Raw genomic sequence first — 218,705 nt, forward strand, 5'->3', positions numbered from 1 at the left:
GTCGCTGGCGAGCGTCAGGAGGTCGCCCGCCTCCGACGGGTCGAGCGCGAGCGGCTTCTCCGAGAAGACATGGCGGTCGGCCTCCAGACACGTCCGAGTCACCGCCGCGTGGGCGGCGTGGCTCGTGAGGTTGACGACGAGGGGGGCCGACTCCGCGACGAGCATCGCGTCGAGGTCGGCGTAGGCGGCGGGGGTGTCGGCGTCGCCCCCGCCCGCGTCTCCGTCGGCGTCGCCGTCAGCGTCGCCGTCGGCACCGTCGGCACCGTCGCCGACATCGGCGGCGAACGATTCCGCCCGCTCCCGGTCGAGGTCGCAGACGGCCGCGAGCGACAGCGGCGAGGCGTCGAGCCCGGCCGCGTACTGGCGGGCGACCGCGCCGGCGCCGACGAACAGACAATCCACACCCGATCCACGGACCGATCGACCAAATAACCGGAGGGCGGAACCCCGAGGGGGACGACGGGAAGAAAACCTGGTCGGCGGTCCGCCCGGCCGATGGTCGCCCGGTTGACGATTTTCCCGGCCCCGGTTTCCCAGGTCGCGTCCGACCGTCAGTGTGTGGCTCGTTCCCGCCGTTCGGTCCCGGGAGACGGAGAACGGCAGGCTTTTTCGCTCGCCGTCGGAAGCCGCTGGTAGCCTATGAGCTACGACATCGCCGAACGCCCCGAGGAGGGCGAGGTCATCACCCTCGCCGACGAGGAGACGGGCGAACTCGACGTTCCCGAGAACCCGATCATCCCGATCATCCACGGCGACGGCATCGGCACCGACGTGGGGCCCGCGGCCCAGAAGGTGCTCGATGCCGCGGCCGAGGCCACCGGCCGCTCCATCGCGTGGATGCGCGTATACGCCGGCGAGTCCGCCCGCGAGAAGTACGACGAGAACCTCCCCGACGAGACCGTCGAGGCGTTCCGCGAGTTCCGCGTCGGCATCAAGGGACCGCTGACGACGCCGGTCGGATCCGGGTTCCGATCGCTCAACGTGGCGCTGCGCAAGACGCTCGACCTGTACGCGAACGTCCGCCCCACCTATCACCTCGACGGCGTTCCGTCGCCGGTCAAGAACCCCGAGGAGATGGACATGATCACGTTCCGGGAGAACACCGAGGACGTGTACGCCGGCATCGAGTGGGAGGCCGGCACCGACGAGGTCGAGCGGGTCCGCGAGTTCGTCGAGGAGGACATGGGCTTCGACTCGACCATCCACGACGGCCCCGTCGGCATCGGCGTCAAACCCATCACCGAGTTCGGCTCCAAGCGCCTCATCCGCGAGGCCATCGACTACGCCGTCAAGAACGACCGCGACTCGGTCACGCTCGTCCACAAGGGGAACATCATGAAGTTCACCGAGGCCGCCTTCCGCGACTGGGGCTACGAGGTCGCCGAGGAGGAGTACGGCGAGAACGTGATCACCGAGGACGAGCTGTGGGACGAGTACGACGGCGAGCAGCCCGACGGCACCGTGGTCGTCAACGACCGCATCGCCGACAACATGCTCCAGCAGCTCCTCACGCGGACGGACGAGTACTCCGTCATCGCGACGATGAACCTCAACGGCGACTACATGTCCGACGCCGCCGGCGCGCAGATCGGCGGCCTCGGCATCGCGCCGGGCGTCAACTACGGCGAGGGCAAGGCCCTGGCCGAGCCGGTCCACGGCTCCGCTCCCAAGTACGCCGGCCAGGACAAGGTCAACCCGACCGCGATGATCCTCTCGGGCCGCGAGATGCTCGATTACCTCGGCTGGAGCGACGCCGCGGACCTCGTTCGCGACGCCGTCGAACAGCAGATCAGCGAGGGTCGCGTCACCTACGACCTCGAACGCCAGCGCGAGGGCGCCACGAAGCTCGCCACCTCCGAGTTCGCCGAGGAGGTCGTCGAGCGCATCCACGACCTCGCGTAAGCGTCGTCGCCGCGCCGCACGTTCGCGGCGCACACACGACCACACCGCAGTTTTTCAGCCTCCGACGCGTACCCGCGGGTGTGAGCGACGACGACGATCCCTTCGCGGGGATCCCGGACGACCCGACCGCCGACCTCGACCGGGCCGACCAGACGCTGTCGATCCGCGTCGAGCGGCGCACCTACGACAAGCCCGTCACCGTGATCGAGGGGTTCGATCCGGACGCGACCGACCTCGCCGACCTCGCCTCGGAGCTGAAGTCCGCCGTCGGCGCCGGCGGCACCGTCGACGCCGACGCCGGCGTCATCGAAGTGCAGGGCGACCACGCCGACCGCGTGCGCGACCTGCTCGCCGACCGCGGGTTCGAGGTCGCCTGAGCCGCTCGGTCGGTCCGATCGATCCGGTCGATCCGGTCGGTCTGAGCGTTCCGGGACGGCGCGGTCACCGGCGGCGACGCGGAGTGACGCGCTCGCCCGGAGCGCCGCCCCCGGTCAGTACGCCGACAGCCGGGCGTTCCGTCCGTCGGCGAGGAACGCCGTCACGTCCTCCCGGTCCCAGCCGAACGGCGAGACCACGCTGAGCGCGGCGCGGAGCAGTCGCTCGCGGTAGGCGTCGGCGTCGTAGCTCCCGGGGCTCTCGAAGTCGAGCCGGACCCGGTCGGCGCCGCGGGCGTCGTCGTCGACGACGACGTACGCGACCGTCTGTCCGGCCGAGCGGTCGACGCCGGCGCGCTCGTACCGCGCCAGCGCCGCCGCCGTCGTCGTGTCCCGGTCGTACGCCTCCGGGTCCTTGGAGGCGCGCGTCCGGATCACCAGGTCCGCCGGGTCGACGCCGCCGGTCCGGAGGTCGCGGAGGCGCTCGGCGAGCACGCGACAGGCCGCCGCCGGGGGGTCCTCGACGAGGCCGGAATCGGCGTCGGGGTCGGTGTTGGCCGCTCCCGCGTCCCCCTCCGCGTTCGTCGCCTGAGCGGTCCCGTCGAGCGCGCGGATCATCTCCCGCTGTGCGTCGGCGACGAACGCCGTCGTGCTCCGCTGGCGGCACTCGATCCCGCGGACGCGGACGCCGCCGTCGGCGCGCCGGCCGAAGTACTTCGTGAGCGCCCCCGCCCGCGAGTCGCGCTTGGGGACGAAACAGACCCAGTCGTAGCGCGCCTCGAACTCCAGGGCCACGCCGACGGCGTCGCTCACGTCTGCGGCGAGCTCCCGTGCCGGAACGGGGTCGCGGTCGTCGTCGCGGGCGACCCAGACGCTGTCGACGATGGCGTGGAGGACGCGCCAGCCGCCGGCCTCGAACGCCGCCTTCGCGTCGAGCAGCGCCTCGCGGGCGTGGGCGTTGATCGCCTCGTGACACTCGATGCGGCCGAACTTCGCGTTCCGGTACCCCTGGTAGCCGAAACACGACACGAGCACCCACTTGATCGCGTCGGCGATGCGGCCGGCCCCCGCCGGGTCGACCGCGTCGCCGCCGATCCGCCGCCGCGTGTCGTCGCCGCCGGCGACGAACGCCTTCGCGGTCGCGCGGTCGTCGAGCAGGCGCCCGAGCACGCCCGGGAGGAACCCCTCGCGGTCGCAGACGCGGTAGCCGAGGTTCGGCACCGACCCGGTTCCCGGGTCCCCGTCCCGACAGCAGTCACACCGGACCGTCTCGGGGCTGACGTTGTGCGCGCGGATGACCGCCGGGTACAGCGAGGCGAAGTCGACCTCGACCACGTCCTCGTGGACGCCGACCCGCGGCGAGACCGTGACGCCGCCCCGGTCGGCGTCGTGCAGCGTCGAGAGGGGCTTGAACCGCTCGGGCGTCCAGGGTCGCCACGGCGCGTGGACCCCGCGGCCGCGGGCGTGGTACACCTGCATCGAGGTGAGCACGCCGCCGATGCTCGCCCGAGCCGTCGCCTGTAACGGCCGCCGGGAACGCCGCGCGAAGTACACGAGTCCCTCCAGGCCGCCGTCCCCCCACAGGAAGCTGCCCGAGCGGTCGACGACGGCCCGGCCGGGGACGACGTACCGCGCGGGCGAGAAGCCGACCCGGCCGTAGCTCTCGTAGCTGTTCGCGCCGGCGACCCGGCGGACCTGTCGCTCGTCGTGGCGGCCCCACCGGAACGACACGCCGAGGTCGTCCGCGCGCTCGGCGACCACCGGGAGGAGGTCGCCGTCAGAGACCACGAGCGCGTCCGGGTCGCGGCGGGCGAGCGTTCCGTGCAGCGTCTCGATCGCGGCCCGCTCGTCGCCGTCGGGCGCCGCCGGGTCGCCGCCGATCCGGAGCGCGCCGGCGTCGCCGGCCGCCAGCGCGTCCTCGGGCAGGTCGACCCGGAGCGTCGTGAGGTCCGCGTCGCCGGCGTCGGGGACGGGCCGCGCCCCTGTGTCGAGGCAGTAGCGGAACGTCGGGTCCAGGTCCACGTCGAACAGGCGCAGCGTCCCCGGCGCGTAGTGCGCGCGCTCGAACCCCCGCCGGACGCGACGCGCGACCGACCGAACGGCGGCGGGGTCGCGAACGCCGACCCGAAGCATGCGTTCGCCCTCGCGGTCGGCGAGCGACCGGTAGCGACGGCGGGTCGCGGTCCCGGTCACGCGGTCGTCGCCGGCGAGCCAGTCGGCGAGCCGGGCCCGGGCCCGCGAGGGCCCGGCGACGAGGAACGCCGGCTCGTAGTCGGGATCGCGGCGAGGGACGGCGGTCGCGGGCTCCCCCGGCGGCGTCGCCTCTGCCGGACGCTCCCAGACGACCGGGTCGCCGTCGACGAACTCGATCGCGACGGTCACGTGTCGGACTCCGGGGGGCCGGCGGACTCCGCCGACTCGGCGGGTTCGGTGTCGTCCGTCCCCGCCGACTCGACGGCGTCGAGCCGGTCCCGGAGGCGACGGATCTCCGCCCGGTGGGCCAGTAGCATCGAGAGGTACATCGCCTCCAGCGCGTCCGGCGGGTTCTGGAGGCCGGCGGCGTGCGCGTGGGCGGCCGCGCCCTCGAACAGCCGGTCGAAGTCGCCCCGGTGCTCGCGGCGCAGCGCGCGCCGGTAGTCGGCCCAGTCGTCCTCGTAGGCGTCGAGGAACCGCCGGTAGGTGGGCGTCGTGCGCCCCATCAGCCACCCCCGTCGCCGGCGTCGGCGGTCGCAGCCAGCGGTCCGGTCGTCGCCGCCGCGACGGCCGCCGGCGAGGCCGTCGACAGCGGGTCCGCGGGGTCGACGCCGAACAGGTCGACCCAGTAGGGGACCGTCGTCTGCCAGCCGCCGGCGACGCGGTAGCCCCGGACGGTCTCTCCCGGCGCGTCGAAGCGGGTCCCGAACGGCGTCGCCTCGCACTCGATGACGCGGTCGGCCGCGTCGGCGACGGCGTCGGCGTGGTCGCCGTCGCCGGCGACCGACACGAGGACGGGACAGTCGAACGCGGCCGCGAGCTCTGTCAGGACGGCCGTGCCCGCCCGGCGGAGGCGACGGGCCTCGTCGTCGGGCGCGTCGCCCTCGCGGTACGGGCGCGCGGCGTCGGCGACGACCATCAGCCGCGTCCCGGGGCGGGCGCGCCGGGGGAGCCGGCGGATGAGTTCGGCGTGCTGGTAGGCGGTGAACGCCCGGGCGACGCGAAGCCCCGCGAGCGTCCGGCGGGTCGGGGCGGCGTCGTACAGCCGGCGGGTGTCGGCAGCGCCACCGGCGTCGACCCAGTAGGCCGGCCCGGGGTCGCGCGCGAGCCAGTCGGTCGCGAGGCGGGCGACCGCGCCGCCCCCGGCGCGCTCGGTTCGCAGCACGGTGACGCCCGGCTCCGGGGCCGGACGGTCGGTCGGCGCGGGACGGTCCGTCGTCGGGAGTCGCATGGTCGAGGGATCCGCCGCTCGACACTTAGTCGCGAGCCGTGAGCGCGGTGGAAGTGAACCGACTCACGAGGCGAATCCGGTACAGAGGCGGCTCGAATACGCAGAATTTCGGCTGTTCGATCTGTACTCTCCGGGCGGAAGTGAACGTCGACGCGACCGCGGCGCCGCGGGACCTCGATCCCATCGGCGGGTCCCGGACCGCCGCGGAGGACCGACCGTCCCCGGGGATCAGTTCCCGAGGATCCGGTTGGCGCACTCGTAGCCGGCGACGACGCCGCCGTTCAGGCTGCGCTCGGGGTACTGCGCCTCGCTGGCCATCCCCGCGTAGTAGAGCCCGTCGGCGACCTCGTCGCCCAGATCGTAGGGGACGACCAGGTCGAGGTAGCCGCGCTCGTAGACGGGCGCCGCCCGCGGCGCGCGCGCGAGCCGGAACTCGGTGACCGCGTCGCGCGAGAAGTCGGGGAACATCTCCGCGACGTGATCGAGCCAACGGTCTTCGATCTCCTCCTCGTCGGCGGTCGCGAGCCACTCGTCCTCGGTTTGCACGTAGCTGGCGACGTACAGGAGGTGGTCGCCGCCGTAGCGCTCGGGCGGCACGAAGTTCGTGTGCTCGATGAGCGCGCCGAAGGGGGCGTCGTGGGCGATGTTGAGCCAGTAGGTGTCCGTCAGCGGCTCCTCCATCGTGACCACCGCGCAGACGGCCCCCTGGAAGTCGATGTCGCAGGCGTAGCCAGTCAGGCCCTCCAGCACGTTCGGCATCGTCGCGACGACGACGCCGTCGACTGCCTCCGTTCGCGTCTCCCCGTCCTGCTCGACGGTGATCGCCGAGACCGCGTCGGCGCCGTCGGTTTCGTTGCTCTCTCTGTCTCCGTCGCCCTCTCCGTCGCCGGCGCCGTCGATGTCGAGGTCGACGACGCGGGCGTTCGTCTCGACGTTCTCCATCCCCACGTCGTCGACCAGCGCGTCGATGACGGGCGCGAAGCCGCCGTCGAAGTAGCCGAGGATCTCCCCCCGGAGGAGGTCGCGCTCGCCGCGGAACTTCACCCGACCTAGGAGCCAGGCGGCGCTCACGTCGTCCTTGCGGCTGCCGAACTTCGCGTCCAGCAGGGGCTCGAAGAAGTTCTCGTACACGCCGCGGGAGGTGTGTTCGACGAGGAACTCCCGGATCGGAACGTCCTCGAAGTCCGCGAGGTCGTCGTACGTGTCGAACGAGGGGATCCCGCCGCGCACGTCGATCTCCAGGGTGAGCATCCCCAGCCGGAACTTGTCGTACACGCTCATGTGCGGGTACGCGAGGATCTGCCACGGCGTGTCCAGCGGGTGCACGACGCCGTCGACGTAGTAGGCGTTCTTCCCGACGAGCCACTCCAGGCGGTCGCCGACGCCCAGCTCCTCGGCCAGCTCGACGATCGTCTCCTCGGACTTCGAGAGGTGGTGGTAGAACTGCTCGATGTCGTCGCCCGCGGTCCCGTAGGTGCGCGCGAGCCCGCCCAGCGCGTCCTCGCCGCCGGCCTCGTACACCGTCACCTCGCGCCCGTTCGAGCGCAGGCGACGGGCGGCGGCCAGGCCCGCGATGCCGCCGCCGACGATAGCGATCATGCCGTGGACTGCGGGACGGCGTGGCAAGTCGCTTGTGGATGGGCGACGGTCGGCCCTGAGCGAGCCCGGCGCGGCGGGAACGCTGAAACCGCTGGCGAACGAACGCGGACGTATGACGGACGACGACATCGAGGTGGAGGTCGAGGTTGAAGTGGAGGTCGACGGCGACGAACTGGAGGTCGAGGTCGGCGACGCGACCGAGTACGAGGCCGAGTTGGAGACCGACGGGCTGGAGATCGAAGTCGAGGTGGAGGTGGAGCGCCACGGCGGAAGCGACCACGGGGAACACGGTCACGAGGGCGCGGGAGACGAGGACGAGGACGGGGAGCACGAAGGGCACGAGGAGGCTGATCACGAGGACGAAGATCACGAGGAGGGGAAGGGCGTGCTCGACCCGGACGAGGAGGTCGGGGAGGTCGGCCAGCCGGAACACGAGGCCGACGTGGACGCGGATCCGGACCCCGACACGGAGGGGCCGGCCCACGAGAACTACGAGTGATGGTCGGCGAGGGGCCCGCGGTCGGGATCGGGGCCGTCCGCCGGACGCGACCCCGACCCGGCAGACGTGCGACCGCGGCGTCGCCGGCGACGAACGCGCTTTTTAACCCACGCGGGAGCCAACGGCGGGTATGAGCGAACCGCGCGTCCCCGGAGGCGGGGACGACGCCGTCGAGCTGCCGTGCGGCGAGACGCGGCCGATGTCGGTGTTCGACCTCGGCATGCGCGAGTACGACTGCGCGTGCGGGGCGACCCACGGCGTCGTCACCGACGTGAACCCGCCCGAGCGCTTCCTCCCGGAGTTCCTGGTCGGGACGCTGCGGGAGGCCGTCGAGACGACCAGCGACGAGATGCCGGAGTTCGGCACCCCGCACCTGATGGGCATCGTGCTGGAGGAGTTCCCCGAACGGGTGACGGCAGTCGACGCCAGCGAGAACCCCGACATGGGCTACTCGATGCTGTGGGTGACGGAGTTCGACTCCCGGCGCCTCCACGAGATCGTCGTCGAGTTGGTGATCGAGCTGATGGAGCACGCCGTCAGTCACGCCGACGACTCGACGGCGATGACGCAGTTCGAAGAGCAGATGCTGGAGTTCGACGTGAGCGATTTCGTCGAGCAGTACCGCGCCGAGCGGGACCTCGAAGCCGACGACGTGTACGTCTGATCTCCTGCGAGTCTTGCGTTTCTGTTGTCGGTACCGATTCGGTCGATCGGCTCGGACAGCGACCGCGACCGCCGCGGCGACGGCGACGACGACCGCGAAAGCCCCGCGGCTGTCGGCTCGGGCGGCTCGCTGCGCTCCGCTCACGGGTCACTTCGTTCCCCGTTCGCATCGAGGCCTCACTCCGTTCGGCCTCGCTCGCCTCCCTGCGGTGCTTGCGTTACCGGCCTTCGCCGACAGCCGCGGCCCCTTTCAGTCCCACCCGGCCCGGGTCGGTCGAGCGTCGAACCCATACGCACGGTGTGCACGAACTGGGGGCGGTCGGCGCGCGCCGCCGCGGCTCCGTCCGCGGCGGAAGCGCGCGAGGGCGAGCGAGCGAACGGAGTGAGCGAGTGAGTCGGTTGGGGAGGACGAGGTGCGGTGCGGTCGCGGTGGGTGGGACTGAAAGGGGCCGCGTAGCGACACGGGGGCTTTCGAGAACAGCGACTTCATCAACGCCAGCGACTCCTCACCCACGCCGGGGACACTGCCCGGCCGGAACCGTCCGATCCACATCCGACAGCCGCGACCACGGCGTGTGTCACGCCGTACCATTACGAATTTCGTAAAGTCGCTACGAAAATCGGTACGAGTCGTCGGCCTTATTACGATGAACGCACTCGATGGCGGTAATGAGTCAGGACACCGACGAGGAGACCCGGACCATTCTCCTCATCGGCAGCGGGCCCATCCAGATCGGACAGGCGGCAGAGTTCGACTACTCCGGCGCGCAGGCGTGTCGCGCGCTGCAGGAGGAGGGCGCGCGAGTCGTCCTCGTCAACTCCAACCCGGCGACGATCATGACGGACCCGGAGATGGCGGACAAGGTGTACATCGAGCCGATCACCACCGAGGCGATCTCGGAGGTCATCGCGACAGAGCAGCCCGACGGCGTCATCGCCGGCCTGGGCGGCCAGACCGGCCTCAACGTCACCGCCGAGCTGGCCGAGGAGGGCGTGCTCGAGGAGCACGACGTGGAGATCATGGGGACGCCCCTCGACACCATCTACGCGACCGAGGACCGCGACCTGTTCCGCCAGCGCATGGAGGAACTGGGCCAGCCGGTCCCCGCCTCGACGACCATCTCGATGGACGAGGACGAATCGGTCTCACAGCTCACCGAGGACGACCTCCGCGAGCGCGTCGAGGACGCCGTCGACGAGGTGGGCGGCCTCCCGGTCATCGCGCGCACGACCTACACGCTCGGCGGGAGCGGGTCGGGCGTCGTCGACGACATGGAGGAACTGATCGCCCGCGTGCGCAAGGGGCTGCGCCTCTCGCGCAACTCTGAGGTGCTCATCACCGAGTCCATCTCCGGGTGGGTCGAGCTGGAGTACGAGGTGATGCGCGACGCCGACAACTCCTGTGTCATCATCTGCAACATGGAGAACCTCGACCCGATGGGCATCCACACGGGCGAGTCCACCGTCGTCACGCCCTCGCAGGTCATCCCCGACGACGGCCACCAGAAGATGCGCGACGCCGCGCTCGAAGTCATCCGCGACCTGGGCATCCAGGGCGGCTGTAACATCCAGTTCGCGTGGCGCGACGACGGCACCCCCGGCGGCGAGTACCGCGTCGTCGAGGTGAACCCGCGCGTCTCGCGCTCCTCCGCGCTGGCGTCGAAGGCGACGGGCTACCCCATCGCCCGCGTCACCGCGAAGGTCGCGCTCGGCAAGCGCCTGCACGAGATCACCAACGAGATCACCGGCGAGACGACCGCCGCCTTCGAGCCGGCCATCGACTACGTCGTCACGAAGGTGCCGCGCTGGCCCATCGACAAGTTCGAGGAGACCGACTTCACGCTCTCGACGGCGATGAAGTCGACCGGCGAGGCGATGGCGATCGGGCGCACCTTCGAGGAGAGCCTCCTGAAGGCGCTCCGGAGCTCCGAGTACGACCCCGCCGTCGACTTCGGCGACCTGGAGGACGACGAACTGACCGAGCAGTACCTCGAACGCCCGAGCCCCGACCGGCCGTACGCGATGTTCGAGGCGTTCGAGCGCGGCTTCTCGGTCGAGGAGGTCGTCGAGGCGACCGGCATCTACGAGTGGTACGTCGAGCGCTTCCACCGCATCGTCGAGGCGAGCAAGGAGGTCGTCGACGGCGAGTTCACCGAGGCGGCGACCGCGGGCTTCACGAACGCGGAGATCAGCGCGCTCGCGGGCAACGTCTTCGAGGACTCCAGCCTCACGTGGCTGCCGGAGACGCGCGGCGCGTGGCGCGAGGCGAGCGACGCGACCGCGGCCGCGGCGACCGCCGGCGGCGACGCCGATGCCGACGCGGGCGGCGACCTCCCGGTGTCGGCGGCCCGCGCCGGCGTCGGCGAGGTCGAGGCGAACGTCCCCGGCCGGACGTACAAGCAGGTCGACACCTGCGCCGGCGAGTTCCAGGCGTCGACGCCGTACTACTACTCCTCGCGCAAGCCGGAGTGGTTCTCCGGCCCGTTCGAGGGCGACGCCGCCGGCGGCGAGCTCCGCGTCGACCGCGACGCCGAGAGCGTCGTCGTCGTGGGCGGCGGCCCCATCCGCATCGGGCAGGGCGTCGAGTTCGACTACTGCTCGGTCCACGCGGTGCGCGCGCTGCGCGAGCAGGGCATCGACGCCCACGTCGTCAACAACAACCCCGAGACCGTCTCCACCGACTACGACACCTCCGACGGGCTGTTCTTCGAGCCCATCACCGCCGAGGAGGTCGCCGACGTGATCGAGGCGACCGCCGCCGACGGCGTGATGATCCAGTTCGGCGGGCAGACCTCCGTCGACATCGGCGAGCCCCTCGCCGACGAACTCGACCGCCGCGGCGTCGAGTGCGACATCATGGGCACCTCCGTCGAGGCGATGGACCTGGCGGAGGACCGCGACCGCTTCAACCGCCTCATGGACGAGCGCGAAATCGCCCAGCCGGAGGGCGGCAGCGCCACCAGCGAGGAGGAGGCGCTGGAACTCGCGCGCGACATCGGCTACCCGGTGTTGGTCCGGCCGAGCTACGTGCTCGGCGGGCGCGCGATGCGCGTCGTCGACGACGACGACGAGCTGAAGGAGTACATCGAGGAGGCCGTGCGCGTCTCCCCCGACAAGCCGATCCTCGTCGACGAGTTCCTCGCGGACGCGGTCGAGCTCGACGTGGACGCCGTCGCAGACGGCGAGGACGTGCTCATCGGCGGCGTGATGGAGCACGTCGAGGCCGCGGGCGTCCACTCGGGCGACTCCGCCTGCGTCATCCCGCCGCGCTCTCTGGACGACGAGACGATGTCCCGCGTGCGCGAGGTGACCGAGGAGATCGCCGACGCCCTCGACACGGTCGGCCTCATGAACGTCCAACTGGCCGTCCGTGACGAGAGCGAGGCGCGGAGCGCCTCGGATGCGAGCGGTGAAACCGCGAGCGAGGTGTACGTGCTGGAGGCGAACCCGCGCTCCTCGCGCACCGTCCCGTTCGTCTCGAAGGCGACGGGCGTCCCCATCGCGAAGCTCGCCGCGCGCGTGATGGCCGGCGAGTCGCTCGCGGACATCGGCGCCGAGGAGTCGGTGCCCGAGCACTTCTCGGTGAAGGAGGTCGTCCTCCCGTTCGACCGCCTGCCGAACTCGGACCCGCGGCTGGGCCCCGAGATGAAGTCGACGGGCGAGGTGATGGGCACGGCCAGCGACTTCGGCGTCGCCTACGGCAAGGCGCTCGACGCCGCCGGCCAGCGGCTCCCCGACGGCGGCACCGTCGCCTTCGAGACCGTCGGCGACAGCCTCCCGTTGAAGGGCACCGAGGAGTACGAGCACCTCCGCGCGGGCTTGGAGGAGTACTACGAGATCGAGCCGGTCGGCGACGTGGAGGAGGCCCTGCGCCGCGGCGACATCGACCTCCTGATCTCCGACGAGGTCGACGCGCTGCGCGCGGCCGTCACCGAGGAGGTCGCGTACCTCTCGACGACCGAGTCCGTCGAGGCGTCGCTTTCGGCGCTCGCCTCCCGCGGGAAGGACCTGGACGTGCTCGCGGTCTCCGAGCGCCCGCGCCACAACGAGGCGTGGGGGCGCGCCGACGACTGAAGCGACGCTGACGGCCGAGGCCACGCCGCGGCCGAATCGCCTCCGACTGAAGCGACGCCGCCGGCCGAGGCCACGCTGACCGTCGATTCCGACCCCCGGCCCTCGGCTTCGGTCCCCGACCCGCTTTTCACGCCGCTCCGCGAACGGCGGCCCATGACCGACGACGCTCCGTCCTCGACAAACGACGACACGCCCCAGCCGGTAGCCGACTCGCTCCCGGACGACCTCGCCGAGGTCTTCCCCGCGTACGCCGAGATCGCCGACCCCGACCTCCGCGTCGGCGTCCGCGACGCGTACGCGGTCGCGCTCGCGGAGACCGACTGGACCGACCTCGACGCGGTGCCGTGGCTCCCGGACGAGCAGGCGCGGCTGGGCCTCCCAGACGAGACGAACGTCAGGCACGTCAACGACGTGGCGGCGCTGGCGACGGCGCTCGCGGACGCGTTGCTCGCGCGCCGCCCCGACTCGGGGCTCGACCGCGACCTCGTCGTCGCGGGCGCGCTCCTCCACGACATCAGCAAACTGTACGAGTTCGGTCCCGGGGACGCCGACGCGTTCGACGGGGACGAGGGTCCCGACGGCGACGAGGCGACCGTGGACGGCCGGTACGGCACCGAGTACTACGACCTCCTCGGCCACCCGTACGTCGGCGTTCACGTCTGCGAGGCCGCGGGGCTGTCGGTCGAACTCTCACACGTCGTGCTGTCACACACCGGCCGCACCGCCGTCGAACCGGCGACGCTGGAGGCCGAGATCGTGAAGCGGGCCGACGAGGTCGCCGCCGCGACGATCCGAGCGCGGGCGCTGGAGGACCTGCGCGACACCTGATCCGGGGCGGGAACCCGACCCCGCGGCGACTACTCCAGCTTCCCGAGGGCCTCGAAGAAGTCCGCGGAGGGCCCGGCGATCCGGACGGGCGGCTCCGTCGTCGCGACGGTCACCTCCGTCGGCACGTCGAACGAGCGCCCGCCGCGCCCGTCGGTGATGACGATCGCCTCCTCGGCGTCGGTGAGGGTGAGGCTCACCGACGCGTCCGGCCCGGTCACCAGCGGGGGCATCCCGTCCTCGGCGCACATCTCGGTGACGACGAGGCCGTCGACCGACGGGTGGACGAGCGGGCCGCCCTCCGAGAGGTTGTACGCGGTCGACCCGGTCGGCGTCGACACGAGGACGCCGTCCGCGTGGCCGCTGGAGTACAGCGAGCCGTCGACGCGGACCTCGTAGCCGACGCCGCCGCCGCGCCCGCGGCGGCCGCCCTGGACGACGATCTCGTTGGCTGCCGGCTCCGAGTGCCACCCGTCGCAGGCGGCCGCGAGCCGGGGTGCCTCACGGACGTGCATCCCCTCCCCGCGAAACGCCTCCACCTCGTCGAGGACGGCGTCGACGGCCTCGCCCGGGGAGACGGCGTTGAGGAACCCGACCTCGCCGAGGTTGACGCCGAGGATCGGCACGCCGCCGGCGCCGCGGGCGGCGAAGAGGAAGGTGCCGTCGCCGCCGATCGAGACGACGAGATCGACGCCGTCCATCGCCGAGACAGGGACGCCGTCGAGGTCGAGCGCGTCGGCGGTCGCCTCGTCGACGGCGACGCGCACGTCGGCCGCACGGAGCCTGTCGCGCAGGTCCTCCGCGAGGTACGCCGCGCGGTTGTTCCCTCGCTGAGCGACGATGCCGACTTCCATACGCGGACCTCGCCGTCCCCGGGCAAAAAGCCACCCGACAGCGGTTTCGCCCGCCCGACAACGGCCGCCCCCGCCCGACGGCGCCCGCCCGCGCTCGACAGTCGTCGCCTGTGCGTGCGGTCGGCTCCGGCGACGCGCTGGGGAACATTCATGCCGGCGGCCCGTCTCCGGGGTGACGATGAGCGAACGGCCGACGCCGGCGCGCGCCGTCAGCGTCCCGCCACGGCAGGCGCCGGTCGGTCGAGCTCACGGGAGGTGGCGACCGTGAGCGACGACGAGGACTGGTTCGAGCGCGCCCTCCGCGAGGACAACCGGGACGACGACGACGGGGACGAACCCGACGACGAGCGAGCGGACGACGCGGACGGTGCGGACGACGCTGGCGGCGGGAACGGGGCAGACGGCGCGAACGCCGCAGACGGCGCGGAGGATGAAGCGGCGGGCGTCGAGGACGACATCGACGGCGACCGCGACGCGCCGTCGCCTGACGACTCGCCGCTCGACGTCGATGTCGACCACGTCGACGAGGAGTTCGACGATATCGACGACGGCTCGCTCGACGCCGCGTTCGCGGACGACTTCGAGGGGGACGCCACCGACGCCGCCGAGCCGGAGTCGGTCGACGGCGACGGGTTCGACGGTGAGGAGATCGATGCCGGCGGATTCGGCGGCCTCGACGGGAACGGCGGCGTCGACGACGGTCCGGCGGCGGACCCGTTCGGCGGCCCACGCGACGAACCGGACGGCGACGCAACCGACGGCTCCGAGCCCGTCGACCGTGACGGTGGCGACGCGACCGACGATCCCGAGTCCGGCGACCGCGACGCCGACCCCGCCGAGGACCCGTTCGGCGAGGGCTTCGGCGCGGCGATGCGGAACACACCCGGGGCTGGCGGTCCGGACGGCGGTGCTGGCGGCGGGGGACCGGCGGAGCCGGGGAGCGACGACTTCGGCGGCGGGTTCGGCGACTTCGGCGGTGACTTCGGGGGCGGCGGTCCCGAGTTCGACGAGGAGGAGTTCGACTCCGACATCGCGCGCATCGACATCGGCATCGAGGGGCTCGACGAGATGATCCTCGGCGGGGTCCCCGAGCGGTCGCTGATGGCCGTCATCGGGAGCGCGGGGACGGGGAAGACGACGTTCGGGCTCCAGTTCCTCAACGAGGCGCTGGAGAACGACGGCGACGCGGTGTACATCACCCTCGAGGAGTCGAAGGAGGCGATCCTCTCGACGGCCGAGGAGAAGGGGTGGGAGTACCGCCGCTTCGCCGAGGAGGACCGCCTCGCGGTCGTCGCGATGGACCCCATCGAGATGGCGAACTCGTTGGACTCCATCCGCGACGACATCTCCCGGCTCGTGACCGAGTTCGACGCCGACAGGCTCGTGCTCGACTCCGTCTCGCTGTTGGAGATGATGTACGACCACCCGAGTAAACGCCGCTCGGAGGTGTTCGATTTCGCCCGCTCGCTGAAACGGGCCGGCGTGACGACGATGCTGACCAGCGAGGCGAGCGAGGACAATCCCTACGCGTCGCGCCACGGCATCGTCGAGTACCTCACCGACGCCGTGTTCGTCCTCCAGTACGTCCGCCCGTCGGACTTCCGGGAGACTCGCCTCGCCGTGGAGATCCAGAAGATCCGCGACGCGAACCACTCCCGGGAGACGAAGCCCTACGAGATCATGAGCGACGGGATCTCAGTGTACCGGCAGGCGAACATCTTCTGAACCGACCGGGAGGCACCGACCGGAGGTCACCGACCCTCCACCGTATCCGAGCGCGCGCCGCCACGTCGCCAGCGCCGACACCGACCTGTCGGTCCGCCGATCCGATATCCCGATCCATCACGAACGTCGCCAATGTAATGGACGTTCATACGCTATCAGTCTGTAATGGTCGATACCTTCGTTTTATTCTCCGCACACATGGACAAATATTTGGTGTTGGGGCCATATCGGTGTAGTAATGGCAACTACGAGTTCGAGCATCGACGCGGTGGACGAGGGGGCGGTCGGTTCGGGCGCGACGGCGGTCGGCGCGTTCGACCGCGTGCTCCTCGCGGTCGACGGCGACACGGACGAGCGGGTACGGGAGGTGGCGGTCTCGCTGGCGGCCGCACACGGCGCCGAGTTGGACGTGCTGTCGGTGGTACCGCTGGATTCGTCCGTCGACCACTGGGACATGGTCGTCGAGCGTCGCGAGGACGAGGCGGAGGCGGCGCTCGACGGCGTCGGCGAGGTAGCCGACGCCGCGGGTGTTCCGGTCTCGAAGCGGCTCCGCTACGGCACGCCTGCCGAGGAGATCGGGCTGTACGCCGACGGCAACGACGTCGACCTCGTCGTCGTCGCCGAACCCGACCGGAGCGGGTTCAAGCGGCTGTTCTCCCCGTCGAACCTGGCGAGCGACGTTCGGGACGCGACCGCCGTGCCGGTGGTCTCGGTTCCGACGAACGAGTAGTCGGTCGCCACTGGCGGATCGCCGCGGTCGGTCCGCGGTCGCGGGTCGCGCTGATCAGACCTCGGCCGTCCAGTAGGACACCGACGAGAGCTTCTCCCCGATCGCGTTGCCGCCGACCGTCCGATCGACCGACCAGAACGGGTCGGCGACGGCGTTGGGAACCTCGCGGTAGAAGCCGTACGGGAACACGAAGTCGTGGTCGGCGTGGCGGAGCCGCAGGCCGGCGCCGTCGATGAGCCGCTCGACCTCCTCGCGCCCGTACAGCCGCGAGCCCATCGGCAGCGCCCAGTTGTACAGCACGCGGAACGAGGAGCCGCGGAACGTGTCGAAGAAGACGACGTCCTTCGAGACGCGGGCCATCTCCGCGAGGAACTTCGCGGGGGTGTCCGCGAGGTGAAAGAAGCGCATCGCGAACACGGCGTCGAAGTGGTCGTCGGGGAACGGGAGCCGGGCGGCGTCGCCGCGCATGAACTCGACGGTCGACTCCAGCCCCGCCCGGCGCGCCTTCTCGCGCCCCTGCGCGAGCATCGCGTCGGAGATGTCGAGGCCGACGATGTCGGCGCCGCGCTCGGCGAGCATCACGGTGAACCGGCCGGTGCCGCAGGCGATCTCCAGCACGCGCTCGTCCTCGACCGGCGCGAGCGCCTCGAGCACGGCGCGCTTCTCGCGGCGGTCGATGAGCCGTCCGCCCTTCGAGAATCGCTTGTCGTCGTACTCCTCGGCGACCGAGTCGGCCTGGTACCACTCCTGGCCCTTCACACTACCTCGGGGTCCTCGGGCGAACGGTAAAACGATACTGATAGCCCCTCGGCCACCCCGCGATCCGCGACCACCTGTCGGTCGGTCGCGGACCCCTCGTTCAGCCGCTCGTGACGATCTTCTCGGTCGGGATCCGGACGATGACGCGCGGGCCGGACTCCTCGCCGTGGTGGGGGTACTCGTCGACGCCGAAGTACCGGTTCGCCAGTTCGTCGATGTGCTCGACGGCACCCTCCTCGGTGAGCTCCGCCTCCCCCATGACCGACACGTAGCGGTACGGGTCGTCGGGGTCGGTGACCGAGAGCCCGACCTTCGGGTTGTTGCGGACGTTCTTCTCCTTTCGACGGCCGCGTGCGGTGTTGACGAGCACGTACTCGCGGTCCTCGTGGTCGACCCACACCGGCGTGACCTGCGGCGTGCCGTCGGGCATGACCGTCGAGAGATGGGCGAACGACTCCGACTCGAAGATGTCGACGTGCGACTCGGGGATCACGTGCCTCCCTCGCACGCGGACAACTTGGTCGTTGGCGTCGACGAGGTGGTCGCTTGGGTCGACGAGGGATCGGGGCGCCAACGTGGAGCAATCACGGCACCGACACGATGGCGCCGACGCACCGCAGATCGCCCGACACCGTTTGGGTCACGTCGCGATCGGCGCAGCTCGCGGCCCGATAATATGCGTATAAGGGATATACACGAGTTGGACTTGTATTGAGGCAACCTTTACCACCACCCTCGGACTTCGCTGGAGTATGAGCACCAGTACCGCGGACCCGGACGCCGCAGACGCGCTCACCGACACAGAATATCGCGACCTCCTCAGCGACCTGCCGCCGAGCGCGAAGCTCGTCGCCAAGGTTCTCGAGGGCGACGCGCCGCTCTCGCAGGGCCAGCTGGCCGAGGAGTCGCTGCTGCCCGACCGCACCGTGCGCTACGCGCTCAATCGGCTGGAGGAGCAGGGGCTCGTCGGCTCGCGCTACTCCTTCAAGGACGCGCGCAAGCAGGTCTACTACCTGAACCGGTAGACGATCGACCGGCGCGGCGACGCCGACGGGTCGTCGTTCGACGCCGTCGCCGACGGCGGTGCGTTCGGCCCGGAACCCGATCTGAATCCCCCCTTTTAAGTCCACGACTTCCTACAATCGGCTATGGAGCTCTCGGTGGTCGTCCCGACGCTCAACGGTCGGGACAGGCTGGCGGCCAGCCTCGACGCGCTGGCGGCCGTCGCGCCTGACGCGGAGGTGATCGTCGTGAACGGTCCCTCCGCCGACGGGACGACCGGGATGGTGCGCGACCGCGACGACGTGGACGTCCTCGTCGAGATCGCGGCGCGCAACGTGAACGTCGCCCGCAACGCGGGGCTGGAGGTCGCCGACGGGGACGCGGTCGCCTTCCTCGGCTACGACCACGAGGTGGAGCCCGGCTGGCGCGAGGGCGTCGCCGACGCGTTCGCCGAGGGCGCGTCGGTCGTCACCGGGCCGCTGCGTCGGACAGTGCGCGGCGGCGCGACCAGCGACGGGCTGGAAAGACGCCGCATCGGCGACCGGGAGGTGTCGTACTTCAACGGCCGAAACGTCGTCTTCGCGCGCCCCGTGCTGGATGATCTGGACGGGTTCGACGAGTACCTCGAGACCGGCGGCGCCCGCGACGCCGCCCACCGTCTCGCCGGGATGGGCGTGGACGTGACCTGGAGCGGCGACGCCGCGGCCCGGCGGCGCACGGAGGCGACCGACGGCGGGATCGAGCGCCGCGACCTCGGGTGGAAGTACCGGGCGCTCGCGTACCGGCTCGCGAAGAACTACGGGATCCGCCCGACGGTCGTTCGCCGGACGATCAGCCACGCCGTCGGCGACGCCGTGGGCGCGATGCGCGACGTCTTCGGCGGCGAGGCGACCCCGACCTCGTGGGCGCGGAACGGACGCGACGTGGTCGTGGGGATCTCCCGGGGGGCGTCCGACGGGCTCGTCGCTCGCGCGCGGGACCGCTCGCCGAAGCGGAACCCGAACGGCGTCACCGTTCGGGCCGACCGGGCCGTCGCCCGGTACGACCGACGAACCGAGTAACGGACGGTTCCCGTAACCGACGATATCGGGGGCAAAACGGGGATCAGCGGACGGCTCAGGCGTCGGCGCCGGGCGCCAGTGCCTCGATGACGCGCGCGGCGTTCTTCGAGAGCGCGCGATCGAGGAGGTCCTCTGGCACGTCGAGCGTGAGCACCTCCATCACGCCCACGTCGGGGTGGGTGTCGGGCGCGCCCGAGCCGAACAGCACGCGGTCGGGGTGTTCGAGGAGGCCGCGTTCGAGCACGTCCCGGAATCGGACGAACGCGGTGTCGAGATAGAGGTCGTCGTGGGAGTCCAACAGCTCCAGCGCCTCGTCCATCAGCGTCCGGTCGAGGGGGTAGCCGCCGAACGACGAGAGGATCGTCGGGAAGTCGTACGACAGCACCGTGTCGGCGACTGCGCGGGGCGGATACCCGCGCCCGGCGTGGACGAGCACCGGTTCGCCGGCGGCCTCGATCTGTTCGAGCGTCGCCTCCGTGGGGAGGCCGTCGTTCACCGGGTCGAGCACGAAGCCGTGGAGGCGGCTGTCGTAGGCGTACTGCTCTACGTCCCCGGGGTCGGTGTGGTGGTCCTCGGGGGCCGCCGCGAGGTTGCGCAGCCGGGAGACGGGCGAGTCGCCGGGGTCGCGCGGGCCGTTCAGCCGGGCCATCGCGCGGAACGGCCGGTCGACCGAGAGCCGCGCGACCGCGTTGTTCGCGCGGAGGTACCCCTCACCCGCGGGACGCGGCCCCGGCGCGACGGCCGACTGCACGACGCCGGCCTGGTGCATCTCGCGTTGGAGCCGTTCGGGAGTGATGTCGCGCCCGCGTGAGGCGACGACCGCGCCGTCGTCCGGGTCGAGGCGGGCGTGCACGTCGACCACGCGGAACCCGTGCTCCAACTCCAGCATCTATCACCCCCCAACGACGCGCTCGACTTGAGTGTTGCAGTCTCCGGGCGCCGGTCGAGATCCCGGAGGCGTCGGCGCTCCGCCGACCGATCCGCCGGCGACGCTGACGAGCGCTATCACGCCGCAGTCGTGTAGTTTCCGACCGGAACAGCTACGATAACTTCATATAGAACCACAACCATTCTACTCGTTGATCACTCCATGAGCTACATGCAGCAACCCCTCTACGTCCTGGCGGAGTCGACCCAGCGAACCAGCGGCGCCGACGCGCGCCGGTCGAACGTCGCCGCGGGTCGAGCCGTCGCCAACGCGGTCCGAACGACGCTCGGACCTCGCGGCATGGACAAGATGCTCGTCGACTCCTCGGGCGGCGTGGTCGTCACGAACGACGGCGCGACGATCCTGAAGGAGATGGACATCGAGCACCCCGCCGCCCAGATGCTCGTCGAGGTCGCCGAGTCCCAGGAGGCGGAGGTCGGCGACGGCACGACGACGGCGGCGGTGCTGGCGGGCGAGCTGCTCGCACGCGCCGAGGACCTCCTCGACGACGACGTCCACGCGACGGCCGTGGTCGAGGGGTACCACGAGGCGCTGCGGCTCGCGCTCGACGCCGTCGACGGCATGCTGATCGACGGCGAGGTCGACCGCGAGGCGCTCGTGACGGTCGCCGAGTCCGCCATGACCGGCAAGGGAACCGGCGACATCGCGACCGGCGTCCTCGCGGCCATCGTCGTCGACGCCGTCCTCCAGGTGGCCGACGACGACCGCCGCGTCGACCGCGACGACATCCGCGTGTTCACCCACACGGGCGCCTCCGCGGCCGCGACGGAGCTCGTCCGCGGCGTCGTCTTCGAGGAGGAGCCCGCCAACGACAACATGCCCCGGAGCGTCGAGGACGCGACCGTCGCGGTGCTGGACACGAAACTCGACGTCCGCTCGGGCGAGGTCGACACCGAGTACACGATCACCTCCGTCGACCAGCTCGACGCCGCGCTCTCGGCGGAGGACGCCGAGCGTCGCGCCATCGCCGAGACCCTCTCGGCGGCCGGCGTCGACGTGGTGTTCTGCTCGAAGAAGATCTCCGACCCCGTCGCCGCGTACCTCGCTGACGCGGGCATCCTCGCGTTCTCGAACGTGAAGGCGTCGGAGGCGCGCGCGTTCGCCCGCTCGACCGGCGCGCGCCGCCTCGGGACCATCGACGACATCGAGGCGAGCGACCTCGGCACCGCCGCGTCCGTCCGCGTCGAGCGCCACGGCGGCGACGACGTCGCCTTCCTCGAGGGGAGCGACGACTCCCGCACCGTGACGCTGTACGTGCGCGGCTCGACCGACCACGTGGTCGACGAGACCGAGCGCGCGATCGACGACGCCCTCGGCGTGACGGTCGCCGCCTACGAGGACGGCGAGATCGTCCCCGGCGCCGGCGCCGTCGAGGTCGCGATCGCCGACCGGCTCCGCTCGGGCGCCAACGCGGTCACCGGCCGCAAGGCGCTGGCGGTCGAGGCGTTCGCCGACGCCGTCGACGCGATCCCGCGCACCCTCGCGGAGAACGCCGGGCTCGACCCCATCGACGCGCTGGTCGACCTCCGCGCGCGCCACGACAGCGAGGGCGTCGCCGGCATCGTGATCGACGGGCCGTCCGTCGCGATCACCGACCCCCGCGAGGACCACGTCGTCGACCCCGCGGCCGTCAAGCGCGAGGCGCTCGAGTCCGCCACCGAGGCGGCGACGATGATCCTCCGCATCGACGACGTGATCGCGGCGAACTGAGGGGGCGACCGCCCCGCGGTCGACTCCCGGAATCCCCCGGTACTCCGGAATCCCCCGGTACTCCGGAACCCCCCGGTACTCCGGAACCCCCCGGTACTCCGGAACCTCTCGTTCCTTCGCTCCGGGATCGGCCGTGCGAGTTTAGTTTTCGACGCGACCACCGTTCCCCGTGAGCGACGACGGATCGTTCGGCGTCGTCGAGGGGGTGTCGATGGCGCTTGGCGGCATGATCGGCGGGGGGATCTACGCCGTCCTCGGCGTGGTGACCACGATCGCGGGGGCGACGACGTGGGCCGCGTTCGTGCTCGCGGGGGTCGTCGCGCTGTGTGCGGGCTACTCCTACACCGTCCTCAACGCGATCGCCGACCAGAACGGCGGGTCGGTGACGTTCGTCCAGTGTTTCACCGGCAACACCACGCTCGCGGGGATGACGGGCTGGACGCTGCTGTTCGGCTACGTCGGCTCGATGGCGATGTACGCGTTCGCGTTCGGCGAGTTCGCCGTCGCGCTTCCGGCGGTCCCAGAGTCGGCGTTCGGGGTCCCGCTTCGCCCGGTCGTGTCCGTGGCCGCGGTGGCGGGGTTCACGGGACTGATCCTGCTCGGGTCGCGCGTAACCGGGCAGGCCGAGAACGTCCTCGTCGGGGCGAAGGTCGCCATCCTCGTCGCCTTCGGCGTCGGCGGGATCGCCTACGTCTACCTCGTCTCGCCCGACCCCGCCGAGTACGGGGTCGCCGGGGTGGCGTCGTTCGGCCCGATCATGGCCGCGGGCGTCTCGTTCGTCGCGTTCCAGGGGTGGCAGCTCCTCTTCTACGACCAGGAGAACATGAGCGACCCCGTCGGGACGACCCGGCGGGCCGTACTCATCTCGATCCCCGCCGCGGTGCTGGTGTACGTGCTCGTCGCCGTCGCCACGTACAACCTCGCGCCGGAGGCGCTCCGGAGCCATCCGCACACCGCGTTGACGGATGCCGCCGCGCGGATCGCGGGCGTCGTCGGCCCGGCGGAGGTCGGCGCGGTCGTCATGTCGCTGTCGGCGCTGTTCTCGACCGGGAGCGCGATCAACGCGACGCTGTTCTCGGCGGGCCACTTCGCGAAGGGGCTGCTCTCGAAGGACCTGCTCCCCGACCGCGTCGGCGACGCGAGCGCCGACGGCGTCCCCGAGCGGACGCTGCTGGCGCTGGGTGCGATCACGGCCGCCCTCACCTCGGTCGGGACCCTGGGCGCGATCACGAACTTCGCGTCGATCGCGTTCATCGTCGTGTTCGCCGCGATGAGCGCGCTCGCGTTCCGCCACCGCGACGGCGACGCGGTCAACCCCGTGCCGCCGGCGGTCGGCGCCGTCGGCGCCGGCGCGTTCCTCCCCCTGATGACGTGGCACCTCTACACGACCCGGCCGAGCACCTTCTACACGGTCGTCGCGCTGGCGGCGTTCGTCGTCGCCGTCGAGCTGCTGTACTTCGAGCGGGAGACGCTCGCCGAGGAGATCGAACCGGTCGAGGAGATCCTCGACGACGTGGGCGGATGAGCACGAACTGCACGGGCGGACGGGGACCGGTGTGGAGCCGGCGTGCCGCTCACAGCGACGGCAGCGACCATCCGCGCCGAACCGCGAGCACCCGGAGCGCGAACACGCCGACCGCGACCCCGAGCGTCGCGGTCGCCCCGCGGACGCCGACCGCGCCGGCGACGACGTAGGCGACGCCGCCGCACAGCGCGGGCGTCGCGTAGAAGTCCTCCCGGAGGACGACCGGCACCCGCGCGAGCAACAGGTCCGACAGCGACCCCCCGCCGACGCCGGTGAGCGTTGCCGTGACGACGACGCCGAACGCCGACAGTCCCGCGTCCGCGCCGACGGCCGCGCCGGAGGCAGCGAAGGCGGCGAGCCCGACGGCGTCGGCGACGAGGAACGCCGGATGGTCGCGGACGCGACCCGCCCCGCCGGACAGCGCCCACGCGACGAGGAGGCCGACGCCGACGCCCGCGAGCACGACGAGCACGTCGCCGGTCGAGCGCAGCGCGGCGGGGACGCGCCCGACGAGCACGTCGCGGACGGTGCCGCCGCCGAGCGCGGTGAGCACGCCGAGCGTGGCGACGCCGAAGGGGTCGAGTTCCGCGTCGGCGCCCTTGAGCGACCCCGCGACGGCGAACGCCAGCAGGCCGACGAGGTTCATCGCGGTTACCGCGGCGGCGGCGGAGACGACGCCCACGGTCAGGCCGTCGGCACCGTCGCCGCGAGCGCCTCCTCGAACGAGAGGGTCACGGCCCGGCCCGGCGCCAGGTCGAACGCCTCGTCGCCGCGCCCCTGGTTCGCGTCGCACTCCACGTAGCCGTGGCTGCCGACGGTGACCAGCGGGTCGTGTTTGTTCACGTCGGCGAACGTCTCGACGACCGGCACCTCGCGGACGCCCGCGGCAGTCTCGACGGCGATCGTCTCGCCGACGCGCCCGTCGAGGAACGAGCCGGGGACGTTGGTGATCGCGTTACCGAAGTCGTCGACGACGAGCACCTCGCCGGCGGCCGTCTCCGCCTCGACCCACGCCCTCGGGATCTCGAAATCGTCGTAGTCGTCGACCCGACGGAAGCCGTCGAGGGACCCGATCGCGTCGACGCCGGCCTCGTGGACGCGGGCGGCCGCGGGGGCGAACACGTCGCGGCCGTGGAAGGTGCTGGACCGGGGGTCGGCCTCGTCGACAGCGTAGACTTCCACGTCGTCCTCCTCGCCCGCCAGCTCCCTCGCGGGCGGAAGGAGACAGCCGTTGTCGGGGCCGACGAGGGCGTGATCGCCCGCGCGGACGCAGATCGCCGCGCGGTCGGTGCCGACGCCGGGGTCGACGACGACGAGGTGGACGCCCGGCGGGAACTCGGGGAGGACGAAGCGCAGCCAGAAGGCGGCCGCGCGGGGGTCGCCCTGGGGGAGGTCGTGGGCCACGTCCACGAGGTCGGTGACGCCGCGCGAGCGGAGGACGCCCTTCATCGCGGCGGGGTACGGCGAGCCGAAGTCGGAGGCGAGCGTCAACATCGGGGGATCACGCCGGGTCGGCGGTGGAGCTGTCGTGGTCGAGATCGAGGGAGTCGCCGGTGCCGTTGGCGTCCGAGGAGGCCACCTGCCGGATGCGGTCGACGCCGTCGATCTCGGCGATCGTCTCGACGACCTCGTCGGGGACGAGGTCCTCCCAGCCGTCGCCGCGGATCATGCGATCGCGGAGCTCGCTCCCCTCCAGCACCTCCCGGCGGAACATCGGCGAGGAGCGCACCTCGACGCCGGCCTCCTCGAACAGGCGAACCACGAGGGGGTTGTTCGAGTACGCCACGTCGAACTTCGGCGACATCGACTGGACGTGGCTCACCCACACGGAGTTGCGCTCCAGGTCCTCGATGGGGACCACGTAGGTGGTCAGGTCCAGATCCGCCAGCGCCTTCGTCACCATCATGACGCGCTCGCCGGCGGTGAACGGGTTGCGCCGGGTGTGGGAGTCGCCCGCGGAGCCGATACCGAGGACGAGCTCGTCCACCTCGCCGGCGATCTCCTCGACCATGTGGTGGTGGCCGTTGTGATACGGCTGGAACCGCCCGATGTAGAACCCCCGCATGGGTTGACGTATCTCGCGGCGAGTTTAAAAGCCCGGCGAGTGCCGCGGGCGCCGTGGTCCGTCGGATTCAGCGGCGCTACCGGCGGTTCTAGTTCGGGCAGGGGCGGCTCACAGGGGGAGAAAGTATATGAATCGACGGACCCTGTTTTACGGTAGCGACGATTCTATGAGCAACGATCGAAACGACAGCCGGGACGGCGGCGATGTCCTGGATCCGGAGGACGCCCCCGCCGATCGCGGCCCCGAGTCGAACGGGGCCGACGACGGGCGGTCCGGCGGCACGACCGGCGGCCGGTCGGTCGGCGCCTCCAACGATCCCTCCGACCAGGAGGCCGACATCGACGACCTCGGGAGCGACGTCGAGATCGACGCCGAGATCGACGAGGAGATCGCCGAGGAGCATCTGCTCGGCGGCCTCCAGATCGACTCGACCGACGACATCGAGGTTCCCGACCGACTCGTCGACCAGGTGATCGGGCAGGAACACGCCCGCGACGTGGTGATGAAGGCGGCCAAGCAGCGCCGCCACGTGATGATGATCGGCTCGCCCGGGACGGGCAAGTCGATGCTCGCGAAGGCCATGTCCGAGCTGCTCCCGAAGGAGGAGCTGCAGGACGTGCTCGTGTATCACAACCCCGACGACGGCAACAACCCGAAGGTGCGGACGGTGCCGTCGGGCAAGGGCGAACAGATCGTCGACGCCCACAAGGAGGAGGCCAGAAAGCGCAACCAGATGCGCAGCTTCCTCATGTGGATCATCATCGCGGTGGTGCTGGGCTACTCGCTGCTCGTCGTGAGCAACATCCTGCTGGGCATCCTCGCGGCCGGTATCATCTACCTCGCGTTCCGCTACGGCTCGCGCGGCAGCGACTCGATGATCCCGAACCTCCTCGTCAACAACGCCGACGAGAAGTCGGCACCCTTCGAGGACGCAACCGGCGCCCACGCCGGCGCGCTGCTGGGCGACGTGCGTCACGACCCGTTCCAGTCCGGCGGGATGGAGACGCCGAGCCACGACCGCGTCGAGGCCGGCGCCATCCACAAGGCGAACAAGGGCGTGCTGTTCGTCGACGAGATCAACACCCTCGACATCCGCTCTCAGCAGAAGCTGATGACCGCGATCCAGGAGGGCGAGTTCTCCATCACCGGCCAGTCCGAGCGCTCCTCGGGCGCGATGGTCCAGACGGAGCCCGTCCCGACGGACTTCATCATGATCGCGGCGGGGAACCTCGACGCGATGGAGAACATGCACCCCGCGCTGCGCTCGCGCATCAAGGGGTACGGCTACGAGGTCTACATGGACGACACCATCGAGGACACCCCCGAGATGCGCCGCAAGTACGCCCGCTTCGTGGCCCAGGAGGTCGCCAAGGACGGCCGGCTGCCGGCGTTCAGCGAGGAGGCCATCGAGGAGGTCATCCTCACCGCCCGCCGCCGCGCCGGTCGGAAGGGCCACCTCACGCTGGAGCTGCGGAACCTCGGCGGGCTGGTCCGCGTCTCGGGCGACATCGCCCGCGGCGAGGACGCCGAGCGCGTCACTCGCGACCACGTACTCCAGGCGAAGGGCCGCTCGCGCTCCATCGAGCAGCAGCTCGCCGACGACTACATCGAGCGCCGCAAGGACTACGAGCTGCAGGTCGCCGACGGCTACCAGGTCGGCCGCGTGAACGGTCTCGCCGTCATGGGCGAGGACTCGGGCATCATGCTCCCGGTCATGGCCGAGGTCACCCCCTCGCAGGGGCCCGGCCAGGTGATCGCCACCGGCCAGCTCCAGGAGATGGCCGAGGAGGCCGTCCAGAACGTCTCGGCGATCATCAAGAAGTTCTCCGACGAGGACATCACCGAGAAGGACATCCACATCCAGTTCGTCCAGACGGGCCAACAGGGCGTCGACGGCGACTCGGCGTCCATCACGGTCGCCACCGCCGTCATCTCCGCGCTGGAGAACGTGGGCGTCGACCAGAACCTCGCGATGACGGGCTCGCTGTCGGTCCGGGGCGACGTGCTCCCGGTCGGCGGCGTCACCCACAAGATCGAGGCCGCGGCCAAGTCCGGCTGCGACACGGTCATCATCCCGAAGGCGAACGAGCAGGACGTGATGATCGAGGACGAGTACAAGGAGATGGTCGAGATCATCCCGGTCGAGCACATCTCGGAGGTGCTCGACATCGCGCTGGAGGGCGAGCCCGAGAAGGACTCGCTCGTCGACCGCCTCAAGAGCATCACCGGCTCCGCGCTGGAGAAGACCGGCGAGGGCGCCGGCACCGGCCGCGGACCGACCAGCCCCAGCCCGCAGTAACGACCCGACGTGACGCGCTGGACGGCGTTCGCGGGGCTGGCGACCGTCGTCCTGCTTCTCCTCTTGGGCCTCGCGCGGCTATCCGAGGCACAGTTCGCACCCGTCGACGAGCCGGCGGCTCGCGGCGGCGACCGTTACGGCGACGGCAACGCTGACCGCGCCACAGGTGCCACGGGTGGGACCGACACCGCGCCGGAAACTCACGGGCCCACGGCGACTTCGTCACGTCCGGAGACGCCGTCACGTCCGGAGACGCCGTCACGTCCGGAGACGCCGTCACACCCGGCGACGACTCCCGACGCGGACCGGTCGCTGTCGGCGCCCGAGCGCAGCCCCGTCGCCGCCGCGGAGGCGGAGGCGTCGCTGTCGGCGGGCGTGTTGCTGGCGAACGTCGCGCTCTCGCAGGGCGTCTTCGGCGCGATGCTCGTCGCCGCCGCGGTGTGGGCCGACGTGCCGGCCGCGGCGCTGGGGCTCGTCCCGGCGGCGACGCCCCCGGACCTTGCGCTGGGCGTCGGTCTCGGTGTCGCGCTGTGGCTCGCCAGCGAGGCGGGCGGCCGGTTCGCCGAGCGGGTCGGGATCGAGGTGAACGAGGCGCTGCGTGGCGCGCTCGCGCCCGACACGCTCGCGGGCTGGGCGATCCTGTTGCTCGCCGTGTTGCCGACGGTCGCACTGTTCGAGGAGTTCCTCTTTCGGGCCGTGCTCGTCGGCGCCTTCGGCGTCGGCTTGGACGCGCCGGCGTGGCTGCCGGCGGGTGTCGCGGGCGTCGACCCGTGGCCGTGGCTGCTCGCGGTCGGCTCGTCGCTCGCGTTCGCGCTCGGCCACGGCGCGCAGGGGCGGGCGGGGATCGTCGCCACCGGGGCGCTGGGGTTCGTGCTCGCGGGGGCGTTCGTCCTCACCGGGAGCTTCGCGCTCGTCGCCGTCGCCCACTACCTCGTGAACGCGCTCACGCTGGTCGTCCACGAGTTCGACCCCGCCGCCATCGGCGTCCGCCGGTAGCTCTTTGTCCCGTGCTCGCCGCCTTCGATCCATGAGCGACGTTGACAACCACGCGTGGGACATGGCCGCGGAGGCGGAGGCCGACGTGGAGGTGCTGAGCATAGACGAGGCCCACGAGGAGTGGCAGATGATCGGAGGCGAGGACGGCGAAAACGACGACGGGAGCACCGACGACGCCGCGGACGATCCGGACACGTACTACCTCGACGTGCGCGACGTGCGCGAGCGGTGGATCGAGGGCGCGATCCCCGACGACACGCACGCCCCGCGCGGGATGTTGGAGTTCTGGGCGGACCCCGAGACGGAGTACTACCGCGACTACTTCGAGACGGACCGCCGGTTCGTGTTGTACTGCAACGAGGGCGGCCGGTCGGCGCTGGCGGCGAAGGCGCTGCGCGACATGGGGTTCGCGGACGTGGCCCACGTCGAGGGCGGCTTCACCGCGTGGCAGGAGGCGGGGTACGAGCAGGCCGACGTGGAGCAGCCGGACTACTCGGACCGGTAACTCCCGCGTCGGACGGACGGCGGACGATCGGCGGACGGCGACGCCACGCTTACCTACGTCCCGGCCGCGTCCTGTGGTATGCACGCGTCGAAGCGGAGCGTCGACCTGTCGACCGGGGCGGCGGTGTTCCTCGCCTGCGCGGCGGTCGTCGCCGGCGTCGGCGGCTGGTACCGCGGGACCGTCCCGGTCGACATGGCCGTCGGGGCGGGAATGCTCGCCGTCGGCGTCCTCGCGAGCCAGCGGACCATGTGGCTGCACGGCTCGCCCACCGAAGCCGGCGCGCTCTCGAACGCCGGGCTGTTCGCGCTCGCGACGGGCGCGAAGATCGGCGGCGTCGACCTCGGGATCGCCCCGATGGAGACCGCGGGCGAGGCGCTGTTTCTCATCGCCATCGCGTACTACCTCGTCCGCGCGTACGGTCGCTGACGGTCGAACGCCGGCCGAGAATCGACCGAACATTGACCACCGACCGAGCACCGTCCGACCTCCGGCCGATCATGCCCCCACCGGCCGACCGCCCTCTCGCTCAGAACGACTGAATTCCCTCGATCTCCCTGAGCCGAGCGGCCACCGCGCCGGGCGTCGCGCCCCCGACGTCGCGGACGCGGTGATCCGGGATGACGATCGGGATCGGGTTCGCACGGAGGGCCTCCCGGGCGGCCTCCAGGTCGGCCTCGTCCTCGTGATCGAGGTCGGCGGTCATCTTCACGACCCGCGCGAGGTCGACCGACTCGCCGTACGGGACGTTGCGAACCGACTCCAGCACCGACCGTCGGTCGGTGGGGACGGTGATGGCGACCTCGACGTCGGCGAAGTCGTCCTCGGCGCCGGCGAGGTACTCGCCGATCCGGTCCAACAGCGGGTGGTCGCCGTCGGCGTCCGACGGGAGGGTCTCCGGAAACGAGACGGAGATGAGCCGCCCGCTCGCGGTTCCCAGTTCCACCGCACGGTCGATCGCGTCGAAGCGGCGCCCGAACACGCCGGTGTCCCCCGGGCCGCCGCCGATGGTCGCAGCCATATCCGATCGAACGCGACGACGACGCTTCAATCCCGCCCGTCGCGGTCGCCGTCGGCGAGCGGATCGGGGGGCCGATGCCGAGCAGATCGCGGGGTCGACGGCGATCCGACGCGGGACCGACAGCGCCGGCGACCGAGCCGGCGACGACCCCCGACGCCCACCGAATCTTCGCCCCCACCGACGCAACACTTTTGAACGAAAGCGCCCACTGATGTACATAGATGAACACACGATCCGAGGAGCTCGCGCCGGCGGTGCGATCGATCCTCGAGGCCGCGAGCGAGCGGTCCGGCGGCGACGAGCGCGTGTCCGTCGACGCGCGGTCGCTGTCGGAGGCGTTCGCGGCCGCGGAGGCCGACGGGCGCGTCCCGGTGATCGCCGAGGTGAAGCCGACGAGCCCGACGACCGACGGCGCGCGCGACGACGACCCGGTCGCGCTGGCGGCGTCGATGGTCGAGGGCGGCGCCGCGGCACTGTCGGTGCTGACCGAACCGGAGCACTTCGACGGCTCCGTCGAGAACCTGACGCGCGTCCGTGAGGCGGTCGACGTGCCCGTGTTACGGAAGGACTTCATCGTCCGCGAGGACCAGCTCGACGCCGCGGAGGCGGACCTGGTGCTCCTCATCGCGCGGTTCGTCGGCGACGACCTCGCCGACCTGGTCGAGGCCGCGCGCGACCGGGGCTTCCAGCCGCTCGTCGAGGTTCACACGCGCGAGGAACTCGCCGCGGCGCTGGCGGCCGGCGCGGAGCTGATCGGCGTCAACAACCGCGACCTGGGGAGGCTGGAGGTCGACCTCTCGACGTTCGAGTCGGTCGCGCCCGAGGTGCCCGACCGGGTGACGGTGATCGCCGAATCGGGGATCACGACGCCCGCGGACGCCCGACGGATGCGCGAGGCCGGGGCGGACGGGCTGCTCATCGGCTCCGCGATCATGGATTCCGAGGGGGAGGACGCGTCCGGTACCGGCGGCGACGTTTCTGCCAACACCCGTCGGTTTACGGCCGCGGAGTCCGAGGAGGAGGTATGAGCAGCGAGGGCGAACGGAGCGGGACCGGCGGCGACGGCGGCGAGTGGATCGCCGCCGGCGACGGGAAGTTCGGCCGCTACGGCGGCCAGTACGTCCCCGAGGCGCTGATGCCCGCCATCGAGGAGCTGACCGACGCCTACGAGCGATACGTACTCAACAACGAGGACGGCTTCATGGACGAGTTCCGCCGGCGCATCCGCGAGTTCGGCGGGCGCCCCACGCCGCTCCAGCGCGCGGACCGGCTCTCCGAGCGCTACGACACCGAGGTGTACCTCAAGCGCGAGGACCTGCTTCACGGCGGCGCGCACAAGCTGAACAACGCGCTCGGGCAGGTGTTGCTCGCGAAGTACATGGGCAAGGAGCGCATCATCGCCGAGACCGGCGCCGGCCAGCACGGCACCGCAACGGCGATGGCGGCGGCCCACCTCGACATGCCCTGTGAGGTGTACATGGGCGAGCGCGACATCAACCGCCAGCGCCCCAACGTCTTCCGGATGAAGATCAACGGCTCGGAGGTGACGCCGGTGACGACGGGCCGCGGGACGCTGAAGGAGGCCATCTCCGAGACGATGCGCGACTGGGCGACGAACGTCGAGGACACCCACTACGTCATCGGCTCGGTCGTCGGCCCGCACCCGTTCCCGAAGATGGTGCGGGATTTCCAGGCGCTCATCTCGGAGGAGGCGCGCGAGCAGGCCATCGAGCGGACCGGCGACCTCCCCGACTCGGTCGTCGCCTGCGCGGGCGGCGGCTCGAACACGATGGGCGCGTTCCACGAGTTCGTGGGCGACGGATCGGTCGACCTGTTCGCCGTCGAGGCCGGCGGCTCCTCGCTGGCGGTCGACGAGGAGGAGGGCGTCGCGCCCAACTCCGCGTCGCTGTCGACGGGCAGCGAGGGCGTGCTCCACGGCGCGCGCACGAAGCTCCTGCAGGACCACGACGGCCAGATCGTCGAGAGCCACTCCGTCTCCTCGGGGCTGGACTACGCCGGCGTCGGCCCCGAGTTGGCGTACCTCGTCGACGAGGGGCGCGTCACGCCGGTGAACGTCGACGACGACGCGGCCATCGAGGGCTTCCACCGGCTCTCCCAGGAGGAGGGGATCATCCCCGCCCTGGAGTCGGCTCACGCGCTCGCGTACCTGCACGAGCAGCACGAGGAGCTGGGCGAGGTGACCGTTGTGAACGTCTCCGGGCGCGGCGACAAGGACCTCGAGTCGGTCATCGAGGAGACGACGCGGCGGGACGTGCCGAACGCGCCGGACATGTCGATGTTCGAGGGGGGGCTGTGACGATGGCGGAGGACCGCCGCGGCGACGCCGGCGACGACCGGTCGGCCGGCGACCCCGTCGCCGACGCGTTCGCCGACGGCCCGGCGTTCGTCCCGTACCTCGCCGTCGGCGACCCCGATTACGAGTCGTCGCTCGCGTACGTCGAGGCGCTCGCCGAGGGTGGCGCCGACGTGATCGAGCTCGGGCTCCCGTTCTCCGAGCCCATCGCCGAGGGACCGACGATCCAGAACGCCGTCGCGCGCGCCCTGGAGGCGGGGATGACGCCGACGCGCTTCTTCGAGTTCGTCGAGGATCTCGACGTGGACGTGCCGCTCGTCTGCATGACGTACTACAACCTGATCTACCAGTTCGGTTCCGGGCAGGGCCCGCGCCCGTTCGTCGAGAGGGCCGCCGAGGTGGGCATCTCGGGGTTCGTCGTCCCGGACCTCCCGGCCGAGGAGGCCGGGCCGCTCCGGGAGGCCTGCGACGAGTTCGGCCTTCACCTGATCTCCATCGTCGCGCCCACGACCGACAAGGAGCGCCTGGAGAAACTCGTCGAGGTGTCCTCGGGGTACGTCTACGTGCAGGCCCGCCTCGGCGTCACCGGCGCGTCGTCGTCGGTGTCCGACCGGACCGGCGAGTCGCTCGCGCGCCTCTCGGACGTGGACCTCCCGAAGGCGGTCGGGTTCGGCATCTCCTCGGGGGAGCAGGCCGCGACGATCGTCGAGGCGGGCGCCGACGGGATCATCGTCGGCTCGGCGCTGGTGGACATCGTCGCCGAGGGCCACGAGCGGGGCGAATCGACCGAGGCGGTCGCCGACCGACTCGAAACGAAGGCACGCGAACTGAAGCGGGGCGCGCTCGACGGGTACGGGCGACGGACGCCGGCACCCGAAGGTACTTCCGATTGAGTCGTTCGCAAGCCATTTACTCCCGATCACGCCATACCACACCAATGGAACACGCCGGACTCGCCGCACGCATGGATCGCATCTCCACCGACGACCGAATCCTCATGGTCCCGATGGACCACGGGATCACGCTCGGGCCGGTACGGGGGCTCAAGGACATCGAGGGGACCATCGACGCCGTCACCCGCGGGGGCGCCGACGCGGTACTCACCCAGAAGGGGATCGCCCCGCGCGTCCACGCCAACCTCAACGGCGCGGGCTACGTCGTCCACCTGAACGCCGGAACCTCGATCGGACCGGACAGCAACGACAAACGCCCCACCGGTACCGTCAAGGGTGCCATCCGCTCGGGCGCCGACGCCGTCTCGATGCATATCAACGTCGGCTCGGACTACGAGCCGGGACAGATGACGTTCCTCTCGGAGCTGTGTGAGGAGGCGGCCGACTACGGCGTGCCCGTGCTCGCGATGGCGTACGCTCGCGGCGCCAACCTCGCAGGCGACGATCCCGAGCACGACGCCGAGAACCTCGCGCACGCCGTCCGCCTGGCCGAGGAGTGCGGAGCCGACCTCGTGAAGACGGCGTACTCGGGCGACTCCGCGAGCTTCGAGCACGTCTGTGAGTCCACCCGACTGCCGGTCATCATCGCCGGCGGGTCGCCCTCGGGCGACCTCCGGACGCTGAAGGACGTGCGCGGCGCGATGGACGCCGGCGCCGCCGGCGTCTCGATGGGCCGCACCATCTTCCAGCACGACGACCCCGAGGCGATGACCGCGGCGGTCTCGGCGGTCGTCCACGAGGACGCCGACGCCGAGGACGCCCTGTCGGCGTCGGGGCTGTAGGACCGCCCACGGGACGCTCGGGTCGCCACCGCCGTCTCGTCGGGTGCTCGTCCGGTTCTCGGCCGCACTCGGTCGGTGCCCGGTTTTTTTGTCCCCGCAGCTATCCTTGTGAGCGGATGGCACCCAGACGAGCGCGCGTCCCGAGCCGTGATACGGAGGGATCCGTCCCGTGAACTACGTGTTCTGGGCGGTGGTGGCGATGGCGTGTTACTCGTTCGCGTTCCTGTTCATGAAGCTCGCGATGCACGACCTGCCCGCGTTCACCGTCATGCCGATCGCGGTCGTGACGCTGGCGGTGGGAGCGACGACCGTGACGGCCCTGTTCGGCGGCTGGTCGCTTCCCTCGGTGCGCAGCCTGCCGGTCGTGTTCGCCCTCGCGGCGGGGGTCTGTCTCGTCGGCGCCGTCGTCGGGTACTTCCGGGCGCTCTCGACCGGCCCCGTCAGCGTCGTCGTCCCGATCTTCGGGATGTTCCTCGTCGGGGGCACGCTCCTCGGCATCGTCGTGTTGGGGGAGGGCGTGACGGCGAGGAAGGTCCTCGGCATCGCGTTCGGGGCCGTCGCGATCGTTCTCATCGCCACCTGAGTCCGGGCCCGTCTCGTTTCGTGTCGCCCCCCGTCGCCGTATCCGCCAACTTGAAGCGCCGTCCACGATAGCGACCGACAATGACCCGAACGCGATCCGTCTGGATCCGGGCCGACGGCGACGTGGGCGACTGGGACGCGCGGCGCGAACGAATCACCGCCGGGCTCGAGGCCGGCGTCGACTGGGTGCTCGTCGACGAGCGCGACGTGGCGAAGGTGCGCGAACTGGGCGACGTGAACGTCGCCGCCTTCCGCTCGGACGCCGACGTGGACGTCATCGGCGACGCCGAGTCCGACGGCGACGAGGCGGTCGCGGACGCCTACATCGTCGGCAAGGACGGCGAGGGCGACGGCACGGTCGATCTCCCCTCGGACTTCTCCGGCTCGGCGGACCTGTCGACGCTCCGCCGCGGCGACAACCGCGCGCAGGGGGCGTTCGTCCGCATCTTCGACGAGGACTACGAGGCGTTCGCGGAGGCGGCCGCCCGCGACGCGGAGTTCCTCGTCGTCGCCAGCGAGAACTGGGAGATCATCCCGCTGGAGAACCTCATCGCCCGCATCGGCGACGACACGACGCTCGTCGCCGGCGCGACGACCGCCGAGGAGGCCAGGACGGCGTTCGAGACGCTCGAACTCGGCGCCGAGGGCGTCCTGCTCGACACGGACGACCCCGACGAGATCCGCAAGACGGTGGAGGTTCGCGACGAGGCCGACCGCGAGACGCTCGATCTCACGACCGCGACGGTCACCGCCATCGAGCGCACCGGCTCCGCCGACCGCGTCTGCGTCGACACCGGGACGATGATGGACCACGACGAGGGGATGCTCGTCGGGTCGATGAGCAGGGGGCTGTTCTTCGTCCACGCCGAGACGGCCGACTCGCCGTACGTCGCCTCCCGGCCGTTCCGCGTCAACGCCGGCGCGGTCCACGCGTACGTTCGAACGCCCGACGGCGGCACGAAGTACCTGAGCGAACTGCGCTCGGGCGACGAGGTGCAGGTGCTCGACACCGACGGGAAGACGCGCGAGGCCGTCGTCGGCCGCGTGAAGATCGAGAAGCGGCCCATGTTCCGAGTGCAGGCGGAGGTCGAGACCGACGACGGCGAGGTCGACCGCATCGAGACGCTCATCCAGAACGCCGAGACGGTGAAGGTCGCGACCGCGGACGGCCGCAAAGCCGTCACCGACCTCGGGGAGGGAGACGAGGTGCTCGTCTACTACGAGGACGTGGCCCGCCACTTCGGCGAGGCCGTCGAGGAGTCGATCATCGAGCAGTAGCGGGGCCGAGTTCGGCCCGACCGTCGGTCGCGGCCGGTCACCCCTCCGTCCGCTCGAACGACTCCACGAGTCCGTCCTCGAACAGCTCCGCCGTCCCGTCGGGGCCCGAGATCCTGAGCCAGGTCTCCTCGTACGGTGGCGAGATCTCGATGCTGTAGGCGGCGAACGAACAGCATCGGCGCTCCGCCGAGACGAACCCGGCCACGTCCGCGATCGTCCCGTCGATCCCGTCGAACACGAGGACGATCCCGTCCTCGGCGTCCCTCGTTCCTCGATACGCGTCCGCGAGCGTCGACCGGGCCCGTTCGGCGCGCTCGCGGCGCTCGTCCTCGGTCAGCGTACACGCGACCGCGAGGTCGGCGGCGGCCTCCTCACCGCCGGCGGTCGTCTCGCTCGCGTCGCTCGCCTCGCCTTCGTCGTGTGTGTCGGGGTCGTCCATCGTCGGTCCGTGTTCGGGTGGCGGAGGGGTTAAGTTGTCAAGTAGCGATCATCGAAGCGACTTCGACCGATCGAAGCACATGACCGACCCAGCCCCCGACGCCGACGACCGAGGCGAGCCGGACCGCGAGCGATGTTACTGCCGGCTGAACCCGCTGTTCGACCTGCTCTCCCGGCGCCACGCGATGGGAGTCGTCTGCATCGTCGGCGCGGCACAGCCGGTCAGATACTCGGAGATCGAGGCGACCTTCGGGGAGGTGAGCAGCTCGACGCTCTCGGCGCGTCTCGACGAGCTCACGGAGGCGGGCCTCCTCGACAGGGAGCAGCGGGAGACGATCCCGCCCCGCGTCGAGTACGCGCTCACCGACGACGGCGAACGGCTCCGCGAACGGCTCGAGCCGGTCCGCCGCTGGACCGCCGATCGGTCCGAGCGATCGGATGGCTGGTGATCGGGCTCGGGAAAGCGGCCCGATCGACCCCCGTCTCAGGCTACTCGTCGACGTACTCGAACTCGACCGAACAGTACCAGCAGAAGCCGATCGAGAGGTCGACTCCCCGGCCGCATCGGGGACAGGCGATCCCGGTCGGGCGGGCGTCCCGCTGGGCGAGCACGTAGGCGTCGACCGCCGACAGCGCGAGCACCACCGCGACCGGCACGGCGATCCGGAGCGCCGTCGTCACGGACGGGCCGAGCGACGACGGCGCGATGTCGTCGACGCCGAACATCCCGGCGAAGACGAGCGTCGCCCCGGCCAACAGCGTGAGCCAGGCGAGCCCGCGCGTCCATCGCCGCAGGTAGGCGTGCCCGAGCGCCGGCACGACCGCGAGCGCCGCCGCGAACGCCGGGCGTCGTCGCATACCACTCACTCATCCCAGCCACGGGCATGAAGGTTCTCACGCGGCGTCGGACGCGCGGCCGCCGGGGAGCGGACGCGCGTCCGAACGGGGTCGCGGGCGCCTCGAGTCCCACGCCGGCGGCGACGACCTCGCCGGGTCGCGTCGGACCGCCCGAGCTACCGGAGGTCGTCGACGAGCCGCCGGAGCGTCGCGAGGTCGTACTGGCCCGGCGCGGTCGCGTCGGCGGCGTCGACCGGCGCGTAGCCGAGCCGGGAGCCGTACACCGGCGCGACAGCGCGCGTGTGGCTCCCGTGTTCGCCCATCGCCATCGTCGCCACGCGGTCGCCACGGGCGGTCGCCCGATGGGTCGCCGCCAGCAGCGCCAGCGCCTCGCCCTTCGTGTGGGCGGTGACCGCCAGTTTACCCACGTCGCCTGCGGCGGCGGCCGCCCGAAGCAGGAGATCCAGCGTCGCCGCCGGCGGCGTCCCGTCGAAGTCGTGGACCGACGCGACGACCGCCGCGTCGTGCTCGCGGGCGTGGGCGACCAGCCCCTCGGCGTCGACCTCGTTCGTTCCAGTCGGTCGACCCCGGAGGGTGGCGAGCTCCACGTCGACGGCGGCGACCGCCTCGTGTTCGACCGCCGCGGCGAGGGCGTCGAGCCGGTTGTACGGGGCGGTCTCGCCGCCCTCCCAGCGTGGTCGGTTCGTCACCAGGAGCGGGAGGTCGCCGTCGTACGTCGACAGCGCGTCCAGCGGGTCGTCGGCGAGATCCATCCGGAACTCGACGCAGTCGGCGTGCTCGCGGGCGGCCGGCTCCGCCGCGAGGTCGGCGGTGCTGGCGCACAGGCGAAACGAGTCGAGGTCGAGGACGTACGCGTCGCTCATGGTCGGGGAAGGTGGGCGGCACGCAAAACCGTGGGTGGTCGCGGGTCGGCCGGCGACGTTACGCGACGAGGCCGTCCTCGGCCTCGAGCAGCTCGTGGTAGCGGTTGCGGATCGTGACCTCGGAGATGTCGGCGACCTCCGAGACGGCCGCCTGCGTCGTCTTCTCGTTGGTGAGCAGCGCGGCGGCGTAGACGGCGGCCGCCGCGAGGCCGACGGGGGACTTGCCGGAGTGGACGCCCTTCTCCTTGGCGTTCTTCAGGAGTTGTTTCGCGCGCATCTCCGACTCCTCGGAGAGGTCGAGCGAGGAGGCGAACCGCGGGACGTACTGCTCGGGGTCGGCGGGCTTGACCTCCAGCTTCAGCTCACGGACGACGTAGCGGTACGTGCGCGCGACCTCGTCCTTCGAGACGCGCGACACGTCGCTGATCTCGTCGAGCGAGCGCGGGACGCCCGCCATCCGGGCGGCCGCGTACACGCAGGCCGTCGAGACGCCCTCGATGGAGCGGCCGGGGAGCAGGTCCTCGTCGAGCGCGCGACGATAGATGACGGAGGCGGTCTCGCGAACGTTGTCCGGGAGTCCGAGGGCGCTCGCCATGCGGTCGATCTCGCCGAGCGCCTGCTTCAGGTTGCGCTCCTTGGAGTCGCGCGTGCGGAAGCGCTCGTTCCACTTGCGCAGGCGGCGCATCTTCTGGCGCTGGCGGGCGCCGAGCGAACGGCCGTATGCGTCCTGGTCGCGCCAGTCGATGTTGGTCGACAGCCCCTTGTCGTGCATCGTGTTCGTGGTCGGGGCGCCGACGCGGGACTTCTGGTCCTTCTCGGCGGCGTCGAACGCGCGCCACTCGGGGCCGCGGTCGACGGAGTCCTCCTCGATGACGAGGCCGCAATCCTCACAGACCGTCTCGCCGTGCTCCTCGTCGGAGATGACGTTGCCCGAACACTCGGGACAGGCGAGCTCGTCGCCCGACTGCTCCTCCTGTTCGGATTCGTCCTGGTGTTCGTGTGCTGTTCGTCGGTCGCGCCCGGCGGGTCGCCGGCGGGTGTGTGTGTTCTCGCTCATTGCGTCTGATGGGGCGGGAGCCCGAAAGGGGATACAAAAAACCCCGGGTGACTCTGTGCCCAAAGGAAGCGCGATCAGTATATAAAACAAACGGTGTGAGCACGACAGTGGGACGCCGTCACGTGATCCGGAAACCGCCCGACGGGAGGTATTTATGCGATCGACTCTCACGGGCTAACGATGGTGATCGTTGCGCGATGGTGACCGAACGGGTCGTCTCGCTGGCGCCGAGCGCGACGGCGATCCTCGGCGCGCTCGGCGCGCTCGACGCGGCCGCGGGGCCGCCACGGGGGGAGTCCGCGGACGGATCGACGGTCGCGGACGCACCGTTCGTCGCGGACGCGCTCGTCGGGGTGACGCACGCCTGCGGCCCGCCAGCGGGGGCGTCGCCGACCGTCGTCGGCGGGTGGCCGAACCCCGACCTCGACGCCGTCGAGCGACTGGATCCGACCGTCGTGCTGACGTGTGACCCGCTACAGCGCGAGACGGCCGACACGCTGCGCGACCGCGGCCTGGTCGTCGAGCACGCCGAGCCGACCCGACTGGCGGAAGTGTACGAGTACGTCGCGGACGTGGGAGCGGCGGTCGGTCGACCCGACGCCGGCGACCGGCTGGCGGGCGATCTGCGCGACCGCGTTGACCGGGTTCGGGCGGCGGTCCCCGACGACCCCGCCGAGCGACCCGTCGTCTACGCCGAGGAGTGGGGCGATCCCCCGATGGCCGCGGGCAACTGGGTGCCCGACGCCGTCGCCGCCGCCGGCGGGCGGTGTCCGTTCGTCTCGGCGGGCGAGCGCTCACACGAGGTTGACGCCGCGGCGGTCGAACGTGCGGACCCGGATCACGCGGTGTTCCACTGGTGTGGCGCGAACCGCAATCCGGGACCCGACCCGCTCTCGGACCGCGACTGGGATATCGATCCCGCGGTCCACGTGATCGACGATTCCCTGTTGAACCAGCCGAGCCCGCGACTGGTCGACGGGATCGAGACGTTGGCGGAACTGTTCCACGGCGTGAACGTGTCCGAGACGTAGACTGGATAGCCGGCCGGGCGGTCGACCGGATCGCGGACCGGGCGGGTCGCCTACGAAGCGCCTACAGGTCCAGCGAGTAGAGCCGCTTGCGCGCGTCGGTAAAGGAGAAACGCGACTCGACGGCGTCCGCCTCCTCCAGCCGGGTCAACGCGTAGCGGACGGTTCGCGGCGGGAGCAGCGTCTCCTCGGCGAGCTCGCTCTGGCTCAGGGTGTCCTCGTACTCCAGTACCTTCGCGACCAGCTTCGCGCTCGGCGGCAGGTCGCGAACGCGTTCCCATTCCTCGATCGAGGCGTCGTCGACGACGGCCTCCGCGTCGGATGCGCTCATACTATCTGGATCCACGCGATGCCGTTTGTTAATAGTTTCTATTCTCATTATTACCTTTGAGCATCCGATTCTCACGGTCCTCACCCCGACCCGAAGTCTCTTGGTACTCACCGCCCTAGCCTCGCCGATGACTGACACCGTTGACGACGTCGACCTCCCGTACGAGGAGGAGGCGGCGTCGCAGCAGGAGAAGATCGAGGCCCTTCAGGAGCGCCTCGAGGTTCTCGAGGGGCAAAACGAGGAGATGCGTGACAAGCTCCTGGACGCGAACGCCGAGAACAACAAGTACCAGCAGAAGCTCGAGCGGCTTACCCACGAGAACAAGAAGCTCAAGCAGTCACCGCTGTTCGTCGCGACGGTCCAGGAACTGACCGACGACGGCGTCGTGATCAAACAACACGGCAACAACCAGGAGGCGCTGACGGAGGTCACCGACGAGATGCGCGAGGACCTCGACCCCGACGACCGGGTCGCCGTCAACAACTCCCTGTCGGTCGTGAAGAAGCTGGAGAAGGAGACGGACGTGCGCGCTCGCGTCATGCAGGTCGAGCACTCGCCGGACGTGACCTACGAGGACATCGGCGGGCTCGACGAACAGATGAACGAGGTTCGCGAGACCGTCGAGATGCCGCTGAAGAGCCCGGAGATGTTCACCGACGTGGGCATTCAGCCCCCGAGCGGCGTGCTGCTGCACGGCCCGCCCGGGACCGGGAAGACGATGCTCGCGAAGGCCGTCGCGAACCAGACCGACGCGACGTTCATCAAGATGGCCGGCTCGGAGCTGGTCCACAAGTTCATCGGCGAGGGCGCGAAGCTCGTGCGCGACCTGTTCGAGGTCGCCCGCGAGAACGAGCCGGCGGTCATCTTCATCGACGAGATCGACGCCATCGCCTCCAAGCGCACCGACTCGAAGACCTCCGGCGACGCCGAGGTCCAGCGCACGATGATGCAGCTCCTGAGCGAGATGGACGGCTTCGACGAGCGCGGGGAGATCCGCATCATCGCGGCGACGAACCGCTTCGACATGCTCGACCCCGCGATCCTCCGCCCGGGCCGGTTCGACCGCCTCATCGAGGTGCCCAAGCCCGAGGCCGAGGGGCGCGAGCTCATCTTCAAGATCCACACCCGCGACATGAACGTCGCCGACGACGTGGACTTCGCGAAGCTCGCGGAGCTCGCCGAGGGCGCCTCCGGCGCGGACGTGAAGGCCGTCTGTACGGAGGCCGGCATGTTCGCCATCCGCGAGGACCGCACCGAGATCACGATGGCGGACTTCGAGAACGCCTGGGAGAAGACCTCCCAGGCCGAGGAGACCGACGCCGACGACTCGCTCGCGTTCGCGTAACGACCGGCGTTTCTACCGACCGCAGTTCGTCCGACCACTGTTCTCCCGATCGCCGTTCCCCCGATCCCCAGTTCTTCCGACCGCCCGTCCCTTGAGCGACCGCGCCCCGAGCGGCTTTTGTTCCGTGCGGCGAACCAACGGGTATGACCTTGGAGGCCGCGGTCGCCGCGCCGTTTCGCGGCGCCGGCACCGACCGGATGGGCGAGGGCGAGTTCGTCGTCGCGCTCTCGCTCGATCGCGACTGGTTCTCCCCCGATCAGGCGAAGCGACTCGTCGACATCGCGACGGCCCGGGGGCTGTTGGCCGAGGAGGGCGGCGACCTCCGCGCGCAGTTCGACCCCGCGGAGGTGCACGTCCCCGCGGACTTCGTCCCGGACGAGTCGATCCTCCGCGAGCAGTCGACGTTCGAGAAAGCGGTCGACGCGGTCGTCGCGGACGGGATGGAGAAGCGCGACGCCGTCGCCGCGGCGAACCGTCGCCAGCGCGAAGCCGGCGTGACCCTGGAAACCGCGGCCGTACTCGTCGCCCGCGAGCGGGGCGTCGACGTGAGCGACATCGCCGACGCGGCACGCGAGGAACTGACGGCGGACGCGACCGAAGGGGAAGAACCGGACGGGTCGCCCGACGCCGACGACGCCACTGACGCCGCCGGCGACGACGCGTCCACGGGGGGAGCGTGATGGTCGCCGACCGAACCACCGACGGCGTCCGCATCGCACAGCTGCTCGCCTCGGAGCTGGTCGGCGACGGCGACGCCCTCGCGGCCGTCCGCGTGAGCGACGCCGACCCCGACGTGGAGCCGACGACGCAGGGGACGCTCGCGTACCGGGTTCGGCTCGACGCCGAGGACGAGGTGAGCACTGGGGAAAGCGAGGGCGCCGGCCGTCCGCTCGCGGAGGTGTACGTCCACCCCGAGCGCGCGCACGTCGAGTTCGTCGTCGCCCCCGACGCCGCCGCGACCGCGGCGGAAGACTCCGGCCTGCGCGTGCGCCCGAAGGCGGTCACGCCCCCGCGGACGGTCGTCTTCGTCGAGGACGGCGCACAGGTGAAGCGGGTGCTGCCGGCGTTCGAGGCCGTCGTGAGCTCCGACGCAACGTAACGCGGCAGGCACAGATACGGTAAGGGCGGCAGCGTCGGAGTGATGACGCCGCCAGCGACGCCGGCGGCGGCGACGATGCCGGGTTACAGCTCCCGGAGGATGTCGGGGAGGTCCCGGGCGAGGTGGTCGCGTGGGACTGTCGCGTCCGCCTCCGGCGCAGGATCGTCCCCGTCGCCGAGGACGTGGACGGTCCGCAGCCCCGCCGCGGCGGCGCCCCGCACGTCCTCGACCGGGTGGTCGCCGACGAACGCCGTCTCGTCCGGGTCGCTCCCGAGCCCGTCCAACAGCGCTTCGAAGGCGCGCTCGTCGGGCTTGCCCGCGGGGAGGTCCCCCGATATGTGGACGGTGTCGAACGCGTCCCACCAGCCGAGGTAGTCGAGCTTCGCCGACTGCGCGCGCACGGGGCCGTTGGTGAGCAGGCCGACGGGGTACTCCTCCCGGAGGTCGGCGATCAACTCACGCGTGCCGCTCACCGGGACGAGCGCGGTCGTCACCGCCTCGCGGTAGGCGTCGGCCAGGGCGGCCGGGTCCGCCTCCGCGTCGTGCGGTTCCAGCAGCTCGGCGAAGACGGGCTCCCTGCTGTCGGCGGTGCGGTGGTTGGCGTGGGCGTCGAGGTACGCCGCCCGATCGACGGTGTCGGTCAACTCCGGGGCGCCGCCGGCGTCGAGCGCGTCCGCGAGGATCCGCGATCGCGGGCGTTCCGGGACGGCGAGCGTGGCGTCGAGGTCGAACCCGACCGCGCGTATCACGACCGGGGGAAGGGTGCGGGAGGGTATGAAGACAGCGACGCCGGCGGACCGGGCGGCGTGCGGGCGGGCGGGACGATCCCCCACGTCGCCGACCGCACCGTTTTTGCGCCGTCGGCGCCCGCGTTCGGCCGTGACGCTGGACCCCGTTCACGTCGACACCATCGCCTACCTCGCCTCGGCCATCGCCGACGGGGTCGACGACGCCGACCACGACGACCTCGCGGGCACGGCGTGGGCGGAGTGGCTCGACCCCCTCCACGACGACGGCCGGGTCGTGCTGGAGTCGCTCGGCGACCACGAGCTGCGGCGCACGCCCGTCGAGGACGCCGCGCTCGCGGACCGCCCGTTCGAGACGAGCCACGGCGTCGACTCCGGCACGCTCAACCCCACGTCGTTCAAGAACGGCCTCGTGCTCGACGTGGCGCAGGCGGCGATGGGCGCCGAACCGACGGATCTGGACCTCCACCGTGCGCGCTCCATCGTCGTCACGGTCCACGCCAACGACGCGACGGTGGTGTTCCCCGACGTGCCCGACGGCTGGATGCCGTACGACGACGGCAACTCCGAGCGCCGGGTGCTGAAGGTGCCCCGGAGCCGCCGGTTCGCCGACGAGATGGTCCACGAGCTGGCGCTGTCGCTGGCGGAGTCCCACCACGCGCGCAAACACCTCGAACGCGGCGAGGTATCGGACCTGCTCGTGCTCGACGGGCCGCTGTACCCCAAGCGCCTGCTCAACTGGGCGACCCGCGACCGGGAGCTGCGCGAGGTCGCCCACGGCGAGACGGTGCAGGAGGCGGTCCGCACCTACGTCCGGCTCGTGGAGTCGTGCATCGAGCGCGGCGTGCCCGTGCTCGGGTTCGTGAAGAACCCGACCTCGGGGTACGTCACCCGGACGCTCGACCGCAAGGGCGTCGAGGCGCCGTGGCCCGACGACGCCGCGCTGTTCACCCGGCTGCTGGAGCGACGGCCGGACGGCGAGCGGGCGGACGACGCGATCACGTTCACCTCGTGGCTGCGCTCGCGGGGCGGCTCGGACGCGCCGCTGGCGAGCGACGGCGACGCCCTCGGCGTCGAGCGCGACCTCGACCCGGCCGGGTACGAGGTGACGTTCATGCACGTGTACGAACCCCGCGAGGACGTGCTGTTCAAGGTCGAGGCGCCCGCCGCGTTCACGGACGACCCGGCGGCGCGCGAGCGCCTCACCCGGCAGGTGATCTCGGAGGTCGCCGCCGAGGCCGGCCCGCCGACGCCGGTGGCGAAGGCCGACGAGCTGGCGCGGATCGGCGTCGGCGAGACGAAGGCGCTGCGCGGGAAGTTCGAGGAACGCTTCGGTGCCGAGCACCTGCGGACGTACGACGACGTGCGGTGGACTGAGTCGGAGTGACGCCGGGGGCGGCGTCGACCGGGACGATACCGACGCCGGCACCGACCGAAGCGACGCTGGTGTCGACCCGACCGGTCACTCGGGGTCGCGCTTCTCGACTTCGATCTCCACGTCGGCCTCGCGAACGCCGACGCGGGCGAACTGCGTTCGGACGTGTTCCTTCGCGGCCGCGAGCGCCTGCTCTCGGGTGTCGAACCCGCGGGGCGCGGGCGACTCGAAGGCGACGCGGATCGCCTCGCCGTCGACGACCAGCTCCGAGCCGCCGGACTCCACCTCGTAGAACGCGTCACACACCCACACGTACGGCGCGTCCTCGTCGGGCGCGCCCTTGAACGTCGGCGCGCGCTCGCCGCGCTCGTACACCGTGCCGGTGAGCGCGGTGCCGCCGCCCCGCCCGCGGACGAGTAACATAGCGAAAAGTAGCCGTCCGAGTCGGAAAAGCGGTCGCATCCGGGCCGAGCGCGGCCCCGTCGCCCGACGGATACGGTTTTCACCCCGGGTCACGCAGGCCGTGACATGACCGACGCCGGAGAGCCGAACCTCGGCGACTTCGAGGACCCCGGCCAGTTCGACGAGACGGGCGACGGCGACGCGAGCGGGAACGACGCCGCCGACCCCGAGGACGGCGCGGCCGACTCGGCAGACCCGGCCGACGGGTCGGCGGATCGTCCGGCGGACGAGCGGGCGGGCGCCGACGAGGGCGCGACCCGCGAGGGCGACGCCACCCCTTCCTCCACCGCCGGCACCGGCGACAGCGACAGCGACACCGACGCCGACGCGGACTCCGGGTTCGCACAGTACGCGATGGAGGCGGCGGAGGCGGGGACCGCCGACGGCATCGGGACCGTCTCGGTCGCCCAGGGGCTGCGCGTCGCCGAGGACGACGACGAGACGAGCCTCAAGGCGTTCGTCACCGTCGGGAACCGCGAGGACGTCCGCATCGGGAAGTACCTGATCGTGCCGTACCCCGACGGCGAGCAGCTGTTCTGTCGGATCACGGCGCTGGAGTACGACCAGGAGTTCCGCACGGACGACGCGACCGAGCTGACCGCGCGCCGGCGGATGCAGACGGGCGGGGGCGAGTTCACCGAGGCCGACTACAAATACCTCGCCGAGCTGTCGCCCGTAGCCGTGTTGTTCGAGGACAGCGGGGCGCGAAGCGCCTCGGGCAGCCGGACGGAGTCCGGCGACGCCGATCTGAAGCGCCGGATGGTCGACCGCGTGCCCAAGCCGGGCGCGCTGGTCCGGCAGGCGGGCGACGCCGAGCAGATCAAGACCGGGCTCGCGATCCCCGAGGACGGCGTGTTCCTCGGCCACCTCTCGGTCGGGGGCGAGAAGGTGCGGACGGCGGCGGAGCCGCCGACCGTCGACTACCGGTTGAAGGACGACTACGCCGACGGTGACCCGCTTGTGTTCCGGCACACGCTCGTCGCCGGCGGGACGGGCTCGGGGAAGACCCACGGCGCCAAGAACGTCCTCCGACAGTACCTCGGGCGAACCTACGAGACCGACGACGGGCGCGACGCGCGCGCGGCCGTCGTGATGTTCGACCCGCAGGACGAGTACGCTCAGATGCACGACGACAACCCCGCGCTCGACGAGGAGCTGGCGCGGCGGCTCGAACGCGAGAACGTCGCCTACGGCGGCCACGACGACACGATCGCGCTCGTGCCGAAGGAGGCGGGAGTCAGCTATCCCGGGCACGGGCATCGCGCGGAGCAGGTCGAGTTCACGATCCCGTTCTCGGTCGTGGACGAGTACGACATGCCGTGGCTCGTCGCCGGGGCGTCGCTCAACGAGAACCAGTACCCCGCGCTGCTCACGCTCATCAACCGCTTCTTCCGCAACTACGACGACGGCACCTACCGGCAGTTCCTGAACTTCCTCGACGACCCGGCGCTGAAGGAGGAGCTCGACGAGACCGGCCGCGTCCACGAGGCCACCTTCGACGCGGTGAAACGGCGCGTGCGCAGCGTGCCGTCGGGCGTGTTCGACCAGGACGCGACGCCGATCACGGAGCTGGACACGACGCTCGTTCGCCCGGGCGGGCTGACGGTCGTGCCCACCTATCACCTCTCGTCGGCACGGGCGAAGGAGATGTTCGTGCTCGCGGTGTCGGCGATGCTCGTCGACGACAAGCTCTCGAACTCGCCGCGAAGCGGCCGGATCGACGAGACGCCGCTGGTGCTCGGCATGGACGAGGCGCATAACTTCCTCTCGGGCGCCGACAACGTCCAGGCGCGACAGGTGGTGTCGAAGTTCACCGAGGCGGCCAAGCAGGGGCGCAAGGAGCGCCTCGGGCTGTTCCTCATCACGCAGGACCCCCAGGACATCGCCGACCCGGTGTTCAAGCAGGTGAACACCCGGCTCGTGCTCAACCTCGGCGACGAGGAGGCGATCATGTCGGTGAACATCCCGCCGTCGCTCGCCAAGAAGGTGCCGTACATGGAGAAGGGACAGCAGGTCGTCTACTCCCCGGACAACTCCGAGCCGGTGGAGGTGACCGGGCTGCCGGTGTGTGTGACCCGCCACGGGGAGTGACCGTCGGCGGGGACGGATGACGGGCCGTTCGGCGCACGTCGCGACCGTTCGTCGGCTCCGTCGGTTGCGTCGATTCAGTCGGTTCTGTCGGTTCCGTCGGTTCCGCCGATTCAGTCGGTTCCGTCCCCGGCGGGAGGACTTTTTTCTCGTCGTACGGGGATCGTTCAGGCATGACCGACCGCATCCTGATCGGCGTAGACGACTCCGAGCAGGCGCGAGACGCGCTGACGTTCGCGGCCGACGAGTGGCGCGACGCGGACCTGGTGCTGGTGACCGTGATCGACCCCTCCGAGGCGGGGCACACGCCGGGCGCGGGCATCCCCAGCGGGGCCGAGCAGTGGTACGAGCGCCGGAAGTCAGACGCCGAGGAGTTGCTCGCGGGGTCGGCCGACTCGCTCGACATCGCCGGCACCGTCGAGACGGCGACGACGGTCGGCAAGCCCGCGGCCGCCATCGTCGAGTACGCCGCCGACCACGACATCGACCACATCGTCGTGGGGAGTCACGGTCGAAGCGGGATCTCGCGGATCGTGCTCGGCAGCGTCGCGGAGGCCGTCGTCCGCAACTCCCCGGTTCCAGTCACCGTCGTCAGGTAGGACCGACGCGGACGACCGGCACGACCCCACGGTTCGTCGCGGTTTCAACTTCGATAGCCGGGGGCGAGGGTTTAGGTCCGGGCCGGAACCCGCTGTGAGCATGGGAGCGCGGAGCGCGGTCGTTCGCGGCGCAGTCGTACTGTTCATCGCGGCCCTGCTGGTCGGGCCGGCCGTCGGGGGGACGGCCGGCGCGCAGGCGGCGTCGTGTCAGGCGAACGGGGGCCAGCAGGTGTGTCTCACCGAGGCGAACCTCGACGGTGAGACGCTGACGGCCGGGGAATCGACGGAGCTGTCGCTAACCGTCGAGAACACCGGGGAGGAACGCGCGACGGCGATCGTCGTCCTCAACGTCGTGAGCCCCGACAACGAGACGGACTCCTACGAGCTCCGGAAGCGCTCGCTGGAGCCCGGCGAGACGCTCACGGTCACGCAGTCGGTCGACGCGAGCACGCCCGGGGAGCACGGGCTGCAGGCGGTCGTCTACGGCGACGGCTACGAGCACCGCTTCGACGCCTCCGAGCCGATGAGCGTCACCGTCGAGCGTCAGGGGCTCGGCGGCGACATCGACACGCCCGAGTACGCGCTCGCGGCGCTCGTCGGCTCGATCGCGGTGATCGCGGGGATCGTCTACCGCCGGCGGTAACGGGGACGGTCGAACACGATCGCGTCGGCGACGCCGTCGCTCGTCGGTCGCTGCGGCGGTCGTTCAAAGATCGGCCGCGGGCGCCGTCAGGCGTCGTCGTCGATGACTTCGCCGACGGCGAAGTTGGATTTCACTTCGGTGATCTCGATCTTCACGCGCTCGCCGACCTCGGTGTCGGGGACGATGATCACGTACCCGCGCTCGACGCGGGCGATCCCGTCGCCCTGCTTCCCGAGGTCCTCGATCTCGACGTAGCGGATCTCGCCGCGCTCGACCGGCGGCTGCGGGCCGTCGGCGGTCGCGGTCGATCCCGCGGCGGTCGCGTCGCCGGCGTCGCCGCCGGCGCCCTCGCGCTCGATGAGCGCCACGCGGTACACGTCGCCGGGAGTCACCGACCCGGCGTCGACCTCGCGTTTCGGGATCTCGATCGTGTATCGGTCGCCGTCCTCGCGGACGTCCGCGCTGAACAGACAGATGAGTTCGTCGGAGATTTCCACGGAGATATCCCTCCACCCCGCACGTTCGGGCGATGTGACATATACCTACCGCCGCACGGGAACGGCTCGCCTCCCCCGTTCGTCGGCGTGCTGAATCGCTCCCGTCGTCGGTCGGACTACCTCTCCGTCGACGGCCGGGTACTTCTCCGTCGCCAGCCGGCTATTCGTCAAGTCGGCTTCCGTCCGGGTGTTTGGCGCCCTCGGAGTCGTGGACGACGACCTCCCCCGACTCGGGGGAGGCGGGGTCGTAGTTGTCGCGGACGGCGATCGCCTCCTCCAACTCGCGGACGGCGCGCTCCTTCAGCGCCGTCGCCATCGACTCGGCGTCCTCGCGGTCGATGTCGCGGCCGAGCCCCTCGCACTCGTGGGCGCGGACGGTCCCCCCGGCGTCGTCGGCCTCGTCGGCTCCCCCTTGGGCGCCCAGCGCGACGCTGTCGACCGCCTCGCCCATCGGCTGGCTGGTGCCCTCCAGATCGACCGAGAACGGGTACGTCTCGCAGATGAGCGGTCGGTCGGCGTGGACCCCGCAGGCGCCGACGCCGTCGTCGTCCTCCTCGTAGAAGACGCAGTCGCCGCAGGAATCGGTTCGGAGCGCCCACTCGAACGTCTCCCCCTCCGGCCCGTCGTCGCCGTCGACCAGGCCGTACGGCATCGGACGTGCCACGTCCCGCCAATCGCGGGGGTCGCCGCCCTCATCGCCGTCGCCGTCCGTCCTATCGCCCCCGTCGTCCTCGTCGGCGGTGCCGGCGGCGGCCGCCTCCTGCAGCCGCCGGACCTCGTCGGGGAACACCGTCGCCGTGTGCGGGTCCTCGGCCTCGCTCTTGCAACAGGCGCCACAGCGGGTGCACTCGAACCCGATCGTCTCGACGGCGTCGGCCAACTCGCTCACGTCGAGGGCGCGTGCGCGCTCCAGTTCGGCTTCAAGCGACTGCACGGTCGGTCGTGCGGCCCTCGCGAACAAAACGTCGTCGGGCCTCCCGACGAGGTCAATTCGCTCTACACTGCTCGGGAGTGCTCGGTACCCGCCCGGACCTGTCTTAGCGAGGTTTAAGTAGTTTCGTCGTTTTGACACGAGTATGTCGGCCGCATCCGACCGGTCACCCGAGGACGTGCGCACGCCCGACCCCCGCTTTTCGGCCCCGTCGGGGCTCCGAGCGGCGGTGGTTCGCCACGACGGCGAGCCGGACCGGTGTACGGTGTATCCGGAGGACGCCGACGACGTGGCCCTCGTGACGACGTGGCTCTCGGTCGACGCCGACTGCCTCGTCGCCCTCGACGACGCCCGCTGACGACGGTTACTCCCCCTCGTGTGCGACCGGCGCGATCGACTCCGCCTCCGGATCCCACCGGACGCGCCGCTCGCGCGCCGACTTCTCGACGTGTGCCCGGACCGTCGCGCGTGCCAGATCCCGAACGCCCGCGAGATCCTTCTCGTAGGCGTGATCCAGGACCGCATCGAGATCGCTCGCGCCCGCGTCGACCGCCGCAAGGACGGACCGTTCGCGGTCGAGCCGGTGGGCGATCAGCCGGGCACACGTCGCTCGCGGGTCGTCGATCCGGGGCCCGTGCCCCGGAAACAGCGCCGGCGGGTCGCGGGCGTGGAGCCGGCGGAGCGCCGTCAGGTACGCGCGCATGTCGCCTTCGGGGGCGGCGACGACGACGCTCCCCTCGGCGACGGCCACGTCGCCGCAGACGACGCCGTTGCCCGTCTCGAACCCGACGCCGTCCGGCGCGTGGCCCGGGAGATCGAGGACGGTCGCCGGGCCGACGCGGTCGCCGGGGCCGAACGTTCGGTCGGGCTCGACGCCGGTCGCGTCGGCGAAGCGGTCCTCGTATCCTCGCCGTGCCCAGACCGTCGCGCCCGTCTCGGCGGCGTAGTCGGCGACGGCGCCGACGTGGTCCGGGTGTGCGTGCGTGACGGCGACGTGGTCGGCGACCTTCTCGCGGACGACGGTGTCCAGCGTGTCGGTGCGCGCGGCCGGATCGACGAGCAGCGTCTCGCCGGTGCCGACCACGTAGGCGTTGGTCGACCCGCCGGGCGCGCGCGTCTCGACGGGGACGGAGAAACGGTCGACGTGGGTGTCGGCGGCGAGCGCGGGATCGGCGGCCCGTCGGGTCATCAGTCGGCGCTCCGCGGGGCGGGCGCGCCGGGGTACTCCGCGTCGGCGTCGACGCCGGGGACGCCGGCGTCGGCGAAGCGCGTCAGGTCGGCGTCGGCGCCCGCGACCTCGGCGGCCTCGGCGGCGCTCGCGTACGGCCGGTTCACCACTAGGTCGCCCGCGGCCGACTTCCCGATCCCCGGGATCGCGGTCAGCTCGTTCATCGAGGCGCCGTTGAGGTCCATCGGGTACGGCACCCCCGTCACCGAGCGGTATCCCCAGTCGACGACGCCCACGTCGATCGTCCGCCCGAGCTCGCGTTCGCCGGGGACGCCGACGAGGATCGGGTAGGTGCCGAGCTGGCGCCCGAAGGTGGTTCCGTCCTCGTGGTACTCCAAGTAGACATCGGGGAGGACGGTCCCGGTCGGCATCACGCGCTCCAGCATCGGTCGGTCGACTGTCTCGCGCACCTCGCGCTTGTACCGCTTGAACTCTGCCTTGTGCTCGCGGGCGAGTTCGGCGCCGGTCTCGGCCATCTCGGTGCCCTCGAACGCCATCACCTGCCGGACGTTCACCCGGCGCAGCATCAGCCCCTCGTCCATCACCGAATCGAGGAACTCCTTGTTGTGCTCGAAGGTGTCCGCCGTCTCGCCTTCCAGCCCGTGGACGAGGTTGATCCCGGGGAGGAGCTTGGGGAGTCGCCGCGGGGCCGAGTCGCCGAAGTTGGGCGCGTCGGCAGGGGCCTCGCCGGGGCGCCAGCCGGCGGCCTCGTTGACGACGCGAACCGCCTCCAGACACTCTTCGGCGCTGACGAGGAGGTTGTTCTTCTCTCTGACCTCGGGATCGGCCGATTCCAGGCCGAAGGCGGCCGTGTCGCCGGGCGTGTTGTGGCGGGCGATCACCTCGATGGCCTCCCGCGACGCCTCGGGGTAGTCGGTGATCGTCACGGGGTTCATGTTGTCGAGGTGGAGCGTGCGCAGGTCGGGCGCGACCTCGCGGATGCCCCCGTACAGTTGGCGGAGCGCGTCGGGGTTGGGCGCCTCGCCGTCGCCGCCGAACGCGAGGATGTCCGCCTGTCGGCCGAGTCGGAAGTGGCGCACGCCGTGGTCCGAGAGGGCGTCGACCTCCGAGACCACGTCCGGCGCCGTGCGGAAGTCGGGATCGCCGTACAGCGGCTCCGTGCAGAACGAACAGCGGTAGGCGCAGCCCCGCGATGTCTCCAACTCCGCGATGAGGTAGTCGGGGTGATTGGGGTGCTGCTCGACGACGAACGCGCCCATGCTCGACCAGCGGCTCACCTCGTCGTAGTCGCGGATGCGGTTGCCGAACCCCTCCAGCCCGCTCTCGACCATATCGAAGGCTGCCGCCTCCACGTCGCCCATGGCGACGAAGTCGTAGTCGAGGTCGTCGCGCTCCATCTCCTGGGCGCCGGCGTTCTCGTCGCCGACGCCGAAGCGGACCGGTCCCCCGAGGAGGGTGACGCCGTCGGCGGTCCACGCCAGCTCGCGCACCTCGTCGGGCTCCGCGGGGGTGCCGCCGACGTACTTCCCGGGGACGGTCATCCCGCCGACGTAGATCATGAGGTCGGCGTCGGCGACGTCGCCCCACTTGCGCCGGTCATCGCGCAGTTCGTCGATGGTGTGGTAGGTGACGTTCGACTGGGGGACGCCGGCGTCGACGAGCGCGCCCGCGGTGAAGCGCGGGTACGTCGAGACGTAGGGCGGAACGCCGAAGTGCGCCGGCTCGTCGACGTAGCCGTCGATTATCGTGACGGAGAGGTCGCTCGGGTCCGGCGCGGTCATACCCGTCTGTGGCGGGCCGAGCGGCTAAAGCCGTGCGGTCCGGGGTCGGTTCCCGGGAGGCCGGGATCGGTCCTCGGCGGTCGTGGCTCGGTCACGCTCGCGGCAGCGGCGGCCTCGGCTTACCAGCCGCCGCGCGTCCGCGCGTCGCCGTCGGCCTCGAACCCGCCGACCTCCTCCTCGATGCCGCCGACGAGCGCCGCCTCCTCGTAGGTCACCCCGTCGCCGTCGGCCAGCACGTCGATCAGGTCGTCGACCGTCCGCGGCGGGTCCGCGACCGTCTCCGCGACCGACCGTCGTTCCTCCCGGTCCGCGGCCTCCCGGGCGCGTCGCTCCCGCTCGTGCTCCCGCCGTCTCGTGCGCATTGGTTTCACCCCACACGGTGTCTAACGCCATGACTATTCAGTGTTGCGTCGGATCGGCGCTTCATGCCGGTCTCGACGCCCTCAGGCGTAAATTCGGGCTTCCCGTCGATCGCGGTCGACGCGCTCGGCGTCGGGATCGACCGCCGTCCGGTAGTTCCGGGCGGCGGCGTACGCCGCCGCGACGGCGTCGAGGGCGTCGTCGGTCGCGACCGCGCAGTCGCGGGTCGCGTCGTCGGGGACCGTTTCGTCCCGGAAGCGGACGCCGGCGTCGATGAGCGCGGCGGCGTTCCGTCGTCGCGCCTCGACGTGTCGGCGCTGGCTTCCCTTGTAGCCGGTCCGGTCGACCCCGTCGAGGCGGTCGAACACCGACGCCGGGTACGTTTCAAGCACGGCGAGTCGGGGCGGCGAGTCGGGCTCGCTCCCGACCTCCGCTGGGGGCAGCGTCGGCGGGACGCACACGCCCTCGCGTTCGATCAGCCGACGGAGCACCACGGAGATGCCGTAGTAGGTCTGCGTCTTGATCCGGAAGCCAGCGGGCTCCTGTCCGCCGTGGGCGTCGTCGGTCGCGCGCCGGAGGGGCCTCCCGGCCTCCGGGTCGGCGGCGTCGTGCACCGCGTCGTACAGGTCGCGCGGGTCCTCGACCCCGTCGAGGATCCCCCACTCCTCGGGCGTGGCGGCGACGAACTCGCGCCAGGTCCGGTCGCCGAGCACCCACGCCGGGAGGCTGAACGGCACGTCGATCCCCACGACGGCGGGACCGTCGACGCCGCCGAGGTGGGTCGCCAGCGCCGGCAGCACGTCCTCGCGGGCGGTCGAGTCGAGGTCGAGGAACTCGGCGGCGGACGCCAGCTCCGCGACGACGAGCGCGTCGCCGTCGACGACGCAACGGGCGACCCACGTGTCGGCGCCCGCACGCGTGGCGGCGGCGCTGAGGTCGACGCCGTACACCGCGTTCGGCTCGGGGATACGGGACACGAGCATTCGAAGGGACGGGGCACCCAAAGCCGCGACGGCTCCGGGCGGGCCGCGTGGGGGCCCCGGACGGCCGCGGGATCGTCGCGCGTGCGACCGAGAGATACCGGAAGCCCCCGCCCGCCCCACGTCGTTTATGCCCCACGCGGTCCAAGTCGGGGTATGCCCGCCACGAAGGAAGTCAAGTGCGTCAGCGACGACTGCGAGCTCGACATGTTTGAGAACCACTACACCTACGACATCGCCGACGACCACACGGTCGCGGACCTGTCGTGCCCGCTGTGTGGGGGCAGCGAGCTGGAGGAGATCGAGCTGTAACCATGACCGAACGCGACAAATTCGCCGAGGGCACCGACCGCCTGAAGGACGTGGGCGAGTCCGCGATGAACACGGTGCTCGACCGCGTCGGCCGCGGCGTCGCGACCGTCCAGGAGAAGTCGCCGCTCGCGTTCGACCTGCTGGAGTCGGAGGACGCCTTCCTCGTCGTCTTCGACGCCCCGGGCGCCGAGCGCAGCGACGTGCAGGTGCGGTTCAACGAGGGCGCCGTCGAGGTGCGGATCGACCGCTTCCGCGACTTCCGCGAGGGGTTCGAGATGCGCTTCCCCGGGCGCGGGCTCGCGCTCGACGGGCGCGCGGAGCTTCCCCCGGGCGCGGCCGTCGAGCCCGAGGACGCCACCTCGACGCTCACCGACCACGGAACGCTCCGCGTCCGCGTCCCCAAGGCCGAGGGCGGCTCAGTCGCCGTCGAGGAGGGCGATGCCGACGCCGAAGCTGCGGACGGCGAGGACGACGAGCCGGTTCAGTTGGATATGGACGAGGACGAGTCGGATTCCGACGAGGCGGCCGGCGACGACGCCACAGACGACTCGGACGCCGACGGCTCGGAGGGCGAGACCGACGACGCCGAGTCCGACGACGCCGACGAGAAGTAGCGCTCCGATTCGCGGTCAGCTCCGCTTCTCCGCCCCGTCGTCCGTCTCGACGGCCATCCCCTCGCTGATCTCGAACTCCTCGTCGCCGTCGAAGCGACCGGGGTCGAACTGCGCGATTCCCCCTCCCTCGCCGAGCACCTGCTCGGCGATCGCCTCGCCGGTCGCCGGCGCGCGCATGAAGCCGTGGCCCTGCCAGCCGGCGGCGACGAGGACGCCGTCGGCGACCTCGCCGAGCAGCGGGTCGCCGTCGGGCGTCGCCGTGCACAGGCCGGCCCACGCGCGCTTCACGTCGGGGTCGTGGCCCGCACGCTCGCGTAGCGTTTCGCCCACGTCCGCGAGGAACCAGTCGTCGGCGTCGCGGTCCCAGTCGTCCGGGTCGGCCTCGACCGGGACGGTGCCGTCGCCCGCGAGCAGGCCCGTCGGGTGCGGGCGCGCGTACACGCCCGCCGAGGCGTCGTACCACATCGGCCCGCCGAAGCGCCGCGCCGAGACGAGCGCCTGCACGCGGTAGGGTTTGAGCGGGACCGCGACCCCGGCGGTCGCGAGCAGCCGCTTCGTGTGCGCGCCCGCGGCGACGACGACCGCGTCGAAGCGCCGCGTGACGGGCGCCTCGCTCGCGACGGCCACGTCCGGGGGCGCCGTCGACACCGCGACCGCGCTGTCGGTCCGGATCTCGGCGCCCGCGGAGGCGGCGAGGTCGGCGACCGTCGTCACGTAGCTCTCCGGGTCCGTCCAGCCGGCGTTGCGCGCGACCGCCGCGACGGCGACGTCGTCGGTCCGGAGGCTCGGGAAGCGCACCCCGAGGTCGTCGCCGTCGACGGTCTCCACGTCGCGGTCGTGGACGCGCATCCGTTCGGCCGCGCCCTCGATCGCCTCCGCGAGGTCGTCGTCGCCCTCGCGCGCGAGCATCACGTACGGACACTCGACGAACGAGAAGTCGCCCGTTCCCGAGAGGGTCCGAAAGCGCTCCAGCGCGCGTGCGCCCAGCTCGGCGTCGATGTCCTCGGCGTAGGCGTCGTAGAGGACGCCGGCGGCCCGGCCCGAGGCGCCCGACGCGACCTCCCCCTTGTCGAACAGCGTCACGTCCGCGCCGGCGACCGCCAGATCGTAGGCCGTGGTGACGCCGACGGCGCCGGCGCCGACGACCGCGACGCGCATGCCGTCGCCGGCCGCCGAACCGACTCCGGCGCCCGGATCGCGTCCGGCCATCAGCGGTGCGGCTCCGGGGTGAGCGCGTCGAACGGCTGCTCGGCCAGCCAGCCGACGAGCGCGTCGAGTTCGCCCGTCGCCTGCTCGAACAGCTTCCGGCCCTTCTCGGCGGTCCCCCCGGTCGGCGTTCCGACGGCGCCCGACTCGGAGAAGTCGGCGGTGTCGAAGCCGACGGCGGCGCCGTGAACCGACTTCCCCCAGGAGTCGGCCGCGCCGGCTTCCGCCTCCTCCAGGAGGGCTTCGCGGACGAGGTCGCCGGCGAGGTGGGCGACCATGCTCGTCTCCATCGCGTCGGCGTGGCCGATGCCCGACGCCCCGAACAGTTCCTCGTCGAGCCCGCCGAGGCTCGACCACCAGTTCCACGGCGCGGCGTACGCGATCCGGTCGCCGCGAAGTCTGCGGGCGGCCCGACGGAGCGCGTCGCTGTTCCCCCCGTGGCCGTTACAGAACACGAGCTTGCGGACGCCGTGGCTCGCGACGGAGGCGGCGATCTCGCCGACGTAGTCCTCGAACGTCTCCGGCTCGGCCCACAGCGTCCCGTCGAACTGGCGGTGGTGTGCGGACACGCCGACCGGCACGGTCGGCAGAACCACGGCGTCGTCGCGGTCGATCCCGCGGGCGACGGCCTCGGCCGCGAGGAAGTCCGTTCCCAGCGGGAGGGCCGGGCCGTGCTGTTCGACCGAGCCGGTCGGCACGATCGCCACCTCGACGCCGTCGTCGAACGCCTCGCCCGCGCTCGTCGTCGTCTCCTCGTGGAGCAGTCGCATACCGGCCGGTCCGCGTGCGGGAAGGTAGGCGTTCGGGTGGCGGGTGCGTCGACCGCGACTCGGCCGCGTCGGGGGCGTCGTGACCTACCGCAGCGCGTCGACGCCGGTCGCCGGGTAGCCGACGACGTGGTCGACGCCGACGGCCTTCAGGTCGCGCACGCGATCGCCGACCGTCTCGGGGTCGCCAACGAGCGCGTAGTCGCGCACCGCCGCCGAGAGCACCTCGCGGGCGCGCCCCGTCGCCGCGGCGTCGGTCGCGGCGCCCTCGGGGAGCGCCTCGCGGACGGGCCTCCGCCGGGCGGCGTAGTCGCCGACGGCGTCGAGCACGGCGTCCTCGTCGTCGGTCGGAACGACAGGGGCGTACAGGGCAACCTCGCCGTCGAAGCCGGCCGCCCGCAGTCCGCGCACGTCGCGCTCGGTCGCCCGCGAGAGCAGGTCGTACTGGACGCCGCCCGCGGCGAGCGCGAGGCGCTCGACGCCCTCGGTGCCGACCCACGGCGTGCCGCCGGCCTCGCGAACCGCGGCCGCGGCGTCGCCGAGGCGGGGCGCGACCGCGCGCTTGCGCTCGGTCTCCGAGAGGTACGCGCCGTGGCCCGCGACGAGCACGCGCTTCGCGGCCTCGGGGAGTGTCTCGACCAGGGAGTCGTCGCCGCGGGGGTCGAAGCCGTCGGCGCGGACGGGCGTCGTCACACGGAACTCGACCGACTCCGCGAGGGCGGCGAGCGCGGCGGCGTCCGGCAGCGCCTCGCGTCCCTCGTAGTCGAGGCACACGAGGTCGACCGGGAGGTCGGCCGCGGCGGACACGTCGCACTCGGTCGGCTTGAGCGCGACCCCGTCGAGGTTCGTTCGGGCGACGACGCTGTCGGCGGCTTCGGATGCGGTGAGCTTCATGTGAGAGAGACGGTCGGGTGATCGGTGATCGGTCGAGGCGTCGAGCGGTCGGATCCGGATGTCGGCGTCGGTGTCGATGTCGGCGTCGGTGTCGATGCCGGCGTCGGTGTCGGCGTCGCCGACGCCGTCGGCGGAGAACTAGAACGGTCGCGGAACGCGATCCATCGCCTGTGCGGCCATACTACTGGTGAACACGCTCGCGGGAATAAGCGTGGTGTTCTCGTCAGAATCGGCGAGGCCGGGGATTCTTGTTCCAGGACATACACGAACGCGATATGTCCGACGCGGGCGACGCCGACAGGGGGCCGATCGTCACGAGCGGCGAGCGGTCGATCGCCGACCGGTTCGGGAGCGTCGACGGCTGGGCGAAGGCGTCGATCGCGCTCGCGGGCGTCCTCGTGCTGTTCTTTCTCGCGCTCGTGGTCGTGAGCTACGTCTGAGCGGCGCCGACTACTTGTAGACCCACCGCCTACCGGCGGTGTGGACCTCAGTAACCTCTCGGTGGGCACCGAGGACGGCGGCCGGAGCGTCGTCCAGTCGAGCCGCGTGGTCTCCATCCTCGTGCTGGCCGGCGCGCTGGGCCTGTTCTTTCTCGCGCTCGTCGTCCTCAGTTACGTGTGAGCGCCGCTCCGCGGGCCCCGAAGCCCGCGCTCACACCGGCAGGTCGGCGTCCGGGTCGACGACGCGGTCGACCTCCGCGGGCATCTCCCAGTCGGTGAGCAGTTCGAGCAGTTGAACGAGCATGCGGCCGGTCGCCCCCCAGACAGTGTAGCCGTCGACGTGGAAGAAGTGGAGGCGGACCTCCCCGTAGTGTGGGTGATCGCGGCGCTCGGACTCGTAGTTCTCGCGGGCGGTCAGCTCCGAGACGGGGAGGATCGCGATCTCGGCGACCTCGTCGTCGCTGGGGACGTACGTCCGGTCGGGCGCGGTGCCGACGAACGGCGTGACCGCGTACTCCGAGACGGTTTGGATGTCGTCCATGCGGCCGATCACCTCGACCTCCTCGGGCCGCAGGCCGATCTCCTCGTCGGCCTCGCGCAACGCCGTCGACGTGAGGTCAGGGTCGTGCGACTCGACGCCGCCGCCGGGGAAGCTCATCTGCCCGGGGTGGCTCCCGAGGTGGTCCGCACGCTTCGTGAAGAGGACGTGCGGCGCGCCGCCCCGGTCGACGATCGGCGCCAGCACCGCCGCGCGTCGCTCGGCGTCCGTCACCTCGACGGGGGCGTACCGACGAACGCGCTCGAAGTCCATACCCCCTATGCTGGCCCGTCCGGCTTCAACCGTGCGGTCGTGTCGGACGTTTCGATCGGCCGCCGTCGCCCGAACACGTTCAGTCGGCCGGGGCCGTCCCGTCACTCGTCGGTTACGTCGCCGTTCGCCGCGTCGCGCGTGTCCGCCGTCGCGGCGGCAGCAACGTCGTCCGGCGACAGGGAGACATCGTTCCAGGGCGGGAGCCGGGTGTCGGCACCCGGCGCCGCGATGGACTGGGCGTACGTCCGCACCTGATCGCGCTCGCCGCCCCGATCGTAGGAGAGCCCGTTGAACGCCGCGTCGGCGGCGTAGCGGTCGACGTACGACTCGGCGGCCCCGCGGTAGGCGTCCGGCAGCGCGTCGTAGTCGGGCTCGACGCCGTGCTCCTCGGCCGCGCGCAACAGCGCCGCGCCGACCGACCGGCTCATGTCCGAGAGCCCGGTCGGCCCCGAGACCGCGCGATGGTCGTGTTCGTAGCTTCCCAGGTCGACCTGCGCGGCGCCGTCGATACCGACCGCGTCGTATGCGGCCGCGAGTGTCCCGACCTCCAACCCCCAGGTGCGCTGGACGGGCATCGCGGCGACCACGTCGCCGGTCGCGGCGAACTCGCCGGCGAGCGCGTACCGGAACGCGGCCATGTACTCGAGGAACTCCGAGTCCGGGTGGGCCTCGCGCAGCGCGCGGACCAGGGGCGTGTAGAACAGCCGGAAGAGCCGCCCGTACAGCTGTCCGTTCTCGACGCGGGCGTAGTATCCCTTCGAGAAGTCGAACCCGTTCGCCAGCGGGAACAGCAGCCGCCGGACGTATTCCCGTGAGTAGGACTTCGTGTCGGCGTCGTGGACGACGACGTACTCCTCCTCCAGTGCGCGCCCCAGGGCCAGCCACACGTCCCGACCCTTCCCGCGCTCCCCGGCGAGCCCGGCGTCGGCGAGCAGGTCCCCGACGCGCGGGCCGTCACACCACAGCGTCTCCAGCGGGAGGTCGAAGCCGTCGAGCCACTCGCGGAAGGCGCCGACCCGCTCGGCGGGCGCGCGGAGGGGGACGACCACCCGCGCGGGGTCCAGCGCCTCCAGCTCCGAGAGCACGCGCTCGGCGGCGAGGCCGGCGTACTCCCGCTCGGTCATCGGCACGACGACGGCCGCCCGGTCGGCGGGCGCGTCGGGCGCCCCCTCGCCGAACGCGTGGAGCGTGGCGACGCGCTCCTGCACGTATTCCATCCCCTGAACGCAGGGGGGCGCGGCGAATAAATCCGGGGATGCCGGGCGCGTCGACGGGGAACCCGTTCGGTGTCGTCGCGGGCCCACCGGAGTGAACCGAGGGGTCCGAACCGAACCGAATCGAACCGGGTGGAACCGGGACGGGCCGATTCGAGTCGGTCGGACGCGTCCGAGTTCGGGGATTGAAACGGTTACGGAACCGGGATCGGTGTATCGAAGAAATATTCTCTTCGAACATGCTAACGGAGCGACGATCTGATAACATTCATGGTGTATGAATTACTACCACCAGGTGATGACGCGAACTCGAAGTGACGCGCTGTGGATCGCGGCGTTCGGGCTGCTGGTCGCGTTCGCCGTCCCGTGGTTCCTCTGGGGCGACGCGACGGTCGTCGCGGGGTTGCCGCTGTGGCTGTGGTGGCACGTCGGCTGGATGGCGCTGGCGAGCGTGGTCTTCGCCGCGTTCGCGCGCGGCGGCGCGTGGGACCGCGGCGTCGACGCGGAGGTGATCCGCCGTGGCTGACCTGGGCGTCTCGCTGGGCGTCGTCGTCGGCTACCTCCTGATCGCCCTCGCGATCGGTGTGGTGGCGTACCGGCTCACCGACCGCACGGCCGAGGACTACTACCTCGCGTCGCGGTCGGTCGGGACGGTCGTGTTGCTGTTCACGACGTTCGCGACGCTGCTGTCGGCGTTCACGTTCTTCGGGGGGCCGAACCTCGCGTTCTCGGCGGGGCCCGAGTGGATCCTCGTGATGGGCCTGATGGACGGGATCCTGTTCGCGCTGCTGTGGTACGCGATCGGCTACAAGCAGTGGCTCGTCGGGAAGGCCCACGGCTACGTGACCCTCGGGGAGATGCTCGGCGACCGGTTCGACTCGACGGCGCTGCGGGGGCTCGTCGCCGGCGTGAGCCTGCTGTGGCTGTTCCCGTACGTGATGCTCCAGCAGATCGGCGCCGGCCAGGCGCTCGTGGGGCTGACCGACGGCGTCGTCCCCTATTGGGCCGGCGCGGCGCTGATCACGGTGTTCATGGTCGCGTACGTCGGCCTCTCGGGGCTTCGCGGCGTCGCCTGGACGGACACGCTGCAGGGCGTGTTCATGCTCGGCGTGATCTGGCTGGCGGTCGCGTGGATCGCGACCGCCGAGGGCGGCGTCTCGGCGCTGACCGCCGGGATGACCGACTCCGCCCCGGAGTTCGCGGCGCTGGGGGGCGGGCTGTACTCGCCGCAGTGGATGATCGCGCAGGCGGTCGTCATCGCCTTCGGCGTCGCGGCGTTCCCGCAGGTGAACCAGCGGTTCTTCATGGCCGACCGCGTCGAGACGCTCAAGCGCTCGTTCGCGCTGTGGCCGGTGCTGGTCCTCCTGCTGTTCGTCCCGGCGTTCCTGCTCGGGTCGTGGGCGGTCGGGCTGGGGATCGAGGTGCCCGACGGGAGCAACGTCCTCCCGCTGCTGTTGAACGAGTACACGCCCGCGTGGTTCGCGGCGCTGGTGATCGCCGGCGCGCTGGCGGCGATGATGTCCTCGTCGGACTCGATGCTGCTGTCGGGGTCGTCGTACTTCACCCGCGACCTCTACCGCCCGTTCGTCGCGCCCGACGCGAGCGACGCCCGCGAGGGGTGGGTCGCCCGCGTCGGCGTCGCCGTCTTCGCGGGGTCGACGTTCCTCGCGTCGCTGCTCGTCGGCGCCGGCGGGGGGCTGGACGCGCTCGTCACCCTCGGGGACACGGCATTCGGCGGCTACGCTCAGCTCACGATCCCGCTGCTCCTCGCGCTCTACTGGGGCGGCACGACCCGTGACGGGATGATCGCCGGCGTCGTGAGCGCCGAGCTGGTGTACCTCGCGCACGTGTTCCTGCCGCTGCCGGCGACGTACCTCACGTGGGACTTCGCGCTGTGGTGCATGCTGCTGTCGCTGGTCGCGACGGTCGCGGTGTCGACGGTGACGGCACCCGCGCCCGCGGCCAACGCCGAGAAGTTCGGCGTCGGCGCCGACTGATCCGCGCCACGGCACGCTTTTCCCGTCACCCGATCACGGTCCGATCATGCAGACGCACGTCGTCCCGGTCGGCTTCGACTACGACCGGCTCATCGCGCCGCTGGTTCGCGACCAGTTCGACGTGGATCGGGTCGTCCTCCTGGAAGGTGCGGTGGGGAGCGAGGCCAACGTCGAGTACTCCCGGAACCTCTCACAGAAGCTGGAGACGGACTTCCGGAACCTGCTGGGGGCGGAGACCGAGCGCGTCGAGATAGCCGACGTGTACGACTACGACGCCGCCTTCGAGCAGGCGTACGACCTGATCAACACCGAACTCGACGCCGACCGGGAGGTGTGGGTCAACGTCTCCTCGATGCCCCGCCCCGTCTCGTTCGCGTTCGCGACCGCTGCCCACTCGGTCACGCTGGAGCGGCAGGCCGACCGCGACCGCATCCACACCTACTACACGGCCCCCGAGAAGTACCTGGAGACCGAGTTGGCCGAGGAGCTCCGGGCGAACCGCGACCTCCTGGGCGACCTGCTCGACGGCGTCGGCGACGACGCGACGGAGGTCGCCGGCGTCGACGCCGACCGGCTCCGCGAGCGCCTGTCGACGGCGACGGACCTGCTGGCGGAGTTCGACGAGCGGGGCACGACCATCGGCGCCAAGGAGGTTGACGGTAAACACATCATCGAGCTTCCGGTTGCCTCCTTCTCGAACGTGAAGCCCTTCGAGGAGGTGATCCTCTACAAGCTCGGCGAGGACGGCGAGTTCGAGTCGGTGAGCGAGCTCGCGAAGGCGCTGGCCGCGGAGTTGAACGAGGAGTACACCGACTCGTTCCGCTCGAAGGTGATCTACAACGTCGACCGCCTCGGCCCCGGCGGGAAGGGGTACATCGAGCAGGAGTCACACGGGAAGTCCTACCGGACGCGCCTCTCGCGGATCGGGGAGCTGTGGGTGCGCGCGCACGCCGCGGAGGACGCGACCGACTACGACTGGTGACCCCCGCCTCGCCGATTGCCGGCGACCCCTGACAGATCGACGGCTCCTGACCGACCGGCGACCCCCGGTGCCGACCGACCGTTCGGTCGCGCCGGCTACCTGTACCCGGTGGTCAGCCCGGCGACGATGTGGTCGTCGGCCAGCGCCAGCAGGAGGATAACCGGAAGGAGCGCGGTCACCGCGGCCGCGGCGGCGAACGACGCGTCCGCCGGGGCGAGCCCGCGAAGCGGGGGAACGATCGGCGCCCAGTCCCCCGGGTCGCCGTTCGTCATCAGCAGCGAGAAGAAGAACTCGGTGTACACCTGGAGGAACGTCAACACGGCCGCGGTCGCGATCCCCGGGCGCGACAGCGGAACGATCACCCGGACGAGCGCGCCGAGCCGCGTCGTCCCCTCGACGCGCGCGGCGTCCTCGAGGGTGTCCGGGATCCGGTCGAAGAACGTCGTCAACACGAAGATCGCCAGCGGCATCGTCAGCCCCGTCAGGGGGACGCCGGGCCCGGCAGGGGTGTTGAAGAGATCCGGGCTCGCCAGGGTGACCCCGAACGCCGACCAGGAGAGCGCCCCCGAGAGCAGCCGAAACAGCGGGATGACGAACGCCACCGGCGGGAAGTACGCGACACAGAGCGTGATCAGCAGCAACACCCGTTTTCCGGGGAACTCCAGCCGACCGAAGGCGTACCCCGCGAGGGCGGCGACGACGACCACGACGACGGTCGTGCTCCCGGCGATGACGAGGCTGTTGAACACGTACCTGAGGAACTCCGCCGCGGCGACCGCGAGGTAGTTCGCCGGCGTCGCCGCGGCGGGGACGAGCGCCGGGGACGTCCCCGTTGGCGTCACGGAGACGACCAGCAGCCAGTAGAGGGGAAACAGGGCGAACAGCAGGAAGAAGCCGGTCGCGACCACGAACAGGAGTCGGTAGACGGCGGTCGGATACCGGATCGCGTTGTCGGTCGCGCGTGCGATCCGACCGTCGTCCGTCGCCATGGGTCCACCGTGCGCGAGACGGCAAATAACGGTTTACCTTCCGAGGGCGACGCCCCGGGCTTCAGATCTCGCCCTCAGAACTCGAAGCCGCGCGCGGCGGCCGCGGGGGCCAGCGGCGTCGCCGGGAGCCGGTCGGGTACGTCGGGGTCGTTGAACACGCGGGGGGCCACGTCGTTCGGCGCGTCCGGGTAGAACACAGACGCGAGCGCGTGCAGTTGGTCGCGGCCGACGCCCAGTTCGAACTGCCCGCCGCCGTACAGCGTCACGTCGCGCTCGCGTGCCCACTCGATCGTGTCCGACAGCGACTCCAGCGTCCCGAACCGCGAGGGCTTGACGTTCAGCCACTCCGGTTCCCACGGCAGGGCCTCGACGCTCTCGACGCCGTCGATCGGGTAGTCCCACGAGACGCGGTGCTCCTCGCCCTCGAAGACGTGCCGGGTCTCGTCGGTGATCGCGGGATCCTCGATCACCGCGTTCGGGAACGACTCCAGCACCCATTCGTAGAACTCCGGGTCCGGCTCCTGGTCGACCTCCGTCCCCTCGTACAGCCCCTTCAGGTCGAGCACGCGAACCTGTTCGGTCGGGAGGTCGTCGACGACGGCGTCGGTCCAGTCGTCGGTGGGATCGAGCTTGAACCCGATTCCGGGGACACGCTCGGCGATGGCGGTCACGCGGTCCGCAGTGGGTGGCTCGCCCAGTCGGGTCGACGCCGCGAACGTGACGGGGGCCGCCTCGCGCCCGAGGATGCTCGGGAGGTCGGTGTCCGCCTGCCTGAGCGCGAGATCCATCGCCGCCGACTCGACGGCCCAGCGGCGATAGGGGTACCCCGTCTTCCGTTCGGGCTCGCCGACCGGGAACAGGTCCACGTCGTCGAGGTGTCGGGAGAACTCCCGGAACGTCCACTCGCCGGCGAACGCCGCCTCGAACCCGAGGCCGTCGACGGTCGTCCGCGGGTCGCGCTCGGGATCCGCGAACAGCGCGTCGTGATCCGGCGCGTCGTAGGTCACGTCCTCGCCCCGGCCGAGCTCCCCGCCGCCGCGCAGCCGAAACGTCGTGCTCACGCGCTCGAATCCCGAGGATGTGTCGCTGGCGCGACGCCGGAGCGCCACCGACTCGATCGTCAGCGGGAGGTCGGCGATCGCGCGAAAGAGTGTGGGTGTGCTCACGGTCGGAGCCTCTCCCCCGTGGAGGATAGTCCTTACCCGTCGGGGACGGTCGCCGTCACCGGGACGGGAGCGTGTCAGCCTCCAGCAGCTTCACCCGCGTCGCCAGCGCGAGGAACGTCGCCGTGAGCGTGAGGACGACCGCGCCGGCGGCGGCGATCTCGTGGGTCGGCGACGGGTGGGTGAAGCCGACGCCGGAGTCGAGCAGCACCTGCCCGGGCATGAGCGTGTGGTGGGGCGTCCCGGCGACGGGGACGAAGTAGTCGACCACGTCGTTGAGGCCGTACCACGCGACGGCGACGGCGACCGCGCGCACCGGGAACCCCGAGATCCGATAGAGGAGAAAGCCCTCGACGGTCATCGCGAGGTGCGAGAACAACAGGAACAGGTACATCGGAAGCGGGTTGGCGGCCGTGAAGCCGTCGGCGAACGCCAGGAGGACGAACGGCGTCCACAGCCCGAGCTTCCAGCAGCCGAAGAAGGCCAGCGCGTTCACGTACTCGTTCGACCGGCCCAGCGCCCACAGCCCCAGCGCGAGCGCGATGAACAGCGTCGCAACCGGCGAGTCGGGGACGAAGACCCACATGCTCGGGGGCGTCCCGGCGAGCTGCCAGGTGATCAGCGGGTCCGACAGCGGCAGCGGGTGAACGCCGTAGTACCAGAAGCCGAAGGCGGTGCCGACGAGGTTGATCGCGACGACGACCCACGCGATCCGGAGGCCGACGTTCTCGACCGCCCGCGGGAGCGGCGCGACGTACCACGGGAGATCCGGGCGCTCGGGGAGTCCGTCGTCGGCGGTCAGGTCGGCGAGGAGGCTCATTCGGGTGTGGCGTGTGGTGGCGCGTCGCCGGCTTAGCCGTGGCGATGATCGATACGGATCCGACGCACCGGTCGTCGTGGTCGTCGTCGTCGCCCCCGACTCTCCGCCGGTCGACCCGTCGCGGACACCCGCCCGTGTCCCGTGAGGTATCGAGGGATGTCTCCCGAGTGGTTCCGAACCACGCGCCGTTAAGCCGTGGGCGGACGAAGCAGGCGACAACCCGTGGCCGACGACACCGCGACCCGAAACCCGCTTCCCGAGTCGCTGGCGGAGTTCTACCTCACGACGCCGTTCACGCTGGGGCTGTTGCTGCTCGTCAACGCGCTCGCGTTCCTCGTCGGCGTCCGCTACTACGTCGAGACGATGCCCGCGGTGGCGACGTGGCTGTGGCCGCTGTACGGCGACTCGCCGACGGCGATCGCGCTCGCCACGCTCGTGCTCGCGGCGCTGGTCCCGTTCGCCGGCCGCCGGCTGTCGTCGGTCTCTCGGACCACCCTGCTGTCGGTGCTGTCGACGCTCGCGGTCGTTTGGCTGGTGAAGACCGGGCTGTGGACGTTCCTCGCGCTGAACATTCCGTTCGTCCGGCCGGATCTCCCCGCCGACCTGTACGTCGGCTTCGACGCCGACTCGCTGTGGGCGTACTGGGGCATCCTCGCCACGCACGCCGCCTTCCTCGCGGAGGCGCTGTTGATCGCCCGCGTCGGCCGAACGTCGAGGCCGGTCCTGGGCGGCGTTGCCGTCCTCGCACTCGCGAACGACCTCTTCGACTACGGCTTCCTCCTCGGGCTCCCGCTGTCGAATCACCCGCCGGTGCGGTACGATCCGGGCTGGACCCTCGCGCTGGGGAGCCTCGCCGCGACGGTCGTCGCGGTCGCGGTCGCGGCCGCCGTCCTGCCGTCGAGCGACGGCGGGCGTCGCCGACGCGGTGCTTAAATACGCCCGGCAGTTACCTCGGGTGTATGGACTCCGCGGTGCTGCTTGATCTCCTGGGAAACGAGAACCGCCGGCGCATCCTCCGGCTGCTCTCGCACAAGCCGTGTTACGTCACCGAGATCAGCGAGTACCTCGGCGTGTCGCCGAAGGCGGTCATCGACCACCTGCGGAAACTGGAGGACGCGGGGCTCATCGAGAGCCACACCGACGACCGCCGGCGCAAGTACTTCCACATCGCCCGCGACGTGCGCCTGGAGGTGAACGTCTCCCGGCACGGCTTCGGCACGAAGTCCGCGTACCCCGCCAACCCGAGCCTCGACATCCAGGGTCGCTGCCCGCACATGCACATCGACCTGGAGCTTCGGTCGGCCGGCGATAACGGAGACAACGAAGACAACGGTGAATCCGGCGGCGACAACGACCGCGACGGCGACGCGACCACGGGCGACGGCGACCGCGGCGGCGACGACAGCCGGGGGGATCTGGCCCAGTTGGCCGCCGAGTTCGACGAGCTCCAGGACCTCGAAAACGAGCTCTCCCTGGCCCAACGGTGGGTCCACGGCCGGATGAGCGAGCTGCTCGACCGCGTGAACGACCGCCTCGGCGTCGACGCGGACTCCCGGTTCTACGCCAAGTTGCTCGCGGCCGTCACCTCGACCGACGGAAGCCACCGTGCGGTCGTCGAGGAGGTCGACGCCGACCCGCAGGCCGTCGAGGACGGGCTGCAACGGCTCGCGGACGCGGACCTGCTCGCGCGCGAGTCCGGTCGCTGGCGGCTCGCAGGCTAGGAACGTCCGCGGCGAGCGCACCCGGGTCTCGCGCGCCGGACGACTACTCGACGTCCCGCGTCAGGCCCGCCCGGAGGTCGCGGCCGAAGTACACGCCCGCGACCGACAGGAGCACGCCGACGGTGACGCCGACGCCCGCGACCGGGAGGCCGTAGTCGGCGAGCAGGCTGGTCCCGATAAGCAGGCTGCCCGTCGTGAGCGTTCCGAGGAGGAACGCGCCGCCCGCAGCGAGCGCGCCGGCGATGGCCGTCTCCAGATACGCCCGTCGCGAGCGACCCAGGCCGAGGACGAACGCGGCGACGAACAGCCCGAGATACCGCGCGAGCCCGCCGACGAGCGGCACCGCGGAGCCGGCGATCAGTCCCGTGAGGAGCACGGCCAGCGTGACGAGAAACCCCTTCGCCGAGAACGGCGTCCGCCCCAGCAGCGCGCGCGAGTCGTCAGCGTCGCTCCGGGGGCCGGGCTCGTCGTCCCCGTCTGTCGCCCCCGTCGACGAGTCGGCGGAGGGGTCGCCGGCGGCGCCGTCGCGCTCGGCGAGTTCCTGAAGCTCCTCCAGGCTCTTGGACATGGGTTCACCTGGGCGGCGCGCGCTCATGGCTCTTGTGCCGGTTCCGGGGGGACGCGATCGACCGGACGCGCGCGGGCGACCGCGGCAGTTCGACACACGGCGCGGCCACGGACCCCGCACCCGGAACCGCGGACGGGCAGGTTCAAGTTCGCGCCGGCCGCTACCCTCGCGTATGACCCCGAGCCCCGGAGACCGCGTCCGCGTCGAGCGCGCGGGCGTCACCGACGAGGGCGTGTTGATGCCGTCGAGCGACGAGGAGCACCTCGTGCTCAAGCTGGAGGGCGGGTACAACGTCGGCGTCGACCGCGCCGACGCCGCCGTCGAGGTGCTGGAGCGCGGCGCCCGCGAGGTCGGCGAGGACGAGGACGCCGAGGACGACGCCTCCGAGGTCGCCTTCGACGACGACCTCCCGACCGTGGCGCTCATCTCCACCGGCGGCACCATCGCCTCCACCGTCGACTACCGCACCGGCGCCGTCACCGCCCAGTTCGACGCCGAGGACGTGCTGCGCGCCGTCCCCGACCTCGCCGGACGCGCGAACTACCGCGGCCGCGTCGTCGCCAACATCCTCTCGGAGAACATGGACCCCGCGATCTGGACGGACCTCGCCGAGGCCGTCTACGAGGAGATCGCGGCCGGCGCCGACGGCGTCGTCGTCATGCACGGCACCGACACGATGCAGTACTCCGCGTCGGCGCTGTCGTTCATGCTCGACACGCCGGTCCCCGTCGTCTTCACCGGGAGCCAGCGCTCGGCGGACCGACCCTCCTCGGACAACGTGATGAACGCCGTCTGCGCGGTCGAGGCGGCCAAGTCCGACTGCGCGGAGGTGATGGTCTGCATGCACGGGACGCCCTCCGACGACTACTGCGCGCTCCACCGGGGGACGCGCGTCCGCAAGAACCACACCTCCCGCCGGGACGCCTTCGAGACCGTCGGCGCCGAGCCGCTCGGACGCGTCGACTACGGAACTGACGAGTCCGACATCGCGGTGTCGTTCGGGGAGGGGAAGACGTACGCCCGCCGCGGCGACGCGGGCCTCGCGCTCGCGTCCGATCTCGTCGAGGACGTGGAGCTGGTGAAGTTCACGCCCGGGATGGACCCGGCGGCGCTCGACTACCTCGACGGGAAATCGGGCGTCGTGATCGAGGGCACCGGCCTCGGACACGTCCACACCGACCTCATCCCGCGGTTCGAGGACCTCGTCGACGACGGCGCGACGGTCGTCATGACGAGCCAGTGTCTGGAGGGGCGCGTCTGCGACCGCGTGTACGACACCGGGCGCGACCTACTCGACGCCGGCATCGTCGAGGCCGGCGACACGCTCCCAGGCACCGCGAAGGTGAAACTGATGTGGGCGCTCGCGAACGCCGCCGGCCCCGAGGACGCGATGGGGCGCGATCTGGCGGGCGAGCTGACCGAGGAGTCCACGCCCTGGGTATGAGCCGACGGGAGATCGCCCGCGAGGACCCCGACCACGAGTTCGCGATCCGGCAGGCACGCGAGTCCGACGTTGAACACGTCGTCCGGTTCACGCGCGACACCTGGGGCGACAGACACGGCGATTACCTCCCGGACGTGTTCGACGAGATGGTCGCCGGCGACGGGCCGGACCAACGCACGCTGGTCGTCGATGTCGACGACGGCGACGACGTGGCCGGCGTCCTCCAGTGCGTCATGCTCTCGGACACGGAGGCGTGGGCGCAGGCGATGCGCGTCAATCCCGACTACCGCGGCCGGAACCTCTCGCCGGAGCTCTCGCGGGCGGCGTTCCGCTGGGCGCGCGATAGGGGCGCCGTCGTCTGCCGGAACATGGTGTTCTCGTGGAACGTCGCGGGCCTGGGCCAGTCGCGCTCGGTCGGCTTCGGCCCCATGACGGAATTCCGCTGGCTCCAGCCCGATCCGGACGCCGACGCCGACCCCGCGCTCGACGTGGTCGGCGATCCAGACGCCGCGTGGGCGTACTGGACGGCCAGCGACGCCCGCGAGCACCTCCGCGGGCTCGCGATGGACGACGAGGAGTCGTGGGCCTGCTCGGAGCTGACGCGCGCGGACCTCCGGAACGCCGCAGACCGCGACGGTCTGTTCGTCGTCGCCGACGGCGGCACCCGGGCGATGTCGGCGCTGGCGTACACGTACGACCGCGAGACCGACGACGGGGAGACGGTGACGTGGGGCATCTACCACGTCGCCGGGTGGGACGACACCGAGGCGTTGGACGCCCTCACGGACGCGGTCGCACGCGACGCCGCCGAGCGCGGGATCGACGAGACGCGCATCCTGATCCCAGAGGGGGTTCGGTGGGTGTCGGACGCAGCCGCGGCGCGCACCCCCGTCTCCGACGAGCCCGACTTCGTGCTCGCGGCCGACCTCACCGACGACTCGCTGTACTGACGACCGGACGGTTTTTCTCCCGCTGCCGGGGAGCCCGACCGTGTTCCCCGGCGACTTCCTCCCACTGCTCGGCGCGTCGCTCCCGCCGCTGTTCGGATCGCTTCCGGGCGGCGCCGACCTCGCGTGGACCTTCCTCGTCCGACTCGTGCCGGCCGCCGGTGTCGCCGGCCTCGTCGGGTGGGACGCCGGGTTCCGCAGCGACAACCCCCGCGCGTGGCCGACCGCCGCGGTCCTCGTCGGCGTCGCCAGCACGGCCGCGCTGGTCGTCCTCGCCGCGCTGTACCTCGTCGCCGGCCGCGACCATCAGGTCCCCGACCCCGCCGGAGGGGACGGGAACGGCCGACGCGAGGAGTGACTGCGCCAGGAGGCGCGAGGAGCGGTGCCGCAGGGGTTATCGTCTCCGAGGCGGTGTTCGCAGACATGGACCTCACAGTCGCGGCCGCGGCGACGCTGCCGCTCCAGTTCGGCCTGATCGACCCCGGGATCTTCGGCCTGCTCAACGTGATCGTCGCCGCCGTCGTCGGCTACTTCACCTACCAGGACGCGACGGCCCGAAAGACCGACTCGCCGAAACTGTGGGCCGGCGGGATGGCGCTGGCGTCGTTGCTGTTGAACCTGTTGGGCTTTCTGGTCGCGTTCGCGGTGTACTACTTCGTCGTCATCCGCGACTGAGTCGCGGCCGGCGACACCGACGGGATTTTTATCGGACGCGTCGCAACGCCGGGACATGGTCCCCCTTCCACTGTTCGGCGGTATCCCCGGCGGCGTCGAGCTGCTGATCGTCTTCTTCATCCTCGTGCTGATCTTCTCGCTGTTGCTCCCGGTCGGGATGGCCTACTGGGTGTATCAGGACGCCAAGGGCCGGCGCGACACCGACGAGACGCTGTGGGCGCTGGCGACCGTGCTCGCGGGGCTGTTCGTCTCCGTCTTCGGCGCCGGCGCGGTGCTACTGTTGTACCTGCTCATCGAACGCGAGTAGGTCACTGATTCCGCGTCGGCGACGGTCCCGACCGCTCAGGCTCAGACCTGTACGACCCACGCCCGGTAGTCGTCGGGCTGGTCGTACACCTCCGCGAACGCGCGGTCGAGAAAGCCCGCGAGCCGGTTGGCGTCCGAGCGCGCCGAGATGCGGACGTTCGTCCCCTCGGCGTCCTCGGGCGTCTCCTGCTCGTCGATCCGGAACTCCGGGTACTCGTCGAGCAGGTCGTGCAGGCGCTCCAGCTCCTCGTCGGTGCAGTCGAGGTTGAACGTCTTCTCGGCGAACTGGATCCACGGCGGGGGCGACTCGGCGTCGTCGGGGTCCGCGTCCGGGTTCGCGTCGACGGTCGGCCCGCCGTCCTCGTCCTCGGCCTCCCCGAATTGCAGCTCCTCGCGCGGCGGCTCGACCTCGATCGTGAGGAAGGCGCTGCCGCGCTCGCGGTGGGCCGTGACGGCGTCGGCGAACAGCTTTCGCCGGTCGGCCGGCGTGTCGGCGTCGAATCTGGTCATGCTCGTTCGTACGGCCAACCGGGGTAAAAACCGGGCGCTCGCGACCCCGCGAACCGCGCCGGATTCAGCACGCCTTTCACCGTGGCCCCGGAGCGTTCGGGTATGACCGACCACCGAATCCTGCTGCTCGGTCCGCCGGGGGCCGGAAAGGGCACCCAGGCGACGCGACTCACGGACGAGTACGACCTCGATCACATCACGACGGGCGACGCGCTCCGCCAGAACAAGGAGATGGAGACGGAGTACGGCACGCCCGGCGAGTACATGGACGCCGGCGAGCTCGTCCCCGACCCCGTCGTCAACGAGATCGTCGTCGCCGCCCTCGAGGACGCCGACGGCTTCGTGCTCGACGGCTATCCGCGCAACCTCGACCAGGCGGAGTTCCTCAGCGAGGAGACCGACCTCGACCACGTCGTCTTCCTGAGCGTCCCCGAGGACGAACTCGTCGAACGACTCACCGGCCGCCGCGTGTGCGACGACTGCGGTGCCACCTACCACGTCGAGTTCGACCGGCCCGAGGAGGCGGGCGTCTGCGACGAGTGCGGCGGCGAGCTGGTCCAGCGCGAGGACGACACCGAGGACACCGTCCGCGAGCGCCTGCGCGTCTACCGCGAGAACACCGAGCCGGTCGTCGAGCACTACCGCGAGGAGGGAACGCTCGTCGAGGTGTCCGGCGAGGGCACCCCCGACGACGTGTTCGACCGCCTGCGCGACGTGGTCGAGGCCTGACCCGGCGGTCCCGGCGTCGAGCCCGCGGCGCGCCGAGAGTACAACCTTCTTACGTGGCTATCGCTTAGCGACTGCCAATGGCACGAATCGAGAAGCGCACTCGGGAGCTCGCCGAGGAGCCCGAGATGCGCGAGGCGATCGAACTCGTCCTCGAGCGCGCGGAGGACGGCGATATCCGGTGGGTCGACGTGCGCGAGGAGCTCTCCAGCGGGCAGTGGGGTCGGCTCATCGAGCGCGGCCTCCTCGAGGACGGCGAGGCGGGCTTCGCGCTCGCCGACCGCGACGCGATCGAGGACGGGCTGGAGGCGCCCGACGACTCCGGCGGCGGCGCGAGCACGGGCGGCAGCAGCGTCGAGATCCCCGACTCCGACGGGGCGTCGTGGAGCATCTACGACAAGGGCGCGGCCGTCGTGACGCTGCTGTTCTTCGTCGGCTACTCCTACGGCCCGGTCCGGGACGTCGTCGGCAACGGGATCGACGTGATCTTCGGCCCGCTGCAGGACCTGCTGCCGCTGTATGCGGTCATCATGATCATCGCGACGCTCACCGGGCTGTACTCCACGCTCCTGCGCGCGAACCTGATGGACATGGACCGGATGGCCGCCTACCAACAGCGGATGAAGGACATCCAGGAGCGGCGCAAGGAGGCCAAGGAGCGCGGCGACGACGAGGCGATGGACGCCATCCAGGAGGAGCAGATGGAGGCCATGGGCGACCAGCTCGGCATGTTCAAAGAGCAGTTCCGCCCGATGGTGTGGATCATGGTGCTCACGATCCCCGCGTTCCTGTGGATGTACTGGGGGATCGGCTTCCGCGGCGCCGAGGGCGTCTGGACCGACCTCCAGCCGATCGTGCTCCCGATCGCGGGGCAGGTCGGCTGGACGGACTCGCTGTTCATCATGCCCACCTGGATCATCTGGTACTTCCTGTGCTCGATGGCGTTCACCCAGATCATCCAGAAGGGGCTCAACATCTCGATGTCGCCGTCGACGTCGTAAGCCGGCGCGACGACCCCTCGCGGATTCTCCCGTTTCTTCGAACCGGTTGGCTTCACCCCGCCCCGCTACCGCGTCGCCGACTTCCACTCCCGGAGCCCGACGACCGCGCCGCCGTGCTCGTCGGCGTCGGCCTCGGTGGCCGCCCACACGAACATCGGGGCCACGTCCTCGGGCTTCCTCCCGTCCTGGTTCCCCGTGAGCGCGGTGTCGACCAGCCCCGGATCGAGCGTCATCGCCGTCGCGTCGAGGTCGGCGTGCGCCTGCCGGACGACCGCCTCGGCGCCGGCCTTCGAGACGGCGTACGCACCCATTCCCGGCTTCGCGTCGCGGGCGATCGACCCCGAGGGGACGAGGATCCGCGCGTCGTCGGCCAGGTACGGGACCGCCTCCCGGACCGTCGCGAACACGCCGCGGACGTTCGTGCGAAGCGTGTCGTCGAACCGGCTGTATGACTCGCCGTCGAGGGGCATCTCGCCGGGCGCGCCGTGGGTGACGCCGGCGTTGGCGACGACCACGTCGATCCCCTCGCGCTCGCCTGCGCGGTCGGCGTGTTCCATGAGGCGTTCGAGGTCGAACTCATCGCGCACGTCCGCCCGGAGGCCCGAGGCCGAGCGCGAGAGCGCGTCGACCGTCTCGTCGACCGCGTCGCCGTCGCGCGAGCAGACGACGACGTGTGCGCCGGCGTCGCCGAACGCCGAGGCGACGGCTCGCCCGACGCCGCGCGTTCCGCCGGTGACGACCGCGGTGATTCCGTCCATGGGATCGCCAGGGGTCGGCGGGAGGTAGTGGTTGCGGGCCGCGGCGCCGCGGGTGGAGGGGTCCGTGGGTGACGAAATAGGGCTCGTCGGAGAGCGCCCCCGTCCGTGCGCCCATATTTATACGCCGCCCCGCCGTAACACGGTTAATGCGTGACCCTCGTGACCGCTCCTCGCTGGCCGGCGAGGACGTGGTCGTGATCGGCGGCGGCTTCGGCGGGCTGTCGACGGCCTGCTACCTGGCCGACGCCGGCGCCGACGTGACCCTCCTGGAGAAGAACGAGCAGCTCGGCGGCCGGGCCTCCACGCTGGAGGCCGAGGGCTTCCGGTTCGACATGGGGCCGTCGTGGTACCTGATGCCCGACGTGTTCGAGACGTTCTTCGGCCACTTCGGCCGGAGGCCGTCGGAGTACTACTCGCTGTCGCGGCTGGACCCCCACTACCGGATCTTCTTCAAGGACGGCGATCGGGTGGATCTCGTTCCGGACCTGGAGACGAACCGCGAGACGTTCGAGTCGTACGAGACCGGCGCCGGCGACGCCTTCGACGACTACCTCCGCAAGTCCGAGCGCAACTACGAGATCGGGATGGAGCACTTCGTGTACGAACACCGCGACGACCTCGCGGACTTCGTCGACCCCGACGTGCTGCGCTACTCGTGGGGGCTGTCGCTGATCGGGTCGATGCAGGACCACGTCGAGGACTACTTCGATCACCCGAAGCTCCAGCAGATCATGCAGTACACGCTGGTGTTCCTCGGGGGATCGCCGCACAACACGCCGGCGCTGTACAACCTCATGAGCCACGTCGACTTCAACCTCGGCGTCTACTACCCGGACGGCGGCGTCGGCGCCGTCGTCGACGGCATCGTCGAGTTGGGCGCCGAACTCGGGGTCGACTACGTGACGAACGCGCCGGTCACCGCGATCAAAGGACAGCGCGGCGGGTTCAAGGTGGAGACCGCCGCCGGCGACGGCGACGCCGCGGCCGGGATGGCCGGAGTCGCCGCGGACGGCGCCGGTGACACGGCCGGCGCGTCGGCCGACGCCGCGATCGCGACCGGAGGCGGCGAGAGCTACTTCCCGGATCTCGTCGTCAGCGACGCCGACTACGCCCACACGGAGCAGGAGCTGCTCGCGCCGCGCAAGCGCCAGTACGACGCCGACTACTGGGAGTCGCGCACGTACGCCCCCTCCGCGTACCTCCTGTACATGGGCGTCGAGGGCGACGTGGAGGAGCTCGCCCACCACACGCTCGTGCTCCCGACCGACTGGGACGAGCACTTCGAGCAGATCTTCGAGGACCCGGCCTGGCCCGACGACCCCGCCTACTACCTCTGTGTCCCCTCGAAGACCGACGACACCGTCGCGCCGGAGGGGCACTCGAACCTGTTCGTCCTCGTCCCGATCGCGGCGGGGCTTGAGGACACGCCGGAACTCCGGAGCCGGTACCGCGAACTGGTCCTGGAGGACATCGCCGAGAACACCGGCGTCGACCTGCGCGAGCGCATCGTCTTCGAGGAGGAGTTCTGCGTCGACGACTTCGCGACGCGCTACAACTCGATGAAGGGGTCGGCGCTGGGGCTCGCGCACACGCTGCGCCAGACGGCGCCGTTCCGCCCCGGCCACGAGTCCTCGGAGGTGGACGGCCTCTACTTCACGGGGTCGACGACGACGCCCGGGATCGGGGTTCCCATGTGTCTGATCTCGGGGCTGCTCACGGCCGAAACGATGGCCGAATCGTCCTGACCGCGCCCATGCCGACCGCCACCGACCCGACCGATTCCGGCGACGCCGATGCGACCGACTCCGCCGATCCCGACGCGAGCGACTCCCTCGACGGCGACCCGACCGACCGCGCCGGCGCCGCCGCGAGCGCCCGCTACCTCCTGAAGCTCTCGCGCCCGCGCTTCTGGCTGTACCTCGCGGGGCCGATCGTCGTCGGGGTCGCCTTCGGCGCGGCGAACGTGGCCGAGCTATTCGCCCTGGAGAACGTCCTCCTGTTCGGCTACTTCCTGCTCCCGGCGAACCTGTTCCTCTACGGCGTCAACGACGTGTTCGACCGAGACGTCGACGAGGAGAACCCGAAGAAGGGCGGCCGGGAGGTCCGCTACGGCGGCGACCGCCTCGTCCCCGCGGTCGTCGTCGCGTCGCTGGCGCTGGGCGCGGGGACGTTCGCGATCATGCCGCCGGCGGCGTGGCCGTACCTCGCGGGCTTCTTCCTCCTCGGGGCGGGGTACTCGGCGCCGCCGCTGCGGTTCAAGACGACGCCGCTGCTGGATTCGCTGTCGAACGGGCTATACGTCCTCCCCGGCGCGGCGGCGTACGCCCTCGTCGCCGGAACCGCGCCGCCGCTCGCGGCGCTCGCGGGCGCGTGGCTGTGGGCGATGGGGATGCACACGTTCTCGGCGATCCCCGACATCGAGCCGGACCGCGCGGCGGGTATCCGGACGACCGCGACCGCGCTCGGCGAGTCGCGGACGCTCGTGTACTGCGCGGCCTGTTGGCTCGCCGCAGCGGGCGCGTTCGCAGCGGTCGACCCGCGGATCGGCGCGGTGTTGCTCGCGTACCCGGCCCTCGTGGCAGTCGTCCGCCTCGCGGGCGTCGCCGTCGACCGCGCGTACTGGTGGTTCCCCGCGATCAACACCGCCGTCGGCGCCGTACTCACGATGGGCGCGCTGACCCGGATCGTCCCCCCGGAGGCGGTGCTGCCGTGAGTCCCGAGACCCGCCCGGGACGGCTCACGGCCCTCCGCGAGGCGATACCGGCCGACCGGCGGGAGGCGGAGGCGAGCCTCGACGCGCTCGTGCGCGAGAACCGGTTCACCATCTCGGTCGTGTTTCCGGTCGTGGGCGCGGTCCTGCTCGTCGCCAGCGCGGAGGGCGCGTTCGCGGGCACGCCGCTTGCCCCGCTGGCGTTCAACGGCGGCATGCTCCTGCTCGGGACGCTCGTGATGCGCTCGCCGCTGGTGGTCGGACTCGCGCCGCTGGTGGGGAAACGCGAGTTGGCGGGGATCGGGCTGCTGTCGGCGTACGCGTACGCCATCGAGTACGTCGGCGTGACGACCGGGTGGCCCTACGGCGAGTTCGAGTACCTCGTCGCGCTCGGGCCGGAACTGGGCGGCGTTCCCCTGGGGTTGCCGGTGTTCTTCCTCCCGCTTGTGGCGAACGCCTACCTCCTGTGTCTGCTCCAGCTGGGCGACCGGGCGGAGCGCGCGGCCGTGCGGCTGCTCGCGGTCATCGCGCTCGTGCTCGTCATGGACGTGGTGCTGGATCCAGGGGCCGTCGCGCTCGGCTTCTGGGCGTACGAGGGGGTCGCCGACGCGGGCGCCGTCGGCGTGCTCTCCGGAGCGGGCTTCTACGGCGTCCCGCTGTCGAACTACGCCGGCTGGGTCGTCTCCGCGACCGTCGCGGTCGTCGCGCTCGACGCCGCCTTCGACCGCGCGGCGCTGCGCGAGCGCCTCGCCGAGTGCGAGTTCATGCTCGACGACATGGTGAGCTTCGTGCTGCTGTGGGGCGGCGTCAACCTCTGGTTCTGGAACCCCGTCGCCGCCGCGGTCGCGGCGTGCATCGGTATCGGACTGGTCCGTGCCGACCGCTTCGACGCGTCGCTGCTCAGGCAGGCGTTCTGAAGGACGGACCGGGAAGGAGAGGCCGCGGCGTCGACAAAGAAACCGAAACCGACCGCGTCAGCGCGCGCGAGAACGGCGACCCGCGGCGTCAGCGCGCGCGAGAACGGCGACCCGCGGCGTCAGCGCGCGGGGACGCGGTCGGCGTGGCCGGCGCCCGAACGGTTCGACTCGCTGTCGCCGTACCGGACACAGGAGACGCGGCGGAACACGGTTTCCGGGTCCTTACATCTGAACCACGCCCACCGCGTTCTGACGAACAGCTTCAGCTTGCGCAGCGACCCGAGTTCCGGCGTCTCGGTGAGCGTGTCGAAGCCGCGCTCGCGGATGAGCGCGTGGTGCTCGGCGTACAGCACCGCCGCCAGCAACACGGCGAACTGGCAGTCCTCGGGGAGGTATTTGATCCCCGCGACGCCCTCCTTGTACAGCGACTCCGCGCGGCGAAGCTCGTGGCGCATCGCCGCCTCGACGTTCCCGTCGAACTCGAAGCGCTTCAGCTGTGCCTCGGTGACGCCGTACTCGCGGAGGGTCTCCTGGGGAAGGTACACCCGGTCCAACTCGACGATGTCCTCGCGCACGTCCCGCAGGAAGTTCGACAGCTGGAACGCGTCGCCGAGGGCGGTCGCGTGCGGGAGGGCGGCATCGGGGTCCTCGGGGTCCATCACCGCCGTCATCATCCGACCGACGGCGGAGGCGGAGCCGTCCATGTACGCCTCGAGGGCCTCGTACGTCTCGTAGCGGTCGGTGTCGATGTCCTCGCGCATCGCCTCGATGAACGTCTCGACGTCCTCCTCGGCGATATCGTGTTCCTCACACAGCTCGGCGAACGCCGAGAGGACGGCGTCGTCGGTCTCCTCGCGGCCGAGCGCGGCGTCGCGGAGGCGATCCAGCTCCCGGCGCTGTTCCTCGGACGGGGCCGTCTCCGCGCCGTCGACGACCTCGTCGGCGACCCGGAAGAACGCGTACAGCACGTACGTCGGCTCGCGAACCCGTTCGGGCAGCACCCGGGTCGCGAAGTGGAAGGTCTTCCCCGTGCGCTGTTGGATGCGCTTGCTCCGGGCGATCTGGTCGTCGGCTACCATCGTCGCCCCGACGCGTCCCGCACGCTGTCTTCACTGTCCCGTCCTCGCATCTGAGTAGAATTCCTTACGGCGGCCGACACCATAACAGTTGGTGCCGGTTCGGGCGTGCGGTTTCGGCCGTTCTCGACCGGAATTTTCTCGCCGTGAGCCACGTCACATTGCGCCCGCTCGGCGCGCCGATCCCGACGGCGTTGCGAACGAGGCGGCGGTCAGCCGTAGAACGGGTCCGAACAGTCGAAGACGACGCCGTGATGCGGACAGACGTACTCGCAGTGGCGATGGACCATCGACGCCCCGCAGTAGGGACACGGGCGCGTCCGCTTCGTCGACTCCTCGGGTTCGCTCACGGTCGACCCGTCGTGGCGCGGCGACAAAGCGGTTCTGACCGCGCAGCGTCGTTCGGCGGCGACAGCGTCCACCGCCCATCCGCCGGCGGCCGTCCATCCGGCGACCGCGACGCCGCCGGCGACGGTCCCTCCGCCGACGCGACGGTTACCCCACCGTGCGCGTTTTACCGCTGGAAGCCCGTATACGCACGAATGACACCACCTCGCGTCCGGCGCGTCGCGGTCGCGACCGCCTCCGGCGTCGCGGTCGCGGCGGGCACGTTCCTCGTCGCCGGCTTCTCGCCCCGGTGGGTCGTCGTCGCGATCGCCCAGACCGTGCTGCTCGCGCTCCCCGACGCGGTGTTGGCGGCCGGGATCCAGGGACTGGGCAGCACCGGCCAGCCGCTGCTGGTCGCCGGCTCCGCCGGGCTCGCGGTGGCGCTGTTCGGCGGGCTCGCGCTGCTCGCGCTCCGTGTCGGCCGGGTCGCCGACAGAGACCGTGCCGAGATCGTCTTCCTCGTCGGGGCGCTCCAGGCGCTCGCGGCGTTCCTCCTGGCGGTGAACCCGGCGGCGGCCGTCGTCGGGGGCGCGCTCGGCGCAGCGGTCGTCGGTCTGGCGGGCGCGTCAGCGACCGGAACGGGGGAGGTCTCCCGGGGGCGACGCGGGCTGTTGCGGTCGGCGGGCGCCGCGGCGGCGGCCGTCGGCCTCGCGGGAGCAGGACCGCTCGCGCGGGCCATCGGCGGCGGGCCGGACGGACGCGACCGGGCGGAGCCGGTCGAGCGCGACCCCCTCGTCGAGCGCCTGCTCGATGGCGCCGCGGCGCGCTCGTTCGACCTCGCGGGCGCGGAGCCGCTCGTCTCCGAGTCGTTCTACGTCGTGGACAAGAACGCGGCCGACCCGCGGGTCGACCCCGACTCGTGGTCGCTGCGGGTCACCGGCGCCGTCGACGAGGAGATCGAGATCGACCTCGACGCGGTCGAATCGCGGCCCGCACAGCACCGGTTCGTCACGCTCCGGTGCGTCGGCGACACGGTGAACGGCCGGAAGACCGACACCGCGGTGTGGACCGGGTTCCCCGTCGCCGATCTCCTCGAGGAGTCGGGCGTTCGGCCCGACGGCTGCTGTGTCATGGTGCGCGCCGCGGACGACTACTACCAGGCGTTCCCGCTGTCGGCGCTGCGGGACGGCCTGCTCGCCTACCGGATGAACGGCCGTCCGCTCCCGCGCCAGCATGGTGCGCCGGTTCGGGCGCTGATCCCGGGTCACTGGGGGGAGATCAACGTGAAGTGGATCACCGAGATCGAGATCCTCGAGGAGGAGGCGACGGGCTACTGGGAGGAGCGCGGCTGGCACGGCACCGGCCCCGTCTCGACGGTCGCGAAGCTCCACCACGTCGAGACCGACGACGGCGCGGTCTCGGTCGGCGGCCACGCGTACGCCGGAACGAGGGGGGTCTCGGCCGTCGAGGTGTCGACCGACGGCGGCGACACCTGGAGCGAGGCCGACCTCACGGATCGCCTCCCCGGGGCGACCCCCGCCGACGCGGACCCCGACGACCCCGACGCCGTCGGCGGCGAGGCGGCGGACGCCTGGCGCGGCTGGCGCTACGAGTACGAGGCCGACGGGGAACACGAGGTCGTCGTCCGCGCGGTCGAGGCCGACGGCACCGTCCAGCCCGCCGCCGAGCGCGACCCGTTCCCCAGCGGCGCCTCCGGCTACGCGAGCCGGACGGTTCGCCCCTGAGCGGGTCCGGTCCCGGGTCGAGCGTCCAGAGCCCGGTCTATCGATCGGAGCCGTTATTAACCGCAACCGGCGCGTTAGCAACATGGCCGACGTGACTACCGACGGGGCCGGGCGTTCCCGGCCGACTCGGACCCGGCTGATCGGCGCCGCGAGCACGGCGGCGCTGGTGGCCGCCACCGCGTACGCGCTCGCGACGGGACGGACGAAGCTGTTCGGGATCGCGTGGATCGCGTTCGCGGCGATGGCGCTGGCAGGCTGGCTCGGCGCCCGGACGAGCGACACGCACGCCGGAACGCTCGTGTGGGGGTACGGGCTCGCCGCCGGCGCGATGATCACCAGCGCCGCCGTCTTCCTCCTCCCGCAGTCGATCGGTCAGCACCCCGCCTACGGCGGGTTCGGCGTCGCGCTCGGGCTGCTCGTCGGCTACGGCGCCCACACGCTCGGTCACCGCCTGTCGCACATGGACCTCCCGCTGGACCGCTCGCTGGCGGAGCTGACCGCCCACGCCGTGAGCGCCGGCGCCATCATCGGCATCATCTACGGCAACATGCCGGAGTTGGGCCTCCTGCTCGGGCTGTCGATCGTCTCCCACAAGGGACCGGCCGGCTACGCGGCGGTCCGCCGGTTCTCCGGTGGCGGCGGCGACTGGTCGGCGATCCTGCTGCCGGCGTCCGGCGTCGGCGTCGCCGCGATCGCCTCGTCGCTGTTCGCGCTGCCCGCCTCGGGGGCGGTCCGCGGCGTCGTCTTCGGCTTCGCGACCGGCGTCTTCCTCCACGTCGCGATGGACTTCCTCCCCGAGTGTGAGATCGGCAGCGAGGTCCACGAGTCGCTGAGCCACGAGGGCGACGCCCACACCCTGCTGGACCGCCTGCGCGTCCACGCCGTCGCCAGCACCGCGCTCGGCGGGCTCGCGGTGTTCGTCGGCTGGACGTTCGTCGTCTGATAAGGAAAACGGACCGCGGTTTCCACGGCGATGCTTACGACGTGACCCGTCGGATCTGCACGGAGATGCCGGCGGCCGCGACCAACAGCACCGCCAGGTTGAACGCGCCGTGGAACAGCGAGCGGTACTCCGCGACGACCCACTGGTTGATCGTCCGGGAGACGGCGCCGTAGAACTGGATGCCCGCGACGAGCGCGAGCACGACCAGCGCGACGAGCACGAGGTAGTTCACGTACCGGGTGACCCTGTCGCCGACGCCGGCCCCGCGGTCGGCCGTCTCGGTCGGCGCACCGCGATCGACGGATTCGGTCGCGCCGCCGCCGTCGACGCTCGCGGGCGTTCCGGAATCCGCAGACTTCGCCTCTCGCCCCGTCGTCGCCGGTTCGGTGTCGCTCGATTCGTCCGCCGTCTGGATCTTGTCGTCGGTGCCGCCGGTCTCGTCGGTGTGATCGGTCTCGTCGGTCCGGTCAGTGTTGTCGGTGTCGTCGGTCATTGTCGGGTTCGCCTCCGTGCGAGCAGCGCGGCGCCGAGCAGCGCCACGACCGCGAGCGCCGGGCCGAACCCGGGCGCCCCGGTCGAGGTCTCGGTCGCCCTCGGCGCCTCCGTCATTCGGTCGTCCGCCCCGTCGCCGCCTTCGAAGTCGCCGACCTCGAACTCCACCTCGCGGGTGGTCTCGTTGGCCGAGATCGTCTCGGTCGGGTCGAGGTTCGCCACCGAGCGCGCGGTGTCGACGAGGACGCCGTCGCGGTACACCGCGGCGTCGACGTAGTAGTTGTACTCGCTCGGAACGGTCACCTCGGTCGTCGCGTCGGCGGTGCGGCCGGGACCGATGTCGCTGACGGTCGTGGAGTCGCGCGCGGCGACGAGGTTCGACTCCGCCTGCCGGACGATGACCTCGACGCGCAACTCGTCGCTCGACTCGGCGCCGCCGTTCGTCAGCGACGCCGCGACCGCCAGAGTGGTTCGGTTCGCCTCCTCGTCGACCGAGGCAACGGACACCGAAAGCGGCGGCACCGCCTCGCTCTCGGTGAAGCGGACCTCGGTGCCGAGCGCCTCCAGCCCGGAGACCTCCGTCCGATCGCGGTCGACGACCTGTCCGTCGCGGAAGACGACCGTCTCGATCACGTAGCCGCCCTCGCGGGGCACCTCGATCGTCGCGTTCACCGGAACGCTCCGGTCGCCGGTCAATTCGTCCAGCTCGAGCGTCCGTTCGGTCGTCAGGAGGCCGGATTCCGCGTCGTAGGCGCGGTAGCGCACGGAGACGTTGTCCGTGGGGTTGCCGCGGTGGCCGATGCGGGTGTGGAGCGTCAGCGTCGCCGTCGCGCCGTCGACCTCCCCGGGTGCGATCGCCGGCGACTCGGCGATAGAGACGTGACCGGGACGGACCGGCCCGTCCGCGGTCGGGTCTGCGAGGACGCCGGGACCCACGGCGACCCCGAGGAGGGCGACGAGCAGGACGGCGACCGCGCCCGCGGTCAGCCGTCGTTCTCGTGACATGCGGCCGGGACTGCACAGGCGCGTGGTAAACCCTTTGTGCTGTCCCGATCCCGCACAGTTCCCCGACCCGACGATCGCCGGTACCGTTTTGCGCCGTGCGCTCGGGAGTTCGATCATGCTGTACGTCCTGGCGACGAACTCGGTTCGAACCAGCGAGGTGCTGTGCGAGTACCTCCGCGACCGACTCGCACCCGGCGATGCGGTCCACGCGGTCAACTCCCAACGGGGCGGCGACCGGACGGATTCCGTCGAGATCAGGGACGGCGAGAACGCGCTCGCCGCCGTCGAGGACGCGCTCGGGGGTGTCGCGGACGTGACCGTCGAAACGCACCAGTTCGTGCGCGGCAACCCGCCCGCCGAGGACGTGCTCGCGTACGCCGACGACGTGGACGCCGACGAGTTCGTCATCGGGATCCGCGACCGCTCGCCGACGGCGAAGGTGGTCTTCGGCAGCGTCGCCCAGGACATCCTCCTCGGGTCGAACCTCCCGATGCGCGTCGTCCCCCGGGAACAGGTGTAGGAACGCCGATCCCCCGCCCGTCGCCCTCCCTCGGCCGCACGCTACCTTTCGTGAGTCCGGTTCGCACACCGGCGGGTGATTGAAGCGCCGGGACGGCGAGGTCCGGGGTATGCCCGGTCCCGTGTTCCGTCGCGGCGAGACGGTCGAACTGCGGACGGTCGAGGAGGAAGACGCCGGTTTCCTGGCAGAGCTGGTCAACGACCCGCGGGTCCGCGCGGGGACCGCGATGGCGACCCCGGTCAGCGAGGCGGACGAACGCGAGTGGATCGACGCCGTCGGCGACGACGGCGGGGTGCACCTGCTCGCGTGCGTCGACGGCGACCCCGTCGGGATCGCCGGCGTGAACGCGCCGAACGAGACGTGGGGGGTGGCGGAGCTCGGCTATCAGTTCGCGCCCGACGCCTGGGGGAACGGCTACGCCACCGACGCCGCCCGCGAGCTGTGCGCCCACGCCTTCGCGGAGCGACGCCTCCACAAGGTGTCCGCGAAGGTGTACGAGACGAACCCCGCCTCCGCGCGGGTGTTGGAGAAGGTCGGCTTCGTCGAGGAGGGACGCCACCGCCGGGAGGCGTTCGTCGACGGCGAGCACGTCGACGTCAGGCGGTTCGGCCTGCTCGCCGACGAGTGGCGCAGCGAGGCCGACAGCCGATAGCGTTCGCGGCGGCCTTCCGCCGGCCGTCCCCGCTCGAACGGACGACGACCAACGCCGTCGATACCGAGGCGAGCGGGAGTCTCGCCTGGGTCGATCCCGGGTACCGGCCCTACTTCGTCCACCTGATCTCGTATTCGAGTTCGTACCGCTGCTCGCCCGTCTCCGAGTCGGTGAGGCGTTCGAGTTCGACTTCGAACGTCGGGTCCTCGGGGACGGCGACCTCCCGTTGGGTCTCGGGACTCTCGAGGCGGACGGTTCCGGCTTCGATCGCTTCGGCCGCGGCGACGAGCGTCTCGGCGATCTCCGCTCTCGTTCGCGGTTCCTCGGTCTTGAACAGCTCCTCCTCGGGCATACTCGACTGTCGGTTCCCGGAGGTATTAGCGTCCCCTGTCGGTTCCCGTGGCGTGGGTTCGAGGATCGGTTCCCCGCCGTTCACCGCGGTTCCGGGGCGAGAGACATCGCTTGAGGCGTCTGGGGACAACCGCGCGCTCAGCGACCGGTTCCGTCGTTCGGACGCACACTATCGCGTCCGGACGCGCAGTTGTCTACTCCAGCAGCTCCTCGGCGAGCATCGGGACGAACGTCCCCACGTCGGTCACCATCCCGACCGCCTGCGCGGAGCCGCGGTCGAGCAGTTGCGTGACGGTGGCGGGGTTGATGTCGACGCAGACGGTTCGCGTCGTCGACGGGAGGCAGTTGCCCACCGCCACCGAGTGAAGCAACGACGAGAGCATGAGCACGAGGTCCGCGTCCCGAGCCTGGTCACGGATGGCGTTCTGTGCCTCGACGGCGTCGGTGATCGTGTCCGGGAGCGGGCCGTCGTCGCGGATCGAGCCCGCGAGCACGAAGTCGCGGTCGTTGTCGACGCACTCGTACATGACGCCCTCGGTGATCAGCCCCTCGTCGACGGCGTCCTCGATGCCGCCCGCCCGGATCACCTCGCTGATCGTGTAGATGTGGTGTTTGTGACCCTTCCGGGGGTGTTCCATCGTCTCCACGTCCATCCCGAGGCTGGTGCCGTACATCGACCGCTCCATGTCGTGGACAGCGAAGCCGTTGCCCGCCGAGATCGCGTCGACGTACCCCTCGCGAACGAGCCGCGCGAGCCCGGGCCCGCCGCCCGAGTGGATGACCGCGGGGCCGGCGACACACAGCACGCGCCCGCCCTGGGCCTTCGTCTCGGCGATCGCCTCGGCGATGTCCCGGATGAGCGACGCGGAGGGACGCTCGGCTGAAACGCCCCCGCGCATGAACCCGAACGGTCCCGAGGAGTCGCGGGGGCGTTCCGGCGGCTTCACCCGGATGCCGGCGTCGCCGGTGACGACGAGGTCGCCCGCCTCGATCCCGTTGAGCACCTTCGTCTCGGCGGAGACCGAGTCGCCGTCGCGGTCCACGACGATCGCACAGTCCATCTCGATGTTGTCCACGCCGACCCAGTCGCCGTCGACGCGCACGTCGGTCGGGTGGTTCGTCGTCGAGTAGAACCCGTCCGGGACGACGTTGTCGTCGGGCGCGGGCGTCAGCGTCGCGTCCGTCGGCGCCGCGAGCGTCGCGCCCGACTGGTGCAGCTCGTGGAGGATGGGGTGCAGCGTCGCCTCGTCGTCGGCGATCACCCGCATCCGGCAGTACGACTCCTTGTCCTTGCTCGTCCCCACGCGGAACTCCTCGATGTCGAACTCGCCGCCGAGGTCCATCACGACGGTGAACGCCCGTTCCATGAGGCCGGAGTCGATGATGTGGCCCTCCAGCTCGACCACGTCGCTGACGGTCATATCTCCCCTCCGCCCCGCGCCGGTGAAAAGGTACTCGTAACCGCGGTATCGGCCGTGAACGACGGTCCGTATCGACGGCTCGCGGCGAGCGGGAGGGCCGCCTACGGTCGCTCGAAGACGGCGTCGAGGAACGCCACCTCGTGGGCGAGCACCTCGGTGAACCGCTCGTCCCAGGCGTCGAAGTGTCCCATCGGGAGCGCCACCAGCGAGGAGTCGGGGAGCTCGTCGGCCAGTCGCTCGGCGGTGTGGTACGGGATGATCTCGTCTTCAGTGCCGGCGACGACGAGCGAGGGGCACGTCACCGCAGACGCGTCGGCGACCGGGCGGTACCGCGGCAGCGCCAGCAGCGTCCGCGCGCGTGTCCCGTTCTGCCACGTCGAGTCGCGCGGGATCAGCGCCGCGTAGCCGTCGAGCGCGCCCGGCTCGGTCAGCGCCGCGAACTCCCCGGGGCGGCCGTACACCTTCACCTCGTGGTCCCGGCCGACGAGCCCCGCCAGCCGGTCTCGCAGCCCCGCCGCCGTCGCGCGCGCCAGGAACCGCGGCGACTTGCTCCGCAGCAGCGCCCGGCCGTCCGAAAAGGGTGTGCGCGCGACGACGGCGTCCACGTCGGAGCGCTCGGCGGCGACGCCGACGACGTGCCCGCCGCCAAGCGAGACGCCCCACAGCGCGATCCCGTCGCCGAGCTCGTCGAGCCCGCGGACGCGGTCGACGGCCGCCTCCCAGTCGGCGACCTGCCTACTCGGAAGCACCAGCGGCTCGCCCTCGGAGGCGCCGAAGCCGCGGTAGTCGAACGCGAACGCCGCGTAGCCGACGTCCGCGAGGTGCTCGGCCACCAGGTCGAGCCCGAAGGCGGCCTCGGCGGCGAACCCGTGGCCGAGCACGACCGTCTCCGGGTCGTCCACGTCGCGCGGGCGATACAGCGTCCCGGCGCAGTCGTCGCCCTCGACGGAGAAGGTGAGCCGGCGCGTGGAGAACCGCTCGCGGGAGGGGCGCTCCCCGCGAACGCGCCGCGCCGGCGCCCGGTCGGGGGTCGCGAGCGGGGCGCTCACCGGGCCCCTCCGTCGTCGCCGTCGGTCGCGCGGGGGGTGTCCGCGTCGCCGAGATCGGCCTCGACGTCTGGGTCCGTCTCGACGGTGTCGAGCACGCGGGCGGAGAACTCCTCCTCGGAGATCCGGTAGTTCGTCACCCCGTCGAGCCACTCGGCCTCGACGTGCCACGTCGCCTGTACGTCGTCCTCGAACCGCAGCGAGGTGGCGTCGACGCGACACGGCTCCAGGTCGCCGGCCTCGACGAGGTCGATCACGGTGTTGCAGACGCGCCCCATCTCGCCGTGGGCGGGGCGTTCCGCGGGCAGGGTCGTCGTGTAGACGACGGCGACCCGATCCGGCGAGACGCGGACGTCGGCAACGTCGATGCCGTCGGCTCGCAGCTCCCGGGCCAGAGTCGACTCGTCGATGGTCATGGCGCGGGCTACACTCGCGGGCGACTTACTGGTTCCGGGCGGACACGCGGGTTCGCGTCGCACGGCCGTAGAACGGGACGGCTGGGAGCGGAGGGGTGGGAGTCCATGTCAGAGGCACTGTGGTCCCTTCGCTCCCAACGCAATGTACCGGACGACGCACAACGACTTAACCACTTGGTGAAAAACCGTTCACCACGTGTGTACTGCCCGATATCAGGTGAAGCGAGTTACACCCGATCGTACTGATATAACGAACGGAACACGTATCCGTTCCCGTGTGGCAGTACGGGTCGATGGGTGTCGACGAGTCGTCGCGGCGGACGTTCGAGTTGCTGGCGAACGAGACGCGCCTCGGGATCATCTCGGCACTCGGTGAGGCCAGCGGCGAGGGCGGGTACGCGACGCTCACGTTCTCGGAACTGCAGGAGGCGACGGGCGTCGAGGACAACGGCCACTTCAACTACCACCTGCAAGAGCTCGTCGGGGAGTTCGTCGAGGACCGCGAGGACGGGTACGCGCTGACGCTGGCGGGGATCCGGGCGTATCAGGCGATCGTGGCGCGCGTACAGAGGGACTCGCTTTCGGTCGAACCGTTCGAGATCGACGGGACGTGTCCGAACTGTGGCGAAACTAAGGAAGCGTGGTACGAAAATTCGAGAGCACAGATCGGCTGTCGATCGTGTGGTAAACTCGAATTCAGATACCCGGTATCTCCCGAATCTATCGATGGTTCGGAGCCTGAAACACTCCTAAATGCGCTCGACAGACAATTGAGTCGGGACTACCTTTCGATGTTCAACGGAGTTTGTCCGTACTGCGCCGGCAGATCGACCGTTCAGTTGGCCGAGTTTGAGGAGTATTACGAGGACCTGGGGATGGCATCGACGCCAGTCAACGTCCACGCCGCCTGCGATTCCTGTGCTTGGTTCTTGTACGGGAATCTCGGCGCGCTACTCATTTTCGAGCCACCGATCTACTCGTTCCTTCGAGAACGTGGCGTCGATCTGTGGGAGGAGTACGTGTGGGAACCGACGCCCGACCATGAGGTCACAAACGTGAGTTGGGAACCGCAGCGAGTCGCGGGTGTCTTCGGCCTTGCGGGAGAGGAACTCCGATACGTGCTTGACGAAGATCTCCGGTTGCTCGAGTACGAGATCGTCTCCGGCGACTAGCTGGCTCGTTGCCGTTACATCGGATCTGCTCCCAACCGCTCGAACACGAGAACCCCCACCGCTCGCTGTTCTCGCGCACCTGCATCGACGTTAGCTTGCCGACTCCGTAGCGGTCGTCGCCGTCGCTGTCGTCGCCGTCACAGGCAGCGACACCGGCGGCGTCGGCTCCCGCGTCGCTGTCGGTCATCGGTCCGTCCTCCGGCGCCCGCGGAAAGTCGCTACCGTTCGACGGCCTTGCCGGCTTCGCCGCCCGCGATCGCGACGGACGGGCGGCCGCCCCGACCCGGACTACCGGCCGAACAGCCGGTCGCGCAGGCTCCGCCCGGTCGGCCGCTCGGCAAGCAGCACCGAGCAGTCGACGTCGTTGACGACATCGAGCGCGAGCGCCCCGCTGACAAGTCGCGAGAGCATCCCGCGCTCGGTCGCCCCGATGACGACCAGCGAGGCGTCCTCGGCGTGGCGCCCGATCGCCTCCTCGACGTCGCCCGACTCCACCAGCAGCTCGGCGTCGCCGAGGCCGTGGTCGTTGGCCCACGTGGCGAGGAACTCCTTGCCGTCGCCAACGTCGTCGGCGACGTGGAGCAGCCGGATCTCCGAGCCGAAGGAGTGGCGAAGGGCGACGGCGATCTCCGCGGAGAGGTCCGAGTCCGGCCCGCCAGCGGTGGGGACGAGCACGCGCTCGGGGTCGAACCCGCGGTCCTTCAGGACGAGGAAGTCACACGGGAGGTTCCGCGTGAGTTCGTCGACGCGTCCCTCGACGCGGCCGGGGACGCCGTGTCCCTCCGGCCCCCAGCCCATCACGACGAGGTCGGCCTCGTGGGTGCGGGCGGCGTCGAACACCTCCTCGAAGGACCGGTGGGAGACGATGGTGCTCGTCTCGACCGGAACGCCGAGGTCCTCGGCGCCGACGCGCGCCCGTTCGAGGAGTTCGTCGCTCCCCTCGTCGAACTTGCGGACGTTGTCCGCGGCGTACTCGAGGGAGGTCTGGTCCGGGACGGAAACGATGTGGACGGCCTCGACGGTGCCGCCGCGCTCGCGGGCGATGTTCGCGGCGAGCTCGATGAGCGTCCCCTCGGTCGCGGGGTTCGCCAGCGGCACCATCACCCGGTACTCCCCGCCGTCGGGGGCGACCGCGTCGGCCGCGTCGACGGCGGCGTCGGGCATCCGCTCGGCGCGCGAGCGGACGAACTCCGAGAGCGCGCCCTCGCTTTCCGTGCGCGAGCGGGCGTACCCGAAGTACCACAGCAGCGCGAACCCGACGAATCCGCCGCCGATGGCGATCACCCGCGGGTCGATGAACGCGATGAGCGCCAGGGAGGCGACGGTGCCCACCACCGGCACCGCGGGGTACAGCGGGACGGTGTAGCTCGGCTCGTACCCCTCGACGTTCGCCTCGCGGAACACGATCAGCGCGACGTTGAGCAGGGCATAGATGACGAGGTGGAGCACCGACCCGAGCGTCGCGAGCGTGTTCACGTCCGCGAGGACGATGAACAGGAGGATGAGCGCGCCCGTGATGGCGATCGAGCGGTAGGGCGTCCCGAACCGGGGGTGGATCTCGTTGAGGTTCGGGGAGACCAGGCGATCCCGCCCCATCGCGAAGTTGATCCGCGAGGACGCGAGGATCGAGGCGTTCGCCGAGGAGGCGGTCGCCAGCAGCCCGCCGATCAGCATCGCGATCGCCCCCGCGGGCCCGAGGACGATCCGCGCCACCTCGACGACGGCGATCTGGCCGTCGGGGATGGCCGCGATGAACCCCTGCTCGACGGCGGCGCTCATCACGATCAACACGAGCGCGTAGATCACGGTCACGATGACGACCGACCCGATCACCGCACGCGGGAGGTTCCGCCCGGGGTCTTTGATCTCCTCGGCGACGGAGGTGATCTGGACGAACCCCAGATACGAGACGAAGATGAGCCCGGTCGTCGTCAGCATCGGCTCCAACCCGGTCCCCTCGGCGACGTTCGCCGGATCCGCGCGCAGCGTGCCGGCGATCGTGAACACCGCGAGGATGAGGACCAGCAGCACGACGATCACGTTCTGGAGGCGGCCGGTCTCCTTGGCGCCGACGTAGTTGACGAGGACGAACAGCGCCGCGCCCGTGATCGCGACGGCTTTCACCCCGACGGGGATCGCGATCCCGACGAACGGGATCCCGATCGATCCGCCGGAGATGTTGACGACGTACTCGCCGAACCCGACCATGTAGAACGCCGAGGCGAACGCCAGCCCCATCCAGTTGGCCCACCCGGCGACGGAGCCGAACATCGGGCCCAGCGCCTGATTCACGTAGTAGTAGGCGCCCCCCGAGACCGGCATGGCCGTCCCCAGTTCGGAGGCCGAAAACGCCGTCAGGATCGCGATGGCGCCGCCGAGCACGAACGAGATCACGGCGAACGACCCGGCCTCGCTGATCGCCTCCCCCGGGAGGACGAAGATCCCGGCGCCGATCATCGTCCCGACCCCGATGGTCAGCGCCGCGAGCGGGCCCAGGTCCTTCGCGAGCTCCTCTTCGCCGCTCATTCGTCCACCGGGGACCCGCCGTCGCCGTCGCCGTCACCGTCGGCCGGGCGCGGCAGGCTCACGACGGGACGGTCGGCCTCGGTGATCAGCCGCATCGCGACGTCGCCGGAGAGCATCCGCACGAACCGCCCGCCGTCGCGGGGCGTGAACACGATCGCCGTCGCCTCGACGTCGCCGGCGACCGCGAGGATCCCGTCCACCACGTCGGTGGCGTACGCGATCTCGCGGTCGACGGTCACGTCGGGCATCGCGGCGTCGAAGGTGTCGAACGCTTCCTCGGCGACCGCCTCCCGCTGCTCGACGCCCGCCTTGTCCACGGCGCCGCCGGCCTTCTCGACGACGTACACGAGCGTCACGTCGCCCGCGTCGGCGCCGTGGGCCGCGAACGCGGCGGCCGTGTCGGCCGCGTCCCCTTCGGAGGCGACAGGGACGACGACACGCGAGAGCAGGCCGTTCATCGACGTTCACCCCCGTCGGGGGCGTCGAGTTCGGGGGGAGCGGGGTCGCGTCGGCCGGGCGGCCGACGCGGGTCGCCGACGGTCGCACCGCTGGGACGTATGTCGGTCATGTACCGTCGGTCGGACCCGATCGGAGTAAACGCTTCCCCTCGCCGCTGACGATCCGGTACCCGGCGGCCTTATACTCCCGTCCCGGTTCCTCTCCGGCCCCCCTCCGGCTCCGTTCCGGCCGCCCGGTCAGCGAACGTCCTCGAGCGACACGGCCCCGTCGGCGTCGACGGTGATCCACGTCGTCTCCAGCGTCTCCGGGTCGTAGACGGTCACCGAACTCGGGTCCGACCCGTCGTCGAAGAGGTATCGGAGCCCGAACTCGGGGAGATCCTCGAGTGCGGCTGCCTCCCGGAGCTGCGGCAGATCGTCGCTCGCGTGCATGCCAGTACGTCACACGTTCCGGTATATGACAGTGCGGTTCGGATTATCGCGCGTGAGAGTTGGCGGCGGTCGTGTGGGCTGTCGCCGTGGCCGTCGTCGCGATCGGTCGGCTGCCCGTTCGCCCCGGGTTCCCTATGCCCGGTCCACGTCCGTCCGGTTCCAATACTGTCGCACCCGCAGCCCCACGAACACGACGGCGGCGACGGCGATCACGCCCAACTGTGGATGCGTGCCCATGTCTCGATAGATCCGGATCAGCCGTACCCACGGCGCCACCTCGTCGGCCGAGGACACCGGAACCGGGAACAGCGGGTACAGCAGGAAGCGCGCGGACCACAGGTCACCCGCGAGCAGGAAGCGGTACGTGTCGCCTATCAGGTGGCTCAGATAGCCGATCGAGAACGCCCCGGGCGTGACGACCCGCAGGCGCTCGGGCCACGTGTCGCCGTCCCAGCGTCCGGAGAGGCGTCGCGCGATCCACCACACGGCGAGCGAACACGCGGCGAACGCGAACAGCGAGTGTGCCAACGACCGACCGTACGAGAGGACTTCCACGTACGCGAGCGGCTTGTCGACCAGATCCGGGAACTGACTGCCGACCGCGAGCGGGACGAGCGCGGCGCGTGCGGGCAGACGATGTCTCCCGACGGCCGCGTACCCCGCATACCAGAGGTACGCGAACGCGAGATGCCCCAGCGGTAACACGATGGGAGACAGGTGAGGCGTCCCGATAAGCGGGACGATCGCGTTCGTTCTCCCGGCGAACGGGTGCGGGTCGACGGGGCAAGACGGAACTCGAAAAACGACGACCGACGAGCCGGCGTCGGTCGGTTCGGCGGTCGATCCCGGTTCGATTCAGTCGCTGCCGAACATCTGGCGCATCATCGGGTGCATCTCCATGAGCTGCTCCTCGGCGATCTCCTCGTACAGCTTGTAGGTGATCGACACCGTCAGCAGCAGCCCCGTCCCGGAGACGCCCCCGAGCGTGCCCAGCATGTTCGCCAACACCGCGAGCAGGCCGACGAGCGCGCCGCCGATGACGGTGACCTGCGGGATGTACCGCTCCATCACCTTCTCGATGACCTGCGGGTTCTTCCGGAAGCCGGGGATCTGCATCCCCGAGTTCTGGATCTGCTGGGCGGTCGACTCCGGCCCCATGCCGGTCGTCTCGACCCAGAACACCGCGAAGATGGCGCCGCCGACGATCATGAACGTGAGGTCGACGAGCACGCGGAGGACGATCTGCCAGGGTTCGGCGCTCACGGTGAACGCCCCGGAGAACCACATCCAATCCGAGCGCGTCTGGATCGGCGCGAGGTAGTAGAACAGCCCGCTCACGGGCTGTCCCTGCGAATAGACGCCGACGAACGCCGGGAGCGTCATGTAGTTGTTGAGGATCTGCCCGAGGAACTGGATGTTCGCCTGCAGCGCGCGAACGAGGATCATCGGGAGGACGGACGCGTAGATGAGCTTCACGGGGAAGCGACCGCGGGCGCCCTTGACGCGGGCGTGGCTCAGCGGGATCTCGACGCGCACGGACTCGGTGTACACGACGACCGCGAAGATGAGCACCGTGGTGAACAGCGCGAGGATGTTCCCCGGGTCGAACAGCAGCGACTGGACGAACGGGTCGAGCTCGACGCTGCCGGTGATGATCCCGTACCACGCGGGGAAGAAGCCGGTCACCTGGGTACCCAGCGCGGGCACGGCGAACAGTCCGGCGACGAGCTGCTGGCTCACGCCCGCGATGATGAACAGGCCGATCCCTGAGCCGACGCCCCACTTGGAGATGACCTCGTCCATGAACAGGATGAGGACGCCGCCGACGAAGATCTGCGCGAACAGTACCGCCCGCATGCCGCCGCCGCCGATGCCCAGCGACGCTGCGAGCTGACTGTCCACCGGGAGGTAGTTGCCGGCGAACACCATCGGCAGGCCCGTCAGACAGATCATCACGACGACGAGCAGCTTCTGGAGCCCCTGATATAGCACCTGGTCGCGGGGGTCGTCGGTGTCGAGGCCGAGCAGGTCGGCGCCCCCGAGCAGCTGGAGGACGATGGACGCCGTGACGATCGGTCCGATGCCGAGCTGTAGGATCGACCCCTGCGAACCGGCGAGGATCGACCGGAAGCGACCGTAGAAGTCGCCCCCGGCGCCGCCGGTGGCGAGTCCGAACATCGTGATATTGGTGAGGAAGAAGTACATCACGAGGATGCCGGCCGTCCAGGCGAGCTTCCGTTTGAAGGGCACGTGCCCCTCCGGACGCTCGACCGTCGGCATCCGCGTGAGTACGGGTTCCGCGGTCTCTTTCCAACCCATATATCGTGCACCTGGTCGGCCGGCACACCTTAACGCTTCGATCAGGTCCGCGGCAGCAACGCGCCGTGAGGCGCCGACGCCGGCCGATCCCGGTCCGATCTACGGGGGCGATCACGCGCAGTTTGACGCGGCCGACGACGCGGTCGGCGCGGCCGCCAGCCGTCGCTCGGGGCGTCGGGACGCGTCGTGTGAAGAAGTGAGCCGCGAACCGCGGGATCCGACCGCGGCGTTCGTCGACGGGGCCGATTACTCGTCGTCGCTGTCGGCGTCGGACTGCTCCTCGGACGCCTCGGCGTCGGCCTGCGCCTGCTCGGCGCGGTCGGTCAGCTCCGCGGAGCCGCCGGCCTCCTCGATGAGGCGGCGGGCTTCGGCGGTGAACGCGTCGGCCGTGACGTGCAGCTCCCCGCGGACCTGCCCGCCGCCGAGCACCTTCACCACGTCGACCTCGTGGCCGTCCTCGGCCACGTCGCGGGCGTCGAGGGCGTAGCCGTCGCCCTCCTCTTCGGCGAGGCCGTCGGCCGCCAGGAGGGCGGCGTCCTCGTCCAGCTTCTGGACGGAGACCTCGACGACCTCGTCTTGCACGCCCTGCGGGCGCTTGAAGCCGTACTTGCCGAGCGGACCGTACAGCTGCCGTTCGTGCTTCTTGCGGCCGGCCGCGCCGCGACCGCCACGGTGACCGGCGCCGCGCCGGTTCTTGTGGGAGCCGCCGCCGTGCGTGCGCGAGCCGCGCTGGCGTCGCTTCTTGTTCGTCATTATCGCATCGCCTCCAGGAGGGTGTCGATGTCGTCGTGACGACCGAGCGCGCCGCCGTTCTTCACGGCGTGTTTGATGCCGTCGTGGCCGCCGCGCGGGGCGTGCAGGCGGAGGACCGGGGAGAGACCCTGCTCGCGCAGCGTCGTCTCCTCCTCGACCAGCGCCGCCGAAAGCGACTCGACGTCGTCGTAGTCGGTGTTGTCGGCGACCCACTCGTCGTCGACGTCGGCGTCGCCCTCGAGGGGCTCGCCGCGCCGTTCGATGAGCATCGCGACCGTCTCGGTCTCGGGCTCGCCGAACGCGACGAAGTCGTTCACCTTCGCGATCATCCCGCGGTAGGTGTCCTCCTCGGGCACCAGCGCGCAGTGGTTGATCGCGTGGATGTTGAGCATCTTCAGGGTGTCGCGCTGGGCGGCGGACATGTCGATCTCGCCGCGCAGTTGGACGACCGCCTGCATCAGTGCTCACCCTCCGCTTCGCGCTGGACGCGCCGCGCCCTGTCGGGCGTGCGCGCCTGCGAGGCGTTCTTCAGGGCGTTGAACGTCGCCTTCGCGAGGTTGACCGTCGTCCGCGTGTTCCCGTTCGAGGAGGTCCAGGCGTCCTGGACTCCCGCGAGCTCGAGGATGTTGCGGACGGTCGGCGCCGCCGCGAGCCCGAGCCCCTGCGGGGCGGGCTTGATCTCGACCTCGACGGAGCCGGCCTTGCCGGTCGCCGTCCGGGTGAGCGAGTTGACTCCGCCGGCGGAGTCCTCCCACGAGCCCGAGCCGCGGTCGACCTTGATCATGTTCAGCTTGGCGACCTCGATGGCCTTCTGGATCGCGCCGCCGACCTGGTCGTCGCGGCCCTCGGCGTAGCCGAGGTAGCCGTCGCCGTTGCCGATGGCGACGACACAGCGGAACTTCACCCGGCGACCGGAGTCGGTCATGCGCTGGACCATGTTGATGTCCAGCACCTCGTCCTCCAGATCCGGGAGGAGCTGGTCGACCAACTGGTGCTCCTTCAGCGGGAGCCCCGAGTTGAGCGCCTGCTCCATCGAGGTGATGTCGCCCTCCTGTACCTTCCGGCCGAGCCGCGTGCGCGGCTCCCATCCGCCGTTTCTACTCATTGTCGAATTCCTCCGTCAGGGTCTCCCGAACCTCGTCGAAGTGTTCGGGCAGGTCCGCCGCGTCGAACTCCCCGCTGTAGAGCGGCTCGTCGAGCTGCTCGTCGTAGGCGGCGATGTGCTCGCCGCGGTTGCGCGACCAGTCCGCGAGGACGCTCTCGTTGTGCGGGATCTCGAGCCCGGCGTCGATCGCTCCTTCCTGCACCGCGAACGCCTTGTTTCCGGGCGTGGCGGTGTTCAGGCCGATGTCGAGGACGGCCTCCTCGAGGCCCGCCTCGACCGCCCGCAGTCCCGCGAGATAGCCCGTCAGGTACGCGCTGGGGAGATTGGCCGTGGGGGCCTCCCAGCCGTACTCCGCGAGGTCCTCGCTGGATGCGGCCGCGTGTGTCTCGTCGCCGTTCGGCCCGGGGGAAACCAGCTGCGCCCTGACGTGCTTGTTCGACAGGCGCGCGACGAGGCGCGGCTTGCCGGATTTCAGCAGGCGCAACCTCTGGTGGTAGTCCGTCCGGACTTCGCGACGGCGACGCATCGGTACCTTGTAGCGTGGTCCGGTCGCCATCAGTCGTCCTCCAGTGTTACGTCGTAGTTGTTCACGATGTACGAGTCGAGTCGTCGCACGTCCTCGAAGGCGCCGCCGGAGGCCTTGTTGTACAGCTCGCGGTACTGCGAGCTGTCGAGGGGCCCGTCGTCGCGGAGCTCCTTGAGGCGTGCGCGCTGGGCGCGGATCCGCGAGATCCACTCGTCCTTCTGACTCTGACGGCCGCCGGCCTTCCCCTTGCGGGAGCCGGCGCCCGTGCGGTGGCCGTACGAGCGCTTCTCGTCGCGCTCGCGGGCCCGGCCGCGGGAGTTGCCCTTGGCCTCCTTCTCGCGGATGTTGCCCTGTTCGATCTGCTCGCGGATGTCCTCACGCGTGATCGCGTCCGCGAGCTCGTCCTGTGCCTCCGGGTTGAGCCACACGCGGCTCTTGCCGACGTCGAGTTCGTCGGCGGCGAGCCGGCGCTGTGCTGCCAGATCGCTCATTCTTCAACCTCCACTTCGACGTAGGTCGGGTTGAGGACGCGGATCTCGCGGTCCTCACACTCGTCCTCGATCGCCTCGCGCTTGCGGCCGCCGACCGACGAGGCGATCCGAACCGCCTGGGTCGCCGGGTCGACGCCCTCGAGGTCGTCCGTGTTGAACACGCGGACCTCCTCGAAGCCGCTCGGGTGCAGGCCGCGGGCGGCCGTCGGCGAGCGGAAGCCCGCCTCGACCTTCGGGCCCTTCCCCTTCATGCTGCGGCGCTGCTTCGACAGCTGGCCGCGCGGACGACGCCACGAGGTCGGGATGCGCTTCTTCTTGTGGTAGTCCTGCCGGTTGAACTGCGGCTTGCCCTCGCGGAGCTTCTTGGCGAGCGCGCGGGCGCGCTCGTCGTCGAGCTCGGGCGTCTTGTCCGCGTGGCCGCGCGGGCGAAGCTCGGTCTCGACGTCCTCCTCGGCCTCCTCCTCGTCGGGTTCGGCCTCGGACTCGTCCTCCTCGATCTCCGCGTCGGCCTCCTCGTCGACCTCGAGCCCGCCCACGTCCGCCTTGATGCGGGCGGCGAGGGCGTTCCCGACGCCGTCGACGTCCGCGAGCTCGGACTGGGAGGCCGCCTTCACGTCCTCGACGGTCTCGTAGCCGGCCTCGCGGAGCGCGTCGGCCTTCGACGGGCCGACGCCGGAGATGTCCTCGAGCGAATCCACGTCGTCGCTCATTTAGACATCACCCGTGGGCTTGCGCGTGATGTACACGCCGTCCTGGAAGATGCGCGTGTCCTTGTCGGTCACGCGGGTGAGCTGTTCGATGCTGGCGGCCGTCTGGCCGACGTCCTCCTTGGACGGGCCGGTCAAGACGAGCTCCTCGCCGTCGATCTGTACGTCGGTGTCGCCGCGGATCGACGCGCGGCGGGGTGCCGTCTCCCCGAGGAAGTTCGTGATGACGACCTCGTCGCCCTCCACGTCCACGTCCATCGGGAAGTGGGCGTAGAAGACCTCCATCTCGTACTCCCATCCCTCCGTGACCCCGTGGATCATGTTGTCCACGTGGCTCGCGAAGGTACCGACGGTCGCGTTCGTCTGGCGGTCGGCGTCGTCCGGGTACGCGATGACGACGGCATCGTCCTCCGCGGAGACGCTCACGTCCGGGTACCACAGGCGGCGCGTCACCGAGCCGTTCGGCCCCTCGATCGTGAGATCGAGGTGGTCGAGGTCGGCGGAGACGTCCTCGGGTAGTTCGATTGTTCGTTCTGCCATTGTCAGTAGACGTATGCGATTACCTGGCCACCGATGCCCTCCTCGCGGGCCTCGTAGTGGCTCATGACGCCGTGACTCGTGGTCACGATGAGTGCGCCGTAGTCGCGCGCCGGGAGGAATCGCTTCTCCCACTTCTCGTAGCCGTCCGCGGCCACGGAGTAGCGCGGCTTGACGGCGCCGCACTCGTTGATGGCGCCTTTCAGTTCGACCTCGAACGTTCCCGCTCGGCCGTCGTCCACGAACTCGAAGCCGTCGACGTAGCCGTTGTCGTACAGCACCTCGAGCGTGGAGCCGATGATGTTCGAGGCGGGCTGGACCGTGTATTCCAGATGTCCGACGTCCTCGGCGTTGTCGAGGCCGGCGAGGGCGTCGGAGAGGGGGTCGTTACCTGCCATTGTTATCGGTACTTCCGGAAGCCCATGTCGCGGGCGACCTCGCGGAAACACTGGCGGCAGAGGTTGATGTCGTACTTGCCGACGAGCCCCTGCTTGCGCTCGCAGCGCCGGCACTCGACCTCCTGGCCGGTGCGCTTTGCGGCGTGCTCGCCCGTTTCCTCGGGTCCGGTCGTTTCTATGTCTGCGTCGCTCATGCTGTGACCTCCACGTCGAACTCGCGTTCGAGGAACGCGACGGCGTCGTCGACGTCCATCCGGTGACCGGTCGGGATCGACCGGGTGACCTTGTCCCGCTTGGAGACGCGGTAGCCCGGTCGCGTGATGGTCACGGTGACGTCGAGTCCGTAGATGCCGATCTGCGGGTCGTACTCCTGACTCGGGAACTCCGTGTGCTCGGCCACGCCGAAGCTCACGTTGCCCGTGTCGTCGAACTGCGAAGCCGAGAGGTCGGCCAGCTCCAGCGCGGTCTCGAGGAACTCGTCGGCGTCCTCGCCGCGCAGGGTGACCTTCGCCCCGATGGGGTCGCCGGGTCGGATGTCGAACTCGCCGATGGCGCGCTTGGCCGTCGTGCGAACCGTCTCCTGGCCGGTGATCTCCTCGAGGATCTCCTCGCCGTTGGCGAGCTCGCGACCGCCCTGACCGACGCCCATGTGGACGACGACCTTCTCGATGCGCGGTTCGCGCATCTCGTGGAAGTCCGCGTCAGCCTCGCTCATTCGTCATCACCCACGAAGTTCTCGTCGATAACGACGACGTACTCCTCGACCGTCTCGAAGTCGCCCTCGTCCTGCGTGACGCTCACGGCGTTGTCGCCGGAGCCGGCGGTGACGGTGATCTCGTCGATCTCGCCGATCTCGCCGGCGTGCGCGCCGGCGACGGCGGTGACGAGCGCGCCCTCCTCGTAGGGGAAGTGCGCGACGACCTCCTTGGTGTCGTTGTCGACGACCAGCGAGTCGCCGCCGGCGTAGCTCCCGTCCTCGCTCACGAGGGTCGTCCCGTCGTGGAGCGTGTACTGGAAGTTGCCGCCGGCGACCTGCGTCTTGCCCGCGACCTTCCCCAGGCGCGAGGAGGCGGCCTCCTCGTCGATGGGCGTCAGCGAGAGCCGACCGCCCTCGCCGGGGAACACGCGGTAGTACTCCTCGCGCTCGGCAAAGGCCAGGATGTCGAACATCCCGACCGGGCGGGCCTCGTCGGACACCGCCTTGCCGTTGACGAGCACGGATCCGTGATCGAGCGCGTAGCGCGCCTCCTTCCGGGAGTCGACGTACCCGAGCACGTCCCGAAGGACGATGAGCAGGGGCACGCCGGACTCGCCGTGCGGGCCCGCGCCCGCCTTCACGGTGAACGTCTCCTCTTTCCGCTCGATCGGCCACGAGTTCGGGGCCGACAGTCGCTTCTGGTGGTTACTCATGTTATGCAGCCTCCTCGTCGGACTCCAGACGCGCCTCCCGGCGGTCGTCCTCGAGGTCCAGGTCGACGACGCGCACGTTCGAGGTGTCGAGCGGGCGCGGGGTCTCCTCCCCATCGGCCTTCTCGACGGTGACGTCCTCGACGTGGATCGCCGACTCGCGGAGATCCACCTCGAGCACCTCACCCTCCTCGCCCGCGAAGTCGCCGCGCATGACCTCGACGGTGTCGCCCGCGTTGACGCGGACGTTCCGCTGGCCGTACTCCTCCCGGAGCTCCTCCGAGAGGGTGGCGCGGACGAACTTCTGCCGCTCGTGGAGCGGCGCGTCTCGGGTCCGTGTGCGCTGTTTGTGCGGTTGTTCGCTCATACGATCTGAGTCGCGGTGGATGCGATGCTCCCGAAGCGTTCGGCGACCTCGCGCGCGATGGGACCCTTGATCTCGGTCCCGCGCGGCTCCTCCATGTCGTCGATGACGACGGCGGCGTTGTCCGCGAACTTCACGCGGGTGCCGTTCGGTCGACGGATGGATTTGCGCTGGCGGACGATGACGGCCTCCAGCACCTGGCGCCGCATCTCCGGCGTCCCCTTGGTCACCGAGACGGTGACCTTGTCGGCGACGCCCGCTTTGGGGTGGCGATTCTTCGTGCCCGAGTAGCCCGAGACGGAGATGACCTTCAGCTCACGCGCGCCGGTGTTGTCGGCGCACGCGATCAGGGAGCCCTTCTCCAGGCCCTGCGTGACGTCGGCCTTGAGAGCCTCCATCAGGCATCACCGTCCGTGTCGAGCTGCTCGACCACGACGTGACTCTTCGTCTTCGACAGCGGCCGCGTCTCGGCGATGCGAACCTCGTCCCCCTCCTCGACGTCGAGGCAGGGCGACAGGTGCGCCGGCACGCGGCTTCGTCGTTTCATGTACCGGTCGTACTTCGGCACGAATACGTCGTATTCGCGCTCGACGACGACCGTCTTGTCCATCGATGTGGAGGCGACCGTCCCCTCGAGCGTCTGTCCGCGCACGGAAAGCGATCCGTGGAACGGGCAGTTCTCGTCGGAGCAGGCTTCCTCCGGTTCTGTTACGTTCAGTCCGATTGCCATTAGTGATCACCCGCACGTTCCGTGCGGAAGGCGGGTCGTGAGAGCAGTCTGGCCCCATCCACCGTAACGGAGACCGCGTCCTCGCAACCGTCCGACTGACCGGTTCTGACGCCGGTAGTATCGTACTGCCCGCGCTTCCCGGCCAGTGTGGGGAAGTCGGGCGACGGAAGTTCGAACGCGGACCCGGGGGCCTTGCGGTCCCCCGCGGCTTCATCTATGGGCTCGGTGTGACGGCGGCCCACGCCGTCTCCCGATTCCTGCGCGGAGAGGGCGAACCGGAACGTCGTCCCCTCCTTCGGCACCTGTTTGTCCCCCCGAGCGGTGCGCACCGTGATGGTGCGCATGCTCTCGGACACGACGACGCCGGCGAGCCCGACGTGGGCGTCGCTGGCGGCGGCGGCCACCCGTACCGGGAGGCCGCGGAGTTCGTGTCGCGTGAGCGTCTCGGGGGTCAGTGCCATGTTATTCGTCGGTGTCGTCCAGGTCGCCTTCCTCGCGCTGGATCGTCTTGATCCGCGCGATCGTGCGCTTCAGCTCGCCGACGCGACCCGGGTTCTCCGGGGCGCCGCCGGCCGCCTGCACGGCCTTCGCGTTGAGGAGCTCGGTCTCGAGCTCCTCCAGCTCGGCCTCGCGCTCGGCGGGCGTCATGTCGCGGATCTCCTGGGTGTGGAGGATCGCCATCGGTTACTCCTCCTCCCCGTCGTCCGCGTCGGCTTCCTCGTCTTCCATCTCCGCGACGAGGTCCTCGGCCTCGGCCTCGACGTCCTCGTCGAGGTCGTCGAGCTCGGGCTCCTCCTCTTCGGGCTCGGCCGTCTCGGCCGCGTCGCCGTCGGCGGTCTCGTCGGCCTCGATGACCTCCTCGACGACCTCCTCGTCGATGACCTCCTCGGGCTCGCCCTCGGGGATCTCCGGCTCCTCGAAGTCGCCCTCGCCCTCGTCGGCCTCCGGGACCTCCTCGTCGTCCACGTCGGCCAGCAGGTCCTCGACGCCCTCGTCGGACGCGGCCGCCTGCTCGACCTCGGGCGCGTCGGCGTCCTCGGCGATCTCGAAGTCGTCGGGCAGCTCAGCGCCCGGCGGGATGATCTTGACGGTGACGCCGATGGTGCCGAGCTTCATGACCGCGACGCCCTGGCCCTCGTCGACGACGTCCTCGGCGGGTTCGCCGTTGTGCTTGATGTAGCCGCGGTTGAACTTCTCCACGCGCGAGCGGGCGCCCGTGACCTTCCCGGAGAGGACGATCTCGGCGCCCAGCGCGCCCGCGTCCATGATCCGGTCGATGGTCGTGTGGCCCGCGCGGCGGAAGTACCAGCCGCGCTCGAGGGCGTTCGCGAGACGGTCCGCGACGATCTTCGCGTTGAGGTCGGGTTCGTCGACCTCCTGCACGTCGATCTGCGGGTCGTCCATGTCGAAGCGCTCCTCGAGCTCGGTGGTCACCTTGCGGATGTTCTTCCCGCCCTTGCCGATCACCATGCCGGGCTTCTCGGCCTTGAGCACGATCTGGGTGCCCATGGGCGTCTTCGCGACCTCCATCCCGCCGTAGCCGGCGCGACCGAGCTCGTCCTCGAAGAACTCGTTGATCTGGCTCCGCTGGAGCCCGTCCTCGATGAACTGGTGCTCGTCCGCCATGTTACTCGTCCTCCTCGATGATCATTTCGACGTCCACTTGCGGGGTGTTCCAGGCGCTTGCGCGACCCATCGCTCGGGGCTTGCGGCCCTGCTGCTCGCCGACCTTGTGGGCGGCGACGTGTTTGATCGTCATCGACTCGCCGTCGAACCCCTGCTCGTCGGCGTTGTGTTTGACGTTCTCAAGGAGCTTCAGGAAGTCCTTGGAGGCCTTCTCGGGGTAGCGACCGGCGTCCCAGCCGTCGATGTCCGAACGGTGACCGACGCCGGAGTTGTGCTTGCGGAACGGGACGGAGCGCTCCCCGTCGATGACCGCATGCAGGTACTCCTCGGCGTCGGCGACCGTCTCGCCCTTCAGTTCGCGGGCGATGGCCTTGCTGTGCTTGAAGCTGATCTGCCGCTCGCGGAGCATCCCCTTGGCGGTGGTCTCCGGGTCGGCGTCGACGCTGTAGCTGATTCCCATTGTTACTTGAGGGGCACGAACTTCGAGGACCGGGTCGCGCCGATGCCGGCCTGACCGTGTTCCACGGAATTGCGAGTCAGGTTGAACTCGCCCAGGTAGTGCCCGATCATCTCGGGCTCCACCCTGACGCGCTCGAAGTGACTTCCGTCGTACACCTCGAACGTGAGGCCGACGAACGACGGCAGGATCGGCATGTCCCGGACGTGCGTCCGGATCGGGTCGTTCGCCGTCTCCTCTTCCGTGGCGTCCTCGGCGCTCTCCAGCAGCTTCTGCTGCTGGATACCGAGTCCTCGGTCGATGGTTCGCCGCGCGCGGGCGGGAAGCAGTGCTTTGACCTCGTCGAGCTCCATTGCCTGCAGCTCGTCGAGCGTGTGGCCGCGGTAGGTGAACTCACCCTCGCGACCGGTGCGGTATTCCGAACTCATGGTTTAGTTGTTCCCTCCGCGGCCCGTCCGCTTGGAGGCGATGTCGCCGACCTTCCGGCCCGGCGGAGCGTTCCGCGAGACGGACTTCGGCTGTCCGGGGTGCTGGCGGCCGCCGCCACCGAACGGGTGGTCGACGGCGTTCATCGCGACGCCACGGACGCGCGGGTACTTCGTCCCGCGACTCCGCATCTTGTGGTGCTTCTTTCCGGCCTTCACGAACGGCTTCTCCGTGCGACCGCCGCCCGCGACCACGCCGATGGTCGCGCGACAGTCGGGGTTGAGCCGCTTGACCTCCCCGGAGGGGAGCTGGACGACCGCCACGTCGCGGTCGTGGGTGAGCAGCGTCGCGTTGACGCCCGAGGCGCGGGCGAACTTGCCGCCGTCGCCGGGCTTGGACTCGACGTTGCACACCGGCACCCCCTCGGGGATCTCCGCGATGGGGAGCGTGTTGCCGGGCTTGATCTCCGCGGAGACGCCGACCGACAGCGTCTCGCCGACCGTGATGCCCTCGGGCGCGAGCACGAGACGGCGGTCGCCGTCCTCGAACTCGACGTCCGCGAGCGGGGCCGAGCGGGCGGGGTCGTGCTCGATGCCGACGACCTCGCCGTGGACGGTGTCCGCCTCGTCCTCCGCGATCTTCTTGTGCTGTTTGTCCGACTTGTAGCGGTGCGACGGGGCTCGGAACGTCGAGCTGCCGCGACCGCGTCGTTGTCCCTGAATTCTACGTCCCATTATCAGAACACCCCGATCCGGGAGGCGACTTCCTGTGCGTCGCTGTCCTCGTCGAGTTCGACGGTCGCCTTCTTCTTCCCCTGCGGGGTCACCTGCGTCCGGACCGACTCGACGCCGACGTCGAACTGCGCGGCGACGGCCTCGGCGATCTCGGGTTTGGCGGCGTCCACGTCGACGATGAACTGGAGCTTGTTCTGGAAGTCCATCTCGTCCATCGCCTTCTCGGTGACGAGCGGGTGGTGGATGACCGAACTCATCGCTCGGCCACCTCCTCCAGCGCGCTCTCGGTGAAGACCGTCAGGCGACCGGCGTGGGTGCCGGGCGCAAGGTCCTCGACGCTCACCTCGCGGCCGGTCGCCACGTCGGCGCCGGCGAGGTTGCGCGCCGCCTTCGACGGCTCCTCGCTGGTGACGAACAGGACCGACTTCGGCTCCTGGGTCTTTCGCCCGCGGGTCGTGCCGCGGCCGGCGCGGATCGAGCGCCCCTCGTCGGCGCGCTCGATGTCGTCGGCGATTCCGACGGCCTCGAGGAAGGAGACGACCTCCTTCGTCTTCACGAGGTCCTCGAACTCGTCGGAGACGACGAGCGGGAGCTCGGTGTCCTCGTCGAAGGCGTGGCCGCGCTCGGCGACCAGCTCGGCGTCGGCGGTGGCCGCGATGGCCGACCGCGTCGCGAGCTTGCGCTCCTTGTCGTTCACCTTCTTGGTCTGGTCCTTCTCGGCCTTCGGCGGGTGGGCCTTGCGACCCTTGACGGTCTGCGGGACGCGGCGACCCTGCCCGTTCTGTCGGGGCACGTGGGCCATACCGCGGCCGGAGCCGAACGACTCCGCGGGTGTGCGGAGGCCGGCGAACTCGTCGGCGCCGTACGCCTGTTTCCGGTTTGCCTGCGCGGCGACGACGGCCCGCCGGATCAGGTCCGAGCGGAACTCCGTCTCGAAGACGCCGGGGAGGTCGATCTCCCCGCTCTCGTCGCCGTTCAGGTCGCGTACTGTTGTGTTCATTATCCTTGGTTCGATGCGGTGGAGACGTAGCGCACCTCGGGGTCGAGGCGCGGCTGGTCGTTCGGCCGGATGGCCGGGCGGAACCGCAGGAGGCGCTTGGAGGGACCCGGCAGCGAGCCCTTCACGAGCGCGTAGTGGCCGTCCACCTCGCCGTAGCCCTTGAAGCCGCCCTCGACGGAGGCGTCGTCGCCCTCGCCGAAGTCGATGAGCCGCTTGTTGAGCTCCGTGCGCTGGTGGTAGCCGGTCTGTCCCTGCTGGGGCACGGTCGAGCGAACGCGCGAGGGGTTCCACGGGCCGAGGTTACCGATCCGGCGCCGCCAGCCCTGTCGCGCGTGCTTGCCCTTCCGCTTCTGGACGCCCCAGCGCTTGACGGGGCCCTGGGTGCCCTTCCCCTTCGTGACGCCGGAGACGTCGGTGTACTCGCCCGCACGGAAGACGTCGCCGAACTCGTGTTCGCCGCCGTCCTCCAGCAGGTCGAGCCCGTAGTCGAGGCGCTCCCCGAGGGAGCCGCCGCCGACACGGGTCTCCATCACGTCGGGCTTCTTCTTGGGGACGTTCGAGAGCGCGGCCGGCTCGGTGTGGGTGATGAACCGGAGGTCGTCGACGACGCCGTCGTCGACCAGCTCGCGCAGCTCCTCGGCGTCCTCCTCGAAGGTGTTCTCCGCCGGCAGGTCGAGCGTGCGGTCGAGCTCCTCGTGGAACTCGGTGGCCCACACTTCGGTGACCGGCTTCTGTCCGTACGGCGTGTCCTCGTAGGCTCGCAGGGCGGCCGCCCGCATGGGGGGCACCTCCACGACCGTCACGGGAACGGACTCCTCCATCCCCTCGCGCGGGGAGTCGGATTCGTCGTTCACCATGACGACGTGGGTCATGCCCGCCTTGTAGCCCGCGAAGCCCTGGACGCCGGCCGCGCCGTCGTCCTCGGGCCACGAGCGGATGCGGGGGACTTCGCTGCTCGCGCGCTTGCGCGGGCCGAAGCCCAGCGAACCCTTGCGTGGTCTGCTTGGTTGTGGCATTGTGTTTGGCTTACTCCGTGAGTGTGAGCGGCGAGAGCGCGGCGAAGATCGCCTCTTCGGTCCGCACCACCTCGCTGCCCTGTCGCGGAATCGCGTTCAGCCAGAGGTCGAACCCCGAGCCGTCCGTGGCGTCGGGGTCGACCGGGACATCCTCGGTGTCCATGCCGAGGATGGCCGGGAGCCCCCTGCCGGGCGAGCCGAACGCGACGGCGACGTGTGTGTCGCGCATGCGTGCACGCACGTCGGCCAGGCCGGACACGGACAGTTCGCGTCCGTGTCGCGACGTGGCGACGGCGAGTTCGGCGTCGGCGAGGGCGTCCTCCAAGGCCGCGCCCGTCACCCGAAACCCCGGTGCGGGGTCGTCGGTGAGGCGGGCACGGACCGGTTCTCTCGAAGAGACCCTGACGGTGACGCGCTCCCCCTCCACGTACTCCCGTCCGGGAGACGCGTGCAGGGAGATCGGGTGTTGCGTTCCGCAATTGACCCGAACGCGGCCTTCAGGTCCGACCTCGGTCACGATTCCCTCTCGTAGTTCCGACCCGTCGGGGCCGGAGCGAGCGGGCCGCATCGGCGGGAGCACGCCGGCGTGCCGGAGTTCCTCGCGTTTCCCCCACACCTCCCGACGGAGGTAGGCGGGGGTCGCGCAGTACTCCAGCACGGTTCGGACGTACTCGCCGCCTCTGCGGCGTTCGCCTTCCCGGTCCGGGAAGACGACCAACCGGTCCGCCCGGAAGACCGTCGCCGCGCGGGCGACGTAACCGAGTTTTCGCGTGGCCTCGCGGCCGTCCTCGGCCTCCCGGACGAGCGACGACGGAACGAGCACGTCGAGCGTCGTTCCGTTCATTGTCGCTGCACCGGACTGTACTCCGTTGATCCTCAGCCGCGAGGTAAAAGGGTATTGACTCGCGCCCCCGTAGACACGGCGTCACACACCCGTCCGCGGGCGTTTCACGTGGTAACCACTCCCGTACCAGTCACCGTCACACGGGTGCGATCGCACCCCACGAGACGTTCCCGCACGGCGCCGTCGGAGGAACGGATTTATATACAACCCTGCCGTTAGTGGTGAATGCGCACCGGGAGAAAGCCACAGACGGCGCCCGGATGCAGGTACGCACTGGTAGTGTAGTGGTATCACGTGACCTTGCCATGGTCACAACCTGGGTTCAAATCCCAGCCAGTGCAGTTCTCCGCCGGCGACCGAACTCGCGAGGCGACGCCTCGCGAGTTCCGCCGGCTGTGTCTCTCCTCGCTGGGATTGTGAATCAGGGAGTGGAGCGAACGGAGTGAGCGGAACGACCGTGGTTCAAATCCCAGCCAGTGCAGTTCTGTCGCGACCACCCGACGAGCGAGACGCAGTCTCGCGAGTCGCTTACGATCGCGTGCCACGCGATCGCCCGCGGGGCCAACGCTTATTCCACCCCCGGCGCATCCCCGAGTACCGATGGACGATCTAGACGATGTCTTCGTCGCGCAGGTGATGTCCGAGAGCCTCTACACCGTCACCCCCGACACGCTGGTCGAGGAGGCGGCGAAGGGGATGATGGAGCGCGGGATCGGCTCGGTGATCGTCGTCGACGACGACGGGACCCTCCGCGGGATCCTCACGAACACCGACTTCGTGCAGATCGTCGCCGAGCGACAACCGAAGGACCAGACCCCGGTCTCCGAGTACATGAGCACGAACCTGGTCACCGCCGACCCCGGCGACTCGCTGGCGGACGTGGCCGCGACGATGCTGGAGCACCGGTTCCACCACATGCCCGTCACCGACGGCGAGAGCGGCGTCGTCGGCGTCGTCTCGACGACAGATCTGACGGCATACGTCTCGAACCTCCCGGCGTAGCCCCACCGGTCCGCCCGTCCCTCACTCGGCGTCCCCGTTCGCGTCGTCGATGTCCCCGCTCGCGCCCTCGACGTCCTCGCCGGCGTCCCCGCCGTAGCCGACGGCGTCGGCCGTCTCGACGAGCGCGAGTCCGTCGAACGAACAGAGGTCGTCGACCGCATCCTGGGGCAGGACCACTCGATAGGAGTCGTACTGGAGGGCCGCCGTCACCTCGCCGCCGAGCGCCCCGACCGCCTCACGAAAGCCGTCGGCGTCGCGGTCGCCGAGTTCGACGACCAGCGTCGCCGACTCGTCCGGAAGGGGGTCCTCGCGCATCCGCCTGACTGGATGGCTCACGTACACGGATCCTCGAACGACCGCGGCGGTGTTGTGTGTTCCCGTTGCCGCCGCGGACCGCGCTCCGAACCGCGCCGTGGACCGCACCGGGAAGCGCCCCGCCCGTGGGACGGGAAAACCGATTTGCGTTCGGCCGCCGTTGGTTCGGTATGACCGTCATCGCGATGTTGAGCGTCGCGCCGGTCGTCGAGGGGAGCATGGCGGGAGCGGTCGCCGACGCCGTCGACGCGCTCGACGAGTTCGACGTGGACTACGAGACGAACCCCATGGGCACCGTGATCGAGGCCGACGAGATCGAGGAGGTGATGGCCGCCGCGACGGCCGCGCACAACGCCGTCGACGGCGACCGCGTCTCCACGTTCCTCAAGATCGACGACAAGCGAACCCGCGACCAGCGCGCACGCGAGAAGGTCGACGCCGTCGAGCGCGAACTCGGCCGTCCCGCTCGGACCGACCCGGATTAATAACTCAAACGCCGATCGATACTAGAAACGAGCAGCCACAACCCGACTTTTAGCAGTCGACTTAATAACCGACGAGCGGCTAGTCGGAGTCGAGATGACTCACGAAGACGCCGACGGCGGCCCCGACCGCCCCGGCGACCGGTCGATCCCGCCGGACCACGACCGGACGGCGGACGACAACGCACACGACCGCACACATGACCGCGCTCACGGCGACGACGCCCCCGCCGCGGTCCGCGACGGCGACGAGTTCACCCTCTCGGTCCCCGACATGGACTGCGCCTCCTGTGCGGCGAAAGTCGAGCGGAGCGTCTCCGGTGTCGACGGGGTCGTCGAGATCGACCCGTATCCGACCACCGGAACGCTGTCGGTCGCGACCGACGGTTCGATCGACCGCGACGCGGTCGCCGCGGCCGTCGAGTCGGCCGGCTACGCCGTCGAGGACGAGCTCGAATCGGTGACGCTGTCGGTACCGGAGATGGACTGCGCCTCCTGCGCCGGGAAGGTCTCGGGCGCGCTGGAGACCGTCGACGGCGTTCGCGACATCGACACTCGGCCGACCGCGGGGACGGTGCTCCTCCGATTCGATCCCGGGGCGACGACGCTGGCGGCGCTGACCTCGGCCGTCGAGTCCGCCGGCTACGAGGTCGTCTCCACGTCGATGGACGGGGACGGCGAGGCCGCGGGGGGCGACGGTGAGGAACGGTCGGTCTGGCGGAGCCGTCGCGCGTACGCGACGTACCTCGCGGCGCTGTTCACCGGCCTCGGCCTCGTGCTCGCGAACCCGCTGGCGCCCGCGGGCGCCGGCCCGACGGTCGACCTCCTCGGCCGCGCGGTTCGCATCGGCGACCTCGCGTACCTCGCGGCCGTCGCCGTCGGCGGCGTCGCCGTCTTCCGCAACGGCTACTACTCGCTGCGCCAGCGAAGCCTCGACATCGACCTGCTGATGAGCGTCGCCATCCTCGGCGCCGTCGCAGCCGGGATCGGCTTCGACGAGCCGCTGTACTTCGAGGCGGCGACGCTGACGACGCTGTTCTCCGTCTCCGAGCTGCTGGAGGGGGCGGCGATGGACCGCGCGCGCGACTCCCTGCGCGAGCTGATGGAGCTGTCGCCGACGGAGGCGACCGTCGTCAGAAACGGAACCGAGGAGGTCGTCCCCGCCGACGCGGTCGAGGTGGGCGAGACCGTCGTCGTACGGCCGGGCGAACGCGTTCCCCGCGACGGAACCGTCACCGACGGCGCCAGCGCGGTGAACCAGGCGCCCGTCACCGGCGAGTCCGTCCCCGTCGACAAGGCCCCCGGCGACGAGGTGTTCGCGGGTACCATCGTCGAGGGCGGCTACCTCGAAGTGGAGGTCACGACCGAGGCGGGCGAGGACACCCTCTCGCAGGTCGTCGACATGGTGGAGGCCGCCCAGGGCGAGCGGTCCGAGCGCGAGCAGTTCGTCGAGCGCTTCGCGAGCTACTACACGCCCGTCGTCGTCGCGTTCGCGCTCGTCGTCGCGCTCGGCCCGCCGCTGGCCGTCGGCGCGGCGTGGGACACCTACGTCCTCTACGGGCTCACGCTGCTCGTGCTCGCGTGCCCGTGCGCGTTCGTGATCTCGACGCCCGTCACGGTCGTCTCCGGCATCACTTCCGCCGCCCGCAACGGCGTGTTGATCAAGGGCGGCACCCACCTGGAGGCGATGGGCGACGTGGACGCGGTCGCGTTCGACAAGACGGGCACCCTGACGAAGGGCGAACTCACCGTCACCGACGTGATCCCGCTGGGCGACAACAGCGAGGACGACGTGCTCCGCTGTGCCCGCGGCCTCGAACTCCGGTCGGAACATCCCATCGGCGACGCCATCGTCGACCGGGCCGACGCGGCCGGCGTCGACGACCGCGCGGTCGACGACTTCGAGTCTGTCACCGGCAAGGGCGTGACCGCGACGCTCGACGGCACGCCCCACTACGCGGGCAAGCCCGGGCTGTTCTCGGATCTGGGCTTCGACCTCTCGCACGTCCACGCCGCCACCGACGGCGGGGTCGTCACCCGCACTTCCCGCGCCATCTGCGAGCGGAACAACTGCCTCGACCTGCTCTCGGACACGGTCCCCGAACTCCAGGCCGAGGGGAAGACGGTCGTGCTCGTCGGCACGGAGGAGGACCTGGAGGGCGTCATCGCCGTCGCCGACGAGGTTCGACCGGAGGCCCGTCGAACCGTCGAGCGCCTGGGCGAGGCGGGCGTGCACACCGTGATGCTCACCGGCGACAACGAGCGCACCGCCCGCGCGGTCGGTCGCGAGGTCGGCGTCGACGACGTGCGCGCCGAGCTGCTCCCGGACGAGAAGGTCGCCGCCGTCGAGGAGCTGCTCGCCGAGCGCGACGGCGTCGCGATGGTCGGCGACGGCGTCAACGACGCGCCCGCGCTGGCGACCGCCACGGTCGGAATCGCGATGGGCGCAGCCGGCACCGACACCGCCCTCGAAACCGCGGACGTGGCGCTGCTGGCGGACGACCTCTCGACGCTGCCGTACCTTCGGACGCTCGCCGAGCGCGCGAACGCCGTCATCCGCCAGAACGTCTGGACCAGCCTGGCGGCGAAGGCCGTCCTCGCCGCGGCGGTCCCCTTCGGCCTCGTCCCCATCTGGTTCGCGGTTCTCGCCGGCGACGCGGGCATGACCGTCGGCGTCACCGCGAACGCGAGCCGGCTGGCGCGCGTGTCGCCCGAGGACCCGGGAGCATCCGGCGGAGCCGGAACGCCCGCGGGACCCGGGGCGCCGAACGATCCGGATGCACCGACCGACCCGGCTTCGCCGGCGGACGACTGATCCCGGTTCCTCCCCCGATCGGAACGTATTCCGGACGCAGGGTCCATCCCCGAGACAATCGTGACCGTCACAGCGTGGCTGAGTCGGAACCAGATCGCGGTGTATGCCGTCGCCGTCGCGTGCGCGGTCGCCGCCGCGGTCGGACGGCCCGGCGCTGTAACGGGACTGGATCGGGCGATCGATCCCGTCTTGGCGGTGTTGCTGTACGTCACGTTCCTCGAGATCCCGTTCGTCAGGCTGCGCCGCGCGTTCACGAACGGCCGGTTCGTGGCGGCGGCGCTGGCGACGAACTTCCTCGTCGTCCCAATCGTCGCGTGGGTGCTCACCCGGCCGATCGCGGGCGACCCGGTCGTCCTCGTCGGCGCGCTGTTTGTCCTGTTGACGCCGTGTATCGACTACGTCATCGCCTTCACCGGGATCGCCGGGGGCGACGCCGAACAGCTCACCGCGACGACGCCGGTGTTGCTGCTGGCCCAGTTCGCGCTGCTGCCCGTCTACCTGTGGCTGTTCGCCGGCCCCGCCGCCGCGGCCGTCGTCGAGGTGGAGCCGTTCCTCGAGGCGTTCGCGACGCTGATCGCGGCGCCGCTGACGCTCGCGTGGGTGACGGAGGCGTGGGCCGAGCGCTCGGAGACGGGGCAGCGCGCGGAAACCGCCCTCGGAACCCTTCCGGTGCCGATGATGGCGCTGACGCTGTTCGTCGTGATCGCCTCGCAGCTTCCCCGCGTCCGCGCGTCGCTCGATCAGGTCGCGGCGGTCGTCCCCATCTACGTCGCGTTCCCGCTGGTGATGGTCGCGGTCGGCCGGGTCGCCGCCGAGGCGTTCGACCTCGACCTGGGCGAGGGTCGCGCGCTCGTGTTCACCGCCGTCACGCGCAACTCGTTGGTCGTCCTCCCGTTGGCGCTGGCGCTGCCCGATCGCTACGCGCTGGCGCCCGCGGTCGTCGTGACCCAAACGCTCGTGGAGTTGGCCTGGATGGTCGTGCTCACGCGCGCGGTGCCGCGATGGGTGCTGCCGAGCACGGCTGCGGCGGGCGCACCCCACCCGGGCGAGGGCGGCGACTGACGCCCGGACCCGCCCAGCCCGACGCATCCGACCGGCCGAGCCGAGCCGCACGAACCGGGAACCATTATTCGCCGGCCGCCGAACCGTCGGCAATGCCCGAGTTCAACGCCTTCTTCGAGACGCTGCGCGAGCGCATCGACCGCGAGGACACAGTCGTCTCCGTAGGGCTGGACGCCGACCTCGACCGGATCCCCGAACACCTGCTGGAGAAGGACCTCCCGCGGTGGGCGTTCAACCGCCGGATCATCGACGCGACCCACGAGTACGCCGCCTGCTACAAGCCCAACGCCGCCTTCTACGAGGACGCCGACGGCTGGCGCAGCCTCCGCGAGACGGTCGCGTATGCCCACGGCAAGGACGTGCCCGTCCTGCTGGACGCCAAGCGGGGCGACATCGGCAACACGGCCCGGAAGTACGCCGAGCTGCTGGAGCACGTCGACGCGATCACCGCGAACCCGTACATGGGCCGCGACTCGCTGGAGCCGTTCCTCTCGAAGGCCGACAAGGGCGTGTTCGTCCTCTGTCGCACCTCCAACCCCGGCGGGTCCGACCTGCAGGACCTGGAGCTCGCGTCGGGCGAGCCACTGTACCGCCGCGTCGCCGCCCTCGCGGACCTGTGGAACGAACGCGGCAACGTGGGGCTCGTCGTCGGCGCGACCGCGCCCGCGGAGCTGGAGGAGCTTCGCGGCGAGGTCCCGGACCTCCCGTTCCTCGTCCCCGGCGTCGGGGCGCAGGGCGGCGACACCGAGGCGGCCGTCGAGCACGGCCTCGCTGACGGCGTCGGCCTCGTCAACTCTTCGCGGGGGATCATCTTCGCCGGAGAAGACGCCGGCGAGGACTTCGCGAAGGCGTCGGGACAGGCGGCCAAACGGCTGCGCGATCGGCTGAACCGGTACCGGGACTGACTTCGCCGCGTCGCAGGTGGCCGGTCGGCCGGTCGGTGATCGGCTACGCGTTCGCCCCGGCGGCACAGTCGGCACAGAGCCGACGCTCGCCGTCCCAGTGATCGTCGCAGACGACCGCGCCGCATCCCGGGCACGTGTGCGACGCCGTCTCGCGCTCGCAGATCTGACAGAGTCCCGTGACGCTCATGGTGATTCCCGTGTCGGATCGTCGGTCCCCACCGTCTTGGACGCTCCGGCGAGACGAACCCGACGGCGATCTCCCGGCGACACGGACGCGGCGTCGACCGACGACAACCGGCGGCGAGGGGTTTACGGTTCGGCGTCGCCGATCACGGGTGTGGACCGCGACGTGCTCCTGCTCGGGATCGCCGCCGTGCTCGCCGGCCTGACGGCCACCCTCGCGATGTTGGGCATCGCGTACTCGCCGTTCGTGTTCCTCGCGGCGCTCCCGACCGGCGCGGCCGCCTACTTCCTCTGGTATCAGGCGTCCGGCCGGCTGAAGGAGGACATGCGCTCGCGCGCGGCCGGTCGGCGGTCGGCCCGGGGAGCGGGCGAGGGCGCGCCCGGCGGCGACTCCCGGTTCGCCCGCGAGGCCCGCGCCCGGATGGGCGACGGCGGCCGCGTGGGCCCCCGCGGCGCCGACGGGCGGGGCGCGCGAACGCGCGGTCGCGGGCCGACGGGCGGCCCCGCGATGAACGCCAACTCGGGGATGCCGCCCGGCGACGCGCGCCGAACGCTCGGCGTCGACGCCGACGCCTCCGGGTCGGAGGTGAAGGCCGCCTACCGCGACCGCGTGAAGGAGACGCACCCGGACTCCGGCGGCGACGAGGAGGAGTTCAAGCGGGTGAACCGCGCATACGAGACCCTGAAGGGCGACTGACGCGCTCGGCCGGTCGCTCTCCCCGCCGCTATTGTGCCATTGGGTGGCACACACGTGAAAACCGTTATACCCGCCCACCGCTACCCGTCGGTCATGGGCGCTGACCGGGCCGTGCTCACACGGACCATCGAGCGCGGCGAGGAGGAGGGCGGGAACGTCGAGTTCAAGACCCGCCTCACGCGGGAGGTCCATCTCGCGGAGGGCCGCATGGAGTCGCTGGCCGCGCAGCTTCGCCACCGGGTGCTCTCGGGCGACGGCGAGGCGCTGTACGTGATCGGCGTCACCGACGACGGGGGGATCGCCGGCATCGCGCCGACGGCCTTCTCGGAGTCGATGGACGTGCTCTCCCTGCTCGCGGAGGAGGCCGACGCCCACATCCACGAGGTGGAGACGTGGGCCGCCGGCGACGGCGAGGCCGAAGGCGGACTCGTGGGACTGGCGACGATCCGCGAGGGCGCCGCCTTCGAGGCCGACGACGACCACATCGTCGTCGGGACGGCGGGCCACGTCGACCACGGCAAGTCGACGCTCGTCGGCACGCTCGTCACCGGGCAGGCCGACGACGGCGAGGGCGGCACCCGCTCGTATCTCGACGTGCAGCCCCACGAGATGGACCGCGGCCTCTCGGCGGACCTCAGTTACGGCGTCTACGGCTTCGACGACGAGGGGGCGGTCCGCATGGACAACCCCGACCGCAAGACCGACCGCGCGCGGGTGGTCGAGGAGGCCGACCGGCTCGTCTCGTTCGTCGACACCGTCGGCCACGAGCCGTGGCTCAGAACGACGATCCGCGGGCTCGTCGGCCAGAAGCTCGATTACGGGCTCCTGACGGTCGCCGCCGACGACGGGCCGACCAAGACGACCCGCGAGCACCTCGGCATCCTGCTCGCGATGGAGCTCCCCACGATCGTCGCGATCACCAAGGTCGACGCGCCGCCCGAGGAGCGCGTGCTGGAGGTCGAGCGCGAGGTCGAGTCGATGCTCCGGGACGTGGGCAAGACCCCACTGCTGGTGGAGCGCCACGGCGTCGCGACCGCCGTCGAGGAGATCGGCGACGGGATCGTGCCCGTGTTGCTCACCTCGGCGGTGACGCGGGAGGGGCTGGGCGAACTCGACCGGATGCTGGAGCACCTCCCCAAACGCGAGGACGACGCCGACGGCGACTTCCGGATGTACGTCGACCGCTCGTACGACGTGAAGGGCGTCGGCGCGGTCGCCTCCGGCACGATCCGCTCGGGCGAGGTGGAGGCGGGCGACGAGCTCCTGCTCGGGCCGATGCCCGACGGCTCTTTCCGCGAGGTGGAGGTGCGCTCGATCGAGATGCACTACCACCGCGTCGACAAGGCGCGCGCGGGCCGCATCGTCGGCATCGCGCTCAAGGGCGTGAAGGAGTCCGCGGTCGAGCGCGGGATGGCGCTGGTGCCGCGGGAGGCCGACCCGCGCCCGGTCCGCTCGTTCGACGCCGAGGTGATGGTGCTCAACCACCCCACCCGGATCCAGGAGGGGTACGAACCGGTCGTCCACCTGGAGACCGTCAGCGAGGCGGCGGTCTTCCACCCGGACGGCGGCCGGCTGCTCCCGGGTGACACCGGCGAGACCGAGGTGCGCTTCAAGTTCCAGCCGTACCTCGTCGAGGAGGGCCAGCGATTCGTCTTCCGGGAGGGCCGGAGCAAGGGCGTCGGCACCGTTACGGGCGTCGAGTACGCCGACGAGTGAGGCGGCTGTCGGATCTGCGCCTCAGTGAACGAGGTCCGCCAGCGACGGCACCCGCACCGCGCCCTCGGGCGTCGGCTCACGGTCGCCGACGAGCACGGCGCCCATCCCCGCCGCGAGCGCGCCCTCGGCGTCCGACTCCGGGGAGTCGCCGACGTGGACCGCGTCCGCGGCGTCGACGCCGAGCGCCGACACCCCGACCTCGAACGCCTCGACGGCGGGTTTCGCGGGCGCGTCGTGGCCGGCGAACACCACGTCGACGGCGCGGTCCTCCAGGCCGACCGCGCGCGCTTTCTCGGCCTGTGCGTCCGGCGGGCCGTTGGTGACGACGGCGTAGGGAACGCCGCGGGCGTCGAGCGCCTCCAGCAGATCGCGCGCGCCCGGCCGCCACGACACGTTCGCGTGGTCGCGCTCGTCGGCGAACGCCGCCGCCACCGCCCGTCCGAGGTCCGGGTCGCGACCGCGGTCCGCACAGAGCGCCGCGAAGCATTCCGCCCGGAGGTCCGCCATCGTGCCGGTCCGGTCGTTGAACTCGGCGAAGCGGTCGTAGTAGGCCTCCACCGGGAACGCTGGGTCGACGCCGACGGCGTCGAAGGCCGCCGACAGCACCTCCCCCGGCGAGCGACGGTAGGAGACGAGCGTGTCGTCGAGGTCGAACGTCACGGCCGCGGCCTCGGCCAACGGGGGCGCGAGCCTCGGCTGGTTCCTGTCCTCACCCATCGTTGTCCGCGCGCTCGCGCAATTCGCGAAGCCGATCGGTCGCGGCGTATGCGTCGCCGCGTCTCTCGGCGAGATCGAGCAGCACGAACCACGCGAGGTGACGCTCGACGCGCTCGCGCCACACCGACTCCCAGTCGTCCGTCCGGTACCGCTCCCAGTTCGGGACGCGGTCGACGAACACCGCGAACGCCTCGTCCGCGGCGAGGCCGTTCGCCTCGTCGGGATCGCTCTCCCTATCGGGATCGCTCTTCCCCTCCGCGTCGGCCGCGAGGAGCGCGTCGGCCACGTCGCCGGCGCCGTACACGCCAGTGAGGAACTGCTCGCGCAGGTACGCCGGCGTCGGGTCCGCCCGGAGTCGCTTGAACCCGTCCTCGGTCTCCTCGGCGAGATCGAGCGCCCGGAGGAACGTGAGCCACGTCCGGGCCACGTCGCGCGAGCGGAGCCCCAGCCGTCGCATCAGCCTGGCACAGCAGTCGTCCTCGCTGCCGGGGACGAGCGGCACCGCGGCCTGCGCGTCGGCGACGAACCCGAGCGCCTCGGGCGCCTCCGGGACGAGTTTGAACTTCATCGCCGGCGGCGGGTCACTGGTAGTCGAAGGACTCCGCGAGCAGGTCCTCGCGGGTCTCGCCGAGCGCGTACGTCGGGCCGTCGAGCACGTCGACGGTGACCTCGGCGGGCGCGAACACCGACTCGTCGAGCTCGTAGAAGTCGTAGTCGGCGTCGGCGAACACGTCCGCGAACGGGCGGCCGTGCTCGTCGGCCGCGTTGGAGGGCACCTCGTCGAAGCGGTCGAACTCCTCCGCGACGGTGAGGTGGACCTCGCCGCCGTACGCGAGCGCGTCGTTCGTCCGGCCCATCGCCTCGGTCTCGTCGTAGCTGACTGGCGCCACCGGCGCCGATCCGGCCACAGACTTGACGTGCTCGGGGTCGTACCCCAGCTCGAACAGGCGGAAGACCGCGAGTTCGGCCGCGCGCGCCGCCGCCGTCACGCTCCCCGCTGTGGAGCCGAGGGCCGTCGTCGGAAGGAAGACGGCCTGCTCGTTCACGTTCGCCTTCTCCGCGACGTGCTCGACGACCTCGTCGTCGGGGAGCGTGGCGCTCTCGACGCACAGGACCGTGAGGTCGAACTCGTCGTAGTACCCCAGCGCCTGGAACTCGCGCTCCTCGCCCACGAGCGCGCGGGCCGGGCCGGAGCCGAGGCCGGAGAAGTGCTCCGTCTCCAGTTCCCAGCCGGCCTTCTGGCACCCGAGCAGCGCGATCCCCGGGTGATCCGTCGTCAGCTCCACGTACGGCGTCGGCGAGTCGTCGACGCGGCCCATCCGCGTCTGCAGGGTCGCGAGCCCCGCCGTCTGGATCTCTGCGAGGAGGAGGCCGGCCTCGAGGCCGCCGTCGGCCTCGACGCCGAAGTCGACGACGGTCGCGCCGGAATCGAGCTCGTAGCCGGCGATGTTGAGTTCGTCGGCGAAGTCGAGCGCCTCGTCGACCAGCTCCACCGCCATGCGATTGAGGCTGTCCATGGGCGGGCTTGGTCGGCATCCGGGTTAAGTTCGGTCTTGTCTCGGTGTCAGGACGCGGCGGGCGTGCCGCTATCGACCCGTCACGGGGAGAGGTACCAGCCGAACAGCGGCGGGGAGACGAGCAGCGCGATCGGGACGGCGATCCAGACTTGTCCTGCGAGCACGTCGTACTGGCCGAGGGTGACCGAGACCGGCGTCCCTTCGACGTGCCCGACGACGAACTCGAAGCCGACGGTGAACGCCGTCCAGACGATCCCGATGAGGAGGAGTTCCGCCCGCGTGTAGTCGATCGGCGTCCACGAGAAGTAGGCGAACGAGAAGAGGAGTATCGCGGCGACCAACGCCGCGGTGCTCGCTACGTGCCCCGTGTACTCGCCGACGCGGGGAACGAGGACGGTCTCTCGAAGAACGCCGTTAGCGACGGCGATCGTCGCCATCGCGACCCAGACGGCCAACGGATACACGAACACATGCGGTCTGATCGATTCTGCTCCCGGCCCGATCGAAGCGTCCATGCGGATAGATTCTCCCGAGGACGGGAAAGTCGCATCGGGGATCCCGGCGAGGGCTCGGTCGTAGTCCGCGGGGAACGGTTTCACCCGGGAAGCCGGACCGGCCTAATCGTCGCTCGCGACGCCCGCGCCGAACTCCGCGGTCGCGGCGCCGCCCTCGGCGGCGTCGGGGAGCTGTTCGCGCACGTCGTCGCCGCGACCCTCCGCGATGACCTCCGCGTAAGCGTCGGGCAGCACCCGGGTGAACTCGCCGACGACCGACTCCCAGTCGTCGAGCAGTTCGCGCGCGCGGTCGCTGCCGGTGCGCGCGAGATGGTTCTCGACCAGGCGGCGCAGCATCGCCTCGTCCTGGTCGGTCAGCTCCGCCGAGAGGCTCACCATTCCGTGGTTCGTCTTCGCCGCGAGTTCGTCGTCGGGGTCGTGGACGTACGCGACGCCGCCGGACATCCCCGCGGCGAAGTTGCGGCCGACCTCGCCCAGCACCGCGACGACGCCGCCGGTCATGTACTCGCAGCCGTGGTCGCCGACGCCCTCGACGACCGCCTTCACGCCGGAGTTGCGCACGGCGAAGCGCTCGCCGGCGACGCCGTTGACGTACGCCTCGCCGTCGGTGGCGCCGTACAGCGCGACGTTGCCGACGAGGACGTTCTCGTCGGGTTCGAAGGCGGCGTCCTCGGGCGTCTGGACGACGACCGTGCCGCCCGACAGGCCCTTGCCGACGTAGTCGTTCGCGGCGCCGACGAGGTGGGCGTCCACGCCCGCCGCGAGGAACGCGCCGAACGATTGTCCCGCCTCGCCGCGGAAGTCCAGATCGAGCGTGCCCGCGGGGAGACCGTCCTCGCCGTGGGCCTCCGAGATGCGGTTCGACAGCGTGGCGCCGACCGCGCGGTCGGTGTTGTCCACATCCGCGGCGAGTGCGGCCGGCTCGCCCGACTCGACGCTGTCACCGAGTTCGTCGAGCAGCTCCCAGTCGAGCGCCTCCGCGAGGTCGGGGTGGTCCTGCTCGCGCACCTTGTGGCGCGGGCCGTCGTCGTTCGGCTCGGCGATGAGCGCCGACAGGTCGAGCTTCTTCGCCTTCGGGTGGTCGATCTCCCGCTGGGAGAGGCACTCGACCCGGCCGACCATCTCGTCGACGGTCGCGAACCCGAGGTCGGCCATGATCTCGCGCAGCTCCTGGGCGATGAACTGCATGTAGTTGATGACGTGCTCGGGCTCGCCGGGGAACCGGTCCCGGAGGTCCTCGCGCTGGGTGGCGACGCCCACTGGGCAGGTGTTCTGGTGGCACTGCCGGGCCATTACGCAGCCCGAGGAGACGAGCGCGGCGGTCCCGAACGCGAACTCCTCGGCGCCCAGCAGCGCGGCGACGGCCACGTCGCGGCCGGTCTTCAGCCCGCCGTCCGCGGAGACGGTGATCCGGTCGCGCAGGCCGGTCGCCCGGAGCATCTGGTTCGCCTCCGCGACGCCGAGCTCCCACGGCAGGCCGGCGTTCTTGATCGAGGTCTTCGGCGAGGCGCCCGTGCCGCCGGAGTGGCCCGAGATGTGGACCACGTCCGCCTCAGCCTTGGCGACGCCGGCGGCGATGGTGCCGATGCCGGCCTCCGACACGAGCTTCACGTTGATGTCGGCCTCGGGGTTGGCCGCCTTCAGGTCGTAGATGAGCTGCTTGAGGTCCTCGATGGAGTAGATGTCGTGCAGCGGCGGCGGCGAGATGAGCCCGACGCCGGGCGTCGAGTAGCGCACGTGGGCGATGTACTCGTTCACCTTCGCGCCGGGGAGGTGGCCGCCCTCGCCGGGCTTGGAGCCCTGGGCCATCTTGATCTGGATCTCCTCGGCGTTCGCGAGGTAGTTCGAGGTGACCCCGAAGCGGCCGGAGGCGACCTGCTTCACGCTGCAGTTGCGCTCGGTGTCGAAGCGCTCGGGGGGCTCGCCGCCCTCGCCCGTGTTGGACTTCGCGCCCAGGCGGTTCATCGCGATCGCGTTGTTCTCGTGTTGCTCGGGCGAGAGGCTCCCGAGGCTCATCGCGGCCGTCGAGAAGCGCTCGGCGATGTCGCCGACGGCCTCGACCTCCTCGACCGGGATCGACTCGCGGTCGTTGTCGATGTCCAGCAGGTTCCGGAGTTCAGCGGGCTCGTCGGGGTCGTTCACCTGGGCGGCGAACTCGTTCCACGCCTCGCGGTCGCCCTCGCGGACGGCGGTGTGGAGCGCGTTCACCGAGTGGGGGTTCCAGCCGTGTTTGATTCCAGACGACCGGTTCTCGTACTCCCCTTGCGTCTCCAGTTCGGGGTCCTTGCCGAAGCCGACCTCGTAGCGCTCGCGGAGGTCCGACTCGATCTCCGGGAGGCCGATCCCCTCGGTCCGGATCTCGGTGCCCTCGAAGTACTCGCGCACCAGGTCGGAGTCGAGGCCGACCGCCTCGAAGATCTGCGCGCCCTGGTAGGACTCGGCCGTCGAGATGCCCATCTTCGCCATCGTCTTCAGCAGGCCCATCTCCAAGGCGTCGCGGTAGGCCGACAGCGACTCCTCCTCGTCGGCGCCGTCGGGGCCCGCGACGATGTCGCGGACGGTGTCGTACGCGAGGTACGGACACACCGCGCCGGCACCGTAGCCGACGAGACACGCCACGTGGTGGACCTCGCGCGGGTCGCCCGACTCGACGACCAGGCCGGCGCGGGCGCGCAGCCCCTCGCGCACGAGGTGGTGGTGGACCGCGCCGGTCGCCAGCAGGCTCGGCACGTGCATCCGATCGGGGCCCATGTCGCGGTCCGAGAGGACGACCACGTCGGCGCCGTCGCGGACCGCGTCGGCGGCGGCCGCGCGCAGGTCCTCGACGGCCGTCCGGAGGTCGTCCTCGGGGTCGAACGTCATATCGAGCGTCACCGACGTGAGATCGCCGTCGGTCGCCGTCTCCAAGTCCCGCAGCGTCTCGGTTTCCTCCTCGGTCAGGACCGGCGAGTCGTTGACGACCTGCCGGGCGTGTTCCGGGGTCTCGCCCAGGAGGTTGCGCTGGGGGCCGAGCCGCGTTTCGAGGGAGGTGACCAGCTCCTCGCGGATGTAGTCGATCGGCGGGTTCGACACCTGCGCGAACAGCTGCTTGAAGTAGGTAAACAGCGGGCGGTCGAACTCCGAGAGGACCGAGAGGGGCGTGTCGTCGCCCATCGAGCCGACCGGATCCTTCCCCTGCTCGGCCATCGGGCCGATGAGGTGGTTCAGTTGGTCGGTGGTGTAGCCGAAGGCCGCCTGTTTGCTCCGGAGGTTGTCGTCCGGGCCCGTCCCGGGCGACGGGTCCGCGTCGGCGGTGACCTCGGCGAGGTCGCGCTGCTCGGCGTCGACCCACTCGCCGTACTTCTCGTCGGTGAGGTCGGCGAACACCTCCTCGTCGTCGAGGACGCGGCCCTCGCTGCGGTCGGCGACGAACGTCTCGCCCGGGCGGAGGCGGCCGCGCTCGCGGACCTCGCTGGGGTCGTGTTCGAGCGCGCCGACCTCGCTACCCATCACGAGGCGGTTGTCGGTCGTCACGTCGTAACGGCACGGTCGGAGCCCGTTGCGGTCGAGCACGCCCGCGACGCGGTCGCCGTCGAAGCCGATGACCAGCGCGGGGCCGTCCCACGGTTCGACCAGCGAGGCGTGGTAGTCGTAGAAGTCCCGACGGGCCTCGCTCATCGCGTCGTCCTTGCGGTAGGCCTCCGGGATCATCATCCGCAGCGCGTGCGGGAGGTCGCGGCCGCCGTGGAGGAGCAGATCGAGCGTCTCGTCGACGGAGGCGGTGTCCGACTGGTTGGGGTCCGAGATGATCGGTCGAACGGCGTCGAGCTCCTCGTCGGTGAAGCCGCCGTCGGCGAGGTCCGACTGCCGGGCGCGCATCCAGTTGACGTTCCCCTGAATGGTGTTGAACTCGCCGTTGTGGACGATGTTGCGGTACGGGTGTGCGAGGTGCCACGCGCCGAGCGTGTTCGTCGAGAAGCGCGCGTGCACCAGCGCGACCCCCGACGTGAGCCGGTCGTCGCGCAGGTCGGGGTAGTAGGCGTCGATCTGGTCGGCCTTCAACAGCCCCTTGTAGACGACGCGTCGGCGGTCGAGCGAGCAGACGTAGAAGCGCTCGCCGGCGAGGTCCTCCGCGGCCGACTCGAGGTCGCGGCGGGCGACGTACAGCCGTCGGTCGAACGTCTCATCGTCGAGGTCGGCGTCGTCGTCGGGCGCGACGAACGCCTGCCACACGTCCGGCTCCGAGTCGAGCGCCGTCTGGCCCAGATCGGCGCCGGCGGCGTCCGTCGGCACGTCGCGCCACGCGAGTACGTCCAGGTCGTACTCCGCGAGCGTCGACTCGAACAGCGCCGCCAGGTCCTCGCGAGCGTCGTCGTCGGTCGGCATGAACACCGACCCCACCGCGTACGTCTCGGGGAGGTCGCCGACGACGGCCTCGAAGAACTCGTCGGGCCGTTCGACCATGATGCCGGCGCCGTCGCCGGTGTTCTGTTCCGCGCCCGTCGTGCCCCGGTGTTCCAGGTTCTCCAGCAGGTCGAGTGCGTCCGATACTACTTCGTGTGATCGCCCGCCGTCGAGGTCGACGACGGCCCCCACACCACAGTTCGAGCGCTCGTCACTGGGGTCCGCCAGGCCCCCGACGCGCGCCGACGCGTCCGGCTCAGTCATGGATGCCGGTTCTCGCGTCCCGGGTAAAGGGTTGACCCTAAACGGCTAAGGGTGTGTTATTGGCATATTAGGATGATATAGGGTGACAGTATCCTCTCGGACGACCGTGAACGATCCGATCGCGGGACGGCACGCTGTGACTCGAATTCGAGTTGTCGTTCGGAGAACTGGTGGTCGGGCCGGTCGCGACGACTCGGGCGGACGGGCAGTGCGACTCCGGCAGTCAGTGCGACTCCGGCGGTCAGTACGACTTCGCGAAGTACGCCGTTCGCGTCGCGTCGTCGTCACAGACCGCGCAGGTGTCGTCGTGGTCGGTGCCGTGGCGGTCGTCGTCCTCCTCGAAGGGGACCATCACGATCTCGGCGGCGATCTGGTCTTTGATCTCGCCCTCGCAGTCCTCGTCGCCGCACCAGGGCGCCTTCACGTAGCCGCCGTGCTGGCCGATGGTGCCGAGGATCTCGTCGCGCGAGTCGGCCTCGCGCACCTCGCCCTCCAGGTTCTCCTCGGCGGCGGCGTACAGCTTCGCGTACACCTCGTCGAGGTGATCGCGAGTCGTCTCCGCGATCCCCTCGCGGTCGACGGTCGACTGCTCGCCGTCGGGGCGATGGACGACCGTGACCTCGTCGTCCTCGACCTCGTAGGGGCCGATCTCGAAGCGAACGGGGATCCCGTTGAGCTCGTGTTCGTTGAACTTGAAGCCGGGGTTGCGCGTGTCGCGGTCGTCGAGCTCGACGCGGATCCCCGCCACCTCCAGCTCGTCGGCGACGCCCTCGGCGTACTCGAGCACCTCGTCTTTCGTCTCCTCCTGCCAGATGGGCACGATCGCGACCTGGGTGGGCGCGACGGTGGGGGGAAGGACGAGCCCCTGGTCGTCGGAGTGGGTCATGATCAGCGCGCCCAGCGCGCGCCAGGACAGCCCCCACGAGGTCGTGTGCGCGTGGCGCTCGGCCTCGTCCTCGTCGGAGTAGGTGATGTCGAACGCCTCCGCGAAGCTCGTCCCGAGGTAGTGGGAGGTGCCGCCCTGCACGGACTTGCCGTCGGGCATGAGCGCCTCGACGGTCGTCGTCGTGTCCGCGCCGGGGAACTTGTCGTGGTCGGGCTTCTGTCCGCGGAGGACGGGGATCGCGAGGAAGTCCTCGTACACCGACTCGTACTGGTCGAGGCGCGTCATCGTCTCGCCCCAGGCGCCGTCGCGGTCGGCGTGTGCGGTGTGGCCCTCCTGCCAGAGGAACTCCTTCGTGCGGAAGAACGGCTTCGTCTCCGTCGCCTCCCAGCGAACGACCGAGCACCACTGGTTCACGCGGAGGGGGAGGTCGCGGTGGCTTCGCACCCACTGGCTGATGTAGGGCGTGATGATCGACTCGGAGGTGGGCCGGACGGCGAGCCGTTCCTCCAGCTCGTCGTGGCCGCCGTGGGTCACCCACGCGACCTCGGGGTCGAAGCCCTCGACGATGTCCTTCTCGGCTTCCAGGTACGACTCGGGGATGAACAGCGGGAAGTAGGCGTTCTGCACCCCGGTGTCCTTGAACTTCGCGTCGAGAAAGCCCTGCAGGCGCTCCCACAGCGCGTACCCGCGGGGGCGGGTGATGATGAACCCGGACATCCCCTCGGGCGCGTAGTTCGCGAGGCCGGCCTTCTTGACGACCTCGGCGTACCACTCGCCGGTCTCGTACTCCTTCGACTTCGTGATCCCCAACTCCTGGTCGTCGTCGCCGGAGTCGGCGGATTCGTGTTCGCTCATACTCGTGGATATCGGACTGCCGTCTTAAACTCGGTGCGATCGGTCCGCCGGCGGGTGCGGTGGGGAGAAGGATGGATGCGTGGCTACGCGCCACGCGGCGGAACCGGGAGGCGAACGCGCCGCTCGCGGCGACGGCGGACCGCTGTCGAGGCGCGGCGAGCGGCGCTCATGCCCGAATCGACCGTCGCCGCGGACAAGAACGTTCCCTCGCCGTGTGTGCCGCTGTCACGGACGGCCGAACGCGACCGCGTCGACGCCGGTCTTCACGTCGACGTGTCGCGGTTCCCCCGCGTGATAGACGAAGGTTCCCCGGAACCGGTCGCCGTCGAGCACCGCCGGGAGCCACTCGCGGTCGGTCGCCCACATCTCCCCCGTCGGGAGGTCGTCGACGGGCGCCCACACCGGAACCGCCTCCTCGCTCTCGGTCGGCGTGCCGTCGTACGCGGTCGCGCGGAACACGTGGACGACGGCCGACCAGTCGTCGGCCCAGTAGGCGAACGCGCCCGCACGGTCCGGGTCGCTGACGCGGATGCCGAGCTCCTCGCGCACCTCGCGGACGACGCACTCGCGGGGCGTCTCTTCGCCCTCCAGCTTGCCGCCCGGGCCGACCAGCTTCCCGGCGCCGACGCCGCGCTGCTTGCGGATCAGGAGCGTCCGGTCGCCGTCGACGATGTGGCACAGCGTCGCCTCGGGAAGGGCCTCGCGGGCGGCCGCCGGCGTCAGCGCCGCGGGTGTCGCGCCCCTCACGGCTCCCCTCCGTTCGGTCCGGCCGAGTCCCCCGGGTCGCCCGGTCCGCTCCCCCCCGTCCCGCGCGGGGGGACCGCGAACGGGCTGTCCCCCTCGCGCCACGACCACCCCGGAAGTCTGGTCTGAAAGCCCGCCGCAAGCGCCGCGTCAAGGTCGTCGGCGCCGGCGGCCTCGTCGGGTCCGCCCTGCGCGCGCGTGTCCGCGAAGTGGAACGTCGCCTCCGCCAGCAGCGCAAGGGGCTGGCCGCCGGCGATGGTCGACGCCAGCCGGCGCCCGAGCAGTTCGTCGACGACGAACCCCGGGTAGTCGCCCTCCACGTCGAGGTCACGCAGGAGGCCGGCGAGGGCGGCGACGTTGACCGCGCGGTCGCCGTCGGCGAACACGCGGTCGACCTCTCGCCGGTACCGCCCGTCGGCGACGGGGTCGACCTCCGTGTCGAACAACTCGCCCAGCGCAGCTCGGGTGTCGTTGAGCAGGGGAACGACCGTCGGGGCGCGCTCGCGGAGGCGGTCTCGCTCGGCGGCGACGGAGTCGGGCGTGAGTCGCATACGGGTCGTTCGGACCGGCCCCGGTAGTGGTTTGCGAAGGGTTTTATAACACGCGGGGGATACGGGGAGACAAGCGGGTTTTCCGTCGCCCACGAGGGCAGCTACAACGGAGCGTCCCGTACGCATGCAGTCTTCAACTCACAGTCGACCCGAGGGCGTCGCGTCCGACAGCCGCGCCCTCCGGGACCCGCGACGATCCTCTCACATATGAGTCAAGTCGAGAAGCAGTTAGCCGACACGAAAGCACAGATCGAATCGGAGATCCCCGACGACATCTCCGTCACCGACGTGAAATACGAGGGCCCGGAGCTGGTCATCTACACGCGCCACCCGAAGGAGTTCGCCCAAAACGGCGACCTCGTTCGACGGCTCGCCTCCAAGCTCCGAAAGCGGATCACCGTCCGCCCGCACCCGGACGTGCTCTCCGAGCCGCGCGAGGCCAAAGAGAAGATCGAGGACATCATCCCCGATGACGCCGGCGTCGCCGACCTCGACTTCCACGAGGACACCGGCGAGGTCGTCATCGAGGCCGAAAAGCCCGGCATGGTCATCGGCCGCCGCGGCTCCACCCTCCGGGAGATCACCCAGGAGGTCGGGTGGACGCCCGAGGTCGTCCGCACGCCGCCCATCGAGTCCTCCACGGTCTCGAACGTCCGCAACTTCCTGAAGCAGGAGCGCGAGGAGCGCCGCGACATCCTCGAACGCGTCGGGCGCACGATCCACCGCGAGGAGATGGCCGACGAGCAGTGGGTCCGCATCACCACCCTCGGCTGCTGCCGGGAGGTCGGCCGCGCCTCGTTCATCCTCAACACCGCCGAGACCAGGATCCTGGTAGACTGCGGCGACAAGCCCGGCGCCGAGGGCGAGGTGCCGTACCTCCAGGTTCCGGAGGCGCTCGGCGCGGGCGCGCAGAACGTCGACGCGGTCGTGCTCACCCACGCCCACCTCGACCACTCGGCGCTCATCCCGCTGCTGTTCAAGTACGGCTACGACGGCCCGATCTACTGCACGGAGCCGACGCGCGACCTGATGGGCCTGCTCACGCTCGACTACCTCGACGTGGCGAGCAAGGAGGGCCGCACCCCGCCGTACGAGTCGGCGCAGGTGCGCGAGGCGATCAAACACACCATCCCGCTGGAGTACGGCGACGTGACCGACATCGCGCCGGACGTGAAGCTCACGTTCCACAACGCGGGCCACATCCTCGGGTCGGCCGTCTCGCACTTCCACATCGGCGACGGCCTCTACAACGTCGCCTTCTCCGGCGACATCCACTACGACGACACCCGGCTGTTCAACGGCGCGGTCAACGACTTCCCGCGCGTGGAGACGCTCGTGATGGAGTCCACCTACGGCGGGCGCAACGACTACCAGACCGACCAGGAGGACTCCGAGCGCAAGCTGATCGAGGTGATCAACGAGACGTACGACAACGACGGGAAGGTGTTGATCCCGGCGTTCGCGGTCGGGCGCTCCCAGGAGATCATGATGGTGCTGGAGGAGGCGATGCGCACCGACAAGATCCCGGAGATGCCCGTCCACCTCGACGGGATGATCTGGGAGGCGACGGCGATCCACACCACCTACCCCGAGTACCTCCGCGACGACCTCCGCGACCGGATCTTCCACGAGGACGAGAACCCCTTCCTCGCCGATCAGTTCAACCACATCGACGGCGGGGAGGACGAGCGCCAGGAGGTCGCCGACGGCGGCCCCTGCATCATCCTCTCCACCTCGGGGATGATGACCGGCGGGCCGATCATGTCGTGGCTCCGCCACCTCGGCAGCGAGGAGAACTCCACGCTCACGTTCGTCGGCTATCAGGCCCAGGGGACGCTCGGCCGCCGCATCCAGAACGGCTGGGACGAGATCCCGGTGCAGGACCCCCGCGACCGCAGCCGCGAGTCGACCATCTCCCTGCGGATGGGTATCGAAGTCGTCGACGGCTTCTCCGGGCACGCGGACCGCCAAGGGCTCGAGAACTTCGTGAAGACGATGAACCCCCGCCCCGAGAAGGTGCTGTGTGTCCACGGCGACGAGCGCTCCGTGCAGGACTTCTCGTCGGCGCTGTATCACGACTACAACATGCGGACGTTCGCGCCGAAGAACCTGGAGACGTTCCGGTTCAAATGAACCTCTTTTGACCGGGGGTTTCCTCGGCCGCCTTCGGCGGCCTGCGGGAACCCCCGGCCAAAACCCGTTCATGCCAAAGCCGCTCGCTCGGCCTTCGGAGGGCTCGCTCCGCTCGCCCTCCGTGCTCTCGTTCGCTTCGCTCACGAGAACTTCGGCCTCGCTCGCGGTACAACACGGAGTGGTCCCGCACGTGGACCGGTCGTGAGACGCTCACGGTAGGTCGACCGACCATCGCCGGGACTCAAGTCATCTCCCGTCGACGAGCACGTATGCGCCTCGCGCTCATCGCCCACGACGAACAGAAGGACACCCTCGTCGAGTTCGCCCGCGAGTACGTCGACACCCTCGCCGCCCACGACCTGCTCGCGACGGGGACGACCGGCAAACGGCTCAACGAGGAAACCGACCTCAGAGTCGAACGCAAGTCGTCGGGTCCCCTCGGCGGCGACATGCAGATCGGCGCCGAGGTCGCTAACGGCGACTGCCACGGGATCGTCTTCCTCCGCGACCCGCTGACGGCGCAGCCCCACGAGCCCGACATCTCCGCGCTCCTCCGGATCTGTGACGTGCACGACGTGCCGCTCGCGACCAACCCCGCGAGCGCGGCGTACCTCGTCGAGGGGATCGAACGCGAGCCCCCGGAGTATCACGAGAGATAGCCGGCACGGGCGACTTTTTCACCTCGACGGTGGAACCGCCGTCAGTGAGCCATCGGTTTCCGGTCCGCGTCGCGTTCGCCCTCCTCGTGTCGCTGGCGGCCGTCGGGGGGCCCGCCGTCGCGCCCGCGGCGGCCGCGCCCGAGGACTGCTTCGGCGACGGCCGGGATCTGGACGTCGGGACCGAGGGGCCGACGATCGATCTGTCGATCTACACGTCGCTGTTCACGAACCTCGGCGGAAAGGGCGCGCTCGGGATGTCGGCCGTCGGCCACACAGGCGAGTACGAGGTGATCAGCCTCCGCACGGGCGTCGTCTTCGCCGGCGTCAGCGATCCCGAGGCGTTCCTCGCGGATCCGTTCTCGCGGTTCGCGATCGCCTTCGACTACACCCTCTCGTTGCCGATGCTGTCTGCGGCGCCCGGCGACTCGACCTACGAGCAGTCGGAGGCTCCCGTCGAGGGAGTCCCCGAAGCCGAGTGCTCGGTGGAGTAGTCAGTCCGTCGTCGGATCAGTCGTCGTCGGGAGCGGCTGCCTCGCTCGGATCGACCGCCTCGCCGGACAGCTCGTCGATCCCGACGCGATCGCACAGGTCGTACAGCGGGCACGCCTCCGGCCCCTCCAGACACGCCGGCTCGCGGGCGGTACAGTACTCCCGCCCGAACTGGATCATCGCGGTGTGGCCGAACCCGCATTTCTCGGGCGGCACCGCCTCCTCGAGTGCGGCCCGCACGCCCTCGTGGTCGGCGTCCGCGGGCGCCAGCCCCATCCTTCGAGCGATCCGGTGGACGTGCGTGTCCACGGGGAAGACGCCGCCGCGGCCGCCGGCGAACAGGAGGACGCAGTCCGCGGTCTTCGGCCCGACGCCGTTCATGTCGAGTAGCGTCTCGCGAACTGTCTCCGGGTCTTCCTCGCGAACGAACGCGTCGAACCCGTCGGCACCGCCGTACTCCTCGACGACGTGCCCGGCGAGCGCGACGATCCGCTCGGACTTCATGTTGTAGAGCCCGGCACCCGAGATGGTCTCGGCCAACTCGTCCTGTGCTGCGTTCGCCAGCGACGCCGCTAGATCACCTCTCCACTCCGGTCCGCCGCGCTCGCGGCTCGCGTCGCTCTCCGCTCGCGTTTCCGAGGCGCTGGGCGCCTCGCCCGGCCCGTACCGCGCCATCAGCGCGTCGTGTGCCGGCTGGCTCGCCTTGTCGCTGGTGTTCTGGGAGAGGATCGTCCGGACCAGACACTCGAAGGCGTCCTGTCCGCCGTAGGCCTTCTGCCAGTACAGGTCGCCGAGAGCGTCGACGACGGCCTCGGCGCGCGTCGCCGGCTCGTCGGCCGAGTCGAACGCGGCCGGACGACCGCCGCCCGCGTCCCCGCCGCTGATGTTCTCGGCCGGTTCGTCGTCGGGCATGACCGGTACTCGGGCGGCATCGTACAAGAACCGTCGCCCGCACGGTCGGGCCAATGTGGTGGTCGGGCGGGCTTCTCCCGTCAGACGGCGGGGGCAGTTACGGCTCGACGCGCAACGTCACCGTCAGCGGGGCGCCCCGCTCCAGCGCCGTCACGAGTCGCCGGCCGAAGTCCGCGGCCGCCTTGTCCGCCCCGATCATGACCGTCCGCTCGTCGACGTAGTCGCTCGTCCGGCCGACCATGCTCCGGTCGCCCTCGTAGGAGAGGTCGGGGTGGCCGTGACCCGTCGCGGTCTCGGTCGCGTCGGCTGCGCCGAACTCGGCGACGATCGTCGCCTCCCGGGAGCGACACGCCTCGACGAACGAACGCGGCACGTCCGCGGGGGTGGTGTCCGCCTCGACCGCGAGAATACAGTCGCCCGCGGGGGTGAGCCAGTCGTCGCTCGTCACCTCGAAGGTGCTCGCGTGCTCGGCGCTGACGTGCTCGTGGCCCGACGCGCGGACGGTCACCTCGCGAACCGGATCCGCGGTCGTCGTCGCGTCCGACTCGCTCGACGCCTCGTCGGTCATATCGGTGGTCGGGGACGGCGGGACTAAACGGCCGCGGGTCACGGTCGAGTCGATCAGTCCAGGTCGACACCGCCCGCCAGCCTGTCGAGCCCGACGACCAGCAGCGCGCCGACCGCGGCCGCGACGACGAACTCGGCGCCGATCGCGGCGGTCCACGCGCCGACCTCCTCGCCGACGCGGACGACCGGCGCCCGGAGCGCGCCGACGATGAGGCCGATCAGGAACGCGAGCGTCGCCTCGCGACGCGCCGCGAGTGCCGCCCGCACCGCGTGCGCGACGGTGAGCAATCCGACGACACCGCCGGCGAGGAACGCGACGACCGGGACGCCGGTCTCGACGACCGCCGCCGTCGGGCCCCCGGTCGCGAGCGCCAACAGCGAATCGACGAACACGGACAGCGCCTCGGTCATGCGGTCGTACTGCCCGAGGATGACGAGCAGGAGCGACCCCGAGATCCCGGGGAGGATCATCGCGCTCACCGCGACCGCCCCCGCGAAGAACGTCGCCGGCGCGGTCTCCCCGAGCGCCGCCGAGGCCTGTCCGGAGGCGACGAACGCCAGTACCGCCCCCGCGACCGCCGCGGCGACCCGACCGCCGGTGTCGACGCGGAACTCTTCACGGAGTACGACCGCCGACGCGCCGATGAGGCCGAAGAAGAAGCCGTAGGTGAGCACGGGCGTCGTCCCCAGCGCGATGTGCAACGCCCGCGTCACGGTGAGGATCGCGGTGGCGATCCCGGCGCCCAGCGCGAGCAGGAACCAGCCGTCGACCGCCGTCCAGACCGCTCGGAGCTCGTCGCGGTCGCCGAGCAGGCCGTCGAGCGCACGTCGAGCGAGCGACGGCGACGCGGCCGTCACCGCGGCGATGAGGCGGTCGTAGATCCCGGTGATCAACGCGATCGTCCCGCCGGAGACGCCGGGAACGGCGTCGGCGGTCCCCATCGCGACCCCGCGGAGGTACGTGCCGAGCGGCCCCTCGTCGCGCTCGATCAACTGTACGTCGTCCGCGGACGAGGAAGTCGCGTCGGCGTTGGTCGCCGATGCATCGGCCTCTACCGTTCCCGTCGCGTCAGCCGACTCCGCACCGTCACCGCCGGCGTCCGTCATCTACGGGGCGACCGTGCTCCGGGTGGGGGCGCGCACGGCGGGCTCGGCCTCGCCAGTCGCCGCCGAGCCAGCGAACGATCCGTCCGCCCGCGAGTCGTCGTCCGGCGTCGTCACGTCCTCGTCCGTCGAGTCGAGGCCGTTCAGCGAGTTCAGGTCTTCGGACAGGGAACTCGAGTTGTCGGAACCCTCGGTCGAGTTGTTCGTCTCCGAGCCGTTCTGGGCGCCCTCGGGCGCGCGGAGGACCTCCTCCGAGAGGGTGACGGTCGCGGTGCCGTCCTCGTCGCCGTTGACCAGCCCCTCGCTCACGTTGAACGTCCCCTCGTTGCGGACGATGTACGCCGACTCGTTGCTCTCGACCTCGCCGGTGACCGTGTACGCGCCCGTCGCGCGAACGCTCACGTTGGTGTAGCCGTTCTCCGGGCCGTACTCGTCGTAGCCGGTCGTCGAGTACGGGACCGTGAACTCGAACTCGCCGTCCTCGTTCGCGGTCGTTTGCTGCTCGTAGGTGAACGTCGAGGCGTTGCCGCCGGTTCCGGCGTCGGGGACGCGCATCTCGACGGTCGCGGTGACCGTCTCGTTGGGGTCGGCGCCGTCACCCTCGACGGTCGCGCCCGGCACCTTCTCGAACGTCTTCACCCACTGCGGCTGCGTCTGCTGTAGCAGCGACGGGCGCAGCCCGAGCGCCTGCGACTCCTGGAGCACCGTCCGCTGGTACTGGCTGGAGGCGTACGCCGAGGTCTCGGAGGTGCTCACGAGCCGGTAGTGCTCCATCGCGGGCACGGACTCGCGCGGGAACGCCCCCACGCCGCCGATCTGGGCGGTGCCCTCCTCCTCGACGAACTCCTGGGCTGCGCTCTCGTTGGCGAACGTCCGAATCGCGCTCGCGTTCTCGCCCTGCGGCAACACCTTGTAGGTGGTGCTGCCGTCCTCCGTCGAGACCGTGTCGTAGTCGAACACGACGACGCGTTCGCCGAACAGCGTGTTCACCGTCGGGTCCGCGCGGCTGCCGTGGTACAGGTACAGCCGCACCATCTGACTCTCGTAGTAGCGCTGCGTCTTGTCCCGGAAGGCGACGCCGTATCTCGTTCCCTGCTGGGTCTGCTGTGCGCGTAGCGTCGGCGAGTAGTAGTCGGAGGCGTTCGTGTCGTCGTCGAAGACGACGGGCGCGCCGAACTTCGAGCCGACCGTGACCATCTGCCAGTCGACCATGACGTAGCGCATCCGTTCGGCCTCGCCGTCGTCGTCGATGTTCGCGAGCACCTCGTCCGCCTCTTCTTCACTGGGCGCGAGGAGGTAGTTCGCCGCGGAGCTGGCGCCCTGCTGGAACGGGTTCGCGTGCGGGATGCGCTCGCCCTGCGTGGTGATGTAGTGGCCGTAGTCCCACCAGGACATCACCCCGTAGGTGCCCTCGGGATAGTCGTAGTCGTCGTCAACGGGCCGCTGATAGGTGCCGTAGTAGTCGAGGTCGTCCGCGTTGCCGGCGCCGCCGAGGTTCCCCTCGGCGGGCGTGTTGTCGTTCATCCACTCGAGGTTCTCGTCCCAGATCGTCACCGCTCCCGGACCGGTGCTGTTGCCGACGGCGACGGCGGTGTTCGTCCGGTCGATGGACACCTGTCCGGTGTTCCCGAGCGACAGCGGGACGACCAGCACCGGGCCGAGGACGACCAGCACCGTGAGCACCACGGCGATGATCTGGTACGTCTCGACGTCCGGCATCGAGAGGTCCGCCGAGAAGTCGATCCCGATGACCGCGAGGATCTCCCGGAGGAAGTAGGCGTTCAGCCCCGCGACGGCGACCGCGAGGTAGTAGTTGAAGCGGACCTGCGTGAACGCGGCGGCCGTGATGAACGCCGCCCACACGAACACGAACAGGTGCTCGGCGTCGTAGCGGACGCGCGCGGCCGCGCCGAACACGAGCAGCGCGACGATGGCGAGTCCGAGCACCTGCGGGTTGAAGCCGAGGCCGTTCGCGAGGTCGTTGAAGATCGGCGAGCCGACGAAGACGAACAGGACGACCAGCGCCGAGGCAGCGAGGTAGTAGTAGTCGCTCGTAGTGCCACGCTTCCACAAGGGCTTGACGAGCATCCAGACGGCGGCCGCGAGGGCGGTGATGAACGCGAAGCCGTACTCGGCGATTACGACGCCGAAGCCGCCGTAGTACTGGACGAGCCCGGACTGGAGGAACGGCTGGGCCTCGCCGATGGTGCGAGTGGCCGCGCCCGCGGAGAAGCCGACGAACCGGAGGAGGTTATTCTCGACCGTGGTGAATGGTGAGGCGTCGACGACGATGACGAGCAGGACGCCGAGTGCGGCGAGGACGCCGACAGTGGCTGGGAAGCCGTGTTCGTTCAGGCGTTCGTCCGGGAACTCGCGCGAGTCGAACTGTCGAGCAAGAAACGCAAGGAACACCGCACCTGCGGCCGTCGCGAGAGCGAATAAGGGTTGGATGAGGCTGAACTGTGAGGGGCTGAACGAAGCTTCTTGGAAGCGCACAACCGCCATCAGCGCCGCCACGGCCATCGAGACGACCGCGACGAACGCGACGTGATCCGGTGAGCGGTCGCCTGTGTAATCTGAGACCGACTGGAAGGCGACGTAGGCGGCGAAGACGCCCAGCAGGAAGACGCCCGGCGGCCACGTCCAGATGTAGAGACCCATCCCGAATCCGGCGAGGGCGCTCCAATACAGGGTAGGCTTCAGCTCGTCCCACTCACGTGCCTGCACAAGCTCCCAAATGGGGCGGTCGCGTTGTGCGACCGTGAGTGCGATCATGAGCGCGACGACCGCGAACGCTTGGAAGAACGGCTCGGCGATGTTGTGGTCAGCAAATCCAACGAGCCCCCGACGGAGGAACGTACCCGGTAGGAGCATGAGGATGACGGCACCGAAGAGGCCGGCGAGCCGGCCCCCGAGGCGCTTTCCGATGAGGTAGGTGGGGACCGCGACGAGTGCACCGAAGACTGCGGGCGCAACGAGGAGCGTTTTGGCGACGAGTGCGTCGGAGGGTGATCCGAGGCCGACGACGAGGGCCGCGGTGGCGATCAATTGGTCGTACAGTGTACCGAACTGCCCCTGTGCCGTACCGAACGGGTAGTACGACCACGGGTCGAACGGCATCGTGGACGGCCAGTTCGCGACGGTGTAGCGCACCTGCCGGAGGTGATACCACGCGTCGTTGCCGTTGAAGTACACCTGGCCGTCGCGGATGAAGTTGCCGTAGGACTGGAGGCGGACCCACAGCATGAACGCGACGACCGCGAGGAGTGCCGGCACGTGATAGAGGTCGCGGACGACGTCCGCGGCCGACTTCCCCGCGAAGGAGTAGTCGATGCCCGGGACGGTGGAGGCGGGATTTCCGCCGTCCGGGGTCGTGTCGCTATCGCTTCGACTCATTGCTTCGTAGGACTTGGAAAGTGGGGTTAAGGCTTGTGAAGTGGTCTTGTGATCCGGAAACGGTCAGAGCCAGACCACGATTCGAAATCATCTCACGCACCCCTCCGAGTACACCGGATCTGTCCGAAGGGCCTCCTGGGCATCGGGTACTGTTTCTCGAGCACGTTGATCACGGGAGACTACGAGAACGTTCGAGTGGGTAGTCTAGGTTTCGCAGGAGCGAGTGGCTATCGCTTCGGAATCCCGACACCGTCAATCCGAAGCGTACGGTCGTTAGTCGATCGGGTACGTACTTCCTCGAAGAGGATCCCTCGGCCGTCCCGTTCGAACGAGTCTGCTTCGGGAGGTTCTCTACATCTACCCTGACTTCACGCGTCCTTGGTCGACGTTCCCCGCGTTGATCGACGAGGTTGGTTCTGCCTGTACGCTCCGGATCTGAACTCATTTCACCCTCGCCCTCGACCGGGTGGTATGCCCGATAGGTTCGATCTCGACCTTCGCTCGGCGAAGCCGGGGACAGACGATGCCGCCGAGGCGTTCGACGGCCACGCCGTGCCCGACGTTCGAGACTGTACCAGCGCGTTCGGAGCGTCCGGGCTCGACGTCGTCATAGCGCTCCTCTCTCTCGCCCTCGTCGATCACATGGCTACCGACTCGGAGTTCCCGGAGGCGTACGTATGACCGAGCGTGTCGCGGTAATCCACGACGGCTTCGCTGACACGCCCGGTGGGGCAGCGAAGGTAGCAACCGCGCTCGCGGAGACGCTGGATGCGGACCTCTACGTCGGCCGGGCCGGAAAGCCGACATGGTACGAGGAGCGTGTCGAGGGGGAGGTGACGCTATTCGCGGGCCGGGCGAACTCGCTCCCGACGGTGCTCCGGGACGCGATGGTTGCCTACGAGACGGGACGCCTTCACCTGCCGGAGTACGACACGGTGGTTACAACCGGCGTCCCCGCGAAGTTCTACCAGCCGGAGTCCCACCAGCTACACCACCACTACGCCCACCACCCCCCGCTTCGCTACACGGAATGGCTAGGGCGCGATACCCTCACGGGCCTGGGAAACCTTCGGTATCTCGTCCGGAAGGCGGCCATGTACGCCGATTGGATAGAGATGCAGCGGGTCCGCAGGACACTCGCCAACAGCCGAACGACCCGGGACCGCATCGACCGCCACTACGGACTGGACGCGACGGTGGTGAACCCGCCGATCGAGTACGACGAACGGTCGGTCCTCGCCACCGAACGACGGGAGGACTATTTCCTCTCCGCCGGCCGGCTCGGCGAGCGCAAGCGTCTCGACACGCTCATTCTCGCGTTCGCCCGAACGGACGAACGGCTCGTGCTCTGCGGCGACGGGCCGCTCCGAGAGGAACTGGCCGATCTCGCCGAGGAGACGGGCGCGGATGTCGAGTTCCGTGGCTTCGTATCCGACGACGAGGTCGTCGAGGCGATGCGGAAGGCGAAGGGCGGAGTGTTCATTCCCGTCGAGGAGGACTTCGGAATGGCCATCGCGGAGTGCCTTTGCTATGGAACGCCGCTCATCGTCACGGACGAGCCGAACCCGAAATACATGATCGACGATGGGAGCGGGCGTCGGGTCGAGCCGACCGTCGACGCCGTCACGGAGGCGGTCCGGGAGTTCGACCCGTCGGCGTTCGACCCAGAATCGATAGCGGCGGAGGCTCGCGAGCGCTACGGTGCCGAGCGGTTCACGGCGGAGGTCCGGGAGGCCCTCCGCGAGGAACGAACCATTTAACCGGGTTTCTCGTATACTCGGCCTCGATGAGCGACCCGGGAGCCGGTACAACCGACAGGAATGTCATCATCATATCGGGCGACAGCCTCCGATACGACAGGGCGACCGATCCCGAGGTGATGCCGTACCTCACGCGCCGGGCTGAGGAAGGACTCCACTTCACGAATGCGGTGTCGAACGCCGGATTCACGCCCGGATCGTTTCCCTCCATGATGGCATCGCGCTACCCGAGTAGCATCGACGGGATAGGCATCCCCGAGGAGGATGGTGTGACGACTCTCGCCGAGGAGCTCTCCCGGGCGGGCTACGAGTGTGGCGTCTGGTCGGATAACAAGTTCGTCGGTCCCGACTACAACTACGACCGCGGCTACGCGACCGGCTCCGGCTACGAAACCAGCGTCAGAGACAAGGTCAGGGAGTACGTCGACGAGTCAAGTCATCTCTTCAAGCTGCTGGAGTTCAGCTACATGCAGGTCTGGCAGCGGGTCAAAAACGCGCTCACCGAGTCGCACTACTACAGCACGGCGGCCGAACTCAACGGACGGGCTCGGTCGTGGCTCGATGATCGGGACCCCGACTCGGGACCGGTCCACCTGTGGTTACACTACATGGACTCTCACCACCCCTACGAGCCACCCGCAGACTGGATGCCCGACGACCTCGAAACGGTGTCGAACCGGAGCGAGGCGAACAACCTCACCCGACGGGTCTGCAAGCGAGATGGCGAGGGGTGTACGGACGCCGAGATCCGGGACGCGGTTCGCCTTTATGACGCGGAGTGTGCGTACCTCGACGAGCAGATCGAGTCGTTCGTCGAGGAGTATCTGGTCCCGGAGGGGTGGCTGACCGAAGACGACGTGCTCGTCATTACGAGCGACCACGGCGAGATCATCGAGGCCTACGAGACGTGGGGCGAGTTCGGCCACGGGAACTTCTTCTGCGAGGAGTGCACCCGTGTACCGCTCGTTTTCGATGGCCCCGTCGAGCCCGACGAGCGGGACGAGCAGGTCTCGCTCGTCGACTTGGTGCCGACCCTGCTAGACCTCTGTGGCGTCGACTCCCCCGTGGAGGACCTCTTGATGGGGCGCTCGCTCCTCGGGGGGCCGGAGGACACGGACCCGGTGTTCTACGACGGCACCCTAGACTTTCACGGCGCGCGCGGCGCGGACGCCAAGCGGTTCAACACCGAGGCTGTCGGGGACGACACCTACCTGAACACGGAATACGGGGGCGGCGACGAGCGAATCGTGGACGGCGACGAGCGCCACGACCACCTGGACTTATTCGTTCAGGAGCGACTGGCTACCTGCGCCGAACTCGCGGAGGACACGAAGGCGATCGATCCGGACAGCCTCCAGGTCGAACAGCACATGAAGGACCTGGGGTATCTGGAATGACCGCGGTCAGCGTCGTCATCCCTTCGAATCGCGAGCGGGTGTTGACGACCAACTCGGTGCCCGATCGTCCCGACGTAGAAGTGCAGGTTCGCCGGGATGAGGGACTCAATCGAGCCCGGAACGCGGGGGTGGCGAACGCGAGCCACGACGTAGTGTTGATCCTCGACGACGACCTCGTCTTCGAAAAGGCGTGGTTCGAACGGGTCATCGAATGGGTCGCGGCGGAACCGCGAACCGTCGTCACGGTAAGGGGAACCGGTATCCTCCCGCAGGTGTCGTGGCCAGACGGGTTCACGCCGGGGATGGGGCGCGTGATGGGGTTCAGGAAGGAAGCGTGGCGAGACGCCGGTGGGTTCCCGGTCCCCTGCTCACACGGTGGTGATACCGACTTCCTGATGAGTGCGTTCGAAGCGGGATACACCGTCGTCGGCATCGACCACGAGTTCGAACACCGGGACGACGACGAGGACCACTATAGCTTCCTCGACAACATCCGGTGGCTTGCTACGCTCCTGCGACGCCATCCGCGGCTGGTTGGTCCTCGCCTCCCCGCGATTCTCGCGGAGAAGCTTCGATAGTCCTCACCAGAACTGTCTCTCCTCGGGTACCGCGTTCGTGAACGCGTGCCCCAGTGTCGACCGGAAATGCGCGCTGATGATCCCGAGCGCCGCGAAGTAGACGGCGGCGCCGACGCCGACAACGCCGATCAGGCTGACCCAACCTGTGACCCCGACGGCGTCGACGAGCCACGCGACGACGACGAACATCACGACGCCGCTCAGCAGCTGTTTGCCCAGCTGCCACGTGAGAACGATCTCTTCGAACAGTTTGCGTGCCGCGTACAGATAGAGGCAGACGCGAACGATCTCAGTTGCGACCGTCGCGGCGATGACCCCGAGGAGGCCGTATTCCAGTCCCAATCCGACTGCCAGGGGCGCGTGGATGACGAGGACGAGGAACTTTACTCGGAACTGTAGGTCGGGGCGGTCGATGCCGTTGATGACCATCGCGAACGGCTGTCTGAGGGTGTTGAACAGCTGAAACGCGGCCAGTCCGACGAGCGCCGCCGCGCCCGCGGCGAAGTCGGGCCCGTAGACCACTGTCATCAACTCCGCCGGCATCGCCACGACCCCGAAGAAGATGGGAATCGAAAGCAAGCAGGTGTAGGAGACAGCGTTCTTCAGGTCGTCGACCACGTCCCGGTCGATCGAGTGGAGACCGCTGGCCTTCACCACCAGCGAGTCGCCGATACTAGCGGAGATGAACGTCGCCGGAATCGTCAACCGAAGTGCCGGCTCGTAGAGCCCCACGGCGGAACTCCCAACGATGGCGTAGAGCAACAGTACGTCGAGACGCGAGTACATGTTCTGCAGGAGGCCGTTCGGAACGTTCCAGCGGGCAAACTCGTAGGTGCGCGACACCGTCTCCCGTGAAGGAATCGCGGGCCGGAGACGCAAGAGAAGGTAGACGACGACGGCTGTCGCCGCGGTCGCCGCGACGAAACCGATGAGGAGACCGAGCACGTGCCAGCCGAGCCACAGCAGCACCACCTGCGCGGCGAGGGTGAGCAGGCTGCGGAGCGTGTCCGTCCAGAACGACGCCCCGGTATTGCCGATGCCCGCGTACACCCGGTTGACGAGCGCGAAATAGCTAAGGCTGGCGACGACACCGATGAAACCGATGCCGAAGGCGAAGGGACCGACGTACGACTGGAGGAGGGGGTACGTAAGTACCAGGAGGACGGCCAGCACCGCGACGAACGCACTGTTGAAGACGACTCCGAGCCCGAAGTACTCGCTGACGGGAGTCTCGACCTCGCTCACGCGCTTCTTGATGGCGCCGTTCACTCCGCTGGATATCTGTGCGACGAGGTTCGCCGCCGCGAGCAATGTGTAGTAGCGCCCGACACCGTTGACCCCGAGCACCCTGGAGAAGATGACGACGCCTAGGAAACCCGTCGCCGCGAGTGCGAACTTGGCGATAATGGCGATGAGCGCCTCACGGCTCATGCTCAGATCCGCGGTGCTGTCAGACATCCTAGTCGGAGATCACTCGATGTACCCCAGATCGGCGAGCCGCTCCTCGACGGCTTCGTCGCGCTCGGTCTGAGAGGTTTCGTCGGCTGTGCGGAGCCGCGGACGCGGGACGTCCGTCGGGGACATCGTCTCCACGGCACGTTCTTCGGCGAGGAGGTCGTGCCTGACGCTCCCGTCGAATGTCGGGGACACCGGTTCGCACAGCACGTGCATCAGCGTCGGGAGGATGTCGACGATGGAGAGCCCTTCGACGGTCTCGTCGGTGCAGAACGCCGGTCCCTCCGCGGCGATCATACCGCGGTAGCGGTGGTTGTAGTTATTCGTCTGGCTCACGGGCTCGTCGGTCGGCGAGTCGAGCATCGTCGGATAGCCGCCGGGGGCGGGGCGGGCGATGACGTCGGGAGCCCACTCGCCGGGATCAGCGTATGCCTCCTCGGCGAACAACACGTCGCGGAACGCCGGCTCACCGTCCGGACCGGTTATCGTCGCCAGTTCCTCCTTGAGTTCTCGTTTCAGTGCTTCCGGGTCGTCGACGTTCGGTTGGTCGAACCGGTCGTCGTTGATGAACAGACAACCGTAGCGCAGCTCCCAGGCTCGGGAGTTCGGGTAGTCGACCTCCGACTCGGCGGCCTCCTGGAGGCTCTGTCCGACGCTGGTGCCGATGATGTAGTTGTACACACGCCGGATCCGCTCGTACACCCAATCGGACCGCTTGCCGACGGCCTTGGCCGCGGCGACCGCGAGGTGCTGGGGGGTGACCCGCTCCTCCTCGACCTGCAGGTAGCCGCGGTCGGCCAGCCAGTCGTTGACGTGGATGTTTCGGGTCTTCTTCTCGAAGCCGTGGTCGCTCATGAGGAGGACGTTGTCCGCGAGCCCCGCGAGGTCCGCCGTGCACTCGTCGACCACAGTGAGCAACTGACGGTAGTACGTCGCGCGCTCGGCGTCGTCGGAGAAGTTCGAGAGGAGGTGACCCGCCCAGTCGGGGGTCGAGAACAGCACGAAGCCGAACCGGGGATCGTACTCGTCGAAGGCCTCGCGGGCGAAGTCGCGGCGGCGACGCGTTATGTCACAGACGTGGTCGAAGTAGACGCTGGGCCGTTTCTTCAGGCTCTTGTCGTGGTCGAGGATGTAGTCGTCGTAGCTGTCGAGCTCGCGGAGATGTGGGGGGACGGCGTCCGCCTTGTCCTTCGCGAGCATCGCGCTCACGAGGTGAGTGTCTTCGGCGCTCGGCTCCCGACCGATGGACGCGGGTAGATTGATGAGGACCGTGTCGTCGAGGTAGTCGTAGACCGCCGCCTCCGTCTCGTTCGTCTCGAACGGACTCACGTCGTAGTCGGCAGACTGTTGGATCATGTTCGTGAGCCCGTGCGTGCCGGGATCCGTCCCCGTTTGGAAGGACGTCCACGCGGGGAGGGTCGTCGGCGTATCGACGCTCATCAGATCGCCAGACACGCCTTCCTCCGTGACTCGACCGATGTATTTGGGGTCGATGTCGAATCGGTCGAGCATGTTGTAGGAGAGCCCGTCCAACCCGACCACGAGAAGCTCCATGGTACGTAGGTCCAGAGTGCACCACGTGTCGTTTGAGTGTGTCGGTCCCGACCGCTCAACGGTACCCCAGCGCCTCCAACCGGGCCTCCGTCCCCGCATCGACCTCTCCCTCGGCACGGCCGACGACGCCGACGTCCGTGAGTCCGTCGAAGACCTCGGCAACTCGTTTGCGGTTGTCCGCGCCCGTCTCCCGCACGGTGTGGGCGTCCTCGATCTCGAGCGTAACGTGGCGATCCTTCCAGTTGACCATCTTCCGCACCGTCCCGTCGTCGGTGTTCTCATAGAGGACGTGTGTCGCGTCCTCGAAACGGGACACGTCGCCGTCGCAGAACTCGCGCATGCGCTCCCAGTTCACCTCGTTCAGACCGTGCGTGGAGGCGAGTGCCATCCCGTCATCCCGTGTGAACGCGTCGCGTTCGACATCGTCCCGGACGGTGGCGCGCACGACGTTCGCGAACTCGGTGAGCGAAGCGACGCCCTCGACCTCCGTCCGCTCGGTCTGTCCGGGGAACTTGGCGACAAGCGGCACGTGCAGGAGGCTCTCGTTCGATCCCACCACGTGCTGGACCGTCGGGAGGTTCGGGCGTATCTCGTCTGGCTCGCCGAATCCCTCGCCGTGGTCCCCCGTGACCACGACGAGCGTGTCCTCCAGTACCCCGCGTTCGCGTAGCGTCGAGACGATGTGCTCGACGTAGCTGTCGGCCTGTCGGATGGTTCCGTCGTAGAGGCCCTCCAGGCGGGCCAACTTCTCGATCGGCTCCTGGCCGCCGAGGAACTCCCAGTTGCCATATTCGAGGCTGTCCTGTATCTCGCGAGTCTCCTCGTCGCCCCAGCGGTCGTGTTCCGGAGGCGGGTCGTACGCGTTGTGGGTGCACATGAAGTTCAGACACGCCGCCCACGCCCCGTCGCGTTCGGCCTGCCAGTCGAGAAAGAGGTCGGCGTACACGTCGTCGGGTGTTTTCCCGGCAGAAGTGTTTCGGAGGAGCGTCTCCGGGAGGAGTTCCGGATGGTCCCAGCCCAGTTTCATCAGCGCGCCGTTCAGCAGCGAGCGGACGGGTTGGTCGTGTCGCAGCGATCGGCCGAGGAACTCCCGATGTTGGCCTCGGATTCCCTGCGGATCGGCCGCGTTCGGGAACGGCGGATCGCGGTACCCTTCGACCGTCTCGAAGCGGTCGAGTCCGGACGGTGTGGCGCCGTTGATGTAGCCGTTGTAGGAGAACACTCCTGTGTCGTAGCCGGACGCTGCGAGTTCCTCGAACACCGTGTTGTGGGGGCGAAGGGTGAGTCCCTCGTCGTAGAGCCCGTGTTCTGCGACGTGGAGCCCCGTGAAGATGCTCGCGTGGCTCGGCAGGCTCCAGCGCCCCGGTGCGCGCGCCTGCCGGTACACCGTCGCCTCTTCGGCGAACTCGTCCAGGAACGGCGTCGTTTCGCGCTCGTATCCGTACAGCGAGACGTTTCGTGCGCGGACGGAGTCGAGGACGAGTAAGAGAACGTTCGGCTGGCTCATCCACGCTATCATGCGACGCTCCGTTATTTGCGTCTTTCGGAGCCCTCCGATACCTGACCCGGACACCGCATGGAAACATTCACGTCCGGGTTGGCTGTAGGCTGGGACAGATGACGTTCCGGGAGTGGAGCCGCGACGCCGTCTCGCACGTTCGCGAGGACGGATTGGCCGAGGGCGGGCAGAGAGCGGCGCGGGAGTTCTACCGAGGGCTGTTCCGTCAGACCGGTCGCCGGGTAAACTACGGCCGGCGGATATACGACCACGATTGGGACATGCTGGTCGTCCTCGATGCCTGTCGCGCGGACCTGATGGCTGAGGTTGCCGACGAATACCCCTTCACCTCCACGCAGAGCGGGTACTCCTGTGCCAGCAGTTCCGGTGAATGGCACGTGAAGAACTTCGGGGACGAGTATGCCGCGGAGAAAGCCGACACGGCGCTCGTCTCCGCCAACCCGTACACGGACATGCACATCGATGGCGACGACTTCCACCTGCTGGACGAAGTTTGGCGAGACGCCTTCGACAGCGATGTCGGAACGGTCCTCGCCGACCGCGTCACCGACCGGGCGATTACGGCCCACCGCGAACACCCCCCCGATCGACTCGTCGTCCACTACATGCAGCCGCATTACCCCTTCGTCCCCGAACAGTTCAGCGACGACGGCGGCGGGATGGCCCTCGGCTACGACCACACTCCCTGGGATACGGTCTGGGACCGGCTTCGGAAGGGCGACATCACCAAGGAGCGCGCGTGGGAGGGGTACCGGGAGAACCTCCGGTACGTCCTCGACCACGTGCGAACACTGCTGGGGAACGTGGACGCGGAGCGAGTCATCATCACGGCGGACCACGGGAACCTGCTGGGCGAGTACGGCCTTTACGCCCATCCGCAGTACGTCCCGATCCCCGCGCTGAAGCGTGTGCCGTGGATCGTCACCTCGGCGACCGATGACGGCGACCACCAACCGGAGGAACGCGAACCGACGGAGACAGACCTCGACGAGCAACTCGAAGCTCTCGGCTACAAGTAACCCGTCCGGCGTGTCGCCGGGCTTTAAACGAGCGGCGCGCTCTGGACGCACATGGACAAGGACATCGCGGTGTACGGACCGCTGAACACCGAGGAACTCGGTCCCTCCGCCGTCACCCGAAAGCTCGTCCGAGCGCTCGACGCCGTCGGCTGCGACGTGACCCTCTATACGACCGGCGACGACACCCACGACCAGGTCGAAACCGTCCACGTTTCAGGGTCGGTCGATTCGGTTCCAAACTTCGTTCGCACGAAGCGACGGGTCGCCAGGACCGTCGAGCGAAACGGCCACGACATCTTTCACTCGATCCCCGGTCTCATCGACGGGGCGGACATCCAGAGCAGCCTCGGCTTTGCGGGGGACATCCAGATGCTCCTGTGGGCCCCGCATATCATCAACCCGCGAGAGTTCGTCGGCGCGAACATCTACTCCCTTCTGAAGGCCATTGGCTACCACCGGACGGACACGATCGTTGCGGCCAGCCCGATGGTCGCGGACCAACTCAAAACGTACGCCCGGTGCTCGGCCGACGGTGTGATCCCGCTCGGCGTGAGCGAGGCCGACCGCTTCGAGCCGGGCCCCGTCTCGGATCCGGTTCGGGTTCTCATCCCGGCACTCATCGGACCAATAAAGGGCCAGCACCGTGTGCTCCAGCATCTCGACCCGAACGACGAACGCTATGTCGTCGACATCGTCGGCCCGGTGAAGGACGAGGCGTACGCGGAGAAGCTCTCGGCGTGGCAACACCGGATGCACGGATACAGCCACGACATCGAACAGCACTACCGCGACGCGGACGTGGTTCTCATCCCGTCGGAACACGACAACCACCCGACGACGGCAATCGAGTCGGCTGGAGCTGGCTGTAGTATCCTCATCACCGACACGTGCGGGTTCGCGACGCTCACGGACGCGAGGGAGAATCACGGAGTGGACGTGGTGAGCAACGGCAAGGAGATGGCGGAGACGCTCGAGTACCTCGTCGACCATCCCGAGGTGTTGGCCGAGAAGAAGCAGGCGGCATACGAACTCTCGGGGACGATGACGTGGGAACGAATCGCCGAGCAGTACGTCGAGTACTACCGTGACCTGTAGCTACTCGGTGTAGTACTCGACGGTTCGGGCCAGCCCATCCTCGAAGGTCCACTCCGGCTCCCAGCCGAGATCATCGATCTTCTCCGTGTCGAGGGCGTACCGCTGGTCGTGTCCGGGGCGGTCATCCACGAACGAGATCTGTTCCTCGGACCCGCCGACCGCGTCGATGATGGCCTCCGTAACGTCGAGGTTCGTTCGCTCCTCGCCGGTGCCGACGTTGTACACCTCGCCGACCTCGCCATCGCGAAGTACCGCGTCGAGCGCCCGGCAGTTGTCTGCGACGTATATCCACTCGCGCACGTTCGACCCGTCGCCGTACACCGGCAGATCCTCTCCGGCAGCCGCGCGTTGGATGAACTTCGGGATCAACTTCTCCGGATGCTGTCTCGGCCCGAAGTTGTTGCACGTCCGCGTCACGAGAACCGGAAGCCCGTAGGTGGTTTCGTAACTCCTCGCTAACAGATCGGCGCCCGCCTTCGTCGCAGCATACGGGTTCCGAGGGCTCAGGGGGTCGCCTTCCGAGAAGGTCCCGTCGAGTATCTGTCCGTACACCTCGTCGGTTGAGATCTGGAGGAAACGCTCGATGTCGGTGTCCCGCGCAGCATCGAGGAGCGTCTGCGTGCCTTCGACGTTCGTCGTGACGAACGGCTCGGACCCCTCGATGGAACGGTCGACGTGGGACTCCGCGGCGAAGTTCACGACCGTGTCCGCCTCGGAGACGAGGTCGGTTACGAGCTCCCGGTTCCGGATGTCCCCCTCGACGAACTCGTGTCGTGGGTCGTCGAGTACGCCGTCAAGGTTCTCCTTTGACCCGGCATAGGTGAGCGCGTCGAGCGAGACGACGCCGACATCCTCGTACTCGCGGAGCAGATAGTGAACGAAGTTCGAACCGATGAACCCTGCCGCGCCGGTCACGAGAACGTCCATACCGTTCGGAGCGGTCCCACCTATTTCAGCGTACCGTCAGGCGTCCCGGTTCTCCGCGACGAAGTTGCTCGCTTTCAGCAGTCCGTCGGGGGTACCGACATCGAACCACTGCCCAGTCAACTCGCTGTAGCCGAGGGAGTCATCCTCGATATACGTCCGGTTGAGGTCCGTGACCTCCAACTCCCCGCGGTCGGACTTCGTCAGCTCCGGGATCCTATCGAACACGTCCGACGTGTAGAGGTAGAGACCGATGACCGCGGTGTTGGTCTCCGGCGAGTCCGGCTTCTCTTTGAGCTCCACGACGCGGTCGTCCTCGACCTCGGCCACGCCGTATCGGGAGGGGTCGGAGACTTGCTTCAGGAATATCATACAGTCCTCGTCGCTGTCGGCGAACGCGGAGATGTTCTCGCTGATGTCGTCCATCACGATGTTATCGCCCAGCACAACCGCGAAGGTGTCATCGACGAACCCCTCCGCGAGCTGGATGGCGTGTGCGATACCGGCGGGCTCATCCTGTACCTTGTAGCTGAATTCGGCGTCCTCGAACCTCTCCTCGAGGAGCTGGATGTAACCGCCGATGTATTCGGGGGCGCTGATGACGAGTATCTCCGAGATGCCATTCTCCAGAAGGGTCCGAACGGGGTAGAATATCATCGGCTCGTCGTAGACGGGGAGGACGTGCTTGTTCATGATCTCCGTCATCGGCCGTAGCCGGGTCCCTCGCCCTCCCGCCAGAACAACGCCTTTCATGGTTTGCGCTCTGCGTAATCGCGCAAAAAGGCTTTGATAGGGCTACCGGCGGTGGGCGGTGTTCAGATAAGGATGAAGAGTGAGGCGGAGCGATCTTCTAGTGGTTCATGCCAGAAATCGCCCGCCTCATCGGAGGTAGCGATTGCTTCGAGTTAGGATTTGTGGAGCGAGAGGCGACACCCGAGCCCGCGATGAAGCTCGGTATCCGACTCCATCTGGCTGGATTATCACGTTCGGATACCATCTCGATTCTCGATACATTGGGTGTCGAGCGCTGTCGAACGACCGTTCACAACTGGGTGCAGAAGGCCGATCTACAGCCGCTCGATGGTGCGAACCCGGATCACGTCGCGGTTGACGAGACCGTGATCCAACTCAACGACGAACGGTTCTGGCTGTACGCGGCAGTCGATCCTGCCACGAACCGCTTGCTGCACGTCACGCTCTCTCCGACGAGAAATCAAGCGATAACCGAGATGTTCCTCTCCGAACTCCGCGAGAAACATCTCGTCGATGACGCGGTCTTTCTCGTCGATTCTGCACCGTGGCTGCAAGCAGCTCTCCACCGGCATGACCTCGATTACAGATACGAGAAACACGGTACTCGAAACAGCGTCGAACGTGTCTTCCGAGAACTAAAACGCCGTACTAATCAGTTCTCAAACTGTTTCAGCCATGCCGAAGCAGATACCGTTGAACATTGGCTTCAAGCGTTCGCCTTCGCATGGAACCAGCTTATCTGAACACTACCGGGCTACCGGCTCCATGGCGCGAAATCGTAGTCCACGACGCGGTGTTCCTCCTCGATAGCGTCGATGCGGGCACGCTCGGCCGACGTCAGTTCCAACGCCGTCGCGGCGTAGTTCTCCCCGATGTGGTCACCGGTCGCCTTCGGAATTGGACAGGCAGGACGGCCCAACAGCCAGGCGAGCACGACTTGCGGAACTGTCGCTCCGCGCTCTGTCGCGATGTCACGCAACACGTCCGAGCGGAACACCGCACCGCCGGCCAGCGGCGTGTGAGCGACGACCTCGATCCCCTCGGCGCGACACGTTTCCAGCAGGTCGGCCTGCGGCAAGAAGGGATGCATCTCGATCTGATTCGCGAACAGCGGTACCGGGGAGGTCGCTATTGCCTCCCGCAGCAGGTCGACCGTAAAGTTACAGCCGCCGACGCGTCGCACCGCGCCCGATTCGACGAGTTCACCCATGGCCCCGAACGTCTCCGCGGGGCCGTACGTGTGCGCCGGCCAGTGGACGTAGAGGAGGTCTATCGTGTCCAACCCCAAACGATCGAGGATCGCCCGCGTCTCAGTCAGCACCGCTTCGTGTGTCAGGTTCTTCGAGTGAAGCTTCGTGGCGACGAATATCTCCTCACGTGGCACGTCGGTCTCGGCGATCGCTTCCCCGACCGCGGCGGAGTGGCTATACTGTTGGGCCGTATCGAGGTGCCGGTACCCCACCTCCAGGGCCTCCTTCACGGACTGCACTGCGAGGCTCCGACTCTCGAAGCCGGCCGTCCCGAACCCCAGGGAAATCGAAGAGACCTGAGCCATGGATATGGGTCACCTCCGCGAAATAAAACCGTTTGCCTGAGAGCACCCGTCTCCCGTGCTTACCTGGGGGCACACGCAAACAGTTATCCACGCGTCTACCCTCCGGTCGTTCATGGACGACCTCGCCTTCGTCTTCGCCTCCGGGAGTGGGCAGATTGGGAACCAGTCCCGTCACCTCCTCCGCTCCATCCGCCGTCACCACGGGGAGGCACCTGTCTACGTCTACGTGCCGACCGAGGAGCTCGACGACATGGAAGCGGCGGTGCGCGAGGAACTGGCCGCCGATGCCACCATCCTCGAAGGGTCCATTCCGATCCCCGAGTACCCGATCTCGACGAAGATAGCGGCACTCGAAGCCGCGGAACCCGTCGCCGACGCGGAGTACCTCCTCATGCTCGACACCGATGTCTTGGTGCTTGACGAGATCGAGGTCCACCGCCGCGAGGACGCCGATCTGTACTTGAAGCCGGTCGACGTCGGGAATCAGTTTTGGGGGCGCGAACGCTCCCACGATCGCTGGCGCGACCTCTACGAGCGATACGACCTCCGGTTCCCAGATCGGCGGGTCGATAGCACGTTCGACGGCCGGGGGATGCTCCCCTACTGGAACGCGGGCTTCGTGCTCACGCGGGTCGACGGCTTCGGAAGCGAGTGGCTCGACGTGACCGAGGCCCTCCACGGCGAGATACCATACGACCGCCACGCGGACCAGGTAGCGCTCGGTCTCCTCTCGGAGCGGTACGCCACGGCGACCGTCGACAATCGCTATAACTACCCCATTCACCTCCGCCTTCGCTGCCCCCCCGACGTGCGGGTGCTTCACTACCACAACGCCCCGAACCTGGTGAAAGTCTCGGACCCTGATATCCGTGAACAGATTCGGGCGGTGGGCCTGAGCGACGCCATCGACCTCCCGGCTGGTGAGCGTGTTCGGCTACTCGCCGACGGCGTCCAGAGCTACGTCCGACGACGCACTCTCCCTATCGACGAGACGCACGCGCTCGAACGGGCATATCTGAAGGCGCGCTCGCTCGTGTCGACGTAGCTCGTCAGTCGATATATCCAAGATCTCGAAGCTGTTCCTTCGGAAGGTCGAGATTCGATTCCTCGTACTCGCTCACGTCGATTCGCTCCTCCACCCACTCCTTCACGTCGAAGACTGACTCCGGCGGTCCGTCGGGATGGGTCGTTGACGCGAACGCACGGAAGGCGTGTTTTCCAGGGACCTCCCCTGGGTCGAGGAAGGAGGTGTAGCTACCGTGGTCGCTCAGAATGAGGAGCTCGTCGTCCTCACCGAGTCCTTCGCGGACGTGGCGCACTTGGTCTGCGGTCCAGCGGTAGAGCCGTTCGAGTTCGTCCTCCTGTTCACCGTACGCGTGTGAGGCCATATCCACCGTGTGGACGTGGACTCCGCCGAGCGAGATCGGATGCTGTGCCATCTCACGCGCCCACGCGAACTGCTGCACGGCCATCCCCTTCAACTCGCGCTCGAAGTACTCCTTGGGAGGGTCACCGTCCGTTATCTGCCAGGTCTTGCGCAGTTCCGCTCCGTTGGCGACGCCGGGCCAGTTATGGACGACCGCGTACTCGGGATCGAAGATCGTCGGCGAGTCCGTCACGCCGACGGTGTACTCCTCTCCAGTGAGCGCCGTGATCTTATTTCCCAACCACGCTCGGGTGTGGACATCGAGGTGGCCGACGAACTGCGAGGCGAAGTCGATGAGTGGGTTGTCCCACGAACTGGTTCCCTCCTCGGTGACGCCATGTTCCGTCGGATGAAGGCCGGTCGCGACGGTCGCCCACGCTTCGGGGGTGAACGGGTGTTCGAACTGGTGGGCGACGGTCTCCATCTGGGTGTGGCCGTCTAGGCGGTACTCGTCGATGTCGTAGTGTTCTACGAGTTTCGTGTCGAGCGCGTCGATGGCGAGGATGACCAGAGTCATGTGTTATTTGTAACCGAGGTGTTTAAGTTGTTCGTCGCGCGAGACCTCCTCCACGTCGGTGGCCGTCTCGGCGTCCGTGTCCGAGGTATGGGTTTCCTCGTCCGTCGCGGACGTGACGCACTTCGGCACGCGCTTGAGCGGCTTCAACGGCACGTAGTCCGGGTGAGCATAGAGGCCGTACTCACCCAGCAGGTTCCCGTGGTCCGCCGTGATGAGAACCCGTTCCGCGTCCACGTTCTCCAAGAGGAGCGCGACGTCGTCAAGGACGTACCGGAGATTGTCCCGGTAGCCGTCCCACACTTCCTCGTACTCCAGCTGGCCCCGTCGGAGCTTATGCCAGACGTTGTCCCACGGCGTTGAGGAGAATTCATCGCGAGGGATTCCCTTGTCGAGGGGTTTGCGGACGAAGGGATGGTGGGGCTGCATGTAGTGAACGAGAAGCCGATCGTGGTCTCGCTCGCGCCCCGCTCGTATCGCCGCGTCGGTGACCGCGCGGGCGGGGATGGTCCGGACGTCGCGGTCGAACGTGTGCTTCCAGACTTCTTCGAGATACGCGAACGACTGCGGGTCGAGTTTCTGCTCCGAATAGGGGTTCGCGGTGACGTGGGCGGTTCGGGCCATCTCGGCGGCGTACGACGGCCGGAAGTTCTTCTCCATCCACTCCGCCGAACTGGACGCGACAGAGTACGTCCACTCCTCGTCGACGAAGTCGTACTCCTGAGCCACTTCGGCCATCAGGTCCCACCGGCAGGCGTCGAGGACGACCAGCATGTCCCAGTCCTCCTCGTAGATGGGTGTCCCGAAGTTCCACACACCGCCGAGACGACGGAAGGTGCCGACGTAAAACTTGTACGCCGAGTCCTGTACGCCCTGCCAGCCGTCCTGTCGGACCTGTCGGCGGGTCTCTTCCACCCAGTCGGTAAACGTCATGAGAGCGGTCGTATCACGCCCAATGCGAGGGGTGGGCCTATGAGTTTCGGATACCGACAGCCGGATATCTCACGCCCCGAAAACGGGACAGTAACGGTTCAGTAGTGAGTCGCTCTATCGAGCCTCGAACGCCTCCCGCAACTCCGCGTCCACATCCCACGTCCCGTCTCCCTCTCCGCGCAGCAGCTTCACTGCAGCCCGAAACAGCGACACCTGTGTGTCGAACAGCGCGTACGCCGGCTGCAACGACCCTAACGAATCCCTCGCCCCCAGCCACACGAACGCCCCCAACGCCACCGGCACCGCGAGCCCGAGCGGCCCGCCGACCGCGACCGCCCCCAGCGACGCCAGTCCCACGCCGGCCATCACCAGCGTCGGCGAGACGCCCATGAACCACCAGTTGAACGGCAACACCACCGTCCCGTAGCCGCCGTAGCGACCCAGCATGTCCCGCTGGCGCCACAGCAACCTCAGCAGGCCCATCGCCCGACGGTCCTTCTGCGTCCGGCGCTTGCGGAACTCCGAGTGGCTCGCCTCCTTGTAGCGGATCGCGGGGTCGAACACCACCCGGCCGCCGTTCTTGCGGATCTTCAGCGCCAGCTCGGTGTCGTCGGCGATCGAGTCCTCGTCGATCGCGACGATCGAGTCGCGCTCGAACGCCGAGAACGGCCCGTGGAAGATGAACGTCGAGTCGACGTGCGACTCCAGCGTCTGTATTCGCGCCTGCACGTCGCGATACCCTCGCTCGACCTCGCTGCCGCCGAGCACCTCGGCGTTGCGTCCCGTCACTGCCTCGATCTCGGGGTCGGCGAGGTTCGCGACCGCCTCCCGCAGCGCGTCCTCTGCGACCTTCGAGTCGCAGTCGGTCTTCACGACGACCTCGTTGCTCGCGGCCGCGTACGCCTCGTTGAGCGCGACGGCGAGCCCGCGACGTTCCGTCTCCTCGATCAGCCGCAACTCGGGCGCGTCCCGCTCGGCGAAGAACTCTCGAACGATCTCCGGGGTCGCGTCGTCGCTGGAGTCGACGACGACGACCTCCATCTTCTCCGGGGGATAGTCCCACTCGCAGATCCCCGCCAGCTTCGACTCGACGATCCGTTCCTCGTTGTACGTCGGGAGCACGACGCTCACGGACGGCTCGACGTCGTGGTCCTTCTCCGCGGGCGACCCCTCGGGATCGCGGACGACGTACAACAGGCCGTACAGGAGATACGGAAGGCCGGTGAGGCTGATCAGCCCCGCCAAATGGGCGAAGAGGCGACGCGCTCGCATGGCCCGTGGTTGGCCGACTCCCTACAAAACGACGGCGGTCGGACGGTCCGACACCGGGTTCGGCGACGACGGAACCCCGGTTCGCTCCCGAAACCCCTAACTCGCCACCCGCTGCACCCCACACACATGACCGACGACGTCTGCGTCCTCCTCCCCACGTACGACGAGGCGGCCACGGTCGCGGACGTCGTCACCGACTTTCGCGATCACGGCTTCGAGAACGTCCTCGTCATCGACGGCGGGTCCTCGGATGACACCCGCGAGCGTGCCCGCGACGCGGGCGCCCGGGTCGAGATCCAATCCGGAACCGGGAAGGGCCAGGCGATCCGCGAGGCGGTCCGCGAGCACGTCACCACTGACTACGTCCTCATGGCCGACGCCGACGGAACCTACCGTGCGAGCGACGCGGAAGCGATGCTCGAACCGCTCCGCGAGGGCACTGCCGAACACGTCATCGGCGACCGCTTCGCCGACATGCACGAGGACGCGATGAGCGGCCTAAACCGCGTCGGCAACGGCATCTTCAACGGACTGTTCTCGCTCATCCACCGGGAGGAGTACGGGGACATCCTCTCGGGATACCGGGCGTTCACGGTCGACTCCTTCGAACGCCTCCGCCTCTCGGCCGACGGCTTCGGCATCGAGACGGAGCTGGCCGTCGAGTGCGCGCGCCACGGGGTGCGCACGACGGTCGTTCCGATCACGTACCTCCCGCGGCCGGACGGCTCGAACACGAACCTCCATCCCGTCCGCGACGGCGGGATCATCCTGATGGCGATCTACCGGCAGGCGAAGACCTCGAACCCCCTGTTCTACTTCGGGAGCGCGGGCGTGGTCTCGGGGCTCGCTGGTGCCATCGTCGCGGCGTACGTCGCCTACGACTGGTTCGTCAACGGGATCCCGCACAACGTGCTCGCGATCGTCGCGGGCGTCGGGATCATCCTCGGCGTCCAGCTGCTCATCTTCGGTGTGCTCTCCGATCTCTTGGTCACGCTCCACGGCGAGACGCTCGACCGCGTCGAGGCGCTCGAACGGGAGGTCAACGGGGCCACCGACGCCGCTGTCGACGGGACGGACTCGGGCCCGGAGGGATCCGACGCGACGGCGCCCTCAGAAGGGAAGGATCGAGCGGACCCGCCCGAGCAGTGACCCGGCGCCGCTGCGGCGGCGGTCCTCGAAGATCGGATGCAGGCGGTTGAGCAGGTCGCGCTCGGTCTCGAATTCCTCCTCGGGAAGCTCGTGCAGCACCTCGGCGAGATCGAGGGTGTTGCCCGCGGCGTCGTAGGGAACCTGGGTGTTCCCCATCGACGCGACCAGTTCCTCGCTCGTCGCCGGGAACCGAACGCCGGCCCGGTCCAGGCGTTCGTCGAGCGCCGCGATGCCGAACTCGATGGATTCGGGCTCCTCCGTGTCCCCCTGCGGCGGTCTGGCTGCCATTACGCTCCGGGTTGCCGCCCCGGGGACTAAAACGGACGGGCCCCGGCTCCGTCGCGCTTATCGGTCGCGCGCCCCTCCGTCGAGCCATGACCGACTACACCACCGTCTCCATCCCGAAGGACCTGGCCGAGCGCGTCGAGGAGACCCTCGAAGGGACGAGCTTCTCGTCGACCTCGGATCTCGTCCGGTTCCTGTTGCGAAGTATCGTCATCCAACATCAAAAGCAGGGCTCGCTCTCGGAGGCCGAGTTCGAGGAGATCACCGACCAGCTCCGGGACCTCGGCTACCTGGAGTAGCGCGGTCGCGACGCCGACCACGCGCGACACACGGGCTCACTCTTCGACCCGCTCCTCGGGCGGCTCGGCGTCGACGACGACGAGTTCGCGCCGGCGTCCCCGGCGGTCGTACGCGATCACGTTCTCCCGTTCGTACGGCGGAACCGCCACCAGCACCGCGGCCGCGAGGTCGTCCTCCTCGGTGAGGTGCCGGTCGCCGCGGGGGTGTGAGAGGAAGCGCGCGCTACCCGCAGGGCGCCCCAGGTCCATCCCGAACACCGCCGAGACGGAGCCGCCGGCCGAGGGGAAGTAGAAGTGCGTGAGCACGGGCGTCGCCGGATCGATGTCTGTGGGTGCGTCGATCAACTCGCCCGCTGGCGTCGCGTCGAGCACCACGTTCTCCGCCTCGGGGTCGGCGTCGGCCGCGCGCTCACACAGCAGCGCGAGCAGGTCGACGGTGATGTGAACGGGCGCTGGATCGTCCCGCGTCGCGTCGTGCTCGGTGTCCACCTCGCCCCCGGTGGCGTCCTTCGTCCCGTTTACCGCGTCGTCTGCGAGGCCGTCCACGGGGCTCACGACGGGACGGTCACCCGAGGAACTCCCGGAGCGTCTTCGCGTACAGTCCCGGCGCGTTCCCGCGGGAGCCGTCGAGTGCGGCCGCGAGCGCCCGCCCGCCGTCCTCCATGACGCCGGCGCCGTGGCCGCACAGCACTCGCTCCGGATCGATCCCTCCGAGCGCGCGTCGCGGTGGGAACAGTCGGAGCATCGGGTGGACGCCGAGCGTCTCCCCGCCCGTGCGCATGTACGAGGAGGTCCCGACCGCTTCCGGGACGTACAGCGTCCCGCCGTCCTCGTCGTACAGCCCGACCTCCTGCCACGGCGGGATCGACGAGTCGCGGACCGTGATCGCCCGGAGCCCGCCCACCTCGCGCGCGAACCGCTCGACGGGCGCGTCGAGTTCCGTTGCGACGCCGGTCATCCAGTCGGGTACGTACACGGGGACGTCGTGGCGGGTCGCTATCGCCGCCGCGTCGCGCTTGTGGCGGTCGAGACAGACGACCGTCCCCGCGACCTCGCCGTCGAGATCCGCGAGGAGGTCGTCGACGCCGTCGGCGTCCACGGGGTCGAGCACCCACACGTCGCCGTCGACCGACAGCGCGTGGCTCGCGCGCTCCATCGTCTCCTCGGGATAGGCGATCCACCCAACGCCGCCGTCGAACTCGTCGATCACGGCGAGGTCGGCGTCGCCGGACCCTTTCATCGCCATCGGGAACGGAAACGGGCGCCGCGGGCTTAAGTGGGGTGCCGCCGGAAGGGCGGACGAGATGACGACGCGACCCGCGACGACGCAGCCGCGCCCGGCGCTGGCGTCGCTGGCGCTGGAGGTGACCGACCTCGGGCGCGCGGCGGCGTGGTACGCCGACACGTTCGGCCTCGTCCCGACCCGGCGGACCGACACGGAGTGCGCCTTCGACGTGGGCGGCACCGAGTTCGTGCTCAGGCGCCCCGACTCGGTCCCGCGCGGCGGCCTCCACACCCACTTCGCCTTCGAAACGCCCGGGCGCGAGTACCCCGCGTGGCGCGCGCGATTCCCGGAGGCCCCCGAGATCGACTTCGGTTCCTTTCGCTCGCTGTATCTGGAGGACGCCGACGGCCACGCGCCCGAGATCGGCGGCACCGCCCCGGACGGAACCGGCGCGGGATTGGTCGGGATCTTCGAGGTGGTGCTGGAGGTGGCGAACGTCGACCTCGCGAGCGACTGCTGGTCGGCGCTGGGGTTCTCTGCGGTCGACCGCGGCGACGAACGCCGACGGGTCCGGATGCGCGGGCCCGCGGGCGCCGAGCGACAGTTCGACGTGGAGCTGTGGGAGCCCCAACTCGGCCTTGCCGGCGCCCGCGGCGGCGTCCACGTCGACCTCACCGTCCGGGTGCGCGAGCCCGCCGCGGTCGCGGACCACGCCTACGGCGACCTCCCCTCGGTGACGGTCCGTGAGTCGTCCGACGGCTCGGTCGAGCTGTACGACCCCGACGGCCATCACCTCGTGTTGCTGCCGGCCGACAGGGCTGCGGCTGAGGAGTGTGAGTCGTGACCGAGGAACGCCCCGGCGACGCTGGCGGCGACGGTGGAGAACCCGAATCCGACGACCACGGCTACCGCCACGTCGCCGTCGACGACGTGCCGAACACGCCGAACCCGACGCGCGCGAAACGCGAGCTGGACGAGGCGGTCGGCGCGTCGCTGTTCGGCTGCAACTACTACGAGGCGGATCCGGGCGAGCGCGTGCCGTGGGGGTACCACCGTCACCCCGATCACGAGGAACTGTTCTACGTGATCGCGGGGGAGCTGGAGGTCGAGACGCCCGCCCGCACGTACCGCGTCGGCGCCGACGAGGCGTTCTTCGTCCCCGCGGACGCGCCCAACCGGGCGGTCGCCGCCGGCGACGAGCCGTGTCGGTTCCTCGCGGTCGGCGCGCCCAAGGACGCCGACGGCGCGGTGATCTGCGAGGAGTGTCCTGCCTGCGGCGCCGCGACCGACCGCGAGTACGAAGTCGAGGCCACGGGCGAGGGGGCCGACCCGGATGCCGAGGTGTACGTCCTCCGGTGTGCGGCGTGCGGTGCGGAGACCGACCGCTTCTCGGGGTAGCGTCGGTGTTCGGGAGCCCGTCCACACGGGGACCTGTAGCGGCCGCACCGCGCCCGCGTCAGTTCAGTCGGTCGGTGTCGATGCCCACGTCCGGCGGCGACACGATGAGAAACCCGCGGAAGTGCGTGAGTTCGCCGCCCATCTCGTTGATCTGGCGCGCGAACCCGCTGGCGAGCTCGTTCAGGTCCCCCTCGACTGCGAGCACGAGTACGTTGCCGTATTCGACGTTGCGCACCCACTGCTCGGGCTCGGTCTCCCCGTCGAGCACCCCCAGGACCACGTCCCCCACCGTCCCCTCCGACTCGATCATCTCCTCGGCGTCGCGGAGGTCGAGCCCGAAATCGCTCATATCGCCGCTCACGGCGTGTGCTTTCAAAAGGGTTCGGTCCGCGGTCGGACGCCCGTCTGACCCCGAGGGTTCCGGCGAGGACCCCGAACCCGTAATCGACCGGGGCGCCGAATCCCTGTTCGCCAGTCGACGCCGATCACGCATCCGTCAATACCATGCATATAAGGATATACTAAGAGTCGGGTTCGAATGATAGTCGACGCCCTCCTGCGATTCTTCCATCGATCGAACGTTCGTGAACGTTTCTCGACGGCGACGCGACCTGTCCGACCACAACGCTTTACAATCAGTTCTGCTCTCCCATGCGATGATGTCCCATAATCAGGACTCGTCGGTAACCAGTCCGGCGGAACGAGTTCTTCCAGGGCACGCTGAGTGCAACTGACGAGTTCGATTCTGTCCGTATCTTCGACACGACGCTTCGCGACGGCGAGCAGTCGCCGCGCACGTCGTTCGACTACGAGGAGAAGCGTGAGATAGCCGCGGCGCTCGACGACCTGGGCGTCTCCGTCATCGAGGCGGGGTTCCCGGTCAACTCCGACGCGGAGTTCGAGGCCGTCAAAGACATCGCGGAGTCGACCGACACGACCGTCTGCGGGCTCGCCCGCGTGGTCGAGAAGGACATCCAGGCCGCCATCGACTCGGGGGTCGGGATGATCCACACGTTCGTCTCCACGAGCGACGTGCAGATCGAGGACTCGATGCACGCCACCCGCGAGGAGGTGAAACAGCGCGCCGTCGAGGCCGTCGAGACGGCGAAGGGCTCCGGCGCGGAGGTGATGTTCTCGCCGATGGACGCCACCCGGACCCAGGAGTCGTTCCTGGTCGAGGTGATCGAGGCCGTCGACGAGGTCGGCGTCGACTGGATCAACATCCCCGACACCTGCGGGGTGGCGACGCCGCGGCGCTTCGGCGACCTGATAGAGGTCGTCGCCGAGCACACCGACGCCGGCATCGACGTGCACACCCACGACGACTTCGGGCTGGCGGGCGCGAACGCGCTGGCCGGCGTCGAGGCCGGCGCCGACCAGATGCAGGTGTCGGTCAACGGCATCGGCGAGCGCGCCGGCAACGCCGCCTTAGAGGAGGTCGTCATGGCCGCCGAGTCGCTGTACGACGCCGACACCGGCGTCGACACGACGAAGATCACCGAGGTGTCGCGCATGGTCGAGCAGGCCAGCGACATCGCGGTGCCGCCGAACAAGCCCGTGGTCGGGCGCAACGCCTTCAGCCACGAGTCCGGCATCCACGCCGCCGGCGTCATCGAGAACAGCGACACGTTCGAGCCGGGCGTGATGACCCCCGAGATGGTCGGCGCGACCCGCGAGCTGGTGATGGGGAAACACACCGGCACCCACTCGGTCCGCCAACGGCTGACCGACGCCGGCTTCGACCCGACGGAGTCGGAGGTCCGCGCCATCACCCGCCGGGTGAAGGACGCCGGCGCGGAGGGCCGCGTGACCATGAGCGACGTGCGCCGGTTCGCCCGCGAGGAGGGCGTCGCGGAGATGGACGACGACGAGGAGGAGCGCGAGCAGGAGGCCCGCGTCTGACCGGCGGGGGTGCAATCGTTGCCACCCGCGTCACGGTTATGAGGCACGCGCCGAAAGCCGGAGGCGAGATGACGACGAGATCCGCGCCGACCGCCGTTCGCCCGGCGCCCGCGGAGCGCGTCGTCGCCCTTCTCGCCGGGGTCGCGGGTATCGTAGGGGCGTGACCGCCCCCACAACACCCACCCCGACGCACGTACCGACCGAACCCGACCAGCGACCAGCGATCACCGACCGCGAACGAATGACACACACGGACGGAGGACCACGACGATGAGCGAGCCAGCGACCCCCGACGCCGCGTCGCCCGAGGAGGGCGACGACGAGGGGCGAACCGACCGAGCGGAACAGCCGGAACAGACGGACGAGGAGGCCGCAGCAGCACGCGAGGACGCGGCGACGCGCGCGCCGGGCAGCGGCGCGAACGCGGTCGTCGCCGCGCTCGAGGCCGCGGGCGTCGAGACCGCCTTCGGCGTGCAGGGCGGGGCGATCATGCCCGTCTACGACGCGCTCTCGGAGTCGTCCGTCCACCACATCACCATGGCCCACGAGCAGGGGGCCGTCCACGCGGCCGACGCCTACGGCATCGTCCGCGGCGACCCGGGCGTCTGTATGGCGACCTCGGGCCCCGGCGCGACCAACCTCGTCACGGGCATCGCCGACGCGTCGATGGACTCGGACGCGATGCTCGCGCTGACGGGGCAGGTGCCCTCGGACATGGTCGGATCGGACGCGTTCCAGGAGACCGACACCGTCGGCGTCACCGCGCCCATCACGAAACACAACTACTTCGCCAGCGACTCCGACGAGGTCGGTCGAACCGTCGGCGAGGCGTTCGCGCTCGCGAACACCGGCCGCCCGGGACCGACCTTAGTCGACCTCCCGAAGGACGTGAGCTTCGGGGAGACCGACCGCCCGGTCGGCGAGCCGACGGCGCCCGAGCGCGCGGTGCCCGACGAGGAGGCCGACGAGGCGCAGGTCGAGGCGGCCGCCCGCGCCATCGAGACGGCCGAGCGTCCCCTCTGCCTGTTCGGCGGCGGCGTGATCAAGGGCGACGCGACCGAACAGGTGCGGGCGTTCGCCCGCGAGTTCGGGATCCCGGTCGTGACGACGATGCCCGGCATCGGGAGCTTCCCGGAAGACGACGACCTCTGTCTCTCGTGGGCCGGCATGCACGGCACCGGCTACGCCAACATGGCGATCACCCACACCGACTGCCTGATCGCGGTGGGCACGCGCTTCGACGACCGTCTCACCGGCGGCGTCGACACCTTCGCCCCGGAGGCGGAGGTCGTCCACGTCGACATCGACCCCGCCGAGATCTCGAAGAACGTCCACGCCGACTACCCGGTCGTCGGCGACGCGGCGACGGTGCTCGACCAGCTCGACGCCGCCATCGGCTACGGCGACGCCCCCGACACCGAGGCGTGGCGCGAGCAGTGCGCCGAGTGGCGCGAGGAGTACCCGATGGACTACGCCATCGACCCCGACGAGCCGGTGAAGCCGCAGTTCGTCGTCGAGGCGTTCGACGCCGCGACCGACGACGACGCGTACGTCACCACCGGCGTCGGCCAACACCAGATGTGGGCCGCCCAGTACTGGACGTACCGCGAGCCGCGCACGTTCGTCTCCAGCCACGGGCTCGGAACGATGGGCTACGGCCTGCCCGCCGCAGTCGGCGCGCGCGTCGCGGCCGACGACGACCGCGAGGTGATCTGCTTCGAGGGTGACGGCTCGTTCCTGATGACGATCCAGGAGCTCTCCGTGGCCGTCCGCGAGAACCTCGACATCACGGTCGTCGTGCTCAACAACGAGTACATCGGGATGGTCCGCCAGTGGCAGGACGCCTTCTTCGAGGGCAACCACATGGCCTCCGAGTACGACTGGATGCCGGAGTTCGACACGCTCGCGGAGGCGTTCGGCGCGAAGGGCTTCCGCATCGACGAGTACGACGACGTGGAGGCGGTCGTCGAGGAGGCGCTCGCCTACGACGGCCCCTCGGTCGTCGACGCCCACATCGACCCTGAGGAGAACGTCTACCCGATGGTCGCCAGCGGCGCGGCGAACGGCCAGTTCGCGCTGGCGGAGGACCAGCTATGAGCGGCGAGGACGACGACGCCACGAACGCTGCCGCCGACGGCGGCACCGACCACCCGGCGGACTCCCCGATCGCGGAACACGCCCGCCCCGCCGGCGGCGACGCGCCCGAGACGGGGCTGGCGGGACCGACGCCCGAGGAGCGCCCGCACCCGTCGGGTCGCCGCGACGAACACGGCGTCCGCAAGGAGCCGGACGACGGCGGCGAGGCGACGCGTCGCGCGACCGTCTCGGCGCTCGTCGAGGACGAGCCCGGCGTGCTCGCGCGCGCCGCGGGCTTGTTCCGCCGGCGCCAGTTCAACATCGAGAGCCTCACCGTCGGCCCGACCACCGTCGAGGGACACTCGCGGATCACCCTCGTCGTGGAGGAGACCGAGGCCGGCATCGACCAGGCGAAAAAACAGCTCGCGAAGCTCACGCCCGTCATCGCGGTGGGCGAGCTCAGCGACGACGCCGTCGCCGCCGAGTTGGTCCTGCTCAAGGTTCGCGGACACGAACCCGACAAGGTCCACGCGATCACCTCGATGTACGACGGCGAGACGCTCGACGCCGGCCCGCGAACCATCACGGTGCAGATCACCGGCGACGAGAACCTCATCGACGACGCGATCGACGCGTTCGACCAGTTCGGCATCATCGAGATCGCCCGAACGGGCCAGACCGCGCTGGAGCGGGGCGACTCCCCGACGACGCCCGGCGAGGAGCCCGGCCACTCCGCGGGCTCGACCGACGACGACGAGTTCACCAACTACGACGACTGAGACCCTTCACACAGACACACACCACAACAATGACAGACTCCGATTCCACCTTCGACACCGAGGTATACTACGACGAGGACGCCGACCGCTCGCAGATCGACGACAAGACCGTGGCCGTGCTCGGCTACGGCAGCCAGGGCCACGCCCACGCCCAGAACCTGCACGACTCCGGCGTCGACGTGATCGTCGGGCTGCGCGAGGACTCCTCCTCGCGGGCGGCCGCCGAGAGCGACGGCCTGCGCGTCGAGACGCCCGCCGACGCCGCCGCCGAGGCGGACATCGTCTCCGTGCTCGTCCCCGACACGGTCCAGCCGGCCGTCTACGAGGAGATCGAGGACGGCATCGAGCCGGGCGACACCCTCCAGTTCGCGCACGGCTTCAACATCCACTACAACCAGATCGTCCCCAAGGACGGCGTCGACGTGACCATGGTCGCGCCGAAGTCGCCGGGACACCTCGTGCGGCGCAATTACGAGGCGGGCGAGGGGACGCCCGGCCTGCTGGCTGTCTATCAGAACGAGACGGGCGAGGCCCGCGAGGAGGGACTCGCGTACGCCCACGCCATCGGCTGCACCCGCGCGGGCGTCGTCGAGACGACGTTCCGCGAGGAGACCGAGACGGACCTCTTCGGCGAACAGGCGGTGCTGTGCGGCGGCGTCACCTCGCTGGTGAAGCAGGGGTACGAGACGCTCGTCGACGCGGGCTACTCACGCGAGATGGCGTACTTCGAGTGCCTGAACGAGCTGAAGCTCATCGTCGACCTGATGTACGAGGGCGGGCTCGGCGAGATGTGGGACTCCGTCTCCGACACGGCGGAGTACGGCGGACTCGTCAAGGGCGACGAGGTCGTCGACGAGCACGCCCGAGAGAACATGGAGGAGGTGCTGGAGGCGGTGCAGGACGGCACCTTCGCCCGCGAGTGGATCGCCGAGAACCAGGCCGGACGCCCCTCCTACACGCAACTTCGCGAGGCCGAGAAGAACCACGACATCGAGGACGTCGGCGAGGACCTGCGCGCGCTGTTCGCGTGGGACGCCGACGAGGCGAGCGAGGAGGACGAGGAACCCGAACAGGCCGAGGTGCGCGCCGATGACTGAGGAGCGCGACCGAGTCGCCGCAACCGACGGTGATCGCGCAGGCGACGGCCGCGCCGGCGCCGGTCGCTCCAGCGACACCATCGCCGACGTGGACCACACCGCGCCCTACCCCGAACCGAACGACGTGTGGTCGCGCGGCTTCGCGCGCGCCAGCGACGACCCGAGGGACGTACGCCGATGAGTCGGGGCACGCTGTACGACAAGGTCTGGGAGCGCCACAAGGTTGCCGACCTGCCGAACGGGCAGGACCAGCTGTTCATCGGCCTTCACCTCGTCCACGAGGTGACCAGCCCGCAGGCGTTCGGCATGCTGCGCGAGCGCGATATGGCGGTCGCGTTCCCCGATCGCACCGTCGCCACGACCGACCACATCGTTCCGACGACGAGCGAGGGGCGGGATCGGCCGCTGGCGGACGAGCGCGCCGAGGAGATGCTCACGCACCTCGAACAGAACACCGAGGAGGCGGGGATCCGGTTCTTCGGCCTCGACGACGACCGGCAGGGCATCGCCCACGTCGTCGGCCCGGAGCTGGGCTTCGTCCAGCCGGGCATGACCGTCGTCTGCGGCGACAGCCACACCTCCACCCACGGCGCCTTCGGCGCCATCGGGATGGGGATCGGCACCAGCCAGATCCGCGACGTGTTCGCCACCGGCTCGATCTCCGCGGACAAGAAGGCCGTCCGCCGTGTCGAGGTCACCGGCGAACTCGGCGACGGCGTCGGCGCGAAGGACGTCATCCTCCACGTTATCCGTGAACTCGGCGTCGACGGCGGCGTCGGCCACGTGTACGAGTACGGCGGGGAAGCCATCCGGAGCCTCGACATGGAGGGACGGCTCGCGGTGTGCAACATGTCCATCGAGGGCGGCGCCCGCGCGGGCTACATCAACCCCGACGAGACCACATACGAGTACCTGAAAGGACGCGAGTTCGCGCCCGAGGGAGAGGAGTTCGAGGAGCGCAAGCAGTACTGGGAGTCCATTCGCTCGGACGAGGACGCCCAGTACGACGACTGGGTCGAGGTCGACGCCGACGACCTCGCGCCGCAGGTGTCGTGGGGCACCAACCCCGAGCAGGTCGTCGGCGTCGACGAGCCGGTCCCGGCCCCCGACGAGACGCGTGATCCCGAGGCCGCCGAATCGGCACAGGATCACACCGAGGTCACGCCGGGAGAGACGATGGAGGGACACGAGGTCGACGTGGCGTTCCTCGGCACGTGCACGAACGGCCGCGTCGCTGACTTCCGCGAGGCCGCGCGCGTCCTGAAGGGCCGCGAGGTCGCCGACGACGTGCGCGCGCTCGCGGTTCCCGGTTCCGGCACCGTCAAGCGCAAACTGGAGGCCGAGGGCATCGATCAGGTGTTCAAGGACGCCGGCTTCCAGTGGCGCGAGGCCGGCTGTTCGATGTGTCTGGCGATGAACGACGACGCGCTGGAGGGCGATGAGGTCTGTGCGTCCTCCTCGAACCGCAACTACGTCGGTCGCCAGGGCAGCACCGAGGGGCGCACCCACCTGATGTCGCCGGCGATGGTCGCGGCCGCGGCCGTCGAGGGCGCCGTCACCGACGTGCGCGAGTTCGACGTGGCCGAGGAGGTCGGCGAGCCGGTTGACGACCGTGGCGCCGACGCGGAGGTGAGCGAATGAGCGACGACGCGGCCGGACACGCCGGCGACGACGCACCCGAGGACGACGGCGCCGCCGTCCCCGCGATCCGCCGGGTCGCCGGTACCGGCGTGCCGCTCCGCGGCGACGACATCGACACCGACCAGATCCTCCCCGCGCGGTTCCTGAAGGCGGTCACCTTCGACGACATGGGCGAGTACGCCTTCTACGACCAGCGCCGCGACGCCGACGGCGAATTGAACGAGCACCCGTTCAACGAGTACCAGGGCGCGAACGTCCTCGCGGTCAACGACAACTTCGGCTGCGGCTCCTCCCGGGAGCACGCCCCCCAGGGACTGATGCGCTGGGGCGTAGAGGCCATCGTCGGCGAGTCGTTCGCGGAGATCTTCCAGGACAACTGCAAGTCGCTGGGGATCGCGACGCTCGCCGTCGACCACGGGGACGCCGTCGACCTCCAGGACTTCATCGAGGCGAACCCCGACGCCGGCATCGAGGTCGACGTGCGCGAGGAGACCGTCCGATACGACGGGAAGACCGTCGAGGGCGACGTGCCCGACGCGATGCGCGAGGCGCTGCTTGAGGGCATCTGGGACACGACCGCCGTAATGCGGACGAACCTCGACCGCGCGAAGGAGGTCAACGACAGCCTCCCGTACACCGATGACTGAGGGATCGAGGGGCGACGCCGACGCACCCCCCGAGATCGCGGTGATCGAGGGCGACGGCATCGGCCGGGAGGTCGTCCCCGCGGCCGTCGAGGTGCTGGACGCCGTCGGCGAGTACGCGTTCGCCGATGCCGAGGCGGGCGACGCGACGCTCGACGAGACGGGCGAGGCGCTGCCCGCGGAGACGTACGAACTCGCCGCCAGCGCGGATGCGACGCTGTTCGGCGCCGCCGGCGAGTCCGCCGCGGACGTGATCCTCCCGCTGCGGGAGGCGGTCGGCTCGTTCGTCAACGTCCGGCCTGCGCGGGCGTACCCCGGCGTCGACGCGCTGCGCCCGGAGACGGATCTCGTCTTCCTCCGTGAGAACACCGAGGGCGTGTACGCCGGCCACGAGGACCGGCTCACCGACGAGGTGTCGACGCTGACGCGCGTGGTGACCGAGTCGGCCTCCCGACGGCTCGGGGAGTTCGCCTGCGAGTACGTCGAGGAGCGCGGGAAGGACGGCTTCACCGTCGCGCACAAGGCGAACGTGATGCGCGAGACCGACGGGCTGTTCCGCGACACGGTGCTCGCTGAGGCGGAGGCCGCGGGCGTCGACGCCGACACCGTCCTCATGGACGCGTTCGCGACGCGGGTGTGTCTCGACCCCGAGCAGTTCGACGTGATCGTCTGCCCCAACCTCGCGGGCGACGTGCTCTCGGATCTCGCGGCCGGTCTCGTTGGTGGACTCGGGCTGCTCCCCTCCGCGAACATCGGCCCGGAGCGCGGGCTGTTCGAGCCGGTCCACGGCACCGCCCCCGACATCGCGGGCGAGGGCGTCGCGAACCCGTCGGCGACGATCCTCTCGGCGGCGATGCTCGTCGAGTCGCTCGGCGACGACGACGCCGGCGCGCAGATTCGGTCGGCCGTCGAGGGCGTCCTCTCGGACGGGCCGCGCACGCCCGATCTGGGCGGCGAGGCGACGACGCGCGAAGTGACCGACGCGGTGCTGGCACGGCTCTGATCGGGCGGATACCGGCGCGGGCGGGGAGGACGCGACCGGGACTGGCCTCCCGACCGACCCCGGGCACCAGATTCACTTCTCTCGACGGCGTAGTTCCGTGCGGCCATGTCCGAGGCAGCACTCGACCCCGAGGAGTGCCCGCACGACCTCGACGCCGAGTACCTCTACCCGTCGGACGCGGAGGTGTTGCGGATGGAGTCGACCGACGCCGGGATCGCGTTCGTCGTCGAGGTCCCGTGCCCCGACTGTGACGTCTCGCTGGAGGTGACGACCCGCACCGAGTCGGTCGAGGAGTCGGCGCTGTCGCTCCCGCTCGACGACGCCGAAGACGTGTACGACTGACGCGACGCGCCCGGGTTCCCTCCGCGGGCGTCGCGGCTGGTCACTCCTGATACGCGAGCCGGACCTGCTCGAACTTCCCCTTCGATTCGAGGTGTCGCTGGAGCTCGTCGGCGTACTCCTGCGTGAGGCGCTCGGCGGCCTCGAGCTTCTGCTTGTCGACCCCGCCGCCGCCGCCACCGGCGCCCAGGAGCGCGTCCTTGATGTCGGAGACGATGTCGCCGAACGGGCCGCCCGAGGAGTCGCCGTCCGGGTCGGGTCCGCCCATCGCGCCCATCTGCTTCGAGACGTTGTCGAGCTCGGGCATGATCTGTGGCAGCTTCGACGTGTCGGCGACGATCCGGGCGTCTTCGGGGTCTTCGGCGTCCTCGATCTCGAACTCGACGGCCGTCATGATCAGCCCCCACTCCTGGTTCGAGAACTCCGACTGGCGGATCCGGTCGTTGAACTCGCGGTCGACGGTCATCCGCTCGCCGACGATCGCGTCGGTCCAGTTGCTCATGCCGGTACGATCGCGGGCGGCGGGTATGTCGGTTTCCCTCCCCGACGGCCGCGGCGGCCCTCGGGGCCGTCGCTCCCCGCCGATCCCGCGAACTCGTCCGCCGGATCTACTGGTACTCGGTGATGGTCAGCGTGTAGCTGCCCGACCCGCTGTAGGAGTCCACGTCGACCTGCATATCGGTAGACGTGTCGGGATCGTCGACGGTGATCGACTCCTGGCTGTCCAGCGAACGCGACGTGTAGTCGTAGTCGCCGGGCGAGGCGTTCCCCGTGGTGCCGGTGTTGACGTAGAGGTCGAAGTCGGCGTCGGCGGGTCCGTCGAGTTCGACCACGACGCGGCTCGGCGAGGAGTAGTTCCACGACCACGTGTAGTCGTCGTAGTCCCAGTAGCCCGAGAGGCTCCCGTCGACCGAGCCGGTCGTCGAATCGCCGCTTCCGCCGTCCCCGCCGTCATCGTCGTCGCCGTCGTCTCCCCCGCCGCCGCCGGAATCGGCCGGGTCGGTCGTGACGGCCGCGAGCGCGTCGACCTGGCCGCTGCCCTGCTCGTCCGCGGAGAGCCCGATGTCGGCCGCGGTCGCCTTCAGGTGATCGCGCAGTTCGAGGGTCGTCAGGTCCGGCCACGCCGCGAGCGTCAATCCGGCGACTCCCGAGGTGACGGGCGTCGCCATCGAGGTGCCCGACAGCTCCTCGTAGGAGCCGCGCGCCTCCGTCGTCGTCGAGAGGACGTTCACGCCCGGCGCACACAGCTCCACGCTGTCGCCGTACTGCGAGAACGACGCGAGGTTCTCGTTCGAGTCGACCGCCGAGACGGCCACGCACTCGCTGTACGCAGCGGGATAGCTCACCGACGACGTCCCGCTGTTGCCGGCGGCGGCGATCACGAGCGCGCCGTTGTCGTCGGCGTAGCTGACGGCGTTCTTCATCGTGTCCGTGTAGCCCCCGCCGCCGAGGCTGAGGTTGATCACGTCGGCACCCTCGTCGGCCGCCCACTGGATCGCGTCGGCGATGTCGGCGGTCGAGCCGGAGCCGGACTCGTCGAGCGAGCGCCCGTTGATCAGGGTGGAGTTCCCCTGCCCGGCGACGCCGCTGCCGTTGTCGACGACCGCGGCCGCACAGCCGGAGACGTGCGTGCCGTGATACTCGTCGCTCGGCGCGTCGGGAGCCGGGTCCGAGTCGCCGTCGGCGAAGTCGTAGCCGGGGTCCGACGCGTAGTTGCCCGCGAGGTCCGGGTGGTCGTACTGCGCGCCGGTGTCGACGACGGCGACGGTGACCGACGAGTCGCCGAGCGTCGTGTCCCACGCGTCGTCGGAGTTCACCTGCTGGGGCGCGTACTGGCTGGAGAACTGCGGGTCGTTCGGCGACAGCTGCGTCTCCAGCGTCTCGTTTCGCTCGGCGTACTTGACGTGCTCCTTCTTCGTGATCGCCTCGATGAAGTTCTCCCGGGCCACGTCGGCGGCCTCCTCGGGGAACTTCACGGCCACGTAGCTGAGCGTCTCGTTGCTGTGGACGACCTCGGCGTTGCCGGGCACGTACTGGGCGACCTCGCCCTCGATGTCGTCGGCCGTGACGGAGACGCCGACGAGGATCTCGTCCTCCTTCGGACCGGGCGAACGACCCTTCCGGGCGGAGGCGACCCCTCCGAAGGCGGCCGCCCCGGCCGCCGCGCCGGCCAGCTTCAGGAACCCACGACGCATCGTGTCGACACGTTCGGTGTTGTCTGTCATGCGACGACACCACAGGGGGAGGTCCACAACTTAATTCTACTGTAATCTATCCAAATATAATATATCACATCAAGAATTTTGAACTCGAATAAACGACACGTGAGTGGCTTCTCACGGTCGTCTGGGGCGGGCAGGAGAGCCCGTCTCGCGGCCGAACCCGGCAACGCAGCGGCAGGATTAGAATCACCTCTATCTCGTGTGAAGAAAAGGTTGAAATAGGGGGTGACGAACCGGAACGCGTATCGGCCGGCACGCGCACCCGCGAGCATGGGACTGATCGAACGGCTCCTGGGGAGACGCGGGGGGCCGTCAACGGGGGACGGGACCCCCGACCCGCGGGACGGCGACGCCGGACGCGACCGTGACGGCGGACGCGACGGCGCGACATCGGGGCCGCACGGGCCGTGGCGCGACGCCGGCGGGGGGCTCGCGAGACCCCGTGGGGTCGCGCTGTTCGTCGACGGGCCGAACGTGTTCCGCGAGGAGTTCGACGTGGATCTGGCGGACCTGCGCGCGGCCGCGGAGGCCGACGGCGACCTCGTCACGGCGCGGCTGTACCTCGACGAGCACGCGACCCCGGGGCTGATCCAGGCCGCGGAGGCGAACGGCTTCCAGGTGGTCACCACCAGCGGCGACGTGGACGTGAAGCTCGCCGTCGACGTGGCGTCGTTCGCGGCCGAGCGCCGCGCGGCCACGGTCGCGGTCGCCTCCCGCGACACCGACTTCAAGCCGGCGCTGGAGGTCGCCAACGAGTACGGCCTGCGAACGCTCGCGATCGCGCCGGGGAGCTACGGCCGGTCGGACGCGCTCCGCCGGAGCGCCGACGAGGCGGTAACGCTCGGGGAGTAGGGATCTGACTAGCGGTAGCGACGGCGCGCGTGCTGCCCCCGGAACCACCCATACGCATATGTTCTTTCACTATCAATTGGTACGTATGAACCATGTCCTCCTCGCTATCGACGAGAACGACGACCGCGCGGTCGCCCAGGCGGAGACGGTTCGGGACCTGTTCGACGCCGAGGACACGACCGCACACCTGTTACACGACTTCACCGACAACGTCGAGGGCGCGTCGGTCGGGCAGATCGGCGCCGTCCGACACGCGGCTACGGTCCTCGAGGACGCCGGGATCGCCGTCGAGTACCACGAGACGAGCGGAACTCCCTCGAGATCGATCATCGAGGCCGCCGACGAACTGGACGTCGACGTGATCAGTATCGCCGGACGCAAGCGCTCGAAGGCCGGGAAGGCGCTCTTCGGGAGCGTCTCCCAGGAGGTCGTCCTCGGAACGGACCGCCCGGTCCTCTTTTGCACCCGTACGGACGGGCAGTGACCGGCGGACGTTCCCTACGGGACGGTTGTCCACCTGAAGGTTCGCCCCGCCGCATCAACCGCCACCCGTCGACCTGCGGCTCGTCGCGCTCACCGGGACGACGGAGCGGTCACGCCAGCGGCGTTCGCTCGACGACCGTGCCGTCGTAGGTGGGGTACTGCTCGACGACCTCGCCCTCGTCGAGGTCGCCCTCCTCGATCATCTCCTCCAGGAGCCACCACGCAACCTCGACGTGATCGCTTTTGACGGTGTAGAACTCCTCGGGGACCTCCAGCGACTCGAACCGCTCGGGGTCGGCATACGTCTTCCCGTACACGAGCGTGCCGTCGTCGGTCACCTCGTCGAACGGGCGGCGGAGGTTGCGCGCCATCCGTTTGAGGCGGTTGCGGTGCTGTGCGGCGTCTTTGAACACGGACGTGCAGAAGTACACCTTCTCGTGGTCGCCCATCACGTCGAGGATCTCCTCCTTCGAGCCGTCGACTGCGGACATGTGACCCTCCTGTAGCTCGAACCCCTGCTCCTGCATCCGACGGTAGTTCCCGTCGGACATCTCGAACTCGTTGACGTTGCAGAAGTCGGCGGCGCCCTCGTCGAGGAACTCCAGGAACTCCTCCTCGGCGCGGATGCCGGGGATCTCGAACGCCGGCGTCAGGCCCTCCTCGCAAGCGACGTAGAGGATATCCTCCCACTCGGTGCCGTGGAGGTCGCCCCACTGCTGGACCGGCGGATGAAAGCGGATCTCGTCGAGGCCGGCCTCCGAGAGCCGGCGCATGTTCTCGCGGCCGCCGGGGATGCCCGTGTAGAGGTGCGTGTGGTGGTCCTCGCCGAACTCCTCCTTGAGCAGACGGAGATAGCGCGTCGTCTTCCCCATCGCCTCCTGCGGTTCGCCGCCGGTGATGGAGGTGCCCAGCGCCGACATCCGCTTGGCCTCCTCGATCACGTCCTCGTCGGACTCGACGAGGCGTTCGTTGGCGTATACGTCGGTGACGTTCTTGCGGTTCTCCCCCAGCGGGCAGTAGAAACAGTCGCGCTGGTCGCAGTAGCCGTAGACGAACAGCACCATCTTTCCCCCTTTGGCGCACTGTTCACAGCCCTTCGAGATCATTCAGTGGGCCATCTTTTCGCCCGAGCGGCAAAAGCGGTGCGATACCGCGCCGTTCGTCCGTGTGGGACTGTGACGCGGCCGTCCTCGCCGGCCGGTACCGCCGTGCGCCAACCACGAAACTGATACCGTTCGCCGTCCACGTGGCGGGCATGTCACGAGAGGCACGCAGACGGGAGTTCCTTCGCGCGACCGGCGGAGCGCTCGCGGCGGGGACCGCGATCGCGACCAGCGGCTGTCTCGGCGTCATCACCGGCTCCGAGCCGGCCGAGTTCTCCGCGAGCGTCGCCTCCGTCCCGGACGCGACGCTGGAGTCGACCGGGTTCGAGGAGCATCGGATCGAGCCCATGGAGCTCACCCGAGAGTTCACCGTCGCCGGCCAGACTCGCGAGGTCGTCGTGACGAACCAGGTCGCGCAGTACGACAAGGCCGCCGAGGTGCTCGGCGAACGCATCCGCGCGTCGCTGTTCACCGCGTTCTCGACGCCGGCGGTGGACATCGCCGGACGGACGCTCAACCCCATCGCCGAGTTGAGCACGCGCGAGCTCGCCCGGCGGATGCTCACCCAGTACGACGGGATCGACGACCTCCAGTCCGACGGCGAGGAGACGGTGGCGGTGCTCGGAACCGACACGACCGTCGGGCTGTTCACCGCCGACGCGACGATCGCGGAGGGGGTCACGACGGAGATCCGGCTCCACGTCTCGGAGGCCGTCCGATCGGGCGAGGACTTCGTCGTCACCGTCGGCGCGTACCCGACCCGGCTGTCGGGGCAGGCCGAGGACGTCCGGGCGATGATGCGCGGCGTGACTCACGGCGGGGAGTAACCCGCGATGCGGGGGCCCGCCGACAACGCTCACGGAGGGATCGATCCCACTCGACGGGACGTGCTCGCCGCCGCCGGCACCGCCGGCGCCGCAACGCTCGCGGGCTGTGCGGGCGTTCTCGGCGGCGACGACGCCCCCGAGAGCGAACCCGTCGAGGGCGACCGCGCGCGGGCGCTCGCCGAGGCACACGCACCGGACCTGTACTTCGGCGTCGGCGAGCGGTGGTTCCCGACGGACCCCCGCGAGTACCTCGAGGGCGACGGCGCCACGCTGGACGGCTTCGCGGCGTTCGACGGCTACGCCGGCGAGTACGACCCGGGCGGCGAGCCGCCGAACCGCACGGCCTTCTACAACGCCGTTCGCTACCCCGACACCGACCTGACCGTCGTCCAGTACTGGTTCTACTCGGCGTTCGACCAGTTCTCGGTCAACTTCCACTGGCACGACTGGGAGGTGCTGCACGTGTTCCTCGACGTGGGGGAGGGGTCTGGCGACCCCGACACCGGCGACCCGACGCTGTTGGTCGCATCCTCGCACTCCCGCAAGGTGCCGAACAACGAGTTCCTCGATCCCGAAACCGAGCGCGCGAGCGTCATCGCCGAGGTGGGGAGCCACTCCTCCGCGCTGGGGGTCAACGAGACGCCCGCGGAGTTCGAGCGGCTGCCGACCTCGACGGAGATCCCGGACGTCTCCAACGGCCCGCTCGCGCCCTCCGACATCCCCGCGGCGTACGGCCTGCCCCGCGGGGAGGGATATCGACTCCCGTTCGCGGTGCCGGAACTCGACGGCGCGCCGGTGTACGAGCACCCCGAGCTGCCGAACGTCACTCGGGAGCACCTCGTGCCCGAGGGGATGACCGTCGGATCGTTCTCGGGGATCCCCACCCCGCCCGACGACCTCCCACTCCGGGAGATGGGACTCATGTTCGCGTTCGAGGACGCAGAGGGCGTCGCGGAGGCGGACTACGACTACGCGCTCGAACCGATGGCCGACCTCGACATCGAGCGCTACGACGGCCCGCAGTTGAGCTTCGAGTTCTCCGTCCCCGCCTTCGCCGAGGACGCCGTCGCCTCCCACCTCACGACCGTGGGAACGCCCCAGGCGCAGCCGCGGTTCGCCGACCCGATCGCCGACGTGACGGACCCCCGCCACCGGTCGGCGCTGTCGGAGCGGTTCGACATCGACGTGACTGGCCTCGCGGGCGACGTGGTCGGCCTGTTGCGGAAGGCGACCGCCAGCGAGGACGCGCCGGGAAGCAACGGCGTCGACACGGATGAGCCGACCGTCGAGGGGGTCGCGCTCCTCGAATCCGATCCGGAGGCGGTGCCGACGTTCAACGGCGTCGTGGCCCTCCGGGACGTGCCCGCCGGCGAGCACCGCCTCACCGTCAACGGCGCGGGGGTCGCGCCGTTCAGCCAGCGGATCGTCCACGGCGAGGAGGGCGGGGACGACGGGGGAACTCCCGACACCACGGGGCCCGGGTCCACATCGACCGGGGGGACCGGCACCGCGTCCGCGACGACCGACGGAACCGCGTCCGCCGACGGCGACGCGGACAACGACACCGACGGGGGCGACGCGGCCGAGACGCCGCCGACCGTCACGACCGCCGGCGTCGACGGCGACGTGGTGGTGACGCCCAACGAGGACGCGGTGAAGGTGCGCGCCGAGCCCGCCGACGACGCGGGGGAGTTCGGCCGGGTCGCCGTCGAGGACGACTTCGCGGGCCGCCTGTTCGACGGCCTCCCCGCCGACGAGGACGCGGACGGGGTCGCCGTGTACGCCCACCGCGAGGGAGCCTACACCGCCGAGATCGAGGACGAATCCGGCGCCCTCGGCGCCTTTCGGGTGAACCCCACGGCCGACCAGTCGACCGCGACGATCCGCGAGGCGCGGACCGGGAAGGCGTCGCTCACGTCGTTCCTGCTCACGCTGCTCGTCGAGACGACCGCCCAGGCGACCGTCTTCGCCGACGGCGACGCCGAGGGCATCGACGACGTGGGCGTCCCCGACAGCACCGCCGAGCAGCCGGGGAGAGCCGCCGAGGTCGCCGGCGAGGTGGCCGCGGCCGCGGCAGCGGCGGCCGCGAGCGCGGGCGACGACGATGACGATGACGATGACGATGACGACGACGCCGGAAACGGCGCCGGCGGCGGGGGCGGCGCGGGCGGAGGCGCCGGGGTCGTGGGGCTCCTGCGGGCGCTGGAGGCGACGACGACGGCCGCCGTTCGGGCGAACGAGGCCGCGCAGTCCGGAAACGCCGCCGGCGCGGACAACCGCCTGCGCGGACTGCGTCAGCGAACCGAGGCGCTAACCGACGCGCTCGAACGCAACCGTGACAGCCTCCCCGGACGGCTCCCCGCCCTCGTCGAGCGGCGTCTGCCGCAGGTCGAGCGGCGGATCGAACAGGCGATACAGGCCGACGCCTGACCCGGCCGTCGGGCACCCTCGTCCCGGGAAGGACAACCGTTACGTACGCACACTCGAATGAGGATACATGACCGAGGAGACCGATCTGGAGAAGCTCAAGCGCGGGACCGATCTGGTCAAGCGCGGGTTCGCGCGGATGCAGAAGGGCGGCGTCATCATGGACGTCGTCAGCCGGGAGCAGGCCCGCATCGCCGAGGACGCCGGCGCGGTCGCCGTGATGCACCTCGAATCCGTCCCCGCCGACATCCGCAAGCGCGGCGGCGTCGCGCGGATGGCCGACCCGGGCAAGTTGGAGGAGGTGATCGACGAGGTGTCGATCCCCGTGATGGGCAAGTGCCGCATCGGACACACCGCCGAGGCGCAGATCCTCGAGGCCGCCGGCGCCGACATGCTCGACGAGTCGGAGGTGCTCACCACGGCCGACGAGCGCTACCACATCGACAAGCGCGAGTTCACCGCGCCGTTCGTCTGCGGCGCCCGAAACCTCGGGGAGGCGCTGCGCCGCATCGACGAGGGCGCGGCGATGATCCGCACGAAGGGTGAGGCCGGCACCGGCGACGTGAACCAGGCGGTCACCCACCAGCGCTCCATCCAGCGTTCGATCCGCAAGCTCTCGGGCATGAACTACGAGGAGCGCGACGAGTGGGCCCGGGAGAACGAGGCGCCCCGCGAGCTCGTCCACGAGACGGCCGACATGGGCCGGCTCCCCGTGGTCAACTTCGCCGCCGGCGGCATCGCGACGCCCGCCGACGCCGCGCTCATGATGCAGCACGGCTGTGACGGCATCTTCGTCGGCTCGGGCATCTTCGGCGCGGAGGACCCGAGCAAGATGGGCGAGGCGATCGTCCAGGCGGTCAACAACTACGACGACCCCGAGACCCTCAAGGAGATCGCGAAGGGCATCGGCGCCGGCATGAAGGGCCAGGCCAACGAAACGATGCCCGAGGAGGAGAAGCTCCAGGGCCGCGGCGTCTGACTCCGGGCCGACGCGTCCGTCCCTCCGCTCGAACGAACGTTTTTATCCGATACCGGAACCAGAGCCGCGCGACCGTCGTGACCTGAAGCCGGCCGCGGGGCGCACGCGGGTGCGCGACACGCCGTCCCGCGGAGCGTGCGGGCCGTGTCGCCTGTCAGCCACACCTTCCGTGTCGCCGCCGCGACGTTGAAACCGGCGGCCACCGTAGCGACTGCCATGTCCGATGCGCACGCGGGTCCGGGCGCCGGCGAAGACGCGGACGCCGATGCCGACGCTGACGCGGACACGGACGCCGACGCGAATCCCCTCGCGGACGTGGACCCCGATCGTCACCCGGTGGTCCTGTTCGACGGCGTCTGCAACCTCTGTCACGGGGCGATCCGCTTTCTCGTGCGCCACGACGACGCCGGTACCTTCCGGTTCGCGCCGCTGGACTCGCCGGTCGGGCAGGCGCTCCTGGAGCGTCACGGCCTGCCGACGACCGATCACGACTCGATCGTCCTCGTCGACGCCGACGGTACGCACCGGCGATCGGCCGCGGCGCTGCGGATCGCACGGCGGCTCGACTCGCCGTGGCACCTGCTGTGGGCGCTTCGGGTCGTACCGCGTCGGCTTCGGGATGCCGCCTACGATCTGGTCGCCGAGTACCGGTACAACGTGTTCGGGAGGAAGGACGCCTGTGAGATCCCGGAGCCGGAGATCAGGGAGCGGTTCGCGGAACGCGCGCTGGAGTGACAACCGGGGCGGCGAGTACCGCGGGGGCAACGAGTGATACCGTGGGGCCAACGAGTGATACCGCGGGGCCAACGAGTGACCCCGAGCGCCGCGGATGCCCGTGAGAGCTACAGGACCGTCGCGCCGTCGCCGACGGCGGTCTGGTAGGCCCGCGCGCCGACGCCGGCGTCGGCGAAGCCCTCGACCATCGCCGAGGCGACGCCGCGCCGTCGACCGGACGCACACACCGCGAGCACGCTCGGGCCGGCGCCGCTGACGGTGACGCCCGTCGCGCCGGCCGACAGTGCCGCCTCGCGGACGTCCGCGTAGCCGGTGATCAGCTTCGCCCGCGCCGGGGTCACCACAGGGTCGTCGAGGCCGCGGCCGACCAACTCGGGGTCAGACCGGCACATCCCGGCCGTGAGCGTCGCGGCGTTGCCGACCGTCTCGACGTGATCGGCCATCGACACGGAGTCGGGGACGACCTCGCGGGCGTCGCGCGTGGAGACCACCACCTCCGGGAGACACGCGACCAGCGACAGGTCCGCGTCGACGCTCGTCGCGCCGTCGTCGCTGCGGACGATCGTGAACCCCCCGAGCAGCGCCGGGGCGACGTTGTCGGCGTGGGCCTCCCCGGAGACGACCGCCTCGCCCTCGGCGGCGACGGAAACCAGGTCGTGTCGGCTGTATCCCCGGTCGTACTGTTCGTTGAGCGCGACCGCGGCGGCAGCGGCCGACGCGGCCGAGGATCCCAGCCCCGAGGAGGGCCGAACTCCCTTGTCGATGTGGATGTGTGCGGGGGCCTCGAGCGCGTCGGCGACGGCGCCGACGACGTTCTTCTCCGGGTCGGTCGGAATGAACTCCGCGCCCGCGCCGGTCACCTCGATGGTCGTCTCGGCGGCGCGTTCGACCGAGACGGTGTCTGCGGGGTGAGAGAGCGCGACGCCGAAGGTGTCGAAGCCGCTCCCGAGGTTCGCGCTGGTCGCCGGCGCGCGCGCGGTTACCATGCCGCGTCGGTCCGGCGCGGCGGGCAAAAGGATGACGTTCGGGGCGAGCGACTGCCGCTCCGTTTCGGTCGCGAACGAGACGTGACGCGAGAGCCGGCCGCAGGCGCGGGGTTACCGACGCGCGGTGACGAACACGAGCGGTCCGACGACGACCAGCACGATGCCGAGGAAGAGGTAGTGGACCGGAACGAGCGACTGCGGCGTGAGCAGGAATATGATTCCGAACAGCATCGTGTTGAGCGCCATCGCCTTCCGCGAGACCGGCAGCGTGGCGAGCGTCGTCAGCACGAACCCGAGCAGCAGCGCCTGTCCGACGTTGTACGGGAGCAGGAAGCTGTCGACGATCTGGAGCGGGATCATCTCTTGTCTCCAGTTCGCCCGGGGCGCCGCATTAACGTTCCGTTCTCGCTCGTTTACCTTCGGCCGATGCGGCGACGGGTCGCGATCGCGAGGGTTCCTCCTCGGGGGTCGACGATCCGGTCAGTTCGGCCGATCGTTCGCCTGCGTCGTCGGGTCGCCCCGTGATCCGTCCGTCGCGTCATCGGACCCGTTCCTGTCGGATCCCTCGATCGACGAGCCCGATGGCGGAACCTCGCGCTCGGTCCCCGGTCCGGTGATGTCGAGGGGCCGGATCCAGCCGTACCAGACGGCGAACACGGTGAGCCCGTAGCCGAAGATGAACACCAACCGGCCGAGGTCGTTGAACCCGAGCAGGCCCAGCTGACGCCGGACGATCCCCGTCCCGGCGATGCCGACGACCAACACCGCCGCGAGCAGGAGTCGGTCGCGGGTGATCCGGTCGCGAAACCGCGTGTCGTCGCCCATACTCACGCTGGGTGTTCCAGCACCGAGAACCCCGCGATCCGGCGTGAGTGTCGGTCCCACGGCGTCACAAACGCTTTCCCCGACGGCGAACCCCTCGTCACATGCACTACAGCGCGGTCCCCGACGCACACGAGGACACCTTCGACGGCTACCTCGTGTACGCCTTCTCGCCGGAACGCGGGCCGGATCACGAGCCGGAGGGACCCGACCGGCCGGCGTCGTTTCACGCCAGAGGTCTCTACGACACCGAGGAGATCGAGAACGCGGCGGACCCGGAGGACCCGGAGGACCCGAAGAACCCGGAGGACCCGGAGGATCTCGACGCCGCCGACCTCGCGGTCGTGTGTGGCTACTACGACTTCGCCGCCCGCATCCGCGGCGGCGTCCGCGACGTGGCCGGGATCTCGGCGGTCGCGTCGCCGCCGGAGGCGCGCCGACGCGGATTCGTTCGGGAACTCCTGACTAACGTCCACCGCGAACTTCGCGAGGACGGGGTCGCCTTCGCGGCGCTGTGGCCCTTCGAGTACCCGTTCTACCGTCGCCTCGGGTACGAGCGGATCTGCGACTACGCGCGGATCGAGGTCGCCCCAGGCCCGCTGGCGAGCGCGTGCCCGGATCCGACGGGATCGTACGAACGCCTCGACGCCGACGACTGGCCCCGGCTGGACGCGGTGTACGACGAGTGGGCGACCGCCGAGTTCCGGCTGAACCGCAGCGAGGACTGGTGGCGCGATCGGGTCTTCGAGTCGTGGGGAACCGACCCGTACGTGTACGGGTGGACCGACGGCGATCGGGGCGACGAGCTCCGTGGCTACGTGGTCTACACGATCACGGACGACGACGATGCCGAGGGGAAGACGATGGCCGTGAGCGAGTTCGCCCATGTCGATCGCGAGGCTCGCGGGCACCTCCTGCGCTTCTGTCGCAACCACGACTCGCAGGTCGAGCGCGTCCGGTTCACCGGGCCGGCGGACACCCGGCTGTTCGACGGCCTCGACGACCCGCGAGCAGCCGAGACGGAGATCCGACCGGGACCGATGGTCCGTATCGTCGACGTGGAGCGGGCGTTGGAGGCGATCGCGTATCAGGAGGACAGCGACGCGACGCTCGTGCTCGACGTCCGTGACGACGACTGCGAGTGGAACGACGATGTCTTCCACCTCCGCGTCGCCGACGGCCGTGGCGCCGTCGAACGCGTCGCCGCCGCCGACGAGGTCGACGTGTCGCTCGATATCGGCGCGCTCTCGCGACTGGTCGTCGGCTCACACGGAGTGGACGGGCTGGTCGAACTCGGTGCCGTCGAGGTCGCCGCCGAGTCTGATCGCGAGATGCTGGCGACGCTCTTCCCCGAGACGGATCCGTTCCTTCGGGAGGGGTTCTGAGTCGCGACAGGGGACGTTCGATCCCTTCGGCTATCGTCACCGCTGGACGGCGTCGGGGTGCGGGTGCTACCTTGCCGAGACAAGACGATGGACTACCGTCTCAGTTTCGTTAGAACGTCGAAATTGGGTGGCTGGGGAGCCAGTGGCCCAATTCTCACCGGCCAAGGGCCGGTGATACCTTGGATGGGCCAACACGGATTTGAACCGTGGACCTCCCGGTTATCAGCCGAGCGCTCAACCTGACTGAGCTATTGGCCCAGGCGAGCGCATCTTCGAGTAGTGGAAGGGATTGGTTAAGCGTTTCCGTTCGGCACCGGCGTCACGTCATGCGGTTGCACGGCCCGGGGCGACGGGCCTACCGCGGGCGGTCCTCGCGTTCGTCCTCGTCGTCGACCTCCTCGAAGTCGACGTCGACGACGTCGTCGTCCGCGGCGTCGGTCGCGTCGGGGTCGTCCGCGGTCGCCCCGCCGCCGAAGCCCGCGGTTCCGGTCGGTCCGGTCCCGCCGGTCGCGTCGCCGCCGACCGCACCGTCCGGGTTCGGGAACCCGCCCGTCCAGACCGCGCCCGTCGCGAAGCCGTCCATCCGCGCGTCGACGTACGGCACGACGACGTAGCGGCGCAGCAGCTCGCGGATCGGGTACCGCGTCGGCGGGAGCGCGAGCAGGAACCCGATCACGTCGGTCACCAGCCCCGGCGTGAGCAGGAACGCGCCCGCGGCGATCAACAGCCCGCCGTCGAGCACCTCGCCGGTCGGCACTTCCCCCGCGGCGAGCTTTCGCTGGACGGCGCGAAGCGTGTGGCGCCCCTCGGCGCGCACGAGCAGCATCCCGAGCAGGCCCGTGAGTACGACCAGCGCGACCGTCTGCACCGGCGTCAGGAGGTTCGTCGCCACCCACAGCAGGAACGCCGCGTCCGCCAGCGGGATCGCGAGCAGGGCCACGAGCAGGTAGCGAACCCGAATGCGCATACTCGGGCTATCCGATCGCGGTGTATAGCCCTTTTGGAGGGTCTCCGGTCGCGGCTCGCGCTCCCTCCGCGTCCCGGCCGACGACCGCGAACGCCGACTTTACCCTCGGGCGCCTCCGAACGCGAGTATGACCGACGACACGCGCGTCGAGTGGCGCGAGTGGGGCGCCGATGCGTTCGCGGAGGCCGAACGAACGGGGCGACCCGTGCTGCTGTTTCTGACGGCTACGTGGTGTGATGACTGCCACCGGATGCTCGTCGAGACGTTCGGCGAGCCGCGCATCGCGGCCAACGTCAACGACGGCTTCGTCCCGGTGAAGGTGGACGTCGACCGCGAGCCGCGCGTCCGGGAGCGGTACAACATGGGCGGGTTCCCCTCGACGGTGTTCACGACGCCGAGCGGGGAACTGCTCACGGGCGCGACGTACCTCGGCCCCGACGGCTTCCGCTCGGTGCTCGATCGCGTCCGCGAGACGTGGGACGAACGCGGCGAGGAGGCCGGGCGCGTGCCACGCGCGCTCGCCGGCAACGAGACGCCGGGAGGGTCCGTCACGACCGCCATCGAGGAGCACCTCGCGGGGCAACTCGACTCGCAGTGGGACCCCGAGTTCGCCGGCTGGGGCGACGACGCGAAGTTCCCGATGCCACGGACGGTCGAGTTCGCGCTCAAGCGCGACCGGTACAAGGCGACCCAGACGCTCGATGCGATCGAGCGCAACCTCCTCGACGACGACGGCGGCGTCTTCCGCTACGCCGGCGCGCGCGACTGGTCGGACCCCGCCCGCGAGAAGTTGCTCGCCGACGACGCCGGCGTCCTGCGCGCGTTCGCAAACGGCTACCTCTACACCGGCGACGAGTCGTATCGCGAGACGGCCGAGTCGGTCCGCGCGTTCCTCGACGCCGACCTCTGGTCGGGGTTCGCCTACGGTGCCAGCGTCGGCCCCGACGGCGAACGGACCGACCTCACCGCGTACGCCGGCGGCAACGCACTCGCCGCGGACGCCATGCTCACCCTCGCGGCGTACACCGACAACGAGCGCGCCCGGGAGTCCGCCGAGAAGGCGCTCGCCTACCTCCGGGAGACGCTCGTCGACGCCGACGGAGCCGTCCGCCACCTCGACGCCGACGACGCAGAGACCGACCTCCTCGAGGACGTGGCTCGCGTGGCGGCCGCGTTCTGCACCGCCGAGTCGGTCCTCGGCGACGGAGTCGGCGTCGCCCGCGTGGTCGCCGACCGGGGGCTGGAGGTCCTCGGCGACGCCGACGCCTTCCGCGACGGCCCCGCCTCGGGGCCGGGGATGCTCGATCGGCCGCTGCGCCCCATCGACGGCGTCGTCGAGTTCGCCGACGCGCTGATCGATCTCGCGGCGCTCACAGGCGAGGACGCCTACCGCGAGCGCGCCGAGGTCGCCGTCGGCGCCTTCGCCGGCGCGGCCGAACGGATGGGCGCGCAGGTGGCCGGCTACGGCTCCGTCGCCGGTCGCCTCACGCGCGACCCGCTCGTCGTCGACGTGGGCGCGCCCGTCGGGGCCGACCTCCACCGCGCCGCGTTGCGGATCGCGGATCACGAGGCGGTCGTCGTCCCCGACAGCGACCGCACCCCCGAGGGAACGGCCGCCCTCCGCGGCCGCGACGCCGCGCCCGCCGAGTCGCCCGACGCGTTGATGCGGCTGGTCGCCGACGCCGCCGAGTGACCGACGGGCCGGGCGATCGCCCGGGCGGGTAAACCCGGAGTGTGTTTTTTCATCCCCCATCCCGTGGAGGGGATATGGCTGACCTTCGCGACCTGGGGCTCTCGGAGTACGAATCTCGCGCGTACCGCGCCCTCCTCGACGCCGGGCCGGCAACCGCAAAGGAGTTGTCCGATGCCAGCGGCGTGCCGATGGGCCGGGTGTACGACGTGCTCAACAGCCTCGAACGACATCGGCTCGCCCGGAGTCAGGCCGCGAGCCGACCGAAGAAGTACCTCGCGGTCGAGCCGGACGCGGCCCTCGACCGACTGCTGGAGGAAAAGAAGCGCGAACTCGACGAGCAGGCCGAGCAGTACGAGGCCGTCGTCGACGAGCTCTCGACGGAATTGGAGGCGGGTGACCCGCCCGACGAACAGTTCTGGACGGCCGCGCTCGGCCCGGAGGACACCGCGGACCTGCTGCTCGAACGGCTGTCGGCGGCCGACGACCGCGTCGTGATGATCGCCGCCGCGCCGGCGTCCGGGCTTGACATCGGCGCAGTCGGCGAGGCGATCGCCGAGGAGCTGGAGGCGGCGCTCGAACGCGGCGTCGACGTATCGCTGCTGCTGTCGGAGGAACTTCCGGCGCAGCTACCCGAGAGCGTCGGCGATCGCTACTTCGACCGGATGGCGGATCACCCGAACTTCACGGTGCGGACGGCGCCGGGGCTGCGCGGGACGTTCACGCTGGTCGACGACGCAGAGGTGTGCATGGAGGTACCGAGCCCGGTCGACCCCGACGAGTCGTTCGCGATGATCGACCTGAAGGACCCCGAGTTCGCGGGCGACGTCCGGCGGGCGTTCCGCGAGCGGTGGGCGGAGGCGTCGCCGCTGGGGCTGTAGCGTCGCCGTCGGCGGTGTCGTGTCGGCGGTTGTGCGACCGCTTTTGCAGAATACCGGGGAGAAGAGATCCGAGGCCGCCAGCGACGGTTACGTCCGGAGTTCCTCGCGCAACGTGCCCATGGTGATCTCGCGCTCGGCGTGGGCGTTGTGCTGGTGGATGGACTCGTCGTTCGACTGCTTCATGTGGACGACCACGTCGTCGTCGAGGTTGTCGTAGCGCTCGACCACGTCCTCGGCCATCGTCCGGACGCAGTCCTCGACGAACTTGGCGTCCATGTGGGCTTGGTACGTCATGTGGTCCTCGTCGGGACGCTTGGCGTAGTTGTAGATCCGCGCGCTCATCGCGTCGCGGGCGGTGTCGATCACGTCGAGCAGATCGACGTCGGGCGACCCCTCGGCGGTGAACGTGAGCGTGGCGTGCCCGCGCTGGGAGTGGCCCGGCTGGGGGACCTCGTCGAGGAACTCCTCGGCGACCTCGTCGTCGACGCCCAGGTCGTCGAGCTTCTCGCGGGCGCGCGACTCGGACATGCCCTGCGAGCACGGACAGACGGTCATGCCGGTCACCTCGGCGCCGATCTCCTCGCGGGTGCCGTCCTCGTCGGCGACCGCGCTGGCGATGACGGAGAACGTCGACTGCGTCTCGCGGCCGGAGGCGGGGGTGTCCTCGCGGGCAGCCAGCTCCGCGGTCATCTCGATCTCCGCGGTCGTGGTGTAGTCGTGTTTCGCGAGCAGTCGCTCGGCGGCGTCGCCGCAGACGTCCTCGATGCGGTACGCCTCGTGGCGCGTCGCCGCCTCCAGCACCTCGTCGATGACCTCCATGTTCCGGCTCATGTCGATCCCCTTGCGCTCGCTCGGGAGGTCGACGAACACCGAGAACTCGGCCATGAACACCCACGGTCGCTGGTCGCCGCGATCGATCTTCACGAGCTTGTCGACGCCGGTCACCCCGACCTGACTCAGTCCGACGGAGACGTCAGGCCGACTGGCCTGCACGTCCGGCAACTGGTGACTCATTGAGTGGATACTCCCAAGGGTCGGCGCTGATTAGTGGTTTCGAAAGCTGAAGGTCGCCGTCGGACGCGCAGAGCGCGCGCTCCGCCGGTCGAGTTCGTGTGGGTCCTCGCGCGCTCAGGGCCAGTCGTCGCGCGTGTCCTCGTCGAAGTGCTCCGACTCCTCCTCGGGGTCGGTCAGCGTCCAGCCGGCCGCCTCGGCCGCCTGCGCAAGCGGGAGGAACTCCCAGCCGGTCTCCTCGGCGACCGCGCGGTCCTCGTCGGTCGTCCCGACGAACACGTGTCGGTCCGTGTCGAACTGGCGTTTCACGTTCTCCAGCGACTCCGTCACGCCCCGCGGCCCCGAGAAGAAGTCCTGGCGGACGCGGTGCTTTCGGGTGAAGTTGGTGACCACGTACGTGGGCTTCTCGGAGACCACGCCGACGTACTCGGTCCACCCGCGCGCGTCGTTGAACACCGTGTTCGGGTCGGCCAACGACTTCAGCGCGTCCAACTCGAAGGCGAGCGTCATGTCGCTCGAACCGCCGCCATCCATGGACGTACTCCGGGGGTGGCGCCGAAAACGGTGTCGGTCCGGGGCTTCCGCTATTCGGCAGTCACACATCCCCGCTGTCGGTCGCCCGCTCCGCGTCTACCGACCGATCAGCGCGTGTCGGTCGCCCGCTCCCCGCCGTCCGACGCGACCGTCACCCCGTCGTCCGACGCCGCGGCGTCGGCGGTCCACCTCGTCCGTCCCGCTCCGACGACCCGGTAGTACGACGTGTGCACCACGACCTCCCCGGCGTCGAGATCGGGGACGGACCGCCGTTCGCCGGCGATCAGCGCGAGGAAGTCGGCTAACGCGCGCTCGCTCAACTGATCGACGTGCCGGACCGTCGCCTCCTCGGCGACGGACTCGGCGTGACGCACCGTCAGTTTCGGGCCGTTTCGTGACACGTGGTACCAATACACATGATTATTACTTAACGTTGTGGGTGCGAACGAACCGGCGGCGGTCGGGGTATCGACGGTGGGTCCGGAAGAACGAGAAACCGAAGGAGAAACGGAACGAGAAACGAACGCGAACGCGACGGTCGCCGGACCGGTGGGTTACTCGGCGGTCGCGCCCTCGGTCTCGAGATCGTCGACGGAGAAGCCTTCGGTCATGAGGAGGTCCGTCTGGCCGCTCACGTCGACCTGCTCGCGCATGAGCTGCTTGTACGCCGACTGGGGCGCGAGGTTGCCGATGAGGACCCCGCCGACGATCTTGCCGTCCTTCAGCGCGAGGCGGCGCCACTCGTCGTCGCCGAACGAGCGCATGACCTCGTCGTCGCCGAGCGTCGGGTGACCGAACGAGAGGAACGGGAAGTCGAAGTGCGTGATGGAGTACGAGGAGACCCAGCGGAACTCCGCGGACTCGTACTCGAGCATGTTCTTCGCGGCGATGGTGCCCTGTTCCTTCGCGCTGCCCCACGCGCCGTTTTGCGCCCGTTCGCCGAGGATCACGTCGTGGAAGCGGGTGATGTCGCCCGCCGCGAACACGTCCTCGTCGTTCGTCTGCATGTACTGGTCGACGACGATGCCGTCGTCCGTCTCGATGGGCGTGTCCTCGACGAGTTCGGTGTTGAGGTTCAGCCCGATGGCGACGCCCGCGAAGTCGGCGTCGAAGCGCTCGCCGTTGGGGTCGACCGCGGCAGTCACGTGGCCGTCGTCGTCCGTCTCGAAGTGATCGACGCCGGACTGGAAGACGGGCTCGACGCCGCGCTCGCGCATCGCCTCGTGCATGATCTCGGCGCCCTCCTCGTTGAGCGCGTAGCGCCACCAGGAGTCCCCGCGCATGAGGTACTTGCCCTCGACGCCCTGGGCGCCGCAGATGGCGGCCAGGTCGATGCCGAGCAGGCCCGCGCCGACGATGACGGCGTCCTCGGCGTCCTCGGCGGACTCGCGGATCCGACGGGCGTCCTGGAACGTCCAGAAGTGGTGGACGCCGTCGGCGTCGCTCCCCTCGACGGGGAGCTGTTGGGGCGTACCGCCGACCGCCAGGAGCAGTTTGTCGTACTCCAACACGTCGCCCTCGTGGGTCTCGACCCCGTGCTCGTCGGTGCGGATGTCGGTGACGAGCGTGTTGAGTTCGAGCTCGATGTCGCGCTCCTCGTACCACCCCTCCTCGTGGATGGAGATGGGCGCCTCGGGAAGCTTCCCCTTAGCGAACTCCTTGATGAGGATACGATTGTAGAGGGCCTCCCCCTCGTCTGTGATCACGGTAATGTCGGCGTCGGGTGCCTCCTCCCGGAGGGTCTCGGCGGCGGAACTGCCGGCGATCCCGTCACCGATGATGACGAACGACTCGCTCATACCGGCGATTCGGATTCGGGGTTAATGTGGGTTGCTATCGACGTGAGGATTCACGAGGATACGTACCAGGGGAATTCACCCGATCCTCTAGGGGGGTTCACCAGACCCTCTAGGAGTAGAAGGGACTTCCCGGCCGACGGGGCTGGTGACCCGCGATGCCGGTTCGCCGCACATTCAAGAGTACTCGATCCCAACGATGGAGCATGAAGCTCCGGCAGAATATCCGCCACTGGGCCGCGAAACGCGCGCTCACCACGCCGGTCGTCGGCGGCTACGTCAACGACAAGCTCGTCGGCATGCACACGGACATCTTCCTGAACAAGGCCGACGAGGACCGTCGCGAGGAGCGTCGCGACCACCTCGACGACTTCTTCGACGCGACGATGGACACCTACGTCGCGGCATTGGACGCCGGCTATCCCGAGGCGGAGGCCCGCGAGATCACCCACGTGCAGGCCAATTTCGACTTCTTCAACCACGGCTGGGCGGAGATGATGGAGATCCCCAGCGGCGAACTGGAGGAGCACTACCGCCGCTACGAGAAGTTCTTCGAGCGCTACGACATCACCATCGACGACCCGCTGGGCGAGTTCCGCCCCGCCGACGGCGTCGCCGACGCGTCGGGCACCCCCGAGCGCATGGCCGAGGGGGAGTTCGAGAACGCCGTCGCCGGCTTCGCCGACGACGCGTACGTCGAGGACGCCGACGGCGAACTCCACGTCGGCGGCACCGACGAGCCCGAGGACGTCGACGTGAGCGCCGCCCCGGGCGTCGACGGGAGCGACCTCGACGAGTCCGACCTCGACGGCGACGAGGTCGACGACGACGCCCAGGCGAAGGCGGACTGAGCGACGACCTACTCCTGCCAGTCGGGGTTCGGCCGCGGCGGGCTGAACACGTCGATCCCCTCCACGCGCTCGTCCCCCCTGTTCTCGGCGCCGTGAACCTCCTCGCCCGCGAGGACGTACGAGTCGCCCGCCTCGCAGACGACCTCCTCGCCGTCGGCGAGAACGAACGTCAGAGCACCTGCGGTGATGTATCCCGCCTGCTCGTGGTGGTGGCTGTGCGACGGCACTTCGGCGCCCGGCTCGATCGAGAAGTGCTGGACGCTCATGTTCTCGCCCGTCGCGAGCTGCGCGAGGTGGACGCCGTCGACCGCCTCCGTGTCGCCGCTCGGGTCGTGGGGTACGTGATCCATACAGTGGTCGGCGACGGCGCACCTCTTAGTTCCGCCGCCGTGGGGGCGCGACCGCCCCGCCGACGGTGACAAGGTTCAATTCCGATGACGGGCAACCCATCGGTATGTACGCGGTCGTCGGCTGTCGCTCCTGTGGCACCTACTGGCTCGTCTCGGACCCGGACGCTCAAGAATCGGCGACGTGCCCGCGCTGTGACACGCGACACCCGACAGACCGGCTCAAACGCTTCTACGAGTCCGAGGACCGGGCAGCCGCGGCGCAGGCGCGGGCGAAGCTGCTCGCCGACAAGCGCGGGCAGTCGGGGGCGTTCGAGCGCGCCGGATCGGTCGCCGAGCTGGAACGCGAACTGGAGGGGTTCGAGGGCGCCGTCGACGACCGCGAGTACCTCGAGGCCTCGGGGCTCGACGCCGACGAGGTCGCGGCCGCCGGCAGCGACGACGCCGGCGGGTCGCGCTCGCGCGACGAGATCGTCCGAGATGCTATCCGCGAGGGCAACGCGACCGAGGAGGCCGTCGTCGCGTACGCGACCGACCACGGGGTCCCCGCCGAGGCCGCCCGCGACATCCTCGACCGGCTCGCGCGCCGCGGCGAGGCGACCGAGTCGGGCGGCGAGTATCGACTCCTGTAACCGCGACGGAGCGTTTATACCGGATTGCGGACCAGTCCGAGCATGTCGATCACCGCGGGGGAGGCGCTCGCCGGCGTCGCGACCGCGGTCGCGGCGGCGGAGACGTTCCACGCCACGCTCGCCTGGCCGCTCCAGTCCGGCGCCACGGCGGCCGACGCACCCCCATACGCCGGCCTCCTGTTCCTCGCGACGTTCGTCTCGCTGCTGGGCGTGTTCCTGACGATGCACGGCGCGGCGGCGTACGCGCTGCTCGTGTGGGAGGTGACGACCGGGATCGCGGCGTGGGTGTACGTCCACCCCGCAGTCGGCGGGTTCCTGATCGCCGCGGCCGCGGTCCAGACGCCGATGGCGGCGCATCTGTGGGGCGACCCGCTGCACGTCCGGCGGCGGACGGTGTGGGCGATCCGGGCGGTCGCGACCCACCTCGACGAGCGGTAGCGACCCCACGTACTTGGACGAGCCGTAGCGACGGCCCCGGGATATCGGGTTCTCGCCGCCGTTGCGCCTACCGACCGAGGCTCGCGTGCGCCGACGAGAGGTTGCGCGAGGCGAGCGCCGACAGCAGCGAGAGTTCGCCCGCCAGCGCCGCGACGGCGACAGCCTCCGCGAGCGCGTCGGCGTTGCTGCCGGCGGGGTTGCCCCCGCCGCGGATGCCGAGCACCTCCAGCGCCTCCGACTGCGTGGGAAGCTTGGTGCCGCCGCCGACCGTTCCGACCTCCAGCGACGCGATGGTGACGCTGACGTATAGATCGCCGTCCCCGTCGACCTCGGCGGTCGTGATGGCGTTCGCGCCCTCGACGACCTGCGCGGCGTCCTGTCCGGTCGCGAGGAACATCGCCGCCACCGAGTTGGCGACGTGGGCGTTGAAGCCGAGGCTGCCCGCCTTCGCGGAGCCGACGAGGTTCTTGCGGGTGTTCACCTCGGCGACGGCTTCGGGGGTCGTCTTCAGCGTCTCCCGGACGGTCTCGCGGGGGATCGTCACGTCGGCGGCGACGGTGCGCCCGCGGCCCTCGACGGCGTTGATCGCGGCGGGCTTCTTGTCGGTGCAGAGGTTGCCCGACAGCGCCACGAGCGAGGCGCTCGTCTCCGCCTCGATCACGTCGCAGGCCTCCTCGGTCGCGATGGTCGCCATGTTCATCCCCATCGCGTCCTTCGTGTCGTACGCGAACCGGACGAAGACGGTGTTACCGACGACGTACGGCGTCGCCTCCTTCAACTCGCCGTGGCTCGTCGTCGACTCGGCGGCCTCCCGCAGCGCCTCGGTGTTGTCGCGCACCCACGAGGAGAGGGCCTCGGCCTCGGCCACGTCGGCGACGCGGAAGGCGGGCGCGCGTGTCATCCGGTTCTTGAGGACGCGCGCGCCTGCGCCGCCGGCGGTGTTCAGCGCGGCACAGCCGCGGTTCACCGACGCGAGCAGCGCGCCCTCGGTCGTCGCCATCGGGAGGTAGTGTTCGCCGGAGATGACGCCGCCGTCGATCGCGACGGGGCCGACGACGCCCAGGGGGATCTGGACCGCCCCGAGCATGTTCTCGATGTTCGCGTCGGCGGCCTCGGCGGGGAAGCCGTAGTCGCCGCTGACGGAGAGATCGGCGCCGGAGTGGTCCTCGACGAGCAGCCGTCGCGCCGCCGCGGCGGTGTCGGCGTCGGCGTGTTCCTCTAGCTCGTACAGGCGGAGATCGCCGTCGAGAACGCGCCCGGCGAGTTCCTCGGCGTCGGTGTCGGTCATGGATCGGTGTGGTCGGGGGTGTCGCTAAGTCGTGTCGATTCTGGCGATCGGAGTCCGATGGTGATCGTTTCGGAGTGACCGCGACGACCGGTTCCGCCATCGCGGGGTCGCAGCTCCCGAAAGCCCCCGCGGCCCCTTTCATTCCCACCCTCTGCTCGGACGGGCCGAGCGTCGAAGTCATCTGTTTGGTGTGCACGAACTGCGGTCGTTCACGAGAGCACAGCTCTCGTGAGCTCACGAGACGCGCCACGTCTCGTGAACGGCGCGCGCCGGCCGGCCTCCGTGCCGGCCGGACGCGCGCGAGGGATGAGCGACCGAGCGGAGCGAGGGAGCGAATCGGCTGGGGAGGACGAGGTGCGGTGCGGTCGCGGCGGGCGGGACTGAAAGGGGCCGGTTCGCTCGTGAGCCGAGACGACGCAAGCACCGCAGGTCGAAGGCCGAGGAGCGCAGCGAGGCGTAGGCCACGAGCGAACCGGGGGCTTTCGCGGTCGTCGTGTTCGCCGTGTTCGCGGTCGCATCCGGAGATCCACCAGCCAGAACGAAGCCTGATCGTTCCCGAACCGTTACCACCCCGCCGACCACAACCCAGCACAATGACCGAACCCGCAGACCTCGTCGTCACGAACGCCGAGGTACACACGCTCGCCGAGCCCGACGAGACGCACGAGGCGTTCGCCGTCCGCGACGGCCGCGTCGTCCGCCTCGGCGCCGCCTACGACGTGGAGTTCCTCGCCGGCGCCGACACCGAGACCATCGACGCAGAGGGCCGCGTCGCGATCCCGGGGCTGATCGACGCGCACACCCACCTCCTCAACGCCGGACGGACGCTCGTCCACGCCGACCTCTCGGCGGCCGACTCCCCCGACGAGGCCGTCGAGTCGCTCCGCGAGCGCGCCGCCGAGGTCGACACAGACGCCGGCGAGTGGGTGCTCGGGTTCGGCTACGACGAGTCGACGTGGGACGAGTCGCGGCCGCTCACGCGCGAGGACCTTCACGCGGTGTCCGAGATCGTGCCCGTCGTCGCCGTCCGCGAGGACATGCACGTCGCGAGCGTCAACGACCCGGTGTTCGACCGGCTCCGAGAGCGGATGCCCGACGGCGACGTGCGAACCGAGGGCGGCGACCCGACCGGCGTGATCGTCGAGGAGGCCGTCGACCCCGTCTACGAGGCGATCGAACCCGACGCAGAGGAGGCCGAGGAGCTGATTCGGGCCGTCCAGTCGACCGCCAACGAGCGCGGCGTCACGATGGTTCACGACATGGTCCGGCAGTCGAAGGCGCCGGAGGTGTACCGCGATCTGGACCTCGCGGACGAGCTCACCCTCCGGGTTCGGATCAACTACTGGGCCGACCACCTCGACTCGCTGATCGACGGCGGCCTCCGCACGAACCACGGCAGCGACATGGTGCGGACGGGCGCCGTGAAGTCCTACACCGACGGCACGTTCGGCGGTCGGACCGCGAAGCTCCACGAACCGTACGCCGACGATCCCGACGAGACGGGGACGTGGGTGCGCGACCCCGACGGGATCCGCGACCTCGTCGCCCGCGCCGACGACCACGACTTCCAGGTGACGCTGCACGCTATCGGCGACGCAGCCGTCGACGCGGTGCTCGACGCCTACGAGAACACCGACGACCCGGGCGACTCCCGCCACCGAATCGAGCACTCGGAACTCGCGAGCGACGAGGCGATCGAGCGGATGGCCGACCTGGGCGTCGTCGCGTCGATGCAGCCCAACTTCCACAAGTGGGGCTTCGAGGGCGGCCTCTACGACGACCGCCTCGGCGACCGGCGCACCGACGCGAACCGCCTGCCGGCCTACCTCGACGCCGGCGCGCCGCTGGCGTTCGGCAGCGACTGCATGCCGCTGGACCCCCTCCTCGGCGTCCACTACGCTGTCAACGCCCCCAGCGAGGGCCAGTCGCTCGGCGTCACCGAGGCGCTGCGGGCGTACACCGGCGGCGCGGCCTATGCCGGATTCGACGAGGACCGACTCGGGACGCTGGAATCGGGCAAGCGCGCGGACGTCGTCCTGCTCGACGACTCGCCGTGGGAACAGTCCGACCGGATCGACGAGATCGAGGCGGCGCTGACGGCCGTCGACGGCCACGTGGTGTACGACGGGCGCTGAGTCGTCGGCCGAGTCGCCCCCGCCGCGGTCGGCCGACGCTCGGCTAGTCCTCGGCGGCGGCGTCGACCGCGGTCGTTTCGGTTTCCGTTTCCGTCTCCACCTCGGTCGCGAGCACCTCCAGCGTCTCGTCGACGGTGACGCGGATCGTGTCGCCCTCGCACGGCAGGTCGAGGCGGACGCGCAGCGGCTCCTCGCTGACGAGGGTCGTGTGCACGTCGCTGACGGTCCACGGGTGCGTCCAGAACGGCTCGGTGGTGAGGTCGACGCCGCGGTCGGAGAAGAACGTGAGCACGGGCGCGGTGTCGAGGAGGTTCACCCCGACCGCCGAGGTGAGGCGGTTGTCACAGCGGCCGCAGGTGTGGCGCACCGCGACCTCCTGGCCGGGGACGGCGATGTCGTCGACCAGCTCAGTCTCCATCCGGCCCATGCACTCCGGGCAGACGCCGTCGGCCGCGAGACAGTAGTGGTGACGGACGTGGTGGTGGAACGCGTCGAGGAACTCATCGGGGGTGCGGTCGGCGAGCCCGCCCGGCGGGAACGAGTAGTTCACCGGCGTGCGCCCACAGTCCGTACAGGCGATGGTGAGGAGTTCGTTCGCGTACCGCGCCTCCAGGTCGCCGTCGCACTCGTAGCAGGCGCCCGGCGCGTCGAACGGACCGACCTCCCCGCGGCCGGTGAACGTCCCCGCGAACACCGAGCGCACGACCTTCCATCCCGGCGTCCGGAACTCGTACCCCTCCACGCAGTCTCCTGCGGCCACGGCGTCGTCGCCGGCGGCGGTGCCTGCGTCGCCGGCGGCTGTGCCCGCGCCGTCGGCACCGTCGGGGTCGTCGTCGACAGCGTCGTCGCCGCACTCGACCTTGCGCACGAAGTGATCGAGCAACTGCTTCAGGTGGTAGTTGAAGTGGGCGCTGTCGTCGAGGTCGGTGCGCTCGTACAGCTCCGAGAACGCGACCGGTCGGTCGTCCTCGCGCTCGATCGTCGCCTCGTGCAGCGACTGGAGGATGTCGATGCGCGTCTCGTTGCCGAGGAGGGCGAACGCCTCCGCCGGGTCGAGGTCCGCCTCGCCCGCGTGGTCGACGGCCTCCTCCGCGGATCTGCTCATACGTGCTCGTGCGTCATCGTTCGATAAAGTCGTTGGGTCGCCTCCGGCCGACCCGCCGGCTCACTCGAACGCGATCCGCACCGCCTCGTCGTCGTCGCCGACGCGGGCGCCCTCCTGCCCGGCGAAGGCGTCGCGGAGGCGCTCCCACGTGTCCTCCAGCGCCTCGACGATCACCTTCGTGTCCGAGATGACGGGCATGAAGTTCGTGTCGCCCTCCCATCGCGGGACGATGTGAGTGTGGAGGTGGTCGTCGATGGAGCCGCCGGCGGCGCTCCCCCCGAGGTTCATCCCGGCGTTGAGGCCGTTCGGGTCGAGCGCCTCGTCTAACGCGCGCATCGTCCGCTGTTTCATCCTGGCGTGATCCAGCAGCGTCGCGTCGTCGAGGGCGGGGAACTCCCCCTCGTGGACCCGCGGGATCACCATGACGTGGCCGGGGTTGTACGGGTAGTTGTTGAGCAGGACGAACGCGCGCTCGCTGCGGGCGACGATGCGGGAGGCGCGGTCGTCGTCGCGCTCGGGCAACACGCAGAACGGGCAGCCGTCGATCGCGTCCTCCTCGGGGTCGCGTTCGACCCACTCGATGCGCCACGGCGCGAACACCTGATCCATACCCGGCGGTCGTCCGCGCGGCTCTTAGAACCCCGTGAGCGCGGGCCGGGAACTGGTCGACGGGAACACGACACATCGGTCGGCGGGCGAACGACACAAAGAGTTATTACACACGTGGTATCTTTATCGGGGTTAGCGTCGTATGCGAACGCGCATGGCGACCCAACCCTCCGAGCCCGACCACGTCACCGAGCGCTGTTCGAACTGTGGCGGGGAGACGACGCACGACGTGCGGGTGGAGATCCGCACCGAGAGCCAGAAGGAGGAAAACGCGGAGTTCTCCCGCGAGCCGTACCGGATCACGACCTGCAGCGAGTGCGGAGCCGAGACGGCGACCCGGATGAACAACGCGTAGCACCTGCCCGCATCGGCCGACCGTCCCACCGGGCCCGACCGGAGCGGCCCCGGGACCGCACTACCGCTCCGCGTGTTCCGTTCGATCCCCAGCAACGGCGTTGCCCTCGACCGTCGACGCGCGCCGACTCAGGCGAACAGCCCCTCGGTCGTCACCTCGATCCCGTCCTCGGTGACGACGATGGTGTGCTCCGCCTGGCTGACCAGCTCGCCGTCCTGTTCCTTCAGGACGGGGTACCCCTTGACCGCGCCCTGCCGGGCGAGCCGCCGCAGCGCCATCTCGTCGCGCGATGAGTCGAGCCACCGCGCGGCGAAGGGGAGCCCGTCGAACTCGCGCACCTGTTCGAGCGCCTGTCGCGCCGCGCGGTTGCGGACGGACACGTCCTCGGTCAGCTCGAAGATCTCCTCCTCGTTGCCCTCGCCGACCTTCCCACGGCCCGTCGTCGCGAACGGCTCGATCGCGACGACCTGCCCGGGCTCCAGCTCGACGGAGCGGTCGACCCCGCGGTTCGGCACGTTCGGCCCCGTGTGAGCGTCGAACCGCTCGACGCCGTGTCCCGAGAGGTTGTACACAGGGGTGTAGTCGTACGCCTCGATCACGTCCTCGATCTCGGCGCCGATCTCGCCGACCGGGACGCCCGGCCCCGCGGCGTCGACGGCGGCCTCAAGCGCCTGCTCGGCGGCCTCGACCAGCTCCGTCTCGCCGGCGAGATCGACGGTCACGGCCGCATCGGCGATGTAACCGTCGACGTGGACGCCGATGTCGAGACAGACAACGTCCTCGCCGAACTCGGTCTCGTCGTCGCGCTCGGGCGTCGCGTGGCTCGCCTCCTCGTCGATCGAGACGTTCACCGGGAACGCGAGCCCCGCGCCCTCCTCGCGGATGCGCTCCTCGGCGAACTCGGCGACCTCCAGGTGGGTCGCGCCCGGCTCGACCAGCTCGCGCGTCTCGCCCATCACCGTCGTCAGGATCTCGCCCGCCTCGCGGTACTTCGCCAGCACGTCCTCGTCGAGGGCACTCATACGCGGGCGTTCGACTGAACGGGGGAAAGGGGTTGCGCTACTGCGCGGACGGCGTCGCCGTCGGTCCCGTCGCGGCCGACGCTTCCCGCCGTCGGCTCCGCTGCGGCCGACGCTTCCGCGGGGTTTTTGCTGAGCGCGCGGCGAGCGAGCGTATGGCAAACCAGCCCCACCTGCTCGTCGACGAGGGCGACGTTCACGAAATCGCGCTCATCCCGGGCAACCCCGACCGCGTCGACCGAATCGCCGACCACTGCGACGAGTCGGAGCTCGTCGCCGAGAACCGCGAGTACCGGATCGTGAACGCCACCTACGACGGCGTCGACCTCACGATCTGCTCGACGGGGATCGGCTGTCCCTCCGCGGCGATCGCCATCGAGGAGCTGCATAACGTGGGCGTCGAGACCGTGATCCGAGTCGGCACCTGCGGCGGCCTCCAGACCGACGTGGAGATCGGCGACATGGTCGTCGCCACCGGCTCCGCCAAGGAGGAGGGAACGAGCAAGCGCTACGAGTCCGAGACGTACCCCGCGGTCCCGGATTACGACACGCTCACCGCGCTCGTCGACGCCGCGGAGGCCAATGACGAGGAGGTGCACGTCGGTCCGATCGTCTCCGACGACGCGTTCTACAACGAGTCCGACGAGTACGTCGACGACTGGGAGGAGGCGGGCCTGCTCGCCATCGAGATGGAGGCGTCGGCCGTCTTCTCGCTGGCGCGCCGCCGCGGGATGAACGCCGGCGCCATCTGCACCGCCGACGGCAACCTCGTCGCCGGCACCCAGAAGGGGGCCGACTCCGAGGAGGAACTGCCCGAGAAGGCGAAGAACAACGTCGGCCGCGCCATCGACATCGCGCTCGACGCCGTCGCGTCGCTGTAGGCGGTCGGTCGCAGTGTCGGCGGTCGTTCGTGTTATCGGCCGTCGGTCGCGTTTCGGTGGTCCGAGCTGTCGGCGGCCGGTCGCGCGGTCTTCGGTCGGTCACGCGATCGGCGCCAGAATCGGACGGTGCGGCGTTCCTCGGGCGTTCCCCTCGCTCGTGAGGGACACAGCCCGCCAACATGACGAATTTCTGGCGAAGACCCTTTGTTCCACGACTGGCAATATTTGTGAGTGTATGACGAACGAATCGGTCGACCAACGTGAGGGGGGACAGGTCGAGAGCAACGTGACGCTGGCCGACGACGCGCTCTATCGGGGACTCGCGTCGACACAGCGGCGACGGCTGCTGGCGATACTGCAAGACGAGGGGCCGGACGGAACGTCGGTCGACGAGCTCGCGACGCTGCTGTGCGGGTGGGAGGCGACCGAAACCGGGGCGATGGCGACCCAGAGCGAACGGGATCGACTGCTCGTCGCACTGACGCACGTCCATCTCCCACAGCTCGATACGATCGAGTTGGTGGAGTACGACCCGGCGTCGGGAACCGTCGCGCCGCGGCCGCTCGACCCGGAGGTCGAGGAGCTCGTCGGTCGAAGCGCCGCCGCCGAGTCCTCCCGGCAGGCCTGAGGGTGACGGTGCTCGATTCGCTGCTCGCGAGCGCGGGGAACCGGGACCACGCCGTCACCGTCTACCGACGCGGGGCGCCGGTCCAAGCGGAGTCGCTGTTCGCCGCACACGGCATCGAGTTCGAGGTTCGGACGCTCGGCCCGACCGGACCCGACCCGTTCGTGCTCATCGAGGCCGACGGCGAGTTCGTCGGAGTGATCGCCGCCGCCGATCTGGCCCACATCTTCGATGCCCCCGTCGTCCGCCCCGGCGAACGCGACGAGGTTCCTGCGGGGTATCGCGCGATCTTCGAGCTGTTCGACAACACGCTGTTCGCGTCGATGCGCCGCCGCACGCTGCTGGCTGTGAGTCGCGAGATCGAGGAGCGAGCCTATCGGATCGGCTCGGGAACGCTCCGCGCGAGCTTCCAGCGGTTCTCGGCGTTCCGACCGCAGGTCGACGTGTACCGCCACCTCGCGGCCGAGACCGACCTCGACATCCACGTCCACGGCGCCGACGACTGGGACCCGCCGGCGATACCGGGGGTCACGTACCACCCGGTCGGCGACGGCGAGATCGGAGGCTTCTGGGTCGTCGCGTTCGACGGCGGCGACGGGGGACACGCGTGCGGGCTCGTCGCCCGCGAGGAGTCGGACGGCTACAAAGGGGTGTGGACCGACGACGCCGGCCTCGTCGAGGAAGTCCTGACCGCGGTCGCCGCGGCGTGACCCCGCAGGCGTGACTCCGAAGACGTGACCCCGGAGAGAGGCCTCCGTCGGGCGCGCGGGTCCGGTGGCCCACCGAGTCGTTACGATTCGTCGAGGAGCCGTCGAGCGACCGCCTCCGAGTCCTCGCCCTGGAGGGCGGACTCGACGAGGAGGTGGCCGCCGATCGTCGCCGGCGAGATGACCGTGTCGGCGCCCGCGCGCTTCAGTTTGTTCACGTTCTCGCGCCCGGTCGCCGCCGCGACGATCGTCACGTCGGGGTTGAGCTGGCGGGCGGTGAGGATGGCGAGCGCGTCCTCGGCGTCGTTGTTCGTCGCGGCGACGACCGCGCGGGCGTCGGCGACGTTCGCTCGTTCGAGCGGCTCCTCGTCGGAGGGGTCGGCGGTGAGCACGCGGACCCCGTCGCGTTCGTTGAGAACCCGCGCGACCGCCTCGTCGGGGGTGATGACGAGAAACGGCGCGTCGGCCTCGATCAGTTCGTCGATGAGCGGTTCGGTGAGTTCGCCGTGGCCGAGCACGAGCACGTGATCGGCGAGCAGGTCGATGTCTGTGTCTGTCATGCGTCCGAGGGCGGTCGTGAGGCGGGCTTCGATCGCGGGGGTGATCAGGACGCCGAGCGCGACCGCGAAGGCGGCGACGTTGAGTACGAGTGCCGACATGGCGAACCACTTCGCCAGCGGCGAGGTCGGCGTCACGTCTCCGTAGCCGACGGTCGAGGCGGTGACGACCGAGAAGTACACCGCGTCGGTGATCGTCGCCAGGTTGGTGAACTCCTCGTTGAGCGCGTACGCCCCCGCCGTCGAGTAGCCCAGCGATCCGACGAGCCCGGCGAGGGCGGCCCACTGGGTCGCCGTGAGGTCGATCTCTTCGGAGAACGGTCGGCGGTTCGCCGCGAGCACGAGCAGCGCGACGACCGACAGCAGCGCCAGCAGGAGGCCGACGCGCGTGGACCCGACGAGCCCCTGCAGCGCCGTCAACGGGAGCAACACGAGCGCGGCGTACCAGCCGGCACGGAGCCGCCGCCGGAGGCCGTACGCCGCGACCAGCAGGAGAAAGCCGGTGATCGCGCCGGTGAATCCCGCGAGCAGCGTCGCCTCCTCGGGCAACAGCGCCAGGAACGGCAGGCGGCTTCCCGGCGGCGCGACGATACGGTTGATCCCCGTGACTATCGACAGCAACGCGGCGGCGCCGACGAGTCCCACGGCCGGCCGACCGCCGAGTCGCTCCCGCAGCCTTCCCATTACCCGACTCCATCCGCCGTGCGGTGATAAACCGTGCGGCACGTGGCGGCCGCGGCGGAGGCGGCGGTGATCGCGCCCCGGTACGAATTTGTGTTCCCGCCGTCACCGGCCGGTATGGTCGATTCCTCGCTCCCGGTGCAGGTGTTGCTCGGGGTCTATCTGGGCCTGCTCACCGGGATCGTCCCCGCGCTCGTCGCGTGGACGCTCGGGTTCACGTTCAAGTACGTCACCGGCGTCTCGATCCCCGGGTTCGGTGTCGTCGTCCTCTCGCTCGCCATCGCCGGAGTCAACGGCGGACTGCTCGCGCTCAACGACGAGACGATCACGGAGGCGACCAACGGCACCGCGTTCCTGGTCGCGATCGTCGTCATCCTGATGATCTCGATGTACGCCCACGCGAAGGGCGACGCGATGGGGGCGGCGCTTCCCAAGCGGATCAGCCTCAGTCAGCTCACCGAACGGACGCTCTCGTCGGAGGCGGTCGACCTCGCGAGCGGCCGGGGGCGCGTTCGCGTCACCGTCGCCGGCGACGTGGCCGACATCGAGGGGTACCCCCCGCTCCCGCCGGAGCTGCGCGCGGAGCTTCGCTCCTTCGAGGAGGACTTCGACGCGGACCTCCCGCTGTCGGAGCTGGAGACTGCCGTCGCCGACCGCCTCCGGTCGGACCACGACCTCGCCGAGGTGACGGTGCGGCTCGACGAGCGCGGGCGCGCGACCGTCGCCGCCGCGCCCCCGCTGGCGGGCGTCTCGAAGCGCGTCCCCGCCGGCAAGCAGGCGGTTTCGGTGTCGGCGCTGCTGCCGACGGGGCTCGCCCGCGGCGACGAGGTCACCGTCGTGACGGCCGACCGCGCCGTCGACGGCACGGTCGTCGCCGCCAAGACCGACGGCGGCGGGACCGCGAAGCCGTCGAAGCCGCCCGCGACCGACGGGGGGGAGGACGCCCCCCGACCGCCCGCGTCGCCGACGACGACCGGCGGCGACGGGCGGCTCACGGTCGCCGTCGACAGGGGGGCCGCGACGCGGCTGCTCGACGCCGACGTGGAGCGCGTCGTCGTGCGCTCGCGGGGCACGAGACGCGAGTTCGAACTGCTGTCGCTGCTGCGCCGGGCCGGCAAGCGCTTCCGCCGGCTCTCGGTCCGCGCCGGCGGTCCCCTCGACGGGACGAGCCTGCGGGGGGCCGCGGTCCGCGACGAGTACGGCGTCGCCGTGCTCGCTATCAACGACGGCGGCCGGTGGCGGTTGGCGCCCGGCGGCGACACGGTCCCCGCCGCCGGGGCGGACCTCCTCGCCGTCGGGACGCGTCGCGACCTCGACCGGTTCGAACGCGAGGTGGGAGCATGATCCCGGGCCCGTCCGGCGTTCAGACGGTTGCCGCCGCGTTCGCGATCGCGGTACCCATCCAATCGTTCGTCGACGTGTTCGGCGGGCTGAACGCCCCGCGGCTCGTCGGCTTCGCGGTCGCGTCGTTCCTCGTCGCCGCCGCGGGCGCCGCCGCCTACCGTTGGTTCGTGAACGAGGCGGTCCCGCGGGGACTGACGACGCTGCTCGGGACGGCGGTCGTCGCCGTGTACCTCAACACCGTCGGCCTGTTCGAGACGGTGATCCCCGTCGGCGGCGCGATCGTGGCCGACCCCTTCGCGCCGGCGACTGTCCTCCGGAACGTCGTCAGCCTCCTCGTGGCCGCCGTCGCCGCCCCGGTCGGCAGGCGGGCCGGCGACCGGTTCGCGACGAGCGTGACCGCCGTCACCGGCGCGGACGCGGTCGACGGCGAACTCAGCCGCTTCGCCAGAACCGTGGGACGGATCCGACCGCTCACGCTCCCGGAGACGATCGTCGACATCGACGGCTACGACCCCGTCGACGACGCGACCAAGGAACGCCTCGCCGGCGAGACCATGCTGTTCCCCCGTCGCCTCTCCGACGAGGAACTCCGGGAGCGATTCCTCGCCCGGCTGAAGACTGAGTACGAGGTCGGTCACGTCGACGCCGAGTTCGACGGCGACCGGATCGTCCACCTCGGCGTCGGCCGCCGCGTCGCGGGGATCGGCCCGACGCTCGACCCGAGCGCCTGCGCCGTCGCCGTCCGCGCCGACCCGCCGAACGGCGCGGGTCCCGGGGACGTGGTCCAGGTGTGGCGCCGTCCCGAACCGGCACCAGAGCCCACGGGACCCGAGTCTGACGCGCAACCCGTCCCGGAGACGGACGCGGGCGACAACTCCGGAGCCCCAGCCGAGCCTCATTCCGCGGCTTCCACGGCGACCAGTTCCGCCGACACGCCCGCCGCCGCCGCCCCCGCGGACGAATCCGCCGACACCGATCCCGCATCGTCCGCGTCGCCCGCGCCGCCCGACTTCGAACGGGTCGCGACGGCGGAGCTGCGAAGCGCCGCGGGCGACGTGGTGACGCTGGCGGTCGACGGATCCGACGCCGCCCGGTTCGACGCCGACGGCGAGTACCGCCTCGTCACGCTCCCCGCGAGCCCCCGGGCGGACCGCGAGTTCGCGTCGGTGTTGCGCGCGGCCGACGAGACGATGGCCGTCGTTCGGATCGAGGCGGGCAGCGACCTCGAGGGCGACGCCGTCGAGAGCGTCGCCGGCGCGGTCGTCGCCGTCGAGACCGCCGGCGGGGAGGTGGAACCGATCCCCCCGCGCGGACGGACGCTGTCCGCCGGCGAGACCCTCTATCTCGTCGCCCGACCCGAGGCGATCCGGGAGGTCGAACGACGGGCGAGCGCCCCTGAGGCGTAGCAGGATCGCCGGCGAGGGGGTTCGCCCCGGCGGCGCAACGCTCTTGGCCGCCCGAGGGGGACGGATACGTATGAACTGGAAGCTGTTCGCCGATCTCGCCGAGGCGGCCGGCGAGCCGGAGCCGGACGTCGAGGCGCCCGACGCCGCCACGGTTGGGGAGGCGCTTGACGCGCTGGTGGACACCTACCCCGCGCTCGCTGCCCGGGTGCTCGACGAGGACGGCGACCTCCGTGGGCACGTCAACTTCCTCCGGAACGGTCGGGACGTCCGGGAGGCGGAGGGACTCGACACGCCGGTCGACGACGACGACGAGCTCGCGCTGTTCCCGCCGGTCAGCGGCGGGTGACCCGCGAAACCGTGGGACGGCGCCTCGGGGACGGGCCCTTTCGGAAGCCTTAATTATATCCCTGCGAATTCGATGAATGCAGAGAACGACCGGTCGGGTTGGTAGTCTAGTCCGGTTATGACACCTCCTTGACATGGAGGAGGCCGGCGGTTCAAATCCGCCCCAACCCACTTTTGACCCTCTCACGAATCGCCAGCCGGTAGCTTCGTTCACTCAGTCGCGGTTAGTGATGAAAGAGCCGGGCGGACGGCGCACACCGACCGCACGGCCGAGGCGGCGGCGGAGACCGGGATGACCTGGTACGAGCAGGACGTGAGCGTACAGGACTACAACGGCAGCGTCCGCACCGTGTGGCCCCAACCGTGGGCGCGAGCGGCGGGCGTCGGGCATAAGACCGAGGTCACGCCGCGTGAGCGAGCACGCGACACCGCTCGGCGACGCGTCCTCAGTTCCGACAGTTCACGGACGCGACCGTCCTTGCTATCTCCGCAGGTCATAGACACCGCTCTGCAGAAGTCATCCAAGATGTCACGGCCGGCTGAAACGTCGAAACGGGGATCGTTCCGAAAATGCGAACGACGGGGACCAACCGCCGACCGACTTACCGCGAGCCGTAGCCGTGGCCGAGCACCAGCGCCGCCGCGTTCGCGAGCAGCAGGCCGACGAGGACGGTGAGCTGTTCGACCGTGACGCCGTTCGCCAGCATGGGCAGGTAGACGAACGGGAGCGCGATCGCCGCGTAGAACGCGACCGCACGCGCCGGTTCGACCGCGACCGTCCGGCCGGTGCCGGTGAACTGGGTAAGGGTGTCCTTCAGCTTGGACGGCGCCGGCATCACGTCCCGGAACCCGGCCAGCGTTCGGAGGGGATTGGAGGGAGTCATTGCACACTCTACCGGTACACCCCCGACCACATATAGTATGAAGAGCATTCGGTCGGATTCGAACCGTTCACCGAGCGCCGGCGCGACCTCGGGGACGTTTCACGACGGCTTGAAAATCGACGAAACCATTCATACTGTTCGTTGAATCTTTTTCTCATCTCAACCGGACAGGACGAAATAGGGGGCGCAGGTGCACGTATCCGGTGTCGTTCCGAGATCGATCGTGACACTGTGCGGGATCGATCGCGACACGGCGCGGGGGTGTGCGTGTCGCCGGTGTTCGATGCGTCGACTATCGTCCCAGGTAAGCTGTTCGTAACAAGCGACCCGTCGACCGACGCGCTGTGAGAGCCGCGGACGCGAGGGCACGATCGCACGGCTCGGGAGGTGCGTTCGAAACGTCACGGAACGGGAACGACCCGACGAGGCTACCGGTCGTCGTCCGAGCCGACGGCGTCGTCGATGTCGTCGATGTCGTCCGGGTCGAGTTCGGCGTCGTCGGGAACCGCCGACGGCTCCGGCGGCGCCATTCCGCCCATCGCGGTCCCGACCTCGTCGGGGTCGAGGTCGCGGTCGTACTCCTCGTCGGCGAAGAGGTGGCAGGCCGCGGCGTGCTCGCCGCCGATCAGGGCCGGGTCCTCCTCCTCACACGGCGATGCGAACGACGAGCGCAGGCGGTCGGCGGCCTCTTCCTCGCGGCCGTTCGCGAGGATTTCGAGGGCGTCCTCGACGGTGTCCATCGTCGCGCCCGAGAGGCCCGCGAGGTCGAACTCCTCGCGCATCGCCTCCTTGAACGCGACGGTGTCGCGCTCGAAGTCGTCGCCGTCGTGCTCGCTTTCCAGGGTGTCCCAGACGGAGTCGGCGGTGAACCCCTGGCGTTCGAGCCGGTCGCGGAGGTTCATCACCCCGCGGTACTGCTCCTGCGGGATGTCGACGGTCGCCGGCTGGATGACCTTCGGACAGCGCGTCCGGAAGTGACACCCCGACGGCGGGTCCCGCGGCGAGGGCACGTCGCCCGAGAGCGCGTCGACGCGCCGCCCCTGCTCCTCGACGGACGCGCGGGGAACCGACTCCAACAGCGCCTCCGTGTAGGGGTGTTTCGGCGACTCGAAGATGGCATCGGTCGGGCCCGTCTCGACCACCTCGCCGAGGTACATCACGGCGACGCGGTCGCAGATGTGCCGGACGACCGAGAGGTCGTGCGCGATGAACAGGTACGTGAGCCCGAAGTCCTCCTGGAGGTCCTCCAGGAGGTTCAGGATCTGCGCCTGGACGGACACGTCCAGCGCCGAGACCGGCTCGTCGAGGACGATGAACTCCGGATCGAGCGCGAGCGCGCGGGCGATGCCGACGCGCTGTCGCTGCCCGCCGGAGAACTCGTGCGGGTAGCGGTCGATCTGGTCGGCCGAGAGGCCGACGCGCTCGAGCAGTTCCTTCGCGCGGTCGCGGCGCCACTCCCGCTTCGAGCGCCCGTCCTCGGGCGACTCCTCGGGCAGGTTGTGGATCTTCAGCCCCTCGCTCACGATGTCGCCGACGGTCATGCGCGGGTCGAGGCTGGAGAACGGGTCCTGGAAGACGATGCCCGCGCGCTTGCGGAAGCGCGTCAACTCGTCGTCGGCCATCTCCATGACGTTCTCGCCGTCGAAGCGCACGGTGCCGTCGGTGGCCTCGCGCAGGCGGAGGAGCGTCTCGCCGGTCGTGGACTTCCCGCAGCCGGACTCGCCGACGACGCCGAGCGTCTCCCCTTGGTACACCTCGAGGTCGACGCCGTCGACGGCCTTCACGCTGGTCGGCTCCCGGCCGAGCAGGCGGTCGAACAGCGAGTCGTTCTCGTAGTAGTACTTCCGGAGGCCGCGAACCTCCAGCAGCGGTTCTTCCCCGTCGCGTCCGGCGGAGACGGCGTCGGCGGAGTCGTCGCCGTCGCGGGCGTCGGTCCCGGCTGGCGTCGACTCACTCATCGCCGCGCACCTCCTCGTTGCGGTCGAAGTGGTCCGGCGGGAGCGCGTCCGCCTCGCTGTACTCCCGCTCGGCGAGCACGCAGCGGACGGCGTGCTCGTCGGTGCCGGGCTCGGCGTCGTACTCCGGGATCTCCTGCAGGCAGTCGGTCATCGCCTTCGGGCAGCGGTCGGCGAAGAAACACCGGCCGCCCATCTCCTCGTCGACCAGCGAGGGGACGTTCCCCTCGATCGGCTGGAGACGCGGGGCGGGGTCGTCGAGGTCCGGGATCGAGCCGATGAGTCCCTCCGTGTACGGGTGGACGGGCGACTCGAATACGTCCGCGAGCGTCCCCCGCTCGACGATCTGGCCCGCGTACATCACGCCCACGCGGTTGCACATCCGGGCGATGACGCCCAGATCGTGGGTGATCATCACGACGGAGGTGTCCTGCTCCTCCTGCAGGTCGCGCAGGAGGTTGAGGATCTGCGCCTGGATCGTCACGTCGAGGGCGGTCGTCGGCTCGTCGGCGATCAGCACGTCCGGCTCCCCGGCCAGCGCCTGCGCGATCATCGCGCGCTGGAGCATCCCGCCGGAGAACTGGTGGGGATACTCGTGGGCGCGCTGGGCGGGATCGGGGATGCCGACCTGTTCGAGCAGCTCGATCGCGCGGTTCATGCTCGACTCGGAGGTGTACCCCTTGTTCGGCAGCAACGCGTCGGTGATGAGCTTCCCCATCCCGTAGCCCTGGGTCCGCGAGCGGGTGCTGCGCGGGTTCGAGCGGGCGCGGCGCTGCACCTCGACGGCCTCGGCGATCTGCTCGCCGACGGTGATCGACGGGTTCAGCGAGGACATCGGGTCCTGGAACACCGTCGAGAACGCCGGCCCGCGCAGTGCGCGCCGGACGTCCTCGGGGAGTCGTCGGGTGTCGACGAAGTCGCCGTCGACGGCCTCGGGGAGGTCGTCGCGGAACTCCTCGGCGAGGTCGGCGTCGCGGTACCACACCTCGCCGCTCGTGATCCGGCCGGGCGAGTCGACGAGGTCGATGAGCGACAGCGCCGTCACCGACTTCCCGGAGCCGGACTCGCCGACGATGCCGAACACCTCGCCGTCGCGGACGGCGAAGTCGACCGACTCGACGGCGTTGATCTGCCCCTCCTCGGTGAAGAAGCGAGTCGAGAGGTTCCGGACACGGAGCACGTCGTCCGAGTGCCCTTCAGGGGCACCGTGGCCCTCGGGGGCACCGTGGCCCTCGGAGGCGCCGGCGTGTTCGGCGGCGGGGGCGGGTTCGCTCATCTACATCCCCCCCTCGCCCTCGATACCAGGATCGAGCGCGTCGCGGAGCCAGTCGCCCACGAGATTGATGCCGATGACCGCGAGCACGATAGCGAGCCCGGGCACGGTTGCGATCCACCACGACGACGAGAGGTAGCCACGTCCTTGCGCAATGTCGAAGCCCCACGAGAGCGTCGTTCCGGAGAACCCGAGGAACGACAGCGACGATTCCAACAGGATGATCGCGGCGACCTGGATGGTCGCCAACACGAGGATCGGCGTGATCGCGTTCGGCAGGACGTGCCGGAAGATGATCCGGGCGTCGCTGCCCCCCAGCGCGCGGGCCGCCTTCACGTACTCCTCCTCGCGGATCGAGAGCGCCTCGCCGCGCGCGATGCGGGCGAACCACACCCAGTTCACGAAGCCCACGACCAGGATGACGACCGTCGGCAACACGAACACCTCGGGCATCGGCGTCGGCAGTCCGACGGCCTCGCGGAACGAGCCGGCGATACCGGTGGTCACCAACGGATCTGTGACCGCGTAGGCGACGTCCGCCTGGAAGCGGCTGAACAGCCCGATCAACGCGATCGCGAGCACGAGCGACGGGAACGCCAGCGACACGTCGGCGGTGCGCATCAGCAGGTCGTCGATCCGCCCGCGGTAGTACCCCGCGGTCAGCCCGACGGTGACGCCCAACACCGCCGCGAGCACCGTGCCGAAGAACCCGACGAGCAGCGACGTTCGGGCCCCGTAGATAGCTCGCGAGAGGATGTCCTGTCCGAGGGAGTTCGTCCCGAGCGGATGCTGGGCGGTCGCGTTCACCGTGACGTTCTCGGTCACGGTCTGGATGCTGCCGTTAACCATCTCGGTGGTGGTCTGCTCCTCGGTGTCGGTGAACCCGAGCGGGGGCAACTGCGCCCGATCGAGGTCCTGCGTGCGGGGATTGTGCGGGGCGATCATCGGGGCGAGCGCCGCCGCGAGGATGATCACCACGACGAGCACCACGCCGATGCGCGCGAGTCCCGACGACCGGAACTCCTTGCGCAGGTTGCGAATTGTCCGCGGCGAGATCGAGAGCGGTCCGATCTTCATTCTGCCATCACCCGCGGGTCGAGATACGCGTACAGCGCGTCGACGGCGATGTTCAACAGGACGAAGCCGGTCCCGATGACGATGAGGCTCCCCTGGAGGATCGGCCAGTCGCGCGCGTTGATCGCGCGGATGATCTCCGAGCCCAGGCCCGGCCACGCGAAGACGGCCTCCGTGATCACCGCGCCGCCGATGAGCGTCCCCAGTTGCAGACCGAGGACGGTGACCACCGGCACGAGCGTGTTACGGAGTACGTGCTTGTAGCGGACCAGCGTCTCGGGCAACCCCTTCGCGCGGGTCGCGCGGACGTACCCCTCCGACAGCTCGTCGAGCATCCCCGAGCGGACCAGTCGGGTGATGAGAGCCGTGAAGTACGTCCCCAGCGTGATCGCCGGCAGGAACAGCGAGGCGAGCCACTCCCTCGCCACCTCGAAGAACGGCGCCGGTCCCGTGATCGCCGCGAGCGCCTGCATGAACCCGTGGGCCCGCCCGCTGGTGGGGAAGACGTCGAACTGGACGGCGAACACGAGCACGAGCATGATGCCGAGCCAGAAGTTCGGCGTCGAGATGCCCAACAGCGAGAACGTCGTGGCGGCGTAGTCGGCCGGCTCGTGACGCCGCGTTGCGGAGATGACCCCCAGCGGGATCGACAGGACGATCGCGACGACGCTCGCGGCGATCGCGAGCTCCAGCGTCGCCGGCAGCTTCTGGAACACCTGCACCGAGGCGGGGATACTCGAGATGTACGAGTACCCCATGTTGCCGTGGAGCAGCTCCCAGAGGTAATCGAGGTACTGGATGTACAGCGGCTCGTTCAAGCCGAGCTCCTCGGCGATCCGTCGGCGCGTCTCCTGGCTGGCGTCCAGCGGCGCGACCGTGTCGATCGGCGACCCCGGCGTGATGAATCGCAGGACGAACACGACGGTCACGACTCCCCAGACGACTCCCACCCCCTGCACGCCGCGTTTCAGAAGAAATCGACCGTAGCCCATGACGGCCTAGTTGCTCTCGCTTGGGAGGCTCTGCGCCTCGTCGAGCAGGCTGTCCAGTTCGTCGTTCTTGTACGAGGTCAGCGCCCCGTCGCTCGCGAGGAGCGGCTGGATCGTCTGGATCGCGTCGAACGTCGCGTTCCCCCACCCGAGCAGGTACCACGGGGGCTTGTCCTCGATGTTGCCCGTGGTGACCTGGCTGACGAGCGTCGAGAACTCCACCTGCCGGGCGCTCGCGGAGACGTTGGAGAGCTCGTCGACCTGGGCGGCGACCGCCTGGGCGATCTCCACGTCACGCAGGTACCGGCCGATCGGCGTCACGAGCTCGATCTCCGCGCCGGCGTAGCCGGACTCCTCGACGAGCTGTTCGGCCCGTTCGAGGTCCTGCGGGTACGGGTCGATGTCCCCGTTGTGGCCGAAGAAGCCCTCGAGCGTCGGCTGGCCGGTCGGCGAGCCGAACGTCTGGAGGACGTTCTCGACGATGGAGTCGAGGTCGATGGCGTAGTTGACCGCCTGACGGAACTCAGGCGAGTCGAACGGCTCGACGTCGTACCGCATCGCGTTGAAGAGGATCCGCGTCGACGGAACCGCCGAGATGCTGGTGCCGTCGTTCTCCTCGACCCGGGAGACCTCCTGGGGCGGGACGTTGACCGCGATGTCCGTCTCGCCGCTGAGGAGTCGATTCACGCGGGTCGACGATTCGGAGGCGGAGTTGATCGTGAACGTCGAGATGGCCGCCGGCTCGTCCCAGTAGTCCTCGAATCGATCGAACGCGACCTCGACCCCCTGCTCGTAGTTCGAGAGCTCGAAGGGGCCGGTCCCGTCCATGTTCTGGTTGATGTAGGCGTCGTCGTTCTCCTCGACCCACGAGCGGTTCATCACGTCGCAGTAGGTCGCGAACGACGCGAACACGATCGGGTTGAGGCCCGCGAGGTTCACGTTCACCGTTCGGTCCTCCTCGGATTCGACCTCGGCGCCCTCGACGCCGATGAGCTGGTCGACCTGCGGGGATTCGATGCCCACGTCGGGGTCGACGATCCGGTTGATCGAGTAGGCCACGTCCTCCGGCGTCAGCGAGTCGCCCGAGTGGAACGGGACGTTGTCGCGGACGGTGAACTGCACCGTCGTCTCGTCGAGGCGCTGGTAGTCGGTGGCGAGCGTCTCGACGATGGTGCCCTCGCGGTCGCGTTCGAGCAGCCCTTCGTACGCCTGCAGGACGATGTTGTCCGTCGGCGTCTCGCGGTGGTCCTGCGGGTCGAGCCCGGAGTCCATCTGCGATTGGGTCATCACCACGTCGTCGCCGTCGTCGTTCGCCGGCTCGATGGCGTACGCGCTCACGCGCTCGTCGGTGCGGGGCTGCCACTCGATGTCCGAGGACTGCCCGTACACGGAGTACTGCCTGTTGAGGAACACCCACGGCGCCTGCTCGTGGCAGTGGAGGTTGGCGCGCTGGAGGTAGCCGTCGCGCGTCTCCGGCTCCGGCCGCTCGGTCGTCTCCTGCGGTTCGGTCGTGGCCGTCTCGCCACCGTCGGAGTCCGTCGGTTCGTCGGTCGGGGTCGCCTCGCCGCCGTTGCCGGAACAGCCGGCGAGCGCGACCGCCGCGGTCGCGGAACCCGCCGCCTGGAGGAACCGCCGTCTGCTCGTGTCTTTCTCAGACATGCCCGGAACGATGTGAGACGACCTCTTATATGCTGGGGTACGGTATCGCACACCGTCAGATCCCCGAAACGACGCGGGGGCGACGGCCGTCTCGACGGCTCACCGCCCCGGCCGACTCACTCGTCCTCGTCCTGCGCGTCGACGACGGCGACGCCGGCGAGGTTGACGATGTCCTTGACCTCGTCGCCGCGCTGCATCACGTGGACGGGCTGGTCCATTCCGACGAGCATCGGCCCGATCGCCTCGGCGCCGCCGAGGCGCTGGAGCAGCTTGTAGCCGATGTTCCCGGCCTCCAGGTTCGGGAAGACGAGCACGTTCGCGGGGCCGTCCAGCGTCGAGAAGTCGTAGGTGTCCTCGAGGATGTCCTCGACGACGGCGGTGTCGGCCTGCATCTCCCCGTCGACGGAGAAGTCGACCTCGGGGTCGTCGTGGAGCAGGTCGACGGCCTCGCGGGGCTTGCGGGTGCCCTCGTTGTCGACGGAGCCGAAGTTGGAGTACGACAGCATCGCCGCGCGGGGCTCGATGTTGAACCGGCGGGCCAGCTTCGCGGTGTGTTTCGTCACCTCCGCGAGCACCTCGGCGTCGGGCGCCTGGTTCACCGTGGTGTCGGCGCAGAAAACGACGCGGTTCTTGAACGTGAGCATGTACACGCCGGCGACGTACTCGGCGTCCTCGGCGGTGCCGATGACCTGCAGCGGCGGCCGGAGCGCGCTCGGGTAGTGGTGGGTCAGCCCAGTGAGCAGCGCGTCGGCGTCGCCGCGCTCGACCATCACGCTGCCGAAGTAGTTCGTGTCGCGACGGACCAGTTCGCCCGCCTCCGACCGGGTCACGCCCTTGCGCTTGCGGAGCTCGTGCAGTCGGTCGGCGTACACGTCGGCCTTGCCGTCGGCGTCGGGGTCGACGACCTCGGGGTCGAACTCCAGCCCGAGGTGGGCGGTGGTCGACTCGATCGTCTCGCGGTCGCCCAACAGGACGGGGTCGGCGATGCCCTGCTCGGCCATCTGGTAGGCCGCGCGGATCATCTTCTCGTCGGTCCCCTCCGCGAGCGCGACGCGCTTGGGCCGGGAGCGCGCCTTGTTGAGGACGACGCGCATCATCTCGCGGCTCTTGCCCAGCCGGGCCTCCAGCCGTTCGGCGTACTCGTCGGTGTCGACCTCGGTGCGGGCGACGCCCGACTCCATGGCCGCCTCCGCGACCGCGGGGGCGACCTCGAACAGGACCCGGGGGTCCAGCGGCTTCGGGATGACGTACTCGGGACCGAACTTCAGCGGCTGGTCGCCGTACGCCTTCACGACCGCGTCGGGCACGTCCTGGCGGGCCAACTCCGCGAGCGCCTCGGCGGCCGCGCGCTTCATGTCCTCGTTGATGTCGGTCGCGCGCACGTCGAGGGCGCCGCGGAACAGGAACGGGAACCCGAGGACGTTGTTCACCTGGTTCGGGTAGTCCGAGCGCCCGGTGCCCATGATGACGGTGTCCTCGCGGGCCTCCTTCGCGTCCTCGTAGGTGATCTCGGGGTCGGGGTTCGCCATCGCGAAGATGACCGGGTTCTCCGCCATCGACCGGACCATCTCCTGGCTGACGATCCCGCCGATCGAGAGGCCGACGAACACGTCGGCACCCTCCATCGCGTCCGCGAGGTCGCCGCCCTCGACCTCGCTGGCGAACTGCGCCTTGTAGTCGTTCACGTCGCCGGCGGCGGCGCGTTCCTCGGTGATGATCCCCGAGGAGTCACACATCGTGATGTTGCTCGCGTCGGCGCCCAGCGAGACGTAGAACTTCGCGGTCGCGATCGCGGAGGCGCCGGCCCCGGAGAAGACGATGTCGAGGTCGGCGAGGTCCTTGTCGACGATGTCGGCGGCGTTGAGCAGCCCGGCCCCGGAGATGATCGCCGTCCCGTGCTGGTCGTCGTGGAACACGGGGATGTCCATCTCCTCGCGGAGACGCTCCTCGATCTCGAAGCACTCGGGCGCCTTGATGTCCTCGAGGTTGATCCCGCCGAAGGTCGGCTCCATGGCCGCGACCGAGCGGACGATCTCGTCGGGGTCGTCCTCGTCGATCTCGATGTCGAACACGTCGATGTCGGCGAAGCGCTTGAACAGGACGCCCTTCCCCTCCATCACGGGCTTGGATGCCTGCGCGCCGATGTCGCCGAGGCCGAGCACGGCCGAGCCGTTCGAGACGACGCCCACCATGTTCCCCTTCGCGGTGTACTCGAAGGCGCGGTCGGGGTCCTCGTCGATGTCGAGACACGGCGCGGCCACGCCCGGCGAGTACGCCAGCGAGAGGTCGCGCTGCGTGTTCGTCGGTTTCGTCGTCGATATCTCGATCTTCCCGGGCGGTTCCGATCGGTGGTACTCCCGTGCGTCGTCGTCAAGTCCCATACCGAGGCGACCACAGGACCGGGGAAAAACCTACCGAGCGACCGCACCGATTACCGGTGACGCGAAAGGGGAACTCGACTTCGGAGTAGGATCTGATCCCCGATCAGGATCGTTCGTCGCGGTCCGATCCGTCGTCTTCGAGTGCACCTTCGGAGTCGTTATCGGCGTCGTCGCCTTCGTCGACGTCGTCCGCCGTCCCGGAGAGGTCCGACGACGCCGGGACGAACTCACCGAACTCCTCGTCGCCGCGGGCGGACGCCGCTCGAGAGTCGGACTCGGAGTCGATGTCGGCCGCCCCGGCGCCCCCGTCGGGTCCGTCGTCGTCAGCGTCGTCGCCTCGCAGTTCGGCCGCGATATCGCCGGTGTCGTCGCCGTCGCCGTCGCGGTAGCGACTCACGAGGTCCAGGTTCTCGCCGAACCGACCGAGCGCGGCGAGCTCGTAGGACCGACGGTACGTCGTCGTGAGCACCTGGATCGGGAGCAGGACGGCAACGATGAACACCGGGATCCCGACCACGAGGCCGGCGAGCACGCCGAGCCCGATCCCGAGGTCGGTCGTCGCGGCGCCGCTGGTGACGGCCCCGACGGCGAAGCCGATCCCGGCGGCCAATGCGCCGACCGCGAGCAGGCCGACGAGCGCCAGCACGAACGAGACGATCGAGAGGCCGATCCCGACGAGCACGTGCATCACGATGTAGACGACCGTCTGTCCGACCTGCCCGCGGAGTCGCGGCCACACGCGCCGCCAGCCGTCGATGACGCCGCCGCCGTCGGCGACCATCGCCGGCACGACGAACTCGACGGTGAAGCGGTCGAGGAACGCGAAGACGAGGAGGTACAGGATCGCCACGATCGCGAGGGCGACGAGAACGAGCGGCCGGCCGAACAGCGACTCGACCTGCGTCCCGCTCAACAGGACCGCGGTGATCACGGCAGCCGGGGGGACGATGAACGCCGCGAACAGCCCGATCCGGAAGCCGAGCAGCCGGAGCCCGTTCGTCAGGTGGGTGCGGATGTCCCGGAGGATCCGGAGCTCGTCGCGGGCGATGGCGTCGACGAGAACGAACTCGAAGATCGGCGACAGCAGGATCGCCACCAGCGCGACAATGACGACAGCGACGAGGAGGAGCACCCCGAGCGCGCCGATCGCCCCGGCCTCCGCTTGCGGGAGGCCGCCGGCCTGGAGGACGGGGCCGCCGAGGGCGAGGGACCCGAGCGAGAGCGTCGGCACCGCGACCAACAGCGCCGCCAGCGCGCTCGTACCGGCGGAGGGACCGGAGAACCCCCCCGCGCCGGCGAGGCGGGCGCCGATGTTGCCCGCGTTGCTGGCGACCTGTCCGCCGGCGCCGCCGCCGCCGGTGAAGAGGGTCACGACCACCATTCTGATCCATCGCCCGAGGCTGAAGGGGAAGAGGAACTCGCGGGTCACGTCGATCGCGTCATCGACCGCGTCGACGCCGTACCAACTCATGGCGGCATCTCATAGCCACACAACATGAAGGTTGTTCCTCAGGGACGACCGAGGTTGTTCCTCGGAAGTGACCAGGATATTCCCCAGGGCGACCCGTAACGCGCCGGCTCGACCGCCGACTCCCCGCCGGCTCGACGTCAGTTCTCCAGGATCGCCGGACGCTGAAGCGTGAGGCCGTCGGACTCGACGGTGTCGGTCGGCCACCGGCCCGAGTCGGTGAGCGCCTCGACGGAGTCGTCGGTGACGTAGGCCGTGTCCTCGCTTTTCGCCCCCTGCACGGTCGGGTTCCACGCGTAGGCTGCCTCGCTCGCGACGGGCGCGTCGCTCTCGGGCGTCGCGAACCACTCGCGGCCGGCATAGCCGGTCGCGCCGCCCTGGTGGTGCTCGCGCCACTCGCCCTCGTACCCCTCCTCGGCGTACGCGTCCCGGATCGCCGCGAACACGTCGCCCGCGGTGCCGTCCTCGCGGCCGGCGGCCTCCCGGGTCGCCGCGAGCGCCCGGGTCTCCACGCGCTGGGCCGCGCGGTGCCGCTCGGCGAGCCACTCGGGCGGGTCGAACGCGACCGTCCGGGTGCAGGAGGCGTGCAACCCGCCCCGCCGGGCGGTGACGATCACGAGCGCGTAGTCGCCCAACGCGGCGTCGGTCGGCGTGGGATGGCGGTACTCGGGGGCGCGCTCGCTCCCGCCGACGAGCACGACCGGCGCGTCGATGTTCCGACCCGCCAGCGAGATCCGCAGGCCTGCGGCGACCTCGTGTTCGGTGTCGCCCGGCTGAAGTTCGCGACACACCGTCTCGACGGCGAGCGCGACCTCCCGGCCGAGGTCGCGGTAGGCGGCGAGGTCGTCCTCGGCGAGTCGCAGCCGGAGGCGCGTCGGGTCCACTGCGTCGAGCCCGGGCACGTCGAAGTCGGCGGCCGCGGGCGTCGGCGAACGAGCGGCGACCGACTCCGCCAGCGATGCCTCGTACCAGTCGTCGGCCGCGACGGACATCGACAGCTCCGCGGGCAGCTCCTCGGCGGCGATGCGCTCGGCCTCGATGTTGTTCGTGACGACCGTCCACTCCCCGTCGCCGAGGTAGCCCGCGGCGGCGTCGCCCACGTCCGCGTTCGCGTCGACCCAGTTGTCGCCGCCGGTGAGCCACGCGAACGCGTTGGGCCGCGCGAACCACGCCGCCTCGTACCCCTCCTCGGCGAGGAAGCGCTCCAGTCGCTCCTCGCGCTCGTCGATATCGACCATACTCGCGGGTCCGACCGCCCGGGCTTCAATCCCGCGGCATCGCCATCAACCACCACAACGACGATGACCGACCAGCCGCCGGGGACGCGTGTCGCCCGCACTCACGCGCGGCGCCTCCGTGCGCCGCGCCCTCGCGGGCGACCGGGGAGGGGCGGGGAGCAGAATCGACGACGCCGAACAGCCGGCGACGACGACGCGCTCACCGGACCATGGGGTGGGACTGAAAGGGGCCGTGGATCCCGGCGAAGGCCGGCGACGCAAGCACTGGAGCGAGCGCCGAAGGCGCGAGCGAAGCGCGCAGCGAGCCGCCCGAGCCGGGAGCCGCGGGGGCTTTCACGGTCGGACGCGGCTCGGCTCTTCGGTTCACCGTCGCCGGAGAGACGACGGATACACACGAACCGATAACTGGAACGTCGCAACCGAGCGATCGGACCGAACCCCTAAAGAGGCGATACCCGAAAGCCCGACGTAATGATGACGACGCTCGGGAGCGCGAGTGCGCCCCCCGGCGAGTTCGACACGGGCCGACTCTCGGTCGGGGAGACCCGCGACGGCTCGACCGTCGGGCTCCCCGTGGCGGTGCTCAACGGCGCCGAGGACGGGAAGACCCTCTACGTGCAGGCGGTCAGCGACGGCGACGAGCTCAAC

At 69.9% G+C, this 218,705-nt stretch carries 234 protein-coding genes, 3 tRNA genes and 1 pseudogene (2 of these 238 running past the window's edge); 110 read left to right on the forward strand and 128 right to left on the reverse strand.

Going from position 1 to position 218,705, the window contains the following annotated elements; all coding sequences use genetic code 11:
• Positions 1-402, reverse strand: the start of a protein-coding gene (locus tag K6T50_RS13960) for an aldo/keto reductase (RefSeq protein ID WP_222607174.1). It extends 1,671 nt beyond the left edge of the window; only the first 402 of its 2,073 coding nucleotides appear in the window; the start codon lies at positions 400-402; its stop codon lies beyond the left edge, outside the window.
• A 237-nt stretch (positions 403-639) separates the two neighbouring features.
• Here K6T50_RS13960 and icd point away from each other — a divergent pair, with 237 nt between their 5' ends.
• A complete protein-coding gene (icd, locus tag K6T50_RS13965; RefSeq protein ID WP_222607175.1) occupies positions 640-1,902 on the forward strand; it encodes an isocitrate dehydrogenase (NADP(+)) in 1,263 nt (420 codons plus the stop codon).
• Between the two features lie 80 nt (positions 1,903-1,982).
• Positions 1,983-2,279 (forward strand): SUI1 family translation initiation factor, encoded by a 297-nt coding sequence (locus K6T50_RS13970; RefSeq protein WP_222607176.1) that lies wholly within the window; start codon positions 1,983-1,985, stop codon positions 2,277-2,279.
• Positions 2,280-2,393: 114 nt separating this feature from the next.
• Here the strand turns inward: K6T50_RS13970 and K6T50_RS13975 are convergent, their stop codons facing one another.
• The 4 genes from K6T50_RS13975 to K6T50_RS13990 form a co-directional block, all read right to left on the reverse strand.
• On the reverse strand, positions 2,394-4,658 hold the full coding sequence (locus K6T50_RS13975; protein ID WP_222607177.1) for a DNA polymerase domain-containing protein: 2,265 nt from the start codon (positions 4,656-4,658) through the stop codon (positions 2,394-2,396).
• Positions 4,655-4,975 (reverse strand): DUF8156 family protein, encoded by a 321-nt coding sequence (locus tag K6T50_RS13980; protein WP_222607178.1) that lies wholly within the window; start codon positions 4,973-4,975, stop codon positions 4,655-4,657. The genes K6T50_RS13975 and K6T50_RS13980 overlap by 4 nt, the downstream gene beginning before the upstream one ends.
• On the reverse strand, positions 4,975-5,700 hold the full coding sequence (locus K6T50_RS13985) for a P-loop NTPase family protein (RefSeq protein WP_222607179.1): 726 nt from the start codon (positions 5,698-5,700) through the stop codon (positions 4,975-4,977). Before K6T50_RS13985 ends, K6T50_RS13980 begins: the two co-directional genes overlap by 1 nt.
• Positions 5,701-5,928: 228 nt before the next feature.
• A complete protein-coding gene (locus K6T50_RS13990; RefSeq protein ID WP_222607180.1) occupies positions 5,929-7,299 on the reverse strand; it encodes an NAD(P)/FAD-dependent oxidoreductase in 1,371 nt (456 codons plus the stop codon).
• Between the two features lie 112 nt (positions 7,300-7,411).
• Here K6T50_RS13990 and K6T50_RS18950 point away from each other — a divergent pair, with 112 nt between their 5' ends.
• The 4 genes from K6T50_RS18950 to K6T50_RS14010 all read left to right on the forward strand — a co-directional run bounded on the left by K6T50_RS18950 (position 7,412) and on the right by K6T50_RS14010 (position 13,363).
• Positions 7,412-7,798, forward strand: coding sequence for a hypothetical protein (locus K6T50_RS18950; RefSeq protein WP_225935331.1), 387 nt, complete (start codon positions 7,412-7,414; stop codon positions 7,796-7,798).
• Between the two features lie 130 nt (positions 7,799-7,928).
• Positions 7,929-8,462, forward strand: coding sequence for a DUF5815 family protein (locus tag K6T50_RS14000; protein ID WP_222607181.1), 534 nt, complete (start codon positions 7,929-7,931; stop codon positions 8,460-8,462).
• Between the two features lie 668 nt (positions 8,463-9,130).
• Positions 9,131-12,535 (forward strand): carbamoyl-phosphate synthase large subunit, encoded by a 3,405-nt coding sequence (gene carB / locus K6T50_RS14005; RefSeq protein WP_222607182.1) that lies wholly within the window; start codon positions 9,131-9,133, stop codon positions 12,533-12,535.
• A 153-nt stretch (positions 12,536-12,688) separates the two neighbouring features.
• Positions 12,689-13,363: an HD domain-containing protein gene (locus tag K6T50_RS14010; RefSeq protein ID WP_222607183.1), complete on the forward strand. Its 675-nt coding sequence runs from the start codon at positions 12,689-12,691 to the stop codon at positions 13,361-13,363.
• Positions 13,364-13,392: 29 nt separating this feature from the next.
• On the opposite strand, the gene K6T50_RS14015 is transcribed toward K6T50_RS14010, so the two are convergent.
• Positions 13,393-14,214, reverse strand: a complete 822-nt coding sequence (locus tag K6T50_RS14015) for an NAD(+)/NADH kinase (protein ID WP_222607184.1) — start codon at positions 14,212-14,214, stop codon at positions 13,393-13,395.
• Positions 14,215-14,478: 264 nt separating this feature from the next.
• On the opposite strand from K6T50_RS14015, the gene K6T50_RS14020 reads away from it, so the two are divergent.
• Together K6T50_RS14020 and K6T50_RS14025 are read left to right on the forward strand one after the other, a co-directional pair.
• Complete coding sequence (locus K6T50_RS14020; protein ID WP_222607185.1) at positions 14,479-15,939, forward strand: KaiC domain-containing protein; 1,461 nt, start codon at positions 14,479-14,481, stop codon at positions 15,937-15,939.
• 238 nt (positions 15,940-16,177) lie between these two features.
• Positions 16,178-16,669, forward strand: coding sequence for a universal stress protein (locus tag K6T50_RS14025; RefSeq protein ID WP_222607186.1), 492 nt, complete (start codon positions 16,178-16,180; stop codon positions 16,667-16,669).
• Between the two features lie 54 nt (positions 16,670-16,723).
• Here K6T50_RS14025 and K6T50_RS14030 read toward each other — a convergent pair whose 3' ends face one another.
• Together K6T50_RS14030 and K6T50_RS14035 are read right to left on the reverse strand one after the other, a co-directional pair.
• Entirely contained in the window at positions 16,724-17,428 is a 705-nt protein-coding gene (locus K6T50_RS14030; RefSeq protein WP_222607187.1) for a class I SAM-dependent methyltransferase, read from the reverse strand.
• A 100-nt stretch (positions 17,429-17,528) separates the two neighbouring features.
• Positions 17,529-17,921, reverse strand: a complete 393-nt coding sequence (locus K6T50_RS14035; RefSeq protein WP_222607188.1) for a PPOX class F420-dependent oxidoreductase — start codon at positions 17,919-17,921, stop codon at positions 17,529-17,531.
• A gap of 259 nt (positions 17,922-18,180) precedes the next feature.
• Between K6T50_RS14035 and K6T50_RS14040 the strand changes: the two genes are divergently transcribed.
• Together K6T50_RS14040 and K6T50_RS14045 are read left to right on the forward strand one after the other, a co-directional pair.
• Positions 18,181-18,453: a MarR family transcriptional regulator gene (locus tag K6T50_RS14040; RefSeq protein WP_222607189.1), complete on the forward strand. Its 273-nt coding sequence runs from the start codon at positions 18,181-18,183 to the stop codon at positions 18,451-18,453.
• Positions 18,454-18,576: 123 nt separating this feature from the next.
• Positions 18,577-19,491 carry a glycosyltransferase family 2 protein gene (locus K6T50_RS14045; protein WP_222607190.1) on the forward strand — a complete coding sequence of 305 codons (915 nt, stop codon included), beginning with the start codon at positions 18,577-18,579 and terminating at the stop codon, positions 19,489-19,491.
• Positions 19,492-19,546: 55 nt separating this feature from the next.
• Here the strand turns inward: K6T50_RS14045 and K6T50_RS14050 are convergent, their stop codons facing one another.
• A complete protein-coding gene (locus tag K6T50_RS14050; RefSeq protein WP_222607191.1) occupies positions 19,547-20,380 on the reverse strand; it encodes an amidohydrolase family protein in 834 nt (277 codons plus the stop codon).
• A gap of 210 nt (positions 20,381-20,590) precedes the next feature.
• On the opposite strand from K6T50_RS14050, the gene thsA reads away from it, so the two are divergent.
• Together thsA and K6T50_RS14060 are read left to right on the forward strand one after the other, a co-directional pair.
• Complete coding sequence (thsA, locus tag K6T50_RS14055; protein ID WP_222607192.1) at positions 20,591-22,150, forward strand: thermosome subunit alpha; 1,560 nt, start codon at positions 20,591-20,593, stop codon at positions 22,148-22,150.
• 169 nt (positions 22,151-22,319) lie between these two features.
• Complete coding sequence (locus K6T50_RS14060) at positions 22,320-23,675, forward strand: APC family permease (RefSeq protein WP_222607193.1); 1,356 nt, start codon at positions 22,320-22,322, stop codon at positions 23,673-23,675.
• A gap of 49 nt (positions 23,676-23,724) precedes the next feature.
• Here K6T50_RS14060 and K6T50_RS14065 read toward each other — a convergent pair whose 3' ends face one another.
• Genes K6T50_RS14065 through K6T50_RS14075 form a run of 3 tightly spaced genes read right to left on the reverse strand, consistent with a single transcriptional unit; the run spans position 23,725 to position 25,740 of the window.
• A complete protein-coding gene (locus K6T50_RS14065) occupies positions 23,725-24,321 on the reverse strand; it encodes a trimeric intracellular cation channel family protein (protein WP_222608936.1) in 597 nt (198 codons plus the stop codon).
• Positions 24,322-24,359: 38 nt separating this feature from the next.
• Entirely contained in the window at positions 24,360-25,169 is an 810-nt protein-coding gene (locus K6T50_RS14070; RefSeq protein ID WP_222607194.1) for an SAM hydrolase/SAM-dependent halogenase family protein, read from the reverse strand.
• Positions 25,170-25,176: 7 nt separating this feature from the next.
• Positions 25,177-25,740 carry a nicotinamide-nucleotide adenylyltransferase gene (locus K6T50_RS14075; protein WP_222607195.1) on the reverse strand — a complete coding sequence of 188 codons (564 nt, stop codon included), beginning with the start codon at positions 25,738-25,740 and terminating at the stop codon, positions 25,177-25,179.
• 166 nt (positions 25,741-25,906) lie between these two features.
• Between K6T50_RS14075 and lonB the strand changes: the two genes are divergently transcribed.
• From lonB to K6T50_RS14095, 4 genes are all read left to right on the forward strand, one after another.
• Complete coding sequence (gene lonB, locus K6T50_RS14080) at positions 25,907-28,039, forward strand: ATP-dependent protease LonB (RefSeq protein WP_222607196.1); 2,133 nt, start codon at positions 25,907-25,909, stop codon at positions 28,037-28,039.
• A 9-nt stretch (positions 28,040-28,048) separates the two neighbouring features.
• Positions 28,049-29,035 (forward strand): CPBP family intramembrane glutamic endopeptidase, encoded by a 987-nt coding sequence (locus tag K6T50_RS14085; protein ID WP_222607197.1) that lies wholly within the window; start codon positions 28,049-28,051, stop codon positions 29,033-29,035.
• 31 nt (positions 29,036-29,066) lie between these two features.
• On the forward strand, positions 29,067-29,540 hold the full coding sequence (locus tag K6T50_RS14090; RefSeq protein WP_222607198.1) for a rhodanese-like domain-containing protein: 474 nt from the start codon (positions 29,067-29,069) through the stop codon (positions 29,538-29,540).
• 78 nt (positions 29,541-29,618) lie between these two features.
• Complete coding sequence (locus tag K6T50_RS14095; RefSeq protein WP_222607199.1) at positions 29,619-29,966, forward strand: hypothetical protein; 348 nt, start codon at positions 29,619-29,621, stop codon at positions 29,964-29,966.
• Positions 29,967-30,066: 100 nt separating this feature from the next.
• Here the strand turns inward: K6T50_RS14095 and K6T50_RS14100 are convergent, their stop codons facing one another.
• On the reverse strand, positions 30,067-30,558 hold the full coding sequence (locus K6T50_RS14100) for an MGMT family protein (protein ID WP_222607200.1): 492 nt from the start codon (positions 30,556-30,558) through the stop codon (positions 30,067-30,069).
• Between the two features lie 221 nt (positions 30,559-30,779).
• On the opposite strand from K6T50_RS14100, the gene trpC reads away from it, so the two are divergent.
• The 6 genes from trpC (at position 30,780) to K6T50_RS14130 (ending at position 36,467) form a co-directional block, all read left to right on the forward strand.
• Entirely contained in the window at positions 30,780-31,586 is an 807-nt protein-coding gene (gene trpC / locus K6T50_RS14105) for an indole-3-glycerol phosphate synthase (protein ID WP_222607201.1), read from the forward strand.
• Positions 31,583-32,875: a tryptophan synthase subunit beta gene (trpB, locus tag K6T50_RS14110; RefSeq protein WP_222607202.1), complete on the forward strand. Its 1,293-nt coding sequence runs from the start codon at positions 31,583-31,585 to the stop codon at positions 32,873-32,875. The genes trpC and trpB overlap by 4 nt, the downstream gene beginning before the upstream one ends.
• A 2-nt stretch (positions 32,876-32,877) precedes the next feature.
• Positions 32,878-33,765: a tryptophan synthase subunit alpha gene (gene trpA / locus K6T50_RS14115; RefSeq protein WP_222607203.1), complete on the forward strand. Its 888-nt coding sequence runs from the start codon at positions 32,878-32,880 to the stop codon at positions 33,763-33,765.
• 44 nt (positions 33,766-33,809) lie between these two features.
• Positions 33,810-34,607, forward strand: a complete 798-nt coding sequence (locus tag K6T50_RS14120) for a 2-amino-3,7-dideoxy-D-threo-hept-6-ulosonate synthase (RefSeq protein ID WP_222607204.1) — start codon at positions 33,810-33,812, stop codon at positions 34,605-34,607.
• A gap of 169 nt (positions 34,608-34,776) precedes the next feature.
• Complete coding sequence (locus K6T50_RS14125) at positions 34,777-35,190, forward strand: EamA family transporter (protein ID WP_222607205.1); 414 nt, start codon at positions 34,777-34,779, stop codon at positions 35,188-35,190.
• 80 nt (positions 35,191-35,270) lie between these two features.
• Positions 35,271-36,467, forward strand: a complete 1,197-nt coding sequence (locus K6T50_RS14130) for a 3-dehydroquinate synthase II (protein ID WP_222607206.1) — start codon at positions 35,271-35,273, stop codon at positions 36,465-36,467.
• Between the two features lie 37 nt (positions 36,468-36,504).
• Here K6T50_RS14130 and K6T50_RS14135 read toward each other — a convergent pair whose 3' ends face one another.
• Positions 36,505-36,906, reverse strand: coding sequence for a Zn-dependent oxidoreductase (locus tag K6T50_RS14135; protein WP_225935332.1), 402 nt, complete (start codon positions 36,904-36,906; stop codon positions 36,505-36,507).
• 79 nt (positions 36,907-36,985) lie between these two features.
• On the opposite strand from K6T50_RS14135, the gene K6T50_RS14140 reads away from it, so the two are divergent.
• The gene (locus tag K6T50_RS14140; protein WP_225935333.1) at positions 36,986-37,354 is read left to right on the forward strand and encodes a winged helix-turn-helix transcriptional regulator; all 369 of its coding nucleotides are present in this window, start codon (positions 36,986-36,988) and stop codon (positions 37,352-37,354) included.
• Between the two features lie 40 nt (positions 37,355-37,394).
• Here the strand turns inward: K6T50_RS14140 and K6T50_RS14145 are convergent, their stop codons facing one another.
• From K6T50_RS14145 to K6T50_RS14155, 3 genes are all read right to left on the reverse strand, one after another.
• Positions 37,395-37,763, reverse strand: a complete 369-nt coding sequence (locus tag K6T50_RS14145) for a DUF7575 domain-containing protein (RefSeq protein ID WP_222607207.1) — start codon at positions 37,761-37,763, stop codon at positions 37,395-37,397.
• 155 nt (positions 37,764-37,918) lie between these two features.
• Positions 37,919-38,626 carry a type I 3-dehydroquinate dehydratase gene (locus K6T50_RS14150; RefSeq protein WP_222607208.1) on the reverse strand — a complete coding sequence of 236 codons (708 nt, stop codon included), beginning with the start codon at positions 38,624-38,626 and terminating at the stop codon, positions 37,919-37,921.
• A gap of 58 nt (positions 38,627-38,684) precedes the next feature.
• A complete protein-coding gene (locus tag K6T50_RS14155) occupies positions 38,685-39,683 on the reverse strand; it encodes a transcription initiation factor IIB (protein WP_222607209.1) in 999 nt (332 codons plus the stop codon).
• Positions 39,684-39,880: 197 nt separating this feature from the next.
• On the opposite strand from K6T50_RS14155, the gene K6T50_RS14160 reads away from it, so the two are divergent.
• Positions 39,881-40,714: a helical backbone metal receptor gene (locus tag K6T50_RS14160; protein ID WP_222607210.1), complete on the forward strand. Its 834-nt coding sequence runs from the start codon at positions 39,881-39,883 to the stop codon at positions 40,712-40,714.
• Positions 40,715-40,775: 61 nt separating this feature from the next.
• On the opposite strand, the gene K6T50_RS14165 is transcribed toward K6T50_RS14160, so the two are convergent.
• A complete protein-coding gene (locus K6T50_RS14165) occupies positions 40,776-41,042 on the reverse strand; it encodes a MarR family transcriptional regulator (RefSeq protein WP_222607211.1) in 267 nt (88 codons plus the stop codon).
• A gap of 127 nt (positions 41,043-41,169) precedes the next feature.
• Here K6T50_RS14165 and pan1 point away from each other — a divergent pair, with 127 nt between their 5' ends.
• From pan1 to K6T50_RS14180, 3 genes are all read left to right on the forward strand, one after another.
• Complete coding sequence (pan1, locus tag K6T50_RS14170) at positions 41,170-42,387, forward strand: proteasome-activating nucleotidase Pan1 (RefSeq protein WP_222607212.1); 1,218 nt, start codon at positions 41,170-41,172, stop codon at positions 42,385-42,387.
• Between the two features lie 143 nt (positions 42,388-42,530).
• Positions 42,531-43,067 carry a DUF2240 family protein gene (locus K6T50_RS14175; RefSeq protein WP_222607213.1) on the forward strand — a complete coding sequence of 179 codons (537 nt, stop codon included), beginning with the start codon at positions 42,531-42,533 and terminating at the stop codon, positions 43,065-43,067.
• A complete protein-coding gene (locus K6T50_RS14180) occupies positions 43,067-43,486 on the forward strand; it encodes a DUF7993 family protein (protein WP_222607214.1) in 420 nt (139 codons plus the stop codon). The genes K6T50_RS14175 and K6T50_RS14180 overlap by 1 nt, the downstream gene beginning before the upstream one ends.
• A gap of 83 nt (positions 43,487-43,569) precedes the next feature.
• Here the strand turns inward: K6T50_RS14180 and K6T50_RS14185 are convergent, their stop codons facing one another.
• On the reverse strand, positions 43,570-44,235 hold the full coding sequence (locus K6T50_RS14185) for an HAD family hydrolase (RefSeq protein WP_225935334.1): 666 nt from the start codon (positions 44,233-44,235) through the stop codon (positions 43,570-43,572).
• Positions 44,236-44,365: 130 nt separating this feature from the next.
• Between K6T50_RS14185 and K6T50_RS14190 the strand changes: the two genes are divergently transcribed.
• Positions 44,366-45,619, forward strand: coding sequence for a DNA double-strand break repair nuclease NurA (locus K6T50_RS14190; protein ID WP_222607215.1), 1,254 nt, complete (start codon positions 44,366-44,368; stop codon positions 45,617-45,619).
• Positions 45,620-45,694: 75 nt separating this feature from the next.
• Here K6T50_RS14190 and K6T50_RS14195 read toward each other — a convergent pair whose 3' ends face one another.
• Positions 45,695-46,030, reverse strand: a complete 336-nt coding sequence (locus K6T50_RS14195; protein WP_222607216.1) for a DUF7113 family protein — start codon at positions 46,028-46,030, stop codon at positions 45,695-45,697.
• Between the two features lie 105 nt (positions 46,031-46,135).
• Between K6T50_RS14195 and K6T50_RS14200 the strand changes: the two genes are divergently transcribed.
• The 3 genes from K6T50_RS14200 to K6T50_RS14210 all read left to right on the forward strand — a co-directional run bounded on the left by K6T50_RS14200 (position 46,136) and on the right by K6T50_RS14210 (position 49,399).
• Positions 46,136-48,160, forward strand: a complete 2,025-nt coding sequence (locus K6T50_RS14200; RefSeq protein ID WP_222607217.1) for an ATP-binding protein — start codon at positions 46,136-46,138, stop codon at positions 48,158-48,160.
• Between the two features lie 170 nt (positions 48,161-48,330).
• Positions 48,331-48,756 (forward strand): universal stress protein, encoded by a 426-nt coding sequence (locus K6T50_RS14205; protein WP_222607218.1) that lies wholly within the window; start codon positions 48,331-48,333, stop codon positions 48,754-48,756.
• Positions 48,757-48,856: 100 nt separating this feature from the next.
• Entirely contained in the window at positions 48,857-49,399 is a 543-nt protein-coding gene (locus tag K6T50_RS14210) for a CARDB domain-containing protein (protein WP_222607219.1), read from the forward strand.
• Between the two features lie 86 nt (positions 49,400-49,485).
• Here K6T50_RS14210 and K6T50_RS14215 read toward each other — a convergent pair whose 3' ends face one another.
• A complete protein-coding gene (locus K6T50_RS14215) occupies positions 49,486-49,896 on the reverse strand; it encodes a TRAM domain-containing protein (RefSeq protein WP_222607220.1) in 411 nt (136 codons plus the stop codon).
• A gap of 160 nt (positions 49,897-50,056) precedes the next feature.
• Positions 50,057-50,830 carry a YkgJ family cysteine cluster protein gene (locus K6T50_RS14220; RefSeq protein ID WP_222607221.1) on the reverse strand — a complete coding sequence of 258 codons (774 nt, stop codon included), beginning with the start codon at positions 50,828-50,830 and terminating at the stop codon, positions 50,057-50,059.
• A gap of 142 nt (positions 50,831-50,972) precedes the next feature.
• On the opposite strand from K6T50_RS14220, the gene K6T50_RS14225 reads away from it, so the two are divergent.
• Positions 50,973-51,185, forward strand: a complete 213-nt coding sequence (locus K6T50_RS14225) for a DUF7511 domain-containing protein (RefSeq protein ID WP_222607222.1) — start codon at positions 50,973-50,975, stop codon at positions 51,183-51,185.
• Positions 51,186-51,191: 6 nt separating this feature from the next.
• Here K6T50_RS14225 and K6T50_RS14230 read toward each other — a convergent pair whose 3' ends face one another.
• The 4 genes from K6T50_RS14230 to K6T50_RS14245 all read right to left on the reverse strand — a co-directional run bounded on the left by K6T50_RS14230 (position 51,192) and on the right by K6T50_RS14245 (position 55,134).
• A complete protein-coding gene (locus K6T50_RS14230; RefSeq protein WP_222607223.1) occupies positions 51,192-52,016 on the reverse strand; it encodes an MBL fold metallo-hydrolase in 825 nt (274 codons plus the stop codon).
• On the reverse strand, positions 52,016-53,797 hold the full coding sequence (locus K6T50_RS14235; RefSeq protein ID WP_222607224.1) for a radical SAM protein: 1,782 nt from the start codon (positions 53,795-53,797) through the stop codon (positions 52,016-52,018). Before K6T50_RS14235 ends, K6T50_RS14230 begins: the two co-directional genes overlap by 1 nt.
• 119 nt (positions 53,798-53,916) lie before the next feature.
• Complete coding sequence (locus K6T50_RS14240; protein WP_222607225.1) at positions 53,917-54,159, reverse strand: hypothetical protein; 243 nt, start codon at positions 54,157-54,159, stop codon at positions 53,917-53,919.
• Positions 54,160-54,240: 81 nt separating this feature from the next.
• Positions 54,241-55,134 carry a DUF429 domain-containing protein gene (locus K6T50_RS14245; protein WP_222607226.1) on the reverse strand — a complete coding sequence of 298 codons (894 nt, stop codon included), beginning with the start codon at positions 55,132-55,134 and terminating at the stop codon, positions 54,241-54,243.
• Positions 55,135-55,293: 159 nt separating this feature from the next.
• Here K6T50_RS14245 and K6T50_RS14250 point away from each other — a divergent pair, with 159 nt between their 5' ends.
• Together K6T50_RS14250 and K6T50_RS14255 are read left to right on the forward strand one after the other, a co-directional pair.
• Positions 55,294-55,449, forward strand: a complete 156-nt coding sequence (locus tag K6T50_RS14250; RefSeq protein WP_222607227.1) for a DUF7559 family protein — start codon at positions 55,294-55,296, stop codon at positions 55,447-55,449.
• Between the two features lie 2 nt (positions 55,450-55,451).
• Positions 55,452-56,063, forward strand: a complete 612-nt coding sequence (locus tag K6T50_RS14255) for an Hsp20/alpha crystallin family protein (protein WP_222607228.1) — start codon at positions 55,452-55,454, stop codon at positions 56,061-56,063.
• Positions 56,064-56,078: 15 nt separating this feature from the next.
• Here K6T50_RS14255 and K6T50_RS14260 read toward each other — a convergent pair whose 3' ends face one another.
• From K6T50_RS14260 to K6T50_RS14270, 3 genes are all read right to left on the reverse strand, one after another.
• Entirely contained in the window at positions 56,079-57,272 is a 1,194-nt protein-coding gene (locus tag K6T50_RS14260; RefSeq protein ID WP_225935335.1) for an NAD(P)/FAD-dependent oxidoreductase, read from the reverse strand.
• Complete coding sequence (locus tag K6T50_RS14265) at positions 57,272-58,039, reverse strand: creatininase family protein (RefSeq protein WP_222607229.1); 768 nt, start codon at positions 58,037-58,039, stop codon at positions 57,272-57,274. Before K6T50_RS14265 ends, K6T50_RS14260 begins: the two co-directional genes overlap by 1 nt.
• An 84-nt stretch (positions 58,040-58,123) precedes the next feature.
• A complete protein-coding gene (locus K6T50_RS14270; protein ID WP_222607230.1) occupies positions 58,124-58,930 on the reverse strand; it encodes a DUF7388 family protein in 807 nt (268 codons plus the stop codon).
• A 275-nt stretch (positions 58,931-59,205) separates the two neighbouring features.
• Between K6T50_RS14270 and K6T50_RS14275 the strand changes: the two genes are divergently transcribed.
• Both K6T50_RS14275 and K6T50_RS14280 read left to right on the forward strand, forming a co-directional pair.
• On the forward strand, positions 59,206-59,370 hold the full coding sequence (locus K6T50_RS14275; protein WP_222607231.1) for a hypothetical protein: 165 nt from the start codon (positions 59,206-59,208) through the stop codon (positions 59,368-59,370).
• 40 nt (positions 59,371-59,410) lie between these two features.
• Positions 59,411-59,551 carry a hypothetical protein gene (locus K6T50_RS14280; RefSeq protein ID WP_222607232.1) on the forward strand — a complete coding sequence of 47 codons (141 nt, stop codon included), beginning with the start codon at positions 59,411-59,413 and terminating at the stop codon, positions 59,549-59,551.
• 30 nt (positions 59,552-59,581) lie between these two features.
• On the opposite strand, the gene K6T50_RS14285 is transcribed toward K6T50_RS14280, so the two are convergent.
• Together K6T50_RS14285 and K6T50_RS14290 are read right to left on the reverse strand one after the other, a co-directional pair.
• On the reverse strand, positions 59,582-60,181 hold the full coding sequence (locus K6T50_RS14285) for an NUDIX hydrolase (RefSeq protein WP_222607233.1): 600 nt from the start codon (positions 60,179-60,181) through the stop codon (positions 59,582-59,584).
• Positions 60,182-60,282: 101 nt separating this feature from the next.
• A complete protein-coding gene (locus K6T50_RS14290) occupies positions 60,283-61,398 on the reverse strand; it encodes a glycosyltransferase family protein (protein ID WP_222607234.1) in 1,116 nt (371 codons plus the stop codon).
• 295 nt (positions 61,399-61,693) lie between these two features.
• On the opposite strand from K6T50_RS14290, the gene K6T50_RS14295 reads away from it, so the two are divergent.
• The 3 genes from K6T50_RS14295 to K6T50_RS14305 are packed head-to-tail and all read left to right on the forward strand — an operon-like array spanning position 61,694 to position 64,374.
• The gene (locus K6T50_RS14295; RefSeq protein WP_222607235.1) at positions 61,694-61,921 is read left to right on the forward strand and encodes a DUF3311 domain-containing protein; all 228 of its coding nucleotides are present in this window, start codon (positions 61,694-61,696) and stop codon (positions 61,919-61,921) included.
• Complete coding sequence (locus K6T50_RS14300) at positions 61,914-63,392, forward strand: sodium:solute symporter family protein (RefSeq protein WP_222607236.1); 1,479 nt, start codon at positions 61,914-61,916, stop codon at positions 63,390-63,392. The genes K6T50_RS14295 and K6T50_RS14300 overlap by 8 nt, the downstream gene beginning before the upstream one ends.
• Before the next feature lie 46 nt (positions 63,393-63,438).
• Positions 63,439-64,374 carry an HFX_2341 family transcriptional regulator gene (locus tag K6T50_RS14305; RefSeq protein WP_222607237.1) on the forward strand — a complete coding sequence of 312 codons (936 nt, stop codon included), beginning with the start codon at positions 63,439-63,441 and terminating at the stop codon, positions 64,372-64,374.
• Between the two features lie 95 nt (positions 64,375-64,469).
• Here the strand turns inward: K6T50_RS14305 and K6T50_RS14310 are convergent, their stop codons facing one another.
• The 3 genes from K6T50_RS14310 to K6T50_RS14320 form a co-directional block, all read right to left on the reverse strand.
• Positions 64,470-65,363 carry a carbohydrate ABC transporter permease gene (locus K6T50_RS14310; protein ID WP_222607238.1) on the reverse strand — a complete coding sequence of 298 codons (894 nt, stop codon included), beginning with the start codon at positions 65,361-65,363 and terminating at the stop codon, positions 64,470-64,472.
• 74 nt (positions 65,364-65,437) lie between these two features.
• Positions 65,438-66,529, reverse strand: a complete 1,092-nt coding sequence (locus K6T50_RS14315) for a hypothetical protein (RefSeq protein ID WP_222607239.1) — start codon at positions 66,527-66,529, stop codon at positions 65,438-65,440.
• Positions 66,530-66,584: 55 nt separating this feature from the next.
• Positions 66,585-67,346: a DUF1405 domain-containing protein gene (locus K6T50_RS14320; RefSeq protein WP_222607240.1), complete on the reverse strand. Its 762-nt coding sequence runs from the start codon at positions 67,344-67,346 to the stop codon at positions 66,585-66,587.
• 222 nt (positions 67,347-67,568) lie between these two features.
• Between K6T50_RS14320 and K6T50_RS14325 the strand changes: the two genes are divergently transcribed.
• Together K6T50_RS14325 and K6T50_RS14330 are read left to right on the forward strand one after the other, a co-directional pair.
• A complete protein-coding gene (locus K6T50_RS14325; protein WP_222607241.1) occupies positions 67,569-68,279 on the forward strand; it encodes a DUF1405 domain-containing protein in 711 nt (236 codons plus the stop codon).
• Positions 68,280-68,305: 26 nt separating this feature from the next.
• Positions 68,306-69,067, forward strand: a complete 762-nt coding sequence (locus K6T50_RS14330) for an ArsR/SmtB family transcription factor (RefSeq protein WP_222607242.1) — start codon at positions 68,306-68,308, stop codon at positions 69,065-69,067.
• A 43-nt stretch (positions 69,068-69,110) separates the two neighbouring features.
• Here the strand turns inward: K6T50_RS14330 and K6T50_RS14335 are convergent, their stop codons facing one another.
• Positions 69,111-69,635, reverse strand: coding sequence for a hypothetical protein (locus K6T50_RS14335; protein WP_222607243.1), 525 nt, complete (start codon positions 69,633-69,635; stop codon positions 69,111-69,113).
• A 172-nt stretch (positions 69,636-69,807) separates the two neighbouring features.
• On the opposite strand from K6T50_RS14335, the gene gatD reads away from it, so the two are divergent.
• From gatD to K6T50_RS14360, 5 genes are all read left to right on the forward strand, one after another.
• On the forward strand, positions 69,808-71,079 hold the full coding sequence (gene gatD / locus K6T50_RS14340; RefSeq protein ID WP_222607244.1) for a Glu-tRNA(Gln) amidotransferase subunit GatD: 1,272 nt from the start codon (positions 69,808-69,810) through the stop codon (positions 71,077-71,079).
• Entirely contained in the window at positions 71,076-72,029 is a 954-nt protein-coding gene (locus K6T50_RS14345; protein WP_222607245.1) for a GNAT family N-acetyltransferase, read from the forward strand. The genes gatD and K6T50_RS14345 overlap by 4 nt, the downstream gene beginning before the upstream one ends.
• Before the next feature lie 40 nt (positions 72,030-72,069).
• Entirely contained in the window at positions 72,070-72,384 is a 315-nt protein-coding gene (locus K6T50_RS14350; protein ID WP_222607246.1) for a hypothetical protein, read from the forward strand.
• 65 nt (positions 72,385-72,449) lie between these two features.
• On the forward strand, positions 72,450-72,701 hold the full coding sequence (locus tag K6T50_RS14355) for a hypothetical protein (RefSeq protein WP_222607247.1): 252 nt from the start codon (positions 72,450-72,452) through the stop codon (positions 72,699-72,701).
• A 55-nt stretch (positions 72,702-72,756) separates the two neighbouring features.
• Positions 72,757-73,008, forward strand: coding sequence for a hypothetical protein (locus tag K6T50_RS14360; protein ID WP_222607248.1), 252 nt, complete (start codon positions 72,757-72,759; stop codon positions 73,006-73,008).
• A 41-nt stretch (positions 73,009-73,049) separates the two neighbouring features.
• On the opposite strand, the gene K6T50_RS14365 is transcribed toward K6T50_RS14360, so the two are convergent.
• Positions 73,050-73,517 (reverse strand): DUF7975 family protein, encoded by a 468-nt coding sequence (locus K6T50_RS14365; RefSeq protein ID WP_222607249.1) that lies wholly within the window; start codon positions 73,515-73,517, stop codon positions 73,050-73,052.
• 102 nt (positions 73,518-73,619) lie between these two features.
• Here K6T50_RS14365 and K6T50_RS14370 point away from each other — a divergent pair, with 102 nt between their 5' ends.
• Entirely contained in the window at positions 73,620-74,246 is a 627-nt protein-coding gene (locus K6T50_RS14370) for an adenylate kinase (protein WP_222607250.1), read from the forward strand.
• 77 nt (positions 74,247-74,323) lie between these two features.
• Positions 74,324-75,244, forward strand: coding sequence for a DUF106 domain-containing protein (locus K6T50_RS14375; RefSeq protein ID WP_222607251.1), 921 nt, complete (start codon positions 74,324-74,326; stop codon positions 75,242-75,244).
• Positions 75,245-75,309: 65 nt separating this feature from the next.
• Here K6T50_RS14375 and K6T50_RS14380 read toward each other — a convergent pair whose 3' ends face one another.
• Entirely contained in the window at positions 75,310-76,002 is a 693-nt protein-coding gene (locus tag K6T50_RS14380) for an SDR family NAD(P)-dependent oxidoreductase (protein ID WP_222607252.1), read from the reverse strand.
• A gap of 146 nt (positions 76,003-76,148) precedes the next feature.
• On the opposite strand from K6T50_RS14380, the gene K6T50_RS14385 reads away from it, so the two are divergent.
• Genes K6T50_RS14385 through cruF form a run of 3 tightly spaced genes read left to right on the forward strand, consistent with a single transcriptional unit; the run spans position 76,149 to position 79,629 of the window.
• Entirely contained in the window at positions 76,149-77,747 is a 1,599-nt protein-coding gene (locus K6T50_RS14385; protein WP_222607253.1) for a phytoene desaturase family protein, read from the forward strand.
• Positions 77,748-77,755: 8 nt separating this feature from the next.
• Positions 77,756-78,715, forward strand: a complete 960-nt coding sequence (locus tag K6T50_RS14390; RefSeq protein ID WP_222607254.1) for a prenyltransferase — start codon at positions 77,756-77,758, stop codon at positions 78,713-78,715.
• Entirely contained in the window at positions 78,712-79,629 is a 918-nt protein-coding gene (gene cruF / locus K6T50_RS14395) for a bisanhydrobacterioruberin hydratase (RefSeq protein ID WP_222607255.1), read from the forward strand. The genes K6T50_RS14390 and cruF overlap by 4 nt, the downstream gene beginning before the upstream one ends.
• Positions 79,630-79,748: 119 nt before the next feature.
• Here cruF and K6T50_RS14400 read toward each other — a convergent pair whose 3' ends face one another.
• Together K6T50_RS14400 and K6T50_RS14405 are read right to left on the reverse strand one after the other, a co-directional pair.
• The gene (locus K6T50_RS14400) at positions 79,749-80,708 is read right to left on the reverse strand and encodes a phytoene/squalene synthase family protein (protein WP_222607256.1); all 960 of its coding nucleotides are present in this window, start codon (positions 80,706-80,708) and stop codon (positions 79,749-79,751) included.
• Positions 80,709-80,917: 209 nt separating this feature from the next.
• Positions 80,918-81,055 (reverse strand): HVO_2523 family zinc finger protein, encoded by a 138-nt coding sequence (locus K6T50_RS14405; protein WP_222607257.1) that lies wholly within the window; start codon positions 81,053-81,055, stop codon positions 80,918-80,920.
• A gap of 192 nt (positions 81,056-81,247) precedes the next feature.
• Here K6T50_RS14405 and K6T50_RS14410 point away from each other — a divergent pair, with 192 nt between their 5' ends.
• Positions 81,248-82,777 (forward strand): molybdopterin-dependent oxidoreductase, encoded by a 1,530-nt coding sequence (locus K6T50_RS14410; protein ID WP_222607258.1) that lies wholly within the window; start codon positions 81,248-81,250, stop codon positions 82,775-82,777.
• Positions 82,778-82,859: 82 nt separating this feature from the next.
• Positions 82,860-83,720: a ZIP family metal transporter gene (locus K6T50_RS14415; RefSeq protein WP_222607259.1), complete on the forward strand. Its 861-nt coding sequence runs from the start codon at positions 82,860-82,862 to the stop codon at positions 83,718-83,720.
• A 34-nt stretch (positions 83,721-83,754) separates the two neighbouring features.
• Here the strand turns inward: K6T50_RS14415 and K6T50_RS14420 are convergent, their stop codons facing one another.
• Both K6T50_RS14420 and K6T50_RS14425 read right to left on the reverse strand, forming a co-directional pair.
• Positions 83,755-84,213 (reverse strand): DUF8060 family membrane protein, encoded by a 459-nt coding sequence (locus K6T50_RS14420; RefSeq protein ID WP_222607260.1) that lies wholly within the window; start codon positions 84,211-84,213, stop codon positions 83,755-83,757.
• Positions 84,210-85,217 carry a DUF7490 domain-containing protein gene (locus K6T50_RS14425; protein ID WP_222607261.1) on the reverse strand — a complete coding sequence of 336 codons (1,008 nt, stop codon included), beginning with the start codon at positions 85,215-85,217 and terminating at the stop codon, positions 84,210-84,212. The genes K6T50_RS14420 and K6T50_RS14425 overlap by 4 nt, the downstream gene beginning before the upstream one ends.
• Before the next feature lie 112 nt (positions 85,218-85,329).
• Between K6T50_RS14425 and K6T50_RS14430 the strand changes: the two genes are divergently transcribed.
• Both K6T50_RS14430 and K6T50_RS14435 read left to right on the forward strand, forming a co-directional pair.
• On the forward strand, positions 85,330-85,737 hold the full coding sequence (locus K6T50_RS14430; protein WP_222608941.1) for a universal stress protein: 408 nt from the start codon (positions 85,330-85,332) through the stop codon (positions 85,735-85,737).
• Between the two features lie 109 nt (positions 85,738-85,846).
• A complete protein-coding gene (locus tag K6T50_RS14435; protein ID WP_222607262.1) occupies positions 85,847-86,389 on the forward strand; it encodes a GNAT family N-acetyltransferase in 543 nt (180 codons plus the stop codon).
• Positions 86,390-86,498: 109 nt separating this feature from the next.
• On the opposite strand, the gene K6T50_RS14440 is transcribed toward K6T50_RS14435, so the two are convergent.
• The 4 genes from K6T50_RS14440 to K6T50_RS14455 form a co-directional block, all read right to left on the reverse strand.
• A complete protein-coding gene (locus K6T50_RS14440) occupies positions 86,499-86,741 on the reverse strand; it encodes an amphi-Trp domain-containing protein (RefSeq protein ID WP_222607263.1) in 243 nt (80 codons plus the stop codon).
• A 193-nt stretch (positions 86,742-86,934) separates the two neighbouring features.
• Entirely contained in the window at positions 86,935-88,161 is a 1,227-nt protein-coding gene (locus tag K6T50_RS14445; RefSeq protein ID WP_222607264.1) for an ornithine cyclodeaminase, nickel-pincer nucleotide-dependent, read from the reverse strand.
• 101 nt (positions 88,162-88,262) lie between these two features.
• On the reverse strand, positions 88,263-89,210 hold the full coding sequence (locus K6T50_RS14450; RefSeq protein ID WP_222607265.1) for an alpha/beta hydrolase: 948 nt from the start codon (positions 89,208-89,210) through the stop codon (positions 88,263-88,265).
• On the reverse strand, positions 89,207-89,623 hold the full coding sequence (locus K6T50_RS14455; protein ID WP_222607266.1) for a DUF8159 domain-containing protein: 417 nt from the start codon (positions 89,621-89,623) through the stop codon (positions 89,207-89,209). Before K6T50_RS14455 ends, K6T50_RS14450 begins: the two co-directional genes overlap by 4 nt.
• Positions 89,624-89,916: 293 nt before the next feature.
• Between K6T50_RS14455 and K6T50_RS14460 the strand changes: the two genes are divergently transcribed.
• Entirely contained in the window at positions 89,917-90,795 is an 879-nt protein-coding gene (locus K6T50_RS14460; RefSeq protein WP_222607267.1) for a winged helix-turn-helix domain-containing protein, read from the forward strand.
• 288 nt (positions 90,796-91,083) lie between these two features.
• Here K6T50_RS14460 and K6T50_RS14465 read toward each other — a convergent pair whose 3' ends face one another.
• The 29 genes from K6T50_RS14465 to K6T50_RS14605 all read right to left on the reverse strand — a co-directional run bounded on the left by K6T50_RS14465 (position 91,084) and on the right by K6T50_RS14605 (position 109,651).
• The gene (locus K6T50_RS14465) at positions 91,084-93,321 is read right to left on the reverse strand and encodes an amino acid permease (RefSeq protein ID WP_222607268.1); all 2,238 of its coding nucleotides are present in this window, start codon (positions 93,319-93,321) and stop codon (positions 91,084-91,086) included.
• Entirely contained in the window at positions 93,318-93,779 is a 462-nt protein-coding gene (locus K6T50_RS14470; RefSeq protein ID WP_222607269.1) for a universal stress protein, read from the reverse strand. Before K6T50_RS14470 ends, K6T50_RS14465 begins: the two co-directional genes overlap by 4 nt.
• A gap of 237 nt (positions 93,780-94,016) precedes the next feature.
• Positions 94,017-94,211: a DUF7511 domain-containing protein gene (locus tag K6T50_RS14475; protein WP_222608949.1), complete on the reverse strand. Its 195-nt coding sequence runs from the start codon at positions 94,209-94,211 to the stop codon at positions 94,017-94,019.
• Positions 94,212-94,343: 132 nt separating this feature from the next.
• Positions 94,344-94,916, reverse strand: coding sequence for a metal-dependent hydrolase (locus tag K6T50_RS14480; protein ID WP_222607270.1), 573 nt, complete (start codon positions 94,914-94,916; stop codon positions 94,344-94,346).
• A 150-nt stretch (positions 94,917-95,066) separates the two neighbouring features.
• Positions 95,067-96,530, reverse strand: coding sequence for a preprotein translocase subunit SecY (secY, locus tag K6T50_RS14485; protein WP_222607271.1), 1,464 nt, complete (start codon positions 96,528-96,530; stop codon positions 95,067-95,069).
• A gap of 246 nt (positions 96,531-96,776) precedes the next feature.
• Complete coding sequence (locus tag K6T50_RS14490) at positions 96,777-97,283, reverse strand: uL15m family ribosomal protein (RefSeq protein ID WP_222607272.1); 507 nt, start codon at positions 97,281-97,283, stop codon at positions 96,777-96,779.
• Positions 97,283-97,741, reverse strand: a complete 459-nt coding sequence (gene rpmD / locus K6T50_RS14495) for a 50S ribosomal protein L30 (protein WP_222607273.1) — start codon at positions 97,739-97,741, stop codon at positions 97,283-97,285. The genes K6T50_RS14490 and rpmD overlap by 1 nt, the downstream gene beginning before the upstream one ends.
• Positions 97,741-98,388: a 30S ribosomal protein S5 gene (locus tag K6T50_RS14500; RefSeq protein ID WP_222607274.1), complete on the reverse strand. Its 648-nt coding sequence runs from the start codon at positions 98,386-98,388 to the stop codon at positions 97,741-97,743. Before K6T50_RS14500 ends, rpmD begins: the two co-directional genes overlap by 1 nt.
• Positions 98,381-98,944: a 50S ribosomal protein L18 gene (locus tag K6T50_RS14505; RefSeq protein WP_222607275.1), complete on the reverse strand. Its 564-nt coding sequence runs from the start codon at positions 98,942-98,944 to the stop codon at positions 98,381-98,383. The genes K6T50_RS14500 and K6T50_RS14505 overlap by 8 nt, the downstream gene beginning before the upstream one ends.
• Positions 98,944-99,405, reverse strand: a complete 462-nt coding sequence (locus tag K6T50_RS14510) for a 50S ribosomal protein L19e (protein ID WP_222607276.1) — start codon at positions 99,403-99,405, stop codon at positions 98,944-98,946. Before K6T50_RS14510 ends, K6T50_RS14505 begins: the two co-directional genes overlap by 1 nt.
• Positions 99,402-100,115, reverse strand: a complete 714-nt coding sequence (locus K6T50_RS14515) for a 50S ribosomal protein L32e (protein ID WP_222607277.1) — start codon at positions 100,113-100,115, stop codon at positions 99,402-99,404. The genes K6T50_RS14510 and K6T50_RS14515 overlap by 4 nt, the downstream gene beginning before the upstream one ends.
• Positions 100,116-100,652, reverse strand: a complete 537-nt coding sequence (locus K6T50_RS14520) for a 50S ribosomal protein L6 (RefSeq protein ID WP_222607278.1) — start codon at positions 100,650-100,652, stop codon at positions 100,116-100,118.
• A 2-nt stretch (positions 100,653-100,654) separates the two neighbouring features.
• Positions 100,655-101,047 carry a 30S ribosomal protein S8 gene (locus K6T50_RS14525; RefSeq protein WP_222607279.1) on the reverse strand — a complete coding sequence of 131 codons (393 nt, stop codon included), beginning with the start codon at positions 101,045-101,047 and terminating at the stop codon, positions 100,655-100,657.
• Between the two features lie 2 nt (positions 101,048-101,049).
• Positions 101,050-101,241: a 30S ribosomal protein S14 gene (locus K6T50_RS14530; protein WP_222607280.1), complete on the reverse strand. Its 192-nt coding sequence runs from the start codon at positions 101,239-101,241 to the stop codon at positions 101,050-101,052.
• The gene (locus K6T50_RS14535; protein WP_222607281.1) at positions 101,238-101,762 is read right to left on the reverse strand and encodes a 50S ribosomal protein L5; all 525 of its coding nucleotides are present in this window, start codon (positions 101,760-101,762) and stop codon (positions 101,238-101,240) included. The genes K6T50_RS14530 and K6T50_RS14535 overlap by 4 nt, the downstream gene beginning before the upstream one ends.
• Positions 101,759-102,457 (reverse strand): 30S ribosomal protein S4e, encoded by a 699-nt coding sequence (locus K6T50_RS14540; RefSeq protein WP_222607282.1) that lies wholly within the window; start codon positions 102,455-102,457, stop codon positions 101,759-101,761. The genes K6T50_RS14535 and K6T50_RS14540 overlap by 4 nt, the downstream gene beginning before the upstream one ends.
• 1 nt (position 102,458) lies before the next feature.
• Positions 102,459-102,821 (reverse strand): 50S ribosomal protein L24, encoded by a 363-nt coding sequence (gene rplX, locus K6T50_RS14545; protein ID WP_222607283.1) that lies wholly within the window; start codon positions 102,819-102,821, stop codon positions 102,459-102,461.
• Entirely contained in the window at positions 102,818-103,216 is a 399-nt protein-coding gene (locus tag K6T50_RS14550; protein WP_222607284.1) for a 50S ribosomal protein L14, read from the reverse strand. The genes rplX and K6T50_RS14550 overlap by 4 nt, the downstream gene beginning before the upstream one ends.
• Positions 103,216-103,548, reverse strand: a complete 333-nt coding sequence (locus tag K6T50_RS14555) for a 30S ribosomal protein S17 (protein ID WP_222607285.1) — start codon at positions 103,546-103,548, stop codon at positions 103,216-103,218. Before K6T50_RS14555 ends, K6T50_RS14550 begins: the two co-directional genes overlap by 1 nt.
• The gene (locus K6T50_RS14560) at positions 103,548-104,009 is read right to left on the reverse strand and encodes a ribonuclease P protein subunit (protein WP_222607286.1); all 462 of its coding nucleotides are present in this window, start codon (positions 104,007-104,009) and stop codon (positions 103,548-103,550) included. Before K6T50_RS14560 ends, K6T50_RS14555 begins: the two co-directional genes overlap by 1 nt.
• Position 104,010: 1 nt before the next feature.
• Complete coding sequence (gene rpmC / locus K6T50_RS14565) at positions 104,011-104,229, reverse strand: 50S ribosomal protein L29 (protein ID WP_222607287.1); 219 nt, start codon at positions 104,227-104,229, stop codon at positions 104,011-104,013.
• Positions 104,230-104,232: 3 nt separating this feature from the next.
• Complete coding sequence (locus tag K6T50_RS14570; protein ID WP_222607288.1) at positions 104,233-105,174, reverse strand: 30S ribosomal protein S3; 942 nt, start codon at positions 105,172-105,174, stop codon at positions 104,233-104,235.
• Position 105,175: 1 nt separating this feature from the next.
• Entirely contained in the window at positions 105,176-105,634 is a 459-nt protein-coding gene (locus tag K6T50_RS14575) for a 50S ribosomal protein L22 (RefSeq protein WP_222607289.1), read from the reverse strand.
• 2 nt (positions 105,635-105,636) lie between these two features.
• Entirely contained in the window at positions 105,637-106,059 is a 423-nt protein-coding gene (locus K6T50_RS14580; RefSeq protein WP_222607290.1) for a 30S ribosomal protein S19, read from the reverse strand.
• Between the two features lie 3 nt (positions 106,060-106,062).
• On the reverse strand, positions 106,063-106,791 hold the full coding sequence (locus tag K6T50_RS14585; protein ID WP_222607291.1) for a 50S ribosomal protein L2: 729 nt from the start codon (positions 106,789-106,791) through the stop codon (positions 106,063-106,065).
• Positions 106,792-106,793: 2 nt separating this feature from the next.
• Entirely contained in the window at positions 106,794-107,048 is a 255-nt protein-coding gene (locus tag K6T50_RS14590) for a 50S ribosomal protein L23 (protein ID WP_222607292.1), read from the reverse strand.
• Complete coding sequence (gene rpl4p / locus K6T50_RS14595) at positions 107,045-107,791, reverse strand: 50S ribosomal protein L4 (RefSeq protein ID WP_222607293.1); 747 nt, start codon at positions 107,789-107,791, stop codon at positions 107,045-107,047. The genes K6T50_RS14590 and rpl4p overlap by 4 nt, the downstream gene beginning before the upstream one ends.
• Positions 107,791-108,807, reverse strand: a complete 1,017-nt coding sequence (locus tag K6T50_RS14600; RefSeq protein ID WP_222607294.1) for a 50S ribosomal protein L3 — start codon at positions 108,805-108,807, stop codon at positions 107,791-107,793. Before K6T50_RS14600 ends, rpl4p begins: the two co-directional genes overlap by 1 nt.
• A gap of 10 nt (positions 108,808-108,817) precedes the next feature.
• On the reverse strand, positions 108,818-109,651 hold the full coding sequence (locus K6T50_RS14605; protein ID WP_222607295.1) for a putative RNA uridine N3 methyltransferase: 834 nt from the start codon (positions 109,649-109,651) through the stop codon (positions 108,818-108,820).
• Between the two features lie 270 nt (positions 109,652-109,921).
• On the opposite strand from K6T50_RS14605, the gene K6T50_RS14610 reads away from it, so the two are divergent.
• Positions 109,922-109,992: transfer RNA gene (locus tag K6T50_RS14610), tRNA-Gly, on the forward strand.
• Between the two features lie 259 nt (positions 109,993-110,251).
• Positions 110,252-110,653 (forward strand): CBS domain-containing protein, encoded by a 402-nt coding sequence (locus K6T50_RS14615; RefSeq protein WP_222607296.1) that lies wholly within the window; start codon positions 110,252-110,254, stop codon positions 110,651-110,653.
• A gap of 21 nt (positions 110,654-110,674) precedes the next feature.
• Here the strand turns inward: K6T50_RS14615 and K6T50_RS14620 are convergent, their stop codons facing one another.
• Positions 110,675-110,989: a hypothetical protein gene (locus K6T50_RS14620; RefSeq protein ID WP_222607297.1), complete on the reverse strand. Its 315-nt coding sequence runs from the start codon at positions 110,987-110,989 to the stop codon at positions 110,675-110,677.
• Positions 110,990-111,138: 149 nt separating this feature from the next.
• On the opposite strand from K6T50_RS14620, the gene K6T50_RS14625 reads away from it, so the two are divergent.
• The 4 genes from K6T50_RS14625 (at position 111,139) to pyrF (ending at position 116,232) form a co-directional block, all read left to right on the forward strand.
• On the forward strand, positions 111,139-111,453 hold the full coding sequence (locus tag K6T50_RS14625; protein WP_222607298.1) for an MTH1187 family thiamine-binding protein: 315 nt from the start codon (positions 111,139-111,141) through the stop codon (positions 111,451-111,453).
• Positions 111,454-111,547: 94 nt separating this feature from the next.
• Positions 111,548-114,265, forward strand: a complete 2,718-nt coding sequence (locus K6T50_RS14630; RefSeq protein WP_222607299.1) for a heavy metal translocating P-type ATPase — start codon at positions 111,548-111,550, stop codon at positions 114,263-114,265.
• A gap of 60 nt (positions 114,266-114,325) precedes the next feature.
• Positions 114,326-115,327, forward strand: coding sequence for an arsenic resistance protein (locus K6T50_RS14635; RefSeq protein WP_222607300.1), 1,002 nt, complete (start codon positions 114,326-114,328; stop codon positions 115,325-115,327).
• Between the two features lie 92 nt (positions 115,328-115,419).
• Positions 115,420-116,232, forward strand: coding sequence for an orotidine-5'-phosphate decarboxylase (gene pyrF, locus K6T50_RS14640; RefSeq protein WP_222607301.1), 813 nt, complete (start codon positions 115,420-115,422; stop codon positions 116,230-116,232).
• Positions 116,233-116,275: 43 nt separating this feature from the next.
• Here the strand turns inward: pyrF and K6T50_RS14645 are convergent, their stop codons facing one another.
• A complete protein-coding gene (locus K6T50_RS14645; RefSeq protein ID WP_222607302.1) occupies positions 116,276-116,419 on the reverse strand; it encodes a hypothetical protein in 144 nt (47 codons plus the stop codon).
• Positions 116,420-116,569: 150 nt separating this feature from the next.
• Between K6T50_RS14645 and K6T50_RS14650 the strand changes: the two genes are divergently transcribed.
• Both K6T50_RS14650 and K6T50_RS14655 read left to right on the forward strand, forming a co-directional pair.
• On the forward strand, positions 116,570-117,112 hold the full coding sequence (locus tag K6T50_RS14650; RefSeq protein ID WP_222607303.1) for a J domain-containing protein: 543 nt from the start codon (positions 116,570-116,572) through the stop codon (positions 117,110-117,112).
• 93 nt (positions 117,113-117,205) lie between these two features.
• Positions 117,206-118,828: a GTPBP1 family GTP-binding protein gene (locus K6T50_RS14655; protein ID WP_222607304.1), complete on the forward strand. Its 1,623-nt coding sequence runs from the start codon at positions 117,206-117,208 to the stop codon at positions 118,826-118,828.
• Between the two features lie 21 nt (positions 118,829-118,849).
• Here K6T50_RS14655 and K6T50_RS14660 read toward each other — a convergent pair whose 3' ends face one another.
• The 8 genes from K6T50_RS14660 to K6T50_RS14695 all read right to left on the reverse strand — a co-directional run bounded on the left by K6T50_RS14660 (position 118,850) and on the right by K6T50_RS14695 (position 129,260).
• Entirely contained in the window at positions 118,850-119,545 is a 696-nt protein-coding gene (locus K6T50_RS14660; protein ID WP_222607305.1) for an HAD family hydrolase, read from the reverse strand.
• Positions 119,538-120,113, reverse strand: a complete 576-nt coding sequence (locus K6T50_RS14665) for a double winged helix-containing putative transcriptional regulator (RefSeq protein WP_222607306.1) — start codon at positions 120,111-120,113, stop codon at positions 119,538-119,540. The genes K6T50_RS14660 and K6T50_RS14665 overlap by 8 nt, the downstream gene beginning before the upstream one ends.
• Positions 120,114-120,126: 13 nt before the next feature.
• Positions 120,127-121,062: a methenyltetrahydromethanopterin cyclohydrolase gene (gene mch / locus K6T50_RS14670; protein ID WP_222607307.1), complete on the reverse strand. Its 936-nt coding sequence runs from the start codon at positions 121,060-121,062 to the stop codon at positions 120,127-120,129.
• An 80-nt stretch (positions 121,063-121,142) separates the two neighbouring features.
• Complete coding sequence (locus tag K6T50_RS14675; RefSeq protein ID WP_222607308.1) at positions 121,143-121,577, reverse strand: hypothetical protein; 435 nt, start codon at positions 121,575-121,577, stop codon at positions 121,143-121,145.
• Between the two features lie 102 nt (positions 121,578-121,679).
• On the reverse strand, positions 121,680-126,224 hold the full coding sequence (gene gltB / locus K6T50_RS14680) for a glutamate synthase large subunit (RefSeq protein WP_222607309.1): 4,545 nt from the start codon (positions 126,222-126,224) through the stop codon (positions 121,680-121,682).
• 241 nt (positions 126,225-126,465) lie between these two features.
• Positions 126,466-127,965, reverse strand: a complete 1,500-nt coding sequence (gene proS / locus K6T50_RS14685) for a proline--tRNA ligase (RefSeq protein ID WP_222607310.1) — start codon at positions 127,963-127,965, stop codon at positions 126,466-126,468.
• A gap of 225 nt (positions 127,966-128,190) precedes the next feature.
• Positions 128,191-128,712, reverse strand: a complete 522-nt coding sequence (locus K6T50_RS14690; protein ID WP_222607311.1) for an 8-oxo-dGTP diphosphatase — start codon at positions 128,710-128,712, stop codon at positions 128,191-128,193.
• Positions 128,709-129,260 carry a DUF7984 family protein gene (locus K6T50_RS14695; protein ID WP_222607312.1) on the reverse strand — a complete coding sequence of 184 codons (552 nt, stop codon included), beginning with the start codon at positions 129,258-129,260 and terminating at the stop codon, positions 128,709-128,711. Before K6T50_RS14695 ends, K6T50_RS14690 begins: the two co-directional genes overlap by 4 nt.
• A gap of 207 nt (positions 129,261-129,467) precedes the next feature.
• Between K6T50_RS14695 and K6T50_RS14700 the strand changes: the two genes are divergently transcribed.
• From K6T50_RS14700 to K6T50_RS14710, 3 genes are all read left to right on the forward strand, one after another.
• Positions 129,468-131,393 carry a beta-CASP ribonuclease aCPSF1 gene (locus K6T50_RS14700; protein ID WP_222607313.1) on the forward strand — a complete coding sequence of 642 codons (1,926 nt, stop codon included), beginning with the start codon at positions 129,468-129,470 and terminating at the stop codon, positions 131,391-131,393.
• A 269-nt stretch (positions 131,394-131,662) separates the two neighbouring features.
• On the forward strand, positions 131,663-132,052 hold the full coding sequence (locus tag K6T50_RS14705) for a methylglyoxal synthase (protein WP_222607314.1): 390 nt from the start codon (positions 131,663-131,665) through the stop codon (positions 132,050-132,052).
• A 44-nt stretch (positions 132,053-132,096) separates the two neighbouring features.
• A complete protein-coding gene (locus K6T50_RS14710; protein WP_222607315.1) occupies positions 132,097-132,543 on the forward strand; it encodes a DUF7332 family protein in 447 nt (148 codons plus the stop codon).
• A 16-nt stretch (positions 132,544-132,559) separates the two neighbouring features.
• On the opposite strand, the gene K6T50_RS14715 is transcribed toward K6T50_RS14710, so the two are convergent.
• From K6T50_RS14715 to K6T50_RS14730, 4 genes are all read right to left on the reverse strand, one after another.
• Positions 132,560-133,453 carry an endonuclease III domain-containing protein gene (locus K6T50_RS14715; RefSeq protein ID WP_222607316.1) on the reverse strand — a complete coding sequence of 298 codons (894 nt, stop codon included), beginning with the start codon at positions 133,451-133,453 and terminating at the stop codon, positions 132,560-132,562.
• A 97-nt stretch (positions 133,454-133,550) separates the two neighbouring features.
• Positions 133,551-134,021 carry a DUF371 domain-containing protein gene (locus K6T50_RS14720; RefSeq protein ID WP_222607317.1) on the reverse strand — a complete coding sequence of 157 codons (471 nt, stop codon included), beginning with the start codon at positions 134,019-134,021 and terminating at the stop codon, positions 133,551-133,553.
• 53 nt (positions 134,022-134,074) lie between these two features.
• A complete protein-coding gene (locus K6T50_RS14725; RefSeq protein ID WP_225935424.1) occupies positions 134,075-134,962 on the reverse strand; it encodes a DUF368 domain-containing protein in 888 nt (295 codons plus the stop codon).
• A 165-nt stretch (positions 134,963-135,127) separates the two neighbouring features.
• A complete protein-coding gene (locus tag K6T50_RS14730) occupies positions 135,128-138,520 on the reverse strand; it encodes an oligosaccharyl transferase, archaeosortase A system-associated (RefSeq protein ID WP_222607319.1) in 3,393 nt (1,130 codons plus the stop codon).
• A 471-nt stretch (positions 138,521-138,991) separates the two neighbouring features.
• Between K6T50_RS14730 and K6T50_RS14735 the strand changes: the two genes are divergently transcribed.
• Genes K6T50_RS14735 through K6T50_RS14750 form a run of 4 tightly spaced genes read left to right on the forward strand, consistent with a single transcriptional unit; the run spans position 138,992 to position 142,255 of the window.
• Positions 138,992-139,201 carry a hypothetical protein gene (locus tag K6T50_RS14735; protein ID WP_222607320.1) on the forward strand — a complete coding sequence of 70 codons (210 nt, stop codon included), beginning with the start codon at positions 138,992-138,994 and terminating at the stop codon, positions 139,199-139,201.
• Positions 139,198-140,280, forward strand: a complete 1,083-nt coding sequence (locus tag K6T50_RS14740; RefSeq protein ID WP_222607321.1) for a glycosyltransferase — start codon at positions 139,198-139,200, stop codon at positions 140,278-140,280. Before K6T50_RS14735 ends, K6T50_RS14740 begins: the two co-directional genes overlap by 4 nt.
• A 26-nt stretch (positions 140,281-140,306) precedes the next feature.
• Positions 140,307-141,677 (forward strand): sulfatase, encoded by a 1,371-nt coding sequence (locus K6T50_RS14745; protein WP_222607322.1) that lies wholly within the window; start codon positions 140,307-140,309, stop codon positions 141,675-141,677.
• Positions 141,674-142,255, forward strand: coding sequence for a glycosyltransferase family 2 protein (locus K6T50_RS14750; RefSeq protein WP_225935336.1), 582 nt, complete (start codon positions 141,674-141,676; stop codon positions 142,253-142,255). The genes K6T50_RS14745 and K6T50_RS14750 overlap by 4 nt, the downstream gene beginning before the upstream one ends.
• A gap of 3 nt (positions 142,256-142,258) precedes the next feature.
• Here K6T50_RS14750 and K6T50_RS14755 read toward each other — a convergent pair whose 3' ends face one another.
• Genes K6T50_RS14755 through K6T50_RS14765 form a run of 3 tightly spaced genes read right to left on the reverse strand, consistent with a single transcriptional unit; the run spans position 142,259 to position 146,771 of the window.
• Entirely contained in the window at positions 142,259-143,713 is a 1,455-nt protein-coding gene (locus K6T50_RS14755; RefSeq protein ID WP_222607324.1) for an oligosaccharide flippase family protein, read from the reverse strand.
• Positions 143,714-143,725: 12 nt separating this feature from the next.
• Positions 143,726-145,264 carry an alkaline phosphatase family protein gene (locus K6T50_RS14760; RefSeq protein WP_222607325.1) on the reverse strand — a complete coding sequence of 513 codons (1,539 nt, stop codon included), beginning with the start codon at positions 145,262-145,264 and terminating at the stop codon, positions 143,726-143,728.
• Between the two features lie 55 nt (positions 145,265-145,319).
• Positions 145,320-146,771, reverse strand: coding sequence for a sulfatase-like hydrolase/transferase (locus K6T50_RS14765; RefSeq protein ID WP_222607326.1), 1,452 nt, complete (start codon positions 146,769-146,771; stop codon positions 145,320-145,322).
• Between the two features lie 110 nt (positions 146,772-146,881).
• Here K6T50_RS14765 and K6T50_RS14770 point away from each other — a divergent pair, with 110 nt between their 5' ends.
• Both K6T50_RS14770 and K6T50_RS14775 read left to right on the forward strand, forming a co-directional pair.
• Complete coding sequence (locus K6T50_RS14770; RefSeq protein WP_222607327.1) at positions 146,882-147,802, forward strand: sulfatase-like hydrolase/transferase; 921 nt, start codon at positions 146,882-146,884, stop codon at positions 147,800-147,802.
• Positions 147,803-147,853: 51 nt separating this feature from the next.
• Positions 147,854-148,897, forward strand: coding sequence for a glycosyltransferase family 4 protein (locus K6T50_RS14775; protein WP_222607328.1), 1,044 nt, complete (start codon positions 147,854-147,856; stop codon positions 148,895-148,897).
• Here K6T50_RS14775 and rfbB read toward each other — a convergent pair whose 3' ends face one another.
• Together rfbB and K6T50_RS14785 are read right to left on the reverse strand one after the other, a co-directional pair.
• Positions 148,898-149,824: a dTDP-glucose 4,6-dehydratase gene (gene rfbB, locus K6T50_RS14780; RefSeq protein WP_222607329.1), complete on the reverse strand. Its 927-nt coding sequence runs from the start codon at positions 149,822-149,824 to the stop codon at positions 148,898-148,900.
• Positions 149,825-149,860: 36 nt separating this feature from the next.
• On the reverse strand, positions 149,861-150,574 hold the full coding sequence (locus K6T50_RS14785; protein WP_222607330.1) for a sugar nucleotidyltransferase: 714 nt from the start codon (positions 150,572-150,574) through the stop codon (positions 149,861-149,863).
• Between the two features lie 107 nt (positions 150,575-150,681).
• On the opposite strand from K6T50_RS14785, the gene K6T50_RS14790 reads away from it, so the two are divergent.
• On the forward strand, positions 150,682-151,317 hold the full coding sequence (locus K6T50_RS14790; RefSeq protein ID WP_222607331.1) for an IS6 family transposase: 636 nt from the start codon (positions 150,682-150,684) through the stop codon (positions 151,315-151,317).
• 11 nt (positions 151,318-151,328) lie between these two features.
• Here K6T50_RS14790 and K6T50_RS14795 read toward each other — a convergent pair whose 3' ends face one another.
• Complete coding sequence (locus K6T50_RS14795; RefSeq protein WP_222607332.1) at positions 151,329-152,129, reverse strand: aldo/keto reductase; 801 nt, start codon at positions 152,127-152,129, stop codon at positions 151,329-151,331.
• Positions 152,130-152,241: 112 nt separating this feature from the next.
• Between K6T50_RS14795 and K6T50_RS14800 the strand changes: the two genes are divergently transcribed.
• The gene (locus tag K6T50_RS14800; RefSeq protein WP_222607333.1) at positions 152,242-153,174 is read left to right on the forward strand and encodes a hypothetical protein; all 933 of its coding nucleotides are present in this window, start codon (positions 152,242-152,244) and stop codon (positions 153,172-153,174) included.
• 4 nt (positions 153,175-153,178) lie between these two features.
• Here the strand turns inward: K6T50_RS14800 and K6T50_RS14805 are convergent, their stop codons facing one another.
• The 3 genes from K6T50_RS14805 to K6T50_RS14815 form a co-directional block, all read right to left on the reverse strand.
• Positions 153,179-154,072, reverse strand: coding sequence for an alkaline phosphatase family protein (locus K6T50_RS14805; RefSeq protein WP_222607334.1), 894 nt, complete (start codon positions 154,070-154,072; stop codon positions 153,179-153,181).
• 3 nt (positions 154,073-154,075) lie between these two features.
• Positions 154,076-155,002, reverse strand: coding sequence for an alkaline phosphatase family protein (locus tag K6T50_RS14810; RefSeq protein WP_222607335.1), 927 nt, complete (start codon positions 155,000-155,002; stop codon positions 154,076-154,078).
• 114 nt (positions 155,003-155,116) lie between these two features.
• Complete coding sequence (locus K6T50_RS14815; RefSeq protein WP_222607336.1) at positions 155,117-156,274, reverse strand: glycosyltransferase; 1,158 nt, start codon at positions 156,272-156,274, stop codon at positions 155,117-155,119.
• Positions 156,275-156,400: 126 nt separating this feature from the next.
• On the opposite strand from K6T50_RS14815, the gene aglJ reads away from it, so the two are divergent.
• The gene (gene aglJ, locus K6T50_RS14820) at positions 156,401-157,423 is read left to right on the forward strand and encodes an S-layer glycoprotein N-glycosyltransferase AglJ (RefSeq protein WP_222607337.1); all 1,023 of its coding nucleotides are present in this window, start codon (positions 156,401-156,403) and stop codon (positions 157,421-157,423) included.
• Here aglJ and K6T50_RS14825 read toward each other — a convergent pair.
• Positions 157,385-157,711 carry a DUF5789 family protein gene (locus K6T50_RS14825; protein WP_222607338.1) on the reverse strand — a complete coding sequence of 109 codons (327 nt, stop codon included), beginning with the start codon at positions 157,709-157,711 and terminating at the stop codon, positions 157,385-157,387. The genes aglJ and K6T50_RS14825 overlap by 39 nt on opposite strands.
• Before the next feature lie 86 nt (positions 157,712-157,797).
• Between K6T50_RS14825 and K6T50_RS14830 the strand changes: the two genes are divergently transcribed.
• Positions 157,798-158,007, forward strand: a complete 210-nt coding sequence (locus K6T50_RS14830) for a ribbon-helix-helix domain-containing protein (protein WP_222607339.1) — start codon at positions 157,798-157,800, stop codon at positions 158,005-158,007.
• 36 nt (positions 158,008-158,043) lie between these two features.
• Here K6T50_RS14830 and K6T50_RS14835 read toward each other — a convergent pair whose 3' ends face one another.
• Together K6T50_RS14835 and K6T50_RS14840 are read right to left on the reverse strand one after the other, a co-directional pair.
• A complete protein-coding gene (locus K6T50_RS14835; RefSeq protein WP_222607340.1) occupies positions 158,044-158,562 on the reverse strand; it encodes a JAB/MPN domain protein-containing protein in 519 nt (172 codons plus the stop codon).
• A gap of 10 nt (positions 158,563-158,572) precedes the next feature.
• Complete coding sequence (locus tag K6T50_RS14840; protein ID WP_222607341.1) at positions 158,573-159,253, reverse strand: hypothetical protein; 681 nt, start codon at positions 159,251-159,253, stop codon at positions 158,573-158,575.
• 58 nt (positions 159,254-159,311) lie between these two features.
• Here K6T50_RS14840 and K6T50_RS14845 point away from each other — a divergent pair, with 58 nt between their 5' ends.
• Positions 159,312-160,076, forward strand: a complete 765-nt coding sequence (locus tag K6T50_RS14845) for a VOC family protein (RefSeq protein ID WP_222607342.1) — start codon at positions 159,312-159,314, stop codon at positions 160,074-160,076.
• Complete coding sequence (locus K6T50_RS14850) at positions 160,073-160,630, forward strand: cupin domain-containing protein (protein ID WP_222607343.1); 558 nt, start codon at positions 160,073-160,075, stop codon at positions 160,628-160,630. The genes K6T50_RS14845 and K6T50_RS14850 overlap by 4 nt, the downstream gene beginning before the upstream one ends.
• 61 nt (positions 160,631-160,691) lie before the next feature.
• On the opposite strand, the pseudogene K6T50_RS14855 reads toward K6T50_RS14850, so the two are convergent.
• Positions 160,692-160,979 (reverse strand): annotated as a pseudogene (locus K6T50_RS14855) (DUF5779 family protein); the annotation flags it as partial.
• Positions 160,980-161,350: 371 nt separating this feature from the next.
• Here K6T50_RS14855 and K6T50_RS14860 point away from each other — a divergent pair.
• The 9 genes from K6T50_RS14860 (at position 161,351) to K6T50_RS14900 (ending at position 170,114) form a co-directional block, all read left to right on the forward strand.
• The gene (locus tag K6T50_RS14860) at positions 161,351-162,532 is read left to right on the forward strand and encodes a LeuA family protein (protein WP_225935425.1); all 1,182 of its coding nucleotides are present in this window, start codon (positions 161,351-161,353) and stop codon (positions 162,530-162,532) included.
• Between the two features lie 270 nt (positions 162,533-162,802).
• A complete protein-coding gene (gene ilvB, locus K6T50_RS14865; RefSeq protein WP_222607345.1) occupies positions 162,803-164,629 on the forward strand; it encodes a biosynthetic-type acetolactate synthase large subunit in 1,827 nt (608 codons plus the stop codon).
• On the forward strand, positions 164,626-165,387 hold the full coding sequence (gene ilvN, locus K6T50_RS14870) for an acetolactate synthase small subunit (protein ID WP_222607346.1): 762 nt from the start codon (positions 164,626-164,628) through the stop codon (positions 165,385-165,387). Before ilvB ends, ilvN begins: the two co-directional genes overlap by 4 nt.
• Positions 165,388-165,416: 29 nt before the next feature.
• Positions 165,417-166,484 (forward strand): ketol-acid reductoisomerase, encoded by a 1,068-nt coding sequence (gene ilvC, locus K6T50_RS14875; protein WP_222607347.1) that lies wholly within the window; start codon positions 165,417-165,419, stop codon positions 166,482-166,484.
• Positions 166,477-166,665, forward strand: a complete 189-nt coding sequence (locus K6T50_RS14880; RefSeq protein ID WP_222607348.1) for a hypothetical protein — start codon at positions 166,477-166,479, stop codon at positions 166,663-166,665. The genes ilvC and K6T50_RS14880 overlap by 8 nt, the downstream gene beginning before the upstream one ends.
• Positions 166,662-168,125, forward strand: coding sequence for a 3-isopropylmalate dehydratase large subunit (gene leuC, locus K6T50_RS14885; RefSeq protein ID WP_222607349.1), 1,464 nt, complete (start codon positions 166,662-166,664; stop codon positions 168,123-168,125). The genes K6T50_RS14880 and leuC overlap by 4 nt, the downstream gene beginning before the upstream one ends.
• On the forward strand, positions 168,122-168,772 hold the full coding sequence (locus K6T50_RS14890; protein WP_222607350.1) for a 3-isopropylmalate dehydratase small subunit: 651 nt from the start codon (positions 168,122-168,124) through the stop codon (positions 168,770-168,772). Before leuC ends, K6T50_RS14890 begins: the two co-directional genes overlap by 4 nt.
• Positions 168,765-169,772: an isocitrate/isopropylmalate dehydrogenase family protein gene (locus tag K6T50_RS14895; RefSeq protein WP_222607351.1), complete on the forward strand. Its 1,008-nt coding sequence runs from the start codon at positions 168,765-168,767 to the stop codon at positions 169,770-169,772. The genes K6T50_RS14890 and K6T50_RS14895 overlap by 8 nt, the downstream gene beginning before the upstream one ends.
• A 105-nt stretch (positions 169,773-169,877) precedes the next feature.
• Positions 169,878-170,114, forward strand: a complete 237-nt coding sequence (locus K6T50_RS14900) for a hypothetical protein (protein WP_222607352.1) — start codon at positions 169,878-169,880, stop codon at positions 170,112-170,114.
• 40 nt (positions 170,115-170,154) lie between these two features.
• Here the strand turns inward: K6T50_RS14900 and K6T50_RS14905 are convergent, their stop codons facing one another.
• Together K6T50_RS14905 and K6T50_RS14910 are read right to left on the reverse strand one after the other, a co-directional pair.
• Positions 170,155-170,613 carry a DUF5799 family protein gene (locus K6T50_RS14905; RefSeq protein WP_222607353.1) on the reverse strand — a complete coding sequence of 153 codons (459 nt, stop codon included), beginning with the start codon at positions 170,611-170,613 and terminating at the stop codon, positions 170,155-170,157.
• Positions 170,614-170,719: 106 nt separating this feature from the next.
• Positions 170,720-172,336 carry a S8 family peptidase gene (locus tag K6T50_RS14910; RefSeq protein ID WP_222607354.1) on the reverse strand — a complete coding sequence of 539 codons (1,617 nt, stop codon included), beginning with the start codon at positions 172,334-172,336 and terminating at the stop codon, positions 170,720-170,722.
• Positions 172,337-172,624: 288 nt separating this feature from the next.
• Between K6T50_RS14910 and K6T50_RS14915 the strand changes: the two genes are divergently transcribed.
• Together K6T50_RS14915 and K6T50_RS14920 are read left to right on the forward strand one after the other, a co-directional pair.
• Positions 172,625-173,185, forward strand: a complete 561-nt coding sequence (locus tag K6T50_RS14915; protein ID WP_390182296.1) for an NYN domain-containing protein — start codon at positions 172,625-172,627, stop codon at positions 173,183-173,185.
• 85 nt (positions 173,186-173,270) lie between these two features.
• The gene (locus K6T50_RS14920) at positions 173,271-173,669 is read left to right on the forward strand and encodes a universal stress protein (RefSeq protein ID WP_222607356.1); all 399 of its coding nucleotides are present in this window, start codon (positions 173,271-173,273) and stop codon (positions 173,667-173,669) included.
• 109 nt (positions 173,670-173,778) lie between these two features.
• On the opposite strand, the gene K6T50_RS14925 is transcribed toward K6T50_RS14920, so the two are convergent.
• Complete coding sequence (locus K6T50_RS14925; protein ID WP_222607357.1) at positions 173,779-174,774, reverse strand: radical SAM protein; 996 nt, start codon at positions 174,772-174,774, stop codon at positions 173,779-173,781.
• A 149-nt stretch (positions 174,775-174,923) separates the two neighbouring features.
• On the opposite strand from K6T50_RS14925, the gene K6T50_RS14930 reads away from it, so the two are divergent.
• The 4 genes from K6T50_RS14930 (at position 174,924) to K6T50_RS14945 (ending at position 179,739) form a co-directional block, all read left to right on the forward strand.
• Complete coding sequence (locus K6T50_RS14930) at positions 174,924-175,598, forward strand: DUF6517 family protein (protein WP_222607358.1); 675 nt, start codon at positions 174,924-174,926, stop codon at positions 175,596-175,598.
• A gap of 6 nt (positions 175,599-175,604) precedes the next feature.
• A complete protein-coding gene (locus tag K6T50_RS14935; RefSeq protein WP_222607359.1) occupies positions 175,605-178,028 on the forward strand; it encodes a hypothetical protein in 2,424 nt (807 codons plus the stop codon).
• A gap of 67 nt (positions 178,029-178,095) precedes the next feature.
• A complete protein-coding gene (gene pdxS, locus K6T50_RS14940; protein WP_222607360.1) occupies positions 178,096-179,004 on the forward strand; it encodes a pyridoxal 5'-phosphate synthase lyase subunit PdxS in 909 nt (302 codons plus the stop codon).
• 216 nt (positions 179,005-179,220) lie between these two features.
• Entirely contained in the window at positions 179,221-179,739 is a 519-nt protein-coding gene (locus K6T50_RS14945; protein ID WP_222607361.1) for a thiol-disulfide oxidoreductase DCC family protein, read from the forward strand.
• A 107-nt stretch (positions 179,740-179,846) separates the two neighbouring features.
• Here K6T50_RS14945 and K6T50_RS14950 read toward each other — a convergent pair whose 3' ends face one another.
• From K6T50_RS14950 to K6T50_RS18955, 3 genes are all read right to left on the reverse strand, one after another.
• Complete coding sequence (locus K6T50_RS14950) at positions 179,847-180,725, reverse strand: homoserine kinase (protein ID WP_222607362.1); 879 nt, start codon at positions 180,723-180,725, stop codon at positions 179,847-179,849.
• Between the two features lie 111 nt (positions 180,726-180,836).
• A complete protein-coding gene (locus K6T50_RS14955) occupies positions 180,837-181,085 on the reverse strand; it encodes a DUF8006 family protein (RefSeq protein ID WP_222607363.1) in 249 nt (82 codons plus the stop codon).
• 120 nt (positions 181,086-181,205) lie between these two features.
• Positions 181,206-181,550 (reverse strand): DUF7996 family protein, encoded by a 345-nt coding sequence (locus K6T50_RS18955; protein WP_225935337.1) that lies wholly within the window; start codon positions 181,548-181,550, stop codon positions 181,206-181,208.
• Positions 181,551-181,651: 101 nt separating this feature from the next.
• On the opposite strand from K6T50_RS18955, the gene K6T50_RS14965 reads away from it, so the two are divergent.
• On the forward strand, positions 181,652-182,932 hold the full coding sequence (locus K6T50_RS14965) for a GNAT family N-acetyltransferase (protein WP_222607364.1): 1,281 nt from the start codon (positions 181,652-181,654) through the stop codon (positions 182,930-182,932).
• A 184-nt stretch (positions 182,933-183,116) separates the two neighbouring features.
• Here K6T50_RS14965 and K6T50_RS14970 read toward each other — a convergent pair.
• A tRNA-Ile gene (locus K6T50_RS14970) sits at positions 183,117-183,190 on the reverse strand.
• 97 nt (positions 183,191-183,287) lie between these two features.
• Positions 183,288-183,893 (reverse strand): FxsA family protein, encoded by a 606-nt coding sequence (locus K6T50_RS14975; RefSeq protein ID WP_222608943.1) that lies wholly within the window; start codon positions 183,891-183,893, stop codon positions 183,288-183,290.
• Positions 183,894-184,026: 133 nt separating this feature from the next.
• On the opposite strand from K6T50_RS14975, the gene K6T50_RS14980 reads away from it, so the two are divergent.
• Complete coding sequence (locus K6T50_RS14980; protein ID WP_222607365.1) at positions 184,027-185,592, forward strand: DUF255 domain-containing protein; 1,566 nt, start codon at positions 184,027-184,029, stop codon at positions 185,590-185,592.
• Between the two features lie 74 nt (positions 185,593-185,666).
• Positions 185,667-186,470 carry a TrmB family transcriptional regulator gene (locus K6T50_RS14985; protein WP_222607366.1) on the forward strand — a complete coding sequence of 268 codons (804 nt, stop codon included), beginning with the start codon at positions 185,667-185,669 and terminating at the stop codon, positions 186,468-186,470.
• A gap of 87 nt (positions 186,471-186,557) precedes the next feature.
• On the opposite strand, the gene mptA is transcribed toward K6T50_RS14985, so the two are convergent.
• From mptA to K6T50_RS15005, 4 genes are all read right to left on the reverse strand, one after another.
• The gene (gene mptA / locus K6T50_RS14990; protein WP_222607367.1) at positions 186,558-187,484 is read right to left on the reverse strand and encodes a GTP cyclohydrolase MptA; all 927 of its coding nucleotides are present in this window, start codon (positions 187,482-187,484) and stop codon (positions 186,558-186,560) included.
• Positions 187,485-187,598: 114 nt separating this feature from the next.
• A complete protein-coding gene (locus K6T50_RS14995; protein ID WP_222607368.1) occupies positions 187,599-188,015 on the reverse strand; it encodes a DUF7124 domain-containing protein in 417 nt (138 codons plus the stop codon).
• Positions 188,016-188,122: 107 nt separating this feature from the next.
• Positions 188,123-188,416, reverse strand: coding sequence for a DUF7979 domain-containing protein (locus K6T50_RS15000; RefSeq protein ID WP_222607369.1), 294 nt, complete (start codon positions 188,414-188,416; stop codon positions 188,123-188,125).
• A gap of 153 nt (positions 188,417-188,569) precedes the next feature.
• The gene (locus K6T50_RS15005) at positions 188,570-189,814 is read right to left on the reverse strand and encodes an NAD(P)/FAD-dependent oxidoreductase (RefSeq protein WP_222607370.1); all 1,245 of its coding nucleotides are present in this window, start codon (positions 189,812-189,814) and stop codon (positions 188,570-188,572) included.
• Between the two features lie 203 nt (positions 189,815-190,017).
• Here K6T50_RS15005 and K6T50_RS15010 point away from each other — a divergent pair, with 203 nt between their 5' ends.
• Positions 190,018-190,662, forward strand: coding sequence for a DUF6149 family protein (locus K6T50_RS15010; RefSeq protein WP_222607371.1), 645 nt, complete (start codon positions 190,018-190,020; stop codon positions 190,660-190,662).
• 8 nt (positions 190,663-190,670) lie between these two features.
• Here the strand turns inward: K6T50_RS15010 and K6T50_RS15015 are convergent, their stop codons facing one another.
• Complete coding sequence (locus tag K6T50_RS15015) at positions 190,671-191,012, reverse strand: cupin domain-containing protein (RefSeq protein ID WP_222607372.1); 342 nt, start codon at positions 191,010-191,012, stop codon at positions 190,671-190,673.
• Between the two features lie 104 nt (positions 191,013-191,116).
• Between K6T50_RS15015 and K6T50_RS15020 the strand changes: the two genes are divergently transcribed.
• Positions 191,117-191,641 carry a DUF5817 domain-containing protein gene (locus K6T50_RS15020; RefSeq protein WP_222607373.1) on the forward strand — a complete coding sequence of 175 codons (525 nt, stop codon included), beginning with the start codon at positions 191,117-191,119 and terminating at the stop codon, positions 191,639-191,641.
• Between the two features lie 42 nt (positions 191,642-191,683).
• Positions 191,684-192,079, forward strand: coding sequence for a hypothetical protein (locus tag K6T50_RS15025; RefSeq protein ID WP_222607374.1), 396 nt, complete (start codon positions 191,684-191,686; stop codon positions 192,077-192,079).
• A 67-nt stretch (positions 192,080-192,146) separates the two neighbouring features.
• On the opposite strand, the gene hmgA is transcribed toward K6T50_RS15025, so the two are convergent.
• Entirely contained in the window at positions 192,147-193,367 is a 1,221-nt protein-coding gene (hmgA, locus tag K6T50_RS15030) for a hydroxymethylglutaryl-CoA reductase (NADPH) (RefSeq protein ID WP_222607375.1), read from the reverse strand.
• A gap of 593 nt (positions 193,368-193,960) precedes the next feature.
• On the opposite strand from hmgA, the gene K6T50_RS15035 reads away from it, so the two are divergent.
• Positions 193,961-195,502: an amidohydrolase gene (locus tag K6T50_RS15035; RefSeq protein ID WP_222607376.1), complete on the forward strand. Its 1,542-nt coding sequence runs from the start codon at positions 193,961-193,963 to the stop codon at positions 195,500-195,502.
• Positions 195,503-195,545: 43 nt separating this feature from the next.
• Here K6T50_RS15035 and K6T50_RS18960 read toward each other — a convergent pair whose 3' ends face one another.
• Both K6T50_RS18960 and K6T50_RS15045 read right to left on the reverse strand, forming a co-directional pair.
• A complete protein-coding gene (locus K6T50_RS18960) occupies positions 195,546-196,607 on the reverse strand; it encodes a winged helix-turn-helix domain-containing protein (protein WP_225935338.1) in 1,062 nt (353 codons plus the stop codon).
• A 60-nt stretch (positions 196,608-196,667) separates the two neighbouring features.
• Positions 196,668-197,216: an HIT family protein gene (locus tag K6T50_RS15045; protein WP_222607377.1), complete on the reverse strand. Its 549-nt coding sequence runs from the start codon at positions 197,214-197,216 to the stop codon at positions 196,668-196,670.
• 154 nt (positions 197,217-197,370) lie between these two features.
• Here K6T50_RS15045 and K6T50_RS15050 point away from each other — a divergent pair, with 154 nt between their 5' ends.
• On the forward strand, positions 197,371-197,571 hold the full coding sequence (locus K6T50_RS15050; protein ID WP_222607378.1) for a DUF7835 family putative zinc beta-ribbon protein: 201 nt from the start codon (positions 197,371-197,373) through the stop codon (positions 197,569-197,571).
• A gap of 128 nt (positions 197,572-197,699) precedes the next feature.
• Here K6T50_RS15050 and map read toward each other — a convergent pair whose 3' ends face one another.
• Complete coding sequence (map, locus tag K6T50_RS15055) at positions 197,700-198,593, reverse strand: type II methionyl aminopeptidase (RefSeq protein ID WP_222607379.1); 894 nt, start codon at positions 198,591-198,593, stop codon at positions 197,700-197,702.
• A gap of 152 nt (positions 198,594-198,745) precedes the next feature.
• Here map and K6T50_RS15060 point away from each other — a divergent pair, with 152 nt between their 5' ends.
• The 3 genes from K6T50_RS15060 (at position 198,746) to K6T50_RS15070 (ending at position 200,806) form a co-directional block, all read left to right on the forward strand.
• Positions 198,746-199,471 carry a guanosine phosphorylase gene (locus K6T50_RS15060; RefSeq protein WP_222607380.1) on the forward strand — a complete coding sequence of 242 codons (726 nt, stop codon included), beginning with the start codon at positions 198,746-198,748 and terminating at the stop codon, positions 199,469-199,471.
• 235 nt (positions 199,472-199,706) lie between these two features.
• Positions 199,707-200,099, forward strand: coding sequence for a DUF7344 domain-containing protein (locus K6T50_RS15065; RefSeq protein ID WP_222607381.1), 393 nt, complete (start codon positions 199,707-199,709; stop codon positions 200,097-200,099).
• 2 nt (positions 200,100-200,101) lie between these two features.
• Entirely contained in the window at positions 200,102-200,806 is a 705-nt protein-coding gene (locus tag K6T50_RS15070) for a DICT sensory domain-containing protein (protein WP_225935339.1), read from the forward strand.
• An 80-nt stretch (positions 200,807-200,886) separates the two neighbouring features.
• On the opposite strand, the gene K6T50_RS15075 is transcribed toward K6T50_RS15070, so the two are convergent.
• Entirely contained in the window at positions 200,887-202,044 is a 1,158-nt protein-coding gene (locus tag K6T50_RS15075; RefSeq protein WP_222607382.1) for an NAD-binding protein, read from the reverse strand.
• A gap of 114 nt (positions 202,045-202,158) precedes the next feature.
• Between K6T50_RS15075 and K6T50_RS15080 the strand changes: the two genes are divergently transcribed.
• From K6T50_RS15080 to K6T50_RS15095, 4 genes are all read left to right on the forward strand, one after another.
• Entirely contained in the window at positions 202,159-203,385 is a 1,227-nt protein-coding gene (locus tag K6T50_RS15080) for a TrkA C-terminal domain-containing protein (RefSeq protein ID WP_222607383.1), read from the forward strand.
• Positions 203,382-204,791, forward strand: coding sequence for a DUF8167 domain-containing protein (locus K6T50_RS15085; RefSeq protein WP_222607384.1), 1,410 nt, complete (start codon positions 203,382-203,384; stop codon positions 204,789-204,791). The genes K6T50_RS15080 and K6T50_RS15085 overlap by 4 nt, the downstream gene beginning before the upstream one ends.
• A gap of 70 nt (positions 204,792-204,861) precedes the next feature.
• Entirely contained in the window at positions 204,862-205,137 is a 276-nt protein-coding gene (locus K6T50_RS15090) for a ubiquitin-like small modifier protein 1 (RefSeq protein ID WP_222607385.1), read from the forward strand.
• 95 nt (positions 205,138-205,232) lie between these two features.
• Positions 205,233-205,307: transfer RNA gene (locus K6T50_RS15095), tRNA-Val, on the forward strand.
• A 431-nt stretch (positions 205,308-205,738) separates the two neighbouring features.
• Here K6T50_RS15095 and K6T50_RS15100 read toward each other — a convergent pair.
• The 9 genes from K6T50_RS15100 to K6T50_RS15140 all read right to left on the reverse strand — a co-directional run bounded on the left by K6T50_RS15100 (position 205,739) and on the right by K6T50_RS15140 (position 218,057).
• A complete protein-coding gene (locus K6T50_RS15100; RefSeq protein WP_222607386.1) occupies positions 205,739-206,020 on the reverse strand; it encodes a DUF8028 family protein in 282 nt (93 codons plus the stop codon).
• A gap of 428 nt (positions 206,021-206,448) precedes the next feature.
• The gene (locus K6T50_RS15105; RefSeq protein ID WP_222607387.1) at positions 206,449-207,978 is read right to left on the reverse strand and encodes an ABC transporter ATP-binding protein; all 1,530 of its coding nucleotides are present in this window, start codon (positions 207,976-207,978) and stop codon (positions 206,449-206,451) included.
• Positions 207,971-209,251 (reverse strand): ABC transporter ATP-binding protein, encoded by a 1,281-nt coding sequence (locus tag K6T50_RS15110; protein WP_222607388.1) that lies wholly within the window; start codon positions 209,249-209,251, stop codon positions 207,971-207,973. The genes K6T50_RS15105 and K6T50_RS15110 overlap by 8 nt, the downstream gene beginning before the upstream one ends.
• Entirely contained in the window at positions 209,252-210,325 is a 1,074-nt protein-coding gene (locus K6T50_RS15115) for an ABC transporter permease (protein ID WP_222607389.1), read from the reverse strand.
• Positions 210,322-211,314, reverse strand: a complete 993-nt coding sequence (locus K6T50_RS15120) for an ABC transporter permease (RefSeq protein ID WP_222607390.1) — start codon at positions 211,312-211,314, stop codon at positions 210,322-210,324. Before K6T50_RS15120 ends, K6T50_RS15115 begins: the two co-directional genes overlap by 4 nt.
• Positions 211,315-211,320: 6 nt before the next feature.
• Complete coding sequence (locus K6T50_RS15125; RefSeq protein WP_222607391.1) at positions 211,321-212,970, reverse strand: ABC transporter substrate-binding protein; 1,650 nt, start codon at positions 212,968-212,970, stop codon at positions 211,321-211,323.
• Between the two features lie 116 nt (positions 212,971-213,086).
• Positions 213,087-215,351, reverse strand: a complete 2,265-nt coding sequence (locus tag K6T50_RS15130; RefSeq protein ID WP_222607392.1) for an NADP-dependent malic enzyme — start codon at positions 215,349-215,351, stop codon at positions 213,087-213,089.
• A gap of 103 nt (positions 215,352-215,454) precedes the next feature.
• Entirely contained in the window at positions 215,455-216,822 is a 1,368-nt protein-coding gene (locus K6T50_RS15135) for a DUF7544 domain-containing protein (protein WP_222607393.1), read from the reverse strand.
• Between the two features lie 137 nt (positions 216,823-216,959).
• Positions 216,960-218,057 (reverse strand): M24 family metallopeptidase, encoded by a 1,098-nt coding sequence (locus tag K6T50_RS15140; protein ID WP_222607394.1) that lies wholly within the window; start codon positions 218,055-218,057, stop codon positions 216,960-216,962.
• Between the two features lie 474 nt (positions 218,058-218,531).
• Here K6T50_RS15140 and K6T50_RS15145 point away from each other — a divergent pair, with 474 nt between their 5' ends.
• A protein-coding gene (locus K6T50_RS15145) for a succinylglutamate desuccinylase/aspartoacylase family protein (protein ID WP_222608945.1) crosses the window boundary here: on the forward strand, positions 218,532-218,705 show its beginning. 783 nt of this gene lie beyond the right edge of the window; 174 of the gene's 957 nt are visible here — the first part of the coding sequence; its start codon is at positions 218,532-218,534; its stop codon lies beyond the right edge, outside the window.

Source organism: Halobaculum magnesiiphilum (genome assembly GCF_019823105.1).
Lineage (GTDB): Archaea > Halobacteriota > Halobacteria > Halobacteriales > Haloferacaceae > Halobaculum > Halobaculum magnesiiphilum.

Bases quoted from the DNA above. Each gene is read 5' to 3' on its own strand.
- icd (WP_222607175.1), top strand. From the start codon at position 640: ATGAGCTACGACATCGCCGAACGCCCCGAGGAGGGCGAGGTCATCACC.
- K6T50_RS13980 (WP_222607178.1), bottom strand. From the start codon at position 4,975: ATGGGGCGCACGACGCCCACCTACCGGCGGTTCCTCGACGCCTACGAG.
- K6T50_RS13985 (WP_222607179.1), bottom strand. From the start codon at position 5,700: ATGCGACTCCCGACGACGGACCGTCCCGCGCCGACCGACCGTCCGGCC.
- K6T50_RS13990 (WP_222607180.1), bottom strand. From the start codon at position 7,299: ATGATCGCTATCGTCGGCGGCGGCATCGCGGGCCTGGCCGCCGCCCGT.
- K6T50_RS18950 (WP_225935331.1), top strand. From the start codon at position 7,412: ATGACGGACGACGACATCGAGGTGGAGGTCGAGGTTGAAGTGGAGGTC.
- K6T50_RS14000 (WP_222607181.1), top strand. From the start codon at position 7,929: ATGAGCGAACCGCGCGTCCCCGGAGGCGGGGACGACGCCGTCGAGCTG.
- carB (WP_222607182.1), top strand. From the start codon at position 9,131: ATGAGTCAGGACACCGACGAGGAGACCCGGACCATTCTCCTCATCGGC.
- K6T50_RS14010 (WP_222607183.1), top strand. From the start codon at position 12,689: ATGACCGACGACGCTCCGTCCTCGACAAACGACGACACGCCCCAGCCG.
- K6T50_RS14015 (WP_222607184.1), bottom strand. From the start codon at position 14,214: ATGGAAGTCGGCATCGTCGCTCAGCGAGGGAACAACCGCGCGGCGTAC.
- K6T50_RS14025 (WP_222607186.1), top strand. From the start codon at position 16,178: ATGGCAACTACGAGTTCGAGCATCGACGCGGTGGACGAGGGGGCGGTC.
- K6T50_RS14040 (WP_222607189.1), top strand. From the start codon at position 18,181: ATGAGCACCAGTACCGCGGACCCGGACGCCGCAGACGCGCTCACCGAC.
- K6T50_RS14045 (WP_222607190.1), top strand. From the start codon at position 18,577: ATGGAGCTCTCGGTGGTCGTCCCGACGCTCAACGGTCGGGACAGGCTG.
- K6T50_RS14050 (WP_222607191.1), bottom strand. From the start codon at position 20,380: ATGCTGGAGTTGGAGCACGGGTTCCGCGTGGTCGACGTGCACGCCCGC.
- thsA (WP_222607192.1), top strand. From the start codon at position 20,591: ATGCAGCAACCCCTCTACGTCCTGGCGGAGTCGACCCAGCGAACCAGC.
- K6T50_RS14065 (WP_222608936.1), bottom strand. From the start codon at position 24,321: ATGAACCTCGTCGGCCTGCTGGCGTTCGCCGTCGCGGGGTCGCTCAAG.
- K6T50_RS14070 (WP_222607194.1), bottom strand. From the start codon at position 25,169: ATGTTGACGCTCGCCTCCGACTTCGGCTCGCCGTACCCCGCCGCGATG.
- K6T50_RS14075 (WP_222607195.1), bottom strand. From the start codon at position 25,740: ATGCGGGGGTTCTACATCGGGCGGTTCCAGCCGTATCACAACGGCCAC.
- lonB (WP_222607196.1), top strand. From the start codon at position 25,907: ATGAGCAACGATCGAAACGACAGCCGGGACGGCGGCGATGTCCTGGAT.
- K6T50_RS14090 (WP_222607198.1), top strand. From the start codon at position 29,067: ATGAGCGACGTTGACAACCACGCGTGGGACATGGCCGCGGAGGCGGAG.
- K6T50_RS14095 (WP_222607199.1), top strand. From the start codon at position 29,619: ATGCACGCGTCGAAGCGGAGCGTCGACCTGTCGACCGGGGCGGCGGTG.
- K6T50_RS14100 (WP_222607200.1), bottom strand. From the start codon at position 30,558: ATGGCTGCGACCATCGGCGGCGGCCCGGGGGACACCGGCGTGTTCGGG.
- trpC (WP_222607201.1), top strand. From the start codon at position 30,780: ATGAACACACGATCCGAGGAGCTCGCGCCGGCGGTGCGATCGATCCTC.
- trpB (WP_222607202.1), top strand. From the start codon at position 31,583: ATGAGCAGCGAGGGCGAACGGAGCGGGACCGGCGGCGACGGCGGCGAG.
- trpA (WP_222607203.1), top strand. From the start codon at position 32,878: ATGGCGGAGGACCGCCGCGGCGACGCCGGCGACGACCGGTCGGCCGGC.
- K6T50_RS14120 (WP_222607204.1), top strand. From the start codon at position 33,810: ATGGAACACGCCGGACTCGCCGCACGCATGGATCGCATCTCCACCGAC.
- K6T50_RS14130 (WP_222607206.1), top strand. From the start codon at position 35,271: ATGACCCGAACGCGATCCGTCTGGATCCGGGCCGACGGCGACGTGGGC.
- K6T50_RS14135 (WP_225935332.1), bottom strand. From the start codon at position 36,906: ATGGACGACCCCGACACACACGACGAAGGCGAGGCGAGCGACGCGAGC.
- K6T50_RS14140 (WP_225935333.1), top strand. From the start codon at position 36,986: ATGACCGACCCAGCCCCCGACGCCGACGACCGAGGCGAGCCGGACCGC.
- K6T50_RS14145 (WP_222607207.1), bottom strand. From the start codon at position 37,763: ATGCGACGACGCCCGGCGTTCGCGGCGGCGCTCGCGGTCGTGCCGGCG.
- K6T50_RS14150 (WP_222607208.1), bottom strand. From the start codon at position 38,626: ATGAGCGACGCGTACGTCCTCGACCTCGACTCGTTTCGCCTGTGCGCC.
- K6T50_RS14155 (WP_222607209.1), bottom strand. From the start codon at position 39,683: ATGAGCGAGAACACACACACCCGCCGGCGACCCGCCGGGCGCGACCGA.
- K6T50_RS14160 (WP_222607210.1), top strand. From the start codon at position 39,881: ATGGTGACCGAACGGGTCGTCTCGCTGGCGCCGAGCGCGACGGCGATC.
- K6T50_RS14165 (WP_222607211.1), bottom strand. From the start codon at position 41,042: ATGAGCGCATCCGACGCGGAGGCCGTCGTCGACGACGCCTCGATCGAG.
- pan1 (WP_222607212.1), top strand. From the start codon at position 41,170: ATGACTGACACCGTTGACGACGTCGACCTCCCGTACGAGGAGGAGGCG.
- K6T50_RS14175 (WP_222607213.1), top strand. From the start codon at position 42,531: ATGACCTTGGAGGCCGCGGTCGCCGCGCCGTTTCGCGGCGCCGGCACC.
- K6T50_RS14180 (WP_222607214.1), top strand. From the start codon at position 43,067: ATGGTCGCCGACCGAACCACCGACGGCGTCCGCATCGCACAGCTGCTC.
- K6T50_RS14195 (WP_222607216.1), bottom strand. From the start codon at position 46,030: ATGTTACTCGTCCGCGGGCGGGGCGGCGGCACCGCGCTCACCGGCACG.
- K6T50_RS14200 (WP_222607217.1), top strand. From the start codon at position 46,136: ATGACCGACGCCGGAGAGCCGAACCTCGGCGACTTCGAGGACCCCGGC.
- K6T50_RS14205 (WP_222607218.1), top strand. From the start codon at position 48,331: ATGACCGACCGCATCCTGATCGGCGTAGACGACTCCGAGCAGGCGCGA.
- K6T50_RS14210 (WP_222607219.1), top strand. From the start codon at position 48,857: ATGGGAGCGCGGAGCGCGGTCGTTCGCGGCGCAGTCGTACTGTTCATC.
- K6T50_RS14225 (WP_222607222.1), top strand. From the start codon at position 50,973: ATGTCGGCCGCATCCGACCGGTCACCCGAGGACGTGCGCACGCCCGAC.
- K6T50_RS14230 (WP_222607223.1), bottom strand. From the start codon at position 52,016: ATGACCCGACGGGCCGCCGATCCCGCGCTCGCCGCCGACACCCACGTC.
- K6T50_RS14235 (WP_222607224.1), bottom strand. From the start codon at position 53,797: ATGACCGCGCCGGACCCGAGCGACCTCTCCGTCACGATAATCGACGGC.
- K6T50_RS14240 (WP_222607225.1), bottom strand. From the start codon at position 54,159: ATGCGCACGAGACGGCGGGAGCACGAGCGGGAGCGACGCGCCCGGGAG.
- K6T50_RS14250 (WP_222607227.1), top strand. From the start codon at position 55,294: ATGCCCGCCACGAAGGAAGTCAAGTGCGTCAGCGACGACTGCGAGCTC.
- K6T50_RS14255 (WP_222607228.1), top strand. From the start codon at position 55,452: ATGACCGAACGCGACAAATTCGCCGAGGGCACCGACCGCCTGAAGGAC.
- K6T50_RS14260 (WP_225935335.1), bottom strand. From the start codon at position 57,272: ATGGCCGGACGCGATCCGGGCGCCGGAGTCGGTTCGGCGGCCGGCGAC.
- K6T50_RS14265 (WP_222607229.1), bottom strand. From the start codon at position 58,039: ATGCGACTGCTCCACGAGGAGACGACGACGAGCGCGGGCGAGGCGTTC.
- K6T50_RS14270 (WP_222607230.1), bottom strand. From the start codon at position 58,930: ATGAAGCTCACCGCATCCGAAGCCGCCGACAGCGTCGTCGCCCGAACG.
- K6T50_RS14275 (WP_222607231.1), top strand. From the start codon at position 59,206: ATGTCCGACGCGGGCGACGCCGACAGGGGGCCGATCGTCACGAGCGGC.
- K6T50_RS14285 (WP_222607233.1), bottom strand. From the start codon at position 60,181: ATGGACTTCGAGCGCGTTCGTCGGTACGCCCCCGTCGAGGTGACGGAC.
- K6T50_RS14290 (WP_222607234.1), bottom strand. From the start codon at position 61,398: ATGGAATACGTGCAGGAGCGCGTCGCCACGCTCCACGCGTTCGGCGAG.
- K6T50_RS14295 (WP_222607235.1), top strand. From the start codon at position 61,694: ATGACGCGAACTCGAAGTGACGCGCTGTGGATCGCGGCGTTCGGGCTG.
- K6T50_RS14305 (WP_222607237.1), top strand. From the start codon at position 63,439: ATGCAGACGCACGTCGTCCCGGTCGGCTTCGACTACGACCGGCTCATC.
- K6T50_RS14310 (WP_222607238.1), bottom strand. From the start codon at position 65,363: ATGGCGACGGACGACGGTCGGATCGCACGCGCGACCGACAACGCGATC.
- K6T50_RS14320 (WP_222607240.1), bottom strand. From the start codon at position 67,346: ATGAGCCTCCTCGCCGACCTGACCGCCGACGACGGACTCCCCGAGCGC.
- K6T50_RS14330 (WP_222607242.1), top strand. From the start codon at position 68,306: ATGGACTCCGCGGTGCTGCTTGATCTCCTGGGAAACGAGAACCGCCGG.
- K6T50_RS14335 (WP_222607243.1), bottom strand. From the start codon at position 69,635: ATGTCCAAGAGCCTGGAGGAGCTTCAGGAACTCGCCGAGCGCGACGGC.
- gatD (WP_222607244.1), top strand. From the start codon at position 69,808: ATGACCCCGAGCCCCGGAGACCGCGTCCGCGTCGAGCGCGCGGGCGTC.
- K6T50_RS14345 (WP_222607245.1), top strand. From the start codon at position 71,076: ATGAGCCGACGGGAGATCGCCCGCGAGGACCCCGACCACGAGTTCGCG.
- K6T50_RS14355 (WP_222607247.1), top strand. From the start codon at position 72,450: ATGGACCTCACAGTCGCGGCCGCGGCGACGCTGCCGCTCCAGTTCGGC.
- K6T50_RS14360 (WP_222607248.1), top strand. From the start codon at position 72,757: ATGGTCCCCCTTCCACTGTTCGGCGGTATCCCCGGCGGCGTCGAGCTG.
- K6T50_RS14365 (WP_222607249.1), bottom strand. From the start codon at position 73,517: ATGACCAGATTCGACGCCGACACGCCGGCCGACCGGCGAAAGCTGTTC.
- K6T50_RS14370 (WP_222607250.1), top strand. From the start codon at position 73,620: ATGACCGACCACCGAATCCTGCTGCTCGGTCCGCCGGGGGCCGGAAAG.
- K6T50_RS14375 (WP_222607251.1), top strand. From the start codon at position 74,324: ATGGCACGAATCGAGAAGCGCACTCGGGAGCTCGCCGAGGAGCCCGAG.
- K6T50_RS14380 (WP_222607252.1), bottom strand. From the start codon at position 76,002: ATGGACGGAATCACCGCGGTCGTCACCGGCGGAACGCGCGGCGTCGGG.
- K6T50_RS14385 (WP_222607253.1), top strand. From the start codon at position 76,149: ATGCGTGACCCTCGTGACCGCTCCTCGCTGGCCGGCGAGGACGTGGTC.
- K6T50_RS14390 (WP_222607254.1), top strand. From the start codon at position 77,756: ATGCCGACCGCCACCGACCCGACCGATTCCGGCGACGCCGATGCGACC.
- K6T50_RS14400 (WP_222607256.1), bottom strand. From the start codon at position 80,708: ATGGTAGCCGACGACCAGATCGCCCGGAGCAAGCGCATCCAACAGCGC.
- K6T50_RS14410 (WP_222607258.1), top strand. From the start codon at position 81,248: ATGACACCACCTCGCGTCCGGCGCGTCGCGGTCGCGACCGCCTCCGGC.
- K6T50_RS14415 (WP_222607259.1), top strand. From the start codon at position 82,860: ATGGCCGACGTGACTACCGACGGGGCCGGGCGTTCCCGGCCGACTCGG.
- K6T50_RS14420 (WP_222607260.1), bottom strand. From the start codon at position 84,213: ATGACCGACGACACCGACAACACTGACCGGACCGACGAGACCGATCAC.
- K6T50_RS14425 (WP_222607261.1), bottom strand. From the start codon at position 85,217: ATGTCACGAGAACGACGGCTGACCGCGGGCGCGGTCGCCGTCCTGCTC.
- K6T50_RS14435 (WP_222607262.1), top strand. From the start codon at position 85,847: ATGCCCGGTCCCGTGTTCCGTCGCGGCGAGACGGTCGAACTGCGGACG.
- K6T50_RS14440 (WP_222607263.1), bottom strand. From the start codon at position 86,741: ATGCCCGAGGAGGAGCTGTTCAAGACCGAGGAACCGCGAACGAGAGCG.
- K6T50_RS14445 (WP_222607264.1), bottom strand. From the start codon at position 88,161: ATGACCGTCAGCGACGTGGTCGAGCTGGAGGGCCACATCATCGACTCC.
- K6T50_RS14455 (WP_222607266.1), bottom strand. From the start codon at position 89,623: ATGACCATCGACGAGTCGACTCTGGCCCGGGAGCTGCGAGCCGACGGC.
- K6T50_RS14460 (WP_222607267.1), top strand. From the start codon at position 89,917: ATGGGTGTCGACGAGTCGTCGCGGCGGACGTTCGAGTTGCTGGCGAAC.
- K6T50_RS14465 (WP_222607268.1), bottom strand. From the start codon at position 93,321: ATGAGCGGCGAAGAGGAGCTCGCGAAGGACCTGGGCCCGCTCGCGGCG.
- K6T50_RS14470 (WP_222607269.1), bottom strand. From the start codon at position 93,779: ATGAACGGCCTGCTCTCGCGTGTCGTCGTCCCTGTCGCCTCCGAAGGG.
- K6T50_RS14475 (WP_222608949.1), bottom strand. From the start codon at position 94,211: ATGCACGCGAGCGACGATCTGCCGCAGCTCCGGGAGGCAGCCGCACTC.
- secY (WP_222607271.1), bottom strand. From the start codon at position 96,530: ATGGGTTGGAAAGAGACCGCGGAACCCGTACTCACGCGGATGCCGACG.
- K6T50_RS14490 (WP_222607272.1), bottom strand. From the start codon at position 97,283: ATGACGAACAAGAAGCGACGCCAGCGCGGCTCGCGCACGCACGGCGGC.
- rpmD (WP_222607273.1), bottom strand. From the start codon at position 97,741: ATGCAGGCGGTCGTCCAACTGCGCGGCGAGATCGACATGTCCGCCGCC.
- K6T50_RS14500 (WP_222607274.1), bottom strand. From the start codon at position 98,388: ATGAGTAGAAACGGCGGATGGGAGCCGCGCACGCGGCTCGGCCGGAAG.
- K6T50_RS14505 (WP_222607275.1), bottom strand. From the start codon at position 98,944: ATGGCGACCGGACCACGCTACAAGGTACCGATGCGTCGCCGTCGCGAA.
- K6T50_RS14510 (WP_222607276.1), bottom strand. From the start codon at position 99,405: ATGAGCGATCTGGCAGCACAGCGCCGGCTCGCCGCCGACGAACTCGAC.
- K6T50_RS14515 (WP_222607277.1), bottom strand. From the start codon at position 100,115: ATGAGCGACGACGTGGATTCGCTCGAGGACATCTCCGGCGTCGGCCCG.
- K6T50_RS14520 (WP_222607278.1), bottom strand. From the start codon at position 100,652: ATGGCAGAACGAACAATCGAACTACCCGAGGACGTCTCCGCCGACCTC.
- K6T50_RS14525 (WP_222607279.1), bottom strand. From the start codon at position 101,047: ATGGCAGGTAACGACCCCCTCTCCGACGCCCTCGCCGGCCTCGACAAC.
- K6T50_RS14530 (WP_222607280.1), bottom strand. From the start codon at position 101,241: ATGAGCGACGCAGACATAGAAACGACCGGACCCGAGGAAACGGGCGAG.
- K6T50_RS14535 (WP_222607281.1), bottom strand. From the start codon at position 101,762: ATGAGCGAGGCTGACGCGGACTTCCACGAGATGCGCGAACCGCGCATC.
- K6T50_RS14540 (WP_222607282.1), bottom strand. From the start codon at position 102,457: ATGAGTAACCACCAGAAGCGACTGTCGGCCCCGAACTCGTGGCCGATC.
- rplX (WP_222607283.1), bottom strand. From the start codon at position 102,821: ATGAGCGAACAACCGCACAAACAGCGCACACGGACCCGAGACGCGCCG.
- K6T50_RS14550 (WP_222607284.1), bottom strand. From the start codon at position 103,216: ATGGAGGCTCTCAAGGCCGACGTCACGCAGGGCCTGGAGAAGGGCTCC.
- K6T50_RS14555 (WP_222607285.1), bottom strand. From the start codon at position 103,548: ATGGCAATCGGACTGAACGTAACAGAACCGGAGGAAGCCTGCTCCGAC.
- K6T50_RS14560 (WP_222607286.1), bottom strand. From the start codon at position 104,009: ATGGCACTGACCCCCGAGACGCTCACGCGACACGAACTCCGCGGCCTC.
- rpmC (WP_222607287.1), bottom strand. From the start codon at position 104,229: ATGGCGATCCTCCACACCCAGGAGATCCGCGACATGACGCCCGCCGAG.
- K6T50_RS14570 (WP_222607288.1), bottom strand. From the start codon at position 105,174: ATGGCGGACGAGCACCAGTTCATCGAGGACGGGCTCCAGCGGAGCCAG.
- K6T50_RS14575 (WP_222607289.1), bottom strand. From the start codon at position 105,634: ATGGGAATCAGCTACAGCGTCGACGCCGACCCGGAGACCACCGCCAAG.
- K6T50_RS14580 (WP_222607290.1), bottom strand. From the start codon at position 106,059: ATGAGTTCGGAATACCGCACCGGTCGCGAGGGTGAGTTCACCTACCGC.
- K6T50_RS14585 (WP_222607291.1), bottom strand. From the start codon at position 106,791: ATGGGACGTAGAATTCAGGGACAACGACGCGGTCGCGGCAGCTCGACG.
- K6T50_RS14590 (WP_222607292.1), bottom strand. From the start codon at position 107,048: ATGAGTTCGGTCATCCACCACCCGCTCGTCACCGAGAAGGCGATGGAC.
- rpl4p (WP_222607293.1), bottom strand. From the start codon at position 107,791: ATGAACACAACAGTACGCGACCTGAACGGCGACGAGAGCGGGGAGATC.
- K6T50_RS14600 (WP_222607294.1), bottom strand. From the start codon at position 108,807: ATGCCACAACCAAGCAGACCACGCAAGGGTTCGCTGGGCTTCGGCCCG.
- K6T50_RS14605 (WP_222607295.1), bottom strand. From the start codon at position 109,651: ATGAACGGAACGACGCTCGACGTGCTCGTTCCGTCGTCGCTCGTCCGG.
- K6T50_RS14615 (WP_222607296.1), top strand. From the start codon at position 110,252: ATGGACGATCTAGACGATGTCTTCGTCGCGCAGGTGATGTCCGAGAGC.
- K6T50_RS14625 (WP_222607298.1), top strand. From the start codon at position 111,139: ATGACCGTCATCGCGATGTTGAGCGTCGCGCCGGTCGTCGAGGGGAGC.
- K6T50_RS14630 (WP_222607299.1), top strand. From the start codon at position 111,548: ATGACTCACGAAGACGCCGACGGCGGCCCCGACCGCCCCGGCGACCGG.
- pyrF (WP_222607301.1), top strand. From the start codon at position 115,420: ATGCCCGAGTTCAACGCCTTCTTCGAGACGCTGCGCGAGCGCATCGAC.
- K6T50_RS14645 (WP_222607302.1), bottom strand. From the start codon at position 116,419: ATGAGCGTCACGGGACTCTGTCAGATCTGCGAGCGCGAGACGGCGTCG.
- K6T50_RS14655 (WP_222607304.1), top strand. From the start codon at position 117,206: ATGGGCGCTGACCGGGCCGTGCTCACACGGACCATCGAGCGCGGCGAG.
- K6T50_RS14660 (WP_222607305.1), bottom strand. From the start codon at position 119,545: ATGGGTGAGGACAGGAACCAGCCGAGGCTCGCGCCCCCGTTGGCCGAG.
- K6T50_RS14665 (WP_222607306.1), bottom strand. From the start codon at position 120,113: ATGAAGTTCAAACTCGTCCCGGAGGCGCCCGAGGCGCTCGGGTTCGTC.
- mch (WP_222607307.1), bottom strand. From the start codon at position 121,062: ATGGACAGCCTCAATCGCATGGCGGTGGAGCTGGTCGACGAGGCGCTC.
- K6T50_RS14675 (WP_222607308.1), bottom strand. From the start codon at position 121,577: ATGGACGCTTCGATCGGGCCGGGAGCAGAATCGATCAGACCGCATGTG.
- gltB (WP_222607309.1), bottom strand. From the start codon at position 126,224: ATGACTGAGCCGGACGCGTCGGCGCGCGTCGGGGGCCTGGCGGACCCC.
- proS (WP_222607310.1), bottom strand. From the start codon at position 127,965: ATGAGCGAACACGAATCCGCCGACTCCGGCGACGACGACCAGGAGTTG.
- K6T50_RS14695 (WP_222607312.1), bottom strand. From the start codon at position 129,260: ATGCGACTCACGCCCGACTCCGTCGCCGCCGAGCGAGACCGCCTCCGC.
- K6T50_RS14700 (WP_222607313.1), top strand. From the start codon at position 129,468: ATGAGTCAAGTCGAGAAGCAGTTAGCCGACACGAAAGCACAGATCGAA.
- K6T50_RS14705 (WP_222607314.1), top strand. From the start codon at position 131,663: ATGCGCCTCGCGCTCATCGCCCACGACGAACAGAAGGACACCCTCGTC.
- K6T50_RS14715 (WP_222607316.1), bottom strand. From the start codon at position 133,453: ATGCCCGACGACGAACCGGCCGAGAACATCAGCGGCGGGGACGCGGGC.
- K6T50_RS14720 (WP_222607317.1), bottom strand. From the start codon at position 134,021: ATGACCGACGAGGCGTCGAGCGAGTCGGACGCGACGACGACCGCGGAT.
- K6T50_RS14725 (WP_225935424.1), bottom strand. From the start codon at position 134,962: ATGGGGACCGCCGACGCCGTTCCCGGCGTCTCCGGCGGGACGATCGCG.
- K6T50_RS14730 (WP_222607319.1), bottom strand. From the start codon at position 138,520: ATGAGTCGAAGCGATAGCGACACGACCCCGGACGGCGGAAATCCCGCC.
- K6T50_RS14735 (WP_222607320.1), top strand. From the start codon at position 138,992: ATGCCCGATAGGTTCGATCTCGACCTTCGCTCGGCGAAGCCGGGGACA.
- K6T50_RS14740 (WP_222607321.1), top strand. From the start codon at position 139,198: ATGACCGAGCGTGTCGCGGTAATCCACGACGGCTTCGCTGACACGCCC.
- K6T50_RS14745 (WP_222607322.1), top strand. From the start codon at position 140,307: ATGAGCGACCCGGGAGCCGGTACAACCGACAGGAATGTCATCATCATA.
- K6T50_RS14750 (WP_225935336.1), top strand. From the start codon at position 141,674: ATGACCGCGGTCAGCGTCGTCATCCCTTCGAATCGCGAGCGGGTGTTG.
- K6T50_RS14755 (WP_222607324.1), bottom strand. From the start codon at position 143,713: ATGTCTGACAGCACCGCGGATCTGAGCATGAGCCGTGAGGCGCTCATC.
- K6T50_RS14760 (WP_222607325.1), bottom strand. From the start codon at position 145,264: ATGGAGCTTCTCGTGGTCGGGTTGGACGGGCTCTCCTACAACATGCTC.
- K6T50_RS14765 (WP_222607326.1), bottom strand. From the start codon at position 146,771: ATGAGCCAGCCGAACGTTCTCTTACTCGTCCTCGACTCCGTCCGCGCA.
- K6T50_RS14770 (WP_222607327.1), top strand. From the start codon at position 146,882: ATGACGTTCCGGGAGTGGAGCCGCGACGCCGTCTCGCACGTTCGCGAG.
- K6T50_RS14775 (WP_222607328.1), top strand. From the start codon at position 147,854: ATGGACAAGGACATCGCGGTGTACGGACCGCTGAACACCGAGGAACTC.
- rfbB (WP_222607329.1), bottom strand. From the start codon at position 149,824: ATGGACGTTCTCGTGACCGGCGCGGCAGGGTTCATCGGTTCGAACTTC.
- K6T50_RS14785 (WP_222607330.1), bottom strand. From the start codon at position 150,574: ATGAAAGGCGTTGTTCTGGCGGGAGGGCGAGGGACCCGGCTACGGCCG.
- K6T50_RS14790 (WP_222607331.1), top strand. From the start codon at position 150,682: ATGCCAGAAATCGCCCGCCTCATCGGAGGTAGCGATTGCTTCGAGTTA.
- K6T50_RS14795 (WP_222607332.1), bottom strand. From the start codon at position 152,129: ATGGCTCAGGTCTCTTCGATTTCCCTGGGGTTCGGGACGGCCGGCTTC.
- K6T50_RS14800 (WP_222607333.1), top strand. From the start codon at position 152,242: ATGGACGACCTCGCCTTCGTCTTCGCCTCCGGGAGTGGGCAGATTGGG.
- K6T50_RS14805 (WP_222607334.1), bottom strand. From the start codon at position 154,072: ATGACTCTGGTCATCCTCGCCATCGACGCGCTCGACACGAAACTCGTA.
- K6T50_RS14810 (WP_222607335.1), bottom strand. From the start codon at position 155,002: ATGACGTTTACCGACTGGGTGGAAGAGACCCGCCGACAGGTCCGACAG.
- K6T50_RS14815 (WP_222607336.1), bottom strand. From the start codon at position 156,274: ATGCGAGCGCGTCGCCTCTTCGCCCATTTGGCGGGGCTGATCAGCCTC.
- aglJ (WP_222607337.1), top strand. From the start codon at position 156,401: ATGACCGACGACGTCTGCGTCCTCCTCCCCACGTACGACGAGGCGGCC.
- K6T50_RS14825 (WP_222607338.1), bottom strand. From the start codon at position 157,711: ATGGCAGCCAGACCGCCGCAGGGGGACACGGAGGAGCCCGAATCCATC.
- K6T50_RS14830 (WP_222607339.1), top strand. From the start codon at position 157,798: ATGACCGACTACACCACCGTCTCCATCCCGAAGGACCTGGCCGAGCGC.
- K6T50_RS14840 (WP_222607341.1), bottom strand. From the start codon at position 159,253: ATGGCGATGAAAGGGTCCGGCGACGCCGACCTCGCCGTGATCGACGAG.
- K6T50_RS14845 (WP_222607342.1), top strand. From the start codon at position 159,312: ATGACGACGCGACCCGCGACGACGCAGCCGCGCCCGGCGCTGGCGTCG.
- ilvB (WP_222607345.1), top strand. From the start codon at position 162,803: ATGAGCGAGCCAGCGACCCCCGACGCCGCGTCGCCCGAGGAGGGCGAC.
- ilvN (WP_222607346.1), top strand. From the start codon at position 164,626: ATGAGCGGCGAGGACGACGACGCCACGAACGCTGCCGCCGACGGCGGC.
- ilvC (WP_222607347.1), top strand. From the start codon at position 165,417: ATGACAGACTCCGATTCCACCTTCGACACCGAGGTATACTACGACGAG.
- K6T50_RS14880 (WP_222607348.1), top strand. From the start codon at position 166,477: ATGACTGAGGAGCGCGACCGAGTCGCCGCAACCGACGGTGATCGCGCA.
- leuC (WP_222607349.1), top strand. From the start codon at position 166,662: ATGAGTCGGGGCACGCTGTACGACAAGGTCTGGGAGCGCCACAAGGTT.
- K6T50_RS14890 (WP_222607350.1), top strand. From the start codon at position 168,122: ATGAGCGACGACGCGGCCGGACACGCCGGCGACGACGCACCCGAGGAC.
- K6T50_RS14895 (WP_222607351.1), top strand. From the start codon at position 168,765: ATGACTGAGGGATCGAGGGGCGACGCCGACGCACCCCCCGAGATCGCG.
- K6T50_RS14900 (WP_222607352.1), top strand. From the start codon at position 169,878: ATGTCCGAGGCAGCACTCGACCCCGAGGAGTGCCCGCACGACCTCGAC.
- K6T50_RS14905 (WP_222607353.1), bottom strand. From the start codon at position 170,613: ATGAGCAACTGGACCGACGCGATCGTCGGCGAGCGGATGACCGTCGAC.
- K6T50_RS14910 (WP_222607354.1), bottom strand. From the start codon at position 172,336: ATGACAGACAACACCGAACGTGTCGACACGATGCGTCGTGGGTTCCTG.
- K6T50_RS14920 (WP_222607356.1), top strand. From the start codon at position 173,271: ATGAACCATGTCCTCCTCGCTATCGACGAGAACGACGACCGCGCGGTC.
- K6T50_RS14925 (WP_222607357.1), bottom strand. From the start codon at position 174,774: ATGATCTCGAAGGGCTGTGAACAGTGCGCCAAAGGGGGAAAGATGGTG.
- K6T50_RS14930 (WP_222607358.1), top strand. From the start codon at position 174,924: ATGTCACGAGAGGCACGCAGACGGGAGTTCCTTCGCGCGACCGGCGGA.
- K6T50_RS14935 (WP_222607359.1), top strand. From the start codon at position 175,605: ATGCGGGGGCCCGCCGACAACGCTCACGGAGGGATCGATCCCACTCGA.
- pdxS (WP_222607360.1), top strand. From the start codon at position 178,096: ATGACCGAGGAGACCGATCTGGAGAAGCTCAAGCGCGGGACCGATCTG.
- K6T50_RS14945 (WP_222607361.1), top strand. From the start codon at position 179,221: ATGTCCGATGCGCACGCGGGTCCGGGCGCCGGCGAAGACGCGGACGCC.
- K6T50_RS14950 (WP_222607362.1), bottom strand. From the start codon at position 180,725: ATGGTAACCGCGCGCGCGCCGGCGACCAGCGCGAACCTCGGGAGCGGC.
- K6T50_RS14955 (WP_222607363.1), bottom strand. From the start codon at position 181,085: ATGATCCCGCTCCAGATCGTCGACAGCTTCCTGCTCCCGTACAACGTC.
- K6T50_RS18955 (WP_225935337.1), bottom strand. From the start codon at position 181,550: ATGGGCGACGACACGCGGTTTCGCGACCGGATCACCCGCGACCGACTC.
- K6T50_RS14965 (WP_222607364.1), top strand. From the start codon at position 181,652: ATGCACTACAGCGCGGTCCCCGACGCACACGAGGACACCTTCGACGGC.
- K6T50_RS14980 (WP_222607365.1), top strand. From the start codon at position 184,027: ATGACCGACGACACGCGCGTCGAGTGGCGCGAGTGGGGCGCCGATGCG.
- K6T50_RS14985 (WP_222607366.1), top strand. From the start codon at position 185,667: ATGGCTGACCTTCGCGACCTGGGGCTCTCGGAGTACGAATCTCGCGCG.
- mptA (WP_222607367.1), bottom strand. From the start codon at position 187,484: ATGAGTCACCAGTTGCCGGACGTGCAGGCCAGTCGGCCTGACGTCTCC.
- K6T50_RS14995 (WP_222607368.1), bottom strand. From the start codon at position 188,015: ATGGATGGCGGCGGTTCGAGCGACATGACGCTCGCCTTCGAGTTGGAC.
- K6T50_RS15005 (WP_222607370.1), bottom strand. From the start codon at position 189,814: ATGAGCGAGTCGTTCGTCATCATCGGTGACGGGATCGCCGGCAGTTCC.
- K6T50_RS15010 (WP_222607371.1), top strand. From the start codon at position 190,018: ATGAAGCTCCGGCAGAATATCCGCCACTGGGCCGCGAAACGCGCGCTC.
- K6T50_RS15015 (WP_222607372.1), bottom strand. From the start codon at position 191,012: ATGGATCACGTACCCCACGACCCGAGCGGCGACACGGAGGCGGTCGAC.
- K6T50_RS15020 (WP_222607373.1), top strand. From the start codon at position 191,117: ATGTACGCGGTCGTCGGCTGTCGCTCCTGTGGCACCTACTGGCTCGTC.
- K6T50_RS15025 (WP_222607374.1), top strand. From the start codon at position 191,684: ATGTCGATCACCGCGGGGGAGGCGCTCGCCGGCGTCGCGACCGCGGTC.
- hmgA (WP_222607375.1), bottom strand. From the start codon at position 193,367: ATGACCGACACCGACGCCGAGGAACTCGCCGGGCGCGTTCTCGACGGC.
- K6T50_RS15035 (WP_222607376.1), top strand. From the start codon at position 193,961: ATGACCGAACCCGCAGACCTCGTCGTCACGAACGCCGAGGTACACACG.
- K6T50_RS18960 (WP_225935338.1), bottom strand. From the start codon at position 196,607: ATGAGCAGATCCGCGGAGGAGGCCGTCGACCACGCGGGCGAGGCGGAC.
- K6T50_RS15045 (WP_222607377.1), bottom strand. From the start codon at position 197,216: ATGGATCAGGTGTTCGCGCCGTGGCGCATCGAGTGGGTCGAACGCGAC.
- K6T50_RS15050 (WP_222607378.1), top strand. From the start codon at position 197,371: ATGGCGACCCAACCCTCCGAGCCCGACCACGTCACCGAGCGCTGTTCG.
- map (WP_222607379.1), bottom strand. From the start codon at position 198,593: ATGAGTGCCCTCGACGAGGACGTGCTGGCGAAGTACCGCGAGGCGGGC.
- K6T50_RS15060 (WP_222607380.1), top strand. From the start codon at position 198,746: ATGGCAAACCAGCCCCACCTGCTCGTCGACGAGGGCGACGTTCACGAA.
- K6T50_RS15065 (WP_222607381.1), top strand. From the start codon at position 199,707: ATGACGAACGAATCGGTCGACCAACGTGAGGGGGGACAGGTCGAGAGC.
- K6T50_RS15075 (WP_222607382.1), bottom strand. From the start codon at position 202,044: ATGGGAAGGCTGCGGGAGCGACTCGGCGGTCGGCCGGCCGTGGGACTC.
- K6T50_RS15080 (WP_222607383.1), top strand. From the start codon at position 202,159: ATGGTCGATTCCTCGCTCCCGGTGCAGGTGTTGCTCGGGGTCTATCTG.
- K6T50_RS15085 (WP_222607384.1), top strand. From the start codon at position 203,382: ATGATCCCGGGCCCGTCCGGCGTTCAGACGGTTGCCGCCGCGTTCGCG.
- K6T50_RS15090 (WP_222607385.1), top strand. From the start codon at position 204,862: ATGAACTGGAAGCTGTTCGCCGATCTCGCCGAGGCGGCCGGCGAGCCG.
- K6T50_RS15100 (WP_222607386.1), bottom strand. From the start codon at position 206,020: ATGACTCCCTCCAATCCCCTCCGAACGCTGGCCGGGTTCCGGGACGTG.
- K6T50_RS15105 (WP_222607387.1), bottom strand. From the start codon at position 207,978: ATGAGTGAGTCGACGCCAGCCGGGACCGACGCCCGCGACGGCGACGAC.
- K6T50_RS15110 (WP_222607388.1), bottom strand. From the start codon at position 209,251: ATGAGCGAACCCGCCCCCGCCGCCGAACACGCCGGCGCCTCCGAGGGC.
- K6T50_RS15115 (WP_222607389.1), bottom strand. From the start codon at position 210,325: ATGAAGATCGGACCGCTCTCGATCTCGCCGCGGACAATTCGCAACCTG.
- K6T50_RS15120 (WP_222607390.1), bottom strand. From the start codon at position 211,314: ATGGGCTACGGTCGATTTCTTCTGAAACGCGGCGTGCAGGGGGTGGGA.
- K6T50_RS15125 (WP_222607391.1), bottom strand. From the start codon at position 212,970: ATGTCTGAGAAAGACACGAGCAGACGGCGGTTCCTCCAGGCGGCGGGT.
- K6T50_RS15130 (WP_222607392.1), bottom strand. From the start codon at position 215,351: ATGGGACTTGACGACGACGCACGGGAGTACCACCGATCGGAACCGCCC.
- K6T50_RS15135 (WP_222607393.1), bottom strand. From the start codon at position 216,822: ATGAGTTGGTACGGCGTCGACGCGGTCGATGACGCGATCGACGTGACC.
- K6T50_RS15140 (WP_222607394.1), bottom strand. From the start codon at position 218,057: ATGGTCGATATCGACGAGCGCGAGGAGCGACTGGAGCGCTTCCTCGCC.